Annotated in this window: 143 protein-coding genes, 1 tRNA gene, 10 pseudogenes and 2 CRISPR repeat arrays; of the genes and pseudogenes, 71 read left to right on the forward strand and 83 right to left on the reverse strand. The window is 67.4% G+C overall.

What is annotated here, in order from left to right:
• Positions 1 to 395 precede the first annotated feature (395 nt).
• Positions 396 to 707 carry a DUF7178 family protein gene (locus ACZ5K7_RS35165; RefSeq protein ID WP_468920011.1) on the reverse strand — a complete coding sequence of 104 codons (312 nt, stop codon included), beginning with the start codon at positions 705 to 707 and terminating at the stop codon, positions 396 to 398.
• Positions 682 to 1,533 (reverse strand): hypothetical protein, encoded by an 852-nt coding sequence (locus ACZ5K7_RS35170; RefSeq protein WP_468920013.1) that lies wholly within the window; start codon positions 1,531 to 1,533, stop codon positions 682 to 684. The genes ACZ5K7_RS35165 and ACZ5K7_RS35170 overlap by 26 nt, the downstream gene beginning before the upstream one ends.
• A gap of 570 nt (positions 1,534 to 2,103) precedes the next feature.
• On the opposite strand from ACZ5K7_RS35170, the gene ACZ5K7_RS35175 reads away from it, so the two are divergent.
• From ACZ5K7_RS35175 to ACZ5K7_RS35190, 4 genes and pseudogenes are all read left to right on the forward strand, one after another.
• On the forward strand, positions 2,104 to 2,577 hold the full coding sequence (locus ACZ5K7_RS35175; RefSeq protein WP_468920016.1) for an ATP-binding protein: 474 nt from the start codon (positions 2,104 to 2,106) through the stop codon (positions 2,575 to 2,577).
• Between the two features lie 394 nt (positions 2,578 to 2,971).
• Positions 2,972 to 3,259, forward strand: a complete 288-nt coding sequence (locus tag ACZ5K7_RS35180) for a hypothetical protein (protein WP_468920019.1) — start codon at positions 2,972 to 2,974, stop codon at positions 3,257 to 3,259.
• Positions 3,260 to 3,414: 155 nt separating this feature from the next.
• Positions 3,415 to 3,867 (forward strand): annotated as a pseudogene (locus tag ACZ5K7_RS35185) (DEAD/DEAH box helicase family protein); the annotation flags it as partial.
• 127 nt (positions 3,868 to 3,994) lie between these two features.
• Entirely contained in the window at positions 3,995 to 5,863 is a 1,869-nt protein-coding gene (locus ACZ5K7_RS35190; protein WP_468920022.1) for a Helicase associated domain protein, read from the forward strand.
• Positions 5,864 to 6,202: 339 nt separating this feature from the next.
• Positions 6,203 to 6,963: a CRISPR direct-repeat array (repeat unit 29 nt; unit sequence CGGGACACCTCCGCGGGCGCGGAGCGGAC).
• A 215-nt stretch (positions 6,964 to 7,178) separates the two neighbouring features.
• Here the strand turns inward: ACZ5K7_RS35190 and cas6e are convergent.
• From cas6e to ACZ5K7_RS35230, 8 genes are all read right to left on the reverse strand, one after another.
• Complete coding sequence (cas6e, locus tag ACZ5K7_RS35195; protein WP_468920025.1) at positions 7,179 to 7,877, reverse strand: type I-E CRISPR-associated protein Cas6/Cse3/CasE; 699 nt, start codon at positions 7,875 to 7,877, stop codon at positions 7,179 to 7,181.
• Between the two features lie 102 nt (positions 7,878 to 7,979).
• Complete coding sequence (gene cas5e, locus ACZ5K7_RS35200) at positions 7,980 to 8,714, reverse strand: type I-E CRISPR-associated protein Cas5/CasD (RefSeq protein ID WP_468920028.1); 735 nt, start codon at positions 8,712 to 8,714, stop codon at positions 7,980 to 7,982.
• 5 nt (positions 8,715 to 8,719) lie between these two features.
• Positions 8,720 to 9,883, reverse strand: coding sequence for a type I-E CRISPR-associated protein Cas7/Cse4/CasC (gene cas7e / locus ACZ5K7_RS35205; protein WP_468920030.1), 1,164 nt, complete (start codon positions 9,881 to 9,883; stop codon positions 8,720 to 8,722).
• Between the two features lie 14 nt (positions 9,884 to 9,897).
• A complete protein-coding gene (casB, locus tag ACZ5K7_RS35210) occupies positions 9,898 to 10,530 on the reverse strand; it encodes a type I-E CRISPR-associated protein Cse2/CasB (RefSeq protein WP_468920033.1) in 633 nt (210 codons plus the stop codon).
• Positions 10,527 to 12,188, reverse strand: a complete 1,662-nt coding sequence (gene casA / locus ACZ5K7_RS35215; RefSeq protein ID WP_468920036.1) for a type I-E CRISPR-associated protein Cse1/CasA — start codon at positions 12,186 to 12,188, stop codon at positions 10,527 to 10,529. Before casA ends, casB begins: the two co-directional genes overlap by 4 nt.
• A gap of 503 nt (positions 12,189 to 12,691) precedes the next feature.
• Complete coding sequence (gene cas3 / locus ACZ5K7_RS35220) at positions 12,692 to 15,118, reverse strand: CRISPR-associated helicase Cas3' (RefSeq protein ID WP_468920038.1); 2,427 nt, start codon at positions 15,116 to 15,118, stop codon at positions 12,692 to 12,694.
• 4,372 nt (positions 15,119 to 19,490) lie between these two features.
• A complete protein-coding gene (locus ACZ5K7_RS35225; protein ID WP_468920041.1) occupies positions 19,491 to 21,356 on the reverse strand; it encodes an ATP-dependent helicase in 1,866 nt (621 codons plus the stop codon).
• Entirely contained in the window at positions 21,343 to 23,334 is a 1,992-nt protein-coding gene (locus ACZ5K7_RS35230; RefSeq protein ID WP_468920043.1) for an ATP-dependent nuclease, read from the reverse strand. The genes ACZ5K7_RS35225 and ACZ5K7_RS35230 overlap by 14 nt, the downstream gene beginning before the upstream one ends.
• Positions 23,335 to 23,525: 191 nt before the next feature.
• On the opposite strand from ACZ5K7_RS35230, the gene ACZ5K7_RS35235 reads away from it, so the two are divergent.
• A complete protein-coding gene (locus ACZ5K7_RS35235) occupies positions 23,526 to 23,789 on the forward strand; it encodes a hypothetical protein (RefSeq protein ID WP_199839040.1) in 264 nt (87 codons plus the stop codon).
• Positions 23,786 to 24,151, forward strand: a complete 366-nt coding sequence (locus ACZ5K7_RS35240; protein WP_468920045.1) for a hypothetical protein — start codon at positions 23,786 to 23,788, stop codon at positions 24,149 to 24,151. Before ACZ5K7_RS35235 ends, ACZ5K7_RS35240 begins: the two co-directional genes overlap by 4 nt.
• 327 nt (positions 24,152 to 24,478) lie before the next feature.
• Here ACZ5K7_RS35240 and ACZ5K7_RS35245 read toward each other — a convergent pair whose 3' ends face one another.
• Positions 24,479 to 25,489: a CRISPR-associated endonuclease Cas3'' gene (locus tag ACZ5K7_RS35245; RefSeq protein WP_468920048.1), complete on the reverse strand. Its 1,011-nt coding sequence runs from the start codon at positions 25,487 to 25,489 to the stop codon at positions 24,479 to 24,481.
• A gap of 213 nt (positions 25,490 to 25,702) precedes the next feature.
• Positions 25,703 to 26,341: direct repeats of the CRISPR family, unit length 29 nt; unit sequence GTCGGCTCCGCGCGAGCGGAGGTGTCCCG.
• A gap of 501 nt (positions 26,342 to 26,842) precedes the next feature.
• On the opposite strand from ACZ5K7_RS35245, the gene ACZ5K7_RS35250 reads away from it, so the two are divergent.
• The 3 genes from ACZ5K7_RS35250 (at position 26,843) to ACZ5K7_RS35260 (ending at position 29,237) form a co-directional block, all read left to right on the forward strand.
• Positions 26,843 to 27,193, forward strand: a complete 351-nt coding sequence (locus tag ACZ5K7_RS35250) for a hypothetical protein (RefSeq protein WP_468920050.1) — start codon at positions 26,843 to 26,845, stop codon at positions 27,191 to 27,193.
• A gap of 7 nt (positions 27,194 to 27,200) precedes the next feature.
• Complete coding sequence (locus tag ACZ5K7_RS35255) at positions 27,201 to 27,860, forward strand: nucleotidyl transferase AbiEii/AbiGii toxin family protein (protein ID WP_468920052.1); 660 nt, start codon at positions 27,201 to 27,203, stop codon at positions 27,858 to 27,860.
• Positions 27,861 to 28,073: 213 nt separating this feature from the next.
• Positions 28,074 to 29,237 (forward strand): hypothetical protein, encoded by a 1,164-nt coding sequence (locus ACZ5K7_RS35260; protein WP_468920054.1) that lies wholly within the window; start codon positions 28,074 to 28,076, stop codon positions 29,235 to 29,237.
• A 66-nt stretch (positions 29,238 to 29,303) separates the two neighbouring features.
• On the opposite strand, the gene ACZ5K7_RS35265 is transcribed toward ACZ5K7_RS35260, so the two are convergent.
• Positions 29,304 to 30,326 carry an IS110 family RNA-guided transposase gene (locus ACZ5K7_RS35265; protein WP_468920056.1) on the reverse strand — a complete coding sequence of 341 codons (1,023 nt, stop codon included), beginning with the start codon at positions 30,324 to 30,326 and terminating at the stop codon, positions 29,304 to 29,306.
• Positions 30,327 to 30,851: 525 nt separating this feature from the next.
• Here ACZ5K7_RS35265 and ACZ5K7_RS35270 point away from each other — a divergent pair.
• On the forward strand, positions 30,852 to 32,054 hold the full coding sequence (locus ACZ5K7_RS35270; protein WP_468920058.1) for an IS110 family RNA-guided transposase: 1,203 nt from the start codon (positions 30,852 to 30,854) through the stop codon (positions 32,052 to 32,054).
• A gap of 110 nt (positions 32,055 to 32,164) precedes the next feature.
• Here the strand turns inward: ACZ5K7_RS35270 and ACZ5K7_RS35275 are convergent, their stop codons facing one another.
• Positions 32,165 to 33,157 (reverse strand): aldo/keto reductase, encoded by a 993-nt coding sequence (locus ACZ5K7_RS35275; protein WP_468920061.1) that lies wholly within the window; start codon positions 33,155 to 33,157, stop codon positions 32,165 to 32,167.
• 124 nt (positions 33,158 to 33,281) lie between these two features.
• Between ACZ5K7_RS35275 and ACZ5K7_RS35280 the strand changes: the two genes are divergently transcribed.
• Both ACZ5K7_RS35280 and ACZ5K7_RS35285 read left to right on the forward strand, forming a co-directional pair.
• Complete coding sequence (locus ACZ5K7_RS35280) at positions 33,282 to 33,911, forward strand: TetR/AcrR family transcriptional regulator (protein WP_468920063.1); 630 nt, start codon at positions 33,282 to 33,284, stop codon at positions 33,909 to 33,911.
• Between the two features lie 396 nt (positions 33,912 to 34,307).
• A pseudogene (locus ACZ5K7_RS35285) lies at positions 34,308 to 34,762 on the forward strand (alpha/beta hydrolase); the annotation flags it as partial.
• Positions 34,763 to 34,898: 136 nt separating this feature from the next.
• Here ACZ5K7_RS35285 and ACZ5K7_RS35290 read toward each other — a convergent pair.
• Positions 34,899 to 35,945 carry a ParB/RepB/Spo0J family partition protein gene (locus tag ACZ5K7_RS35290; protein WP_468920065.1) on the reverse strand — a complete coding sequence of 349 codons (1,047 nt, stop codon included), beginning with the start codon at positions 35,943 to 35,945 and terminating at the stop codon, positions 34,899 to 34,901.
• Entirely contained in the window at positions 35,942 to 37,225 is a 1,284-nt protein-coding gene (locus tag ACZ5K7_RS35295) for a ParA family protein (protein WP_468920068.1), read from the reverse strand. Before ACZ5K7_RS35295 ends, ACZ5K7_RS35290 begins: the two co-directional genes overlap by 4 nt.
• A gap of 641 nt (positions 37,226 to 37,866) precedes the next feature.
• Between ACZ5K7_RS35295 and ACZ5K7_RS35300 the strand changes: the two genes are divergently transcribed.
• On the forward strand, positions 37,867 to 38,253 hold the full coding sequence (locus tag ACZ5K7_RS35300) for a hypothetical protein (RefSeq protein ID WP_468920071.1): 387 nt from the start codon (positions 37,867 to 37,869) through the stop codon (positions 38,251 to 38,253).
• A gap of 240 nt (positions 38,254 to 38,493) precedes the next feature.
• On the opposite strand, the gene ACZ5K7_RS35305 is transcribed toward ACZ5K7_RS35300, so the two are convergent.
• Positions 38,494 to 38,844 carry a hypothetical protein gene (locus ACZ5K7_RS35305; protein ID WP_468920073.1) on the reverse strand — a complete coding sequence of 117 codons (351 nt, stop codon included), beginning with the start codon at positions 38,842 to 38,844 and terminating at the stop codon, positions 38,494 to 38,496.
• A 145-nt stretch (positions 38,845 to 38,989) separates the two neighbouring features.
• Between ACZ5K7_RS35305 and ACZ5K7_RS35310 the strand changes: the two genes are divergently transcribed.
• Positions 38,990 to 39,274, forward strand: coding sequence for a hypothetical protein (locus ACZ5K7_RS35310; RefSeq protein ID WP_468920076.1), 285 nt, complete (start codon positions 38,990 to 38,992; stop codon positions 39,272 to 39,274).
• 791 nt (positions 39,275 to 40,065) lie between these two features.
• Here ACZ5K7_RS35310 and ACZ5K7_RS35315 read toward each other — a convergent pair.
• Entirely contained in the window at positions 40,066 to 40,749 is a 684-nt protein-coding gene (locus ACZ5K7_RS35315; RefSeq protein ID WP_468920079.1) for a recombinase family protein, read from the reverse strand.
• 1,114 nt (positions 40,750 to 41,863) lie between these two features.
• Between ACZ5K7_RS35315 and ACZ5K7_RS35320 the strand changes: the two genes are divergently transcribed.
• Positions 41,864 to 41,998, forward strand: a complete 135-nt coding sequence (locus tag ACZ5K7_RS35320) for a hypothetical protein (RefSeq protein ID WP_468920366.1) — start codon at positions 41,864 to 41,866, stop codon at positions 41,996 to 41,998.
• A 68-nt stretch (positions 41,999 to 42,066) separates the two neighbouring features.
• Positions 42,067 to 42,651 (forward strand): hypothetical protein, encoded by a 585-nt coding sequence (locus tag ACZ5K7_RS35325; RefSeq protein ID WP_468920081.1) that lies wholly within the window; start codon positions 42,067 to 42,069, stop codon positions 42,649 to 42,651.
• A 100-nt stretch (positions 42,652 to 42,751) separates the two neighbouring features.
• Here ACZ5K7_RS35325 and ACZ5K7_RS35330 read toward each other — a convergent pair whose 3' ends face one another.
• The 3 genes and pseudogenes from ACZ5K7_RS35330 to ACZ5K7_RS35340 form a co-directional block, all read right to left on the reverse strand.
• Complete coding sequence (locus tag ACZ5K7_RS35330) at positions 42,752 to 43,060, reverse strand: hypothetical protein (RefSeq protein ID WP_468920083.1); 309 nt, start codon at positions 43,058 to 43,060, stop codon at positions 42,752 to 42,754.
• Positions 43,048 to 43,233: pseudogene (locus ACZ5K7_RS35335) on the reverse strand (IS3 family transposase); the annotation flags it as partial. The pseudogene ACZ5K7_RS35335 and the gene ACZ5K7_RS35330, both read right to left, overlap by 13 nt.
• A gap of 52 nt (positions 43,234 to 43,285) precedes the next feature.
• Positions 43,286 to 43,549, reverse strand: a pseudogene (locus tag ACZ5K7_RS35340) (transposase); the annotation flags it as partial.
• Between the two features lie 299 nt (positions 43,550 to 43,848).
• Between ACZ5K7_RS35340 and ACZ5K7_RS35345 the strand changes: the two are divergent.
• A tRNA-Leu gene (locus tag ACZ5K7_RS35345) sits at positions 43,849 to 43,935 on the forward strand.
• Between the two features lie 445 nt (positions 43,936 to 44,380).
• On the opposite strand, the gene ACZ5K7_RS35350 is transcribed toward ACZ5K7_RS35345, so the two are convergent.
• Positions 44,381 to 45,505, reverse strand: a complete 1,125-nt coding sequence (locus ACZ5K7_RS35350) for an endonuclease domain-containing protein (RefSeq protein ID WP_468920086.1) — start codon at positions 45,503 to 45,505, stop codon at positions 44,381 to 44,383.
• 54 nt (positions 45,506 to 45,559) lie between these two features.
• Here ACZ5K7_RS35350 and ACZ5K7_RS35355 point away from each other — a divergent pair, with 54 nt between their 5' ends.
• Positions 45,560 to 46,090, forward strand: a complete 531-nt coding sequence (locus ACZ5K7_RS35355; RefSeq protein ID WP_468920089.1) for a hypothetical protein — start codon at positions 45,560 to 45,562, stop codon at positions 46,088 to 46,090.
• A gap of 44 nt (positions 46,091 to 46,134) precedes the next feature.
• On the opposite strand, the gene ACZ5K7_RS35360 is transcribed toward ACZ5K7_RS35355, so the two are convergent.
• The 5 genes from ACZ5K7_RS35360 to ACZ5K7_RS35380 form a co-directional block, all read right to left on the reverse strand.
• Positions 46,135 to 46,434, reverse strand: a complete 300-nt coding sequence (locus tag ACZ5K7_RS35360; RefSeq protein ID WP_468920092.1) for a hypothetical protein — start codon at positions 46,432 to 46,434, stop codon at positions 46,135 to 46,137.
• Positions 46,434 to 46,670 carry a hypothetical protein gene (locus ACZ5K7_RS35365; RefSeq protein WP_468920094.1) on the reverse strand — a complete coding sequence of 79 codons (237 nt, stop codon included), beginning with the start codon at positions 46,668 to 46,670 and terminating at the stop codon, positions 46,434 to 46,436. Before ACZ5K7_RS35365 ends, ACZ5K7_RS35360 begins: the two co-directional genes overlap by 1 nt.
• A 901-nt stretch (positions 46,671 to 47,571) precedes the next feature.
• Complete coding sequence (locus tag ACZ5K7_RS35370; RefSeq protein ID WP_468920096.1) at positions 47,572 to 48,147, reverse strand: transcriptional regulator; 576 nt, start codon at positions 48,145 to 48,147, stop codon at positions 47,572 to 47,574.
• Position 48,148: 1 nt separating this feature from the next.
• Positions 48,149 to 49,735 (reverse strand): helix-turn-helix domain-containing protein, encoded by a 1,587-nt coding sequence (locus ACZ5K7_RS35375; protein ID WP_468920099.1) that lies wholly within the window; start codon positions 49,733 to 49,735, stop codon positions 48,149 to 48,151.
• Positions 49,735 to 50,028: an XRE family transcriptional regulator gene (locus ACZ5K7_RS35380; RefSeq protein WP_468920101.1), complete on the reverse strand. Its 294-nt coding sequence runs from the start codon at positions 50,026 to 50,028 to the stop codon at positions 49,735 to 49,737. Before ACZ5K7_RS35380 ends, ACZ5K7_RS35375 begins: the two co-directional genes overlap by 1 nt.
• Positions 50,029 to 50,500: 472 nt before the next feature.
• On the opposite strand from ACZ5K7_RS35380, the gene ACZ5K7_RS35385 reads away from it, so the two are divergent.
• From ACZ5K7_RS35385 to ACZ5K7_RS35395, 3 genes are all read left to right on the forward strand, one after another.
• Positions 50,501 to 52,993 (forward strand): helicase associated domain-containing protein, encoded by a 2,493-nt coding sequence (locus ACZ5K7_RS35385; protein ID WP_468920103.1) that lies wholly within the window; start codon positions 50,501 to 50,503, stop codon positions 52,991 to 52,993.
• A 243-nt stretch (positions 52,994 to 53,236) separates the two neighbouring features.
• Positions 53,237 to 53,482: a hypothetical protein gene (locus ACZ5K7_RS35390; protein ID WP_468920105.1), complete on the forward strand. Its 246-nt coding sequence runs from the start codon at positions 53,237 to 53,239 to the stop codon at positions 53,480 to 53,482.
• Positions 53,483 to 53,518: 36 nt separating this feature from the next.
• A complete protein-coding gene (locus ACZ5K7_RS35395; protein WP_468920107.1) occupies positions 53,519 to 53,947 on the forward strand; it encodes a DUF6233 domain-containing protein in 429 nt (142 codons plus the stop codon).
• A 46-nt stretch (positions 53,948 to 53,993) separates the two neighbouring features.
• Here ACZ5K7_RS35395 and ACZ5K7_RS35400 read toward each other — a convergent pair whose 3' ends face one another.
• Both ACZ5K7_RS35400 and ACZ5K7_RS35405 read right to left on the reverse strand, forming a co-directional pair.
• Positions 53,994 to 54,272, reverse strand: coding sequence for a hypothetical protein (locus ACZ5K7_RS35400; RefSeq protein ID WP_468920109.1), 279 nt, complete (start codon positions 54,270 to 54,272; stop codon positions 53,994 to 53,996).
• Entirely contained in the window at positions 54,254 to 54,604 is a 351-nt protein-coding gene (locus ACZ5K7_RS35405; protein ID WP_468920111.1) for a hypothetical protein, read from the reverse strand. The genes ACZ5K7_RS35400 and ACZ5K7_RS35405 overlap by 19 nt, the downstream gene beginning before the upstream one ends.
• A gap of 390 nt (positions 54,605 to 54,994) precedes the next feature.
• Between ACZ5K7_RS35405 and ACZ5K7_RS35410 the strand changes: the two genes are divergently transcribed.
• Positions 54,995 to 55,849, forward strand: a complete 855-nt coding sequence (locus ACZ5K7_RS35410; protein ID WP_468920114.1) for an SMI1/KNR4 family protein — start codon at positions 54,995 to 54,997, stop codon at positions 55,847 to 55,849.
• A 526-nt stretch (positions 55,850 to 56,375) separates the two neighbouring features.
• Here ACZ5K7_RS35410 and ACZ5K7_RS35415 read toward each other — a convergent pair.
• Positions 56,376 to 56,897 carry a hypothetical protein gene (locus ACZ5K7_RS35415; protein ID WP_468920117.1) on the reverse strand — a complete coding sequence of 174 codons (522 nt, stop codon included), beginning with the start codon at positions 56,895 to 56,897 and terminating at the stop codon, positions 56,376 to 56,378.
• Between the two features lie 90 nt (positions 56,898 to 56,987).
• Positions 56,988 to 57,731, reverse strand: coding sequence for a Crp/Fnr family transcriptional regulator (locus ACZ5K7_RS35420; RefSeq protein WP_468920338.1), 744 nt, complete (start codon positions 57,729 to 57,731; stop codon positions 56,988 to 56,990).
• Positions 57,732 to 59,425: 1,694 nt separating this feature from the next.
• Here ACZ5K7_RS35420 and ACZ5K7_RS35425 point away from each other — a divergent pair.
• On the forward strand, positions 59,426 to 61,258 hold the full coding sequence (locus ACZ5K7_RS35425; protein WP_468920119.1) for a tetratricopeptide repeat protein: 1,833 nt from the start codon (positions 59,426 to 59,428) through the stop codon (positions 61,256 to 61,258).
• Positions 61,259 to 61,455: 197 nt separating this feature from the next.
• Complete coding sequence (locus tag ACZ5K7_RS35430; RefSeq protein ID WP_468920122.1) at positions 61,456 to 62,154, forward strand: HNH endonuclease family protein; 699 nt, start codon at positions 61,456 to 61,458, stop codon at positions 62,152 to 62,154.
• A 136-nt stretch (positions 62,155 to 62,290) separates the two neighbouring features.
• Here ACZ5K7_RS35430 and ACZ5K7_RS35435 read toward each other — a convergent pair whose 3' ends face one another.
• From ACZ5K7_RS35435 to ACZ5K7_RS35455, 5 genes are all read right to left on the reverse strand, one after another.
• A complete protein-coding gene (locus ACZ5K7_RS35435; RefSeq protein ID WP_468920125.1) occupies positions 62,291 to 62,818 on the reverse strand; it encodes a hypothetical protein in 528 nt (175 codons plus the stop codon).
• A 366-nt stretch (positions 62,819 to 63,184) separates the two neighbouring features.
• Entirely contained in the window at positions 63,185 to 63,700 is a 516-nt protein-coding gene (locus ACZ5K7_RS35440; protein WP_468920127.1) for a hypothetical protein, read from the reverse strand.
• A gap of 683 nt (positions 63,701 to 64,383) precedes the next feature.
• The gene (locus ACZ5K7_RS35445) at positions 64,384 to 64,923 is read right to left on the reverse strand and encodes a hypothetical protein (RefSeq protein ID WP_468920130.1); all 540 of its coding nucleotides are present in this window, start codon (positions 64,921 to 64,923) and stop codon (positions 64,384 to 64,386) included.
• 262 nt (positions 64,924 to 65,185) lie between these two features.
• Entirely contained in the window at positions 65,186 to 66,130 is a 945-nt protein-coding gene (locus ACZ5K7_RS35450) for a hypothetical protein (RefSeq protein ID WP_468920132.1), read from the reverse strand.
• Between the two features lie 940 nt (positions 66,131 to 67,070).
• Complete coding sequence (locus tag ACZ5K7_RS35455; protein WP_468920134.1) at positions 67,071 to 68,177, reverse strand: glycosyltransferase family 4 protein; 1,107 nt, start codon at positions 68,175 to 68,177, stop codon at positions 67,071 to 67,073.
• Between the two features lie 1,021 nt (positions 68,178 to 69,198).
• On the opposite strand from ACZ5K7_RS35455, the gene ACZ5K7_RS35460 reads away from it, so the two are divergent.
• Together ACZ5K7_RS35460 and ACZ5K7_RS35465 are read left to right on the forward strand one after the other, a co-directional pair.
• Positions 69,199 to 70,058, forward strand: a protein-coding gene (locus ACZ5K7_RS35460; protein ID WP_468920341.1) for an IS5 family transposase whose coding sequence is annotated in 2 segments (ribosomal slippage) — positions 69,199 to 69,565 and positions 69,565 to 70,058 — 861 coding nt in all. Because the reading frame shifts where the segments join, the coding sequence is not laid out codon by codon here.
• A gap of 144 nt (positions 70,059 to 70,202) precedes the next feature.
• Positions 70,203 to 70,879, forward strand: a pseudogene (locus ACZ5K7_RS35465) (HNH endonuclease family protein).
• Positions 70,880 to 71,056: 177 nt separating this feature from the next.
• Here ACZ5K7_RS35465 and ACZ5K7_RS35470 read toward each other — a convergent pair.
• The 3 genes from ACZ5K7_RS35470 to ACZ5K7_RS35480 form a co-directional block, all read right to left on the reverse strand.
• Positions 71,057 to 71,638, reverse strand: coding sequence for a lamin tail domain-containing protein (locus tag ACZ5K7_RS35470; protein ID WP_468920137.1), 582 nt, complete (start codon positions 71,636 to 71,638; stop codon positions 71,057 to 71,059).
• A gap of 942 nt (positions 71,639 to 72,580) precedes the next feature.
• On the reverse strand, positions 72,581 to 74,218 hold the full coding sequence (locus ACZ5K7_RS35475; protein ID WP_468920140.1) for an SsgA family sporulation/cell division regulator: 1,638 nt from the start codon (positions 74,216 to 74,218) through the stop codon (positions 72,581 to 72,583).
• A complete protein-coding gene (locus tag ACZ5K7_RS35480) occupies positions 74,215 to 75,009 on the reverse strand; it encodes a hypothetical protein (RefSeq protein ID WP_468920143.1) in 795 nt (264 codons plus the stop codon). The genes ACZ5K7_RS35475 and ACZ5K7_RS35480 overlap by 4 nt, the downstream gene beginning before the upstream one ends.
• 266 nt (positions 75,010 to 75,275) lie before the next feature.
• On the opposite strand from ACZ5K7_RS35480, the gene ACZ5K7_RS35485 reads away from it, so the two are divergent.
• The 4 genes from ACZ5K7_RS35485 (at position 75,276) to ACZ5K7_RS35500 (ending at position 79,147) form a co-directional block, all read left to right on the forward strand.
• Positions 75,276 to 75,479, forward strand: a complete 204-nt coding sequence (locus ACZ5K7_RS35485) for a hypothetical protein (RefSeq protein WP_468920146.1) — start codon at positions 75,276 to 75,278, stop codon at positions 75,477 to 75,479.
• Between the two features lie 299 nt (positions 75,480 to 75,778).
• Positions 75,779 to 77,749 carry a GNAT family N-acetyltransferase gene (locus tag ACZ5K7_RS35490; RefSeq protein ID WP_468920148.1) on the forward strand — a complete coding sequence of 657 codons (1,971 nt, stop codon included), beginning with the start codon at positions 75,779 to 75,781 and terminating at the stop codon, positions 77,747 to 77,749.
• Positions 77,746 to 78,330: an ASCH domain-containing protein gene (locus tag ACZ5K7_RS35495; RefSeq protein WP_468920150.1), complete on the forward strand. Its 585-nt coding sequence runs from the start codon at positions 77,746 to 77,748 to the stop codon at positions 78,328 to 78,330. The genes ACZ5K7_RS35490 and ACZ5K7_RS35495 overlap by 4 nt, the downstream gene beginning before the upstream one ends.
• A 646-nt stretch (positions 78,331 to 78,976) precedes the next feature.
• Entirely contained in the window at positions 78,977 to 79,147 is a 171-nt protein-coding gene (locus ACZ5K7_RS35500; RefSeq protein ID WP_468920152.1) for a hypothetical protein, read from the forward strand.
• Between the two features lie 156 nt (positions 79,148 to 79,303).
• Here ACZ5K7_RS35500 and ACZ5K7_RS35505 read toward each other — a convergent pair whose 3' ends face one another.
• From ACZ5K7_RS35505 to ACZ5K7_RS35515, 3 genes are all read right to left on the reverse strand, one after another.
• Complete coding sequence (locus ACZ5K7_RS35505) at positions 79,304 to 79,900, reverse strand: hypothetical protein (protein WP_468920155.1); 597 nt, start codon at positions 79,898 to 79,900, stop codon at positions 79,304 to 79,306.
• A 772-nt stretch (positions 79,901 to 80,672) separates the two neighbouring features.
• On the reverse strand, positions 80,673 to 83,393 hold the full coding sequence (locus tag ACZ5K7_RS35510) for a tetratricopeptide repeat protein (RefSeq protein WP_468920157.1): 2,721 nt from the start codon (positions 83,391 to 83,393) through the stop codon (positions 80,673 to 80,675).
• A 264-nt stretch (positions 83,394 to 83,657) separates the two neighbouring features.
• Complete coding sequence (locus tag ACZ5K7_RS35515) at positions 83,658 to 84,113, reverse strand: hypothetical protein (RefSeq protein ID WP_468920159.1); 456 nt, start codon at positions 84,111 to 84,113, stop codon at positions 83,658 to 83,660.
• A 263-nt stretch (positions 84,114 to 84,376) separates the two neighbouring features.
• On the opposite strand from ACZ5K7_RS35515, the gene ACZ5K7_RS35520 reads away from it, so the two are divergent.
• A complete protein-coding gene (locus tag ACZ5K7_RS35520) occupies positions 84,377 to 86,056 on the forward strand; it encodes an ISAzo13 family transposase (protein WP_468920161.1) in 1,680 nt (559 codons plus the stop codon).
• On the opposite strand, the gene ACZ5K7_RS35525 is transcribed toward ACZ5K7_RS35520, so the two are convergent.
• Positions 86,053 to 86,580, reverse strand: coding sequence for an AAA family ATPase (locus ACZ5K7_RS35525; RefSeq protein ID WP_468920343.1), 528 nt, complete (start codon positions 86,578 to 86,580; stop codon positions 86,053 to 86,055). The two genes, ACZ5K7_RS35520 and ACZ5K7_RS35525, sit on opposite strands and share 4 nt — an antisense overlap.
• A gap of 105 nt (positions 86,581 to 86,685) precedes the next feature.
• The gene (locus ACZ5K7_RS35530; protein ID WP_468920163.1) at positions 86,686 to 87,021 is read right to left on the reverse strand and encodes a hypothetical protein; all 336 of its coding nucleotides are present in this window, start codon (positions 87,019 to 87,021) and stop codon (positions 86,686 to 86,688) included.
• A gap of 295 nt (positions 87,022 to 87,316) precedes the next feature.
• On the opposite strand from ACZ5K7_RS35530, the gene ACZ5K7_RS35535 reads away from it, so the two are divergent.
• On the forward strand, positions 87,317 to 88,081 hold the full coding sequence (locus ACZ5K7_RS35535; RefSeq protein WP_468920166.1) for a transposase family protein: 765 nt from the start codon (positions 87,317 to 87,319) through the stop codon (positions 88,079 to 88,081).
• 383 nt (positions 88,082 to 88,464) lie between these two features.
• Here the strand turns inward: ACZ5K7_RS35535 and ACZ5K7_RS35540 are convergent.
• Positions 88,465 to 88,732, reverse strand: a pseudogene (locus ACZ5K7_RS35540) (IS110 family transposase); the annotation flags it as partial.
• A 7-nt stretch (positions 88,733 to 88,739) separates the two neighbouring features.
• Positions 88,740 to 89,290 (reverse strand): annotated as a pseudogene (locus ACZ5K7_RS35545) (SDR family NAD(P)-dependent oxidoreductase); the annotation flags it as partial.
• A 155-nt stretch (positions 89,291 to 89,445) separates the two neighbouring features.
• On the opposite strand from ACZ5K7_RS35545, the gene ACZ5K7_RS35550 reads away from it, so the two are divergent.
• Positions 89,446 to 90,372: a LysR family transcriptional regulator gene (locus ACZ5K7_RS35550; protein ID WP_468920169.1), complete on the forward strand. Its 927-nt coding sequence runs from the start codon at positions 89,446 to 89,448 to the stop codon at positions 90,370 to 90,372.
• A 168-nt stretch (positions 90,373 to 90,540) separates the two neighbouring features.
• Here ACZ5K7_RS35550 and ACZ5K7_RS35555 read toward each other — a convergent pair.
• Both ACZ5K7_RS35555 and ACZ5K7_RS35560 read right to left on the reverse strand, forming a co-directional pair.
• Positions 90,541 to 90,762: pseudogene (locus ACZ5K7_RS35555) on the reverse strand (helix-turn-helix domain-containing protein); the annotation flags it as partial.
• A 198-nt stretch (positions 90,763 to 90,960) separates the two neighbouring features.
• The gene (locus ACZ5K7_RS35560; protein ID WP_468920172.1) at positions 90,961 to 91,938 is read right to left on the reverse strand and encodes a recombinase family protein; all 978 of its coding nucleotides are present in this window, start codon (positions 91,936 to 91,938) and stop codon (positions 90,961 to 90,963) included.
• 252 nt (positions 91,939 to 92,190) lie between these two features.
• Between ACZ5K7_RS35560 and ACZ5K7_RS35565 the strand changes: the two genes are divergently transcribed.
• Both ACZ5K7_RS35565 and ACZ5K7_RS35570 read left to right on the forward strand, forming a co-directional pair.
• Positions 92,191 to 93,801, forward strand: a complete 1,611-nt coding sequence (locus tag ACZ5K7_RS35565) for an MFS transporter (RefSeq protein ID WP_468920346.1) — start codon at positions 92,191 to 92,193, stop codon at positions 93,799 to 93,801.
• 129 nt (positions 93,802 to 93,930) lie between these two features.
• Positions 93,931 to 94,482: a MarR family winged helix-turn-helix transcriptional regulator gene (locus tag ACZ5K7_RS35570; RefSeq protein WP_468920174.1), complete on the forward strand. Its 552-nt coding sequence runs from the start codon at positions 93,931 to 93,933 to the stop codon at positions 94,480 to 94,482.
• A 97-nt stretch (positions 94,483 to 94,579) separates the two neighbouring features.
• Here the strand turns inward: ACZ5K7_RS35570 and ACZ5K7_RS35575 are convergent, their stop codons facing one another.
• The 3 genes from ACZ5K7_RS35575 to ACZ5K7_RS35585 form a co-directional block, all read right to left on the reverse strand.
• Positions 94,580 to 95,344, reverse strand: a complete 765-nt coding sequence (locus ACZ5K7_RS35575) for an ATP/GTP-binding protein (RefSeq protein WP_468920176.1) — start codon at positions 95,342 to 95,344, stop codon at positions 94,580 to 94,582.
• 31 nt (positions 95,345 to 95,375) lie between these two features.
• On the reverse strand, positions 95,376 to 96,386 hold the full coding sequence (locus ACZ5K7_RS35580) for an AvrD family protein (RefSeq protein WP_468920179.1): 1,011 nt from the start codon (positions 96,384 to 96,386) through the stop codon (positions 95,376 to 95,378).
• Positions 96,387 to 97,698: 1,312 nt separating this feature from the next.
• Positions 97,699 to 97,917: a hypothetical protein gene (locus ACZ5K7_RS35585; protein WP_468920182.1), complete on the reverse strand. Its 219-nt coding sequence runs from the start codon at positions 97,915 to 97,917 to the stop codon at positions 97,699 to 97,701.
• Positions 97,918 to 99,379: 1,462 nt separating this feature from the next.
• Between ACZ5K7_RS35585 and ACZ5K7_RS35590 the strand changes: the two genes are divergently transcribed.
• Positions 99,380 to 102,163 carry a helix-turn-helix transcriptional regulator gene (locus ACZ5K7_RS35590; protein ID WP_468920185.1) on the forward strand — a complete coding sequence of 928 codons (2,784 nt, stop codon included), beginning with the start codon at positions 99,380 to 99,382 and terminating at the stop codon, positions 102,161 to 102,163.
• A 97-nt stretch (positions 102,164 to 102,260) separates the two neighbouring features.
• Here ACZ5K7_RS35590 and ACZ5K7_RS35595 read toward each other — a convergent pair whose 3' ends face one another.
• The 6 genes from ACZ5K7_RS35595 to ACZ5K7_RS35620 all read right to left on the reverse strand — a co-directional run bounded on the left by ACZ5K7_RS35595 (position 102,261) and on the right by ACZ5K7_RS35620 (position 107,496).
• Positions 102,261 to 102,383, reverse strand: coding sequence for a hypothetical protein (locus tag ACZ5K7_RS35595; protein ID WP_468920187.1), 123 nt, complete (start codon positions 102,381 to 102,383; stop codon positions 102,261 to 102,263).
• 192 nt (positions 102,384 to 102,575) lie between these two features.
• Positions 102,576 to 103,301 carry a transposase gene (locus ACZ5K7_RS35600; protein ID WP_468920190.1) on the reverse strand — a complete coding sequence of 242 codons (726 nt, stop codon included), beginning with the start codon at positions 103,299 to 103,301 and terminating at the stop codon, positions 102,576 to 102,578.
• A gap of 284 nt (positions 103,302 to 103,585) precedes the next feature.
• A complete protein-coding gene (locus ACZ5K7_RS35605; protein WP_468920193.1) occupies positions 103,586 to 104,605 on the reverse strand; it encodes an ATP-grasp domain-containing protein in 1,020 nt (339 codons plus the stop codon).
• A gap of 74 nt (positions 104,606 to 104,679) precedes the next feature.
• The gene (locus ACZ5K7_RS35610) at positions 104,680 to 104,898 is read right to left on the reverse strand and encodes a ubiquitin-like protein Pup (protein WP_468920195.1); all 219 of its coding nucleotides are present in this window, start codon (positions 104,896 to 104,898) and stop codon (positions 104,680 to 104,682) included.
• A 743-nt stretch (positions 104,899 to 105,641) separates the two neighbouring features.
• A complete protein-coding gene (locus ACZ5K7_RS35615; RefSeq protein WP_468920198.1) occupies positions 105,642 to 106,613 on the reverse strand; it encodes a thaumatin family protein in 972 nt (323 codons plus the stop codon).
• 259 nt (positions 106,614 to 106,872) lie between these two features.
• Complete coding sequence (locus ACZ5K7_RS35620) at positions 106,873 to 107,496, reverse strand: thaumatin family protein (RefSeq protein ID WP_468920349.1); 624 nt, start codon at positions 107,494 to 107,496, stop codon at positions 106,873 to 106,875.
• Here ACZ5K7_RS35620 and ACZ5K7_RS35625 point away from each other — a divergent pair.
• The gene (locus ACZ5K7_RS35625) at positions 107,486 to 107,968 is read left to right on the forward strand and encodes a hypothetical protein (RefSeq protein WP_468920369.1); all 483 of its coding nucleotides are present in this window, start codon (positions 107,486 to 107,488) and stop codon (positions 107,966 to 107,968) included. The genes ACZ5K7_RS35620 and ACZ5K7_RS35625 overlap by 11 nt on opposite strands.
• 359 nt (positions 107,969 to 108,327) lie before the next feature.
• Here the strand turns inward: ACZ5K7_RS35625 and ACZ5K7_RS35630 are convergent.
• Positions 108,328 to 109,803, reverse strand: a pseudogene (locus tag ACZ5K7_RS35630) (helix-turn-helix transcriptional regulator).
• Positions 109,803 to 110,111: a helix-turn-helix domain-containing protein gene (locus ACZ5K7_RS35635; RefSeq protein WP_468920201.1), complete on the reverse strand. Its 309-nt coding sequence runs from the start codon at positions 110,109 to 110,111 to the stop codon at positions 109,803 to 109,805. Before ACZ5K7_RS35635 ends, ACZ5K7_RS35630 begins: the two are co-directional and overlap by 1 nt.
• A gap of 295 nt (positions 110,112 to 110,406) precedes the next feature.
• Between ACZ5K7_RS35635 and ACZ5K7_RS35640 the strand changes: the two genes are divergently transcribed.
• Positions 110,407 to 110,622, forward strand: coding sequence for a hypothetical protein (locus ACZ5K7_RS35640; RefSeq protein WP_468920351.1), 216 nt, complete (start codon positions 110,407 to 110,409; stop codon positions 110,620 to 110,622).
• A 286-nt stretch (positions 110,623 to 110,908) separates the two neighbouring features.
• The gene (locus ACZ5K7_RS35645; RefSeq protein ID WP_468920203.1) at positions 110,909 to 111,799 is read left to right on the forward strand and encodes a Bax inhibitor-1/YccA family membrane protein; all 891 of its coding nucleotides are present in this window, start codon (positions 110,909 to 110,911) and stop codon (positions 111,797 to 111,799) included.
• A gap of 148 nt (positions 111,800 to 111,947) precedes the next feature.
• On the opposite strand, the gene ACZ5K7_RS35650 is transcribed toward ACZ5K7_RS35645, so the two are convergent.
• Both ACZ5K7_RS35650 and ACZ5K7_RS35655 read right to left on the reverse strand, forming a co-directional pair.
• Complete coding sequence (locus ACZ5K7_RS35650) at positions 111,948 to 112,697, reverse strand: MBL fold metallo-hydrolase (protein ID WP_468920205.1); 750 nt, start codon at positions 112,695 to 112,697, stop codon at positions 111,948 to 111,950.
• Positions 112,698 to 113,520: 823 nt separating this feature from the next.
• A complete protein-coding gene (locus tag ACZ5K7_RS35655; protein WP_468920208.1) occupies positions 113,521 to 114,456 on the reverse strand; it encodes a LysR family transcriptional regulator in 936 nt (311 codons plus the stop codon).
• 165 nt (positions 114,457 to 114,621) lie between these two features.
• On the opposite strand from ACZ5K7_RS35655, the gene ACZ5K7_RS35660 reads away from it, so the two are divergent.
• The 5 genes from ACZ5K7_RS35660 (at position 114,622) to ACZ5K7_RS35680 (ending at position 118,874) form a co-directional block, all read left to right on the forward strand.
• Positions 114,622 to 115,371 (forward strand): amino acid ABC transporter ATP-binding protein, encoded by a 750-nt coding sequence (locus ACZ5K7_RS35660; RefSeq protein WP_468920210.1) that lies wholly within the window; start codon positions 114,622 to 114,624, stop codon positions 115,369 to 115,371.
• 163 nt (positions 115,372 to 115,534) lie between these two features.
• Entirely contained in the window at positions 115,535 to 116,443 is a 909-nt protein-coding gene (locus ACZ5K7_RS35665) for a glutamate ABC transporter substrate-binding protein (RefSeq protein WP_468920212.1), read from the forward strand.
• 3 nt (positions 116,444 to 116,446) lie between these two features.
• Complete coding sequence (locus ACZ5K7_RS35670) at positions 116,447 to 117,094, forward strand: amino acid ABC transporter permease (protein ID WP_468920215.1); 648 nt, start codon at positions 116,447 to 116,449, stop codon at positions 117,092 to 117,094.
• A complete protein-coding gene (locus ACZ5K7_RS35675) occupies positions 117,091 to 118,071 on the forward strand; it encodes an amino acid ABC transporter permease (RefSeq protein ID WP_468920218.1) in 981 nt (326 codons plus the stop codon). The genes ACZ5K7_RS35670 and ACZ5K7_RS35675 overlap by 4 nt, the downstream gene beginning before the upstream one ends.
• A 62-nt stretch (positions 118,072 to 118,133) precedes the next feature.
• Complete coding sequence (locus ACZ5K7_RS35680) at positions 118,134 to 118,874, forward strand: class II glutamine amidotransferase (protein WP_468920220.1); 741 nt, start codon at positions 118,134 to 118,136, stop codon at positions 118,872 to 118,874.
• Here the strand turns inward: ACZ5K7_RS35680 and ACZ5K7_RS35685 are convergent.
• Positions 118,855 to 119,352: a MarR family winged helix-turn-helix transcriptional regulator gene (locus tag ACZ5K7_RS35685; RefSeq protein ID WP_468920223.1), complete on the reverse strand. Its 498-nt coding sequence runs from the start codon at positions 119,350 to 119,352 to the stop codon at positions 118,855 to 118,857. The two genes, ACZ5K7_RS35680 and ACZ5K7_RS35685, sit on opposite strands and share 20 nt — an antisense overlap.
• A gap of 280 nt (positions 119,353 to 119,632) precedes the next feature.
• A complete protein-coding gene (locus ACZ5K7_RS35690) occupies positions 119,633 to 120,391 on the reverse strand; it encodes an enoyl-CoA hydratase/isomerase family protein (protein WP_468920224.1) in 759 nt (252 codons plus the stop codon).
• 343 nt (positions 120,392 to 120,734) lie between these two features.
• Between ACZ5K7_RS35690 and ACZ5K7_RS35695 the strand changes: the two genes are divergently transcribed.
• The 5 genes from ACZ5K7_RS35695 to ACZ5K7_RS35715 all read left to right on the forward strand — a co-directional run bounded on the left by ACZ5K7_RS35695 (position 120,735) and on the right by ACZ5K7_RS35715 (position 127,633).
• Positions 120,735 to 122,222: a long-chain-fatty-acid--CoA ligase gene (locus tag ACZ5K7_RS35695; RefSeq protein WP_468920227.1), complete on the forward strand. Its 1,488-nt coding sequence runs from the start codon at positions 120,735 to 120,737 to the stop codon at positions 122,220 to 122,222.
• 20 nt (positions 122,223 to 122,242) lie between these two features.
• Complete coding sequence (locus ACZ5K7_RS35700) at positions 122,243 to 123,160, forward strand: phytoene/squalene synthase family protein (protein ID WP_468920353.1); 918 nt, start codon at positions 122,243 to 122,245, stop codon at positions 123,158 to 123,160.
• Between the two features lie 1,015 nt (positions 123,161 to 124,175).
• Positions 124,176 to 124,496 carry a hypothetical protein gene (locus tag ACZ5K7_RS35705; protein WP_468920230.1) on the forward strand — a complete coding sequence of 107 codons (321 nt, stop codon included), beginning with the start codon at positions 124,176 to 124,178 and terminating at the stop codon, positions 124,494 to 124,496.
• Positions 124,493 to 126,580, forward strand: a complete 2,088-nt coding sequence (locus ACZ5K7_RS35710; RefSeq protein ID WP_468920232.1) for a hypothetical protein — start codon at positions 124,493 to 124,495, stop codon at positions 126,578 to 126,580. Before ACZ5K7_RS35705 ends, ACZ5K7_RS35710 begins: the two co-directional genes overlap by 4 nt.
• 72 nt (positions 126,581 to 126,652) lie before the next feature.
• Positions 126,653 to 127,633 (forward strand): GlxA family transcriptional regulator, encoded by a 981-nt coding sequence (locus tag ACZ5K7_RS35715; RefSeq protein WP_468920234.1) that lies wholly within the window; start codon positions 126,653 to 126,655, stop codon positions 127,631 to 127,633.
• A 30-nt stretch (positions 127,634 to 127,663) separates the two neighbouring features.
• Here the strand turns inward: ACZ5K7_RS35715 and ACZ5K7_RS35720 are convergent, their stop codons facing one another.
• Positions 127,664 to 129,079 (reverse strand): FAD-dependent monooxygenase family protein, encoded by a 1,416-nt coding sequence (locus tag ACZ5K7_RS35720; protein ID WP_468920237.1) that lies wholly within the window; start codon positions 129,077 to 129,079, stop codon positions 127,664 to 127,666.
• 173 nt (positions 129,080 to 129,252) lie between these two features.
• Positions 129,253 to 129,972 carry a hypothetical protein gene (locus ACZ5K7_RS35725; RefSeq protein ID WP_468920239.1) on the reverse strand — a complete coding sequence of 240 codons (720 nt, stop codon included), beginning with the start codon at positions 129,970 to 129,972 and terminating at the stop codon, positions 129,253 to 129,255.
• A 225-nt stretch (positions 129,973 to 130,197) separates the two neighbouring features.
• On the opposite strand from ACZ5K7_RS35725, the gene ACZ5K7_RS35730 reads away from it, so the two are divergent.
• Positions 130,198 to 131,709, forward strand: a complete 1,512-nt coding sequence (locus ACZ5K7_RS35730; RefSeq protein ID WP_468920242.1) for an FAD-dependent monooxygenase — start codon at positions 130,198 to 130,200, stop codon at positions 131,707 to 131,709.
• Positions 131,710 to 131,752: 43 nt separating this feature from the next.
• Here the strand turns inward: ACZ5K7_RS35730 and lpdA are convergent, their stop codons facing one another.
• The 4 genes from lpdA to ACZ5K7_RS35750 form a co-directional block, all read right to left on the reverse strand.
• Positions 131,753 to 133,153, reverse strand: coding sequence for a dihydrolipoyl dehydrogenase (gene lpdA, locus ACZ5K7_RS35735; RefSeq protein WP_468920245.1), 1,401 nt, complete (start codon positions 133,151 to 133,153; stop codon positions 131,753 to 131,755).
• A gap of 182 nt (positions 133,154 to 133,335) precedes the next feature.
• Positions 133,336 to 134,202 carry an alpha/beta fold hydrolase gene (locus tag ACZ5K7_RS35740; protein ID WP_468920248.1) on the reverse strand — a complete coding sequence of 289 codons (867 nt, stop codon included), beginning with the start codon at positions 134,200 to 134,202 and terminating at the stop codon, positions 133,336 to 133,338.
• A gap of 149 nt (positions 134,203 to 134,351) precedes the next feature.
• Positions 134,352 to 135,179 carry an enoyl-CoA hydratase/isomerase family protein gene (locus ACZ5K7_RS35745; RefSeq protein WP_468920250.1) on the reverse strand — a complete coding sequence of 276 codons (828 nt, stop codon included), beginning with the start codon at positions 135,177 to 135,179 and terminating at the stop codon, positions 134,352 to 134,354.
• A gap of 213 nt (positions 135,180 to 135,392) precedes the next feature.
• Entirely contained in the window at positions 135,393 to 135,995 is a 603-nt protein-coding gene (locus tag ACZ5K7_RS35750; RefSeq protein WP_468920252.1) for an HdeD family acid-resistance protein, read from the reverse strand.
• 277 nt (positions 135,996 to 136,272) lie between these two features.
• Here ACZ5K7_RS35750 and ACZ5K7_RS35755 point away from each other — a divergent pair, with 277 nt between their 5' ends.
• From ACZ5K7_RS35755 to fabG, 3 genes are all read left to right on the forward strand, one after another.
• Entirely contained in the window at positions 136,273 to 137,619 is a 1,347-nt protein-coding gene (locus tag ACZ5K7_RS35755; RefSeq protein WP_468920255.1) for an FAD-binding oxidoreductase, read from the forward strand.
• Between the two features lie 566 nt (positions 137,620 to 138,185).
• Positions 138,186 to 138,662: a GNAT family N-acetyltransferase gene (locus tag ACZ5K7_RS35760; RefSeq protein ID WP_468920355.1), complete on the forward strand. Its 477-nt coding sequence runs from the start codon at positions 138,186 to 138,188 to the stop codon at positions 138,660 to 138,662.
• A 65-nt stretch (positions 138,663 to 138,727) separates the two neighbouring features.
• Positions 138,728 to 139,447, forward strand: coding sequence for a 3-oxoacyl-ACP reductase FabG (gene fabG / locus ACZ5K7_RS35765; RefSeq protein ID WP_468920258.1), 720 nt, complete (start codon positions 138,728 to 138,730; stop codon positions 139,445 to 139,447).
• 111 nt (positions 139,448 to 139,558) lie between these two features.
• Here the strand turns inward: fabG and ACZ5K7_RS35770 are convergent, their stop codons facing one another.
• Both ACZ5K7_RS35770 and ACZ5K7_RS35775 read right to left on the reverse strand, forming a co-directional pair.
• A complete protein-coding gene (locus tag ACZ5K7_RS35770; protein ID WP_468920261.1) occupies positions 139,559 to 140,647 on the reverse strand; it encodes an alpha/beta hydrolase in 1,089 nt (362 codons plus the stop codon).
• A 215-nt stretch (positions 140,648 to 140,862) separates the two neighbouring features.
• Positions 140,863 to 141,663 carry an SDR family oxidoreductase gene (locus tag ACZ5K7_RS35775; protein WP_468920358.1) on the reverse strand — a complete coding sequence of 267 codons (801 nt, stop codon included), beginning with the start codon at positions 141,661 to 141,663 and terminating at the stop codon, positions 140,863 to 140,865.
• A gap of 565 nt (positions 141,664 to 142,228) precedes the next feature.
• Here ACZ5K7_RS35775 and ACZ5K7_RS35780 point away from each other — a divergent pair.
• Positions 142,229 to 143,686 carry an ABC transporter substrate-binding protein gene (locus tag ACZ5K7_RS35780; protein ID WP_468920264.1) on the forward strand — a complete coding sequence of 486 codons (1,458 nt, stop codon included), beginning with the start codon at positions 142,229 to 142,231 and terminating at the stop codon, positions 143,684 to 143,686.
• 18 nt (positions 143,687 to 143,704) lie between these two features.
• Here ACZ5K7_RS35780 and ACZ5K7_RS35785 read toward each other — a convergent pair whose 3' ends face one another.
• The gene (locus ACZ5K7_RS35785; RefSeq protein ID WP_468920267.1) at positions 143,705 to 144,286 is read right to left on the reverse strand and encodes a TetR/AcrR family transcriptional regulator; all 582 of its coding nucleotides are present in this window, start codon (positions 144,284 to 144,286) and stop codon (positions 143,705 to 143,707) included.
• Between the two features lie 83 nt (positions 144,287 to 144,369).
• On the reverse strand, positions 144,370 to 145,026 hold the full coding sequence (locus tag ACZ5K7_RS35790; RefSeq protein ID WP_468920270.1) for a TetR/AcrR family transcriptional regulator: 657 nt from the start codon (positions 145,024 to 145,026) through the stop codon (positions 144,370 to 144,372).
• 113 nt (positions 145,027 to 145,139) lie between these two features.
• Here ACZ5K7_RS35790 and ACZ5K7_RS35795 point away from each other — a divergent pair, with 113 nt between their 5' ends.
• Positions 145,140 to 145,664, forward strand: coding sequence for a YceI family protein (locus tag ACZ5K7_RS35795; RefSeq protein ID WP_468920273.1), 525 nt, complete (start codon positions 145,140 to 145,142; stop codon positions 145,662 to 145,664).
• Here the strand turns inward: ACZ5K7_RS35795 and ACZ5K7_RS35800 are convergent.
• Positions 145,546 to 146,043 (reverse strand): MoaF-related domain-containing protein, encoded by a 498-nt coding sequence (locus tag ACZ5K7_RS35800; protein ID WP_468920276.1) that lies wholly within the window; start codon positions 146,041 to 146,043, stop codon positions 145,546 to 145,548. The two genes, ACZ5K7_RS35795 and ACZ5K7_RS35800, sit on opposite strands and share 119 nt — an antisense overlap.
• Before the next feature lie 263 nt (positions 146,044 to 146,306).
• Between ACZ5K7_RS35800 and ACZ5K7_RS35805 the strand changes: the two genes are divergently transcribed.
• Positions 146,307 to 147,284 carry a ricin-type beta-trefoil lectin domain protein gene (locus ACZ5K7_RS35805; RefSeq protein WP_468920279.1) on the forward strand — a complete coding sequence of 326 codons (978 nt, stop codon included), beginning with the start codon at positions 146,307 to 146,309 and terminating at the stop codon, positions 147,282 to 147,284.
• 83 nt (positions 147,285 to 147,367) lie between these two features.
• Positions 147,368 to 147,514 (forward strand): hypothetical protein, encoded by a 147-nt coding sequence (locus ACZ5K7_RS35810; protein WP_468920282.1) that lies wholly within the window; start codon positions 147,368 to 147,370, stop codon positions 147,512 to 147,514.
• Positions 147,515 to 147,951: 437 nt separating this feature from the next.
• On the opposite strand, the gene ACZ5K7_RS35815 is transcribed toward ACZ5K7_RS35810, so the two are convergent.
• Both ACZ5K7_RS35815 and ACZ5K7_RS35820 read right to left on the reverse strand, forming a co-directional pair.
• Complete coding sequence (locus tag ACZ5K7_RS35815; RefSeq protein WP_468920285.1) at positions 147,952 to 148,722, reverse strand: SDR family NAD(P)-dependent oxidoreductase; 771 nt, start codon at positions 148,720 to 148,722, stop codon at positions 147,952 to 147,954.
• 193 nt (positions 148,723 to 148,915) lie between these two features.
• On the reverse strand, positions 148,916 to 150,169 hold the full coding sequence (locus ACZ5K7_RS35820) for a cytochrome P450 family protein (protein WP_468920288.1): 1,254 nt from the start codon (positions 150,167 to 150,169) through the stop codon (positions 148,916 to 148,918).
• A gap of 989 nt (positions 150,170 to 151,158) precedes the next feature.
• On the opposite strand from ACZ5K7_RS35820, the gene ACZ5K7_RS35825 reads away from it, so the two are divergent.
• A complete protein-coding gene (locus tag ACZ5K7_RS35825) occupies positions 151,159 to 154,059 on the forward strand; it encodes an AfsR/SARP family transcriptional regulator (protein ID WP_468920290.1) in 2,901 nt (966 codons plus the stop codon).
• Between the two features lie 17 nt (positions 154,060 to 154,076).
• Here the strand turns inward: ACZ5K7_RS35825 and ACZ5K7_RS35830 are convergent, their stop codons facing one another.
• Positions 154,077 to 154,658 (reverse strand): hypothetical protein, encoded by a 582-nt coding sequence (locus ACZ5K7_RS35830; RefSeq protein WP_468920293.1) that lies wholly within the window; start codon positions 154,656 to 154,658, stop codon positions 154,077 to 154,079.
• Complete coding sequence (locus ACZ5K7_RS35835) at positions 154,655 to 155,248, reverse strand: RNA polymerase sigma factor (protein WP_468920295.1); 594 nt, start codon at positions 155,246 to 155,248, stop codon at positions 154,655 to 154,657. Before ACZ5K7_RS35835 ends, ACZ5K7_RS35830 begins: the two co-directional genes overlap by 4 nt.
• Before the next feature lie 230 nt (positions 155,249 to 155,478).
• Between ACZ5K7_RS35835 and ACZ5K7_RS35840 the strand changes: the two genes are divergently transcribed.
• From ACZ5K7_RS35840 to ACZ5K7_RS35880, 9 genes and pseudogenes are all read left to right on the forward strand, one after another.
• A complete protein-coding gene (locus tag ACZ5K7_RS35840; protein ID WP_468920298.1) occupies positions 155,479 to 155,760 on the forward strand; it encodes a Smr/MutS family protein in 282 nt (93 codons plus the stop codon).
• A 192-nt stretch (positions 155,761 to 155,952) separates the two neighbouring features.
• Positions 155,953 to 156,213, forward strand: coding sequence for a WhiB family transcriptional regulator (locus ACZ5K7_RS35845; RefSeq protein ID WP_468920360.1), 261 nt, complete (start codon positions 155,953 to 155,955; stop codon positions 156,211 to 156,213).
• Between the two features lie 152 nt (positions 156,214 to 156,365).
• Positions 156,366 to 157,400 carry a helix-turn-helix domain-containing protein gene (locus tag ACZ5K7_RS35850; RefSeq protein WP_468920300.1) on the forward strand — a complete coding sequence of 345 codons (1,035 nt, stop codon included), beginning with the start codon at positions 156,366 to 156,368 and terminating at the stop codon, positions 157,398 to 157,400.
• A 401-nt stretch (positions 157,401 to 157,801) separates the two neighbouring features.
• A complete protein-coding gene (locus ACZ5K7_RS35855; RefSeq protein ID WP_468920303.1) occupies positions 157,802 to 158,638 on the forward strand; it encodes an alpha/beta fold hydrolase in 837 nt (278 codons plus the stop codon).
• Positions 158,639 to 158,860: 222 nt separating this feature from the next.
• Positions 158,861 to 159,331, forward strand: a complete 471-nt coding sequence (locus tag ACZ5K7_RS35860) for an SsgA family sporulation/cell division regulator (RefSeq protein ID WP_468920305.1) — start codon at positions 158,861 to 158,863, stop codon at positions 159,329 to 159,331.
• Positions 159,332 to 160,056: 725 nt separating this feature from the next.
• On the forward strand, positions 160,057 to 161,292 hold the full coding sequence (locus tag ACZ5K7_RS35865) for a LuxR C-terminal-related transcriptional regulator (RefSeq protein ID WP_468920307.1): 1,236 nt from the start codon (positions 160,057 to 160,059) through the stop codon (positions 161,290 to 161,292).
• Positions 161,289 to 162,020, forward strand: a complete 732-nt coding sequence (locus ACZ5K7_RS35870) for a helix-turn-helix transcriptional regulator (RefSeq protein ID WP_468920310.1) — start codon at positions 161,289 to 161,291, stop codon at positions 162,018 to 162,020. The genes ACZ5K7_RS35865 and ACZ5K7_RS35870 overlap by 4 nt, the downstream gene beginning before the upstream one ends.
• Positions 162,021 to 162,411: 391 nt before the next feature.
• A pseudogene (locus ACZ5K7_RS35875) lies at positions 162,412 to 163,068 on the forward strand (RNA-guided endonuclease InsQ/TnpB family protein); the annotation flags it as partial.
• Positions 163,069 to 163,485: 417 nt separating this feature from the next.
• The gene (locus ACZ5K7_RS35880; protein ID WP_468920312.1) at positions 163,486 to 164,295 is read left to right on the forward strand and encodes an alpha/beta fold hydrolase; all 810 of its coding nucleotides are present in this window, start codon (positions 163,486 to 163,488) and stop codon (positions 164,293 to 164,295) included.
• Positions 164,296 to 164,326: 31 nt separating this feature from the next.
• Here the strand turns inward: ACZ5K7_RS35880 and ACZ5K7_RS35885 are convergent, their stop codons facing one another.
• Positions 164,327 to 164,812, reverse strand: a complete 486-nt coding sequence (locus ACZ5K7_RS35885) for a VOC family protein (protein ID WP_468920315.1) — start codon at positions 164,810 to 164,812, stop codon at positions 164,327 to 164,329.
• Positions 164,813 to 165,032: 220 nt separating this feature from the next.
• On the opposite strand from ACZ5K7_RS35885, the gene ACZ5K7_RS35890 reads away from it, so the two are divergent.
• The 4 genes from ACZ5K7_RS35890 (at position 165,033) to ACZ5K7_RS35905 (ending at position 170,226) form a co-directional block, all read left to right on the forward strand.
• Positions 165,033 to 166,715, forward strand: coding sequence for an FAD-dependent oxidoreductase (locus tag ACZ5K7_RS35890; protein WP_468920318.1), 1,683 nt, complete (start codon positions 165,033 to 165,035; stop codon positions 166,713 to 166,715).
• Positions 166,716 to 167,195: 480 nt separating this feature from the next.
• The gene (locus ACZ5K7_RS35895) at positions 167,196 to 167,960 is read left to right on the forward strand and encodes an MBL fold metallo-hydrolase (protein ID WP_468920363.1); all 765 of its coding nucleotides are present in this window, start codon (positions 167,196 to 167,198) and stop codon (positions 167,958 to 167,960) included.
• A 264-nt stretch (positions 167,961 to 168,224) separates the two neighbouring features.
• Entirely contained in the window at positions 168,225 to 169,244 is a 1,020-nt protein-coding gene (locus ACZ5K7_RS35900) for a zinc-binding dehydrogenase (protein ID WP_468920319.1), read from the forward strand.
• 145 nt (positions 169,245 to 169,389) lie between these two features.
• Positions 169,390 to 170,226, forward strand: coding sequence for an alpha/beta fold hydrolase (locus ACZ5K7_RS35905; protein ID WP_468920322.1), 837 nt, complete (start codon positions 169,390 to 169,392; stop codon positions 170,224 to 170,226).
• Positions 170,227 to 170,356: 130 nt separating this feature from the next.
• Here ACZ5K7_RS35905 and ACZ5K7_RS35910 read toward each other — a convergent pair whose 3' ends face one another.
• From ACZ5K7_RS35910 to ACZ5K7_RS35930, 5 genes are all read right to left on the reverse strand, one after another.
• Positions 170,357 to 170,893 (reverse strand): sigma-70 family RNA polymerase sigma factor, encoded by a 537-nt coding sequence (locus tag ACZ5K7_RS35910; RefSeq protein WP_468920325.1) that lies wholly within the window; start codon positions 170,891 to 170,893, stop codon positions 170,357 to 170,359.
• A gap of 246 nt (positions 170,894 to 171,139) precedes the next feature.
• The gene (locus tag ACZ5K7_RS35915) at positions 171,140 to 171,979 is read right to left on the reverse strand and encodes a GNAT family N-acetyltransferase (RefSeq protein ID WP_468920328.1); all 840 of its coding nucleotides are present in this window, start codon (positions 171,977 to 171,979) and stop codon (positions 171,140 to 171,142) included.
• Positions 171,976 to 172,815, reverse strand: a complete 840-nt coding sequence (locus tag ACZ5K7_RS35920) for an alpha/beta fold hydrolase (protein ID WP_468920331.1) — start codon at positions 172,813 to 172,815, stop codon at positions 171,976 to 171,978. Before ACZ5K7_RS35920 ends, ACZ5K7_RS35915 begins: the two co-directional genes overlap by 4 nt.
• Before the next feature lie 153 nt (positions 172,816 to 172,968).
• Positions 172,969 to 173,916, reverse strand: coding sequence for an RNA polymerase sigma factor (locus ACZ5K7_RS35925; RefSeq protein WP_468920333.1), 948 nt, complete (start codon positions 173,914 to 173,916; stop codon positions 172,969 to 172,971).
• A gap of 471 nt (positions 173,917 to 174,387) precedes the next feature.
• The coding region (locus ACZ5K7_RS35930) for a glucose-6-phosphate dehydrogenase assembly protein OpcA (protein WP_468920335.1) at positions 174,388 to 174,835 on the reverse strand (448 nt) is incomplete at its 5' end.

Here is a 174,835-nt window from a genome sequence, read left to right on the forward strand (position 1 = left end):
GCGCGCGGTCTGCTCCGCAGACACGACGCGGCGTCGCTACGCGACGCTTCCCGGCGCTGCGCGCCGGAAGGCCTCCGGGCTCCGCCCGGAGGGGCCAGGCACTCCGTGCCCGGCCTGCCGGACCAACGCTCCGCGCTGGCCCGGGACCTGACTGCTCCGCAGTCAGGTAAAAGCGGCAGCAGCAAGGGAGGTGATGGGGGGTGCCGCGAACTGGTCGGCACCCGACCGAGGGTGACGCTCTGTCACCGCACCGCCCGTGCGTCAAAATTGGCGACCGGATAGATTATGGGCTGACATCCCACCACCGCCTCACCCTAGAACCCTTAGCCGAGAATGCGTCAATTCTGGAGCCCGGATGGATTCTGGGGTCACGGTCGGGGCCCCCTTCCGGCTAGTCAATTCCGCTCGATGTGCACGACCCAGGTGACGGCCTGCACCTTGCTGGGAATCTCTCCGTTTTCCTGTGCGGCGGCCCGGTAGCAGTCGGCCAGGAGGTTGTACCGCCTGAGTGCGCCGAGCCCTCGGGCGCGCTGCCCGTAGACCTTACGTACTGCGATATCGTGTGCGTGGGCTGAATGGCACACATGGCTCTCTGTCCTCACCAGGTTGAGGCAGTGGATTCGATGCTGCGGAATCTCTCGGAACAGCCGGGAAAGGAACCCCGCCCGAAGGTCTGCGGACTCAGGTAATACCGTCGGTGCACTCACCGGGGTCCATGTGGCTCGTCTTCAGCCGACCCTCGTAGATGCCTTGGGAATAGCCACCGGGTAGGTTCGTTACCCCGTCTTGGGTAAGGGTTTCTCCGCGCGTCCAGGTCAGACCGTCACGGTCCCAGAACACAGTCGCCAAGCCCCATAAACTGTCATAGGCCAAACGTCCGTAACCATGGCTTTTGTACCAACTCATGTCGTCTATGACATATCGCTGTTCTTTAGCTGGTTCACCTTCTACCGACGCCCAGAGTGATCGCGACGTGAGCGTAAGCTGTGAGCACGGCGGCATCGTGTTTGCAGCTATGTCGAATGCGACACGTATACTCTTTTTCCCGACACTGCCCTGCACGAAGAAGCGGATTTCAGTCTCACTGATGGCGTCGCGTGACCTATTTTGAACAGTGATTACCAGATCATCACGGGCATTGTTTTCCACCCATAACGAGACGAGTCGTGCCTGGGATCTCACCTCCCGCTCTGCGGTCTCCTTGGACTGCTTGAGCTGATCTCGCGCGACCTCGGCACTGAAATATGTGGCGATGCCCGTGAACATCAGGGTGCCGATGGCCGTGATTGCACCACCTACTGTGCCGACCTGAGCCCACGGAATACGGCGCCACCAACTTCGGCGCGGCGTCGTTGTATCCGGCTCGGGATCAGGTTGCGGCTCAGGCTCGGGTTGTGGTTCTGGCTCGGGCTGAGAATCAGGCGCGGGTTGCGACTCAGGAATGTTCTGTCTGACTCGGCCCCGCACTCGGGTGGGAACTGTGCGCTGACGAGCAAGCCGTAACCGAACACGCTGCTGTGGATCGTTGGTCACTCGCCCCCCTCATCTCATCAGGCACCTAGAGGCTCGCACAGCCTACGAAGTCGCGGAACCCTGATATGTAGAGCGTTTTGCCAAGAGGGCAGCTACAGACAGATGCTGACCGAGGGACGGCATTGCGGGCTCCTCCGTCGGCTAGACCGCGGAGCCCTGGGGTGCGGCGGCCGGTGACGCACCCCGCCCCGCCCACCCCGGCCCAGAAAGGTCTTGTGCTGCGCCCTGCGCGCGTGGGTCCTTGCTGCTCCCCCAGGGCTGCGCTGCGCCTAGCGGGCCGCCCGGAGGGCGTTGAGGCGGTCAGAGGGCGTGGCCTCGGTTCGGCGGTGGCTGCTCCTGTGCAGTGCGCCTTGCCCGAGGTGCTCCGACACTCGGCCCGGAAGTCGGTGGGGTTGGGGTGTCCCTTGCGGGATTTTCGGTGGCCGGCGCCCTTGCCACCCGCGCTCGCGCGGATTGGGCGCCGGCCTCTTTCGTGTCAGGGCGCTGTCTGCTGTCCGCCTGCATCCAGCAGCGCCGTCGGGGTATACGCATCCGGCTGGGGCTGTGCTTGAGGGAGGCTGGACGGGCCGGATGGACTACAAGGCGGGGGACGACGGGCGGAATGCGCTGGTAGGCGAGTTCATTTCGGTTTCCGAGGCGTTCGAGGGCAGTGCGGACATCGCTGCCGCCCGCGCCCTCGCCCGGTCCTTCCTGACCAACGTGCAGGCTATTCACGGGCTTCCGGTGTCCGGCCGCGCCATGGGCATGGTGCAGCTGGTGGTGAGCGAACTGGTGACCAACGCCCGCAAGTACGCCCCCGGCCCCTGTCTGCTGACCTTGGACGTCAGGAACGGCGCCGTCGAGGTGAGCGTCTGGGACAGCAGCACCGCCATGCCCGCCGTCCTGGCACCCGACCCCGCCCGAATCGGTCAGCACGGACTGGAGATCGTGATGGCCGTGTCCCAGAGTTTCCAGATCCACCGCGAGCCAGTGGGAAAGCGGATCACCGCGTCCCTCCAACTGGCCGACGATCCGGGCGGAGACCCGGCCGGCCGCCAGCCCTGAGCGCGGCCCGTCATCCAGCACGCGGGCAGCCGCCAACCCTCCCGTGGGGAGGCCGGGAGGGGCGGCGGGCCCCGCCATCGCAGGAGCGGGACAGCAGGGCCCATCAGGGGCCCTCACCTGGGGGATTGGATCGCGCCCGCCCGCACACCATGCACCACAAACCGGCCACACGGATAGATCCAGGCCGAAAGTGTTCGATCTCCCTGGGCGCGGCGCCTAAAGCCCTGCTGTTGTTCGGGGGGAGTTGCTGTACGGACTGGGCGCCGGCCTCTTGCGTGCACGGGAGTGGAGCAGCGGTGGGAAGTCGAGCTGCTTCCTCGAAAGTGCCACCATAACGACTCGCTGTGAGTCATTATGGGAGTGCCCGTTCCGACTCCCTGAAAGGCCCGTACTGATGACCACAGACCCTCCGCCCTCCCCCGCGTCCCCGCCAGAGGAGTTGTGGACTGTCTCGGTGGTGGCCGCCTACCTGGGGTTCACGGGGGATTCTGCGACCGGTTCGGCCCGTAAGCAGCTGTCGCGGTGGGGCATCGCCGCTCACAGCCGTGAGCCCGGCCGGAGCGGCCAGTCGTTGTACCTCGCGGCGCAGGTCCGCGCGGCCCACGAGGCGCGCCCCGGGCGCGGCCGCCACGGGGCCACCAGGACCGAGGGCGGGCGCTTCACGGCATCCACGGACACCTAGAACCCCACCGGACACCCTGCTGAACATGGCAGGGCGGCCGTCCACTGCCAGGCGCACGGCCGCCCACCCACCCAGTCACCAGAGCAACCGAGACCAGGAGGACCCCCATCGTGACCGTCACGCTCCGCCCACATCAAGTCGAAGCCGTCGACACCGTGCTGCGCCATCTCTCCGAGCAGCCCGGCCGGGGCATCCCGCCCGAGGGGCTGCGCACGCAGGTCATCGCCGCGACCGGGTCCGGGAAGACGCTGATCGGCGTGGCGGCGGCCGACCGTCTGTCCGCGCGCCGGGTGCTGGTCCTCGTCCCGACCCTGGACCTGCTGTTGCAGATGGCCGCAGCGTGGCGCGCGGGCGGCCGTCACGGCGCAATGATCGGCGTCTGCTCCCTGCGGGGCGCGGACAGCCAGGGGCTCCCGTGCACGACCGACCCCGACGAACTGATCGCCTGGACCGCCGGCCCCGAGACGGTGACGGTGTTCGCGACCTACGCGTCGGTCGGCATGGGCACGCTCCAGCGCGCGCACGCCGCGGGGCTCAGGGTGTGGGACCTGATGGTGGTGGATGAGGCGCACCGGGTCAGTGGGGACGGGCTCAAGCCCTGGGCGGCCGTGCACGACCAGACCCAGGTCCCGGCCGTGCGGCGGCTGTACATGACCGCGACGGCTCGGATCTGGGAGGCCGACGGGGACGGGGACCGCCCGCGGCTGGTGGCGTCCATGGACGAGGACTCAGCCGGTGTTCGGGCCGGTCGCCTACAAGCTGAAGCTGTCCGAGGCGATCCGGATGGGGCTGGTGGCGCCCTATCAGGTGCTGTGCCTGGACATCCGCGACCCCGAGCTGTACGCCGCGATGACGACCGAGGCGACCGGCTCCGGCGCAGTGCGCGGGGCCCGTCTGGCGGCAGTGCAGACCGGACTCATGCGCGCGGCCGCCGAGGAGCGGTTTCGGCGGGTGTTGTCCTTCCACAGCCGGGTCGGCGAGGCGGAGGCCATGGCGGCCGCCGTGCCCGCGACGGCGGCCCGCCTCGCCGAGGACGACCCCGACACCTTCCCGCCGGCCGAGCAGGTGTGGGCGCAGTGGCTGTACGGCGAGCACCCTCCCGCTCACCGCCGCCAGGTCCTGGACGAGTTCGCCTCGGACTTCCTCGCCGAGCTGGACGGCCAAGGGCGGGACGTGCGCGCGGAACTGCGGGTGCTCTCCTCGGTTCGGGTGCTGGGGGAAGGCGTCGACACCGCCGAATGCGACGCAGTGCTCTTCGCGGACGCCCGCGGCAGCATGGTGGACATCGTGCAGATGGTCGGGCGTGCCCTGCGCACCCGGCCCGGGGCCGGGAAGCTGGCCACGCTCATCGTGCCGGTGTTCCTCTGCGAGGACGAAGACGCGAACGAACTGCTCACCTCCGACGCTTACGGCACCCTCGCCAAGATCCTCGGAGCACTCAGGGCCCACGACACGGACACGATCGAAGCCCTTGCCGACCCCCGCGTCCGCAACGCCCTCCCGCAGCCGGACACGGACGTCGGCCACGACCAGGAGCAGGGCGACGACAGCCAGGACCAGGACGTCGTCCAGGTCGGCGCGGCGGCGGCCGGGGTGCTCAGGTTCAGCGAGGAACGCGACCCCGCCGCCCTCACCCAGTTCGTCCGGCTGCGGGTCATCGACCCCGAAGCCGCGTACTGGCGGCGCGGCATCGAGGCCGCCACGAGGTGGCTGCGCGAGACCGGCAACAGCGAGCTGCGCGTGCCGTACACGTACGTCACGCCGGAGGACTGGGGCGCGGTCGGCTCGCATCCGCTGGGGGTGTGGATCGCGGATCAGCGCCGGTACTACGCGGCCGGAACCCTGGAAGCGGCGCGCGTCGAGCAGCTGGAGGCGCTGGGGATGGTGTGGTCGGTGCAGGCGTCCGCGTGGGAGGCCGGCCTCGCCGTCGCCCGCGCCTACGCCGAAGCGCACGGGCACCTGCTCCCGCCGACGGGGGCGGTGTGGGGTGGGGACAACTTTCCCATCGGGACCTGGACGAAGAACGCCCGTGCAGCGACCCGCAGGACGGCTGAGAACGCCGAACGGCGGGCCGCCGGGGAAACGGGCGTCCCGTACGCCGGGGAGCTGTCAGAGAGCCGTATGGAGGCTCTGTCCGAGATCGACCCCGGGTGGTGCCCGGCTTGGGAGATCGGATGGCAGCGGGCCTACAGGCTCACGCTCGCCCATCGGAAGGCGGGCGGCGCTCTCCCGGCCGGGCCGGGGGAACTGATCGTGCAGGGCGAGGACCTGGGCATGTGGGTCACCGGGCAGCGGGCCGGGTGGGAGCGGCTGATGCCCGCGCAGCAGTGGCTCCTGGAATCGGTCGGGATCGAGCCCCCGGCCGAGGGGGAGCCCGTGGCGGGTGCGTCCCGGCCGCATGACGCACGGTGGATCGCGAACCTTGCGGAGGCGCGCCAGTTCCACGAACGCGAAGGGCATCTGTCTGTGCCCCGCAAGGCGGTAGAGGTCGTGGATGGCGTTGAGCACAAACTTGGTGCCTGGCTCGACAACGTCCGTAGGAGGGCCGCCAAGCTGAGTCCGCAGCGCCGCGCCGACCTCGACGCCCTCGGCATGCGCTGGTAGCCGGTACCGGCCGGACATGACGGTGGCCCGCCCCGGAAGAGATCCAGGACGGGCCATCGACGTGCGTGTGGTCGTGAAGGGCGGTCGCCTACGCGGCGAAAGGCTCCAATGAGGCATCGCCGAACGATCGTCCTCATGGGCAATAGGTGAGGCCCGGGGACACTGTCCCCTCCACAACCACGCTCTCTGCAACACGGCGGGACGGCTAGGCATTCCCTCAGGCACGCGAGCACGAAGCAGACCCCACCACGTTCGGCGCCACGACCCGCCGCGTTCAGCGGAACACCGCCGCAAACGCGGAACGGACGGAAACGGTCACCGCAGCACCACCACCCGTCCCGGGACACCTCCGCGGGCGCGGAGCGGACGGCCCGTTGGGGTCGGCGGTGAGCGCGTCGATCGGGACACCTCCGCGGGCACGGAGCGGACAGCTCGTTGGGGACCTCGGCGTAGGCCGTGAGCGGGACACCTCCGCGGGCGCGGAGCGGACGCGCACCAGGCGACGCCGTCCCAGCCGTATTCCGGGACACCTCCGCGGGCGCGGAGCGGACTCCGCTCACCTCCTGCATTCCTTTCACGCGTCGGGACACCTCCGCGGCCACGGAGCGGACCAGGACAGTGACACCGCCCTCGCCGTGGCCTCCGGGACACCTCCGCGGGCGTGGAGCGGACGCGGGAGGCCAGCAGGGCGGCGGCCTCCCGTACGGGACACCTCCGCGGGCGCGGAGCGGACCTGTCCGGTGCCGAGGCGGGTGTTAGGAGTGTCCGGGACACCTCCGCGGGCGCGGAGCGGACGGCCGGGATGCGGCTCGGGCGGCGGTACGGGGCGGGACACCTCCGCGGGCGCGGAGCGGACCGGGCCTTCCACAGGCGCACCGTCACCACCGCCGGGACACCTCCGCGGGCGCGGAGCGGACGACACGGTCTGGCATGCGGCCATCGGGCCCGACGGGACGCCTCCGCGAGCGCGGAGCGGACATGGTGCCCGACCTGATGATCGAGTGGCAAAACGGGACACCTCCGCGAGCGCGGAGCGGACCCAAGCCAGACGAGCATGCCCGCCGAGGTCGCCGGGACACCTCCGCGAGCGCGGAGCGGACCGCACGCCCTGCGGGTGCATGTGGTTGACCTCCGCAAGCGCGGAGCGGACGTCCAGTTCGGGCCAGGCCTTGACGCGTAGTGCGGGACACCACCGCGAGCGCGGAGAGGACGCAGTGACGGCGAGGGTCGCGTTGTCGAGGAGCGAGAACGGAGATCGGCGCGCACGGGGCACTTGCGCGGAGGGACGACCCGTTGAGGGCGGACGACGACATGCTCATCGGGATGTCTCTGCGGGCTCGGAATCCGGTGCGGGGGCGATGCTGAGCAGGCCGCAACCGTATGCCTTGCCGCGGCCGATGCCGTGGTGGATCGCTGCCTTGAGCAGGTCGGGGTTACTGACGGTGGCGGTGCCGTCGAAGCGCACGCGGTGATGGCGGATGGTGTTGCCGCGCTTGGCGGAGGTGTCGGGGCGAGTGCTGGGGCGGTCGCGAACGGCGTCGAGGGACTGGGAGGCGAGGGTGAGGGGTTTCAGGCCGGCAGCGTGGGCCTGCCGGTGCCACCATTCGTCGGCGGCTTCGCCGCGCAGTGGGACGACGGCGGGGAGGTTGTAGAGGGCACGGGTGGTGGCGCCGGGTTTGCGCACAGGTGAGGCCGTGCACCGGAAACGGACGGTACGGCCGGGCTTGAGAGCGGTGAGGAGGTCGTCGAGAGGGCGGGTGGTGAGGGTGCCGTAGCCGTCAGGTAGGCCGGTGGGGTCGGGGGGCTGGTTGGACTGCAGGAGGAGGTGGCTGCCGGAGTGGGTGTCCTCGATGCGGAAGAGGACGCCGAAGCGGGTTCTTGCCTGGTCGGGGATGTCGTCGGGGAAGAGAGACATGACGCGGCGGTGCAGGGAGGTGCCGTGGGTGCCGCTCAATTCCTGTTGGGCCAGGCGCGAGATGGGGCCCGGGGTGAGCCGGGTGAGCCACAGGGTCATCGGATGCTCCCTTCCGCGGCGGGGCGGGCTTCGGGTGGGAAGGTGGGCGTGGTGTAAGCGGCGAGAAGCCGTAGGCAGGCGGGCCGGCCAGCGCGGAGGCGCTCAGGCGGCGTCATTGCTGACCATTGCGGGCGTGAGGGGGATGTGGCCGGTGTGTACGGCTCGGGATGCGAAGGCGCGTTGCTGGCGGTGGAAGGAAAGTGGTTGGTCGTGACGTAGTTCGACGTCGAGGATCCAGGGTTCGGCGTCGACGACGGTGCGCAGCCACGTCTGGGCGGGTTCGTCGGGGGCGGGGCGGTGACGGGCGCGGATGTGGGGTTGGTTTTCCAGCCAGGGGTGGAGGGTCAGTGCCTCATCGAGCGGTCGCTGGGTGATGGCACGGCGCTCGCCTGGCAGTCCGTGGCTCGCGAGGGGCCGGGCGGGGACGAAGGCTTTGCGTCCGAAGTAGAGCGGCCAGCGCGGACGGTCGAGGGCATCGTGGAGGCGGTCTAGGAGTGGTGCGTCGTCTGATTCGAGGGCGACGAGGAAGAGGGCGTCGGCCAGGTAGAACCGTTTGGTGACGGCGGTGCGGTGGTTCTTGCCATCGGTGTTGGGCACGTTCTGGACGGTGTGGAAGTCGCTTTCGACGACGCCCTCCCGGTCGACGCGCACGCCCATGCGCAGGCTGGCCAGGTGTTGGATGTCCTCATCGGCTTCCCTTGGAATGCCGAGGGCGGCTGCGAGCAAGCCGACGACGCCGGATTTGGTGGGTTCGGTGGTGGTGTCGCGGCTGTTGAACTGGGATCGGGTGCCCCAGGACTGCATGGGGGCGTCGAAGCACATCAGCAGGGTGGGCACGGCGGTCAGCTCTTGGTCGCGGTCAGCAGGCCGGAGGTGAAGGCGTCGAGGGTGGGGGCCTTCATCTCGTCGGGCACACCGGTGAGGGCGGGGCCGATGGTGGCGATGCTGGTGTGGCGCAGTTGGGTGTCGCCGTAGAAGCCGCGCAGCTGCTGGAAGTGGTCGATGAGGCGCTGGCTGGATGCGGCCATGAGGTCGGGGACGTCGGTGACAGGGCTGAGGAAGGCGTTGGCCAGGTTCCAGGCGCCGGTTTCGCGCACGACGCCGAGGAGTGCTTGGGGCATGGTGCGAGCGGCCATGGAGTTCTGTTTGCCTCCGGGCACGGCGTGGATGAAGGAGTACAGCCAGGCACGGGCTGCGCGGGCGGCGAGGTCCGGGTCGGCGGGCAGGTTTTTGGCGAGCTGGTCCAGGTCGAGGTTGGCGTAGCGGTAGAAGCAGGCGGTGTTGAAGTCGATGGTGCCGATCATGTCTGCGGCGGGTTCGGCGTCGGGCCTGAGGTCGTCGAGGGCGGTGTAGTAGTCGAATTCGTTGACGACGGCGTGGGTGGACAGGGCGTGGGCGACCTGTGAGGCGGCGTTGACGTTGAAGTCGGTGTTGTCGGCGATCATGCGTCCGAACAGGGCGATGTCCGCGGCCCGGGTGCCGTCCAGGATGCGCTCGGCCTGTTCCTGGGCCTGCTTGGTGGGTTTGGCCGCAGCCGTCTTCGAGGTCTTCTTCTGCGGCGTTTTCTCGGTCTTCTCCCTGCGCTGTTTTGCCTCGGCCACGGTCTTGGCGAGGGTGTCCCACCGTTCGTCGCAGTAGTCGGCGAGGTGTTCCTGGGCGGGCCGGCCGACGTAGAGGAGGTACTTGGTCAGGCCGGTCGCGGCGTGTGGGGCGAATCCGATTTCCTCGAGGCCGGCTTGGCAGACGCCCAGGGCTTCGTCCTTGTTCCGGCCGCGGTCGGCGAGGATGCCGGCTGCGGCGTCGCGGAGGCGTTTGGTGCGCACTCCGAGCTCGGAGGTGTCCAGGCCGTGCTGGGCGAGGAGTTGGCGTGCGGCGCGTTTGAGGGACTGGCTGGAGATGCGGGCGCGGGTGTGGCCGCCGAAGCGGGCGGTTTTGGGCTGGCCGAGGTCGTCCCGGTTGAGGTTGCTGACGGGGAAGGACTGCAGGAGGTGGAGCTCGATGAGCATGGCGGGTCTCCGGTTCAGGCGGTGGTGTCGGCAGGGGCCGGGGCGGGCTCGGCCGTGCCGGCGGGGGTGGGGCGGCTGGCCCGGTGGTAATCGCGGGCCCAGGTCAGGCGGATCCGCTGGCGGCGTTCTGCGGTGCGCCCGTAGGGGTCGTTGGCCAGGAGATCGACGAGTTCGTTGAGAAGGCGGTAGTAATCGACCGGGATATCGGCGGTCGCCAGCAGCTGTACGCACTGGCGCAGGTAGTGGGGTAGGGCTGCGGTTTCGACGGAGACCAGCTGGGTGAAGCGGCGTTGTACGGAGTCGCCGCGCTCCTGGGCGAGTTGGCCCATGGCGGTGCCGATGGAGGGTCTGCTGCGCTCGCCGTGATGCGGCTGGGGGTGCAGGGCGAACAGGCCCGCGAGCAGCAGCCAGATGTGTTGTTCCGCCTCGGGCGGGTCGAAGTCGAAGACGATGGTGTAGGCGTCGGCTTCCTGGCGGGAGCCGGAGAAGCAACGCCGCAGGCGTGCCATGGTGCGGCGGGCCTCGCTGGCCGCGTGCCGGTTGTCGGAGGACATCGACCGGTGTAGGCCGTAGAGGTGGGTGACGAATTCGCCGCGGCGCTGCTGGATGCTGTCCGGTTGGCTGGGTGCGGTGCGGGGGGTGGTCATGCGTCCTCCGGGGGTGGCGCGCTGTAGCGGGCGAGGCCGCCGCGGAAGATGCGCTGCAGCTTGTGGCGGGCGAGTTGGAAGTCGTCGAAGTGGGCGCTCGCAGTCAGCAGCGAGCGATCGCGGCGTGGGGCCCCTTGCAGCCACTGCCAGGCGGTTTTGTCGGCGAGTTCGCAGACCGCGTGGCCCCAGCGTTCGGCGGGTTCGGTCTCGCCTGTGCCGTCCAGGAGGGCCTGGCCCAGTTCCCGCAGGAAGGCGGCGAACGGTGGTGCCAGCTGCGGCCAGTAGAGGATCTCCAGCTCGCTGGACTTCTTCTCCTGGTCCTTGTTGAGCTGGCGGTGGAAGTCAGCCGCGTACTGGCGTTCCATGAGCTTCAGCTGTTCGCCGAGGTCGTTGGCCAGGGACACCGCGTAGCCCACGATGCGGCCGATGCGGGCGCTGTCGGCCCGCATGAGTGCCACCGGTGCGGGAACGGCTTCCTCGTACCAGGCGTAGGTGTCTCCGCCCTGGTCACCGAGCTGCTGTCCGAAGATCCGCAGCGTGTAGACGGTGTCCTCGGGGATGTGGCCGTCCTCGACGAGTTCGGCGATGTGGTCCAGTGCGGCCGGCCGCCGCCGCTCTGGTTCCTGGGCAGGCAGCGGCCCCTTGGCATAGCGGGCTGCGCGCCAGGTGTTCCACCAGCGTTTGTCGGACGCCAGCAGCAGTTCCTGGCTGTGGCGCCACACGCCGCGCAGTTCCTCCAGGGTGACTGCCCTCAGATCGCCCTGCTTGCCGCCTTTCAGCCACGGCCGCCGGTAGGCCGCCATGGCCTCCCACTCGACGAGGTCACCCTCCAGCCGCGTCCCCGGAGTGAGCACGACACCGTTGACCTCGGTGGTGCCGGAGGAGGTCGTGGTGGACAGCAGGATGCGCCGAGACGGCCAGGTGAGCAGATCCGTCCAGCCCAGCGGGGTACGCGCATCCGGCTCGGGGTCGGGGGGCTGCTCGGCTTCCCACACCGGCCGGTCCCGCCCGGTGGTGCGGGCGGGCAGTTCGTCGTCCGGCTGGTAGCGCTGCATGTTCAGCAGCAGGGTCTCGTGCAGAGTGGCGCCCTCGACCAGCACACAGCCGAAGCGATTGCCCAGACCGCCCTCTGCGGTGCGCTCTTTGCGGTAGGGCTGCTTCGTTCCCGAAGTGTCGTAGGCCTGCACGGTCACCAGCCAGCGGGCCGCCTGCGCCGGCGGCAGGACCGGACACTGGTCAGCAGTGGTGTGATCGAACAGAGTCCGGTTGCTGCCCGTGGCCCAGCCGGCCACGAGTTTCGCCGTGCTGCCCGGGGTGTTGTCCAGAGCCGCGCACTGGAAGAACGGCATGTCCGGATCGAACAGATCGAAGCGGGCGTGCCACTTCTCCTGATAGCCGGCCAGTTCGGCCGCGGGCAGTCCGCCATCGGTCTGGGCCTGCCACAGCTGTGCCCAGCGGGCGGCGTCCAGCGGCTGGTACACCCGGTGCGCGAGAGCCAGCAGCAGGCGGTGCAGTGCCGCGGTCATGGTCGGTGAAGATCCCGCAAGACGCCGGTAGGAAGCTGCCTCACGCAGCGCCTGGGCCAGGCTGATCTCTTGCCGGGCGCCGTCCATGCGCACCGCCGGCAGCCATGGCTCGGTCAGCAGATTGAAGCCCACAGCGTGTCGTTCCTCCCCCAACAGTCGTGCAGGGGGCGAGTCTTGCAAACGCCACTGACAATCGCGGCGGGTTCACCCGGAATGGATCACTCGCCCCGCGATGTCGGCTGAATTCATACTCAGCTCGAGGCCGGTGCGGTATGGGCGGGAGCGGTACCGCGCTGCGTGGCCTCGTCCTTCACCGATGGCACGGCAGCGTCCCAGCCATCACCTGCCGGGAGACAACGGCCGCAGCGGCATCCCGCGCAGCACTTCCACCGCCAGGTCGGGGGGCCTCGTCCGCGGTGCCGAGCGGCGAGGAGCCCGGCAGGCATGCAGCGTCTCGCCGCTGGTCATCGGCTCGTGATGCAGTCCTTGAGGGAGGGGTGCGTCCGGCGAACGGAATGGCCGGCGAGGCGCTGAGGTCGGGGTCAGGTTCGGTGGCCCATCGAACCGGGAGATCCCGTGGGGGCGGGCTCGCGTCCTCACCGGCGGCCGCGCTCTCCTCACCATCGGGTGTCAGGTCACTGCCAGTCGCCGTCGCGCCGGTAACTGTCCTGCCGGGTCCGGTTCGCCCTGGTCGCCCGCGCGGTCAGTTCCCACAGCTGGACATCGTCCCGGGGCTGCGGCAGCCGCACACCCTCGGCCTTCTCCTCCCGGCCGGCGATGCTGCGCTGCAGCTGGGCTGCCGCCCGCTCCCACTGCCGCTCCCAGCCCCGCGGGCAGACGACCGCCTCCTGCGGGCCGTAGACCAAGTCCACCAGGTGCTGCACCTCCTCGGGACAGCGCACCTGCGTACGTCCACGCAGCACCGCCCAGGTCCGCAGCAGCACCGCCTCCGCATGAACGTTCGTCGTGTAGCGGGGGAAGGTGACCTTCTGTGCCTCCTCCTCGACTCCGGTCAGAGCCAGCAACAGGCCGGGTCTGTCGCCGTCGCGCTGGTGGCGCTGGATACGGCCCATCCGCTGGATCAGGCTGTCGATGGGCGCAAGGGAGCTGATCATCACGTCGAAGTCCACGTCCAGGCCCTCCTCCAGCAGCTTCGTGCCCACCACGATCGCCCGCTGCGGCCGGACCTGTTCCCGGTCGGGGTGCGGGGGGCCGAACCGCGCCAGGATCTCGGCCTCCACGCTGGCCCGCTGCGCCTCCTCCAGCTGCCCGTGCAGCAAGAACACCTCGGGCCGTTCCGCCTGCGGCAGCGCCTGAACGAGCTGGAGGATCTGCTCATACGCCTCCTCGGCGTGCCGGACCAGGTTCTGCACCACGGCCACGCAGCGCCCCTCACCGGCCTGCCGCAGCGCCCACCGGGCCCGCTCCGCAAAAGCGACCCGCGACAGCTCCACCACCCGGCCGCTGTTCAGCTCCGAGGCAGGCACGTCCACCACCTGCACGGCATCACAGCTCTCATCCGCCCACACCACCCGCGGATATCCTCCCGACGCCGCGGCGACCGCCTGCGTGCCGGGCCTGCGTCCCTGCGCGCCGGCCCGCCAGCTCTCCACCAGCGCATGCTGACGCCCGGACGGCAACGTCGCCGAGAGCACCACGACCGGTACCCGCATGCGGCCGAGCCACCACAGCAGCCGGTCCATCAGCGTCGACATGTGGACGTCATATCCGTGCACCTCGTCGAACACGACGACCTTGCCCGACAGGCCCGTCAGACGGACGAAGACATGACTGGAGCGCAGCGCCGCCATCAGCGCCTGATCGACCGTCCCCACACCCACCGGTGCCAGCAGACCGCGTTTGTGGGCGAACCACTGCGCGGCCTGTCCGTCCCCGTCGCCCTCACCGTCCACATCGACACCCACCGGCCGCAGTGCAGCGGCCGGATCCACCGCCGCGGCACGGCCGTTGAGGTATTCGCCGGCCGCGGAGTGCAGCAGCCGCACCGGCACGTCCGCCTCCTCCAGCAGCTCCTCCACGGTCTCGAAGGCCTGATTGCTCGTCACACGCGATGGCATCGCCGCATAGAAGCCCTGCAGACCCAGCCGGCGCACCATCTCCGCCACCGCCTGCAAGGCGGCCTTCGTCTTGCCCTCCCCCGTCGGGGCCGCCACCACCACGATCCCCGGCCCCCGCATCCCGGCCACCGCCGCCTCGACCGCCATCTGCACCGGACGCGGCTGTGCCTCGTCCGGGAAGAGAGCCGCGAACCCAGTCTTGCGTGGCGGCTGCCACGGCCGCCACGCCAGCTTCTCGATCTTGCGCGCCTCGTCCACGCGCGCCTGCGCGAGGTAGGCGGCCAGGTCGACATCCAGGCCCGCATACGACGTCTCCGGGCGTGCAGAGGCGATCCAGTCACTCACCGAGGCCAACCCGGCCAGCGCCACCACCGCCTCCGGACTCAGCCGCACCTCCTGCCACGGCAGCTCGTCTGGCTGCGGCAGGCCCCACAAGGAGACAACCCGCTCCACCAGCTCGTCGCACGCAGCCGCCCACCGCGGCCCCCCGTTGTCCCCCACCGCCTCCCGCGCCTGCTGCACCGCCGCAGCCGACGGAACCACCCCGTGATGACCGCCCAACCCCCACGCGACCGACCGCGCGGTGGCCGGCACCGCACCCCACGACCGCAACAACCGCGCCAGATGAACCGCCGTCAGCAGACCGTGATGACAGTCCGTACGCGCCTCAATGTCCCGCCACTGGGCCAACCGCCCAACGTCAGCCCCCGCCACCGGCCCCAGGGCCGGCACCGCCACGTCCTGCCGCAACCCCTGGAACGCCGGCGACAGCTTCCCCAGATCATGCAGACCACACAGCACCGACACCCAACCCGCCGCATCCCCCAGCGGACCGAAACCCGCCTCCAGCTCCGCACGACAGTGCGGCCCCACCAAAACCCCCACCAGCCCCTCAGCCACCACCGCCGTATCCAGCACATGACAGATCAAAGGGTGCGGAACAACGCCACGCCCCAACTTCCCCCACGCCCCACGAACATCCACCCCAACCCCCTACCCCACGAACCACCCCGGTCACAAAACTTCAAGATCGCACAACCGCGCCGAGCCACACCGCCGGACACCAGTAGCCTGACGACCACCAGCGAGCCCCGCACCGCACGCACCTTGACAACAAAAATCCCAAACCCCCACCCGATGGGGGAAGTTCGGACAGACAACCCGGTCACCACACCCGGTAGGCCACCTTCCCAGCACGCGAAGACGGCCCGCAGCCGTCGACATCAGCCCGGTCGACGGCCATACCGACTCCGTCACGGAAGGTCTCCCATGGAATTTGCGCTGCTGGGTCGTCGACCCCGCGTCGACTCCGCGCGAGCGGAGGTGCCCCATGATCGGCCTGCGGCGAGTCGATGCACATCTGGCCGACTCCGCGCGAGCGGAGGTGTCCCGGACAACGCGGGTACCGGGGCGCAGAACCTGGCGTCGGCTCCGCGCGAGCGGAGGTGTTCCGGACCAGTTCGACAACCAGAAGGAACTTGGAGAGCCAGCTCCGCACGATCGGAGGCGGTCAGGCTCCAGGCGAGCGGAGGTCTCCCTCCCGGCACCGTCGGGTACGCGATCTTCGAGCTGTCGGCTCCCGCGCGAGCGGAGGTGCCCCAATGACGTCGGCCGACCTGTTCGTGGTGGGCTCGTCGGCTCCTCGCGAGCGGGGGTGTCCCGCACTCGTCGAGCGCCTCGGTGACCTGCGTGGCGTCGGTTCCGCGCAAGCGGAGGTGTACCGAACTACGAAGGGCAGCTCAACATCTTCCTCGAGTCGGCTCCGCGCGAGCGGAGGTATCCCCGCGCAGCCCGCGAGCGTGGAAATGCTCGCGTGGTCGGCTCCGCTCGGAAGTATCCCAGCGGTGCGGCGGGGTCTCGGCTCCCGCCGGCTCCGCATGAGCGGAGTGGCGGCCGTGTAAGGCGCGTTCACCGAGCGACTCCGCGCGAGCGGAGGTGTACCGCCGGTGCCGCTTGTCTGGTCGTCGCCGAAGCTGTCAGCTCCGCGCGAGCGGAGGTGCCCCGTTCGTGGTGCTGCCGAACACAACGTTCATGACGTCGGCTCCGCGCGAGCGGAGGTGTCCCGCCGCCGACGGCGCCGCCGCGTCCCCAAAAGGGGTGTGCTCCCCACGAGCGGAGGTGTCCCGGATCTGTGGCCGCGCAACCCGGCGGATCCCAGGTCGGCTCCGCACGAGCGGAGGTGTCCCGGAGCTCCAGGCCGCCGAGATCTCCCTGAAGAAGTCGGCTCCGCGCGAGCGGAGGTGTCCCGGACGCCTGGTGGATCGCCCTGTGCATCACTGCGTCGACTCCGCGCGTGCGGAGGCGTCCCGCACTGGGCCGACTTACAGAATGGCAAGATCATGTCGGCTCCGCGCGAGCGGAGGTGACCCGTTGTCGTTGCAACGTGAGCTGATCGTCGTGCTGTCGGCTCCGCGCGAGCGGAGGTGTCCCGAGGGCGAGCACGCCGCTTACACCCCTGGTGGAGTCGGCTCCACGCGAGCGGAGGTGTCCCGACGACCTGCTGCCCTTGAGCAGACGTCCGCAGGTCGGCTCCACGCGAGCGGAGGTGTCCCGTACACAGCGCTGCTGATCGCGCTGTACCTGGGGTCGGCTCCGCGCGAGCGGAGGCGTCCCGTGGGCCTGCTTCGAGTACGGCGAGATCGTGACGTCGGCTCCGCGCGAGCGGAGATGTCGCGCCCCGGGATCGGCGGATACCCGGGGGCTTCGGTCGGCTCCGCGCGAGCGAAGGTGTCCCGCGGGCGGCGGTGCCGACGAGGTAGGGCAGGTGGTCGGCTCCGCACGAGCGGAGTGGTCCCGGCGGCCATCACCTCCGAGCCGTCGATCAGAACGTCGGCTCCGCGCGAGCGGAGGTGTCCCGTCCGGCACGGTGGGGCGCACGGAGAACGTCGGGTCGGCTCCGCGCGAGCGGAGGATTCCCGTCGCAGGCCGCGCGCGAGTACTTCCGCGCGTGGTCGGCTCCGCGCGAGCGGGGGTGTCCCGCACGACGGGTGGGAGCCGGAGCAGCTGCTCGTGTCGGCTCCGCGCGAGCGGCGGTGACCCGGCGTTCATCTTGGTCACCGCCCCCGCCTCCTTGTCTGCTCCGCGGGAGCGGAGGTGACCCGGAGACCACGCAGGGCACGTGGGTGACGCCCTCGTCGGCTCCGCGCGAGCGGAGGTATCCCGTAGTCGGAGGGCAGGACCCACAGCCCCTTGCCGTCGGCTCCGCGCGAGCGGAGGTGTCCCGATCGACTTCCCCTCGATCTCGGCGCGGATGTAGTCGGCTCCGCGCGAGCGGAGGTGTCCCGTCCGGGTCGGACAGCGGATGGCATGAGGGAGGGTCGACTCCGCGGGAGTGGAGGTGTCCCCACCTCGATGTCGTGCGAGGCGGTGTTGTTGAGGTCGGCTCCGCGCGAGCGGAGGTGTCCCGTCGCCGCAGTTGGCGGTGTTGTCGACGTTCAGGTCGGCTCCGCGCGAGCGGAGGTATCCCGATGGCGCATCAGGCAACGCCGTCCCAGCCGTAGCGGGCTCCGCTCGAGCGGAGGTGTCCCGAACTCTTCGCCGTCCTCGTACTGCGGCTCTATGTCGGCTCCGCTCGAGCGGAGGTGTCCCGGGCGAGTACAGCGACCTGATCCGCGAACTCGGGTCGGCTCCGCGCGAGCGGAGGTGTACCGCCGTGGCAGTAGTCCTCCACGAAGACGCCGTTGCCGGCTCCGCGCGAGCGGAGGTGTCCCGGAGGAGAGCGGCGCGTTCGTCGTCTCCACCGAGTCGACTCCCGGTGAACAGAGGTGCCCCGGTGCTGGCGTTCTGTGCGGACCCGGGATCGAGGTCAGCTCCGCGTGAACGGAGGTGGCCCGGCGTCGCCCTCGACTTCAGCGTCGGGAGTCCCGTCGGCTCCGCGCGAGCGGAGGCGTCCCGGTGAACGGTCTTATCGCCCGGCTGTGGATCGAGTCGGCTCCGCGCGAGCGGAGGTGCCCCGGTCTTCAACGTCATGCGGCGTTCGGACCAAATGTCGGCTCCGCGCGAGCGGAGGAGTCCCATCCCCCAGCAGTCGGTGCATGCGGCCAGGGATGTCGGCTCCGCGCGAGCGGAGGTGTCCCGATTCCCTGCCCGGATCCGGTAGAGGTCCGCTGGTCGGCTCCGCGCGAGCGGAGGCGTCCCGGCCGGCGTGGACGAGTGTCTGGCCGACGAGGAGTCGGCTCCGTGCGAGCGGAGGTAATCCCGACCTCGGCGGTTGCCCCGGTGCCGATCTGGATGCCGGCTCCGCGCGAGCGGAGGTGTACCGAACGCCTACCAGGCGTCCATCACGCAGGACCAGTCGGCTCCGCGCGAGCGGAGGTGCCCCGCAGCTGCTGTACGTGCAGGGCCTGGCCGAGCAGTCGGCTCCGCGCGAGCGGAGGTGTCCCACCGGTGTTGCCGCGGCACCACACACCGTGTGAGTCGGCTCCGCGCGAGCGGAGGTGGCCCGTCGTCGAGCCAGTGGAGAACGAACACGCCATCGTCGGCTCCGCGCAAGCAGAGGCGCCCCGTTCTCCATCCAGATGCGGCGAGCGATGACGAAGTCGGCTCCGCACGAGCGGAGGTGGCCCGATGTCGCCCTGGGGGAGGACTTCGCAGACCAGGTCGGCTCCGCGCGAGCGGAGGTGTGCCAGTGCACCAGGAAGCGGCGCTGGCTCCGGTGGTCGACTCCGCGCCAGCGGAGGTGTCCTGTTGCAGACGTTCAGCGGGATCGTGACGCCGCCGTCGGCTCCGCGCCAGCGGAGGTGCCCCGGAAGACCGGCTCACCCTCGCGCAGGCGTGGGGGTCGGCTCCGCGCGAGCGGAGGTGTCCCGGCCGTCGCTGACCTCCCGGCCCGGACGGTGGTGTCGGCTCCGCGCGAGCGGAGGTGTCCCGAACGGCGGGGCGTGGCGGAAAGCATCGTGGGCGTCGGCTCCGCGCGAGCGGAAGTGTCCCGTTCAGGTTGCCGCTGCCGAAGGTGGTCGTGCTGTCGGCTCCGCGCGAGCGGAGGTATCCCGTACTGGTCGACCATGTACAACGCCGAGGACCAGCCGGCTCCGCGCGAGCGGAGGTGTCCCGTCGGTCGGCGCCCTGGTGAGGTAACTGAACTCGTCGGCTCCGCGAGCGGAGGTGTCCCGTCGTCGAGCCAGTGGAGGACGAACACGCCGTCGTCGGCTCCGCGGAAGCGGAGATGCCCCAGACAAGATCCACAAAATGTTGCGGCCCGGGTAGCACGGCGTGAGCGGGGGCGGCCCCCGGTCGCAGCGCACGGGGGGGCGCCCAGGTGGACTGCCCGTCAAGGTACTGCGCCGCCCAGTCTCTATCGCATATATCGCGGAATCGGGTCGCGTGGCGGGACGCAGCGCGGTTCGCGCAGACGTGGTCAGGTTTCCTTGGGGAAGAGCCGCTGCACCATCTCGATCACGAAGGCTGAAGGCCCCAAGGACATCCAGTATCCGTTCCTGGTCTCGTACCCGGGGCCGACAATCATGGTCACGGTCGACTCTGCACGGGTGAGGGCGACGTAGAAGGTGCGCCTCTGCTCCGCGAGCTCCGCCTCCGTGGGTTTCCGCCACTGCTTCCCGCTTGGGACATCACGCGGAATGAGGCCCTGGAGGAGGCCCGGCAGGATCACGGTGTCGAACTCTCGGCCCTTGGCTGCGTGGTAGGTGGCGAGCAGTACCTTGCCGATGACTTCCTCGCCGCGCGCGAGGTCCTGCAGCAGAAGGGCCTTGGACCTGCACAGGCCGGCCAGGCCATCGAGGCAGCTCGTGTTGTCCTGGTCGGGGTGTGCTGCGGCTATCTCGTCGAGAGCCAAGCCGGCGCGCAGCTGCTCCAGCCAGGCGAGGGCAGGTGCTTCGGCTGGGTAGAGCTCCTCGGGGTCGAGGCACAGCTGCAGAGCCCTGGGCACGAAGAGCCGCGAGGGGGACGGGGCGAGCTGGGCCTCGGTACGCAGCGTGGTGAAGGCGCGGGCCAGGGAGGCAAGTGACGGCGCCTGCGTACGGCGCAGCATGTCGGCGCGATCGGTGCCGGATGCGGTGTGGATCTGGTAGTTAGTGACGGCGCGGCTGGCGCACCGCTGGACGAAGCGGGAAAGGCTGCCTGCGGGGAGCTTGTCGTCACCTTCGTGCCGGAAGTCCTGCTTGCGTCGGGTGAGCTCGCTGCGGACGTCGTCGAGCAGGCGACCGCGAGCGGGGTAGAGGATGGCGATCCGCTCGGGGCTGATGCCTTTGTTCTGCGCCTGCTCGACCAGGTCGCAGGTCACTCGGGCATGGTCCGCGAGCCCTCCCTCGACCTGTTCGAGGTTGACGTCGCCTGGGGGTGCGCCTTCGCGGGCTAGGCGGCCTCGGGAGAGTCCGAGGGCGGCTTCGGCGGCGGTGATGATGTCCTGGCCGCTGCGGTAGTTGACCTCGAGTTCGAGATCGAGGAAGTCTGCTCGGCCTGCCAGCTCGGTCAGGTACTTGGCGTCGGCTCCGGTGAAGCCGTAGACGGACTGGTCGGTGTCCCCGACGGCGAAGACGGTGATGCCAGCCAGGTCGCGCAGGGCGAGGACGAGTTCGTGCAGGACTCCGCCGAGGTCCTGGTACTCGTCGACGACGAGGTGGGGGAAGCGGGAGCGCAGGAGGTCGCGGACATGTGCGTGCTCCCTAACGATGTGCACGGCCCGGGAGACCATGGCCTCGAAGTCGATCTCGCTTCGGAGGATGAGCTGTTCCTCGTAGAGGCGTGCCGCCTGGACTTCCCGCGGGTCGAAGCTGTCCAGGTTCTCATTGCAGGCCAGGGCCCGGCGGATCCGGGTGCTCTGGGGCATGCGGTGCTGGGCGAGAACCTCGGCGATGCCGACTTGGTCGAAGCAGCGTTGCAGGAGCGCTTCGGTGGCCGTCTTGTTGAGGACCTGACCTGCTTGGGGTGCTGGCTGCCCGGTCAGGTGCGCGAAGGCGCGGAGGATCTCGTTCAGGCAGAAGGCGTGCACGGTGGAGCAGGTGATCCGCCCTTCGGCGCGCACGCCGCTGCGGAGGACGCGGCGGCGGATCTCCTCGGCCGCCGCGTTGGTGTAGGTGATGCAGGCCACGCCGCGGAAGGCCGAGATCTGTGTTTGGAGCACGTAGGCAATCCGGGCGACGAGGGTGCGTGTCTTCCCGCTTCCCGGTCCGGCCCGCAGTACGACGTTGCCGTCGTGGAGAACGGCGGCCCGCTGCCTGGGGTGCAGACTGTCGAGCTCCGCTAGCAGGGCGTCACTGACCTGCATCGCTGCCCTGCCCGTTGGCCTGTGGCGCCGTGTGGCCGGTGAGCAGTGAGATTCCACGGGCCGCGCGGCTGATGCGCTCCATGGCCAGGAAGAGGTAGGAAGCCGTGCCCAGGCGGCGTAGGGCGTGCTCGTCCAGGGGGACAAGGTCATCCGTGATGTTGGCTTCGGACCGGATCCGGGCATCCAGGTCGACCTGGGCGATGTGCGCAGCGAGGCGTTGTGCGAAGCGGCCCTTGCCGAGGTCGCCGATGCGCTTGAGCATCTTCTTCCGCAGCTCGGGGTCGACCGTCGTGTTCAGCTCGTTGGCGACCCCGCGGCTCACGTCGTCGATCGCGGTGGCGTTGCCGTTCAGCTCCTTGAAGGCCTGGATGATCTCCTCGCCGAACATGGAGCACAGGTCGGTCTCCAGGGTCTGGGCGCCGACGTAGACGCCGTGGTCCTGGAGTTCTGAGGCGAGGGGACCGCGGGTCGTTTGGTAGCCGCCCGCGCCGGTTTCCGGCAGGCGGGCAATCTGGTCCCGGAGCGCCTTGCCGCGGGCTTCCTCGGGGTGGAGGTTCGCCCCCCGCTTGAGGCCGGCTTCCCGTCGGCCGCGCTTGTCGCGGGCGGCGTCTCCGTCGGTGATGACCACGTGAGGGGTGTCGAGGCCCTTCGGACCGAGGAGCGCCCGGTAGGGCTTGAAGTCGGTGCCGTGGACGCTGGCCACCACGGTTCCGTAGGCGTCGAGGTCGAACCCAGCGGCTTCGGCCAAGGCGGGGAGGATGTACAGCTCGGCCAGTCCTTCGACCAGCACGACGGCGGAGGCGAAGAGGACCTCGGCGCGGCTGACGTCGAGGTAGCGCTCCAGGTCCGCGGCCTGCTCGCTACTGACGGGGAGGGCGGACGTCGTGGCACCGGTAGTGCCGTTCTCCGTTGCACGCAGCACGATGAAGGAGCGAACCGGGGCAACGGCGGCGATGTGCGGACTGTGGGTGGTGAGGACGAGCGACGGTCCGCTGCGCAGCAGGTACCCGAAGAGGTGCCGCTGGAGGGTGACGTGGAGGTGGGCTTCGGGCTCCTCTACGGCGACGAGGGTGGCGATGAATTCCTCGTCGTCTCGCTGCTGGCTGAGGGCTTCGAGCAGCAGGCCGAGGTAGATAACGTTGGCGCTGCCCAGGCTGGTGTCGGAGATGCTCCTGCGGCGTGCCGTGTCGAAGAACAGCCGTACAGCGCGAATCAGTTCGTCCGGCTTGGAGGAGGCGAACCCCAGGGTGGGCTGGACCGCCAGGCGCGGCCCGAACATCGCTGTCAGCCGGTCCGTCAGGTGCCCCTCCAGCTTGGCGACGTTGTCGTCCTTGGTGAGCTGGTCAACTGCCGTGGCCATTGCCGAGGCGGTGGCTTCCAGGTTCACCGGGTCAAGGGGGAGCCGTTCGAGGAGATCCCTCATCGGGCTGCGCCGCCAGTTGTGCAGGTCCGCCTCGGCGTCTCGCAGGGCCGGCAGGACACGCAAGGCAACTTCGCGGCGGATGGCGCGCACGTCGTTGGTCTCGCGGTCGCCAGCGAAGACGATGACGTCGTAGTCCTTCGCGGTCAGCGGCCGGCCAGTCGGCTGCACACGGGAGCCATCGGCCGTGGCCACCTCCGTCCGCGGGGCGAAGCGGTAGGTCAGCCGGGCTACGTAGGGATCGAAGTCCACCGCGGCGCTGGACAGAATGCTCTTGGCGTCGGCGTCGTCGTCGAAGCCGCGTAGCTCGACCACGATGGTCACCTCGGCTCCGCCAGCCAGGCCTGTGGGGTGTCCTTCCCAGATGTCTTCCTCGCGCAGCATGCGCCGTGCGTCGGAGATGGATGGGTCGAGGACCAGGCGGATCGCTTCCAGCAGGTTCGACTTGCCGACGCCGTTCTCGCCGACGATCACGGCGTGGGCGGGGAAGTCGTCGATGACGAGGTGCCGGAAGTTTCGGAAGTTGCGTATCTCGATCCGCGAAATGTGCAGGCCCATTCGTCCCCTTGGCGATCTGGTGCGATGTGGTGATTCATCATTCCAGGACCACCCATGCCGGTGAGCGGTTTTCCTAGCGTCCGGTGGCCTACCAGGCCGCCTGATAGACGATCTTCGCTCGCGGGTGGCAGTGGGAACCTGTGGAGCCGAGTGCTAGTCGGCGGTATCAGCGGCTAGCTATGGTGGTGGGTATGGCAAAGCAGACGAATATCCGACTGGACGACGCCGTCAAGGCGGCAGCCGAGGACCGGGCCAAGCGCCGCGGTCTGACGCTGCAGGGGTACGTGGCTGACTTGATCGAGGCCGATGTGAATCAGGCACGTGCCGCCTTCATGGCTGGCGCCGCGACGTTCCTGGCCCAGTACGCGGACGCGTTCGAGGCGGAGGTCGGTGAAGACCGGTACCCCGGACTTCCCGAAGGGCTGGCCGAGCGCGCGCCGAGGGACGCCGCGTGAATCTGCGCATCGATCTCGCCTGGATCTTGGCAGTGGCGCAGCAGATCCCGGGGGATCCCCAGGTCGTCGACTACGGCGTGCCGGTAGCAGCCGAAGCACGTCATCGGGCGGAGGTCCTGGACCACGAGGTCTATCCCGAGCCCCATCACAAGGCCGCGGCCTTGCTGTGTGAACTGGCGAGGAACCCCAGCCTTGAGGTGCGCAACCTCTTGTTCGCAGCCACGGTGGCGGCGGCCTACCTGTCCGCATGCGGCCTCCCGGTGAGCCCTGGGCTGGACACCGTGATTCCCTTGGCCCGCGCCGCCCGGGACGGGCTCCCGGTACGTGAGGTCGCCGCTCAGATCAAGACCTGGACGAGCTGATCGGGCATGGCCGTGGGCAACGTCGCCCGGCCATCAATACGCCTCTGGTCATGGACCGGAGTTCCCGCGGTCGACGCATCGCGCAAGATCGGTCACGCGCCAGGGGGCGCCTGGTCGGTCTATGGTCTGCCGACGAAGTTCGTGACCAGCGCGCGGATCCGGGAGCGGAGCTCGGACCACTCCTCGGTAGATCGGTGCTCCACCTCCATCTGTTCAAGCACCCTTTCGAAGGACAGCAAGGCCACACGGCCGCGGTCCGGGCCTCATGCAAAGGGAGCTGCCTGACATCCGCGCCCTCGGCGCGGCGGTGCAGCGCGATGATCCGGGTCAGCACGTTGAGGTCGCCCAGGATTCGGACGAGCTCTTGATCCGCCCACCTGCGTCCCCCGTCGGCGCCGTCACCACCACCAGCCCCGGCTCCTCCCCGGCCGCCGCCCCGGGCAGAACCTCCGCCACATCGCGCTGCAGCGCGTTAGGCGGAAACGGGAACAGGTCACCGAAAGCCGGCTTGGCCTCCTGCGGGAACCCGGCCCGGCCGAGCCGGGCCGCCCGCACCACGCCCGGCGCCGCCGCCACCGCCCGCCTGTAATGCCCGTCCAACTCCCTGGGGCGTCCCGCCCAGTCCCGGCCCGGCAACAAACGCCTGATCCAGCCGATATCGCTGGCCAGCCAGTCCGCCAGCACCACCAGCCCGTACAGCCGGACCGCCGTCACCGCCGACAACTCCCCCGACGGCACCGCCATACCCCCCACCACCCGGCGCAGCTCCAGCAGATGCTGACGCCGCTGCTCCTGCCAGCTCCCCTCCCCCAGCCCCGCCTGATACCGCGAGGCCGCGGCCGCCTGCCGCAACGGCACCACCCCTGCGAAACACCCGTGGTGACCGCCCAGCCACTGCGCCACCTGATGCGCAAGACTCCCCGCCGGCGACCGGCCCACCCGATAGCCGATCTCCCCCAGCAGCGACACCAGCGACCAGTGCGTCCCCTGCTCGTGCCGGAACCCCCGCAACCCCTCCGCACCCACAGCCGCCACATACGACCCGTCCTCAGCGACCGCCCCGAACGCCGCGGGCACCTGCGCCTGGAACACCGGCGTGATCTTCCCCAGATCATGCAGCCCAGCCCAGAACGACAGCACCGGCCGGGCATCCCCCACGCTCAGACCCAGCTCGGCTGCTATCCGCCCACGCGCCACGTCATCCAGCAGGACATCCCACAACGCCCCGAACACAGCCGCCGTATCCAGCAGATGACAGACCAGCGGATACGGGTACGGCAACCCGTGCTCCTTACCCCACAACCGCACATCGACCAGCGGAGCATCCTCGTCGTCCATGACACGCTCTTCTAACACCACCCACTGACAACACCCCCCGACCAGCACTTCTCCAAGTCACAGCACGGCAAGCAGAGTTACCCTCAAGGCCGACCACAACGCCGAACCGGAATCCCGGCTCCATGACCCCCACACCCCGCCCAACAACCAGACCCCACCGCACCGCAAAATAAAGAAATGACCAAGCCGCTCTACCGCTGCAGGTCGCGAAGTGTCGGCTCCGCGCGAGCGGAGGTGTCCCGGCGTTGCAGCGATTGGCCAGCCTCCGCATCCAGTCGGCTCCGCGCGAGCGGAGGTGTCCCGCCATCTCCCGCAGCAACGCCGCCGACCGGTTCGTCGGCTCCGCGCGAGCGGAGGTGTCCCGTCTCGGAACCGCACGGCAGCCTCAACTGAGTCGTCGGCTCCGCGCGAGCGGAGGTGTCCCGGTCTTCAACGTCATGCGGCGTTCGGACCAGATGTCGGCTCCGCGCGAGCGGAGGTGTCCCGAAGCCGGAGACCGCGCTCCAGGCATTGTCCTCGTCGGCTCCGCGCAAGCGGAGGTGTCCCGGTGCAGCTCGAAGAGCAGCAGATCACCGGCGGGTCGGCTCCGCGCGAGCGGAGGTGTCCCGCACCTGTTGCAGGCGTGGGGGTGGGGGCAGTCGTCGGCTCCGCGCAAGCGGAGGTGTCCCGGTCTGCCGCGCACTGGATCTGCCGGAGGACGAGTCGGCTCCGCGCGATCGGAGGTGCTCCGGCGGGACGCGTCGGTACTCCTCCCCGTCATGCGTCGGCTCCGCACGAGCGGAGGTGACCCGTTGGGGGGCTTCGTGACGGAGTGAATGGCGGCGTCGACTCCGCGCGAGCGGAGGTGTCCTATGACGGTTGACGTCAGCCGACTCCGCCCGAGCGGAGGTGTACCGCTGCTGAGTTACGCGTCGAAGCGGGACGCCATGTCGGCTGCGCGCCAGCGGAGGTGTCCCGGTGAGCGTGCCCGTCAGCGGCATGCCGTTTGGGTCGGCTCCGCGCGAGCGGAGGTGTCCCGGTCTGGCCGCTGCACAGACGTAGTGGAACAGGGGTCGGGTTCGGCTGCGTCACGACTGCATCATCACACCCTCCACTGACAACCCACGGGACACGGAGAGGCACGCGAGCGTGCACGACGACGTGGCAGGGCACGATCAGGGCGATCAAGGCTCACAGGGCGGCGTCCCGTATCCACTGGTCCTCACCGGCGCATACGCCGCGCAGGCACACCGCCTCGCAAACCGTCCCAGCCAGGACCTCGACATCTGCCGATGTCCCGGGGTCGTTCTTGATCCCGACATCCTTGTTCAGGCCTGCGTGATGGCGCCGTCTTCCATCAGCGATACTGGAAGCATGGATGCGACGACCGCTCCCGTCCGCGCCGAGGTGCTGAGGGACCGCTACCGCAGCCGGCTGCCCAGGAGCCTCGGGGAGCTGGCAGGCCCCGTCGAGGGCACCGTCGACCTGCCGCTCCACATCGTCTGGTCCGGGCGGACGAGCTACAGCCTGGACCGCCCGAAGTCCTGCATGACCCTCTACCGGGCCGTTCTGGCCGAAGGCCTGCGCGAGGACCTGGCAGCCTTCCTTCACCATCGGCTGCTGGCCGAGCAGTGGCCCGTTCTACGTCGCCTGGTCAGCCCCTACATCCGCGAGGCGTGGGAGGATACCTTCCCCGAGCTGCCGCGCACCGGCACGGCGGCATGACGGCCGCGTGAAGCTCCCCCCGCTCCACGAGCGCCTCCTCGCTGACGTCCTCGACCTTGGCTCCCCCTATCCCCTGGTGCTCACCGGCGGATACGCGGTGCAGGCCCACGGCCTGGTCGAGCGCTTCAGCCGCGACCTCGACGTCGCCACCGAAAATCCCGCCCCGATGGAGGAGATCGTCGCCTCACTCACGGCCGGCCTCACCGCGCGCGGCTGGCGGACCACGCATGTCCAGACCGACCCGCTCAGCGGCCGGTTCCTCGTCACCGACCCCGACACGGGCGAAGAATGCGAAGTCGATGTCCTCAAGGAGGCGTTCTGGGCCCCGCCCGCCCAGACCCGCTACGGTCCTGTCCTCTCCCTCGATGATGTGATCGGCACCAAGGTCCGCGCCCTTGCCGACCGCGGCACCGTCCGCGACCTCATTGACGTGCAGGCCGCCTCCCGCCACCGCTCCATCGCCGACCTCGAAGCACTCGGCCGCCGACGTGCCCACGATGAATTCAGCCTCGAAGACCTTCGTGACCGGCTCACCGGCGCGGACTGGTACGAGGACGAGGACTACACCGCCTACGGACTGAACGCCCAGCAGATCGCCGAACTCAAAACGTGGGCACTGGAATGGGCACAGGACCTGGGAACACGGATCCACGACGAAGACGACTGACATCCCCCACGCATGAAAGCAGGCGAGGTCGACACCCGCAGGAAAGACCTGCAGGCGGCACCACCGGGGTGCGCTCCAGACGGACCCACCCCGGTCCCGAAACAATTCCAACCTGAAGTGAAAATTATTACATTAATAGCATTAATGGATGGTGGCTGGGCTTTCAGATAAATCTGCACCCGAGACAGCACTCCTGCCAACAATCGCGACCGGGTGCTGCGGGCCCTGACGAAAGCCGTCCAGGCCGGACTCATCCCAGGTTTCACCGGGACGACCCAGCGCATCGTCAACGTGCTCGCAGGCCGCATGGACTACGACACCGGGCACGCCCGCTACGTCCTGACGGACGTCATGGAACGCACCGGCCTGGGCCGGACCGCGGTCACCAACCACGTACGACTGCTCCGCGCCGGCGGCTGGCTCGCCTGGGCCGAACACGGGTCACGGCGCAACGCGCTGCGATCCCGCAGCCTGCCCGGCTACGCGAAGACCGCGACGGTGTACGCCGCGACGATCCCACCGCACTACGACACCCACGTGGGCAACACGGTGGCCGGCACCGGCTACCGGGCCCGGCTCATCACCGGCCAACGCACCGCACCACCTCGAGGGACCGACACCAAGGCTCCTGTCGACGACCATACGCGGACCCCTTCCCTGTGGTGGGTTGAGAAAGAGGAAAAGGTACAGCTAGTAGGTGGTGAAGAAGGTTCTACCGCGAGCGCGACAGACGAAAGGTCCGTCCGACGGAAGAAACGTCGCCGGCTGACGGTGACCGGCTACAAAATCACCGGCGCCCGCATCGAACGGGCCCGCCAGACCGCGAAATCGGTACGTCCGCTCGTCAACTGGACACAACGCTCCACACTCGACGAACTGTCCTGGGTGCTACTCGACCTCATCGCCCGAGACTGGAACGAACCCCGCATCGTCCGCTGGCTCCACCACCTCGGCCACGAACTCGGCGTACCCCGATGGCGGCCACGCGCCCCCCACCGCGTCATCGCCGCCGCCCTACGCCGCAAGACACAGCAAGACGCACTCACAACCGTCCCCACCGACCTGAAGCACGAGGAACACCTCCCGCAGGTGGGTCCCAACAGAGCCTTCCAGCAGGCCACCGCCGTCCTGCGCAAACCGCTCGGCGGCCACGCACAACCCCCCGGTTCCCTCGACGGTTCCGGTGATGGCGACGAAACCGCCCTCACCGCCTGGGAGTTGGCACACCTGCGCGAAGCAGCAAGAACCGACCCGACGCTCGTCCTCGCATACGCCCACATCCGCGGACCAGCCGCCACTCTCGCAACCTACGGCACCATCGCCCACACAATCCTCACCACCCCAGCCGCATACACCGGCTTCCACAGGACGGTCTGACGCTGACGCCACAAACCCCAGCCGCCCTGTGAGCCAGATGCGATCCCCCGAGGCTGCTATGTCGTGTCAAGCCGCTTGAGCGAGTTCGCCGACGTTGCCGAGTCGGTTCCGGTCGGCGCGCTCAAGGATCTTGAAGATTTGGCGGCAGATGACCCGCTTGAGGCATCGCTGCGCGTCACGGGAGGTCTTCCCCTCGGCGATCTTGCGTGCGACGTACGTCTTCGTAGAGGGATCGAGTCGCATTCGGATCAGGGTGATCGTGTGCATGGCCCGGTTGAGCTGCCGGTCGCCACTGCGGTTGAGGCGGTGTCGATTGGTCAGCCCGGACGAGGCAGGGATTGGCGAGAAACCGGCGAAGGAGGCGAAGGCGGCTTCCGAACGGAATCGTCCCTGGTGAGACCAGCTGACCAGTATCTGGGCGGCGGTGATCGGTCCGATTCCGAGCAAGCCGAGAAGCTCGGGGGCCTGCCGCCGCACCAGGGCGAGGATCTCGTTCTCAAGTTCCTTGGCCTCGGCCTGCAGGGCCTGGATGCGCTGGGCCGTGGACCGCATGGCTCGCACAGTCATCCGGTGCTCGAGGTCCTGGGCCGGGCGGTGTCGGAACTGAGCACAGTAGGCGATCTGGGCGGGGCGCTTGAGCTTCGCGGCCGTGGAAGCGAGGACAGCGCCGTGACGGGTGGCAAGCAGCACCCGCAATGCCTCGCGTTCGCCACGGAGGCGGGGCTGGATCAGATGCTCGGTGGCCAGGGCCTCCTTGGCGGCCCGGATGGCGTCGAGCATGTCGGTCTTACGGCCCCCGCGGTTGGCCGCTCGTTTTGGGCGGCAGACCTCGACGACCTGCTCGCCGGCCTGGTCCAGGAAGACCGCGAGGCCAGCACCGTAGCTGCCGATGCCTTCGAGGGCCCAACAACGGCGGCCGGGAACGTGCTGGCGGGCGAAGTCCAGCAGGCGACGATAGCCGCGGGCGTTGGCCGGGGAATCGGTGCTGGCCAGAACGGCGCCGATGGGGCTCACGGCGGCTGCGGCGAGGGTGTCGCGGTGGGTGTCGACGCCGATGACGCCATCGACTTGTTCTGCAAGCATGGTCATGCGGTTGTTCTCCTCCGGGCGGCCGACCGTAACGGCGTCGGCCTGGGTGGAGTCACCGCGTGGCGGAACTGTGATGAGTCACGCCGGAAGGCGGACAAGCTGCTGATCAAGCCAACGGGTGGGCCGGGCCGACGCCCGTGTCCGGCGGACATCTCGGGGGAACGGCAGTCCCTGACGGGACGCCAGTTATGTTTCGAGTCATGCCGGATCACGAGCGCCGAGCCTGGCAGCAACCCATCCCGGGCCGCAGAAGAACTCTCACAGTTATGTTTTCCGCGGTCCTCCAAGAGGACCGCTGGCCTCCGGGCCCGGCATGACTGTTCCCCCCTGTCGAACGGATGACCTGGGGGGTGGTGTCACCGGGCCCGGGAGGCGTCGTTGGAGACGCTGATGAGAGGTCCGACTACCGCCTGGCCTGGCGCAATGCCCGGCCGCTTGCGGGCGGCAGGTCTGCATAACGTGGATGCGCATATACGACGCCGACGCCCTGGCCAGCACCGCACAAACCCCGTTCGGGAGGATGGGTTGGACGACATCAACGACGTGGGCGTCTTCCTCGGCCTGGACGTCGGCAAGAGCGCCCACCACGGGTACGGGCTCACCCCGGCTGGCAAGAAGGTCTTCGACAAGCAGCTGCCCAACAGCGAGCCGAAGCTGCGGACCGTCCTCGACAAGCTGGCCGCGAAGTTCGGCATTGTGCTGGTGATCGTGGACCAGCCCGCCTCCATCGGAGCACTCCCGCTCACGGTCGCCCGGGACGCGGGCTGCAAGGTCGCCTACCTGCCCGGCTTGTCCATGCGGCGGATCGCCGACCTCTACCCGGGCGAGGCGAAGACCGACGCGAAGGACGCCGCGGTGATCGCGAACGCCGCCCAGACCATGCCGCACACCCTGCGCTCTTTGGAACTGACCGACGAGATCACCGCCGAACTGACCGTGCTGGTCGGCTTCGACCAGGACCTGGCGGCCGAGGCCACCCGCACCTCCAACCGGATACGCGGCCTGCTCACCCAGTTCTACCCCAGCCTGGAACGCGTCCTCGGCCCGCGCCTGGACCACCCCGCGGTGACCTGGCTGCTGGAACGCTACGGATCCCCGGCCGCGCTGCGAAAGGCCGGACGCCGCAGGCTCGTTGAGGTGACCGGGCCCAAGGCTCCGCGCATGGCTGCCCGGCTGATCGACGAGGTCTTCGACGCGCTCGATGAGCAGACCGTCATGGTCCCGGGCACCGGCACCCTCGACATCGTGATCCCGTCCCTGGCCCGTTCGCTCGCAGCCGTCCACGAACAGCGACGAGCTCTGGAAGCGCAGATCGGACAGCTGCTGGAGGCTCACCCTCTTTCCGCGGTCCTGACCTCGATTCCGGGGGTCGCGGTCAGGACCGCCGCCACCTTGCTGGTCACCATCGGCGACGGAACCAGCTTCCCCACCGCCGCTCACCTGGCCTCCTACGCCGGCCTTGCCCCGACGACGAAGTCGTCGGGGACCTCGATCCACGGCGAACACGCGCCCAGAGGCGGCAACCGGCAGCTGAAACGCGCGATGTTCCTGTCCGCGTTCGCCGCCCTGCACGATCCCGCCTCCCGCACCTACTACGACCGATGCCGGGCCCGCGGGAAGACCCACACGCAGGCACTCCTCCGCCTGGCCCGCCAGCGGATTAACGTGCTGTTCGCGATGCTCCGCGACGCCACCTTCTACGAACCCCGAACCCCACGCCTCGCTTGACGAAAGACATAGAGGCACCCCCCCGCCCGGTACCCCCTGCCATCGGCACTGGCCCGCGTGCCGCCTTTGGCCGACGGGCCTGGCGTCCCATGCGCGTGTGCCTGGCGCGGTCAGTCTGTGGTGAAGCTGGACAGCATCGCAGCGGGGTAGCGGCTGCCTGCCGAGCCGCGGGGAAGGATCTCAGTGATGCGGGCCAGATCAGCGGCGGAGAGCTGGACGTCGGTGGCGCCGGCGTTCTCCTCAAGGCGCTTGGTGCTGCGAGTGCCGGGAATGGGCGCGACGTCCTCGCCCTGGGCGAGCAGCCAGGCCAGCGCGAGCTGGGCGGTAGTGATGCCCTTGCTGTCGGCCAGATTCTTGAGCTGATCGATGGCGCGCACGTTGTACGTGTAGTTCTCGCCCTGCCAACGCTCGTCCCAGCTACGCATGTCGTCCGCGGGGTATTCGCTGGCGGGCTTGACCTGGCCGGCCAGGAAGCCGCGGCCGAGCGGGGAGTAGGGCACCAGGCCGATGCCGAGTTCCCGCAGAACGGGAAGGATCTTCTCCTCGACCTCCCGCTCGAAGAGCGAGTACTCGTACTGGAGCACGGAGACCGGGGTGACGGCGTGGGCGCGGCGGATGTACTGGGGGCCGACGTTGCTCAGGCCGAAGTACTTCACCTTGCCTTCGGTGATCAGTTCGCCGACCACGCCGGCGACCTCCTCGACCGGAACGGCGGGGTCGGAGATGTGCTGGTAGAAGAGGTCGATGTGGTCGCTCTGCAGGTAGCGCAGGCTGTTCTCGGCGACCTTGCGGATGTTCTCGGGGCGGCTGTTGAAGCCGGGGCTGAGCGCCGGGGCGGTCATGTCGAAGCCGAACTTGGTGGCGAGGACCACCTCGTCGCGGAAGTCCTTGACCGCCTTGCCCAGGAGGATCTCGTTGCTGCCGGTACCGGCGCCGTACAGCTCGGCGGTGTCGAAGAAGTCGATCCCGAGTTCGTGGGCGCGGCGGATGGTCGCGATGCCCTCGTCGTCGTTTGAGGCGCCGTAGGCCATGGACATGCCCATGGTCCCCAGGCCGAGCGCCGAGACGCGCAGACCCTGAGAGCCCAGATTGCGGTGCTGCATGAGTTCACTCCCTCAGTGTTTCGCCGGCTTCACCCGTAGAGGCCAAACCGAACTGTTCCGTTTGACCCTACGCGCCGACCGCCCGGATGCCAAACCAAACGGTTCGGTGCTCTATCCTGGGGCTATGTCCCAGTCCCGCGACTCCGGCCAGACCGCAGCGCCCGCAGGAGCCGCTGGCGGCGGCGACACCACGCGCGAGCGCATCCTTGCCGCTGCCATGGAGGAGTTCGCTCGCCACGGCATTGCCGGCGCGCGCGTGGACCGCATCGCCAAGCTCGCCAAGACCAGCAAAGAACGCGTCTATGCCTACTTCCGCAGCAAAGATGCGCTCTATGCCGCTGTCGCTGCACGAGAGTACGTCGTCATCGCCGAGGCCACCCAGATGGACCCGTACGACCTGCCTGGCTACGCGGGCCGCCTGTTCGACTACTTCGTCGCCCGTCCAGACCACCACCGCCTGATCACCTGGGGCCGCCTCGAACTGCCGGGCACCACAGCCGTTGCCGACGATCCCGACCAGGCAGTGATCGCCCGCAAAATCGACCAGCTCCGCCAGGTGCAGCAGGCTGGACAGCTCGACCCCGCCTGGGACCCGGCCGACGTCCTCGCCCTGGTCAACCAGATCGCCATGACCTGGGCGTCACAACCCGAACTCAGCGAGGCCGCCGCCGCACACGCCGTGGACCCCACCACCGCCGCCCGCCGCGCCGCGGTGGTGACCGCTGTCGAACGGCTTTTCCCTCGAGCACGCTGAGGTCCCCCGGACCGGCGGCAGCCCTGCTCGAACATTTCCCAAACGGCGCCGGCCCTTGCCGCTCACCAATGGGCCATCCTGCTGACGAATCAGTGCTCCTGGGCCAGGGAACAGACGCCGGGTGGGCAGGCACGGGCGCCTGCTTGCGGCAACTTCACTTGGCCGCACTCGGGTATTGAAGCTGGCCCCACCGTGTGGCCGTGAGGGGGCGTATGTGGGTCACCACCTGGCGAAACACCGAGGTCACTGGTCCTGGCCGACCGGTCGCCCAAGCCGAGCACGGCGGGCTCCCCGCCGAATGGCGGACAAGTCCCGCGCCCGGCGGCATGCCGGAACCCGGCAGACGCGCGGACCATCGTCGTACGACCGCCGCACACAGCATGAGGAGCACAAGCAATGACGCTTACGCCGCCCCCGTTCGACCCGGAGCTCGCGGCCGCCCTGGAAATGATCAAGGACCCGCTGCCCCTCAAGCTGACCATGGACGAGATCGAGGCCCTGCGCAACGGGCCCGGCATCGCGATGTTGCCACCATGGACCTGACCCTGGACGGCGCCTTCGAGGTCGAGGACCGGGTCGTGGCCGGCCCCGAGAACGCGCCCGACATCTCGCTGCTGATCTGTCGGCCGGCCGCTCCGGCGACGGACCGTCCACTGCCCGTGATCTACCACATCCACGGCGGCGGCATGGTGGCCGGCAACAACCGCGCCGGCGTGAACGACGCACTGCGGTGGGCGAAGGAGCCGGGCGCGGTCGTGGTGTCCGTGGAATACCGGCTGGCGCCGGAGCACCCGCACCCTGCGCCAATCGACGACGTGTACGCCGGGCTGCGGTGGACCGCCGAGCATGCCGAGGGCCTGCCAACCGTTGTCCCGCCCAAATGATCTTAGGAGACGGCTACCGAGGGCAGCGGCAGGCCATCTCGCCTTGGTTGGGGTCATGGTCGGGCCGACCATGACCCCAACCAAGGGGGTATCGGTTCGCGCGTCAGGCGGTGGTCTGCCGGTTGTGGTGCTTGATGAGCGCGTCCAGCATCGTGTTGAACTCGTCGGGCGGCATCTTGTGGATGAGGAAGTGCGCCGCCTGCAAGCCGTCGTTGTAGGGGAACTTCTTCGGTTGCTGTCCCGGGGACTGGTCGTCCCTGGCTGCGTCGTCGGCGCGCGGTTCGGGGAGCGTGGTGGTCCGGTCCGGCTGTGGCCGGCCGTCCTGTGCGGGCAACATCGTGCCGGGATTATCACGGCGTGATACTTGCGCCGCCTCCGTGCTGTCATCGGCTGATGGGTCAGCCGCTTTCGGAGGTTCCGGTGTCTCGCGGATGGGCGTGCGACGGTCGGCGGCGGCGCGCTCGTCTGCCTTCTTCTTTTGTTCTTCGGGGGACAGCTTGCCCAGGTTGCGTACGTGCTCCACCGTCCGCTCGCCAGTGACTAGGTCCTTCTGGAGCTCTGGTGACAGCTTCAGCAAGGACAGCTTGCTGGAGATGGTGTTCTGGGGGATGCCGAGTCGCCGGGCAGCTTTGGTCTGGGTCCCGTAGTAGGTCACCAGTTGCTGGAGCGCGTGGGCCTCTTCCAGTTCGGTCATGTCGTCGCGGTGGTAGTTCGCGATGAACGCGGCCTCGAGGAGGGACTCGTCGGTGCTGACGCGGGCGTTGTCGACGCGGACGGGGATGGTGGCCAGGCCTACGCGGCGTGCGGCTTCGAGGCGCCGGTGACCGTCGACTACGACGTAGTGCGCGCCTTCGTCCAGGTCGTCGGTGCGGTCGGGCCGGTCGCGGAGGTAGGCGTCGGTCGTCGCGATGACGATGGGCAGGATGACGCCGACTTCACGCACGGACGCCACGGTGTCGTCCAGGTTGCGCAGGTGGTTGCGCGGGTTGTCGGGGTTGTCGCTGATCTGCGTGACCGGCAGATCGGTGACTGCTGTCGCCATGGTGGCGCCGTCCCCGATGGCGTGGCCGATGACACCCCGCCGTGAGCTGCGGGCGCCAGCAGCCGCGCCGAATGCGGTTCCGCTGCCGAGTTGGTCTGCTTTGCTCACAGGGTTGCCTCCATTGCGATCATCCGCATGGTGTTGGCCTGCTTCGAGTGCGGCGCGTACGAGAGGAGCGGTTGTTTGACGCGGACCGCTTCGCGCTGTTCCTTCAGGTCGTCCAGGACGGCCAGGACGCGCTGGTCTTCCAGGCTGGCCCACTGGTCCAGGGACGAGGTGGCGACGAAGCCGCGTCGTGCGTCGTACTGGTTGACCACCAAGCCGAGGTAGTCGATGTCCAGGCCGAGGTCCTTGCGCAGGTCCTCGATCTGGTCGACGAGCATGCGGTAGGCGGTCGCTGAGCTGTCTTCGGCCTGAACGGGAATCAGGACGCCGGAACGAGCCGGCCGTTCGTTGCGGCGCCGGCGCGCGTAGTACAGGGCTGCGTCCATGGCCAGACCGAGGCTGGGAGGGCAGTCGATGATGATGACGTCGTAGTCGTCCTCGATCGGCCGTAGTGCCCGCTCCAGGGCTACTTCCTTCTGGAAGCCGCGGGACTGGGCAGCGGTGAGTGCAAGCCGGGAGTCGAGTACGAACCCGTCGAACGCGCCGGGCAGTACGTCTAGGCGGCGCCCGAATCGGGGGTCGTCCACGGTGACGATCAGATCGCGCAGGTCGCCCTCTGCCTCACCGATCATGTGGGAGACGAGGCTTTCCCGGCCGGGTTCGATCTGCGGGATCCCGAGCTGGTCGGACAGGTGGCTCTGGGGGTCGTAGTCGACAACCAGGACCCGCCGTCCTCCGATCGTCACCCGGTCGAGCAGGTCGTGGACGTCGGTCTTGGTCTTCCCTATGCGCTTGAGGTCGCCGTAGGCGAGGGAGTCGATGAACCGGGTGAGTGCTTCCCGGCCGACGTCGGGGTCTTCGGCGTAGGCCTCGCCCATCCCGAGGGACACCGTGGTCTTGCCGACGCCGCCCTTCTGGTTGGCGTTTATGATCCGCACCGGGTCGGCCGTCTGCGCAGCGTTTTCCGGGGAGGGGTGTTCGTCCAGCCAGAGCCGGATGCTCTGGGCGAGGCCCTGCGTGTAGGAGACCGAGCGGTCGTTGCAGGTGCTCCTGAAGTCGTCGTACAAGCCGGGCGGGAGCCACGGGGAGAACGACTTCGCGCCCGACGTGTCGATCTCGGGCGAGGGGCGGGTGCTGGTCCGCCAGGCGGTGATGCCGGCTTCGACGGCATCTTGGATGTCCAGGCCGAGTTCGGCACATCGGATCTTCAGTTCGCGTTGGAGCGCCGGGGGGAGCTTGGACGTCACCTTTTCCCGGTCTCCCTCAGGGTATGGAGAGGCCACGACGTCACCTTACTGACCTCTGCTGCTTCTGAGGCACCCGGTTAACGCGGTCTGATGGGGTTTCACCCTCTCAGTGGGGTAGCGATTATCACGCCGTGATAGTTGGGGCTGGCTTCGACCGGGGCGGCTGGAGTATCACGGCGTGATAATCCAGCCGAAGGCGAAGCAGCCCTGTGAAGCCCCCCGGGCTGGAGGTTCTGCTGGCGTCTGCTCAGCGCCGGGGGTCCGCGTGCTGTGCAACATCCCGTGAGTTCTTCTGGGTGCTGCCGAGTCCCCAACCCTGTGGCCAGGAGGACTTCCTCTCTCTGATGCCGCTCAGCGGCCTGACGTGATTTCAGCATTTCCGAGTCCTCCCACTTGTCGGACCGGTCCACAGGCAGGGCCAACGTGAGGGGAGCGGACCGGTGATAGGCGGTTGTCACACTTCGCACCAGAGCCGAACGCCCGCCGGTCGCATGTCCCCGTACCGGCCAGCGAGAGGTACCAGTGGCGGCCTCCTGTGCCAGCCAGTCAGGTTGCTGCCACGAGGGCCGACTCGGCCTACAAGGGGCGGGTTGCGTGGCGCGGAGCGGGAACCGCCTACCTCTCCACTTCGTCACTGAATGCAAGTTCCTGGTTGCGTAAGGCGAGGTTGGTGGGGAATGGATCCGGTATCGGTGGGCCTGCTGGTAGCGCTGGCCGGCGGGGCCGGCGGGAAGTTCGGCGAGCAGGCGTGGGCGGGACTGAGCGCACTGGTGCGCCTTGCCTCAGCTCCGGACGATCAGAATCGGGCGCAGGCGCTGAGCACCGCCCTGGCGGTGCGGGCCGCGGTGGATGAGGACTTCCGTACCCATCTCACGGCCTGGCACGAGCAGGCCAAATTGGTACGCACCGGCGACGGGTCAGTGACGAACACCGTCAGCGGCGGTACCCAGAACGGACCGGTCATCCAGGGCCGGGACTTCTCCAACCTGAACTTCACCACCCCGCCCCCACCTGCGTCCTCCTCCGGTGCTCCCGGTAACAGCGGACCCGACTCGACGCGGTGACCGGCGTGACAGATGCTCCCAAAGGCGGCGCGACCAGCAACACGATAACTGGCGGGTACTTTTTCCACGCGGTCATCCAGGGCCGGGACATCACCGTGCAGTTGCCGCCGACCATCACCCCAGCGCTGTCCGGGCTGCCCGCCCCGGCGTCCGACGATGCCGCCGGCGGCCCAACTCGCCATGAACCCCAGACGGTGCGCCAGGGCGTTCTGTGGAATCAGCTTTGTCAAGCAGCGGTCATCATCCGGGGGCCGTCATCGTCTGCTGCATCGCCGCTGCTCGGACAGCGGCTTCTTCAATCTGGCGTCGGCCAGTCTGGCCTCGGCTCCAGATGAATGTGCGCCAATGACGCGGTGTCTCGCTGCTCCAGTTCCGGAACTCCTCGACCGCGACACTGTCAGACAGCCGCCACCGGATGGTGGGGCCTGAGGCTTCGGGGACGTCGGTGAGGCCGTCGAGCAGCTCGGCGAGTGCGAAGCTGTCCACCTCGGGTGTGATGCGGTCCCAGGTCGAGAGCGTGTCGGTGAGGGCATGGGATTCGATGAGTGCCGGTGAGGGACGGGGCGATTTCGAGGAACGTGCCGCCTCCATCGTCCACTCCGACTCGTCCGTCCGTGTGCACCAGGTAGCGCACTGGAGAGGAGACACGTTCTCCGAACCAATCGAAGTACCAGCCGTGGGTAGAGCCGGTCGCCATACGCTGGCCCAGGTCGTAGTGCCACTCGCGGAGCGTGTCGTGGCGTTCGCCCTGGATGGTGTAGCTGCTTCGCACCTGGTAGCGGAGTCCGCCGTATCTCTGCTCGAATCCTTCCCGGCGGATGACGAGCATCATGGGTGTGGGGATCAACTGGCCAACGCAGTCCCGGATCCGCAGGAACTCTGTGGAGAGTCGGGGTTCCTGCTGATGATCGCGCCAACCGGTTCGTTCGAGCAGACTTTGGGCACGAGTGGAAAGACCGGCGGGGTCATCCAGGATGTGCATCCTGCACTTCTTTTTCCATGCCAGGGTGTGGATTCGTAGGCTCTCACGGTACCGGGTCGAGTCGCTTCGATCCCCAGAGGCCTGCACGGTCATGGATTCAGCACGGGTCTCCCGGACCGCACTCTCGCGGTTGGGTCGTCACGTTGACGATCGGCAGGAGGGTGGCGCTTCACTCTCCACTGCCTGGAACGACACCGCGAAGAGCAGAACACCGCGTCCGGCCGGGCACCCCGCCTCAACGGGTCACCACACCCCTCACGGAACCTCTCCCCGGCCCGCCCGGAGCCTTCCGCCATCACTCCACGGTAGGCCGCCTCAACGTGATCAAACCGCGCTTAGAAACAACTACTCAGGCATCACAGTTATGCCGATACCTGCTACGACGAACGGCCCCTCCGGAGAGGGGCCGTTGCTGCGAGATTTCGGATCAGACCGTTGTTTGGTCGTCCTGCGGCGGCTCCGGCTCGCGCCATGCTGCGCGAGCGCCGTCCAGGGCGCGTCGGCTACGGGTCAGGGTTCTACGTACAGGCCTGCCGAGAGTCGAAAGCGTCGCAAGAGCGACGGCAGCGCCCAAGGAGCCGAGGAATTCCGGAACAGCAGAGTGAAGCAGCTCGGACACAGTCATAGCAGCACGCGCCAGTGGAGGCCGCACGCGTACTTGCTCCCTCGTGAACTCAACTTGACTCTGGTCGGGTGGCACCTGCATGTCTCGGCCTCTAAGACCCCCGTCACACCAAGGCAACTGCTACAGCTGCCAAGGCGGCCCACGGTGCCAAGATTCATTGTGCGGCATGAGCTCGTCGACCGTGTTCGTTTCACCGAATTACGCATCAATCGCGCGGCGCGGGAAGAGCCTTGCCAGTGGCGCTCGGCACCAGGGAGGCCCGGCCGGCCGCCAGCTCCGGTACGTACTTGTAAATCGTGGTGCGGGAGACGCCCAGCAGCTCGGCGATCGAGGCGATGGTGTTCTCCGGGTCGGTGAGCAGACCGCGGGCGTGACGGATCTGTTCCTCCGTCATGGCGGGCGGTCGGCGGATCCGTTCACCGCGGGCCCGTGCGGCCGCCAGGCCCTCGTGGGTGCCCTGCACGATCAGTTCGCGGATGAACTCCGCGAGCGCGGCGAACACGTGGAAGACCAGGCGGCCGCCGGGCATGGTGGTGTCGAGGGATTCGTGCAGGGACTGGAAGCCGATCCCGCGCTTGCGCAGTCCGGCGACGATGGCGATCAGGTCCTGGACCGAGCGGCCGAGCCGATCGAGGCTCGGTACCACGAGGGTGTCACCGGGGCGGAGGTAGTCGAGGCACTTCCATAGCTCCTCGCGCTCCGCATTCTTCCCCGACTTCTTGTCGGCGAAGATGCGGCTGCAGCCGGCCACTTCCAGGGCGGCGATCTGGCGGTCGAGCAGCTGCCCCTTCGTGGAGACGCGTCCGTAGCCGACCCGGGCACCGGAGGCAGTCGCGGGGAAGGCTTCCAGAGGGCTCTCAGTGTCCGCCCACGCGGCTGTCGTCGTCATGTGAGGCACCGTACGGAAAAGGGTCGTACAGCGTTTCTGGACGCCTATCGTTGTTGAACACCCTTGTTGAACATGGGAAGTCGCTTCTCGCCCGGTGTGTCGACGACGAGGTCCCTGTGTCCACCAACCGATCAGTTCCTGAACAGGAGGTCTCGACATCGGCGCGCCGGGCAGGTGATGTATCTGCATGGCGGCAGCCGTTCGTGCTGAAGATGGTAATGCTCTTGGTGTGACAACACCGGATGCCCCCGAATCCCCCACCCCTCAACGCCACTGGGCACAGCTATCCCGATGGGTAACTGGCCACATCAGGAAGCTGCTGGGAATCGTCATTGTGGCGATCGTTGGGGTGATAGCTCAGCAAGTTGCTGTGTCGTGTTCCGCCGCCAAGCCTCAACGGCCAACGCAAGTTCATTACATTCGCCTTTTCGATGAGGAGGGAGGAATGGTTCCTCCCTTCACAGTGACTGAAAGCATTAGTGGGGCCACATGTGCTGCAGACTCCCAGGGAAGCGGCGATCCCACCTCCTGGCGCTGCGGTACCCCAGATAACTACATTCGAGATCCCTGCTGGTCCACGCCATGGAGTGCATCAGGTGACCGAGATATGGCATGTATTGATTCACCTTGGGACCACACGGTACTCCTCTTGTTGTCACCCAAAGTAGACGTAACATCAGATTGGTCCACTGCGCCTTACCGGAGAAAGACCCCGTGGGCTCTGCAGCTGCGAGACCCCGTTAGGCGCCGATCGCTTCACTGTGTGTGGGTGCAGGGGAGCGCAGTTCAAGAGATCTACGGTATGCGCATAAACTACTACTGCTGGCCCGTGGGGCATGAGTGGCAGACTTCGCACCTGGTTGCCAACGCATGGGGTGAACTTGATGTGTCGCATTCCCTTAACAGGGTGGCCTTCACCGAAGTCGGAAGTAGTGAAGTCCGCCAAGCGGATGTCACAGACACGTGGCCCTGAGAGAAGCAGCCGAAGAAACGCCTGCAGCCGTTAGCCTGAGAATTACCCTCAAACTCTTTCATAGAGCTTCTTCGATCTAGCCACCGATCAGGTGACGGTCTACGAAGCGCAACGAGCGAGGCCCCCGAGCTGTTGATCGAGATGTCTGACGTCTCAACCACGCTACTCGGGGGCCTCGTTGGTCAGCTGTCCTGCCGCACCCGTCTGAAAGGCGACGGCGTCCACCACACCATGCTCGGCATCGCCCGCCTGCACAACCTCACCCTCGTCGGATGACGGAGAAACCAGCAGGCCAGCCAGCATCCCGTGGATCATTTACTGGACCGTCTTTAGCATCGCTTGTCATGGCTACAGTGATCGTGACCGTTGGGCTGGCGTTCATCGGCTACCTGGCGACCTACCTGAACGGGCTGCGTCTGGCGCAGAGACAGGCCCGCCTCACGCGCGTCAACCAGCAACTGAGTGACTTCTACGGGCCGCTGTTCGCCCTGATGGAAGCCAATAGCCGCACCTATGACACCTGGTCAGTGAAGTACGCCCGCCCCGACGGTCGCGACCCCTTTCGCCACGACACTCCTCCCACCGAGCAGGAACTTGCGGAGTGGCGTACCTGGGCCACAACCGTCTTCATCCCCAACATCCAGGCCATGCGAGACGTCGTGGTCACCAAAGCCGACCTCCTCATCGAGGAGGAGATGCCTCAGGCCCTCCTACAGCTTTGCGGCCACGTCTCGGGGTACGAGATCACTGCTGCGCGCTGGGCCCGAGGCAACTATGAAGAGCACTTGTCGGTCATATCCTTCCCGGGCCGGGCGCTCAGAGAGTACATCCGCGACAGGTTCACACAGCTCAAGAGGGAGCAGGCCCGATTGCTCGGACACAGCCGACCTGCCAGCGGGAGCCGATGGACGAGCCTCATCGGTCGATGAGGTGAAGCCCGCCAGCACAGTCAGCACATTGCGGGACAGCCTTTACGAGCTCGTGCACGGTAGGCAGTGAGACGTCGAAATCTTCAGTGGGGCTCGGGGTTCACATCTGCCGTGCGGATTTGAGGTCCGTGATCTGTTGGTGGGACAGCAGGCCGGCGATGGCTTGAACGGTGTCGCTCATGTGCTCGCGATAGGTGCACGACGGTCGGTCAGGAAGATGGCTACGGACAGGTCGGCGATGGTGGCGGCGGTCTTGTCGGGCGAGGGGCAGAGTCAGGGAGTAGTAGAAGAACTCGCCGGTGGGGGCGGTGTGGTCGCCGTTGTAGGCGACGTGGTGGCCGGAGTTGTACTCAGGGCGATGACGGGCTTCCAGTTCACGGGGGGCAGTGAGGTCTTTCAGCGTGGCCACCGATCGAGTGACAGGATGACCTGCCCCACGGTTTGGGTTCCAGCTGCGGTCGCTAACTGGCGGCGATGGTGTCTTGGCTCGGAGAGTAGTTTGTACTCGATCGGGGTGCGGTAGCCCAGTGCTGAGTGACGCCGCTGTCGGTTGTGGAAGACCTCGATGTACTCGAAGATCGCGTTAGGACAAGCCGGCCCCCAAAGGCTCTACCGGTGATCGACCGTCTCGTCGCTCGCCGAGGAACTTGACGGCCTTACGGACGATCTCGAGCTCGGTTCCCAGCTCGCGGATCCGTCGACGCGCTGCACACAGCTCTGCGGACTCCTCCAAGACCGTGCCAGGGCGCCGTCCGTTGTCGATGTCGTCCTGGCGCAACCACTTCGACAACGTGACCAGATGGATGCCGAGGTCAACGGCGGTCTACTTCTGTTCTCTTCCTGCCCGCACCAACGCGACGGCGCGGGCGCGGAACTCAGCGGGGCAGGCGCGGGGCATGTCCGGCAGCCTTTCGTGAAGGCCGTCAGTTAGCCAGCAGAACCGGAACCTGAGAAGTGGGGCAGGTCAAGAAGTCACCCGATCGTGCAGCAGACCCCGTTTTTTGAAACCTTTCATATCTAGGCACAAAATGTTCGATCATGTCGCAGATCATCGCGTGCTGACACGCCAGGTCTCGCCAGGAGGTAAGGTGATGATCGCTTCAGGCACGGTAGGACGCGTGCTGCTCAGGGCAGGGCCCGTTCGCCTGTCCCGGCCGCCAGGTCGCTGTTCTCTTGGGGGCCAGGGGTGAAGCACCAGGGAGTGTGGCGGAATGGGCAGACGCGCCGGATTCAAGTCCCGGTGTCCTTGCGGGCGTGAGGGTTCGACTCCCTCCACTCCTACCACCACGCGCTTCCGTTGATCAGGCCGCGCGGCTTGATCACCGCAGGCGCTGCGAACGACCACGCGGTGCCTGGGCCTGGGCCGGAATTACCGCCAGGATGTTCCGCACGGTCACCGCGTCCATGCTGGCGCGCTGCGCGATGCGCGGGACTGTCTCTCCGGCCTGCCGGGCAGCAGTATTCGCTGCAGCCAGATTCCGGCGAGCCATACGCAGAGTCTCCTCTGCCGCGGTCACGGCCGACACGGCATCCTCCAGGCTCGTATGGTCCGACGAAAGCTTGCGGGCAGAGGATGGCGTCATGAAGCCATGATGGCGCAGCGGCCAGGGCCTCTTCCCGGATACGCGGGGTCTAGACAGCGATGTTCTGGGTCGGCTGGCTTGGCGCGGGTCTACGAGCGAGATCGGTGAGGGTGGGTTGCTGTCTAGTTTGTCGCCTCCGTGCCTGTTCAGAACAGTTCCAGGTCCTTGCCGGTGGTGTCTGCGATGACTGGACGGGAGTGGGCGGGGAGGTCGTCCAGGCGGTCAGGGCCGGCTGCGGCGGCCAGGGCCGGGGCTGTCTCGGCCAGCCAGGCACGGAACCGTTCGGTGGCTTCGCGGTAGGGGACTTGGGCCAGGACACGGTGCTCGCCGGAGGGGCAGCAGTCGACCGTAACGGTGAGCAGACAGGACCGGGGCGCGTTCTGGCTGCCTGTCCAGGACACGCGCAGAACACCGCAGGGCTTGCGTCCGCGGGAGGCGCGGTGGGTCGGTCGCAGCGATTGGCAGGCTATGTATGCGGTCCATGCGGCAAGGTGCGGCAAGGGCAGGGTGGCGCGTGCGCGGCAGCCAGGGCAGCGGTGCCAGTGGCGGAGCCAGTCGTCGATGTAGGTGTGGAAAAGGCGGGTGTAGCGGTCTGCCACGCGGATGTCGTTGCTGTAGAGGTGGTCGGGGCGTTCCTGTGTGTTGCAGGACTGGCAGACGGGTGCGCGGACATAGCCGTGTTCATGGCAGTGATCGAGCACGGTGGCGGGCGCGGTACGGCAGACGGCGCACGCCCACCCGGCAACCTTGCGGGAGGTACCGGGCTTCCTGCTGAGCACCGAATACAGCTGGCCTTCCAGCTCCTTCGTGTACGGGCGCAGAGAAGCGGTGTGGGCTTCCGGGCTCGTCGTCTGCTGAGCGCCAGCGGGACGGGGTTGCCGGGGATCGGAGGGTGGCCTGATAGCGGCTGCGGTTGCCTGGCGGATCCTCGCTGCTTGGACCCAGCGTGTTTCGGCGTGCTCAGCCGCGTCCAGCAGCCTGACCACAGCACGCGGCAGCCACCACGTGCGCCGTGTCCCGTCGCGAGTCTGCTCTATGAGCATCTGCCGCCAGTCGATCCCCGCCAGAGGAAACGGCCGGCCGACTTCACGCCGTGCTGCCTGCCCTCGGCTGGCCAGCCTCTGTACTTCTTCCGAGATGCGCTGACGCCAACGCAGCGGCGTCTCCTCCTCGTTGCATTCCTGCCTCGGTGTCCAGCGAAATGGACCGATGCGGACCAGATCCTGCTGGTCCATCGCAATCGCGTTCAGATCGGCGGCCGCCTGGCGCACCTCAACCTCCGGAGCACCCCACAGACCGCTACTCGTCCTCACGGTCGACACCGCATGGCTGCCGAGCAGGATGTAGCCCGCCCGGGCACGGGCAGGAGAGCAGGTAAATGCTCCAGAGGCCGTCGGCACAGCACTGCCCGCCGTCAAATCAACCCACAGAGCATCCGCAGCCCCCAGAGTGACCAGGCCGTCCAAGCGACCGGACATAACACGCTCCGACATACCGACAGGCTAAAGGCCTGCAACGCAACACCGCGCCCCAAGCCTGTCGGCCGGCCGGACCGCTGCCCGCAACTGCCGACGCTGGAGCAACTTGGCGGAGGCGACTTCGCTATCTGGGACGGAAATGTCCCTGGTCAGCAACTTGCCAGCATCTACGCCGCTCGTCACCGGCGCGCAAGGAAACGGGGCACCGAGACACTCGCCCTCTCAGCCACCGTCGACATCCTCACCCAGCACGGCACCGCGCCGCTGCAAATCGGTTGCATCTTCACGCCGGACAGAACATGGGCCTTCATGCTTTTCCTCGCCGAGGATGCCAGCGTCATCTTGGCCTGCACGGGAGTCCGCAAAACCGACCGATGACAGTCATCCCTCTCAACCCGCACCCGCTACATGCCTAACGTCCCTTACGCTGCCAGATCAAGCTGGCCTGCGGAGGACGCGCCGCGACCCGAGATAACCACGGTGCGTAGGGCGGTGACGAAGTACAGGATCCGGACGGCTTCAACGTCGTCGGTGTACTGACGCAGCTGGGGGCCGGTGGTGCCGCCGGGGATCGGTGCGCCAATGTCCGGGTCGACGAAGATGACGACCAGGGCGCGGTCCAGGGCGTGGATGTTCGCTTCGCTGGTGATGTTCTCCAGCTGTTTGGCGGCGGAGTCGGAGAAGGCGATCCGGGCGCGGCGGGGCCCGTGTCCTTGGGTCATCAGGCGACGGCCGGCCGCTGGGCTGCGAGCCGGGCGAGGTGCGCCTCACGCAGTTCCTCCCAGGGTGTGCAGTCCTCTACCGGGGGCAGGCCGTTGGTGGCGATGTCCTGCAGAACAGCGGCGAACTGGTCGGCCCGCTCGCGGGTCCGGGCCGCATAGGCGCGGACGGCGTCGGCGGCCGCGGGCTCCAGCTGCTGCCGGACGGCTCCGTCGGCAGGGGCCGGCTGGTCGTTCATCAGAGCCTCCAGACGCGGGATGGGGCGTGTGTCTTCACGGTATCGCCGAGTGGACCGCTCGGGGACCGGCTCGGTGCAGGCTGCGGTCCTGTAACCAGAGGGCCCTGCGCGGCGCGTGACGGGGCCGGGTGTTCCGGCCTCCCCCGACCAAGCCGTCAGCTTCTCGCTTCCCGCTCCGGGAGAACGGTTCAGGTTGTTACTCCCGTGTTCTTCTTGCCGTTGCACAGGCCAGGAGGTGCCCCCGACGGATCTTTGTGCAGGGGCAGGCGGTGTCGCTTATCGGGCATTGCCCCGTCAATATCGCAGGTCAGATCCCTAGTAGGGCCGCAGTATCCGCATGCTGCCACTGGTTTGTAGAGGCGCACCATATGCTTAGCCTCGTTCTTCCGCAGTGTCCGCCTCGCGCTTCCTCGGTTGGTGGTTTCACCGGTCGTTGAGGGGGCCCGGCGAGCCCGCTGGGCTTACCAACTCGGGCACTTTGGAGGTCCGATGGGTGGTCTGACGCCACCAGAAGATGGTGACGACCAGGATGACGATGAGAGGCGCCGGGAACGGCGACGACTCGTGCAACTCCTGATCGATTGGTCACCGGTTCTGGCGACCGTCACCAGCCTCGCACTAAAGCAACTCTCCTGACGGAGGGGTACGTGGGATGCGGCCGTACCGGTGTCCGGACAGCAGTGAGTCCGGCCGGATAGCAGACGGCCGGACTCACGGCTACAGCGCGGATGGAGGGCCCCTGACCTGGGTTGCAGCCCGGGGAGGGGGCTCTTCGTCGGTAGACTTTATGTGACACCCGCAGGCCGATCGTACCCGTTGTATCTACACCCCTGGCGGAGACGGCGGTATCTACATAGCTATCCGGTGATGTGGATACGCGGGCGGCCCGCTCACCTCGTGCTCAGGCGGCGAATCCGATGTTGGTGACGTATTCGTACTGGCCCCACTGGGAGCCGAGGTCGACCACCGCGTCGTCTACCCAGGCGTTGTCCAGCGCGTCGTCATCGTCGGCGGCCCATGCGGCGACGATCCGGTCCCACCGCCGTACGTTCAGCGTGCGGTACTGAACCGCCCGCTGCTGGGGCCGGGACACCTGCGATTGGTTGAGCGGGTGGAACTCCACGCGGGTGCCGCGGCCGTCGCGGTTGAGGCGGGCGAGCAGGTAGCGGGCGATGTTCGCCCGCCGCACCGCGCGATAGGCCTGCTCGATCGCGGCCAGGTTCGCGCGGGAGGGCTGGCGGGTGCCGGCGAGCCAGGCCCGGATGGTGCGGGGCGTGGCGGTCAGGCCGGCTTCGCGTGCGGCGGTGCGGGCGTGGTCGGTGCGGGTGAGGTAGTGCAGGCGGGCGAGCAGGCCGCGCCGGGCGGTGATCGGGGTGGCGACGTATCCGGCGAGCGCGTCCAGCTGCCGCGCGACGGCCTCATGGCCCTTGATGCCGCGGGCGCCGAACTTGCCGAAGTCGAGGTTGCGCTCGGGCATGTCAGGCCTCTTCCGGGGTCGTGGGGTCGGCGCTGCCGACGGTGTAGACGTCCTTGACCTTCACCTCGGTCACGCCGCGCCCTTCGGGGAAGATAGCGCGCCAGTCACCGGCCACGTGCAGCTCGTCGGTGCCCATCGCCCGCACCACCATCAGTCCCTCGTCGTAGGCGCGGTGGGCCTTCCACCACAGGTTCGCGAACGCCTGGGAGCGGATCAGGTGCATCCAGTCGGTCCGGTAGAGCTCCCGGTTGTAGTTCGACTCCCCCATGGTGGAGACGAACTTCGAGTACATCGCCTTGATGTACTCCAGCGTCACCTCGTCGCCTTCGGCGATCGCCCGGTCCCGGGCGTCCTTGAGCGTGATCCGGAACTTCTCCAGCAGGCCCTCCGTGCCCCCGGACGTCCAGGACTCGTGGATCACGGGTGGGTCGCACAGTCCGTACTTCGGGCCGGAGATCCGCAGCAGCAGGCGCAGGGTCGGCTCGGTCACCCACAGCGGGCCCGGCTCGTCACGCTCGCCGATCGGGTTCGGCAGGTAGGCGTCGTGGTCCCAGTTGGGCGGGGTGATCAGGTGGATGCCGGCGCGGCGCCGGTCGTGCTGGCCGCCCTCGGAGTGCTCCAGCTGTCCGAGCGGCAGATGCGTCTTCAGCGCCGACAGGTACGCTCCGTTGACGTCCAGCGCGGTCACCTCGTGGGCGCCGGCCGGGAGTTCGGGCCGGGTCCACTTCGGGCGGGCCTCCCACACCTGGTCCGCGCCCCGCGCGGTCTGCTTGCGCAGCACATCGGGCAGCCACGGGTGCGCGACCACGTCGTAGCGACCACCCTTGCGGGACTGGTCGAGCAGCGCCATCGCGTCCGGGATCGCCCGCTTCACCAGGACCTCGGTCGCGGCCATGACGTCCCCGCCGTGCTCCGCGAGCGCGGCCGCGACCGCCGAGGAGATCCGCCCGGCGAGCGGGTCCGGGGCGTCGGCGGCCTGTACCCGGCGGCCGGCTGCCACGACCTTCACCCCGCGCGAGGCCGGCCGCGCCCCGTCGGCGCGGCCGCTACCATGCACGCTCGCGGCCGGAACCGCCGCCGCGGGTGCGGGTGCCGGCTGCGGGGCCGGGGGCGTGGTGGCGCATTCGGCGGGGTCCAGGTGCTGGGGGAATCCGGCGACTTGGTGGCGGGCCGGCTGCCCGCACAGCACACACGGCCGGGGCGCGGCCAGGCTCTCGCCGTCGTCGGCCTCCCCTCCCGGGGACCTGCGGTGCGCCGGGCCGTCGTGTGCGGTGACCGGGGCGGTTTCGGCGCGGGCGCCGACGGCAGTGTCCTCGGCTGCCGCACCGTCGGCGTCGGCGTCCAGCGAGGCGAGCTTCGCCTCAGCACCCTTGAGGAAGTAGGCGTACTGGTCGCGGAGGTCACCGCCGGGGTCACGGCCGCTCTCCCAGCCGCCGACCGTGGAGGGGCTCACGCCCAGGGCGCGGGCCACCTGCGTACGGGAGAGGTGCAGCGCCTCGCGCAGGGCCCGGCGTTGCGGGGCCGGTGGCAGCCCGGCCTCTTTGCGGACCGTGGCCAGCAGAGCGTCCACCGCGTCGAACTGCGCCATCACGTCCGCTCCAGCCCGTTCACATCCCGCCGCAGCCGCACCAAGCGGCGCTCCTCGGGCAGCTTCTCGCATGCCCGGCTCGGGCCCGCCAGCAGGTCCAGTACATCGATGCCGTAGTGCACGGCCAGCGCCTCGCAGTCCTGAAGGCTCCATGCGGCCGCGCCGGACTGACGGCGGCTCACCTGCCCCTGCGTGACCCCGAGCACCCCGGCCAGCGTCGCCTGCGACTCACCCGTGGCATGCAGCAGCACCGCCACCGTGGCACGCAGTTGTTCCGCCAGAGACATCCCCATACCCCACACCCTACCCCGGAAATGGAATCTTCGCATAAATAATGCGCATTTCCCATATAGGTGGTGCGGGACGCCCACCGCACGCCCAACTGCACTGGCCGTGAGATGCGCAGGCACACCTGCTCAGTACCGGACCGCGTCCCGGGCAACGCCTTCAGCCCCTGCCGCCGCCCGGCGGCGTTCCCCCGGGGGCTCTCCCGAGGCCCCCGCTTCCAACTGACAGCCCCCGGCTCACTACTCTCGGATCCTTCTCCTCGAAGTCGTCCTGGATCCTGTCGAGCAGCTCCTCGCCGGAATACGGGTCGGGCATGCCGGTGTCCGAGAGGGCGGCAAGGATCTCTGCAGCCGTCGGGCAGGTCCCGGGAAATGACACGGACTACGGTGCCTTCGGGCACGGCCGTCCACTGCCAGGCACACGGCCGCCCGCACCGCCCAGTCACCAGAGCAGTCGAGACCAGGAAGGACCGCCATCGTGACCGTCACGCTTCGTCCGCATCAAGTCGAGGCAGTCGACGCGGTACTACGGCACCTCTCCGAACAGCCCGGCCAGGGCATCCCGCCCGAGGGCCTGCGCACTCAGGTCATCGCCGCGACCGGATCCGGGAAGACTCTGATCGGGGTGGCGGCTGCGGACCGGCTTTCCGCGCGCCGGGTCCTGGTCCTAGTGCCCACGCTGGACCTGCTGTTGCAGATGGCCGCCGCGTGGCGGGCGGGCGGCCGTCGCGGCGCGATGACCGGCGTGTGCTCCCTGCGGGGTGCGGACAGTCAGGGTGTGCCGTGCACGACGGACCCGGACGAACTGATCGCCTGGACCGCCGGCCCCGAGACCGTCACGGTGTTCGCGACCTACGCCTCGGTGGGTATGGGGACGCTTCAGCGGGCGCATGCTGCAGGTTTGCCTGTTTGGGACTTGATGGTCGTGGACGAAGCCCACCGGGTGAGTGGGGATGGTCTGAAGCCGTGGGCGGCCGTGCACGACCAGGCCCAAGTCCCGGCCGTGCGACGCCTGTACATGACCGCCACGGCGCGCGTGTGGGAGGCGGAAGGGGACCGGCCGCGGCTGGTGGCGTCCATGGATGAGGACTCGCCTCTGTTCGGGCCGGTCGCCTACAAGCTGAAGCTGTCCGAGGCGATCCGCATGGGCCTGGTGGCGCCGTATCAGGTGCTGTGCCTGGACATCCGCGATCCCGACCTGTACTCCGCGCTCACCACCGAGGCGACCGGCTCCGACGCCGTACGCGGGGCCCGGCTCGCGGCGGTGCAGACGGGGCTGATGCGCGCGGCCGTTGAGGAGCGGTTCCGGCGCGTGCTGTCCTTCCACAGCAGGGTCGGGGAGGCCGAAGCCATGGCGGCGGCCGTGCCAGTAACGGCGGGCCGGCTCGCCGAGGACGACCCCGAGACGTTCCCGCCCGCCGAGCAGGTGTGGGCGCAGTGGCTGTATGGCGAGCACGCCCCCGCTCACCGCAGGAGCGTGCTGGACGAATTCGCCTCCAACTACCTGGCACGGCCTGGCCTGGACGGCACGGACGTGCGCGCCGAGCTGCGGGTGCTGTCGTCGGTGCGGGTGCTGGGTGAGGGCGTCGACACCGCTGAATGCGACGCGGTGCTGTTCGCCGATGCCCGCGGTTCGATGGTGGACATCGTGCAGATGGTCGGGCGCGCGCTGCGGATGCGGCCCGGGGTCGGGAAGCTGGCCACGCTGATCGTGCCGGTCTTCCTCGGTGAGGACGAGGACGCCAACGAACTGCTCACCTCCGACGCCTACGGCACCCTCGCGAAGATCCTCGGAGCCCTGCAGGCGCACGACACGGACACGATTGAGGCGCTCGCGGACCCACGCGTGCGTAACGCCCGTCCGGCACCGGACGCGGACGACGACCGCGACCAGGACGACCGCGAGGGCGACGAGGAAGACGACCAGGAGGACGTCGTCCGCGTCGGTGAGACGGCGGCCGGGGTCCTCAGGTTCAGCGAAGAACGCGACCCCGCCGCCCTCGCGCAGTTCGTCAGGTTGCGGGTCATCGACCCCGAGGCGGCGTACTGGCGGCGCGGCATCGAGGTGGCCACACGGTGGCTGCGCGAGACCGGCAGCACCGAACTGCGGGTCCCCTACACGTTCGTGTCGCCCAAGGACTGGGGCGCGGCCGGCAGGCATCCGCTCGGGGTGTGGGTGGCAGATCAGCGGAGGTACTACGCGGCCGGAACCCTGGAAGCCTCGCGGGTGGAGCAGCTGGAGGCGCTCGGGATGGTGTGGTCGGTGCAGGCGTCCGCATGGGAGGCCGGCCTCGCCGTCGCCCGCGCCTACACCGACGCACACTCCCACCTGCTCCCGCCCACCGGGGCCGTCTGGGACGACTTCCCCATCGGGACCTTCATGAAAAACGCCCGCGCAGCAGCCCGGAAGGCGGCTGAGAACGCCGAACGGCGCACAGCCGGGGAAACGGGCATCCCGTATGCCGGAGAGCTGCCAGAGGCCCGTATGGAGGCTCTGGCCGACCTCGACCCAGGGTGGTGCCCGGCATGGGAGATCTCGTGGCAGCGGGCATATCGGCTCACGCTCGCGCACGTGAAAGCGGGCGGCTCCGTCCCGGCCGGCCCCGGTGAACTCATCGTTCAGGGCGAGGACCTGGGCGTGTGGGCCGCCGGACAGCGGACCGGGTGGAAGCGGCTGATGCCCGCACAGCAGTGGCTCCTGGAAACGGTCGGCATCGAGCCCCCGGCAGAGGGCGAGCCGGCGCAGGGTGCGCCCCGGTCACAGGATGCCCGGTGGGCCGCCAACCTCACCGCCGCCCGCCAGTTCCACGCGCGGGAGGGGCACCTGACCGTGCCCCGCAAGGCCGTGGAGACCGTGGACGGCATCGAACACAAGCTGGGGGCGTTCCTGGACAACACCCGCCGCCGGGCCGCCAAACTCAGCCCGCAGCGCCGTGCCGAACTCGATCAGCTGGGGATGCGCTGGTCCTAGAACAGCCGCATGAGGATGGCCCGCCACGACGGGGGATGTAAGACGGGCCATCCCTGATTCGACATGATCCCCCAAAAGCGAGCCGGGCTTCAGGCATATTGGAATTCTTGACGCAAAGGCCACCTGACAGGCGGCTTTACGCCGGTCTGCGCGGGGCGCGCCCTGCATGTCGCGCGCCGGGCGCCTGCGCTGTCCGTCCCGTGCGTTGCCGTAGCACGTTGGCGGGAGTGTCGTTGTCCTGGCGTGAGTGCGGAGAGGCATGACCGGGACGATGTGGCGTTCGCCCACCCGACCGGTGCCTACTGGTCGGCCGATGCCGGCGGGGACTGTCCCGAGTGCCGCGAGCTGTTCGGCGGGGCAGAGGTTGGGCGGCAGGGGTTGGCTGGTGAGGGGGCTGATCTCGGTGACCGGATGAGCTGGCTGCGTGTGGTCATGCTGCTGGTCGCGGTACTCACGGTGACGGCCGCGGTAGTGGGAGTGCTGGCCTGACCCGGTCGGACCACACGTGAGTCTAGAATCGAACACATGAACGAGTTGCCGCCGGATCCCCCGCGCCTGCGCGCGATCCTGGCGCACCTCGACAAGCAGCTCGCCGACACCGACACCGTCGCCACCTACCTGCGTCTCCAGCGCGGTGCCGTCCTCGCCGCGATCTCCCGCGCCGAGCGCACGGCAATCCCGCGCCCCGCAATCACACCATCCAGGCGGCAACACCCCGGCCCCGGCGGCCGTCGCGAGCCTGCCAGCCGCCTGCCGACCCGCTACATCATCGAACGGCCCGAGAACGCCAGGCAGGCCGCGCCCATCCACACCAGCAACTGCACCAAAGGCTTCACGAGCAGCAAGCCCATCGATGCCGGCCTCGCCCGCCAGGCGCTCGTCAACGACCCACGCGGCTTCACCGCATGCGGCACCTGCCGGCCGGACACCGAGCTGGGCATCGACGTCACCTGACCAGCCAGGACGCAGGCATCACTCCCCCGCCCACCCGCTCCGGTCTTCACGCGCCGGGCAGGTCGCGCAGCAGCTGGCGGACCGCGCGGCGGATCACCAGGCGGCGGGCGAGGCGGGGCGCGGTGTAGGCGGTGACCACCAGGCCCGCGGTGGCGGTAAACGTGGCGAGCGGGCCGATCCAGCAGGAGACGAGTAAGGAAGTACCGGTCAGGAACAGGGCGGCGAGGGTGAGCGCGAGGGCCTGGTCGTCGTCGCGGTGCATGAACTTCCCCTGGAGATATGGGTCGCGGTGGGGCCGGGTGAGGGTCAGGTGCGCTGGAGGCATCCGGCCGGCACCTGCCCTCCGGGCACGATCCGCCACAGAGTCTCGCCGCCGCACTCCCGGTACTCCGAAGCATCCCGGCCGACCCCGACCACGCACGACGTCACCCGCTCCCCCTTGCGCAGGTAGCGCACGATCGACGAACGCGTCGTCGCGACCGGCGGTTCATTCCACGCGGGCTTGCGTACCGCGACTTTCTGCACGGCCCGCCACGCCGACGTGCACAGCATGGCCGTGGGCGAGGCGGCGGGAGCCGGCGGGACAGCGGACAGGGCAGTCGCGAGGACGGCGGCGACCGCGGCCGTCGTGGTAAGCAGACGACGGATCGAGTGCATGCACGGTCAACCCCCGCCCGGGGCCGGACAGTCACGGCTCCCCACTCAAGATCACCCGCCGCGGGAGCGCCGGGCAGCTTGTCAGCCCGGACCGGCGCTCGCGGCCCCGCCGTCGCGCGCAACGCAGACGCCCTGCCCGGCAGACGCTCGCCTGCCGCCCGACTCCCATCACCCCTTCCACCAGAGTTCGGGGCGGGAAGGAGTCGCAGAGGGGATGTCAGCACCCCGACCACGCCCGAACAGGCCCCTGAGCTGCGCAGCGCGAAACGGCTCCCGTGAAGTCGCGCAACATCCAGTGCAACCACTGCTGCAACCCTGTGGCGCAACGTCAGCTGCAACCCCTGGCGCGACGTCTGCGCCGTGTCAGTGCTGCGGTCTAGGGTCGCGGTAATGACTGACGGAGATCTTGCAGCGTTCAATGTGGCGTGGGACCGCTTCGCTTCCTGGCTGTCCGTGCAATGTCCCGTTGACCACGCGGCCCGAAGATCGCCTGCCTCGACCGAAGACGTCACGGCGCTCGAAACGCAACTCGGGTTCCCTCTCCATCCCCAGCTGAGGACACTTCTGGAGCGGCACAACGGCGTCATGAAGCATCCGGAGCCAGACAATTACCACGCCGGGGCCTTCCTTCCGCTCGGACACCGGCTCATCGGAACAGACCTCATAGCCCAGCGGTACAAGTCGATGAAGGACGGACTGACGGAGATCATCTCCGCGGGGCGGCCGGAGGAAGATCTCTGTGGCCATGCCCACCAGTGGGTTGAGTTCGCGCGCCCCAATGACGGCGGCATGACCTTCATCGACCATCGCCCCGGCCCCACCTACGGGCACGTCTTCGAGATGGGCATCGGGTCGGGGGACATCGAAGGCACCAAGTGGGCCTCCAGCCTGGCCGAGCTGTTCGACCAGCTGGCCACGAGCCTGGAGACCGGCGAGTCTTTCCAGAACTACTGGCCAACGTCCTGCGAGCTTCCCTCAGGGCATCACTGCCTCACCTGGGACATCAGCAGCCGGACGAAGAACGACGGCATGCAGAACTGGCCGCCGCCGCGCCATCCCGACCTGCCCGTCCGTCTCTCGGCCGTGTCTCATGGACAAGGCCCCAAGCTGGGCCGACTCATTGGCGAGTTGGCTCCTCTGACGTACCCGGAGGCTCCATTGGAAAACGGCGCTCCGATCGCGCCGTTGCCTACGAGCGGCGTCAACGTGAAGGGCGACGCGGGGTGCGAGGACACCACGCGGTGAGCGGTTTCAACACCGCCAACTCTGGAGGCATTGCCGAGAAGGCGGCGCTGCCAAAGATGCTTACCGTGTCGGCAATGGGACCGAGCCGTACCGGGGCCGACGATCCGGCCGGTCGGCCGCGTTCCCGAACCTGTGGGCGAGACAGTCACACCCACGAGTGGACGAACTGGACTCGGCAACCGCGACCACGCGACACTTCGACAACAGGGCCTCTTGCTTCTCGCTGGACTCGACATCCGCGAGCTACCAAGAGGCCCTTCTTCCATGCCTGCACACAGAACAACTCACCCGAATCGGCCCCTGTTCGAACCCTGCCGATCACACGGCCGGATAAAGAAGCCAATAAAACGGCCTGGGCGGCTGCGTTGGCGGCGTCGGGGAAAGAGAATGTCTCGCGGTGGCAAGCAGGCAGTCGAAAACCGGATCCGGTCCAGCGGATGCTGGCCCTGGCAACGGATCCGGTGCCGTTGAGGAGATGGTCTGGGACGGGTCGAGATGTACGGCCCGCGGTGGCCTTCTGTGGTGATCAGCCGCGGCGCAGCAGGGTGATCTTCTGCCGGGCGCTGGAGATGGACTGGGCCAGTTCGGCGCGGGCGGCTTCCTGCTTCATGGCCTGGACGAGCTGGGCCTGGTGGTCCTGGGAGGACACCTTGAGGGCGGGGGTTAGGGCGGGCAGGGCGGTGTTCAGGTAGTCGTCGACGCGGTCGACGACCTTGGCCAGCTCGGTACGAATGGCCTCGATGTGGTCGGCGACTCCTCGGATCATGTCACCGGTCTGGGAGATGTCCTCCATGTCCTCGGCGCGGCTGGGCTTCTTCGCCCTGCGGCACTGCGCCTTGTAGAGGTCGGCGAGCCACTGGTCGGGCTCGTCGTAGGCGGTGTTCTCGGTGTCGGTGTTGCGGATCTGCTTCATCCAGGCGAAGACCTCCCGATGGTGCAGGAGGGTGTAGAGGGCGAGCGCTCCCATGAGGAAGGAGAAGGCGATACTCGCCGCGAGGGTGCCGCCGCTGGTGCCGAGCGCCAGCGTGGTGGCATTCATCGTCGTCATGTTGGTCCGTTCACGGGCGCGCCGCTCCCAGGAGGGGTGCGCGGCGCGGCAAAGGAGGATGGTGGGTCCGGAGGAGCGTCGGGGGTGGTGTCAGGCCCCGACGTAGAGGCGCAGGCTGTCGACGTCACGGACGACGAACTGCCGGTAGCGGGCCTCGATGACGCCGTGGTGGCGCAGCGTGCGCAGGGCGTTCTCCGTGGTGGAGACGGCGAGCTGGAGGGCTGCGGCGATGTCTTTCTGGCCCGGGCCGGTGATGACGGTGTGGCGGGAGGTCCTGGGGTCGGGGACGCCGGCGGTGTCGGCGAGGTGTGCCAGGAGTCTGCTGACCCGTTCCAGGGGCGGGCGGATGGCCATCCCGTAGACGACTTCGTCGGTGCGGTTGCGGTCTTCGAGGCTGTGCAGCAGAGCGAGGCGTGCGTCGTACAGGCGGCGCTCGATGAGGGCGCTGAAGTACCGGGCGGCGCAGGGGATGACGACGGTGTTGGTGAGGCAGCGGGTTTCGGCGCAGGAGGCGGACTCGATGAGCGCGGCCTCGCCGACCAGTTGGCCGGCGCCGCGGAACCGGGTGATGGCGGGGATGCCGGCGCCGGTGCCCAGGGGGTAGCGGTCCTGGCGTACGACGCCTTCCAGGACGATGTAGACGTACGGCTTGTTCGGCCCCATGGGCAGCAGTTCGTCGCGGGCGAAGGTGCGGCTGCGCAGGCCGGCCTGGAGCAGCTGGTGCCAGGTCTCCGCGGAGCGCAGGTGCAGGTGGTGCAGGAAGCTTCCCTCAGGCTTGCCTTCATGGGCGTGCAGGAGGTCGGTGGGCCGGGAGGTGTCCAGGGCGGGAGGCATGGTCACGCTCCCGTCCTGGCCGCGATGGTGGGACGCGTTCCGGCGTCCGCGTGCCCGGGGGCGCGGTGGTGACGCGACGTCATGGGCGGCACGACGTGGTGTCCCGGAGGGGACGGGGGTACGGCGCCGCAGGAGTTGGCGGTGGCCATGGTGTTCTTCCCTATTCGGTTTGATCGTTTGGGGACCCCGCTGTGCAGCGGGGTCCCCGGTGGTGGGTCCTTCGCCTCTCCGGGAGGTGGTGCGTGCCCGGTGGTGTGGTCCGGGCGAGGGTGGAGTGACGTGAGACGGGATAACGCTACCCCTCGCCGCGAGCCGAGAGCTAGTCGCGTTTCCGGAAGGACGGCGAGGGCGATTGCCACGGCAACAATCCCCTACCCGTGGGGGATTGTTACGGCCCACCCCGAGGTGGGCCGCATAAACCTTTTCTCTCGATTTTCACGAATGCCCGTCATTCGCATACAGATATTCATGCGACGGCATGGAAAAAACCCCGGGCGACCAGCCAGCGGCCCGCATGTAAACGCGCAGCAAAAACGGGAGGCCCCGGGGCACCACCCCCAGGACCTCCCGGAAAGGGTCCGGACCCACCAGGATCAGACCGGTGTCCAGTAAACACCACCGGCCGCGCTAAGGTCACTCCCGATCGGCCGCCAGATGGTCTCTACCGCCGTAACTAGCAGTGGAAACACCCCAGCTGCGGGGTTTTGACATGCCCAGCACACGCCTCAGGACTTGCCAAGGCGGCACTCCGCGACCCCGCAGAGATCGTCCCTTTTGTGCATCCTGGCGCGGGACGCCCCCGCGCCCCGGGAGCCCTGAGAGTGCGATCAAATGATTATCGCCGTTCAGGAGTCAACAAACCCGACCAGTGGACGCGCACCCCGGCGCCCTGCCGGTCGGCCGCAAGTGCGACCGTCGCACGGGCGCTCCATCTCGCCGTAATCGGCTTCTCGCATTCCGAGGGTTAACATCGAACCGGAATGCAACCCGCATAGATAATTCTGGCGCCTCCACTCACCGCGGGATATCAGACATCAATCGGCGGAAGCGAGCGGCCAGATTTCCGAATGTCGACTGATCCATAATGCCGTCTTCTGCCATCCTCACCGGCACACCCACCGCTCCCTGCCGGCACCTCCGAAGCCGTCGCTCACCTTTTGGCCCGTCAGATTTGTTACAGGGCCGACAGGTTGACGTCCGAAGCTGCACGGAGACGACACGTCATGTACGGAAGATGGCCATGCGGACACGCGGCGTAACATCCGTCACACTGCGAGCCGCTGACGCCTCCGGGCGTGCGCCTATGGGCTCACCGAACGCCCCGTGCCTCTTCTGGCGCACTGACCCGGCAACACGCTCCGGAGCACGCCACACGACTGGCTGGGCATAGCTCCACTAGGGCAGACGAGCGGGGGATAGCGATGACACGGCAGCCGGACGAGAGAGCCTCCCATGAGAGCCCCCCTGAGAGTGATGTCGTCGACTTCCGCCACGGTACGTTCCACGGCCCCGTCACGGGGAAGATCCAAAACGACCACTATGCGGCTCCACGGTCTCCGGCTTCGTGGCCACATCAGGTCGGAACCATCCCCCCGCAGGCGACGTGCTTCCGGGACCGAGCCGAGATATCCCGCCTGAGCAGGGCACTCGCCGTCGGGGGAACCACGGTCGTCACGCAGGTCGCACCAGCGGCAGTGGTGGTCGGGCTGGGCGGTGTCGGCAAGACCCAGCTCGCCGCCCACTACGCTCGCGCCTGCTGGCAGAACGGCGACCTGGATGTCCTGGTGTGGATCACAGCTACCAGCCGCAGCGCGGTCACCAGCGGCTACGCGCAGGCCGCAGCCGAGCTCCTCGGCAGCACTGCGCCTCAGGACCCCCGCCAGGCTGCCGCCGCGTTCCTGGCGTGGCTGCAGCCCAAAACAGGTCAGGAGGCGGGCCGGTGGCTGGTTGTCCTGGACGACGTCACCGACCCGGGGGATCTGAACGGCCTGTGGCCGCCGGACAGCCCGGAGGGCCGGACCCTGGTCACGACCCGCCGCCAGGACGCTGCCCTGACCATCGGCCGCCCCGTCATCGACGTCGGCGTCTTCACCCCCGACGAAGCCCACGCCTACCTCATCGCAGCTCTCGCCCCACGGGCCGAACCTCACGAACACCTCGTCCACCTTGCCGACGACCTCGGGCACCTCCCCCTGGCCCTGTCCCAAGCCGCGGCGTACCTCACCGACACCGAACTCACAGCCGCCGAATACCGGCAGCTGCTCGCGGACCGCACCGTCCGCCTCCGCGATGCCGCGCCGGACAGCCTCCCCGACAGCCAGGTCCACACCGTGGCCGCGGCCTGGTCCCTCTCCATCGAGCACGCCGACCTCCTACGTCCGGCCGGTCTCTCCCGCCCCGTGCTGATACTTGCCTCCCTTCTGGACGCCAACGGCATTCCCGAAGCCGTGCTCACCAGCTCACCCTCCCGGGCCTACCTCGCCCGCCATCACACATTCCGTGCCGCTGCGGATCCTCCGGCCGAAGACCAGGAGCCAGTGCCGACGCGAGATGTTCTGCAGGCACTTACCGCTCTGCGCCGGGTCAGCCTCATCCAGCACACCCCCGCCACTCCTGAAACCGCGGTCCGTGTCCATCAGCTCACCCAGCGCGCGGTCCGTGACACCCTCACGTCCGACCAGCTCGGCCGCGCCGCCCGTGCTGCGGCAGACGCCCTTCTGGACGCGTGGCCCGAGGTCGCGAAAGACACCGCCCTCACCCAGGTGCTCCGGGGCAACACCATGGCGCTCAACGCCTGCGCCGAAGAAACCCTGCACCAGCCGAAAACGCACACGATCCTGTTCCGAGCCGGTCGCAGCCTGGGCGAGGCGGGCCACTTCACGGAAGCGTGCGCGTACTTCCGCGATCTCATCAAGGTCCTCACCTCCCGCCGCGGGCCCGACCACCCCCGCACCGTCTACGCTCGGTACAGACTCGCCCACTGGCAGGGAGAAGCCGGAGACATCGCAGGGGCCACCAGCCTTCTGGCCGACGTACTTGCCGACCGGGTACGGCTCCTGGGAGCTGACCACCCAGACACCTTCGCCAGCCGCCACGACCTCGCCCGATTGCGAGGAACGGCGGGAGACGCGGCCGGGGCCGCCGCCGCCTTCGCTGAACTGCTACCAGACGTGGAACGGGTGCTGGGCCCCGACCACCCTGGCGCCTTCACAACCCGGCTCAATCTCGCCTGGTGGCAGGGCACGGCCGAGAACGGAATCCCATCCGAGACCACGGCCGGTCTAGTGGCCGACCTCGCGCAAGTGCTTGGGGCCGACCACCCCCAAGCACTCAGTGCCCGCCTTGACCTCGCCCACTCGCAAGGAAAGGCCGGCGACGCCGCAGGGGCCGCAAGCGCCCTCACCACCCTCCTGCACGACCTCACCCGCGTACTCGGCCCCGACCACCCCAAAACACTCAAAGCACGGACCGAACTCGCCCGCTGGCAAGGCGAAACCGGCAGCGGCAACGCTCAGACGAGAACGTAATTCCTGGTCACGCAGCCTGCAACGCGGACCGCGCGCCAGTCTGTCGCCTGGGGACTGTCTGACGAGCGCGATCGCCCTTCGCTGGTGTGACTAGTTCGCCGGTCGGGTGAACCCTCCCCCAACCGGCCGTCAGGGGCCCGACGGGGCCGCTACGAAGATCACAGACCTATTCGTGATCTTCGGAACGGAGACAGTTCGTGCGCCATGCCCGCACCCGACGCGCCCTGATCGCCGCGCTGTTCGCGCCGATCGCCCTTCTCACCCCCGCCGCCCACGCCGCCGCGGCACCCGCGCACCAGCCTGCGCACCGAGCACCGGGCGAGACCATCACCCTCCCGGTCCGCGACGCACTGGCCGCACTGCCCGTCGCGGACGAGAGCCGTACCGGCTACACCCGGGACAAGTTCAAACACTGGACAGACGCGGACAAGGACGGCTGCAACACCCGCGCCGAGGTCCTCCTCGAGGAAGCCGTCACCGCTCCCGAGGTCGGTCCGAAGTGTGCGCTGAGCGGGGGGAGTTGGTACAGCCCTTACGACGACCGCTACCTCGACAGCGCCAGCAAACTGGACGTCGACCACCTGGTCCCGCTCGCCGAGGCCTGGGACTCCGGCGCCTCCGCCTGGACCGCCAAGGAACGCGAAGCCTACGCCAACGACCTGGACGACTCCCGCGCGCTGATCGCCGTCTCCGCGGCCTCAAACCGGTCGAAAGCCGACAAGGACCCCACCGACTGGCTGCCCCCGTCCGACGGTTACCGGTGCACGTACGTCACCGACTGGGTCGCCGACAAAACGCGCTACCAGCTGAGCATCGACCCCGCCGAGCAGACCACGCTCGCCGAACGCCTCGCCGCCTGCCCCGACCAGCCCATCACCGTCACCCTCGCCCACTGAACACGAGTCCGGGCCCGCTGCTACGGGGGAAAGCGGCGGGCCCGGACTTCTGCCACGCTCCCACACCAGCGCCGCCGGTGCACGGCCTTCGCGTCCTGCGGTCCGGCCCGCCGCGGGCGGGCCACTGGCCGCCCGGTCAGCTGAGGCCGAGGCGGCCAAGCGCGGTCGTCCAGTCGGTGACGATCGCCTGCTGCGCCGCGACGAGGGTGACCTTGCCGGAGCAGACCGCGGTGTGCAGCTTCGTCTCCACCGGGTCCTTCAGGTTGTTCACCCCGGATCCCTTCTTGTGGCCCGGGTCGGTCGGCTCCACCCACAGATTGCGGTAGTCGTTGGGGTCGCCGCCGAGCTGAAGGCTGATCAAGTGGTCGTACTCGGCATCCCGCATGCTCCCCGTGAACCTGTACGAGGCCGCGTTCAGCTTCTTCTCCTTGCCCGTCACGTAGGTGGACGGGCGCACCCCGGAGGTGTAGCCGACCTTGCGGCAGATCGTCGACGCCAGGTTCGCCTGGGTGACGGCCGGACCCCCCCGGGTGCACGCCGGGTCCTCCAGAGGTTCGCCCCTCTCGTACCGGTAGCGGCACGATCCCGCTGCCGGCTGCTGCTGGACCACGTACTTCTTCTGCGGGCCGGCCCCCACCGCGATCGCCCGGCCGCCGGCCGACACCGATCGCTCCGCCGGACCGGTATGCCGCAAGCCGGGCCCAGGGTCACCGGCCACCGGCACCGCCGGGTGGGTCAGCGGCGGATGGTGCCGCCGTTGCGGTGGCCACCGCGATGCTGACCCAAGGAGACCCCCCACGACGGCCCCGGCCTCGGCCTGCCCGTCGTCCGCCACCTCGTTGACGCCTCCGGCGGCACCATCACCCTCGACCCAGCCCCCGGCACCGGCCTGGACGTCGCCGTGCGGCTCGGAACACCTCGATCAGCGCCGGTGCCGGCGAGAGCGCGTTGACCGGCCCGGACGTGAACTCGACGCTTGGCGCCGGGACATCCAGTACGTTCGGCCTGAATGTCCCGGTGGTTGGCAGAGTCAGCCGATGCCGGTGACCTGCAGGGCCGTGGTCCAGTTGGTCTTGATGGCGCTGCGGGCAGCGGACAGGGTGATGGTGCCGGCGCAGACGGCGTTCTTCAGCTTCGTCTCCACTCCGTCCTTGGTGGTGGCGGTCTTCGTGCCGGAATACGGCTCGGGCCACAGGTTGCCGGTGCTGCGGGGCGAGCCGCCGAGTTCGAGGGGGACGAGGTGGTCCTCCTCGTAGTCGGCCATGTTGGTGTCGGAGTAGCCGTAGTCGATGATGCCCTGGGCCTTGAGGGGGTTGGTGTAGGACGTCGGGGGGCGGACGGTGGCGGTCCAGCCGGACACGCATATCGTGCTGTGAATGTTCGACTGCGTGACATCCGAGTTGTAGGCGCCCGGCGTACACGAGGAATCGGGCAGCGGCAGGTAGGCGTGGGAACAGGTCGACGCCTGGGCAGTGCCGGCCGAAGCGGCGATCATGCCCGCGGCCGCCAGGGCCAGAGCACAGGTAGTAGCGGTAAAGCGACGCATAGGGGGATCTCCCGCGGGATCGGCCCGGACAGTGGGGTACCGGGCGGCTGACGGCATGACACCACCGCTCAGGTCTATGCGAGTAGAGCTGCGGGATGAACAAGAGGCGACCTGCGCAATCCTTACCTCACCCTGACCAAGCCTTTCCCAAGCTCCCTGTTTCGCCGCAGACTCGGGCCGCTTCCCGCCCGGATCAAGACCCGCGCCCAGTACGAGCGCGTACAGCAACGCCGGCAACCCACCGGCCAGAGGAGCCCCGTCAGGGCTGGCTACGGCGGCTTCTTCCGGCTCCGCTGAGGCGCTTCTATCGGACTCCGGATGGTGAAGCCAGGTTGCGGCGACCTGAATCGGCCCCACCAGTGGCCGGCGTCGAGAACCGAGCAGGGCGATTCCAGGCCGCGTTAGGGAGCGCCGATCTTCACAGATCGGGGCCACTTCGGGACGCCTCCCTGGTCCCAAATGACGTCGCCGTAGCCACCGGCCACCCGCCCCGCACGTGTGACTGAGCATCCCAGTTGGCCACTCGTGTTCAGTGGCCTGCTTCGGAACCCGTTTCCGCAGGTCGGGGCGCCGCATGAATCGAAGGGCAAGGAAACGCCGTTCGGCCCGGCGTCGCAATGGCGCCGGGCCGAACGGTGAAGGCGTCCGGAACCGACCCTTCCGCGGTGCGTGAGTCCGTCGGCTTACAGGCCGCCGGTCTTGACCGGGAACTTCTGGATCGTCGCGACGACGATGTCGGGCTTGTCCGGGTCGACGAAGTCGACCGGCTTCTCCAGCTGGAACAGGTCGCCTCGCGGGGGGTACTGGGTCAGCTGGCCGAGGACCGTGAACCGGTTCTTCGCGTGCAGGACCAGCGGCTCACTGCCCGGCTGGTCGATGGTCATGGTGCAGGGGCTCAGGACCAGGGAGCACTCGAACTTCGGCGGGAACTGCTGCGTGATCTTCAGCCGGCTGGCCGGATCGACGTCGACGTCACTCTGTTCGAGGGTGATGGTGCCGCCCTCCGCTCCCCCGCCGTCCAGTGCGGCGAGTTCGGCGGTCATCTTGAAGCCGATCAGTCGCATCCGGGCGCTGTTGTTCGGGTCGTTCGGGTTGACGTCGAAGCGGTGTTTCCAGCCGCCGCGGAAGTCGACGGAGACTTGCTTGTTCCGGATCTGCAGGGGGGTGTTGATGGAAAGCGAGCTGCACGGGATCTCGGCACCGACCGGGGGAAGCAGGGGCATGCGGCAGTCCTTCGGGTAGCGGGGCGGGACAGGACGGGGGGACCCGTCACCCTCACCCTTGGGCCGGGCACGCCCCCACGCGAGCGACGTCGTCCATGCAGACCGCAGATTCACCCCACCGCGGCACCCCACCCCACAAGCACCGGCCGGGAGCGAACCTCTGCTGATGGACATGGCACATCTGCATGGACGGCGCGGAACACAGACTCGGGGCGTTCAGTCCGGCTTCGCGCAGGAAGGCCGGTCTACCCGCCGTGTTCCTTCAGATGACGTCGATGGCAGTGGACGGCGAGATGCGCTCACCGACGGTGAACTGCACGCTGGTGGGGCCCTGGGGGGTGTCGTCGGAGGCGCTGACGCAGACCCACATGACCGATCGTGATCCGGCGTCGGGGATGGCCAGGTCGACGTCCAAGAAGGTCAGTGTCTGGCCGTCGTCGGAGATGCTTCCCACGTACACGGTGATGTTTCCGTCGCTGCCCCAGACGGTCAGCTGGTGATCGGGGCTGTCCTGCGTACCGAACCGCATGTCGGCGTCGGCCGGAAGAGCTGCGGTGACCGTTTGCAGCGCGAGGGACTGCGATCCGCTGTTCTCCAGCTCCACACCCGGGTATACGGGTGCTCCTCCCCTCTCTGCGGTTACCGGGGCGCCGCCCGGCGAAACGGAGAAGTCCGGTGTGTCGACGATCGTCGTGGAGGGGGAGGTCTTTCCTCCGACGGTGAAGGTCAGGCTGGTGGACCCAAGCGCGGCCTCGTGGCCGGCGCTGACGGCGACCCACATCACCGTGGTCCCGGGCAGCTCCAGGTCGACGTCCGTAAAGACGAGTGAGGTTCCGTCCTCGGACAGGGTTCCCGTGTACTGGGTTGTTTCCTGGATGGCGTTCTGGACGGTCAGCTGGTAGTCGGCGAGTGTCTGCGTGCCGAAGAGCAGACCGCGGCCGACGGGCAGGGCGACCGTCACCGACACCGGGTCGAACGCCAGGCCGGCTTCGACATGTACTCCCGGGTACCCGGGAGCTCCACCCTGGACCAGCTCCACGTCAGGCGGGCCGCCGGGCGTCACCGTGAACTCCGACCACTGCAGCACGACCTGGCCGCGGTTGCCTGCGTCGCCGACGGGAGACTGGTACAGGGGATCGTTCTTGCCGCCCGCCTGGGTGCCGTTGCCCGCCAGGGTGCGTCCGCCGGTGACTCCAAGACCGTTCACAAAGCTGCTGCCGCCGGCCCCGCCACTGCATGCGCTGCTGCCGGCGATAGCGAAGCCGCCACCGCCGCCGGCGTAGCCGGCGCCCCCACCCGTATTGGCGCCCGCTCCTGCACCCCCGCCTCCGCCCATACCCGGGATCGGCACCTGGCCTCCAGGAACCCCGCCCCAGGAGGCGGTGGTGTCGCCGCCGTTCTGGCCGGTGTTGCCGCCACGCCCCCCACGGAAAATCGACTGTGGAGTGGTCCCGCCGGCGCCGCCGGTGGAACCCGAGGCTCCACGCGCCGGCGTCACTGTCCACCCGCTGCTCGTGTGGGTTTGTGCGTCAAAACCGCTGGCGCCGCCGCCCGCACCGCCACGCGCAGCGGCGTAAACACCAGTACCACCCGCTCCGCCTCCTCCGGCGATCAGAAGCGATCGCCCCAGCCGCTGGCTGAACAGGCCGCTCATACCGCCCCCACCGTGCGTGCCTCCTCCCAGGTCGACGACGACCCGCAGTGTCTCCCCGGGCACGACGGCGATGTTCCCGGTGGCGAAAGCGCCCCCGCCTCCACTGCTGGGTCCATATCCCCCGCCACCCCAGCAGCGGGCGTTGATCGTGGTGACGCCCGGGGGGACGGTGAAGTTCGCGACGCTGCCGGAATAGCCGAAGCGCCGGCTGTGGGTGTAGGGGGCGATGGGCGCGCTCGGGGCCGCTGCAATGGCCGCGCGAGGCTCGATTGAGATGGCGGATTCGAGGGGCGAGACAGTGGCTTCCTGGGTCATGATGTGCGGTCCTTTCGCTGAGACCGAGCGGATTCCAGTGGGTTCGCATTGCAGGCAGGCGGTCGCGTGAGGGGAAGGCCCGGCGTGTGTCGGGCGTTCTTCCGCGGCTGCCCTCCGTGCGGTTCGATGTCGTTGCCGGGGGCTGTGAAGTCGTGATCTGGCTCAGTCCGCGGCGCGGTCAGGGGCACGCGCGTTGTTCGTCCCCCGGGTCGGCGACGCCGTTTCCGGGGCTGTGGCTCATCTCGCCGGCATCGACGAGGGTGCCGATGGCGCGCCTGCGCAAGGAGTTGCGCCGGCTCCGCTCCCCCAGGGATTCGATGGCGTCGCACCAGATGTCGAGATCGGGAGCCGCACTGAGTTCGATGGAGCGAGCCTTGGCCCGGCGGGAGGCCCGCTCCCAGTTGCCGGGGTCCTGCAGGGAGGCCAGGGCGTGGATCCAGGCGTTGAGGTCGTCGCGGTAGGCGAAGATGCCGGCTTCGCCCAGGGACTCCACGAGCCCGGGGGTGGGATGGGCGATGACCGGGATGCCCGAGGCGAACGCCTCCACCGCGACCCGTCCCCAGGACTCGTACAGGCTCGGCATGAGCATCACCCGGGCCCGGCTGTAGACGTGTTCGCGCATCTGCTGTCCGGGTACCGAGTCGAGGACTTCGCAGTTGGGCAGCCGTGGCGGCGGCATGATCTGCTGCCCGTAGGCGCCACGGACACCGAGGAAATTCCATTCCGGGGTCCAGGCGGCGATCTGCCAGAACAGCTCTCCGCCCTTGTCGGAGTTGAGATTGACGAGCGTCGCGCAGCCGCCGGGCACCGTGCGGTACTCCTCCGCGAGCACCGGCGGGCGGACCACGATGCTGTTCCTGGGCAGGAACTCCCGCGGGTAACGGGCGTAGAAGATCTCACCGTCCCGCCGGATCCACTCGCTGTTGTAGACCACGAGATCGGCGCCCGCCGCGTTGTGGAAACTCACCGCGAAGTTGTCGTGACAGATCACCGCCAGCGGGATCCGCCGGTCTCTCGCGAGCCCCGCCACCACAGGCACATTCTCGAAATGGGACAACAGAACGTCCGCCCCCTGGGCATGGGCGGCGAAATCCAGGCCCTCCTGGAAGGGGACGACCTGCACCCCGTCGATCTCGTAGCTCTTGTCGATCCTTCCGGGGTGCGACAGCCACACCTCCACCTGGTGACCACGCTCGGCCAGCGGACGCAGCATCGAGTGCAGCATCCACTCAGAGCCGGCGTTGTGGTCCGGCGGATACCCGTACACCCGGGCCACGATCGACATACACCGCCCCGCAGGTGCCGCGGCCAGCCGATACGGGCGGGATACCACTGTCTCCACCGGTAAGAACCCCCTCTGAACAGATCAAAACGACGACGTCGGCGAATCAGACGGAGCCGGGCCCACCTGCGCTGCAACGACCGCCCCGGACACCCCCACCATCACGTCCGGCGGGAACGCCAACACCCGGGCCAACTACCCTGTGCACTCAACCGTATTCGTAGAGTGTCAGCCGTGGGCGGGCGTGCGGAAGCAGTCAACGACACAGCCCCACACGCCACTTGACCGCGCGAGCGCCCCCCACACGCCTCGCACCGGGACCGCAACGAGCGCCACCCCCGCACCTACCTGTTCGGTACCGCCCAAGGGCACGGCGCCGCTATCGAAGATTCGGGTGGCCGCCCTTCGATGGTGTGACTAGGGTCCGTCTTCAAACAGATCTCCCAGAGCCAGACGGTTTCAGCCGTTCGAGAGCCTCTTGCCGAGCGGGCGTAGGCCGGACTTGCGCCCGCTGCAGGGTGATCGTGCGCGAGGCGACGTATTGCCAGCGATCATTTTGCGGCTCACCCTATTAGGAACGGCGGTGGCTGTCCGCGCTAGCCGCCTATCCCAAAGTTGGATATATGTATCAGATCGAAGTAACGGAGCATGGCGAGACGTACCGCCCCCGCAGTCTGCGTGGCTACACACACACCGAGCAGGCCGAAGAGGCGAGAAGGAGCTTCCTGCTCGACTCTCCATGGGCTTCCGCCGAAGTCATAGAGCAAGATTCGTGAGGCTGCTATCCGGCCGGTAGTGGGCTGTCGCTGCATGGACGTCTGTCACGCTTTCGCGCTGCCCTCGAGCAGTTCCTGCATCAGCTGGGTACAGGCAGCGTGGGTATACGCACCCGCGAAGTGGCCATCACGCGTGCAGCTGCTCGGCGAGGGGTTTGTGGCCAGTCATCGGCAGTGACCCACTGGTGCGAGCAGGGCGCTGAAGTTTCACCTTCGAAGATCACCGGTTAGTGGATCATGGTGGGGTGATACGTCGCCATGAACTCACCGATCATGAGTGGGAGTTACTCGCTCCGCTGATACCGCGAGCCGCGACGGGACGGCCGCGGGTGTCGGACCGGAAGGTCATCAACGGGATAATCTACAAGATACGGACCGGGATCGCCTGGCGTGACCTGCCCGAACCATACGGGCCGTGGAAGACTGTTCATACGCGCTTTCGCCGCTACGCCCTGGACGGCGTGCTCACCCGAGCTCTCGAGCAGATTCAGGCCGAGGCGGATGCGGTAGGTGACATCAACTGGCTCGTGCAGATCGACTCGACCATCGTCCGCGCCCACCAGCACGCCGCCGCGACAGGGCGAAAAGGGGGCAGCACCGACCGGGCGAACCGGACGATCACGCCCTCGGCCGATCCCGCGGAGGACTGACCACCAAAGTTCACCTCGCCTGTGACGGCAAGGGCCGCCCGCTCGCGATCCTGCTGACCCCGGGGCAACGCCACGACAGCATCTGCGCACGCCCCCTCCTGGAACGCATCCGAGTCCCACGCACAGGACCAGGACGACCACGTTGCCGGCCCGACCAGGTCATCGCAGACAAGGCCTACAGCTCCCGCGGCTTCCGCGCCTACCTGCGTAAACGCGGCATCGCACACACCATCCCAGAGAAGACCGACCAGCAACGACACCGCCGCAACCGAGGCCGCAGCGGCGGCAGACCACCAGGATTCGACCGAGAGGCCTACCGCCGACGCAACGTCATCGAACGCTGCTTCAACCGCCTCAAGGGCTTCCGCGGCATCGCCACCAGATACGAAAAGACCGCGACCTCCTACGAAGCGGCGGTCACACTCGCGTCGTTCCTGCTCTGGGCGAGATCTGTTTGAAGACGGACCCTAGTTCGCCGGCCGGGTGAATCCGCCATTGATCACCCCGTACAGCGCCGCTCCGGCGACTACGAAGATCACAACCCTGTGCGTGACCTCCGAAACGGAGACCCGGCTGTGCGCCTTGCCCGTACCCGCCGCACCCTGATCGCCGCGCTGTTCGCGCCCCTCGCCCTGCTCACCCCCACCACCGCCCACGCCACCACCGCGGCCGCCGGGCACCTGCCCGTACGCCACGCGCCGGGTGAGACGATCACCCTGCTGGTCCGTGACGCGCTGGCCGCACTGCCCGTCGCGGACGAAAGCCGCGCCGGCTACTCCCGGGACAAGTTCCGCCACTGGACCGACGCGGACAAGAACGGCTGCAACACCCGCGCCGAGGTCCTCCTCGAGGAAGCCGTCACCGCCCCCGAGATCGGCGCGAAATGCGCGCTGACCGGCGGCAACTGGTACAGCCCGTACGACGACCGCTACCTCGACAGCGCCAGCAAGCTGGACGTGGACCATCTGGTCCCGTTGGCTGAGGCCTGGGACTCCGGCGCCTCCGCCTGGACGGCGAAGGAACGCGAGGCCTAGGCCAACGACCTCGACGACTCCCGCGCGCTGATCGCCGTCTCGGCGGCCTCCAACCGTTCGAAGGCCGACAAGGACCCCACCGACTGGCTGCCCCCTCCCCCGGCTACGGGTGCACCTACATCACCGACTGGGTCGCCGACAAAACCCGCTACCAGCTGAGCATCGACCCCGCCGAGCAGAACGCGCTCACCGAACAGCTGGCCGCCTGCCCCGACCAGCCCATCACCGTCACCCTCGGCCACTAGGAGGGCATGCGTCAGGCCCGTCACCATGGCGGAAAGCAGGTGACGGGCCAGAAGGAGAAGGCGGTACGCGACGGCAGCCGGCGCTGCGCCCGGGACATAGGCGCAGCGCCAGGGAGAGAAGAGAGGGAGTGCCGGGGCCGGGCCCGGGGGCAACGGCCCTGGGCATCAACGGGCAGGTCAGCGGTGGCCGGCACCGCGGTGGTCACGGTTGTCCCCGCGGTGGTCGCGGTCGTCGCGACGGTGGTGGCCCCAGGAGACCTCGTCGACGAAGCGGCCGTGGTCGTTGCGCAGGGTCGCGGTGTCGGAGTCGTTGTTCCACACGTAGTTGCGGCGGTCCTGGTAGACATCGGCGAAGCGGTCGCGGCCCTCCCCGGTGTGGACCCGGACCGTGGACCTGCCGTCCAGGCGGAAGCGGTCGAAGGTGTAGGTGTGACCCGCCTCGTCGGACAGCGTCCAGCCGTCCAGGTTCACTGCCCTGCCGGAGGTGTTCGTGACGTCCACCCATTCCTTGTTGAGCGACCAGTTGGAGCGGTCGTCACGCCCCGGGGAGTCGTACTGCACGTCGCTGATCACGACCGCCCGGTCGTGCGGGCGGGCGGCGGGCTGGCCGGCGGCCGCGGCGGGCAGCGCGAGCGCACCCACAGCGGCGGCGGCCACGGCGACGGTGGCGGTGGCGGTGGCGGTCAGACGACGGGCGGAAACTGATACGGACACGAGGTCCCCCTTCTCGGGGCCGGACACCACCGGCACCTGCAGCATGAAAGCCGCAGGCCAGCCGGGGTGCGTTGTGCGGGTCGGCGGCCAGGTCGGCCGCACACCCACACCTTGCCCACGATGCGGCGACGATGTGTCGGACACGCGAAGGCCGTAACGGATTCTGCATATTTCCATGACTCTCGCCTGTAACATCCATGTATGCGGCGAATGCGCAAACTTGACGGAACGTCACCCAGAAATCCCGGTGCAGCAGCGGTATCGCCGGGACGGACCGCTGCCTCAACTCCTCCTCCAGGGCAAGACCGTCACCCGAAAGTGCGTAACAGCCGCTGACCTCATGCCCTCTCCAGGCAGCGCGCCGGCACCTGCCCTCCGGGGACAATCCGCCACAGGCTCCCGCCGCCGCACTCGCGGTACTGCGACCACCCGCCCCTGCCCATCACGACCACACACGACGGCACCCGCTCGCCCCGGCGCAGGTACCGCACAATCGGCGAACGCGTCGTCGCGACCGGGCCCTCGTTCCACGCCGGCTTGCGCGCGGGAACGCGCTGTACGGCCTTCCAGGTCGAGGTGCACGGCGCGGCTGCGGCCGCCGTGGTTCGCGGAGCAGCCGAAAGGGCAGTCGCAAGGACGGCGACGACGGCGGCCGCCGTGGTGAGCAGACGTCGGGGCAGGTGCATAGGCCATCAATTCCTGCCCCGGGCAGACCGGTCACGGCCGCCCGTCGTAGATCACCCGCAGGAGCCAGCCGGGCAGCTTGTCTGCCCGGCACCGCGCGCGGCACCTGCCGTCGCGCGCAACGGGGACACCTGCGCGGCCGCCCCTCGCCCGCCGCCCGAAGCCTGTTCCACCCACCCACAACAGCCGTGCCTGACGGCCCAGATCGCTGGGTCCTGGTCCTGGCAGCAGAAGGTGACCGTAGGACCGGGACGTTGGCGGCGGCTGGGAAACCCGGTACGGCTGGGTGTTGGAATCCCGTGGCTATTCGCGAGTACCTGGACGGGTCAGTTCTCCTATGGCAGCTTCCAGCGTGTCCAGTGCCGGCTTCAGGTGGTCGTGTTCGGTGCCGAAGTCGATGAGTTTGCCTGACGCTTCGATGAACATGCGCACGTCTTGGTGTTTGGTGGACAGCACCGCAGTTCCTTCCGGTGAGGCCAGCCGGATGAACAAGCGCTCTCGCTGAGACGGTGACGCCTCGTCAGGCCAGATGGTCACATCGCCAATACCGGTTGTTTCAACCAACCCTACTTTGAGGAGATCGCGAGCGAAGATCCATACCGTTTCGTCGGCGGCTCCTACTTTGAAGCGCGCTTCAACTGCGTAGGGGTCGGAGGCCCGGTAGGTGAGTCGAGTTCGCAGGATCTGCGTAAATGACTCGCGCTTTTCATCGTGGATGCACATGGGAATGTCAACATGCTGAGCGCGGACGCCATCTACGGTTGTCGCCCACAGCCGGACCTCGTCGGCCGTCCGTTGCCATCGCGTCAACGATGGCAACGGCGTACTGCTTCTCTCATGCCCGCGGCCCATTGATTTGGGCAGCATCAACCCACTGCTGGCCCTGAGATAGCCCGAGGCGGCGAACCGCGCGACGCGAAGCCTGGCCAGCATGGATGCAGGCGCGAGCAGCGACTCTTCCCTGGAGTCGTCAGCCAGTGCTGTTGCCGGTTCCAGCGTCGGCCGGATGAACTGTTCGAGATCGTGCACGCGCCGCTCATATCGCATGCCCGCATTGCAGACCGACGCTTGAAGTCTGCATTGCTGCTGTAGCTCGACATGGAATGACGGCAGCTCCTTTTTACAGCCGATCAGGTCGGCAAAGCCTTGAATAATCCCACCAAAGACAAAGCGGAAAGTGATTACCCGTTGGGAAAAGTTCGGTACGCGCACACTTTTGAATGTCGATGGCGCAGCGCATGTTCCCGGGTCGAGGCGTACTCTGCCCAGCACAGAGAGGTTTCCGCCTTCACTGGCCAATAGCCAGTCAATTGGCCCATGGTTGATCAGCGGCGGGTACAGGATTACTGATGTCGTCGACCGCGCGCATGCACTCGCTCCGCGGCGTTCCATGCGCGCTGTAAAGCCGTGCGTGCGGCGTTCGCCTGACAGCATCACCCACAAATTTCGCGGGGATTCGACGTGCCAGAGCAGCGATCCGGGCTGGAGGCGGCTGCGGTGCGGGCTGCGGTCGACAATCCGCCAGCGGTGCCAGGCGAGAGCATAAAGGAGGCCAAACGAACGGCTCTTCCCGCTTCCCAACGGGAGCACAACACCGGTTTGCAGGAGTGTTCGATCGCGGGTGCGGTCTCGTCCCGGGGAAAGCTGGGGGGCTTCCTCGTCCACAGTCGGTTTCCGCTCGCTGTTACTGGGGGGCAAAACCGCCAGGTCCGCAGGATCGGGCTGCTGCGGTTTCGGCGTGTTCTCCTCGCGGGCGGTGACGTTGCGTGCAGTGTGCTGTCGCCGGACGGCTTGGGTCATGCGGCGCCTGGCCGTAGCAGGAACGGTGCTTGTCTCTGCCATGACGTGGGGGGCGCCCAGGCTGGAGGCGTCGAGCAGGGCGTCGAAGTCGTCGTCCATCGCAACAACGTGTTCCATGGGTTCGTCCTTCCGGACGGTCATCGTGCTCCCCCTTCCCCGAGGTCGGGCTTCTCGGCGAGGTCGGTGAGGATGCGGGCGCGGAGCCGGCCGATGCGGCCCTCCAGTGCCTTCTCCGTCAGCCCGACCTCCACGGCCGCCTGCTGCTGGGTGTAACCCAGAGCGCGCAGGGCGAGGCCTTTGCGGACCTTGGTGTCGGTGATGTGCGGGAGGATGCGCTTGATCTCGTCGTGGGTGGCGGCGGCGTAGAAGGGGTCCGTTGCGCGCTGGTCGGGGATGTCCCGCTCGCCGGGTCCCGGGTCGGGGTCGGCAGCGGGGAGGCTCAGCTCAGCCTGCCCTAACTGCAGGCTGCGGAACCAGCGGATATAGACGGGGCGGAACGAGCGGATGGATGCGCCGACGAAGTAGGTGGTGAGGCTGGCGCCGCTGTTCGGGTTCCACTTGCCGCGGACGAGGCCGTGCTCAACGAAGAGGTCGAGGCCGGCGATGACGGTGTCGGTGGCGACCTCGGCTCGTGCGTCGGCGTCCCAGTCCGGGGTGGTCATGTGGACGGGCACAGGGCGGCCGGCACGCCGGGCGTGCGTGAAGATCTCGCCCGTGCCGGTCCACTTGGTGATGGTGCGCCAGCCGTAGTCCATGAGCCGGGTGGTGGTCTTCTCGTAGCGCGGGCCCTCGAAGTTGTCGCCGCGCAGGATGTCGACGATGCGGGCGTCGGCGGCGTGGCGGGTCCGGTCCGGTGCGTACCCGGTGAGGGTGTGCTCCAGGTTCAGCAGGCCTTCGGTACTGAGCTCCTCCAGCTCTTGGTCCTCCTGCAAGAGGCCTTGAGGGGCTCCCCCGTGGCACATCTCTCCCGGCACACTCGCTCCCTTGCGCTCTGCCGCCCCCGTGGGCCCCGTTTTCCAGCCTGTCGCGGATGTCATAGGCGTCGGCCGCGTCCTTCCCCTCGCGAAACCCACGACTAATTTCTGTGACCCACGTCACGTTGTGTGGAGCAAGGGGAAAAGCGCGGTCCGGAGCTAGAGCATTCACGACCGGACAACACCCGGCCCCCGAATCCCCGTTAGAACGAATGGAGTTCACCGTGACCCACAACACTCAGCAGTCCGGCGGGCAGCAGCCGCTGCTCGGCCTCCGCAGCGCCATCGTATTGATCTTCGGCGTGCTGACCGGCATCGGCGCCGGCCTGTTGACCTATCTCGCACAGCGTTCGGTTCCCGCCGCCCTGCTCGCCGCAGGCGCCGGATTCGGGGCAGGCGTCCTGTTCTTCCACACCATCATCAGCTGACCCGAGCAGTACCCCGGGGGGGGGTTGGGGGGGGGGGGGGGGGGGGGGGGGGGGGCCGCCACCCCCCCCCCCCCCCCCCCCCCCCCCCACCCCCCCCCGCTACCTGCCCACGTGTGTGACGTGCGGGGGATACCGAGCCGGTTCGGCTGACAACGATGACCAAGGCAGACACACTCTGTGCCTAACAGATCATCAGAATCGGGCCGGGGGGTGCCGTAATGGACATCAAGGCAGTGGGGGCAGCCGACCAGGATCTGCTGACGGCCGTCATCGGCCTGGGCGACCGCAACCGCAAGACGTTGGGGTTCCTGCCGCACGCGGTGTTCCGGCAGGCCGCCGCGACCGGCACCCTGCTGGCCGCCGTGGAAGGCCCGCAGTTGGCCGGCTATGCCCTGTACGGCCTGCCCGGCGACCGGGTACGCCTGACACATTTGTGCGTCGACGACCGCTACCGCGGCCAGGGGGTGAACGACCGGCTCGTCGATGCCATCTCCGCGCGGCATGCCGACCGGCTCGGCATCATGCTCAAGTGCCGCAATAACTACGGCCTGGAAAAGATGTGGACCCGGCTGGGCTTCCAGATGCGCACGGAGGTCGCAGGCCGCTCGGATGCACGTGAACCGCTCGTGGTGTGGTGGCGTAGCCATGGCCATCCCGACCTGTTCACCGATGTGGAGTCGCCGGCGCTGGTGACTGCGGCGATGGACTGCAACATCTTTGCCGACCTGCACAGTCTGCTGCCGCGCAACGGTGCTCAGGAGACGAAGGCGTTGGCCGCCAACTGGCTGGTGGACCTGGTGGAACTGGTCGTTCTGCCGCAACTGGTCACTGAGATCCACAACGGCCGTCATGCCGGCGAGCGCAGGGCCCAGATCCATGCGCTGATGCACTACACGCAGCCCGAACTCGAACACACCGACCGGGAACGGGTGCGCAGGGAGCTGGTCCAGGCAGCCTGGGAGGATCTGGGTATCGGGCTTCCCCGCACTCCCAATGACGATGCGGACCTCGCTTACGTCATCCAGGCCCACGCCGCGGGCGTGCAGCTGCTGGTGACCCGCGACGAGGGTCTCATCGCCCTCAGCCCCGTGGCGGAGAAGGTGTGCGGCGTGCGAATCCTGGGACCGACCGACCTCGTGCTGGCCGTCGATGAACTGACCCGCGCGCAGGCTTACCAGCCCGGGAGTCTCCTCGGCACCGCCCTGACCACGACGGCTGTCGCCGCCGGCCAGGAGCAGCAGCACCTGGTCTTTCTCAACAAGCCCGGAGCAGAGAAGCAGAAGGCTTTCAAGAAGCGGCTGCGGGACTTCGCCGCCAGGCCCGACCAGTGGGTCCGCCAGCAGATCACCGATGAGGACGGCCGTCTGCTGGCCACCTTCTGCCACCAGATCCGCGACGGTGAACTGCAGGTTGCGCTGCTGCGCGTGCTCGAGCAGCATCCTCTCGGCGCCACCCTCGCCCGTCAGCTGCTGTTCCTGCTGCGCCAGCAATGCCGCAGCGAGGGCATCGAGGTTCTCAGGTTGAGCGACCCCTGCCCGCAGCGCGTTGTCCTTGAGGCCGCCAAGGAGGACGCCTTCCGTCCGACCGACGACGGACTCGTCGCACTCGTCCTGGACCGGCTCACCGACGCCCCAACCCTCGATGCCCACGTGAGCGCACTCACCGAGCGGCTCGGCCTGACGCTGCCCCCGCTCACCACGCAGCTGTCGGCGACCGCGGCGTCCGCCGTCGAGCACGCCTGGTGGCCGGTGAAGATCACTGACGCCGACCTTCCGGTCTTCCTCGTGCCCGTCCGCCCGAGATGGGCCTACGAGCTGTTCGGCTACCCCGAGGGACTCCTCTCGCGTGACGACAGCCTCGGTCTCAGCCGTGAGCACGTCTACTACCGTTCCCCGCGCCCTCGGGGGGAGACCGCCCCGGCACGCATCCTCTGGTACGCCAGCAGTGACGAGACCCTGAGTGTGTCCGCCGTCTTCGCCTGCTCACGGCTGGAGCAGTGTGTGACCGATGACGGCGAGCGCCTCTACCGTCAGTTCAGGCACCTCGGCGTCTACCGCCGCAAGGACGTTCTGGAAACCTCTGCCAAGTACGAGGGACGGGCCATGGCCCTGCGTTTCTCCGACACCGCGCTGTTCCCATCTACGGTTTCCCACCGGCGACTTGTCGAGCTCGGTGCTCGGTACGGGCAGACGGTCAACGTACAGTCGGTCTTCAAGATCTCCCCCGACCTGTTCCGCGCCCTGTACGAGGAAGGCCACCGACCGCGGTGAACACGCCCGAACGAGCCCTGCTTCTCTCGCTCCATCCGCGGTTCGCCACAGCCATCCTCACCGGCGACAAGACCGTCGAACTCCGACGCCAGCGCGTCGCCGTCCTGCCCGGCACACCAGTGGTCATCTACGCCACTTCCCCCGTCATGGCGCTGACGGGAACAGCCCGGCTGACCGGCGTGGACACCGCCGCTCCCGGGCAGATCTGGCGCCGCCACCGCACCGCCTGCGGCATCAGAAAGAGCGAGTACACCGCCTACATGGACGGCGCGGCGCACGCCTCCGCCCTCCTGCTGGATTCCCCCCGCCTTCTGTCCAGCCCGGTGCCCCTCGACCACCTCCGCGCCACCAGCACCTTCCACCCGCCGCAGAGCTACCGCTACCTCACCCCCGAGGCCCTGCGACAGCTGGTAGCCGGACACGAAGCCGCCGACGAACTCCTCGACCAGATCCCCATCCCACCGGCACCCGCTCTCACCCCTCCCGGCACTCCCCCACCACCTGTGCCCGTGTCCCCACCCGCACAAAGACCCGGTCCCCTGCGCTCGGCAGCCCTGGCACCCGGCACGCCCGTGGGATAACCACGCGCCACCATGCGCCACCACGCGCCCACACCACCACATCCGGCTCAGCCCCCTACGAGTGCGAGGTCCATGGCCAACGTTGCCGAAGCAGCCCGCCACGGCGGCCCCGGACACCCCGGGGTCTTTCGGTTCGCGCCCGTGACGGGTGAAACGACCGCATCGCTGATCCGGCGCACCGCTCACTGCTACGGGATGGAAGCGCAAGCACTGAGCTCGTACTGGCAGTGGCGCAACCACCCGCCACGGCACCCGGGGCCGGGCGAGCGGAATGCGGAGGTGCTGCTGAACGCGGCCGGCCGGCAGGTGCTGGCGCGGCTGTGCGGGGTGGAGGAGAGGGTTCTGGCGCGGGCGCTGCCGTCCTTTGGGCTGCGGGACGGCAAGCTGCCGGAGGGGCCTCCGAAGGCGGCATGGCGGACGGCCGGTGGTGTGGCGGGTCCGGCCTCGTTCGGCTGCCGCCTGTGTACGGCCCGGCGCACAGGGGCGGCAGCACCTGCGCCTGGCGGACGGTGTCGCCGCCTAGAACAGCCTGCAGTCCCTCATCATGGTCGGTTCCGCCTACACGACCACGATCGCGGCCCTGGACACCGGGAACTAGCTGACCTGACAGAGCATCACCCTGACCGGAATCAGCTTCGCCATCACGGTGGCCGCGATGTTCACCGGCTACTACAAGTTCCGCGAGTTCGGCGAGGACCGAGAAGCCGAGGCGCTGAAGCTGTTCACCCAGCGCGTCGTAGATCATCGCAACGAACAGCGCCGCCGCCAGCAACAGCTGGACCAGCCCGCCCCCTCCAGCCAGCCGCCGGCGACCTGACGGCCAAGCGTCCGCCGGCGTCAGTGGCCGCTGGCATCGAGGTGCCGGGACGGCTGACGCACCCGGCGCTCTGCACTACACACTCGCGCGTGCGCAGTGCCTGGCCCCGCCGCACCGTCATGCCCAGCTTCACGGGCCGGCTCCACCGGCCCTTGTTCAGCGCCCCTGTCCCTGGCCGCGGCGCTGGGTGGGACGGGGCGTGCGGCGCGGAGGGCGGGACTGCCGGGCCGGGCCCTCGGCCGGCTGAGTCGTGGGTGAGGAGAATCCGCCGGGGATGCCCGGTCGTGCGGGCATCGGCACCTGGGCCGCCGGCCCCTGCCCGTCCCGGCGCCGGCTCACGCCGGAAGGCTGGGCGGCGCGGGCCAGGATGCGGGCGTTCGGGATCAGTGGAGCGCACGCCTGACAGACTTCTTGGAGTGTCCAGACGCGGCCGACGAGGGGATCGTGCTGCAGGACCAGCGCCACACCGCCCGCGCAGTGAGCGGGCGTGTCCGGGTGGGCGGCGCACTGCGTGGAGCCGCAGTGACACCAGGCGTTGGCGTGGGCGGTGGCCACCCGGGCATGGGCGGCAGCGTGCTGGGCGGCGAACGCCCTTAGCCCGGCGAGGTCTTTGGAACGGGGCGGCATCCGGCAGGCCGCGGTACTGCAGCTGACGGTGGCGGTCCGGTCGGCATGCCCGGTCAGACGGACCGTCCAGACCCGGCCGGGGACACGCTCGGTGGAAGGCTCGCTGGCAGCAGTTGTCACGGGCATCCGTTCCTCAGGGAGTCGATAGCAGCAGTCCACTATGAGCTACCCGTCGCCGGTGTGGCGCCACCTCTGCATTGAGCTTGGGGTCACGTTCAGCGTCGTGGACTGCCGGGCACAGTTGCAGAAGCTGCGGACGGTCTCGGGATCGTGGACACGTCTGTGGCCCCAGCCGTTGGGGCTGGGGCCACAGTATGTGCTCGTGGTCGTGAAGGGGTGGTCGCCTACGCGGCGAAAGGCTCCATGAGGCTTCAGCCGAACGATCATCCTCATGGGCAATAGGTGAGGCCCGGGGACACTGTCCCCTTCACAACCACGCTGTCTGTAACGCGGGCGGGTGGCTGGGCATTCCCATCCACGCGGCCGGGTGGTGGGGCCTGAGGTCAAAGGGCGGGCCGCACCCAGCACCACCCTTACCGACAGCCCGTTCCAGACCCTTCCTGGGTACCGGCCCCCACCCCTGCACACTCCACCACCACGCCCCGGGAACCCAGCACTTTTCACACATGCGGTAGAGCTGAAGAGCGGGATAATCGCGGCCTCCAACCGCTCCAAGGCCGACAAGGACCTCACCGAATCACCGAGCAGCTCGCCGCCTGCCCCGACCAGCCCATCACCGTCGCCCTCGCCCTCGCCCTCGCCCACTAACCTCCAACAACACAGCGAGGCCCCTGGAATCCGCCTGGACCACTGATCAGCCTTCGTGGCTGATCCTCTCGCAGGGCTTGCGTAGCTCGCGGTACAGCGTGGAGCGGTTGCCGCCGAGCTCGGCGGCAACTTACTCGGGCATCGCACCGCCCGTGATCCGCTGGTCGACGCCGGCTCCGCCGTCGTCGTATTCAGCGATGGCGGAGGCCAGTTTCTCGCGGACTCTCCTTGTCAGCGGATGTTCACGGACCAGAACCCGCAAGCAGTCGGTGAGGGTCCGCTCCAGCAGCGGAATGGCCCTGCCCGGATCCCCCGCCGCCAGGTAGGCGGCTGCGATGTTGTTGCGGGTGGTCAGGGTGTCGGGGTGGTCGTCGTCCAGCGCCCGAAGCTGGTCGGTGAGGTTCTGCTCCAGCAGCGGGATGGCTCGGCCCGGATCCCCCGTCGACAGGTAGGCCACAGCGAGGTTGTTGCGGGAGGTCAGGGTCTCGGGGTGGTCTTCGCCCAGCACCCGCATCATGCCGGTGAGGGTCTGCTCCAGCAGCGGAATGGCCCGGCCCAGATCCTCCGCCGACACGTAGGCGTGGGCGAGTTTGTTGCGGGTGGTCAGGGTGTCCGGGTGGTCTTCGCCCAGCACCCGAAGCCGGTCGGTAAGGATCTGCTCCAGCAGCGGAATGGCCCGGCCCAGATCCCCCGCCGACACGTAGGCGTGGGCGAGTTTGTTGCGGGTGGTCAGGGTGTCCGGGTGGTCTTCGCCCAGCACCCGAAGCCGATCGGTAAGGATCTGCTCCAGCAGCGGAATGGCCCGGCCCAGATCCCCCGCCAACCGGTAGGCGCCCGCGAGGTTTCCACGGACTCTCCCTGTCAGCGGATGGTCGGGGACCAGAACCCGCAAGCAGTCGGTGAGGGTCTGCTCCAGCAGCGGAATGGCCCGGCCCAGATCCCCCGCCGACAGGCAGGCGTCCGCGATATAGGCGCTCGCGAGGTTGTTGCGGGAGGTCAGGGTGTCCGGGTGGTCTTCGCCCAGCACCCGCATCATGCCGGCGAGGGTCTGCTGGAACAGCGGGATGGCCCGACCCACGTCCCCCGCCGCCAGGTAGGCCTCCGCGAGGTTGCTGCGGGTGGTCAGGGTCCCGGGGTGGTCGTCGCCCAGCACCCGACGCCGGTCGGTGAGGGTCTGCTCCAGCAGCGGAATGGCCCGGCCCAGATCCCCCGCCGACAGGTAGGCGCCCGCGAGGTTGCTGCGGGAGGCCAGGGTCTCGGGATGGTCTTCCCCCAGCACCCGACGCCGGTCGGTGAGGGTCTGCTCCAGCAGCGGAATGGCCCGGCCCAGATCCCCCGCCGACAGGTAGGCGCTCGCGAGGTTGTTGCGGGAGGTCAGGGTGTCCGGGTGGTCTTCGCCCAGCACCCGCATCATGCCGGCGAGGGTCTGCTGGAACAGCGGGATGGCCCGACCCACGTCCCCCGCCGCCAGGTAGGCGCCCGCGAGGTTGCTGCGGGTGGTCAGGGTCCCGGGGTGGTCGTCGCCCAGCACCCGACGCCGGTCGGTGAGGGTCTGCTCCAGCAGCGGAATGGCCCGGCCCAGATCCCCCGCCGACAGGTAGATGCACGCGAGGTTGCTGCGGGAGGCCAGGGTCTCGGGATGGTCTTCCCCCAGCACCCGTTCCAAGATGGTGAGGGCGCGCTGGAAGTGGCTGGTAGCGCGGGTGAACTGGCCCTGGCCGTGGAGGAAGTGCCCGGTGCGGCTGACGAGGCTCGCGGTGGCGTCGAAGTCGGTTTCGGCGGGTGCGTCGTCGGCCAGGGCTTCAATGTGAGGGAGCAGGGCACGCCAGGCGGGCCATGTTTTAGGGGTGTCCCAGGTAGCGGGCAGGGTGGCGTGCAGTTGGGTGGTGGCGAGGGTGCGGGCCTTGTTGACGAAATGGGGGGTGCGGTGGGGGTCATTGGGGTCGGGGGTGCGGGCGACGGCCTGGACGAGCCGGTGGACGGCCAAGGTGCCGGTGGTGGAGTCGGGTGTGACCATGCTGTGGGCCGTCAGGAGGCTGAGCGCGGCGTGCAGTGCGGGCGGGTTGGCCAGGCCGTCCAGGACACTGGTGGGGATCTGGTCGGGTGCGTACCAAGCCAGGAGGCGCAGGAGGTCCGCGGCCAGGGGCTCCCGGTCACTGATCTGGTCTAGGGTGATACGCCAGATCCGGGCGATGGTGCGCTCGGGCGGGGTGATGCCGATGGCACCTTGGCGATACACCACCGCCGGATGCTGCTGGAGCATTCTCAGATAGGCGCGTGGCGTGGTGAGCGGGCTCTGGGCCAGGTAGGCGGCCACCTGTTCGACGGCCAGGGGCAGGTGGCCGAGTTCGGCACACAGTTCGGCGGCACCGTTCAGTTCGCGGGTGCCTGCTGCGGTGGCGATGCGGGTGAGCAAGTTCAGGGCTTCGGTCTCGTCCAGGACGTCCAGGCGTACCACGGTGGGGATCGTGTGCCAGGGAGTGGCAAGGCGGCTGGTGATGAGGAAGCGTCCCCCCGTGCTGGCGCGGGCCAGGAGCGGGGCGATGTCGGCGGGGTCGTTAACGTTGTCCAAGATGAGCAGCCAGCCGCTGTGAGTGGCCAGCCACTGCAGAGCCCACTCCGCCAGCGCCTCGTTCGGCAAGACGTGGGACAGGGCTGGCTGCAGGGCCCGGGCCAGGTCGGCTAGTCCCTCCTGCACGCCGACGGGGCTGTCGGCAGTGATCCACCGGATCGGGGCGTGGCCATGCGGACGCGTGGCGGCCCAGTGCGCGGCCAGAGTGCTCTTGCCAATCCCGCCCAGCCCATGGATGGCCTGCACCACCCGCACCGCCCGGACCGGCGAGGGCCACATCCAGCCGCTCCAGCTCGCGGACGCGGCCGACGAACAGCCCCGGACGCACCGCGAGGGTGTCCAGCCCAGCCGGGGCCGCGACCTCTGCGGCCGGCCGGAGCGCCTCCGGCGGCAGGGAGACTGCCCGGGCATGGTCCCCGGTCAGCACGGGCGCGTAATTGCTCTCCCCGATCGCGACGGCCCGCTCGGCACTCGCCTCCGCCCTCGAGCCGTGCCCGGTGACTTGCGGCTGTGGTTGCGCCCCGCGTCGCCGCAAAAGCCACTTCACGGGCGCGCGCTGCCGGGCTGGTCGCCGGTGGAGATCGGCCCAGAGTTGTTCCCGCCGATGGCGATCGAACGCTCCCCCGACGCGGACACCGTTCCCGGCGCCGATGGGGCTGCAGGCTGCGTGGGAGTAGGCCCCCCGACCACTGGCTGAGCGGGCACCGGAGCGTCGCCGGTGGAGAGGGGGCCGGAGTTGCTTCCCCCGATGGCGACTGCGCGGTCTGCCGTGGCCTGCGCCGACGGGCCGGACAGCGTCTGCCCCTGGGTGGCGAAGCCGTGGCCCCACAGGACCGTCAGTGAGGCCATGGCCGCGCCCAGCGCGACGGCCAGAGACCAGCGGATCGCGGGGTCCTTCAGCAGTGATGGCAGCACCACCGCCCCGCACAGCCATGCCGGCACAACGAAAGCCGCCGCCGTCGCCAGCCCCGCCACTGCCCACTTGAGGTTCTGTCCCATACCGTCCCTACCGTGCTAACCATCCGTGTCCACCACCACAATCGCAGCAACATCCCGGTCTTGACCGGCCTTTGTACACCAGAGCCCGATAAGGCCGAGCCCCAGGCGCTAGGACCGCTCGCTGCGGCAAGCCCGCAGCGGCTGGTACCCCGGCGTTCAGTGATGTCTCCGCCGATACAAGTGGCCTGAAAGCAGCCAAAGACTGCTAAGGACCTGCCGGAAATTAACGTGTTGCTTCGCGTGGTTCCGATCGTTGATCTGGCATGGGTGTGTCTGGTGTAGTTCGTGATCAACTGGCCGTGAAGTTCGAGGTGTTGTTTCCGCATCTGGACGAGCGGCAGCGGCGGCTGTTGATGGGGGCCGAGGCCCGGATCGTGGGGCGCGGAGGTGTTCGGGCGGTTGCGCGGGCGGCCGGGGTGAGCGAGGCGACGGTCCGTAAAGGGGTGGGCGAGCTGGAAGCCGGCGAGGACCCTTTGAGCCGGGTGCGCAGGTCTGGCGGTGGCCGGAAGAAGGCCGTGGATCTTGACCCTGGGCTGCGGCCTGCGCTGCTGGCACTGGTGGAACCCGATGAGCGGGGTGATCCGATGTCGCCGTTGCGGTGGACGGTGAAGTCGACCAGGAGCCTGGCGGCGGAGCTCACCCGGCAAGGACACAGAGTCGGTGCCGACACCGTCGGTGTTCTGCTGCGCGAGGAGGGCTTCAGCCTGCAGGCAGGCGCCAAGACCCTCGAGGGCAAGCAACACCCGGACCGCGACGCCCAGTTCTGCTACATCAACGAGCAGGCCAAAGAACACCTGGCCGACGGCCAGCCGGTGATCAGTGTGGACTCGAAGAAGAAAGAACTGATCGGCGACTACAAGAACGCAGGCCATCAGTGGCGGCCGCCCGGTGAGCCAGTACTGGTCAAGACGCACGATTTCCTGGACCGGCAAGGACCGGGGAAGGCGATCCCCTACGGAATCTACGACGTCGCAGCGAATACCGGCTGGGTGAGCGTCGGCACTGATCACGACACCGCAGCGTTCGCGGTCGCCTCCATCCGCCGATGGTGGCGGGCCCGGGGCCGGCATGACTACCCCGCTGCCGAACGCCTGCTGATCACCGCGGACGCAGGCGGCTCCAACGGCTACCGCACCCGCGCCTGGACAACCGGACTCGCCGCCCTGGCCGCCCAGACCGGCCTCGAGATCACCGTCTGCCACATGCCACCGGGCACCTCGAAGTGGAACAAGATCGAGCACCGGCTGTTTTCCCACATCTCCATGAACTGGCGGGGCCGTCCGCTGACCAGCCACGATGTAATCATTGCCAGCATTGCAGCGACCACCACCCGCACCGGGCTGACCGTCCACGCCGAACTCGACCCCAGCACCTACGACACCGGCATCAAGGTCACTGACAGCGACATCGACGCTCTGCCAATACACCGGCACCGCTTCCACGGCGACTGGAACTACACCCTGCGACCTCGGCCCGACATCACTGCGGCCCAAGCCCCACGGCCGGCCAGCAATTCGTCCCCACAGCCCTGCACCGGGAATCTGCGCAGTCCAGAACTCACTGGCATGCCCGAACCTGCACTGGATGAACTCATCGGCCAACTGTCGCATTCACTGGAGGAGTTACCTGAGCGGGCCCGGTTCCAACAGCGAGGAGGTCAACGAGTCCGTGCTCGTGGGGCAGGCGGCCAAGACAAGCTGACCACCTCCGACAGAGTGCTGGCCACCGTGCTCTACCTACGCAAAATCGGCACCCGAGACCTTCTGGCTCAACTCTTCGGAGTCAACGGCAGCACCCTCACCAGAGCCATCCACCAAGTCCAGCCCCTCCTGGCCGAACACGGCCGCACCGTCCCACCCTCAACAGCCAGGTTCCGCACACCTGCCGACATCAGAGCGTTCCTCGCCAACAGCATCCCCGCAAAGACCAAACCAGCACGTTAATTTCCGTCAGGTCCTAACGACTCGGTCCGCGATTGAGGCCAGGACATGTCGGCGTGCCGGGTCGGCTGGTAGTTGATCAGCAGGCGGTCTGCCGGGCGAGCACCAGTTCGATACTGGGTTTGCGGCGGGTCGTCCGACCCGCCAACTACACCGGACGCTGCGGCCGCGCATCGGTGTCCGGCCGGGCGAACTGCGCGGTATAGCGGGCACGGTGCCCGTCCGGCAGGCCCGTCTCCTCCGCCTCGGAGACCAGGGTATGCAGGTGCGAGCCGGCCTCTGCGGGCTCCAGCCCCGTAGACAGCGGTCAGTTCGGCCACGCCTTCAGCCCAGGGATGGACGTCGTCGGCTGCCCACCAGGGGTTGCGCCGCCCGTCCAGCAGGTCGGTCAGCAGTCGCAGGGCATCGATGAAGTTCGACTTCCCCGCATTGTTCTCACCCACCACTACGTTCACACCGCGCCGCAACGGAACATTCATGTCGAGCAGCGACTTGAAACCCTTGGCTCTGACCCGCCCAGATACAATGAGCCTTTTCCAACCTCACGTTGAGGGTGCGTGATGGAGAAGACTGCAGTGCTTCCTCGCATATGGTTGCCCGACTGCGTCGTGACGTCGGCGTGGTACCGGAGATCAGCTGCGGTCTTCGGCGCTGTTGTCGGTGATCGCTCGGAACAGCTCGCGAGCCCGCTCGCAGAACTGCTCGACCTCCGTGATGTCCGGCTCGTCACCGTCCGCCAGCATCCGAGCCTGGAGCTGCTCGGAGCGCAGCCCGCCGTAGCGGGCCCGCACCTCAGCGGTCACCGGCTGGACCGCGATGTGCAGGTGCTTGCGCGCGTCGCGGCCGTGCGACCACATGCAGACGTAGGTCTGCTCGGGCTGGCACAACGTCTCCACGACACGAGCGGTATCGCGCAGCAAGGGGCCGAGTTCCGCCGCTGCTGTGTCGTCGAGCTCAGCGATGGCCACGACGTGCTCCCGCGGACCGACGATCAAGGTGCCGAGATTCATCGGACCGACGACGTGGTTCACCACCCAAGCAGCGGTCTCGTGCAGGACGCCCCCGGGCAACTCCCGGCGCCCGGTCAGAAGGTCACACCCAAGACACCCCGTCACATCCACGCGCACCAGCCTATACAGAGTCCGTAGCGATGATGTCGACGGCCAACTTGGTTGATGAATAAGCCGGTTGGCCTGCGCACGCGATGAAGCTCCTGGTAGACGGGTTCACGACCAAGATCGCCCGTGCCGCCAGGAGCTTCATGTGCTTGTCTACCCGTCTGCCCTCGACCTGTCCACCCGGCACCTGCGGTTCCTGACCGACCGGTTGGCCACGCATCGGGCGGCGTGCGGGACTCGGTGGCGCCGGCTGTCCGCCGGCCGCCAGGCGCTGCTGGTGCTGGCGCACCTGCGCCTGGGGCACACCTACGCGCAGCTCGCGGCCAGGTTCGAGGTGGGCGTGAGCACGGTGTACCGGTACATCACGGAAGCCGTCGGTCTGCTCGCGGTGCAGGCGCCCAACCTCGCCACGGCGGTGACGGCCGCCTCGGCAAAGGCGTTCGTGATCCTGGACGGGACGCTGCTGCCGATCGACCGGATCGCCGCCGACCGGCCCTTCTACTCCGGCAAACACAAGAAGCACGGCATGAACGTGCAGGTCATCGCCGATCCACACGGGAAGCTGCTGTGGGCCTCACCCGCCCTGCCCGGCGCCGTGCACAACATCAAGGCCGCCCGAACCCACGGCATCATCGACGCCCTCACCGAGGGGGGCCTGGCCTGCTGGGCGGACAAGGGCTACCAGGGCGCGGGCGGCACCGTGCGGGTGCCCTTCCGCGGCCGGTGGGACCGGCTCTCGGCAGGTCAACGCGCGGTCAACACCGCGCACGCCCGCATCCGGGCCCTCGGCGAGCAGGCCATGGCGACCTTGAAGACCTGGCGCCTGCTGCGGAAACTCCGCTGCAGCACCACCCGAATCACCAGCCACGTCCAAGCCATCCTCACCCTCCACCTGACCTGCTCAAACTGAGGTTGGCAAAGGCTCAATATGCCCCTTATCTCCCCATGAGAGGGAGCGTACCTGGTACCCCACCAGGCCGGGGCGGCATCGGACTCCCCGCCGCACCCGCGGGCGCCCGGACCTCACTCACCGGCGCCCAAGTCGATGTTGAACGGATAGCGTCAGACCGTCGCACGAGTCAGGAACGCCATCCAGCCTGCGACCGCCGCGGCATGCCCTCGCCACCAGGAACCTGATCGGACCCCCCTCACCCCGGGCTGCACCTCGTGCAGGTGGTGGCTGCCCGCCTTGGCTTAAACGTGGCCCAGTTCCCTTGCCACGCCGGAACGCGGCTAAGCGGATGCCGGTTAGGCGCGAGGCAGCGGCTCGACAAGCAGTGCGTCCATGGGCTTGCTGCGATGGGGGCGCAACACTTTCCGGCCGGAGAGGTAGTGCACCGGTTGGTCGTGGTTGGGGAGGATCGTGATGGCCAGGGCGGCACCGCCGTCGGCCAGGTCAATGCCCCCAGGTCACCGTCTCGCCCAGGATGAGGACGTCGGCGAGGAGCTCGAGCAGTTCCGGTTCGTCGTTGGCGACGCGTCGCGACAGCAGCCGCCGGCGGCTCTCGTCGATTGCGACGCAATGATGGTGGGTCTTTCCAGCGTCGATGCTGGCCCAGATCGCGGCCGTCGATCGGACCGGGGCTGACCACGTTGACGCGGATCTGGCGGGGAAGCAGCTCCCGGGCCAGGCTGCGGGTCATGGAACGCACGGCCGCCTTGCCGGCCGCGTACGCGCTGAGCATCGGAAGTCCCAGCACGTTCGCCACGGACGTGCTGAAGACTACGCCGCCGCCCTCCGCCAGCAGCGGGGCGAGCTTCTGCACCGTGAAGTAGGGGCCCTTGGCGTTGATGGCAAGCAACTGGTCGAAGAGCTTTTCGCTGGTCGCCTCGAACGGCGCGGAGCCGTTGACGCCTGCGTTGGCGAACAGGGCGTCGACCGTGCCGAACTCGGTCTTCACCGGTCGGCCAGCGCTTCGATGCCGGGCAGCGGACCTGCGTCGCTGCGAACCGCGATCACGCTCTCACGGAGCTGGCCGCGCGCGGCGTCCAGGGCAGCCTGGTCGCGTCCGGTGATCAGCGCACGTACTCCTTCGTCCACGAGCAGATGCGCGGTGGCCAGGCCGAAACCGCTGCTGCCACCGGTGATCACTACGTTCTTGCCCTCGTACTTGCCCATGTCGGACACACTCCATCTGCGGAAACGGTTGGGGGTGTCATCCGAGCGGTCGAACCGTCCGGACGACGTCGAGTCAACAGCCGTCTGGAGCGTGCGTCCAAGACTCGTTCTGCCACCCCGCCATGCAGGAACTGCATGACGGGTAAGCTGCTGCCATGCACGACGAAGCCCCGCCCTCACCGACACCCCGTACAGCCTCTGATCTTGATCTGAGGCTGGTGCGGCACTTCACGGTCGTCGCCGAGCATCTGAACTTCACCCGTGCCGCCGCGGAGTTGCACGTCGCGCAGCCCTCCTTGAGCCGCCAGATCCAGCAGCTGGAGGACGCCCTCGGCGTGCGCCTGCTGGAACGCACCACTCAAGGAAGCCACCTCACCGCGGCCGGTGCGGCCTTTCTCCCGCAGGCCCAGACGCTCCTGCACACGGCACGGCAGGCGGCGCTCACCGCGCAGGCCGCCGCACCGCCGCGCACGATCACCATCGGATACGTCGACGACCTGGTCATCACCCCCGCAGTGCGGGACCTGCGCCACCGTCACCCCGACGCCCACGTCCGCACCCGCCACCTGGACTGGGACGAAGTCCGCGCCCTGCCCGAGGGCAGGGTCGACGCGCTCGTCGTGCGCACGCCGCTCCCGATCCCGGACGACGGCCTGGACGTCACCGCCCTCTACGACGAACCCCGGGCGCTCCTCGTGTCCGCGTCCCACTGCCTCGCCGGCAAGGAGTCGGTGACCTTGGCCGACTTCACCGACGAACCGCTCGTGGCCTGTGCCGGTATGGCCGCACGGTGGACGGGTCTCTGGCGGCTCGATCCCCGACCGGACGGCAGCCCGGCACCGCTCGGCCCCCTGCTCGTCGACACCTTCGAGGACAAACTCGAAGTCGTCGCCGACGGCCGGGCCATCGCCCTGGTCCCGGCCGACGACCCGCGCCGCACACTCCGCGACGACCTCGTCACCGTCCCCGTCGACGGAATCGAACCCTGCCAGGTGGTGGTCGCCACCCGCTCCGCAGACCCCAACCCGCTCGTCGCCCGCTTCCGCGAATCCGCCAAGAACCTCCTCGTCCGCGAGGCCTGAGCCGCCCGGTCCGTAACCACAAGGCACGGCTCTGTGGCGTCCGACAACGACGGGGCGGCGGACGTACTGCTATCAGGCATCTCACCCAGCCAGCCACGGGCGGAGCCAACCGGCCAAGAGGGCGCGTTGAACCGCTCCGGGTGTATGGGAGATGGACGGTCCCGGCCCTCAGCCCTTGCCGGAGTGCGCCGTAGGGAAGGCGCCCGCTGCTCTGAGGGTTGCGGAGAAGCCGCCGGCCAGTTCGGTGAGCCGGGCGGTCGCGGGCGGGCCGAGGTGGTCGTACGGAGCGGCATCAAGTCGGTCGGTGAGCACCTCGGCCTCGCCGCGCAGGGTCGGGCCCGCCTGCGTGAGATTCCCTGCCTCGTCCAGCAAACCGCGCTCGCGCAGCCGCTCCCGGTCGGCGTCCTACCGCCGCGCGGATCGCCCGCGGGTCCGCATGAACAGTGCCGATGTCGGTGCCGTGCCACAGGCGTTGTGCAGGACCCGCGCCTCGATGCCGGACAGGCGGGCGATCGCCAGGGCGCCAGGGTAACCGTCACGGCCCTGTTCTCGTGTAGCTACGGCCAGGTGGCGTGTAGCTCTGAGTAACTACACGTTGCTGCGGTCGCACTGCTGAAGGGCGGCGAAGTCAGCGTGGGCCGCCTCGACGGCCTCGGGATACGCCTCGCGCTTGGCGTGCTCGGCCAGGGCCCGGTAGACGCTCGCCACGGAGGGGTGCTGTCCCTTGCGCTTGCCCGTGGGGATGATCAGATCGGGCTGGATCTGCTCGACGGACTCGCCAAGGGCCCTGCGGCGGAGGACGGTGTGCAGCATGTCGTCGGTGATGACCGGGGGCCGGCCGCCGTACTTGCCCTTGCGGGCTGCGGTGTCGAGCCTTTCGAGCGTCGACTCCCGAATGTTCTCCCGCTCGGTCTCCGCCATCGCCGCGAAGAACGCGAACAGCAGTTTGCCTGGGCCGCTGGGGTCGTACAACCCCGGCAGCGGCCCGGCGAGCATCTCCAGGACCAGGCCGTGCGCGGTCAGATGGTCCGCGAGAGCGGTCAGCTCTGCTGCGTCTCGCCCCAGCCTCTTCATCTCGTACACCGTGAAGATCACACGGCAGTGCGGGGCGTGAGCCTTGATCTCCCGCGCGGTCTTGAGCGCCTCCTCGAACTGCGGGCGTACGCGGATACGGGTGCTGATCTTCTCGCTGAAGATTTTGTCCCGCGGGATGCCGTGCTGGGTGAGCGCGTCGAGCTGTGAGTCGAGTTCCTGGCTGCGGTGCGAGCATCTCGCGTACCCGATGCGGATGTCCGCGCCCGGCACGTCCGGGTCGATGGGAGCCGGCGGCGGGGTGCCGGGCCGCCACGGCTGTCCGGGGGTGCGGTCGGCGGGGGTGGGCACCCGTAGGAGTTTGGCGAGCCGGGGCACCTTGGTGAAGCGGCCAGTGTGGTAGGCGGAGGCGACCGCACCGGAGCGCGAGCGGCATGGCGAGCCCGGCTGTGCGCCGCACTTCGGGCAGGGTCGGCGTTCGACATCGTCCGCGTCCGACAGGCCGGATGCGGAGAAGTCGTGAGGGTCCGTCATGACCCTGGATTTTCGCACAATGCAAGTCTCAGAAGAGGGTCCGTCCTGCTTTTGAGTGAGAACGGGTTTTGAGAACTGATCCGCGATCACCAAAGGCCCCGGCGCCTTGTTCTTGATCTTGCTCGGGCAAAGGGTCGTTTATGAGACATCTCCGCAGACATGACAGATCGTCAAGACGCGTGTCGACCGCTAGGGTACGAGACCGATGGTATCTACGACGATCTACAACACCGATGATTGGAGCAGCACTTGATGCGGGAGGATCTGCCCACGCGTCCCGAGACGCGTAGCCCGGAGGAGACACGGCCGGGTGATGCATTGCCACCCGAGGGTTCCCCGGCCGGCCAGGATCTGTCGGCCCGGCCTGGTCGCGGCTGGACACTGGCGTGTGTCTCCATTGCGACATTCATGCTCATGCTTGACCTCACGGTCGTCAATGTTGCTCTACCTGACGTACGGGCGTCGTTCCACTCGTCCTTCCCTGCTCTTCAGTGGGTTCTCGACGCCTACGCCCTGGGGCTGGCGGTGTTTTTGCTGACGGCGGGATCATTGGCGGATAAAATGGGCCGCAAACGTGTTTTCGTCATAGGCTTCGTGATTTTCATCGTCGCTTCGTTGGCCTGTGGGATCGCTCCCAACGTGGGCATATTGTCGGCCGCGCGCGGTGTCCAGGGAGTCGGGGGCGCGGTGCTCTTCGCTGTTGGACCGGCACTGATCGGGCAGGAGTATCACGGCAAAGACCGTGGCAAGGCGTTCGGGGTTTTCGGTGGAGTGGTTGGCCTCGCAATAGCCTTCGGCCCTCTGGTGGGTGGTGCGCTCACCGCTCTGGACTGGCGGTACATCTTCCTGATCAATGTGCCCGTCGGCATTCTCGCCCTGACTGTCACCCAGTTGCGGATGCGTGAGTCACGTGAGGCCAGTCCCCGGCCGGTCGACTGGGGAGGGGTCGCTACGTTCTGTGCGGCACTGGGGTTGCTGGTCCTGGGATTCTTGCGGGGGGAGGACGAAGGCTGGGGAAGTGGGCCCATCGTGGGTATGTTTGCCGGGGCGGTCGTACTTCTCGTTGTTTTCTTCGTGATCGAGCGTCGGCTCGGCGATGGGGCGATGCTGGACATGCCTCTGTTTCGCAATGTGACGTTCGACGCCCTCTCTGCCGCCACCGTTCTATGCGCGGCAGCTACCATGTCTGCGATTTTCCTGGAGATTTCCTATGTGCAGAACGTCCTGGGGTTCTCGCCATGGGGGGCGGGCGTTCGTTTCCTGCCGCTGACGCTGACCCTTTTTGTGGCGGCAGCCATAGCTGGCGGTTTGACAGCTAAGGTGCCACCGCGTGTCCTGGTGGGGGGTTCGCTGCTTTCCATCGCTGTCGGGCTCTGGCTGGTTACCCTGGTGGGCCCGAACGATCGATGGACGGCGCTCCTTCCGAGCATGATCGTCACCGGACTGGGAATGGGGCTGTTCAATCCGCCTCGCGCTTCTCTTTCCATCGCCGTCGTCGAACCCTCCAAAGCGGGAATGGCCTCCGGTATAGGTGAGACGTTCCAGCAGGTGGGCACCGCAGTGGGCATCGCGGCGCTTGGAGCATTCTTTCAGGCCCGTGTCAGTCATCTTTTCGATGTTTCGGCCGCCGGCCGTGCTCTGGGCGGCCACGCCGGCGACGCTGTCGCCGCCGGCGGCGGTGCCCACCTCGCCTCGCAGACACAGGGGCGGGAGACGGCGGCTCACGTGGCTCTCGCGGCCCGTACCGCCTTCGCACACGGCTTGAGCGACGTAATGATGGTGTGTTCCGCAGTCGCGCTCGTGGGCGCGCTCGTGGCCTTCGGTTTCATCCGCCGACGGGATCTGCACGAGAGCGCGCTCTGAGACCGCTCGTGGAGTGACTTCGCTCCATGCAACTCCTGCAACACGCGGCTGCGGGGGAACGGGGACGCCCGTTCCCCCGCAGCCGCGCAGCCGAAGCGAAGTCTTGTCTTCGGCTGACATGCTTGCTGAATGCGTAAGAATCGCACGCAATCGCCGTCAGATGATTTCCGCACAGCACTTCAAGGAATGATTATGGATAATCCACTGGATCCAGCCGACCGCACGCCCGAAGAATTCGAATTCCCGCTTGCGCAGAGCACAGGCTATCTACTGCAGAAAGCCGGAGGGCTACTCATTCAAGATGCCGAAAAGGCCCTGAAATCCAATGGACTGCGTTTGCGATATTACTACATCCTGGCCGTACTGGGCAGCAATGAAAAACTATCGCAGCAGGATTTGGCAAAACTGCTCAACCTGGACCCCACAACCGTGGTGGCCGTGATAGACGAAATGGAGCAGAACGCCCATGTGGAGCGGCGGCGCAACCCACATGACCGGCGCCGGTACATCCTTCATCTGTCGGAGAGTGGACGTGAAGTGCTGGAGACGGCATCGCGTGCTGTGGACGAAGTGGAGCGGCGCTTTCTCTCCGGGCTTCCGGCCGAGGATCGCGTCCGGCTGAACGCGATCCTCGGCCGAGCGCTAGCCGACCGGTGGCCCCGGGTCATCGCTTGTGACTGAGCGTCGCACACCCAGCCCTCGTCACACATGCGGCAACCGGGATGGACTGCTGCCGTGTCTCACACGGAGCTGAGTGCCACTGGACTCGCCCGGTTAGTTAGTACCTGAGGGCGTACTTTATTCGCCGAGTGAGAGAATTGGACCGTTTAGCTGAGTGGGCGCGTGCGTCCGCTTCAAGGAGCTCGGTGGCCTTCCTCACTCTTTCCTGCGCTATCTCGGCGGCCTCAGCCACCGGCATCACGAGCGGGAGGTCAAAGATCTGCACGATCTTCTCAATGCGCTCGGCAACGCTTCCGCCGATAACGTGATACGGGATGTCGAGTTCGTCGAGGGTCTCGATCAGCAGTGTGTCCGAGAGATGGCGAAACGACTCCGAAACGGGCCGATGACCGTCGGATCGAAGTGGAAACTCCACGGGCAAGTGTATATACGCGTCATACGTCTTTTTAGCTCTTGCCTTGACGACGATTCCATACGCATTCATGTACTGCTTGTAGAAACTCCGGTAGGGGAGCCCTACCGCCTTTTTCACGGTCCTCAGCGCCACTCCAGCACCGGGATTGATCCCGGCTTGCATTCGGCCGACGCCATAGATCCACTCATGGATTACTGACCCGTCCGATACGAATGATCCCTGCTGGAGCGCCTCGTGGTGAATCCGTTCTTCGAGTCGGCGCAGTCCCAGAGCGATGAGCTCACTCGCTGAAAGTTCTTCGAGCTGTTTTCCCGGAGCGATACCCTGAATGAGCTCTCGGGCCGTCAGGGCGTGAGTGCGGGGTATGCCGGTGGCGACGGACAGGGCTTCCGTGGTCGTGGACTTACCCGTTGAATAGGTCCCGGATACTGCGAGCCTGATGGTCACTTCATTTTCCTGTCTGTGGAGGGTGTCTGGGTCAGCTGACTACGTTGGCGGTTCCCGCTGCTGCAGGCAGGGCATGAGCCAGTGAGAACGAGCCTTCGACACCCAGCAGGCGGGCGTCCAGGTCCGCCATGCGCCACTTGGCGCCACGCATTTCCCGAAGCCGGGAGGACGCTGTCGACAGAGCGCAGATGAACGGGTTATGGATCGGTTGGTACGGCGTCTTCTGCTCTGCCGAAAATCGACGCATCCACAGGGTGGAGGTGTCTTCGCGTGAGACACCGTCCACCTCGTAGAGGAGGGCCTGCGCCACTTGAGCCGCTATAACAATGCTGTCCACGATCGACAGCGTCGGCAGGTACTGGGACCCAAGCCCGCATACGATGTCTCCAGGCATGGCGGGGAAGACAGTTGCGAGCCCCTGTGCCCTACCGTTCTCCGGGGAGAGGCGCACACGCTCAATCACGCGGATCGCAGATTTGTGCCCCTCTCCGTAGTACGGGTTCCATAAAGTACCCAAGATTTCGGCCGCGGACTCGAATGCTGCGGGCTGCTCCAGCAGACTCCCGGATTCGTGCTCAACCTGCATCCGGACCTTTATCGACCCCACGCGGCAGTCGAATGATGTCACCTCGTCACCCAGCGAATTCCTCTGCTCTGCGCTCCCGACCACCCGGCCGCTGACCGGGATCGCGGAAAGGTCCAGAGTCGGTTCACTGGCCGCCCGGGCCTCGACGGAGCGGATCCACGCCCGCGAGCGCTGATCGGCATTCAGGCCGTACACGCGGCTCAGGTAGCACTCGGCCAACTGCGCGGCGAGAACTACCGCGTCGATGCTGCTCAGATGCGGACGCAGTTCACCGGTGGAGCGCTTGGTCGACCAGTCCTTCGGATACGAAATGTCTCCCGTGGCCTGTACCGATCCGTCCGCCCCGAAAGTGATGGCGCACAGCTTTTGTTCGACTTTGGTCAGTCCCTCGCCGAAGTACCGCTGGGAGGTGGGGCCGAGAATGTCCTCTATGCTCCGATAGCTAATATCGGACATATGGGTTAACTTTGTCACTTACTCATCCGATCGCCGTGGGCCACATACATAACCGTTAGGTATTTGACCATCGGCACGGCGTGGAGCGCGCAAGATTCGTGCTTACTCGCATGACGTGACACTCGTCACTTCGCTGAGCGCAGACGGTACGAACCGGATGCTCCGGGCTATACCGACGCCGCCGGAGCCACGGACCCGTTCGGCCAACTGGTTGGAGCTGGCACCTGGTCGCCTTCTGCTCGCGCGCAGGGCGGCACCGAGGATCTCGCGGGCGTCGTCAACCTGGTCCAGCACGGCGAGCAGGGCCTCGGCGCGTCTCGACGGTGTGGCGCCACGCACAGAAGGCCTCTCAGGGCCCGCACGCGCCCCCCACGCGCGCAACGAACGCGAAGGTCACGCCCAACAATGATCGCGGGCCGGCGACCTGACGACGTCCCGCCCGAGATCACGGCCACCATCGACCGGCACGCACGTCCTACCGTCGTCGTGGACTCCTTCTTCCGCCGTCTGTTCACCGAGAGCAAGCAGACGCCGTTCCCGGCCGCGGAGATCGAGCAGCCTTTGGGCGCTGGCGCCGCAACCCCGAGTTGATCCACGCCCTCGCCTCGGCTATCCGGCATCGGCTGCCACGGCCGATGCCTACCGACGCGCCTCTCGGCGCACTTTCCCGGGCTCTACGACCATTCGGCAGTAGCTTGTCACCTTGTAGCTGAGGCCTCGCTCTGCGGGCTGCGTGGGCCAGGCACTGTCACCGCAGCCGAGAGCTCCAGGTCCAGGCGGCTGTTCATGTCCGGTCAGACAACGAGCGATCACAGATACGGACACGAGGGCCCCCTTCTCGGGGCCGAACACTCGCGCACCCACACCCTGGCCGCCCACAAACACGACCAGCGTGAAACACGAATCATGTGACGAATCACGGATATTTCAGTTACTCTCACCTGAAAGACACATGTATGCGATGAGCATTACGAATTGATGGCCTGTCGGTCATCGATTCCGTATGGGCGGCAGACGCGTCGATCCACGCCGCCAGGCTGCGCCGGCGGCGGCCGACGGACCGGTCCACGAAAGTACGTAACAGACCCCGTAATCCGAACGGATGAAGCAACAGTGGACAGGTCCGCCAACGGGGCCATAACCCCCACACGGCCCCCGCGTCAGCTCTTCACGCTCCAGGCAGACCACGCAGCGGCTGGCGAACCGCGCGGCAGATCCCCCGGCGGAGGGCAAGGCCAGGTACGGCATAAGCGGTGACGACCAGCACGGCTATCACGGCGAACGTGGCACGCGGGCCTTGCGCTGTGTACGGCTACGCGCTGCGGCGGGGTTTGCGGGTGGTGGCCTTCTTGGCCGTCGCCGTCTTGGAGGCCGTCTTCTTCGTCGCCGCGGTCTTCTTCGGGGTCGTCTTCTTCGCCGGGGTCTTCGCGGTCTGCTTTTTCGCGGGCATCTCGTGGACCTGCTCCTCGGTGCCGGTGTCCTCGCCGCGGGAGGTCTTCGCCTTGTCCACGGACTCCTGCAGGGCCGCCATCAGATCGATTACCTTGCCCGCCGGCTTCTCCGGCTCCGGCGCCTCTGGCAACTCGCGGTCCTCCCGTCTTCGCGTCGATCACCTTCTTCAGCGCCTCGGTGTAGTGGTCGACGAAGTCGGGGCCCTCCAGGCGGCCGGTACTCATCCGCTCGATCAGCGTCACGGCCTCGTCGACCTCCGCGTCCGACACGTCCACCGCCGGCGGTTTCACCCCGGCCGAGTCCCGGACCTTGTCGGGACACCGCATCACGTGCAGCACCTCAGTAATCAGCCCACGCCCCCAGCAACCACCCGTCCCACAAGTGCCCTGCAGCCGAAGCACAGTCCTTCATATGCCGCCACAGCGGCAGCATCCCCATGCAGATCATGCTTCGCCCATACACACATCGCCGGCGCCACAAGTACGCCCCAACAGACCCGAACTCCCCACTCCCCCAGTGCTCATGCAACAGACATACAGGCAAGCAACCACCACACACGGCCATTCCCTCGAATCAAGCCACTAACTGATCCGAAGTCATGGCATAGCGTCCGCAGGAAGACCTGAACGAAGTATCGTGATCAGATTTGACACCGAGAACCCACCGGAAACCACCATCACTTACGCACTCACGAGACCAACATGGCGCAAATGCCGTAGTCTTCCAAAATCGCCGCATCACTGCATGCCCCGCGATGAACTCGCAGATCAGCGTCTCTGCTCCCCGCAACCGCGGGGTTGTTCCCACGACACGAGCGGTCAGCCCAGTGGCGAGAACCTGCTCCCCGCACCCGCGGGGTTGTTCCCACCAGGGCGAGCAAGTCGCCGACTGCTCCCCGCACCCGCGGGGTTGTTCCCGACCCCGATTCGACCGACCTCGACACCACCCTCTGCTCCCCGCACCCGCGGGGTTGTCCCCAGCGAGCCCAGCTCGGCATACAGGCTGCTCGCCGCACCCGCGAGCCTGTTCCCTGCGGCCGGGCAGCCTGCCGTTGTATGCGGACCTGCTCCCTGCACCTGCGGGGCCGTTCCCTGCGGCCAGGTCGAGTTACGCGTCTCCCACGACCTGTGCACTGGGATGCTCGACGCCCTCACCTGCGGCCATCCTCGCCCACGGTACCCACGCCCCGCCCGCGCCGTGCCCTGCGCGACCTCACCTCTCTGCATCAAGAGAGCGCCAAGCGGCACAACGAACTCGCGGTCTCGAACTCGACCAAGCTGACACGTCCGCCGCGTTCTCGTTCCGTCGTTGCGCTTGATCGTCAGCAGTCGAGGACTGCGCAACGTCGGGCGGCTTTGGCGCCTTCAGCTTCACACCTGCCCCGGAGCTCCTGCGGCGCCCGCCGGCCCATTCCGATGGAGCGTGCCTCGCCGGTTGGATCAACCGGATATGCCGCTGTGGCTGGAAAGCGTGTACGGTGAGAAGAAAGTGTAAGGGGTAGGCATTTGCTACGCAGCAGGTGCTACGGCGCATAGGGATGGGTGGGTACCGGGTGTGGGGCAGGTGCTGCGTGTCCGAATATTCCGAAAAGTAGGTATACGCTCTTGATCGGGAGGGAATCAGAGCTCGAACAACTGACCGCCCTTATGGATTCGGCACGGCAGGGACACGGATCTTCGGCACTCGTGTCCGGCGAAGCGGGGATCGGTAAGAGCAGGCTCGTGTCGGCAGTCGTCGAGACCGCAGCCTCGTCAGGCTTCGAGATACTGTCCTGTCATGGCATCCGCGGCGCGGGCGCGGCCGGTTTCGAGGGGCTGCATGAACTGTTGCTACCTCTGCTCAATCGGATCGGCTCACTACCGCCGCGCCAGCGCATGGCCCTCGACGTGGCGTTCGGGGCGGAGGGAGAACCGGCCGACCGATTCATCACTGGGCTCGCCACCTTCGGACTGCTCGAGGAAGCTGCAACGCGGGGTCCCATCCTGTTGCTGATCGAGGACCTTCACTGGCTGGACCGGTCAACAGCCGACATCATCACATTTCTCGCGGCACGCATGAGCGTCATGCCTACGCTGCTCCTGGCCACCAGCCGAGCTGATCGCATGTACCCCGACCGTAGCCTGCACTTCAAGCATCACGTGCGTCTGGCACCGCTCAGCGAGGAGGACGCGCTGAACCTGGTCGCCACGCTCGCGCCCGCACTGACAATGCCGCAACGGCGCCGCCTGGTCGTACGCGCACTGGGCAACCCGCTTGCTTTGACCGAATGGTCGACCGACCCGTCGTTGGCCGAACGACAAGTTTCCGGCGAGCGCGGCCGTGTCCCGGTGAGCAAACGGCTGGAGGACTCCTTCCTGGCAGAGGTCGCCCAGTTGCCCCAGGCGACGCAGCGTGCCCTCCTCGTCGCCGCCGCAGGAGAGGACTCGAGCAGCTATGAAGTACTCGCAGCTGCCCGCAATATTGGCCTAGACCAGAGCGACTTCGTGCCAGCCACGAACTTCGGACTGATCACTCTCGCGGACGGCACATTCACGTTCCGCCACCCGTTGGTGGGTTCGGCGGTGTACGACAACGCGGACTTCGAGACGCGGTCGCACGTACACACCGAACTGGCGGCGGTCATCGTCGATACCGCACGTGCTGTCCAGCACCGCGCTGCAGCAGTCGCCGGGTGGAACGAGGATGTCGCCGCCGAACTCGAAGAACTTGCCGTATCGACTGGCCGACGGGGCGCACGGACCGAAGCGGCCGCCGTCTGGCGACGCGCAGCCGAGCTGACCCCGGTCGCAACGGAGCGGGCGCGACGCATGGTGATGGCAGCTGAAACCGCGCGGCAAGCGGGCGAGACAGCCGACGCCGTCGCCCTGCTCTCCGAGGCGAAGCCGATCGTTGCCGACGAAGCGTCGATAGTTCAGTTCGCTCGCACCGAATGGATGCTCGCCAGTACCAGCACAACGCTTCCGGATAGAAGCGGTGACGAACTCATCGCGCTGTCGCGGACACTCAGCAATCCAGATGACCGAGTTGAGGTCCTCACCTGGGCGGCGGTGCGCTGCTACACCCGCCAGAACTTCTCTGCTGAGACCACGGCAGCCTTGGCCGACGAGATCCGGCGACCCGACATCGCCGTCACCGATCGACAGCGGCTGCTTCAGTCCATCGGCCTGGCCCTCATAGGCTCGGCGGATCGGCTCACGTCGGTCGAGGAGGCGTTGTCGATCTTCCAGCGGCAGGTACGCGAGACGGACGCGACACTGCTGAACTGCCTCGCGTTCGCCTTCGAAGACGCCCATGACCTCGCCAGCGCCGAACGCATTTGGAGCGCCGAGGTCGAAATGTTCCACCGGTTGGCGCGGACGAGCGACGAGACGGTAGCCATCGCCGGGCGTGGCACGGTACGAATGAATGCCAACGCGATCGCTGCTGGCCTCGCCGACTGCGAGCATGCCCTGCGCCTCAGCTACGATCTCGGACTATCGGTGGTCGGGTCCATCGCCGCGGCGGAAATCGCACGCGCACGTGCATGGCGCGGCGAACACGATTTGGCGACCACTGCCCTGGACACCTGTGCCGAGCTGTCCGGACCGACGCCGTTTGCCAGGGTGGCGGCCATCGCGTCCTGGGCGTCCGCCCAGATGGCGGCCAACGAAAGCCGCCCCGACGAGGCTGTCGCCCACTTGCTGAAGAGTGTCGAGCATCCGCCCATCGGCATCTGGGCGGGCGGTGACCTTGCCGACGTAGCCGTGCGAGCCGGTCGGCCGGAGGTGGTGGAGGGCTGGCTGGGCATGGCGACGAGCGCCCTCGCGTCCAGCGGCTCCGACCATCTCGCGATGCTCGTCGAACGGTCGCGGGCGCTGTTGGCGCAAGGCAGCGACACACGCGTCCACTTCGAACAGGCAATACAACACGGTGCAGAAACCACCGCGTTCCTCGACCTGGCCAAAACTCGATTGTTCTTCGGCGAGTGGCTGCGCCGGGAACGCCACATCGTGGAAGCGCGCGGCCATCTCTCCGCGGCACTGCATGTCTTCGAGTCACACCACACGGCACCGCTAGCGCAACGCGCGGCACGAGAGCTGGGCGCTGCCGGCAGTACGGTACAGCCGACTCAGCCGCGCCAGACCTTCGACGCCGGTGCCGTGCTGACCGCGCAGGAACTGCACGTTGCCCGGCTGGCAGCCCAGGGATATACGAACAAGCAGATCGCCGACCAGCTCTACCTCTCTCACCGCACCGTCGGATGGCACCTGTACCACCTTTACGCCAAGTTGCAGATCAACCGGCGATCGCAGCTCATGGCCGCCCTCGCCTCCGCGCTTGACTGACGCGAGACACGACTCGCAGCCACCGAAGGCTCTGGCCGCCGCTTCTGCCAGCGGCCCGGGCTCTGAGGCGGGGCAGCAGTTGGGGGGTGCCGGACTGCTAGTGAATCCACTCCACCGCCCCGCCCTTGGCGGTGATCCTGGCGCGCTTGTCCTGCGGGTACAGGTCTTCCACGTTCAGGCACAGCACCTCGTCGGCCCGCGCCGCTGACTCGTAGAGCATCTTCCAGCACGTCTTCTCTCACAGGGAGACGTCCAGGCGCCACAGCGCGGCGATCTGGTTCTCGGCGAGAGCCTTGGTACGGTCACAGACGGTGCCGGCCGCCGCTCGTTGCCAGTCGTAGGATCGCGATCGATCTAGCGATCTCGTGCATGGTTGGCGTGGCACGTCGAAGGCGGCGGATCCGTCCCGGATTCATACCCGAAAGCCGCTGGGCCGGGTGGCGGTCTGCTGGTGTGAGAGGAGTCCGGCGACGGCTTGGATGATGTCGCTCATGTGGTCGCGGCGGCCGTGGTGGCGGGCCAGAGCCCGCCAGTTTTTCAGGTGGACGATGCCGTGCTCGACGTGGGTGCGCCGTGAGGAGTGCGCTTTGCGCTGCTGCTCGTGCCGTTCCTCGTACCAGGCGGGAGCGTTCTTCTTGAACTTGCGGTGAGGCAGTGACACTACCCGTCCGCCAATCTGGGCGTCCATGCCCTGGTAGCCGGCGTCCGCGAGAATCTCCAGGAACGGACCGTCGGCCAGGAGTTTGACCAGGCCGAGCTGCCGGGCCCGGGTGATGTCGGCGCAGCTGCCCGGCCGGACCGGGCTGCAGTACAACAGCCGCCCTTCGGCGTCCGTGAGCACTATGGACTTCACGGCGTTCTGCTTGGTCTTGCCGGAGACGAACTTGTCCCCGTCCTTGCGGCCTGCGGCCGGGCGTCGCACCCGGATCTCCGTGCCGTCGATGATCCCGGTCCGGCCGTCAACGCCCAAGAACTCGATAACTTCGACGAGGGTGCGCAGCCGGACATCCGGCGCGACGGTGCAGCCCCGCTGCGCGAGCAGGGGACGCACTTCGCCGATGGCACGGGTGACGGTGGAGGGGTCCACGCCGAACCAGCAGGCCAGCACGTCATGAGTGGTGCCATGGCGCAGACTCACCAGGGTCGCCAGCAGCCGGTCGACGAAGACGAACCTGTGTTTCGCCCCGGCTCCTACAACCCATCGTTCGCGGCCGAGCCGTCAAACGTGCCTGGTGCTGTTCGTGCCACAACGGCCCCACCTCAGCGACGAGTTCGGCGATCACTTCCGGCGACAGTCCAGTGACCCGACACTCCGCCACGATCAACTCGCGTGCCCCAGCCCCCATCATGCCCCGTTCAACGAGCTACCTGGGCGCCGAGCCACGGCCAACCGTGCACGAGGTCGTTAGGGCGGGGCCTCAACTACCCACGCCCCCGCCAGGGTTCGTCAGCCGTTCGCTTACACACAGGGGACAGCTTCGTGCGGAGATAAGAGGAGTACGCCCGGGTCTTCTCCTCGGCGAAGGCCCCGCTCCCGATGGCCGGACTGGAGCTGACTTCCAGCACATACCACTGACGAGTCTGACGGTCCTGCACCACGTTGACGCCTGCGATCTCGCAGCCCATGAGCTCAGCTGCCCGAACGGCCATCCCCAGTACCTCTCGATCGAAGGTCTCTGCCTCGAACAACGTGGCGTGTCCGCCCTGCTCGGTGTTGGTGAGATGGGAGCCGTCGGTGTTGCAGCGGTGCATGACGACCGGCACGTCCCGGCCGAACACCAAAATCCGAAACGTCCCATTGTTAGGGATGAACTGTTGGGCGAGAAAAGCTGCTTTAGCGTGCGCGGGGTCCTCGACGTACCGCAGGAATTCGATCTCGGTCTTAACCAAGAAGTTAAGCCGCCCGCCCCGGGCGTTCATCGCCTTCAGTATGAACGGCAGGCCAAGCCGGTCGGCAAGGTCCGCGAAGGAGCCGTTCAGCAGCGGCCTTGACAGATAGAATGTCGCGGGCACCGGCAGCTCATCCTGCGCAAGGACTATCAACTGATAGAGCTTGGTTGGTGCGCTGATCGCGGCCGCGTTGAGCGGCGGCCGCCGCCGGTGCTCCAAGTATGCGGAGACGGAACTCAGCAGCGTGGCCGTCGGGCGCGGGTAGGAGGCGATCTGAATCAGCCCGAAATCCGCCAGGTCCCGGCCGCCGGTCGTCTCGTACACGCGGGTTCTGCCAGTCTCTACCGAGAACGCGATGTCCTCGATCCTGCAGAAAAAGGTCTTGAACTCGTCTCCGAGATCCAGACCGGCGCCCACGGCGTAATCTGGCTGGAATACCTCACCATTGACGATCAGCAAATCCCCGCCCGGCTCGGCATACCCGCTCGCTGCGACGTCCCCGCGCAGCGAGCGATGCAACCGGCCAATGACTCGGCGGGCGATCCCAGCCAATAACGAATATTCCGGCTTGGGTGACAGCCCCCGTGACGCAACTCCGTCCCTGCAGGCTTCCGGGACGGGCACTCCTACTGGCCGCCCTTCTGCACGTAACCCCTGACGAAATTCTGAGCGTCGGCCTCCTCATGAAGGCCGTCTCCCTTAAGAAGGTCGTCGATTTCGTTGAGCAGTTCATCGGCGTCCGATGACACCTTTGAATCGCTCACCGCGGGCTGATCCCCAGCCTCGGCTGACACATCCTCGTCGCGAGAGTCCTCATGACGGCGGTTCTCTTCCCTACGCTGCACGGCTCAGCCCCCTCCCCACTCACGGAGTGAAACCCGACTCGATGCGGCACCCCGTCGCAGTTGAAAACGGTCGCATGCATGACATCATCCGAGATCAGCAATCGCGTTCCCTCAGCTTCTTCTGATGCCCTAACGGACGCCAACCCTGCCCGGATGGCCACTGGCTCACCACCCTTGCCTAGGCTTGGCGTTTATGCAGGTGTCCTGCTTGTGATGGCTGCTGCGATGCTCGGTTTGGCTTGTTTCCCGACGGCGTGTTCGCGTGCACGCTGCTTGTTCTTCATGCCGATTGGTCGGCCGGGGCCTGCGGTGGTGGGTTTCGGTGCGCTGGCCGGCTGAGGGGTTTTCCCGTGGATAGGGCGAAATGCGACCGGGATCGCCTGCTCCGCGGGACGCCGGACCCGGCTGCTGGACTGGGCCCGTGCGGTGGACGGCCTGCTGCTGGAGGACGAGCCTCGACCGATTCCCCATACCTCACGACCGGCGGAACCGGTCCGCTAGTCACGCCCGACCGACACACCTCAACAAGATCGTGTTACGAGCTCCAAGAAGGCCGGCGAGGCGTCTACTGCAATGGCACTCCTGGGGAGCGACTTCGGCGGAGGCCCCTAGATTAATCAAACCACGCACCCGACAACATCCCGGTTCAACGCGCGAGTCCGGCCATGACTACGGGAACGCCCTGTACCACCATCCCCCTTCCTACGGTGCCGATATGTGTACGTTGCTTGAGGAATCCAGCCCTATGTGCCGTTTGTCGTGCCGAAGGTCACCCGGTAGTAGCAGGCGCCCTTGCAGGGCATGGTCGCCGCGTCGTCGAAGGCGTACGAGTAGGCGTACGGCGCGGCCCGTTTGAAGACCTGGGTGTAGTCGACGGGCCATTTGGCGGGAACGCAGTTGTCGCGGCCCGCCCAGGCGCCGCGGCAGCAGTACGTGTCGCCGCCGAACGCCGCGCACGGCGGTTTGCAGCCGATCTCCTGGCCGCCGGAGAGGGCCTGCATCGCCTTGGGGCAGTCGATCTCCGTGGTGCAGGTGCCGTGGTAGCAGCCCGTGGAGCTGACCGGGTCGGTGGTCGTGGTGTGGGAGATATTGATGTACATGGGCAGGTTGGCGCCGTCGACCATGCTGACGTCGTAGAAGTCCATGCCCGCGTACGCGTCGAAGGTGAACTCGCCCAGGGTGGTGGGCGGGTTGGGGCCGGTGCAGACGCTGGTGCAGTCGCCGGAGGCGCAGGGGCCCGCGGCGGTGCCGGTGCATCCGGTACGGCCCCAGATGCGGCCGCCCCAGTTGTTGGCCACGGTCAGCGAGAGGCTCTGGCCGGGGGCGAGCCGGCGGCCCGCCGGGTAGACGGCGGTGTTGGTGACAACCGCCCAGACCGGCTGCGCGGTCCGGTTGACGACCGTGATCAGACGCCGGCCGGCGGGTGCCGCGGCTGGCTGCTGCTGACTGCCGCCCGATCCTGCGGCCGTCTTCGCGGTGGGCTTCGCGGACGCGGCGGGCTTCTTGGACGCCGATGCATTCGGGGAGGGCGATGGCTTGGCGCTGTGGCTTGGCGAGGGTGACGTGGAGGGGGAGTCGCTCTGCGCGGCGGGCGGCTGAAGCGCGGCGGTGGCCTGACGGTCCGTGTCTGTAGTGCGTACGGTGCCACTTCCGGACGGCGACCAGGTGCCGTATGCGATCAGCACGGCGACGGCTGCCGTAAGGACGGCCGTCACCGCGTACCACCGGCGGCGAGATGCTCTCGCGCCGCGTCGTCTGCGTCCTCTTGCCATTGCGGTACCTCTTCCTCGTACTGTTCGCGGGCTTGCGCTTCATGGGCGGCTTTGTCGTCGGCGGCACGACCACCTACGTGCCACTTCTCCCGTCGACTTCCGTGTCGCCTCGCGTGAAATTCGTGGTCGCCGTTCCAGTAGGCGTGCTCGTTGTCCTGCCCTGGACCCGTGGAGCCGCCCTGACCGGCTCCTCGGAAGTGGGCTACGGGCTCACGCCCCAGGTGATGCGGTAGCCGCACTCTCCGGAGCAGGTGAGCACGCTGGTCGCGTCGTCGTTCACGTAGGAGTAGGCGAAGGGCTCGGCCTTCTTGAACACGGCCGCCGAGTCGACCGGCCAGGACGAGGGGACGCACCGGGGGCGTGCCGCGTAGGCGCCCGTACAGCAGGTCTGATCGGTGTCGAAGACCAGGCAGGCGCTCAGGCACGCTACGACATGGCCGTCGCGGACGCGCTGCAACTTGGCGGGGCAGGTGGCGTTGGCGTCCCGGGTGCAGCCCGCGGCGGAGCACCCCTGTGCGTCGATCTTGTCCTTCGACGTGCCGCCGTAACTGTTGATCCACATCGGCAGGTTGTTGCCCTCGACCAGGCTGACGTCGTAGAAGTCCATGCCGTTCCAGGCGTTCAGGTTGAACTCGGCGAGCGTGGAGGGGAATTCGCCCCATGTGGAGCCGCACTGGAAACGGCCGCAGTCACCGGTCAGGCAGTGGCCGACGCCAGCGGCGTCGAAGGAGCAGCCGGTACGGGCCCAGACCCGGACGTCCCAGTGGTCGGGGACGGTAAAGCTCACACTAGCCCCGGGCCGCAACACCCAGCCCGTGGCCTCCACGGGATGGTTGGGGTCGGCGGCGATGGCCGGCCAGATGGTCTGGGAGAGGCGGTTGACCAAGGTGACGGTCCGCTTGCCGGGGGTGGCAGCGGTGGGCTTGGTGTCGTCGTGGGCAGTGGATGTCTTCCGGGGGCGGGGAGTGGCCGAGTGCGGGGTTGACTTCTTCGGCGACGGTGTCGACGAGGGAGTGGTGCGGGGTGTGGTGGTGACAGTCGAGGTGAGGTGTGTGGGCGACGGAGAGGATGTGGCGGCTGATCGCTCCGCCACCGTGGGAGCGGGTGAGTCGGTACGGGACAGCAGCAATGCTGCAACCACGGCAAGACAGGCGATGAGCACGGTGGTGGTGGCCAGGCCCACGGATCTCGCGCGTCGGCGTCGTCTACGGCGGCTGGTCAACCGGCTTTCTGGCATGGTGGAACGCTCCTGTCTGCTTCTGCGACGACCGCTTCTGCAGGGGAGACCGGAGTGGTAGGTGCTGGATAACAGAAATGAGGCGGCCGGAAGGGAAGGCCGTGGGCGAGGTGCGCTACGTCCGGTCGTGGCCACATGTGTGGGCCTCGCCGAGCAGGGACCTGGGACACACTTATGTGGGCGTTCGTACAGGACGTTCGCCTAAGCGCCGATACTTGCCAAGGTCCTCCACGAGACTTCAGCTGAACGATCGCCCTCGTGGAGGGTAGGCGGCGAGGCCGGGGCGTACCGCGGGTGTTGGGAAACATCCCCGGGCGCGGGGAGCAGTCAGACTGCCTGAGCTGTGCTTCTGCTTTGGCAGCAAAAGGTATCGTAAACCGCTTACGGATACCGATCCTCTCCGTGAGTAAGTGGGGAGTGTCAGACCTCTTCCGGTCTCGTGGGGTCAGTGCTGCCGACGGTATAGACGTCCTTGATCTTCACCTCGGTCACGCCCCGGCCTTCGGGGAAGACACCCGCCACTCGCCAATGACGTGGAGTTCGTCCGTGCCCATGGCGCGGACGACCGTGAGGCCTTCGTCGTGGGCGCGGTGAGCCTTCCACCAAGGGTTGGCGAAGGCCTGGGAGCGGATCAGGTGCATCCAGTCGGTGCGGTAGAGATCCCGGTTGTAGTTCGACTCACCCATGGTGGAGACGAACTTGGAGTACATGGCTTTGACGTACTCCAGCGTCACCTCGTCGTCGTCGGTGATCGCCTGGTCCCGCGCGTCTTTGAGTGTGATGCGGAACTTCTCCAGCAGGCCCTCCGTGGCTCCGGAGGTCCAGGATTCGTGGATCCCTGAGGGAGCACACAGCCCGTACTTTGGGCCCGAGATCCGCTGCAACAGGCGCAGGTTCGACTCGGTGACCCACAGTGGGCCCGGTTCGTCACGCTGACCGATGGGGTTGGGCAGCACCGCGTCGTGCTCCCAGACACTTGGGGTGATCAAGTGGACACCGGCGCGGCGTCTGTCGTGCTGTTCGCCACTGGAGTGTTCCAGCTGCCCGAGCGGCAGATGGGTCTTCAGTGCGCTCAGGTACGCTCCGTTGACGTCCAGCGCAGTGACCTCGTGCTCTCCGGCGGGGAGCTCGGGCCGGGTCCACTTCGGACGGGCCTCCCAGATCTGGTCGGCGCCCCGCACTGTCTGCTTGCGCAACACGTCAGGCAGCCAGGGATGCGCGACCACATCGTAGCGACCGCCCTTGCGGCTGTGGTCCAGCAGCACCATCGCAGCCGGGATCGCCCGCTTCACCAGCGCTTTGGTTGCCGCCTCCACGTCACCGCAGTGTTCCGTGAGTGCGGCGGCAACCGCCGAGCCGATCAGGTCCGGCGTGTCCGCCGGCTTCAGACGGCGGCCGACGGGTACGACTCGGAATCCGTCCCCTTGCCCTCTCTCCGCGGAAGGTTCTGGAGGACGGGTTTCCGGGTGTGCCAGCAACCCCTCGGGCGCCTCAGGTTCGCTGCGCCGTCCGCATTCGGGGGCGTCCAGATGCTGGGGAATCCCTCGACCTGTCGAAGGGCGGGTTCCCCGCACAGTACACACGGTTCGGGTCTGGCGAGCAGGTCGACGTCCTCGTCCGCGGGAGTGCCGTCGGGGGGCTCCGCAGCTTTCTGGGCGGCCAGTTTCGACTGGGCCCCCTCAGGAAGTATGCGTACTTCGCCCTCGTCTCCCCGCTCGGGTCCCGTCCTGCCTCCCAGCCCCCGACAGTGGAGGGGCTGACACCCAGGGCTTTGGCGAGCTGGGTCCGCGAGAGGTGCAGTTCCTCGCGAAGGACACGCCGTGCTTCGGTGGGCGGCAGCGGCGCCTCCTCCTTAACCCCGGCGAGCAGGGCGTCGATGGCGTCGAAGTCCGTCATCACATACCTTCCTCGGCGGCAGCCTGAGGTTGGGTGGCGAGCTGGTGGCCGGACGAGCGGCCATATCTGGTGGGCAATGCCTCGGTGGCCTGAGTGGGGCCTGCCAGGAGGTCGAGGACGTCGATGCTGTAGTGGGCGGCGACCGCCTCGCAATCGGCCAGGGTCCACGTCGCGGTGCCTCGCTGACGACGGCTCACCTGAGCCTGGCTGACTCCCAGAGCGACTCCCAGAGTTGCCTGGGATTCGCCGGTCGCGTACAGGAGCGCGGCCACCGCGGACCGAACTCGCCCCTCCAGACTCATACTCATGATGCCCGGGTTATCGCTCAAAGCTCATTTTTCGTTCGGATCTCGCATTTCTACTGAACCTTGACGCAACTGTCCGTCCCCTTTAAGTTATTTTTTCCGGATACGGCGGAGCCTCCTGCAGCCTAGAGAGGGGAGCGACGGATGAGCAATATCCCGGGCACCGTGCCCGCGGTCGCCCACCGCAAGAGTCTGGTGTATGATCCGCGAGGCCTGGTGGACGTCACCTTGCTGGTACGGCGGCGAGCCGGGTCCCCGGGATCTGCTGGTACAGGTCGAGGCCGTCGCGGTGAACCCGATGGACTGCCAGGTGCGCCGGGGCGGAGATCCGGGCGGTCGGCCGAAGGTTCTGGGCTGGGACGCCGCTGGCACGGCGGTGGTCACCGGTGACCGGGTCAAAGTCCTTCAGGGCAGGTGCCGAGGTCTTCTGCGCTGGCGCTCTCGACGTCCCCGGATGCAATGCCCGCTTCTACACAGTGGATGCCGACATCGTCGGCCACATGCCGGCATCTGACTTCTTTCACGGAAGCGGCCGTCCGGCCGTTGGCCTCGCTGACGGCGTGGGAAGGCACGCCGAACATCTCGGCCTGTACAGGGCTGCCGATTAGCCGGGCGCTCTGTTGGTGACCGCGGCCTCGGGCGGCATGGGCACCACACCTTGGGCACAGACCGGAAGCTCGCGGGGCTTGCACCGTCAAGTGACTGATGCACGCGGTTTGTCCGGCAGGCACTCTGAGACGGACCGGCGCCTCGTCGAGGGTCGGAGGGCGGTACGTCCCACGCGGAGAAGGGGAGCTGGCGTGAAATCGGTCGAGTGGAGATCGTTGAGAAGCAGCAATCCGATACTTTCCCAGCCACAGTTCAGGCGGCCGGCTGGGCAGAAGACGGCGGTCCGGGATCCACGGGCGGGGATCGCCGTCGCGTCGAACCGGTCCGGGGCGGGGCAGGATGTCGAACCGGAGTACGCGGACGACAGTGTTCCGCTTCCACTGGTCGTCGGTGACCTGATGACGATGGATGATGTCCTGTCCCGGATGGCAGCCGCGCTGGCATTGACGGCGTTGGCGGCGGTGACGGCGTGGCTGTCGTTGGCGCGTGCGCCCTTCGGTACGGCCGTGTCCTACGGCATAGCCGCCGGGACCGGGCTACTCGCGGCGGCGCTGGTGGTGGTCCAGCGCCGAGGGGGGCGGAAGTCCGTTTTCCTCACCCTGGCGTTCTCGGCATTCCAGGGTGTGTTCCTCGCCGTTCTCTCGTCCACGGTGTCCGGCCATCTGTCAGCGGGTGTCCTCGTTCAGACAGTCCTCGGGACAATGACCACCGCAGCCGGAGTTCTGCTGGCCTACAAACTGCACTGGATGCGGGTGCACCGGCGGATTCTGGGGTTCGTCGGCTCTGCGCTGCTCGGAGTGGCCTTCCTCGCTCTGACGGACTGGCTCCTGTTCTCTGCGCTGGGTGCGGACGCCCTGGGGCTGCGCACCATCGGCCTCGGAGTAGTCATGGGCGTAGTCGGCGCGGTCCTCGGGGCGTACTCGCTGTCGCTGCACTTGCGTCAGGTGGAGGACGCCATCAGATTCGGGCGGCCGGGGCATCAGTCCTGGTCAGCGGCGTTCGGGCTGGCTCTGACCTTGACATGGCTGTATGTGGAGACCGTTCGGTCGTCGGCACTGCTCGTCGGCAGGGCCCGGCCCTGACCGGGCCGGCGGCGGGTGGAGAGGCGTGTGGTCCGCGCCGCAGTCAGACGATCGACCGATGGACCGGTCAGGCCTTGGACCGCATAGGCCGGACGCCCTGGTCGGGGCGTCCGGCCAGTAGGTGAGCGAGGGAGAGTGGCCGCAGGGTCTATTCGGCCCAGCGTCCGACGGCCGTCAGCCACGCGGCGGTCAGGTTCAGCCACTCGGGGAACCGCTCGTCCATCCCGTTGAAGTATTCCGCCCGACTGGTGGCACTGGCGAAGAGTTCCGCAGCAGCCTGCAGATAGTTGCGGGTGTCGTCGATGGCGGATGCGGGGTCGTCACGATCGGGATGCTTGTGACCTGCCACGACCGTGACGGGATTGACCGCGGCTACGGCTTCGACGGCGCTGAGCCACTCGTCGACACCATGAGCGCCGGCCTCGGCGAGATACTGGTGCACGTGGTTATAGATGACATCACCGCTGACCACTAGGTCCAGTGACGGCACGTGCAGGAAAGTGGTGTGCTCGGTGTCGGTGTGGCCGGCGGCATGCGGGATGAGGGCGTGCCCGTCGACCTGGAGGCCGCCCTCGGGGACTGCCTCGGCAATGACAGGGGTTTCGCCGATGAGACCCGGGAATGCCGATTGCCAGAACGGGTTCGGCTTCCCGCTGGGAGTGGTTCGCTCCATTTCCGCGATCGTCTCGGCCGTTGCCCAGACCTTGAGGTCCGGGAACTGCGCCTGGACGGGAGCGGTTGCATACCAGTGGTCGCCGTGCGCGTGAGTGACATAGATACCGGTGATGGTGCGATTGAAGTCGGCAGCCCACTTCGCCACGGCGACACCATGTTCCGTGGTCAGCCCCGGGTCGACCAGGATGGCTTCGCGGGGACCATAGATGAGCGTCGTGGTCATCGGAGACCAGAGCGACGGGTTGCCGTCTGGTCGAGGCGGCAGAGCAGTGGGCGCCAGCGGCTGCATCGGACTGACATGTACGGCGTGAGCCAGGGGTGGCATTGTTGGTTCCTCTCACCTGAGCAATAGGGTTCGGCCGTGTATGGCCGTACGGGCGGACGTACGCGAGAGGTCTGCTGCCGGCTGGTCAGGTCGGCGTGTGTCGCGATGGCAACGAAGAAGGGGCCATCGCACACCAGTTCCCGCACGTCGGCACGTCGTAGGGGGCTCATCCTGCCGCCGTCGCGGGCAGAACCTCCTAAGTGCCGATAGGGGCGGGTCTTTGGGGCATTCCTTTTGCCTCAACATGCGAGAGTGGAGAGCTGACAGGACGTAACGAGGATTCGGGAACCTGTCCATACTGGTGGACGGGTTCCGTGGTCGATTGCGGATTCCGGTGGCGCACTTGGCTGCTGTTGGTACTGTCTTTCCCGTCTGGCCCGCCGCTTCCCCGCCGGAGCGACGGGCCAGGTGTGCGCCAGGGACGGCCGTCGCGAGAGGCGCTTCGAGCGGCGCCGCTGTTCCCCAGACCTCAGTGATCATGGGCCGGCCCAGTACACCGCCGGGTGTCGGCCGTCACGAGATGCTGCAAGGACCGGGCTCTGGGTGTGCCGACGCGAGCCGTCGAGCAGGGGTCTTCGGCGACGGCAACGCCATCGATACATACGGTCTTTCACGGCGGTCGGCTCAGGGGGACCCGGTCGTCCGCTCGCCGCTCTTCCCTGTCGGGGATGGCCTCACGCATGCTAGGTGGGGGATGGCCGCCGCCCTCTGCTCCCCGTTGTCATGGGGATGGTCCTCTCTTTGGGAGAACGCCCGGCTCACGACTGGTCCGGGCGGCGATCGCGCGTATTTCCGTGAGCACTGTGGCGACGGCCGGAACCGTGGCCATCTCGGGCCACAGGAGTGCGTAGGTGCGTCGGAGCGGCCAGTTGCGAAGCGGGCGGTGTATCAGGTCGGGGGCCATCTGAGCGCGCAGAGCCATCTCCCCCATCAGGCTGATACCAAGGCCGGCGGAGACCAGTGCCTGGACAGCGATCACATCGTCGACGGTTGCGACGATGCTCGGCTGGAAGCCAAGGCTGGTGCAAGCTGCCATGAACCGGTCCCGATGGCTTTCCATCACCCAGTTCACGTCGACGAGTTCCGCGAGGTCGATGGTTTCTCTTGTGGCCAAGGGATGGTCGTCGCGCATGACGACACACCGGCGGTCCGTCATCAGTTCCAGGCGCAGCATGGTGCTCTCGCCCTCCGGGAGATCCTCGTTCTCCCAGTTGCACAGCAGGCCTAGATCGGCCTCGCCGGCTTTGAGGATGCGGCGGGCCTCGACAGGTTCCGCTTGCATGACGGTGATACGGACATCGGGATGAGCCTCGCGCAGTGCGATCACCAAATGGGGCACCAGAGTCGCGCAGCTGCTCTGGAAGGCGACGAGGCGCACCAGTCCGCCGCCCCGCGCGACCACCGCCGCCACGTCGTGATCGGCGGCGCGCAGGACGGAGAGGACGGTGTCCGCGTGTCCCACGAGAGTACGGCCGGCTTCGGTCAGCCGCAGCCCGCGCCCGGTACGGACCACCAGCGGCGTTCCTACGGCCTGTTGCAGCCGGCGCATCTGATAGCTCACAGCCGGCTGTGTGTAGCCGAGCGACGCTGCCGCCGCGGTGTACGAGCCGGTCCGGGCCACCTCGGCGAGGACCTGCAACTGATGCACATCCAGCATCGGGAGAGCATAAGGGAATTTGATGGGCCGGAGAAAAAATCCTCGTTGGACACGTGTGTACGCCGGTGTGTCCAATAGCGGACACCGCAAATCCGCTCGATGTGATCGACCAGGAGCAACGTGTCCGGTTCCGCTGACTCAGGTATGGCGCTTGCCCCCCACCGCATGGGCGACGAATCCCAGCCGCTCCTGAGGATGCGGGGGGTGAACAAGCACTACGGCAGCACGCAGGTTCTGCACGATGTCGATCTGGACGTCCGCACCAGTGAGGTGGTTGTGGTCATCGGCCCCTCGGGCTCGGGCAAGTCCACGCTGTGCCGGTGTGTCAACCGCCTGGAGACCGTCACCAGCGGCGGCATCAGCATCGGCGGTGTGCCGCTGCCCTCGGAGGGCCGGGAGCTGTCCCGGTTGCGTGCCGAGACCGGCATGGTGTTCCAGTCTTTCAATCTCTTCCCTCACCTGACCGCCCTGCAGAACGTCATGCTCGCTCCGGTCAAGGTCCGCGGGTTGCCGAAGTCCCATGCCCGGGAGCGGGCGCACGAACTGCTCGCCCAGGTGGGACTCGCGGACAAAGCAGACGCCCGGCCCATGGAGCTCTCCGGTGGGCAGCAGCAGCGAGTCGCCATCGCACGGGCTCTGGCCATGGACCCGAAACTGCTGCTGTGCGATGAACCGACCTCCGCGCTGGACCCGGAGATGATCGGTGAGGTGCTCGCCGTGCTCAGCGAGCTGGCCGCGGGGGGCATGACGATGCTCATGGTCACGCATGAGATGGGTTTCGCCCGGCAGGCGGCCGACCGCGTGGTTTTCATGGACGGCGGACAGATCGTGGAAGTGGCGCCGCCTGCCGAGTTGTTCGGATCGCCCCGCCATGAGCGGACTGCGCAGTTCCTGTCGAAGGTCCTGCGTCACTGAAGGCGGGCGGCGGACCGTACCCGGGAACCCGCCACGCCCGCATCACGTGTGCCGGACAGCGCCGTGCGGCACGTGCACCTGCCTGTTCCCGTCCCCGTTTCCACCGGAGGAAAGCCCGATGATTGTCCCATACCTCGCTTCCCGTGCCGTCCGCAGAGGGGGCGTGGCCTCTGCCGTCGCTCTCACGTCCATTCTCGTCGCCGGCTGCTCGTCCGGCTCCGCTTCGTCGGTCGCGAAGGTGCCCGGCACCCAGGCGAAGAGCACGACCGGTTCGGTCGTCGACCAGCTGATCGGTGCCGAGAAGCCGGCGGATGCCTCGCTGATGCCGAGCGGGTCAACGGCGGCGGCCATCAAGGCCCGCGGCACGCTGAACGTCGGCGGCACCCAGACCGCCAGCCTGTTCTCCCTGCTGGATCCCACCACGGGCAAGGTGGAGGGCTTCGACGCAGCGCTGTCCGAACTGCTGGCCAAGTACATCATCGGCAAACCGAGCACCAAGTTGACGAACGTCACCAGCGCCACCCGGGAAGCGCTCCTGAAGAATCACTCCGTGGACGCGGTGTTCGCCACCTACACCATCACCCCGGATCGGGAAAAGGTCGTCAATTTCGCGGGTCCTTACTACATGGACGGCCTCGCGCTCCAGGTGAAGAAGGACAACGACTCGATCCACACCATCAAGGACCTGGCCGGCAAGACCGTCGTCACCGAGTCGGGTTCCACAGCCGCGGTCACCGTCAAGAAGGAAGCCCCTTCCGCCAAGATCCAGCTCTTCGACACCAACACCGAGTGCCTTCAGGCTCTGCGCCAGGGACGCGCAGACGCCTATGTCCTCGACCAGGGCATCCTGGCGGGCAACGCCAGCACGAACCCGGAGGTGAAGGTCCTTTCCGGCACCTTCAGCCAGGAGCCATACGGTATCGGCCTGCCACTGGACAAGCCGGACTTCAAGAACTTCGTCAACGACTGGCTGAAGAAGATCGAGGCTAACGGCACCTGGTCGAAGGTGTGGCAGGCCACCGTCGGAAGCGAGGTACCCGGCGGTGCGCCGACCCCGCCGCAGATCGGCTGACCCGTGCACGTAGTCGCCTCCCATGTCAATGTCTTCGCTGAGGGCTTGCTGGTCACCCTGGAGATCAGCGCGTGCACCTTCGCGCTCGCCGGTCTGCTCGGGCTCCTCCTCGCGCTGTGCCGTGTCAGCCCGGTCCGGCCGCTGCGCGTAGCCGGCCGGCTGTACGTCTCCTGCGTACGGGGCGTGCCGCTGCTCGTCCTGTTGACCCTCTTCGTCTTCGGGCTTCCGGACATCGGCCTGGTCTACTCGCTGTTCTGGACCGTGGTGACGGCCATGAGTCTGTACTGGGCGGCCTTTCTGTGCGAGACGGTCCGGTCCGGTGTACGCGCCGTTCCGAAAGGCCAGATCGAAGCCGCACGGGCCCTGGGCTTCGGCCTGGGCCAGATCCTGCGGCTGATCGTGCTGCCCCAGGCTCTCCGTTCCATGGTCCAGCCGCTCGCCTCACTCCTGATCGCCATTCTGCTCAACTCGTCGCTGGCTGCGGCCGTGGGTGTCACCCAGGAACTCTCCGGGCAGACCCAGCTCCTGGATCAGCAGTACGCGCAGCCTCTGGTCACCTTCGGCGCGGCGGCGCTGTGCTATGTGCTGTGCACGCTGGGCATAGGCGGCCTGGCCGCGCTCGTGGAACGCAAGCTGGCGGTGGCGCGGTGAAGCCGACCGAGCAGCTCGCTCCGGCCCACGGCAGGGAGCCCGACAGTACGGTGCCTCAAGACACCGGTGTTCTGGCCTTCGCGTCATTCCGCAGCAGCACGTCGGTGGCGCGCCGGCCAGGCGGAACGAGGCGCGTGCTCGCCGCACTGTGGCAGCGGCTGGACGACGATGACGCCTCGCTGTTCGACGAGCCGGGCCCCCGCGGGCGTCGCCGTATCGCCTTCGGCACTGTCGTGTCACTGATGCTGATCGTTCTGCTCGTCACGGTGGCCGTTCATCAGTTCGCCTCTCACGGGCAGTTGGATGCGGACAAGTGGCGGCTCTTCGCGCAGGGTCCGGTGCTCGAGTACTTGCTCACCGGGCTGTGGGCAACTGTGCGGGTCACCCTGGTGAGCGGCGCCATCGCCCTGCCTGTCGGAGCCCTGCTCGCTCTCGTGCGGGTGACTGACGCCCGGCTGCCGCGAGGCACCGCGACCGTGCTCGTGGAGGTTCTGCGTGCCGTCCCGCTCCTGTTGTTGGTGTACGCCTGCCTGCTGGGGCTGCCCGCCGCTGGAGTGAACCTGTCCTTGTTCTGGATGCTGGTGTGGCCCATCGTCGTGACCAATGCGGCGGTGTTCGCGGAAATCTTCCGGTCCGGCATCCAGGCGGTGCCTCGTGGACAGACCGAGGCCGGATACGCGCTGGGTCTCGGGCACCGCCGCACGATGGGACTGGTCGTGCTACCGCAGGCGATCCGGCAGACCGCCCCCGCGCTGGTCGGCCAGCTCGTCCGCCTGCTGAAGGACAGCACCCTTGGCTATGTCGTGAGCTACCCGGAGCTGTTGCAGTCGGGCAAGGTCCTGGGCGAGTTCAATCACACCGTCGTCCAGAGCTTTCTCGTCGTCGCCTTGGTCTTCGTCGTTGTGAATACCGCCCTCGCCTTCTGCGCGAGCCGGTTGGAGCACCACCTCACCGGCGCGGCCAAGAGCCGCCCGTAGTCCTCCGGCCGGGTTCTTCGGCCTCCCTCTCTCACGGAAGCGAGTACGACGTGTGCCGGCTTATGGGTGTCGTGTCCAGGACGGTTCGACCGATCGACGAGCTGCTGATCGATGATCTGGTGCCCTTCCTGGCACAGGCCGACGAACACAAGGACGGGTGGGGGGTGGGCGCCCGGCGGCCCGAGGGGACCGTTGACATCGTCAAGGCAGCGGGCCGCGGCGACGTAAGCGAGCCGCTGAAGTCGCAGCTGCGCGTGACCCGGACCGACGCCGCTCTGCTCCATCTGCGCATGGCCAGCCCGGGCTTCCCCGTCACCCAGGCCAACACCCATCCCTTCGGGGACGACACCACGGCCCTCGCCCACAACGGCGACTTCACACCGTCCACGGTGCTGGACGACCTCATCGGGCCGGAGGTGCTTGCGCAGGCCGAGGGCGACACCGACAGCGAGCGCTTTCACCTCGCGGTACGCCGTCGGCTCCAGAACGGTCTGGATCCCGTGAAGGCCTTGCAGCAGACGGCCGACGACATCCGTAGCCGATCCGAGCGCTATGTCAGCCTGAACTGCCTGCTGCTGACGCGGGAAGGTCTCTACGCCTACGCCGAGCACGATCCGCGCTCCGAGGTCATCGCACGCCGGGGACCGGACTACTTCGGGCTGCGCTATCGGTGTGACTCCGACAAGGTCGTCGTGGCCTCCACCGGCTGGCTCCAGCCCGCGCCACCGTGGCGTGCGGTTCCGGAACGCGGTGTGCTGGAACTGCGATCCGGCAGCTTGGAGGTCAGCGTCCACGAGGCCTGAGCCGCGCGGGCCCGGATGAGGCGCCCCGCAAATGGTCGATGACCGGCTTGAGTGCCTTCTCCAGGTCGGTCACGGATTCCGGCGACAGCAGATCGGTGAAGTGGCTGCGTACAGCGGCCGCATAGTAGGGGGACGCTGTGCTCAGTTTCTCCAATCCTTGCTCGGTGAGCACAGCGTACAGAACCCGACGGTCGGTCTCGCAATGTCGGCGAAACACGAGAGCGGATTTTTCCATTTGAGTGATCCGCTGTGAAATCCTGCTCTTGGATTGCCCCGTGGCCGCAGCGAGATCGCCCATCCGCATGCGGAAACCGCCAGCGCCGTGCAGCCGCGCAAGAATCTCATAGTCGTGCACCGTAAGCCCGAACCGATAAAGATCTCCATCGATCCTTTTCGTCAGAAGCCGGTTCACATCCAACTGAGTACGCCACACGCCCTGTTCGGCTTCGCTCAGCCAGCGTGCACACTTTTCGTCCACTGTATTCACAATCACCTAAGATGTAGAGCCAAGCATGATTCCTTTCAAATACACACCACGACAGCGGGCCGCTCATCTCATGAAGTGGGCAGAAGAATGGAATAGGTTCGAAAGGGGAAGGAGTATGTGGTCCTACTCTTTGAGCCTCGGCGGTTCCCATGCCCTGATGAACGGCTGGGCGAAGAATGAGAACACTTTGAAGCTTCTCACCCCGGAACAAAAGAAGCTGCTGGACACAGCACGTGTACGTTCGGCGAACGCATCACGCGCAAATTCCGCCTCACGACGCAGCGGAACCGGTCGAAGCTCCGTCTCCCGCTGCGAGGTGTGCCGTGAGGCCGGAGAACAGGCGCCGTTCCGTGGTCAGGGCCTCCTGGAAGAGAAGCTTCGAACTGGTGACGATCGACTCCTTTGCCGCGTACAGCGCGGGCCCGGAGTTCTTGGCGATCTCCGCAACCCAGTTCACGGCTTTACCCAGGAAGTCGTCTGACGGAAGAACGGCGTTGATCCATCCCATGCGCAGCGCTTCCTCGGCGGTGAACGCCCTGCCCGTGAGGATCACTTCGGCGGCCTTGCCCGGTCCGACGAGCCGCGGCAGGCGAACACTTCCACCCCCGCCGGGGATGATGCCGCCCGTGATCTCAGGCTGCTGGAAGAGCGCCTTCGGGGAAGCCACCCGTAGGGTGCACGCCAACGCAAGCTCGTTTCCTCCACCGGATGCGAGCCCGTCGACGGCGGCAATCGTCGGCTGCGGAACTTCTTCGAGCAGACGCAGCGCACGCGACCACGATCCGAGCTCTGCCTTGTCGGCCTTGCCGGCACCGGCCCGAGCCAGGTCGGAAAGCTCCGCGTGATTTATGAACTTGTCGTCGAGCCCACTCGCCAGCAGTACCGCCTTGATCTCCTCAGATTGCTGAGAAATATCCTCCAGCAGGTCGCCGAGCCGGATCACGGAACTGAAGTCGATGAAGTTCTCCGGTGCCCGGCTGAAGGTCAGCACGGCCACAGCACCGGAGCGCTCAACGGTCCACGCGGTCATTTTCTGCTCCCTATCACTCGGGCGCGCGCAATGCGTGCCGCCCGCTACATGTTTCCGGTGTTTCTCCTGGGGCGCATCAGTCATTTGACCAGCCACATCCGCGCACGGGGCGCCGGGCCGGTACGAGGACGCTGGTCCCGGCACTCAACGGGGCCACCCGCAACGGCTGTTGCGGGCCGCACGTCAGGCGTGCAGGTTCAGCCAAACGTATCTGACTGCGATCCAACCCGAGGCGGCAACCTGTTATGTTGCTCGCCGAACACGTGTGATGGTCGTGCGGCGTCGCAGACGGCCGCCAGCGTCACGCACCGCGCCGTTGCGGGGCTGTCGAGCAGGAGGAACCTTGCCGAACATCGCCGAAAATCTGTCGAATGCGGCACTAAACCACCCTGACCGGCCCGCGCTCCGGTTCGGTGACACCGTGGTGAGCTACACGGAGCTGGAGACCACCGCCTCCCGTATCTCCGGGATGTTGCGCGCCGAAGGTCTGCGCGACGGCGATCGCGTGGCGGTGATGCTGCCGAACGTCCCGGCCTTCGTGGCGCTCTACTACGGAGTGCTGCGCGCGGGCGGAGTCGTGGTCCCGATGAATCCGCTGCTCAAGCGGCAGGAGATCGAGCACTGTCTGGCCGACTCGGGAGCGCAGCGCCTGTTCGTGTTCGAGCAGGCGCTCTCGGAGGCGACAGCCGCCGCGGCCACGACCGGGACTCTTGTCCGCGCTGTCGGCGCGGGTGGTCCGCTCGTGGACGAGACCACGCCGATCACGCCCCTCATCTCCCGGTCTGACAACGATGTCGCAGCGATCCTCTACACATCCGGCACCACGGGCAGGCCCAAGGGCGCCACACTCACTCACGGCAACCTGGGACAGAACGCCGAGGTACTGGCGGACCGAGTCGTCCATGTCCGTCCTGAGGACGTCATGATGGCCTGCCTGCCGCTCTTTCACGCGTTCGGGCAGACCGGCAGCATGAACTCCGCGATTCGCCGGGGCGCCTGTCTGGTGCTGGTGCCCCGCTTCGATCCGGCACAGGTACTGGCCATGTTCAGCGACCTGGGTGTGACCATCTTCGTGGCCGTACCCACGATGTACAGCGCCCTGCTGCAGCAGCCGCGGCTCACTGCGGGGCCCGAGGCGCCGGCTCTCAGGGTGTGCGTGTCCGGTGGTTCCCCGCTGCCGACGGAGGTTTTGCACGCCTTCGAGAAGCGCTTCGGCTGTGCGGTGGCCGAGGGGTACGGCCTGTCCGAGACCTCGCCGGTGGTGACGTTCAATCATCTCGACAGGCCTCGTAAGGCCGGCTCGATCGGCACTCCGCTGGAGGGAGTCGAGGTGCGCCTGGTGGACGAGGGTGGCCGGGACGTGGCGGCTGGTGAGATCGGTGAGATCGCCGTGCGCGGCCCCAGCGTCATGTCCGGCTACTGGAACCAGCCGGATGCCACGGCCGAGGCGATTCCGGACGGCTGGTTTCGTACGGGAGACCTGGCCCGCCAGGACGACGAGGGCTACTTCTTCATCGTCGACCGCAAGAAGGACCTGATCATCCGGGGAGGCTACAACGTCTACCCCCGTGAGGTCGAGGAAGTGCTCTACCAGCATCCGGACGTCGTGGAGGCGTCGGTCATCGGTGTTCCGCACGAAACCTACGGCGAAGAGGTCGCCGCGGCCGTGGTGGTGGCTCCGGGTGCCGATGTCACGCCGGAGGCTCTGCGGTCCTTCGTCAAGGAGCACGTCGCCCCCTACAAGTACCCGCGCATCGTCCGAATTCTGCCCTCTCTGCCCAAAGGATCCACCGGGAAGATCCTGAAGCGGGAGATCCGGCTTTCTCAGTGACCCTGCCACGAGTGGAAGAGATGACAAGCGTGACCGATCTCGGAAATGTCTCACCCGAACGGGAATTTGATGTACGGGCCGCGTACCGCCACTGCGAGGAAGTGACGCGCAACGAGGCCAAGAACTTCAGCTATGGGGTCCGGCTCCTCCCCGGTCCCAAGCGCCGGGCCATGTCTGCCATCTACGCGATGGCACGCCGAGTGGACGACATCGGCGACGGAAACCTGGGGACCGAGAAGAAGAAGGAGCTGCTCGGTCGCGTCAGCGCGATGGTGGACGACATCATCGCCGGTCGTGTGGACGGTCCGGATGCGGCTGACCCGGTGCGCGTAGCACTCGCCGACGCCGCTCAGCGTTTTCCGATTCCGCTCACGGCCTTTCATGAACTCATCGCCGGCGTCATGATGGACATCGAGCAGACGGATTACAAGGACTTCGACGATCTACTGGTCTACTGCCGTTGTGTGGCCGGGTCCATCGGGCGGCTGTCTCTGGGTGTCTTCGGCTGCTCGGACACCGGGCTAGGAGAGCAGTACGCCGACACGCTCGGGTTGGCTCTCCAGGTCACAAACATACTGCGCGATATTCGCGAAGACGCCGAAATGGGCAGGCGCTACCTACCTGCCGAAGACATCGAACGCTTCGGATGCGGAGATGCGGAATTCGCCGCCGGAGACATACCCGTAGGCTCGGATTTCGATGGTCTGGTCCTCCACGAGGCGCACCGGGCCCGTCGGCTCTTCCAGGACGGCTTTCGCCTGCTACCTATGCTCGACCGTCGCAGCAGGGCGTGTGTGGGGGCCATGGCGGGTATTTACCGTAGTCTGCTCGGCGCGATAGAGACCAACCCCAGGGCGGTCATGAGCGGCCGGGTCTCACTGACCTCACGGCAGAAGACGAAGATCGCACTCGCCGGCCTGCTGGGCCGGATTCGCTGAGTATCAGCCGCCTGAGCCGAGCGCGCGAGGGTGTTCTCCCCCTCGCGTCGGTGCCCGCGGAGGGGTCGGTTGGTACTCGGTTCGGTCGAACCTTCGTTTCATGACAGTAGACACGTATCTTCTTGGCCCGCGCTCTCTGTGTTAGCCTGCGCCTGCGGATACCGGCAACGTGCCCCACAGCGTGCCAGCATGCCTGACCCGCCCCTTCCACCTCACGAGACCAGATAGCCCGGCCGTGACGGCGGTTTCACACCTACTTCCGGCACAGGTGAGCGGGGAACCATGCCTGTTTGCATACCAGGACGGTGGAGTTCTGCAGATGAATGGCCGTCAAGTGCCCCAGCACGAAGCCCGTTTGACCGGCGACGTCGATGGAACGAATGTGCCGGTACGGTCCGGCTCCGCTACCGGTGAGCCCGCACTATGGGCGGATGATCTCCCGTGGCTGGAGGAACCGGCGGACCACCACATCCGGGAGCCGAACGACACAGCCGTCCTCGGCCGAGACGAAGCCGGGCAGTTGTCCCAGGCCGCCCATTCGACAAACGCATCGCCACGGCCGGACACCGAGGGCCCTGAAGGACTTGACGCCTCCGGGCCCGCGTCGGGCGACGTGACGGCCGACGCTGGCCCGCCGCGGCGGCGACGGGGCAGACGGGTGATCGTACCGGTCGCCGCCGTGTGCGTCGGGCTGGTGGCAGTGTCGGCGGCCACGATCGCCCGACACCACAGCGGCTCAGGTTCCGACACCACTCCGGATGTGGAGGTCACCGTGACCGCCACGATGGACGGGACACCTGCACAGGCCGGCTCCCATCCCCGGGCAAGGCATTCTCCCAGTACCCCGCGCACCGCCAACACGGCGACGGCCACTGCCTCCGGGCAACCGTCCCCGACATCGTCGCCGTCGCCCGGACAGCCGTCGGATAATCCTCACAGCGCACCTTCGGCACCCCATGGATCGTCGGGGGCGGGGGCTCCGTCGACACCGGCTACTGCCACGCAGAAGCCCTATGTGGTTCAGGCCACCGCCGTGCTCAACCCCGGGCAGTCTCTGAGCTGGGGCAAGGGCACACTCGCGATGACATCGGGCGGAAACCTCGTCGTCACCGACGAAAGAGGTGTGACCCGATGGACCACGCAGACGTCCGGGTCGGATTTCCAGACGGTCTTCCAGGACGACGGCTGTCTGGCGATGTACGACTCTCAGGGCAACGTCAAGTGGTCCTCGTACACCAACGGCAACCCTGGCGCGGTACTCGTCCTGACAGCTGACGGCAACGTGGAGATCCGGCTGTCGGGACGCACGCTGTGGCAGACAGGCACCGGACATTGAGCAAGCGCTCGGGCGCCAGGGCCACGCGCGAGCACAGCACCGCGGACGAGCCGGCCCCTCGCATGATCTGCCGATCGGCGGGCGCAGCTTGGCTCATCCATCCTCTCGGCGCGCTGGACCAGCGTTCCCGGCGCTTCGCCGCGCAGTTGGCGCGGGACTCGGACTCCACTCTGGTCGTCGTCGACGTCCCGGACGGGGCAGATGAGCACATCATGGAGGCGGTGGCCCAGGCGCTGCCCCAGGGCGATTCCGAACTGCGGCTCGTCTTCGGGCGCACACCGCCGGGAGGCGCCGCCACTGCAGGGCGATGGCTGGCCGGGCGACTGCACAGGTATGTCGTGACCGCGGTCGGACGTCCGTGGCCGACCACCGAGGGTGCCCTGTTCATCAGCTGCGACCGCGGCCCGGGATGGATCCGGTACGGCCCGGACGGCGGCGAGTCATGGCAGGGGCGCCGGTTTCCGCTGCCCGGGTGGGAGGCAGACCTCCCCGGCGAGCCGTTTCCGCTGACCCCCCAGTTCACCGTGGAGCCGATCGCCGCCGGACTGTGGGTGCGCCCCGCGGAGGAGACGACGGCTATGCAGCGGCATCGCGTCCTGCTGACTCGCAGGATGCGTGCCAGGACCGATTCGGTCACCGTCGTGGTCGGTGCCCCCGGTGGCGCGCCGGTGCCGTTCGACGCTCTGACGCGCCTGTGGAAAACGCTGCCCGAACATATCGCGCTGGCGGCGAGGTTGGTCTGCTTCGGCGCGGTCGAGGTGCCGCAGCGAAGCCCCCTCGCACAGGTTCTCGCCGAGGCCGTGGGCGCCCCCGTGCGTTGGTACACCGGTCTTCCGGTCACGGGGGGTGCGGACAGCCCGGCACCCGACCCCCACTCCGTACGCGCTGTGCATCCCGACGGATCGCTCGGGCGACGTCTCATGACGCAGGAAATCGTCCAGCTGCCGCCGCAGCGGAGCGGGAATCCATGCACTCCTCTGGTGACCGAGCACGCCTGGCCGGTCCGCCAACTGCCTATGGTCAGCCCCGGCATCTACTGGTACGGGCCCGACACCATCGTGGAAGTGACGTCATGCGGTCTGTGGATACGCGGCGCGAACGAGCCGGCTCACGCAGACGCCGTTCGCTCGGCAGCCTCCGATCCGCATCACGAGATGGTGATGTACGAGGATCGTGGTGCCGGTGAGGAGCCGGATCTTTACCAGCTCGCCGCGCGAATCGCCCAGGAGGCCGCCGATGGTGCGGGAGCGCATGTCGAGGTGGTGCCCGGGCACGTGCTCGCCGCGGAGCCACGCGGCCTGACCGGCCCAGGGGGCGTGACTGCCGCCGCGCCCTCCGCCCAGGCTTCCCAGGAGGAAGCGGGCGACGACGAATCCGCCGTCGGCTGGCTGCGCACGGCTTATGGCCAGCGCTACGACGACTCCTCCGCCCGAGTCGGTGAACTACTGCGCGGGCAGCCTGCCCTGCTGCGCGGCGGATCGACAGCCGACGCCCAACACGAACTGACGGCACTGCGCCTGTACCTGCTCACGGAAGGTTTCACACGCGACACGGGGACGGCCGTCGGCCACTCAGCTCATGAGGCCGGCTTCCAGCTCCTCGTCGACGGCTGGCGCAGACTGCCACGCTTCCGTGGACCCGTCCTCTCGTACGCCTCTCTCGGCGCCGACGACGTGTCCTGGTACGCCGGTCAGCCGACCGTCATCGAGGAGGACTGGTGCGCTGCCGCCTTCTCATGGGCTTCGGGTACGCAGGGCAACACGGACGTGGTCACCCTGTCCGTGCGGGGGCGCCGGACAGCGGTGCTAGAGGCCGGTGACCCTGACTGGGTCCTCTTCGCGCCCGGCACCTGGTTCTCGGTCCTGCGAGTCGAGAGAGGGCCGCGCAATCGGGTGTTCCTGCGCGAGCTGGCACCCGGTGCGGAGACGGACCCGGCGGCCGACCGGGAGGCAATGCGGAAACTGCGGCGGTCGCTGAGCGACTGGCAGCGTGACCAATGGACAGGGGTTCTTCGGTTGGGCGGACCGAGTCCCCTGTTGCGCGCCCCGGGACTGCGTTCCCGCCCCGGGAACGGCCCGGAGTGATTGTCCTCTCCTTCGCGGCTACGCACGATCTTGCCGACCGGCGTAAAAGATGGTGTCCGATAGAATCGGGCCATGAGTAGTCCGCGCCGTCACCGAGTCGCCGTTCTCGCGCTGGATGGGGTCTATCCGTTCGAGCTGGGGATACCGGCCCGGATCCTGGGTGCCGCCGAGGGCTGCTATGCCGTCGACATCTGTTCGGTGGACGGCCGGCCGGTAGAGACCAACGCGGGTTTCTCCCTCACCCCACGGTATGGGCCAGAGCTGCTCGAATCGGCCGACACGGTGATCGTCACACCGATCGATCCGACCCGACTGACCCGGGAACTCCCGGACGAGGTCCTCACCGCGCTCCGCAGGGCTGGTTCAGGCACCCGGCTCGCCTCGATCTGCACCGGCGGTTTCATCCTGGCCGCGGCCGGTCTGCTCGATGGTCGGGTCGCCACCACGCACTGGGAATGCGCTCCGCTGTTCCGTCGCTGGTATCCCCACATCCAGCTCGACGAGGGAGTCCTCTTCGTCGGTGACGGGGCTGTGATCACCTCGGCGGGTGCGGCCTCCGGGGTCGACCTGTGCCTGCATCTGATTCGCACCGATCACGGGGCGAGCCTGGCCAACGAAGCGGCTCGGCGGTGCGTGGTACCGCCGTTCCGCGAGGGTGGGCAGGCCCAGTACATCCGGCGTCCGGTCCCCGACGACCGCAGCGCGTCCACCTCACGGACGCGCCAATGGGCACTGCAGCGGCTGGAGGAACCACTGACTCTCCCACAGTTGGCCCAGCACGCGCACATGAGTCTGCGTACCTTCACTCGGCGCTTTCGCGACGAGACAGGGCAGACACCGCGGCAGTGGCTCATCAAGCAGCGTCTGGACAGCGCCAGGCAACTGCTGGAATCCAGCGACATGACCGTCGACCAGATCGCCTCGGAGGTCGGCTTCGCCACCGCCACATCGCTGCGTCAGCACATGAACGCCGAACTGGGTGTGTCACCGTTGGCCTACCGCCGCACGTTCCGGGCCGCGGATCCGGGTGCCGCGACGGCGGTTATCGGTTGAGGGCTCTGCGGCCTTCGCTCGGGTCGCCGATCATGTCGTGAGCGCGTCGTACTCACGGGAGAGTTCCTCCTGCGTCACGCCGTTCAAGCGTGCCGCCTTTCGCACCAAACCGGGTTCCAGCAGCGTCGCAGGGTGGGCGATCATGAAACCGACCGCCCGCATGGCTGTGGCCACCTCGATGTCGGACATCGCCGCGGTCATGACCTGCCGCATGGCCCAGGCGACACGGCGCTCCCCCAGGTTGCCCGGCTGCCCGACGCCGGCCAGACGCGCGACGTCCGCGGCTGTCGAGGTCTGCCAGGCCGCGGCCACAACGACCTGCTGCACGTCGTAGAAATGCCTGGCCGGCAGTCCGGGGTCTGGGTCGCAGCGGAGGTACTCCGACAGGCATGAGGCGTGGAGCAGCGCGGAGGTCATGCCCTGGCCGTAGACCGGGTTGAATGACGCCACCGCGTCCCCGACGACCACCAGACGAGCGGGTATCCGGTCGAGGGTCTCGAAGTGGCGCCATCGGCTGTCGGGGTGCCGGAAGGTCGTCACGCCGCTGATCGGTTTTCCCGCCGCGGCTTTCTGGTACAGAGGCTGAAGGTCGCAACATCGGGCCCGAAAGTCGTCGACGTCCATGTCTCGCGTGCTGTCGTCGTATGAGGCGAGCATGATGGACCATTGCTGGTCCTCGACCGCGTTGACAGCCGCACCCGCGAGTTCCTTGGCGGCCGAACGAGGAGTGTAACGAGATATACCGCTCAAAGGCCCCGCCCAGTCGCGCGGGCGTTCGAAATATGCGGTCGCGTAACGGATTCCGACTTGGAGGCGTTGCAGTTCCGGTCGCGGCCACCCCTCCGCCGCCAGCCAGTCCGGTGTGCGGCTACCCCTTCCTGTGGCGTCCACGACCAAGTCGGTGGGCTGGACAGTCTCGCTTCCGGCGATATCACACCGAACACCGACAACGGAGTTGCGGTCACAGGCCAGACCTACCGCGCGGCCGGTGACCATGTGGACGTTGGGGAGGGCGAGCGTGCGTTCACGCACCAAGTTCTCGAGGAAAGGACGGCTGCTCAACAGCAGTTCGATGTTGGCGGTCCTGATCTGGGCGATGTCGTCGAGGTACGACACCGTGTCGTCCGGTCCGGCCAGGACTGCGCCCCGCTCACCGGCCTCTTTCAGGATGCCGGGGTACCAGCGCTCCAGTTGCCTGCTGCCACCCGGCATCAGCGTATGGACCTGGGATCCCTGCGGCACGCCGGACCGCGGCCGGGCGCTGGGGCGGACGCTCGCTTCATCGGGGTCGATCACCACAACGCGTTCACAGTGATCGGACAGAACCCGGGCAGCGGCCAGCCCGGCGATACCCGCGCCCAGAACATGAGCCGTTCCGAACAGCACCGAGGTCTTCGCGTGCAACTGTGAGGTGCCAAGACGCTGGAACACTGCGATCGGTGACACAGACACACGCTTCTCCACGCAGACTCGAGGGTGCTGACCAACCGCCTTAAAATGTATCTCCCTACACGCGGGCACGTATCACTGGGGGTATGCCGCTTCGGGCATACCCCCTCGTGATTCTGGGCGCTGAAGACATCAGGCTCGTCATGCGGTGCCCGCCCCAGCGCGGGTTCTCACTCGAAGCGGTAGTCGGAAAGGTCGACGGAGACGATCAGCGGCTCCGGAGCGGGTGTGTTGTCGGGCTGGCGGGGGTAGATGCGCAGCTTCGACGGCAGCGTGATCCCCTCGACTTCCACGGGATCGATGAGGTACCGAGCCGCCGGATTGCTTCCCTGGATGTCCACTTCGTAGTCGTGACGGACGAGAAGTCCGTCCGCGTTGAAGTAGTACGTCTGGACCCTGCTGTGGGTGGCGATGCTGTCGGGGAACACGGCCCTCAGACGCCGCCACTCCTCACCCCGCTCCTGCCACGGCTCGATCTCCTCGACTGTCACGCCGGGCCGCTTGAGAATGAACGGCGACGTGAGATAGGTCCACATCGTGTATCCGCTGAAGTAAGCGACCTGGGTGTCGCTCCAGGGCGTCTCCATCTCGTACCCCTCGAACGACTTGCGGGGCTGGTCCAGTTCCTCGACCACCTCTCCCTGTGGAGTCTCGATCGTCACCCTGTCAGGGGTGAAGGAGGAGCGATTCTGGGTCGGCGCGAACGGCCAGTGCGAGACCCACTCGCGTTTGAGGTCGACACGTACGTTGCAGTCCTCCAGGACGGTCGGCTTGCCCTTGAGGCCCCACAGGACCCCGCCCTGGTGGAGCTTGGCGGTCAGAAACGAGAAGCGGTCGAACCGCTCCAGTCCTCCGTGTGCTTCGATCGCGGTACCGAGTAGGTCACTCATTGCTTTGCTCCCGTGTTCTCTTGCGGCTTCACGTGCGGCCGCCGCAGGTGTTCCTCATGTCCCGCGGCCCCGTCATGCCAGTCTGTGGCCGCCGTCCGACATCAGTATCAGCCATTTGACTTACCGGGACTTTTTGGACAGTGCGGGGTTCGGTTCTAACCTTCTTAGTGACCGCATGGTCATTAGAGGCTCTGCGGTGGTCCCGTCTCCCGGAATCGAGGCAGCGTGTCCGAGACCAGAGCAACGTACAGCCGGCAATCGGCCTACCAGGTAGTCATCGCCGGCGGCGGTCCCGTCGGCCTGTGGGTCGCTCACGAACTGGCCCTCATGGGGGTGCGCCCCCTGGTCCTGGAGAAGGACATCCAGCGCAGCCCCCATTCAAAGGCCCTGGGGGTGCATCCCCGTACGGTGGAAGTCCTGGCCATGCGAGGCCGCCACGACGACATCCTGGCAGCGGGCCGCCCCATACCGAACTGGCACTTCGGCATGCTGGACACCCGCCTGGACTTCCGGCAGCTGCCCACGCCGTTCCCCTTCATGCTCGCCTACCCGCAGTCGGCGACGGAGGAACTGCTTGAACGGTACGCCGTAGAGCTGGGTACCGAGATCCGGCGCGGCCATGAACTGGCCTCTCTCAGCCAGGACGACCAGGGCGTGACGCTGCAGGTGCGTGGGCCTGAGGGCCTGTACGAGGTGACGGCCGATTATGTGGTGGGCACCGACGGCACCCGCAGCACCGTTCGCGAGCAGGCCGGCATCGGCTTCCCGGGCGCCGAGACATCGGCCTACGGATATCTAGGTGAAGTGATACTCGACAGCCCGCCGGAAACTCCCGGATTCGCCGCCCTGAACGAGGCTGGCCGGCTTCTGGTGGTGCCACTCCCCCACGGCAGGTATCGCGTCACCGGCTACGACCCGCTGAACCAGCATCGCGGCCCCCTGACCTTGGACGAGCTGCGGAACGCCGCACAGCGCATCGCCGGCACCGACTTCGGCATGCGTGATCCCTCCTGGCTCACCCGGTTCGGGAACGCGACCCGGCTGGCCGTGTCCTACCGCTCGGGCCGGGTACTGCTGGCTGGTGACGCCGCGCACAGCCACTTCCCCGCCGGCGGTGTCGGTCTCAACGTTGGTCTGCAGGACGCCATGAACCTCGGCTGGAAGCTGGCGGCGGTCGTACAGGGCCGGGCGAAGCCCGATTTCCTCGACACCTATCACTCCGAGCGGCATCCGGTCGGAGAGGAGCTCGCGGAACACACGCTGGCGCAGAGCGCCCTGATCACAGGCCTCACTCCGGACGTCAGCGCCTTGCGTTCGCTGCTCAGCGATGCCATAGGTCACGCATCCGGATTCTCCAGAATGCTGGCCGGCAAGCTCTCGGGCATCGACACCGCCTACCCGCCCACGGCACCAAACGCCCATCCCCTCACCGGGGCAAGGGCGCACGACCCCGACGGCCGGGAAGTCTTCCCGCATGTGCGTGACGGGCGCGCGGTACTGCTCGTCATGAACGGTGTCCGACCTGCCGAAAAGGTGACCGCTCGGGCGGCTGAGGCCGGTGTCGCGGTCCGCTCCAGTCAGCTCACGACCACCGGGGACCACGCCTGGTCCGGAGTCACCGCGGCCCTGGTACGGCCGGACGGACATGTCTGGTGGGCGACCGAACTGCCCGCCAGCACGGATGACTTCATGACTGACACGGTCAAGGCGCTTGAGGCTCTACCCGCGCGGTTCTGACTTCGCGCGGAATGTTCCCTCGTCCGGGTCGCGGTCTGGCCGGTCACATGTTGATCATGTGACCGGCCAGACCGTGCACAGCCTCCTTGACCGACTCGCTCAGCGTGGGGTGGGCATGCACATTGCGCGCGACCTCATGAACGGTCAGATCCCACTGCTGCGCCAGTGTCAGCTCCGGCAGCAACTCGGTCACATCCGCGCCTATGAGGTGCGCTCCCAGCAACTCGCCGTACTTCCCATCACTGATGATCTTCACGAAGCCAACGGGATCACCGAGACCCTGGGCTTTGCCGTTGGCGGTGAAAGGGAACTTGGCCACCCTGACGTCGTAACCACGTTCCCGCGCCTGCTTCTCCGTCCAGCCGAAGCTGGCGATCTGCGGCTGGCAGAAGGTGGCCCTGGGCATCATCGTGTAGTCGAGTTCCATGGTCTCCGCGCCCGCGATGGTCTCGGCCGCGACGACTCCCATCGATTCGGCCGCGTGTGCCAGCATAAGTTTGGCGGTGACATCGCCGATCGCGAATATGTGCGGCACACTGGTGCGCAGTCGCCCGTCGACGTCGATGGCGCCACGCTCAGTGAGGCGTACACCGGTGTTCTCCAGGCCGTAGCCCGTCACATTGGGCTGGAAGCCAAGGGCTTGCAGCACCTTGTCCGCCTCCAGAACCTGACTCTGACCGTTGCGCGAAACGGTCACCCGGACCTTGCCGCCCTCTTCGGACATGCTCTCGACCCGGGTGGAGGTCAGAACCTCGATACCGAGTCTGCGGTAGCGCCGCGCCAGTTCGGCCGAGACCTCCTCGTCCTCGAGGGGGGCCAGCCGGTCCGCGAACTCCACCATCGTGACGCGCACCCCGTAGTTGTGCAGCACATAGGCGAACTCGACACCGATGGCACCTGCACCGGCGATGACGATGCTCTCCGGCAGCTCTTCTGCCAGGATCTGATCCTCGAACGTGACCACACGCTCGCTCAGCCGGGTACCGGGCAGAAGCTTGGCGCCGGCTCCGGTGGCGATGATGCAATGGTCGAAGGTGACCGTCTCCGTGGCGTCGTCGGCAAGTGTCACCCGCAGCGTGCGATCGTCGGTGAAGTGACCGCGCCCTTCCAGCTGTGCGATCTTGTTCTTCCTCATCAGGAAGTTGACGCCCTTCGCGCGCCCGTCCGCCACGCGTCGGCTGCGCCGGAACGCCTCGCCGTAGTTGAAACGCACCTGGCCGTCCACCTCGATCCCGAAGGTCTTGGCCTCCTGGGTGAAGATGTGGGCCAATTCAGCATTGCGCAGCAGCGCCTTGGCGGGGATGCAGCCGATGTTGAGGCAGACGCCGCCCCAGAAGCGCTCCTCGACGACCGCCGTTCGCAGGCCCAGCTGCGCCGATCGGACAGCGGCCGTGTATCCGCCCGGGCCCGCTCCCAGGACGACAACGTCGTAGTGTGCGCCCATTATCAGTTTTCCCTCCGGTGGTAAATGACCGCCCGATCCATGTTGCACGCGGGGGCGGTGTGTGCCGACTGCCGTCGCCGAGTGCACGACAGTCCGGTGGCCGAGCAGCCGGACGCCGGGCCCTTCCCCGTTCGGGGCAGGGCCCGGCCATGGCCCAATCGCGCCATGCGGTGGCCGCCTCGTCAGCTGCCGAGGAAGGCGTTCACCTCGGCGGCGAACTCGGCGGGGTACTGGAACAGGAAGCCGTGGCCAGCGTCCGGGTAGATGCTGAGCTTCGCGTTGGGCAGGTGCTCGGCCAGCAGGTAGGTGTTCTGGGTGGGGACCATTTCGTCGTTGTCGCCGTTGGCCACCAGGACAGGCTGCCGGATGGATTCCAGACGCTGCAGACGGGAGTCGTCGCGGACACCCCAGGCGGAGATCGCGGTGAGCTGCGCGTCGCGGACGGCCAGGGTCGACGGTTCGTCCCGCTCGGCGGTACGCAGCGCGAGACGCTTAAGGAACTCAACGCCCTTGGCCTGACTGGAGTCGCTCTTCTCGAAGAAGAGGGTCAGCAGGTTCTGAGCGGAGGGAGCATCGTCGAAAGCAGCGTCACGAATGGCGCCGGCCGTGTACAGGTGAATGTCGCGGCCGCCCCTCGGCCCGGTGCCGGCCAGGACGAGCCGGCGGATCTGCCACGGGCGGAAGAGCGCTATCTCCTGGGCAATGAAGCCGCCGAGAGAGAAACCGAGCAGGTCGTAGCGCTTTAGCTCAATGGCGTCAAGGAAGGCGATGGCGTTGTAGGCCATCTCCTCGACGGTGTTCGGGGTGGTGCCCGTGGAGCCGCCGACGCCGGCGAGGTCCACCAAGATGACCTCTCGTTCCGCGGCGATCGTGTCGACGAACTCGGGGTCCCAGTTGTCGAGCGTGGCGCGGAAGTGCACGAGGCACACCAGCGGCAGGTCACTCTGGCTGGGGGTGCCGAACCGGCGATAACGGTAGGTGACATCGTCCGCGGCCGTCACCTGAAGATTGGGCGTGCTGATCTGACTCTGCTGGGTCTCGGCGGTCACGAGGCCGGCCTCTCTGTGCGGGGTGCTGGAAGGTGTGGAAGGGGCCCGCGCTCTGTCCGGTCGCGGCTTTGGAACAAAGCCGGTCGTGGCAGGCGCGGGTGATCGACCGGCTTTTTGTGGCCTCGCGGCGCACAAGGTCCTGCTGTGGCTCAGTCGCGCGGACCGAGCCGTTCACCCATGTTCAGTTCCAGGTTGTAGACGACCTCCGGGTCGGCCTTCGCCGAGAGCTGCAGGCGCTCCTGGACGAAGTCCCTGGCGAGCAGCCCGGCGAAGCGCTCGTGCGTGGAAGCAAGCGCGGCCTCGCTGGGAGGCGACACTTCCTCGTTGAGGATCTCCTTCACCGCGCGCAGCGCCGCGGCGTCGAAGTGGGCGAGCCGGCGGGCGAAGCGGTCGACGACAGCGTCGAGTTCGGCATCGGGCACCGCTCGGTTGATCCAGCCGTACCGTTCGGCGGTGTCCGCGTCATAGTCGTCACCCGAGGCGATGACCTCCAGCGCACGGGACCGCCCGGTGAGCCGCCAAAGGCGCTGCAGACCACCGCAGCCGGGAATGATGCCGGTACCGATCTCCAGCTGTGCGAAGACGGCCTTCTCACGGCTCGCGAACCGTACGTCGAGAGCCAGCAGCAGCTCATTGCCGATGCCGCGGGCGCGGCCCCGCACGGAGGCCACCGTGATGAAGGGGGCGTTGCCGAGTCGGCCAACGATGTCGAACCAGGTAGGCATTCCTTCACCGAATTCGGCGGCCCTGCCCAGGTTGAGGTGGGCGATGAAGAAGTCCGGCAGGGCGCTGTCGAAGACAACGACTTTGACGTCGGGATCGGCTTCGAGTCGGTCGACGATCTCCGCGAGGGCCGCTTCCGTCTCGGGCTCGTAGAGGTTGAGAGGAGGATTGTCGAACGTCACCCGCCAGTAGCCAGGGCTCACCTGTTCGAGCTTCACGGGAGCGTGTGCACTCTTCGCTGGATTGTCGGACATAAAAGATCTCATTTCGTAGTTTTCTATGCCAATTTGGGTATCAGGTGACCCAGCGCGGGCTGCCGCCGGATCACACCGGCAGCGGCAAAGCCCCATACCTGCCACCCTCTGCCGGGAAGCCCGAGACAGCCAAGGCGTGACTGGTCATTAAGCGATGGAATCGGGCCAATGGCAGCAGCTTCACTCACACGTTTTTTCGCTCACCCAGCGGAATCAGGCGACCGTCCCCTGGGCGGTGCCGTGTCGACGCACCTGAATGCCGTGCACGATTTCGGTGACCCCGATGACAAACAGCCAGATCCCCGCGACGATTGTCAGGGCGGCGATGGACGAGAACGGCCACACGACAACCGTGAGCCCAGCCAGGATGGTGAGGACGCCCACGAAGGCGCTCCAGCCGCTGGTGGGACGAGGGGGCCCCGAGATCGCCGCCGTGGTCAGTGAGATTCCGCTCAGCAGCCAGCCGAAGCCGATCCAGACCGCGAGCAGCAGAACCGACTGGGCCACGCTGTGGAAACACATGAGTCCGAGCAGAACACTCAGCGCGCCGCTGAGCACCAGCAGAGCCCGAAACCCGGCCGTCAGGTGCGGCCCGAACGCGCCGACCAGCTGTGTCACGCCGTAGACGAGCAGATAGATTCCGAACAGCAGACCCACCACGGTCAGGGTGACGCCGGGCCAGACGAGGGCGATCACCCCCAGTACGGCGGCGGCAACGCCGCCAGCGATCATCACGCGCCAGGCCGCGTCTCCCAGCAGCTCCACGAACTTCGATTCATTCAGGCGACCATCTGGCGCCTCGTTGGCGACGGGCATGATGTCCGCAGCTCCTTTCCGATGGGGGGTAGTGCCCAGCATTAGGGCTGGAAGGCTGAGCCCCATCGGTCATCTGACTTACGGACCCGGGCGATGGCGCGGCTCAGTCGCCGGCGACAACCGGGTGTTCTCACACGCCCTTTGTTAGGCTCGTCGAACACGCGGCGGCCACACGTGGCACACGGACAAGTCCGGTCAAGCGGTGGTCTTCGGGAGGCAGTTCCGCGGGACGGACCATGCCGACCCGCCCTCTCCCCTCCTGTCGAAGGCGTTGCTGATGTCGTTTCCTCTCGGTACCACACCAGGTTTCCCACGCACACTGCCCGAGCGTCTCGCCGCCATCGCAGTACGGCCCGGCGAGGCCGGCTATGAATCCGTTCGGCACACCTACACCCGGCCGGGTTCTCCGTCCGCCGTCCTGAGGGTGGGCGACGAGCACGACATCATGGCGGCACTGGACTACGCCCGGCATGAAGATCTGCCACTCACCGTACGCAGCGGCGGCCATGGCATCAGCGGGCGTTCTACGAACGACGGAGGGCTGGTCGTCGATCTGTCCCGGCTCGCCTCGGTGACGGTGCTCGACGCCGGCTCGCGGCGGGTGCGTGTCGAAGCGGGGGCGCGCTGGGGGGATGTCGCCGCTGCCCTGGCGCCGTACAGGCTGGCCGTGTCCTCGGGGGACACGGGCGATGTCGGTGTCGGAGGGCTGGCCACCGCCGGCGGGATCGGGCTCATGGCCAGGCGGCACGGGCTGACCATCGACCACGTACGCGCGGCGGAACTGGTTCTGGCGGACGGCACTACCGTACGGACCGACGCCGGACACGACCCGGACCTGTTCTGGGCTGTCCGCGGCGCAGGCGCCAACTTCGGTATCGTGACGGCCTTCGAGTTCCAGGTGGACGCCGTCGACGCTGTCGGCGTCGACATCACCATGTACGACGCGGCCGACACGGTCGCTTTCCTCACCCGCTGGGGTGCGGCGGTAGAGGATTCCCCCCGCGAAGTCACCAGCTTCCTCACTCTGGTCAGGGGCCCCGGCGGGCGTCCTGTCGCTCAGGCGATGACGGTGTACGAGGGTGCCGACGCGGACACCGCACGCGACGTCCTTCGTCCGCTGCGCCTTGCCGGGCCGGTGCTGCGCAGCAACCTCTCCGTCATGCCGTATCACCAGCTGCTGCCCGCCAGTCACCAGCCGCATGCCGCCCAGCAACAGCTGTCCGTGTCACGGTCGGGTCTACTGCACCACCTGGACAAAGCCACCGCTGAGGGCATCACCACGGTGGCGGCGGGCACCGGCATCGTGCAACTGCGCTCCGTCGGCGGCGCGGTGAACGATACTCCGGCCTCTGCCACGGCCTATGCGCACCGGACCCAGAACTTCTCCCTGATGGCGGCGACGGTGCCCGCGCTGGAAGACGAACTGGACCGGCGCTGGGAGACCCTCGCCCCGCACATCGACGGCCTCTATCTCAGCTTCGACACCCGCACAGGCATGGCGCCGTTGCGGGAGGCCTTCCCCGGCCCGGTTCTGGACAGGCTGATCGGGCTCAAGGCTCACTACGATCCCGGACACCTCTTCGACAACAACTTCGCCCTTCCGTCGGTTCCGGTGGCCCACTGACCATGGTTCGTGGGTACTCACCCTGGCTGGTGCGAGGAATCCTTTCGCCGCGGGGCGCAGGTGGGCAGATGACCGGGCCATTCCGTGAGCACGTCACATGCTTTCGTGGTCGCAGAGCGCGGGCACTCCGGGCACCCGGCCTGCGTCTGTGCCGGATCACGGGTTCGTCCATGGCTCCGACAGCTCCGTGCAAGGCATTCCTGTGTATGTAGCTGTAGGCTCGTCTCATACCTTGTGTGTGCCGAGTGTGCCCGCTTCTCATCCCCGACGGTGGGGCGTCCAGGCGATCGATTAATTCCACACTCACGTGCCGCACATGAGCCTGACATCGATGTCTCACCCCGGTCGGGCTGGGCAAATTCGTCACGGTCCGCAACGGAGCAGCCTGCGCGCTCGTCTCACGGAGCCGCGCCCCATGACAGGACCTCACAGTGACCCCTGATGGTTCATCAAAAGCCAGCAGCTCTGGTACACCGGCCCTCGCAGTCCATCCGATCCGAATCCGGTCGGGCCGGGCGACCGTGACCCGGCAGGCGGTCGGATCGGACCTCGCGACCGTGAACGCCATGCACGCCCGTTGCTCCCCTCAGACGATCTTCAGCCGGTACCAGACGGTCCGATCCGCGCTGACCGAACGCGAGTGGGCACACTTCACCCGTCCCGGACACAGCATCGCCTGGGTGACCACCCCGGTGGACGAACCCGATGAAATCGTTGCCGTGACCCATCTGCTGCGCAGTGGGTCCGGTGGTCATGGGGAACTGGCGCTGCTGGTGGCTGATGCCTGGCAGGACGACGGCCTGGGCACCGCCCTCGCGCACTGGGCGCTCGCACATGCGGATACGCTGTGTATACATACGGTCGAGGTGGTGACTTCGCCCGACAACCATCGTATGACCGCGATCTGCCGCGGCATGGGTGCGCGCACCATGCACGCTGCCCGCTCTGGCTCTCCCGACGCCCTGGTCCATTTCGCGTTGCCCGTGGCCGGGTCGCTTCCCACACCAGACGCCACATCTGCGTGCGTGTGCGTCCCGACCTGACGGAATCCGACAGCCGCGCCGAGACGGTGCGGCAAGTCCCGTCCCATCGAATGAAAGACCACAGCATGTCTCGTTCAGTCCTGATCACCGGCGGTAACCGCGGCATCGGCCGCGCGGTCGCCGAGAAGTTCGTCGCCGAGGGACACAAGGTCGCCGTCACCTTCCGGACCGGCGAGCCACCGGCCGACCTGGTGGACCTCGGCGTACTCGCCGTACGGTGCGACATCACCGACGCGGAGCAGATCGAGCAGGCGTACAAGGAGATCGAGGCTGCTCACGGCTCTGTGGAAGTGCTGGTCGCCAACGCGGGCATCACCAGGGACCAGTTGCTCATCCGGATGACGGAGGAGGATTTCACCAGTGTTCTCGACACCAACCTCGTCGGGACGTTCCGGGTCGTCAAGCGTGCCAACCGCGGGATGCTCCGCGCCCGGTGGGGCCGTGTCGTGCTGATCTCGTCCGCTGCCGGTCTGGCCGGGCAGGCCGGCCAGGCCAACTATGCCGCTTCGAAGGCTGCCCTGGTGGGCTTCGCCCGCTCCCTGGCTCGTGAACTGGGCCCACGCAACATCACCTGTAACGTGGTCGCCCCCGGCCTGACCGAGACGGCGATGAGCGCGGACCTCACCAAGGAGCAGCGGGCAGCAGTGGTCGACCACATTCCGCTGGGCAGGACGGGCCAGCCGGAGGAAATCGCCGCCGCTGTCGCGTTCGTCGCGTCCGAAGCCGCCGCGTACATCACCGGAGCGGTCATTCCCGTCGACGGCGGAGTAGGTATGGGGCACTGACCGGGAAGGGAGAAGCCGCGCCCGCTCGCGGCGGGCCTGTATCTCGGCCCCGCCGCGAAAGGGCGCCCCCACACGTCGTGTCGTCACGTGTGGGAGCGCCCGCTCGGGAATTCAGGAGCCGCTGCGAAGTGCGGTCCGCAGGAAGCCATTCGCCTGACCGACCGCCGCCTTGGCCGCGTTCGTCTGGCTCAGGGCGTTGAGCATGACGAAATCGTGGAAGACGCCCGCGTAGCGCACCGTGGTGACATCGTTGCCCGCCGCACGAAGCTTGGCCGCGTATGCCTCGCCCTCATCACGCAGGACGTCGGCCTCGTCAGTGACGAGAAGCGCCTTCGGCAGGCCCTTGAGCTGATTGAGATTGGCGCGCAACGGCGAAGCCAGGATCTCCTTGCGGTCCTTCTTGTTCGGCGCGTAGGCGTCCCAGAACCACTGCATGGCCTTCTTGGTCAGCCAGGGGCCGTCGGCGAACTCTCCGTAGGAGGCCGTGTCGAAGTTGGCGTCGGTGACCGGGTAGAAGAGCACCTGGCCGCGCAGGTTCGGCCCACGGCGTTCCTTGGCCATCAACGTGACAGCGGCAGTCATGTTGCCGCCCACGCTGTCGCCGGCGACGGCTATGTTCGAGCCGTCCAGGCCGACTTCCCCTCCGTGCTGGGAAACCCACTCGGTGGCCGCGTACGCCTGCTCAATGGCAATGGGGTAGCGGGCCTCGGGCGAGGGCGTGTAGTCGACGAAGACCACCGCGGCGTGCGCTCCATTGGCGATCTGCCGCACCAGGCGGTCGTGAGTCTTCTCGTCACCGAGCACCCAGCCGCCTCCGTGGAAGTACATGACGACGGGCAGCTTGCCGCGCGCTCCCTTGGGCCGGACAATCCGCACGGTCACCTTGCCGGTGGGGCCGACGGGCAGGGTCCGGTGGCTCACGTCGGCCGGAAGAACGTCGACCGGGCCCGACTGGGCATCGTCGAGCGTCTTGCGGGCGGCAGCGTAGGAAAGGGTGTAGATCGGCGGGCCCTGAGCCGCAGAATCGGCGAACACCTGAGCGTCCTTCTCCAGTACCACCCCCGAACCGGCATTCTGGCCTACTGCCGGCTGCGTACCGGGACTTGCCGCGGCGGTGACGGCAACGGTGGCCACCGTGACGAGTGAGATGGCGGTGGTGAGCGCGATCTGACGGTTGACGCGAACGCGTGTGAAGCGCATCTGTCTCCTTGTGATGGGTGCCGAAATACCGCCCGGCCATGCGCGGACGAGGCGCGTCCCACAGGACGGACGGGATACCCGCTCTTAGTACGGGGAATCGCGGAAAAAGCATCCGTCAGTTGGAGAATCCGGGCTTCGGTCAAACGACTGCCGTCTGATGCCAGCCCCAACCGGTTCATGAGTGATCTCGCTACGAACCGCCGGTGTGGGGGAATTCATTGCCAGCACTGGCGCCGCATCCAGGACCACACCGTCTGATTGAACGTTCCGGCTCTCCTTCCGAGGTCATATACGCCGCCTTCACCGCCCATCAGATACTGCACGGGGGAACCGACATCGCTTCCTACGCCGGCGATGAGACGAGCGGCGTGCCATCCGATCTCCTCAGCGCCGATGGGATGCGTCCGGCCCGCATCGGTTACCGGTGCCGAACCAGGACGGAACGCGTCGAGGACGAGTTCATAAACCCGCGGCCCGGTGGGACGCAGTTCGGTCATCAAGGACCGCACCATCTCCGTCTTGGCCGCGTTCACCGCTCCCGTCAACCCCGGAAGGAGAGTTGCGGCGTCTGTGCGGTTCAGATAGACGAGCGCGCCTTGGCTGGACAGCAGCGAAGAAAGGGTGAGCAGCGCGTGGAAGTGGCTGCCCAGATCCGATCCGACGGCGTCCTTCCAGTCCGCGTCGGACGCGCCGAGAAGGGAAGACCGGGCACGGTCCTGATCCGGGAGGCCTCCGAGGAGAACGCCGTCGAGGGGGTCGTACCGCGCCAGTTGTTCGCGTACGGCCGCCCGATCGGCGCTGCCGACAGCGACCATCTCGGTGACCGGGATGCCCGCACCTGACTCTTCGCATCGCCCGGCGAGTCGGGACATCCGTTCGGCGTCGCATCCGGTGATCACCACTGTGGCTCCCGCCCGGAGCAGTGCCCGCGTCATTTCCTCGCCCATGCCCTCCGTGGCATCCGCCACCAAGGTGGTCCGGCCGGATAGCAACTGGCGCTCATGCGGGTGGCTCATGTGCAGCACGTCTTCCGTAGCGACTGATCAGGTCTTCTCATCGTCACGGAGCACCACGGCGCCTCCTCCGTCGGCTCACATGTCGCCGTCCAGGCCGGACGGCGGAAGCGTGTGTGACACCCGGGGCAGAGCCCGCGGACATCACGCACACTGGCCGGGCAGCCGCACGTATCGCGGACGCCGAAGATGTTCCAGCCACGTATCCTATGCGCATCGACGTGCACTGAAGCTGACACGTGTGATATCTGAAGGCTGGCCGGTGTCGATCTGGGTGCATCGGGCCCAGATCACATGTCACGGCAGTGTTCGAGATGCCGCACACTTCTTCGCCGCGCGACACCCCCGCCGCGCGGTCATTTCTCCGGCCCAGCGAACCGCCCGGAACCGATCGCCGCAGTTGCACGGGGCGGGCCGCATCTCAACCGAGGAAGAGGACACTTCAGTGAAGTCACGCTCCAGGCGACCGCTACCACACGTTCTTGCAGGCCTCGTCCTCCTCCTGGCCACCGGTTGCTCCGGTGGTCTCGGGGCGTGGACAGGCGGGGCTTCCACGGTCGTCGTCGGAATGTCCGACGACGTCCTGGCCACCGACCCGGCCTCCGGGTACGACCCGGGCTCGTGGCTGCTGTTCAACAATGTGTTCCAGTCGCTGCTGAGCTTTCCCAACGGCGGTACGCAACCGGAGCCAGAAGCGGCGAAGGAATGTTCCTTCACCGACCAGCACACCCGTATCTACCGCTGCCGGCTCAGAGACGGCCTGAAATTCAGCAATGGCGATCCGCTCACCTCCAAGGACGTCAAGTTTACCTTCGACCGCATTCTGCGGATCAACGATCCGGCAGGGCCAGCCGTTCTGTTCCAGGGACTGACCCGGGTGGAAACCCCTGACGACAAGACAGTCGTGTTCCGGCTCGCCGCCCCCGACGCCACCTTCCCGAGCAAGATCGCTTCGGGTGCGGGTTCGATCGTGGACAGCAGCGACTACGATCCAGGCAAGCTTCGCGGCGACCACCTTGCGATCGGCTCCGGCCCCTACAAACTGACCTCGTTCAATAAGGACGAGGCCGTGTTCTCGGTCAACGACCAGTACTCGGGTACCGCCCGGACGAAGAATGGCGGCGTGACCCTGAAGTTCTTCCACAGTGACCGGGCGGCTCTGAAGCGGGCTTTGGAAGACGGCTCCGTCGACATCGCCTATCGCGGCCTGAGCGCGAGTGACGTGGCCAGTCTCGACGCTCAGGGGACACGCAAAGACCTCGACGTCATCGAGGGCACTGGCGCGGAAGTCCAGGAACTCGTCTTCAATATGAAGGACCCGATGGCGGGCAAGCTCGGGGTGCGCAGGGCCATCGCCTACCTGATCGATCGGCACACTCTGATCAAAGAGGTCTACCAGGACACCGCGATTCCCCTCTACTCGATCATCCCCGCGGGCATCGTCGGTCACAACACTGCCTTCTTCGACCGCTACGGTGGCAGCCCCTCCACATCCAAGGCCGCCGCGGCGCTGCAGGCGGACGGGATCACCAGCAAGGTCAAGCTGACCTTGTGGTCGACGCCGTCCCGCTTCGGTCCGGCCACCGACCAGGAGCTGCTCGCGATCGCATCTCAGCTCAATGCCAGCGGACTGTTCGACGCGAGTATGAAGTCGGTGCCGTTCGACAGATACGAGAAGGGCATCGCCGCCGGCCGGTACGGCGTCTATGTCAAGGGCTGGGTACCGGACTACCCCGATCCCGACAACTTCACGGCACCTTTCTTCGGCAAGGGCAATGTGCTGGACAACCGGTACGACAATGCCATGATCACTAGCGAGATCATCCCGGAAACGGCGGCGGAGGACGACCGGGTCGCTACCAGCCAGCAGTTCGACGAGCTGCAGAACATCGTCGCGGAGCAGGTGCCCTTGCTGCCACTGTGGCAGGGCAAGCAGTATGCGGTCGTGCGGAGTGATCTGCACGGCTACGAGTACTGCCTCGACCCTTCGACGGTGTTCCGTTTCTGGGAACTCAGCAAGAGCTGACGGCAGACCTGCCGGATGTCAGTGGAGCAGGGTTTCGAGGGAGGCGGTGAGGTCCTCGGTCAGCTGCTCCACACTCATCTCAGCCAGAGCTCCGGCCCTCACGACGTACCGGCTGAACGTGACGCCGACGAGCAGGGCGGCGACGAACGGCAGCCTGTGCCGCAGGTTGTAGGCGTCCAGAAGACCCCGGTAGACCTCGTCCGTGCGTTCCTGCATCGCCACGTAGAGAGCTGCCGCGCTTCCCTCGTCGTCGGCGGCGCTGCGCAGCAGTGCTACGAAGGTGTCGGTGCCGGTGGGCCCCTCCATCCGGCGTATGTATCCGCGGGCGATGCGCACGGCAAGGGGCTCCTGGGAGTCACCGGCCAGCATGTCGACGTCCCGGGTTCCCGGGACAGCGGCCAGGAACAGGCTCTCCTTGCTGCCGAAATGCCGTAGTACCAAGCCGTGGGTGACGCCGGCCCGCCGAGCGATGTCCCGCAAAGTGGCACGGTGGTAGCCGCGTTCGGCGAAGGCGCGTGAGGCGGCGTCCAGGATGGCCTGCCGGTGCAGTTCCGGATTGCGGACCCGGGGCGGCGAGGGCGAGGGTGTGTCGGCGGCCATGGCGCGAGCCTACCGCTGTCCCACTCGGCCGGATCCCCGATCAACCGGCAGCTGGCCGGGCGGATCCGGCCGGCCCATCGGCTTCAGGGCGCCCGGACACCGCCGCCGTCGGTGACGATGGCGCGCATCACCTGGTCGAAGTGGTCGCGGACGTGCTCGACCAGGTCGAACGAGGGCTCCGTCAGCCACTGGATCTTCAGCCCGTCCGCCACCGCGATCAGAACTCGGCCCAGAGCTTCTGGATCAACATCGACCCTGACCAGTCCGGCCTCGACGGAGGCGCGCACCGCGTGGGCGTTGTTCGTCCGCATCAGGGCCGTGCGCCGCCGGAAGTACGCGTGCGCTGGATGGCCGGGATCGGTGGCTTCAGTGGCGGTGGTCACGAAGAGTCGGGTGAGGCCGGGGCATGCCACCTCCTCGTTCAGCACGTCCAGCATGTGGTCGAGCAGGCGCCGAAGACCGGATTCTGGAGGTTCGAAGCGAGCGGCCCATGACCGGTCCTGGAACTCGAGGACTGACAGCAGAAGTACGTCCTTGTTCTTGAAGTGGTGCAACAGTCCGGTCTGTGACACGCCAGCCGCCGCGGCCACCTGCGCCAGTGACGTCCGGTGAAAGCCTCGCTCTGCGAAGAGCCGGGCCGCCGCGTCCACCACGGCCGCGCGGCGCCCGTCCGCGGCGGCGTAACTGCCGGAGGCCCGCCGTCGGCGCCGGGGGGCGTTCGGTGTCTGCGCTTCGGTCACTTTCGCACTCTACGCCTGTGCTCGGAACGGTCACGGAACGTGAGGAATAAAAACAGAATACAGTTCGCTTTTTACTGGTGCGTCACCACCGAACCGACTCCGAGGAGCACTTGATGGACACCACAGTTCAGCCCGGCACATGGTCCGTGGACACGGTCCGCAGTTCCGCTGTCTTCTCCGTACGCAACCTGCTCTTCAAAACCGTCCGCGGTCAGTTCCCGATCGTCTCCGCATCTGTCTCCGTGGCCTCCGACGGGATCCCTGTCTCCCTGTCGGCGACACTGGACGCGTCGGGCTTCTCCACCGACCACCCCAAGCGGGACGCCCACGTGCGCGGCAAGGACTTCCTGCATGCCGAGGCACACCCCGAACTCACCTTCCACTCCACCGCCATCCGGCCTCAGGAGCCAGGAACATGGCTGGTCACCGGCGAACTGACCTTGCGTGATGTCACCAGCCAGGTCCGTCTGACCGCACGGGTGCACCGGGCCGACGACAACGTCGCCAGCGTCACCGCCGTCACCCGACTGGACCGGCGGGCGGCCGGAGTCGGGTACGGCCCGTCGCTGCTGGTCGGCCGGAAGGTGGACGTGGAACTGCGCCTTGAGCTGATTCGCTCCCCGAACCAGGCGGGCTGAGCCCGGCCGTTTCACCCGGCCGGTCACTCCTGGCGTGCCCGGCAGAGACGCCCGGTGCGCTGTGCTCCAGTTCCGTCAGCGTTCCGAGGGCGGTGAGCGGTGTGCCGTCGGACAGCACCATCCGGGAGTGCACCCGACCGCGCCCGAAATCCTCCAGCTGAAGCGCAGCGGCACCGTGACCGCTCCGCCAGGCGGTCAGGTAGACGTCCGAGCACATGCGGGCGACCGTAGTGGTCGCGGTCCAGATCTGTCCGTCGGGAAGCATGTCGGCGCCGTCGACGACGACGAGCGTCCTCGTCCGCTCGGTGACGCACCACATCTGGAATGTGAGCACACCCAGATCCACGAAGTAGCTGCGGCCGTTCAGCCGGTGTGTCATGCCACGCCCCTTCTGCAACGCTCACGTTGGCATCACAGACACTGCGGCACCTGCGGCACAGCTGCATCCGTCATCCGACCGAGGTTCTACTCACCCTCACACGTATGAGTAGTTGCATTTGTCACCGTGGAGTGTTCGCATGTTTCCCTAGGGGGGATATGATCCGCCGCGTTGGTATCTCGCTCACGGTTCCGCTGCGTATCTTGAGACACCCGTCTTGAGACTTCCGGAGTGTGCCGGTGAGGCAAGGCGCATCGAGCCGGGTGGAGGACACCATGGATTACTGCGGCAGCTGCCGTCGGCAATTGAACGGGGCTGTCAACTGTCCCGGGTGCGGCACTGTCTACCGTCCCCAGGTGCCGGCACAACGGTCGGGAACGGCCGAAGACCTCGCAGACGACAGCACACCGGTCGAGTACCTGGTGGAACTCTTCCGGCAGCCCAGTGCTCCCGGTGACGAGGCCCGTCTCCTGCGGCCGCGCGGGGTGCCGTCGCGTGCCACACGCCGCACGGGCGTGCTGGTGGCAGTGGTCTGCGCTGTGATTCTCGGCGTTACGGGCGGCGTCTTGCTCCTGACCGACGCGCTAGCGGGGCAGCAGGACACCCCGATCGTGGACATCACCGACCCGCGGCCCTCGGAAGGAACGCAGTCCGTGCCTCAGCCGACCGGGCGGACGGGTCCTACGGGGAGCAGTTCGCCCGGCCATAACACTCTGCGCCCGGAGGCGACCGGAAATTCCACGGTCGTCCTGGTGCCGGGCAGCAGCGGAGCTCCCGCCACCGGCGCGGCCGTCGCCGTGCCGGATGGGGTGGAGTCCGGGAGCGTCTCGCCGACACCGCGGCAGACCGACACCGCCGATGCTGATCCCGGTTTCAAGGCGGCGGTCGTCGGCCAGGACGGCGCTTGCCTGACCGTAGGCCAGAACACGGCGTACGGCGGGACCGCGCTGCAGCTGACCACTTGCAGCGGCGGCCCGGGACAGCAATGGCAGATGCAGTCCGACGGCACGCTGCGCAGCGACGCCGCGGGCCAGTGCCTGGATGTGGAGGATGCGCAGACTGCGGCCGGTTCGGCCGTCCAGCTCTTCGCGTGCAACGCCACCCCGGCGCAGATATGGGTGCACGATGCCACGGGCGAGTTGGTGAACCCCCAATCCGGTCGGTGCCTCGACGCCAAGGGCCTAAAGATCCAGGACTGTGACGGTCGGAGCAGCCAGTTGTGGCGGACACCCACGGACTGAACCGTCCGACCTGTTTCGATCGGCCTTCACACGCGGGACATCACCTGGTCAATGACTCGCATGCCAGCTGCCCCACTGACGAGGTGTCACCCCTGACCGCCGCTGAACGGGACGCGCTGACCGAGCTTCTGCCCAACGGCCACAGCCTGCCGGAGGCGGCCGAACAGTTGGGGATCGCGCTCCGCATGGTGCTTGCCGCCCAGGACGACATCAGGCCGCCATCGCGATAGTGGGACGCGACCTCGAGGCACCAGAGGAGGTAGGTAGGCAGCATGGTCCGGACCCATACCTCCGGCTGGCGGCTCTAGGCATCAGCACCGCACACGCCGAACTGATCGTACGGGAGGGTCAGGCCGACAACTGGCGATCCCGGGAACCGCTCTTCGGCCCGGCCGCCGTCGACCTCGCCGCGAGCTACCCTGTGGCCCGCCGGTCGCAGATCACCGTGACCGCCGTGAAGCACTTCCTTTAATGTCTGCGGGCCGGGGTCACCGTGCGAAGCGGCACGTCCCGCAGGGGGCACCGCTCACGCCATATGCCAGCGCTGCCACCGTGCTCCGAGCTTCGCCACCGCCATGGGGACACGGCTCGGGCGACGACTGGCCCGTCGCACCGCGTGGGAACGATGCCGGCCCCGCCCCCGCCGGGTCTTGATCACTCAGAGCGCTCATCGCGGCGGCGTCGTCCCGATACCCCGCGCGCGCGTGATCAGATACTGCAGCGGTGCCTCGGCGTAGGGACTCTCGGCCGCGATCAGAAGGCCCGCATGCGCACCAAGATCCTCGGCGCTGAACCACTCGGGACTGTCCGCGCCCATGGCCGCTCGTGGCCGGGTGCGGATCGGGCCGATGACGAGTTCGTAAATCCTCGGGCCCGCTCCGTCCAACTCGGCGGCCAGGGAACGCACCAGAGACTTCTTCGCCGCGTTGGTGGCACCGACGAGGGCGGCGAACGGATAGGGGATCTCAGCGCTGAAGCCGCTGAGGTGCACCAGCGCCCCATCTTTTCGAATCAATGGCGTCAGGGATCGCAAGGCGTGAAAATGGCTCGTCAGGTTGGCCGCGATCATGTGCTGCCACTCCTCCGACGTCGTGTCGAGGATGCCCGTGCGATCGGGACTGCCCCAGTCGCCGATCGTGATGACGATTCCGTCGAACTCCCCATAGGCAGAAAGCCGGTCCCGTACGGCACGGCTGTCCGCGTCCCCGACGTCCACCGCGTGGGTGCGGAGGGTGCCGGGACCCGTTCCGTCGACGTATGCGGCAAGACGAGCCAGTCGCCCCTCGTCGCGCCCTGTCGCCACCACTGTCGCGCCCTGACCGAGCAGTGCGCGGGTGACGCCCTCGCCGATTCCACCCGTCGCACCGGCCACCAATACGGTGCTCCCGGAGAGTACGGGTGAGTCGGAGTGCACCATGTCAACCACATCCTCGTCCACGGGCGTATATGAGGCTTTCGTGTGGCCCTGCACATCGGTGGGCCACACGTACCTGCCACCCTGATAACCAAACAGCTATGACGGAATCGTTGCCCGGATCAAGACGCGATGGTTCACGATTTGGAAGAAGTGGGGACAAGAAGGCAGATTTTCAGGGCGGATGGGCAGTCCCACTGTCCGTGGTCCAGGGGTCTCATGCGCTGGGGACGGTAGCGGCAGCGGGCGTTGCCGTCCCCAGCAGGCCGGTCGTACGGACCGGGAGCGCGATCAGCCCGCGGGATCGCATCGACGGTCGCCGACGCAGGTTCTGCGGCGGTACGGCGAGTGCGAGGCGGGGGAACCGGTCGAACAGCGCGGTGAGCGCGATACCGGTCTCCATACGGGCCAGTGGGGCACCAAGGCAGTAGTGGATGCCATGGCCCAACGCCATATGCCCGGCGGCGTCGCGAGCGATGTCGAGCCGGTCGGGGTCGGTGAAGCGTCGCGGGTCACGGTGTGCCGAGGCGAGCGACAGCAGGACCGTCGCGCCGGCCGGCACCATGACTCCGCCGATGACGACGTCCTCGGTGGGGAAGCGGCGGATGGCCAGGGGGACGGGGCCGTCGTACCGTGCCAGTTCCTCTACGGCCTGGTGAACCAGCCCCGGGTCGGCGCGCAGCGCGGCCAGCTGGCGTGGATGGGCGAGTAGGGCCGCGACCGCGTTTCCGATCAGGTGCACCGTGTTCTCGTAGCCGGCGACGAGTATGAGGAAGGCCAGCGAGATCAGCTCGTCCTCGCTGAGCCGGTCCTCGCGGTCACGGACGCCGATCAGGGCCGACAGAAGGTCGTCCGCCGGATGCGTACGCTTGTCGGCGATCAGGCCGGTGAAGAACGCAAGTAGATGGCCGACGGCTTCCCTAGCCCGTTCGGGCCGGGCCGGGTCGGGTGCCATCAGGGCGTCCGACCACGACCGGAAGTCGGACCGGTGGGCGTCAGGCACACCGAGGAGGTCGCAGATGACGATGATCGGCAGGGGAGCCGCGTAGGCGGGGATCAGGTCCACCTGGTCGCGCCCCTGCAGGGCGTCGAGCAGACGGCCCGCGACTCGTGTGATCGGTGTGCGCAGCTCTTCGATGTGCCGGGGTGTGAATGCCTGAGTGACCATTCTTCGGATACGGGTGTGGTCCGGGGGGTCCATGTTGAGGAGAGTGGCATCCAGTGCGGGCGGCAGGGCCATACCCCGGTAGCCGCCGGGCGCCGCATGTCGTTTGTCTAGGAGTAGCCGAGGATCGGCGAGGGCCTGGCGCACATCGTCGTAACGGGTGACCAGCCAGGCGGGGAGACCGTCAGTGCCTGTGATCCGATGCACCGGGCCTTCCTCGCGGAGCCGGCCGTAGACGGTGTAGGGGTCTCGAAACAGCTCCGATGAGTCAACGATCGTAGACGTGAGGGGAGTTGCCTTACTCATCGCAACAGCTAACCAGATGGTGTGACACCCCGACGACACCCCTTCTGGTCCGATCGGGGGCGGCCGAAACACGGCCGCCCCCGACACTCGCTGTCCGCCGTATCGGCTGGACGTCCTGGACAGCGGCTTGCGCCCCGCGGGACGCCGGAGGCGAAACAGCCGTACGACTGCTTCGCCGTGCACGGGCTCCCACAAGCCAGTGCATGCGCAGTCCTACCAGGCGCCGCGGCGGGCAGCCGAGAGCGGTTCGACCACCTCGCCTAATCGAGCAGTCTTCTCGCCTCAAAGCGCAGTTCGCACCCCGGAGCGCATGCCGCAGAGAGCCGCCTCGAAGGGCGTGCGCATGCCCTTCCGGGCGACGGGCCGCCACGGTCGGGCAGCGCCGAAGTGCCCGATCATGGCCCAGCATTGCGCCTAGCAGCGCCTTTTCGATGGGAAAAGAGACCATAGATCCGTTTGACAGATTGAAAATGACCGACCATATTGAACAGGGAAGCACGAACCAGTGAGCGGCTCAACGAGGGACTATGGGGCAATGGGCGCCGTCGCACGGCGACCAAGGTCCCGTGGAGCAGATCCGGCCATCGGGAGATCCCACAGGCGACCGGACCTGACTCACCCCCCGCGGCCGGCGCAGACCGGGTCCACCCGGCCCCCGCTGCGCCGCTGTGGTGCGGGACGGTGACCCCGGCACCCATGCGACAGAGGGTCTTCCCCGCAACGAAGCGGCGAGGACCATGCCCAGGTCCGTCCCCGATGACCTGGCCGGCCTGTCCGCCCTGCCGGGATGCCCGGCACCACTCGACACGGACGCCGGGCGGCAAGGGAGGCGGCCCCGCGAGGTGGACCGCGAAAGCGCCCTGAGACGGGGCCCGCCCGAACGGTCGTACACAAGCAGTGGCTGAGCTCAACGCGACCGGCCGACGCCGTCGTTCAGGAGCTGGGAGATACGGCGAGCCAGTGGCGTCGGTGTCGAGGGGAGATTCGTCATGGAAGAGTTGTCGCGTCGGCAGAACGGTTCCGCGGTCCACTTCTCCGTTCTGGGCCCAGTGCGCGCCTGGCGGGGCGAAGAAGAACTGCTGGTCGGGCCGAAGCAGCAACGGCTGATCCTGGCGGTTCTCCTGGCACGGGCGGGACGGCCCGTCTCGATGCACGAGTTCATCGAGCTGCTGTGGGACGGAGATCCGCCCTCCAGTGCCACCAATGCCGTGCACCGCTATGTGGGTGCGCTGCGCCGGCTGCTCGAGCCGAACTTGCCCGCGCGTTCGCCGGGACGATGGCTGGCGCGGCAGGCCGCGGGATATCTGCTGCGCGTGGACGCCGACTGCCTGGATCTGCTGAGTTTCCGGGCACTGGTGGAACGGGCACGGCAGGAACAGGCAGCCGGCGATCCGGTGGCCGCGGTCGGTCTGTTCACGACGGCCCTCGGCCTGTGGCAAGGCCGTTGCGCGGCGGATCTGGAACCGGCGGGTTCCGCTCATCCCGCGTTCGTCATGCTGGAGCACGAATACGTGTCCGTGGTGTGCGAGGCCGCGGAGACCGCGATGCGCTGCGGCCGTTCCGGGACGATGCTTCTGCCCCTGCGGCAGGCGGTCGAGCGCAACCCCATGGACGAGGCACTGTTGTCCCACCTGCTGCTGGTGCTCGCCTCGGACGGCAAGCAGGCTGAGGCGCTGGCGCTGTACGAGGAGATCCGGCTGCGGCTGGTGGAGGAGCTGGGAGTCGACCCCGGCGCGGAACTGCACGACGCCTACGAGCGCATCCTGCATCAACGTTTCGCCACCGGCACGCAGTCCGACCAAAAGGAAGGCGCCGCCGTCTACGGTCCGCCGGTGGTGACCGCTTCCCCCGTCACGGCCGTGGCCAAGGACCCGATGACGGCACCACCGGCTCAGCTCCCTCCGGATCTGCCAGGTTTTACCGGCCGCGAGGATGCGTTGAACCAGGCTTCGGCCCTGGCCGAGCGGCGTAGCGGGGCACTGCGCGTCCTGGCTGTCGACGGCATTCCCGGCATCGGCAAGACCGCGCTGGCGGTGCACTTCGCCCATCGCATGGCCCCAGAGTTCCCCGACGGCCAGCTGTATGTGGATCTGCGCGGTTTCACGCCGGACGGCAATCCCGTGGATCCGTCCGACGTGTTGCAGGGTTTCCTGGACGCGCTGGGAGTCGCCCCGCAGCGCGTCCCCGCCGCTCTCGACATGCGCGCGGCCCTGTACCGCAGCACTCTCACCGGCCGGCGGGTCCTCGTGGTTCTGGACAACGCCAGCGACCTCTCTCAGATCAAGCCCTTGCTGCCGGGCACGGGCGAGTGCATGGTCGTCGTCACCAGTCGTAGCCGTTTGACCACATTGGCCGCGGCGCACGGCGCGCATCTCCTCACTCTGGACGTGCCCTCGGCCTCCGAGGCAACCCGCTCCTTCGTGGAGCGCGTCCGTGCGAGCCGCCCCCACGTGCGAGACCACGAGGTCAAGCGGCTGGTGGAACAGTGCGGGCGGCTCCCATTGGCCGTGGCCATCGTCGCCGCCAAAGCGGCCGCCTGCCCTGAGCGCTCCCTTGAGCAGATCACTGCGGAACTGAGCGACCGCAGCGGGAGCCTGGACGGTTTCAGCGATGACAACCTCGACAACGACATCAGGGGTGTCTTCTCCTGGTCGTACCGCACCCTCGGCCCGCAGGCTGCACGGATGTTCCCTCTGATCGCCCTGCACCCTGGCCCGGATTTCACCGCATCCGCCCTGGCCAGCATGGCCGGCCTCACCCCGCACCAGGCCGCCCTGGCCGTCGGGGAGCTCGTCCGGGCCCGGCTGCTGACGGTTCACGGCCAACGCCGCTACCGGGCCCACGATCTGATCCTTGCCTACGCCGCCGAACTGGCCGACAACGGTGTGGTGGACCGTTCCGCCGTCTGGTCCCGCACCTACGACCACTACCGCCAGACCATTCACGAAGCGAACACGCTGCTGCGTCCGGGACCCCAGCCGTTCGCTCCGCCGGCGCCGCTGCCCTCCGTCACTCCCGAACCGCTGCCGGACATCGCTTCCGCCATGCACTGGTTCGCCCAGGAACGAGCCGTCCTGCGCTCGCTCGTGGAGGCCGCAGCAACCGCCGGCGACAGCCGTGCCGCCTGGGAACTCGCCGACGCCTTGCAGATGTGCCAGCAACGCGAAGGGTGGTGGCACGACTGGGCGGCCACCATGACGGCGGCTCTCCAGGCCGCCGTTGCGGCCGACGACAGGGAAGGCATGGCGCGCACCCATCACGGTCTGGCCGGCGCGCTGCACTATCTCGGCGATCTCTCCGGCGCTCTGCGTCATCTGGAGGAAGCACGCACCCATTTCGAGCAGTTGAACCTCACGGCGGATCTGGCCCATGTGCTGAAGAACACCGGTCTTGTCTGTCATACGAAGGGCGAGTACGAGAGCGCCGTACAGCATCAGGACCGCGCCCTGCGCCTGCTGAGCTCCGGTGAGAATTCCCGCATCAAGGTCACGGCCTTCGCCGAGGCCGCCAAGACACGGCTCAAGATGGGCGACATCGACAAGGCGATACAGCTGAGTCGCGCCGGTGCCGCGGGCTTCCGCGAAATGGGAGACCTCAACGGGGAAGCGCTGACGCTGTCGGTGATGGGGCACGCCCACCGCATCCAAGGTGACTACGACGAGTCGCTGGCGTTCTTCGAGCGGAGCATCGAACTGCTGCGTCTGGTCGGCGGCCGCGCCACCCTGGCTGAGGAATTGATCGCACTCGGGGATGTGCGGCTGGAAGCCCGCGACATCCCCGGCGCACGACATGCCTGGACCGACGCGCTCCACCATGTGAGGGATCCGGACCTTTCCCTGGCCGTCCAGGCCAGGGAGCGTCTGGACAAGCTGGACGCATCCAGGGTGTAGAGCCTGCGAGGAACGTGTCACCGGACGGGTGGGAACGCCGTCCGGAAGAGGCGGCGCATCTGGGGTTCCGCCAGGACCGCGTCGCCGCAGGGGTCGAGAGTCCGGCCCTCGGCGGCGACCAGGTAGTGGTCGCCCTCGTGGAAGGAAGCGGAGAGTTCGGTCCCCTGGGCGCTCCTGATGCGTACGGTGGCGGACTCCTCGCCGTGGTACCAGTGGGTGACCTGCAAGGTGACCGTGGAGTCGGCCACCGTGGTCGCTGTGCCCTCGAAGGCGGTGGTGGCCTGGCGCAGACCGGACACCGTGGGCGCCGGGCACCGCCCGACGGCGGAGGTTCCGGACAGGCTCAGAACCGGCTGGGCCACGGCGGCGGTGTGGTGAGGCGCGGTGTGATTCCAGAGCAGGCCCCCGCTCACGGCGAGGACGGCGACGGCGGCCCCCGCAAGAAGCAGCGTCCCTCGTCGTCGCGAAGGGGCGGGCTCGGCGGTCGGCATTGTGTCCTGACGCATGACGGTCTCCATGAGGTGAGGGGTGGTTGTGGGTTCGCAGACCAGGGCCGGGTCGGCGGCCTTGAGCCTGGCGAGCAATTGCCGGTCGTTCATCGGCCGCTCCTGCCTCGTTGCGGGTGCGCTCTCGGTGCGGCGCCGGTGTCGTGTCCCGGTTCCAGTCGTGCGGCCAGCTTTCGCTTGGCACGATGCAGTCGGATGCTCACCGCGTTGGGAGTGGTGCCGGTGGCCGCGGCTATGCCGCTCGGCGTCAGGCCCTCCCAGGCCCACAGCCGCACCGCCTCGCGGTCGGCGGCGCTCAGCGCACCGAGGGCGGCGTGCAGATCGGCGTGCCGGTCGTCGTGAGGCGTCCAGACCGGTGTGTGGGGTGACGTCACCCGCAGGCGTTCCAGGAGCCGGAATCGACGCCCTTCGGCCCGCTGTGCGTTGGCCAGACACCTGTGAGCGACGCCGTAGCACCAGGGCAACACCTCGTCGGGGTCGACCGGATGCCCGGAGCGCAGACCGGGGATGTCGTCCAGCCGGCGCCACAGCACCAGCAGTGTCTCCGCAAGCACGTCGTCGACGCCGTCCGGACCGGCCCGCCGGAACAGGTAGCGATGCAGCGGCTCCGTGACCACATGTGCCAGGGACTCGAAACGGTGCTCGCGGCACCGGGCCGGTCTGCGCTCCTCGATGGATTCCACACCCTTGTCTGTCCGGCACCCGATCCCCTCTTTCACGTCGGCGGAAGATGTCCTGGTGGCCCGAGTCCCGCCATCGGCTGTAGCGTCATCCCCGCTGGCTCCCCCGTCCTCGGTAGTACGTGCTGTCATGTGCGCGGCCGGGTAGGGTGCGGGGGCGCCGGACGGCACCAAGACTCTCACCAAGGGCGCGCCGGACCGGCGGAGCTCTCACTCAGCGAAGGCGAAAATCCTTGATCAGCCTTGACCTGCACCCTCTTTTCCGCAACGACAGAGACATCGAACTCGCGCTGCGTCAGTTCATCTTCAAGGCGCGTCACTCCGGGGAACCTACGGCCGAGATCATCCCGGGCAAGGGCACCGGGCAGCTGCGGCAACGTGTGATGGCCTTCCTCGGCCAGAAGCACATCAAGCGCCTTTATGAACGAGCCGAAGTCGTCGAGGCCAACACTGGCCGGATTCTGGTCCACTTCGCGGTGGACGGACAGCAGGGAGAGCAAAGAACTCTGCGGTAGTGAGCAACCGTGTGGCCCGTGGGGTCCCTAGGGTTGGGGAAGGTTTCGGGCGTACCCGCCGGAAACCTTCCCTCTTCTCATTCGCTGCCAGGCGCGAACGGCACGTTCGTCCGCCAGAGGCACGCTGACCACCAGGGAGGGCCGATGGTCCGGCACACGCGGACACCTATATCCGCGCTATGGGAATGGCAAATGCAGGCCGCCTGTCGCGGCATGGACAGCGACATCTTCTATGCGACGTACAGTCTTCGAGGCACACCGCGGCGTGAACACGAGGAACAGGCCAAGAATGTGTGCGAGGGTTGCCCGGTCCGGGAAATGTGTGCGGACTTCGCACTCGCCACGAACGAACCCTACGGGGTGTGGGGCGGTCTAACCGAAGCGGATCGCGCGGACTCACTGGGCATAGCACGCCACCAGTTGGGGAGCAGGCTGAAACAGCCGGAGACGTAATGCACAAGGCTTGTCCGCGGTGGGCAGTCATCCGACCCTAGAAGATACCTCCCTGTTTGAAGCAGCCTTTCCTCGTACTCGCCGTGGGCGGGTGGGCAACGACGTCGGTTCAAGCCGTCGTTGCGCCGGCACGAGAGGAAGGAGCCGGGCCGATGCCGGTGCGGGACTCGTTGGAGCGCAGAACCTGTCAGGTCTGGGGACATACAGCGGGAGTTCGTACGATCACGGATGCGGCGGCAGCCGACGCTCTGGGGAGCGGGGAGGCACGGGAGACGTTCCTGGAGCTGGCCCGCCGCAGTTCGCCGGGCGTCGAGGTGGCGCACCATCACCGAGGGCTGAGCGCCGGCATCGAGATCCGCGGATTCGGCGATGTGGGCAGCGCGACGGTGTACGGGCCGGGCACGACGTTCTCGCGTTCGCTGCGCCGCGCCCGCGCAACGCGCGAGGCCGCCGTGGTAGTGAGCCTCCAGGAGCGCGGCACCACCCGACTGGAACTCCCCCACCGGGACGTACGGTTGCGCCCCGGGGAGCTCGTCCTCCACTGCACGTCCGACCCCGGTGTACGGACTCATAGTGACGGAGGCCTGGTGCGCTATGTGTACATTCCCTTGCATCAACTGGGTCTGACACCGACCGTGGTGCGGCCAGCACTCGGCGCCGTGCTCACCTCGGAGCAGGGGGTGCCGGGCCTGGTCGCCGGCTTCTTCACGCGGTTGCTGCGCTCGCGTGATCTGACGCCCGGCTTCGTGGCGGACTCGCTGGCGGCCCCGGGAATCGAACTCGTGCGCTCCTTGATCATGGCGAGTGCTCATGAGACGGACGGTGGTGCCTCAAAGGATGCCCTGCTGGTGGCCCAAATCCTTGACTTCGTCCGCGCCCATCTCGCCGACGCCGATCTGACGGCGGATCGCATCGCACGCGAACACCACGTCTCCGTCCGGCAGATGTACGTCGTGCTGTCCCGTTCGGGAGTGGCGCTGGGCAGATGGATCCGGGTTCAGCGGCTGGAGAGATGCAGACAGGAGCTATCGCGCCCGGACGCGTACGACGTCCCCATCGCGAGTGTCGCGCAGCGCTGGGGCTTCGTGAACGCCGCCCATTTCAGCCGTACCTTCAAGGTCCGGTACGGCGTCAGTCCCCGCCAGTGGCGCGCTGCCGGACATCCACAGCCGCCGAGCCGGCAGTAGCCAAGCGCGTGTGGTCGCCGGGCCGGGGACAGGGATCACCGGCGCGTGTCATCGGTCATCTGACTACGGACCGCGCCGGACATGCCTGGCGGCCGGACCATTTGTCGGCGGATCGTGTCGTCGTTCTGCGTCATCCAGGGCTTCATAAAACGCTATAAGGCACGTCAAATGCCGCGATGCTCGTCCGTTGTGTGCGTCAGCCGATGTGAAGAAGCGCCGTAAGTCGTTAGACAGATTCGCGGGCGTGACCGCCGGGTGATGCTAGGTCCGTCGCCCGGCAGCGCGGACCGGGTGGCCCCGCCGCCGACACGGCACGGTGACCCCGTACCCGGCGTCAAGAGTGGCATCCACAGTTCAACAGGCGTCTCCGCGTCGTCGTCTAAGGTCCGAAAGGGAAAGCCATGCCGTTCATCACTGTTGGTCAGGAGAACTCGACCGACATCAACCTGTACTACGAGGACCACGGTGCCGGGCAGGCGGTCGTCCTGATCCACGGCTACCCCCTCGATGGGCACTCGTGGGAGAAGCAGACGGCGGCGCTGCTGGATGCCGGCTACCGGGTCATCGCCTATGACCGCCGGGGCTTCGGCCAGTCCAGTCAGCCCACCATCGGCTACGACTACGACACCTTCGCCGCCGACCTGAACACCGTCCTGGAGACGCTCGACCTGCACGACACGGTCCTCGTCGGCTTCTCCATGGGTACCGGCGAAGCCGCCCGCTACATCGCCAACTACGGCTCCGCACGGGTCGCGAAGGCCGCCTTCCTGGCCTCTCTGGAGCCCTACCTCCTGAAGACAGACGAGAACCCGACGGGCGCCGGGGGTCCTGACTTCTTCCAGGGCATCTCCGAGACGGCCAAGAACGACCGATACGCCTACTACACGTCGTTCTACAATGACTTCTACAACCTCGCCGACAACCTCGGCACGCGCATCAGCGAGGAGGCTGTGCGCAACAGCTGGAACGTCGCCACGAGCGGCGGCGCCTACGCGGCCTCGGCGGCTCCCCTCACCTGGCCGACCGACTTCCGCGCCGACATTCCGAAGATCGACGTCCCGACTCTGATCGTGCACGGAACCGCGGACAACATCCTGCCGATCGACTCCACCGGCCGTCCCTTCCACAAGGCTCTCCCGACCGCCGACTATGTCGAGATCGAGGGTGCCCCGCACGGTCTGCTGTGGACCCACGCCGATGAGGTCAACAACGCGCTGCTCGCTTTCCTGGGCAAGTAGCCCGCGGGGGGAAAAAAACAGACCGCTGAGCGCGCCAAACCAGCCGCCGCGGGCAGACGCCGGGGCCGTCGTCCCTCCGGGCGACGGCCCCGGCGTCTGCCCGCACAAGATCGACTCCTCGGCCTCGTAGGTTCCTCACCAGCGCCAGTCGTTCTGTCGATTCCTTTCCCACCCGGTCACGACACGATGAGGCACCGCCCAGACACCGAGGAGATCGACCGCATGGCTCAGCACGGACCCGCGCACGACCGCGACGACAGGGAGACGGTGCCTTTTCAGCCCGTTCTCCTGATACCGGTCCGCAGGTTGTTCGATCCGACACAGGTCAGATGGCAGCAATTCCGGCTGCGCTACAGCGTGGATGATCCCTTCGCGGTCGGTTTCGAACTCGGCCAGGTCACCGCTCCAGCGGCACTGACCGGGGTAGTTTCCCGTGATCTGCTCCGATCCGGCATTTCGCGACCTTCGGGCATGGGATCGTGCAGGGTCTGGCCGTCCCACCGGGAAACCTCCTCGCGCCGCAAGCTTTACCTGTGCGTCGAAACATCCAACGGGCGGGTCACTGTCGAGGGGGATCATCTGACGATCAGGCAGTGGCTCGACGCCACGTATCGTCTTGTGCCCCAGGGCAGCGAGCGCGAACTGGTGGACTGGGACTCCTTGGCCCAAGCCCTCCTGCGGCGCGGCAACTGACGGGCACCGGGAGACCCGCGCCAGCACTCACGCATACCTGTTTCTCTCCAACCACGTCGAATTACCTATGTCGGGTATCTGTCTGCCGTCTAACTTGGTGGAGCCTCGTCGCCCCAGACCGACAACGTGGCCGGTCCCCTGTCGGCAGTGCGATTCGTGAGATCCCGCCGGACGGAACGTCTGTAGGCCGAACTGGAGATGCGACATGAAGCCGTATTCGCTCACTCACCTCTCGTCCGGCATCAACTGCACGCTCGCGGCCCGCCACTCGGGTTTCTAGTGCCCAGACGCGGAATCGGTGGACCGAGACCATGCCGAAAGCTTATGTACCCCCGAGAGCGCCACGGTCGGAAGCGGAGGTTACCTTCGGGACAGTTCCGGGAGGCGTTGAAAACCCCACTCTTTCGGGCAGTTCAGACGGCAGGTACTGGTCTGTCCTCACAGTCGCCCTCCGGCCCGCTGTGGTGGGACAGGGAGAATCTGGAGTGGGCAACACCTCGCTCCTGCTGGTTGCCGCGGACCGGGCGGCCGACCCTAACTGGCATGTACGGTGCCTGTCAGGCGGAGGCGGTGGTCCCATCGACCTCCTCTCCACGCTCCGCTGGGCACTGTCCGTAGAAGCCGTCGGCGGCGGACTCTCCGCATATACGGCATTGCGGCAGACCGGGGCGTCTGGAGCGCGCCGGCGTCCCGTTCAACTGACCGTAGAGGAAGGTCACCGATACGTGGCAGCCGCGTTGATGGCCCTGCGGCGCGGACGGGCCGGCGCCCTCGATCTCATTCGGGCGTGCGCCGGATTCGGCACGGTCTTCGTAGCCGAAACGGACCAGGCGGCCTTGGTTTCGGCCCTCGGACACTGCCAGGCCCAGAATCCCGACGACGGTGACTTGGCCGCCTTTCAGCTGGCCTCGCTCACCGCACTGACTCATCGTCCCGGTGCCGCGTGCGGGCCGCCGCACCGGCCAAACACCCAGGACTCGCCCGAACCTGCGCTGCGCACCACCGTGCTTGCCCATCTGGATCCGACAGGAAGGGTCGAGGACCACAAGGCCGGACTGTCAGGCTTCATCTCCTCGACGGCTTCGGACGGCAGCCGCCCCGGCTCGCGCCGACCAACCAGGTCGGCGGACGCTGCGTGGCGAGAGGACGACTCCGCCCTCGACGAATACCACCGGGTCGCCGGGGGGCACTGGTCGGAGGCACTCACGGCGGAGCGTCAGTGGCTGGAGCGGGAGGGACTGACCCGGTTCGCCCCGAGTCTCATTGCTCGGCTGCTCATGATGTGCGCCTGCCAGTGGAGGAACGGTCAGGCAGCCGAACATCTGCGACAGGTCCGCCGAGAGGCGGGCCGCCTTGGATCGGCCCACAACGCTCAATGGGTTTTTCGCGCCACGTTCTTGCTCGCAATGGCGAAACACACTGCGCTGGGCGGCGCCAGCGTGCCACCGCTACCGCCCGGCCCCGTCCATGACGCCGTGGCGGGATACGCCTACGTGGACCGCACAGAGGGGCCGTTCCACTCGGCTGTGCAGGCAGCCTCGGTCTTCTATCAGCCGTTCGCACGCGGCAGATTCGCGCTGAATCACGGGTTGCGGCCGAAGCGGCAATGGAAAACTGCGCTGGTGCGTGCTCACAGGACAGCGTACGAGATGTTCACACGTCTGGAGGCCGTACCCTGGCAGGAGACCGTCCGTGCCGAACTACACACGGTAGGTGTGAGTGTCCCCGGGACGAGCATGGTCTTGCAGGTGAACGCCGGGGGGCGCCCCACCTCGACCGCCCAGGAGCACCGAATCGTCCAGCCGGCCACCGAAAGCCCGTCCGAACAGGAGATCACGGAAAGGCTGTTCTTCTCACCACGGACGGTTGCTTCTCATCTGTACAAGGTGTTTCCGCGGCTGGGCGCCAGGTCACGGCGGGAACTCAACCGCGCACTGCAGAAACTAGGTGATCACACATGACAGGACATGCGGCCACGGCATCGACACACAAGCGGCAGAGCCCGGCCGGCCTGTTGCGTCTCACCTCAGTACCTGCCGCTGACTCGTCTTGGGAGACGGAGGACCCGGACACGGTATCGGTCAGACTCACTCTGACGGCGAGCGACATCCTCACTCAGGAAGGTGCGGACGCCTACCTGCGCACGGCGTCGGGGGTGCAAGTGGTGCCCTGGGGTGAATGGCAGAACGCGGATATCGCGCTGGTCCTGGCGCATGCAATGACTCCGGCAACGCTCGGGCGCGTCCAAGAGGTCACCGAAACCCAGGAGGGGCAGCACCTGCCCGTCCTTCTCGTGGTGGACTCCATCAGCGAACGGCATCTGCTGCACGCGGTGAACCATGGGGTGGTAGGCGTGCTGTTGCGGAACGAGGTCGCCTACGCGGATATCGTCGAGGCGAGTCGACGAGCCCTGCACGGTGAGTCCCCCCTGCCCCCGACCTTGGTACGGGCTCTGGTCGAGCGCCTGCGCTCCTTGCCGGCACACCAGGTTCGCTCGTCTGACCTATCAACACGTGAGGTCGAGGTCCTGCGCCTGCTAGCGGATGGGCTGAGCACTGCGGAAGTGGCGGGGCGGCTCAACTACTCGGAGCGCACTATAAAGAACGTGCTGCATGAGGTCGTCACACGGCTGCGCCTGCGCAACCGGACCCAGGCAGTGGCATACGCCATCCGGAACGGGGCAATGTAAGCGGCGCCTGCACGGGATGCCCGGGCCGTGCTCATCAACCGCGGCCGCCCGTAGTGTGTCCCAAAGATGCCGCTGAGCGCGCCGGTGAGCAGTGTTCGTGCACAGATGTCGATTCCTTGTGCTCGCGGATCGAGAACGACATTCGAACTCTCGCTCGTGCTTGGGAAGACCCAAATCCTGCTCCCCGCACGGCGCGACACATAGTGGATGGTCGTGATCAACAGTCGGCTCCAAAAGCTACGCGTCGCAAGAGGGCTGAGCCCGTACGTGCGCTTGCGTCGGCGATGGGCGTACCGTCCACGTTTCTCGGCCAGATCGCGCGTGGTGTGACCGAGCCCAGTCTCACCATGCTGCGCAGACCCGCCGATGGATCTCCCTGGTCGATATGTTCGGGGACCTGTCCCTGCCGAAGATCGGCGACGTGCGGGTCAAGTGGTCCCGTAACCTCCCCTTCGTGCCGTCCACAGTGACCGTGATCAAAGACGCCGCCGGAAGGTACTTCGCGTCCTTCGTTGTGGAGAGCGACCCCGAGACGCTGCCCGACGTGGCATCCGCCATCGGCATCGACCTGGGCCTCGGACACTTCGCGGTCCTTTCCGACAACACGAAGATCGACGCCCCGCGCTTCCTGCGCCGGGTGAGGACCTGGCGGTGAAGGGGCTCGCCCGTACGCACCGTACGCGCTTGGCCAAGTCCGGCCACGACGCGGGATGGTCCGCGTTCGTGACGATGCTGGAGTACAAGGCCGCGAAATTTCGACCGCAGCTTCCTCCGCGTCGGACGGTTCGAGCCGACCTCTCAGGTCTGCCCCGTGTGCGGCGTCAAGGACGGTCCAAAGCCCCTGCACATCCGCGTGCGGGAATGCGGGGCTTGCGGGGCCGTCCTTGATCGGGACATCAACGCGGCGGTCAACGTCGCCAAGGCCGCCGGACTGGCGGTGTCAGCCTGTGGAGCGCAGGTAAGACCGGTATTCGCACCGGCCCAGCGCGGTGAAGCAGGAACCCACCGAGACGGTCAGCCGACCGTGGTAGGACTCCCCGGGCTTTAGCCCGGGGAGCGGAAGTCAAGTCAAAAAGGGTGACGAGCCCTCCGAGGTCATCATTGCTGCCTGACTGCCCCTGGTATGACGGCTCACGCGTATGCAGGCCCCCCGCATAGGCAACGACACTGCCCCCAGGGTCGGACGCCTGCCCGCCGACGGCAGTCTGCCGTCGCGGCGCAGAGCGCATCAGGCCTCGCCGCGGTATCGGCGGCACTCTCACGTTCCACGGAGGCGGCGCATACGCACACCTGACCGTCCGTGAGGCGGAGGAGGCCCGTCTCGCGGGCGGCGGCAGGCTAACGAACGAGCGGATCGGTCGTCGGCTGAGGGTCACTCAACATGCGGTTGCAAGCCAGCCCGCCACTCATCCGGCGCTGCTAGCCACTCGGATCTACAATACGTATCGTGTCCCAGATTTCACATATGCCTCTCGTCCGCGAGGACTTGCACACATCGCGAGGTGTGTTTGCCGCCCTCATCTCCGAACCTCCGACCGCCGCGCGGGACACCGTTCTCCTGCTGCCCGGCTACACCAAGGACAAGGAGGACTTCACGGCATTGCTTCCCCTCCTGTCCGCCGTCGGTCACCGAGCCGTCGCGGTAGATCTGCGAGGCCAGAACGAGACTCTCGGCGGCCATGATGGGTCGGCCTACAGGCGGGAGCAACTGAGCGCCGACGTCGCGGTTTTGGCTGGCGCCCTCGATGCTCCCGTACATCTGGTCGGTCATTCCATGGGCGGCCAGCTCGCCCGGGGCGCGGTCCTGAGCGCCCCCGAGACATTCATGTCGCTGACACTGCTCTCCGCGGGGCCCGCCCAGGTGGGCGAAGCTCGCAGGGCGCAGGTGGAGTTGCTCATGGGAGCACTCTCCACCATGACGCTGGAGGAAGTGTGGCACGCCATGGAGAAACTGCGCCCGAACCGGGCCGTGTCCCCCGACGCCGAGGCGCGCCGGGTCCGGTGGCTGCGCACCAACCGCACGCATCTGCTGGCCGCCGGACGCAATCTGTTGGACGAGCCCGACCGGACTGCTGATCTGGCCCGGCTCGGAAGCGTCCCGGTGCACGTTCTAAACGGCGACAATGACGACACCTGGGCACCGGATCTGCTGGCGGACATGGCCCGGCGGTTGAAGGCCAGGCACACCGTGTTCGCGGAGACCGGGCATTCACCCCACGTGCAGCGCCCCCAGGAGACCGTGAGGGCGATGTCCGGATTCTGGGATTCCCTGTAGGGAGGCGTGCGCTCTGTCACGCCGCTCGCTCTCATCCGGTCGCCACGTCCACGTCCGGCGTGGCGTCCGGACGCAGCCAAGGGGATGTGAAATCCACTTGGGAGGGCCCGAGGCCGTGCTGCTCGTCGGTGTAGAACCGCAGCCGGGTGCCGTCTGGATCGGGCACCACGAGGAGGTAACCCACCATCCCGACGAGGGCTGGCGAGTGGACAACCCCGAGGCCGTCGAGATGCTGGATCCACCGGTCCAGCTCCACGCGGTCTGCGACGGCGAACGTCAGAGGATCGAAGCCGGTCAGCCGCCGTGCGGTCCTCGGGTCCAGACGCAGTTCAACGTGAGTGTCTACGCCCGGAACCTCAAGGATCACGGCGAAGAGCTGCCCGTTGTGTGTGCGGTGGTCGAACTGCTCGAGACGGCGTGCTCCCAGGACTTCGCTGTACCAGGTAATGCTTCGTTCCAGATCGGAAACGGGAAGCTTGATGTGGTGCAGGTTTCGCACCACGGGGCGATCGGTCATGCGACACACGCGTCCTTCAGCATATGAACCATAGAGGGGGCAGTTCCCCTGATACGCGGACAATGTACAGGGGTAGCTGTGCATCAGCGTCTGCGGCAGGGAGAGTAGAAGTTTCCCTTTTGTGCAGTAAAGCTGTCCTCATGTGCAGGGGTTACACGTGAATGCCTCGGGATGCAGGTCATCCGTGGCTGCGCGCGCGGCACGATGGCATGCTTCGAACATGGCAACATCTTTCCCCGAGATCGGCGACGGTCTCGATGAACTCCTCCCTGTCGCCGCGGTCCGGCTGGACGACGGACAGCTCTCTCGGGCCGCCGATTACGCCAGCCGGGAGAAGGTGCAGGCTGGCGACGTGCTCTTCGAGGCGGGAGACGAATCCGGTGACCTCTTCCTGTGCGGAACCGCGACGCTGGAGGCGCTGAATCCGTCGCCAGAAGACGGCGGTGAGCAAGTCTTCATGACGTACGGCCCCGGACAGTTCGCGGGCGAGCTGAATCTGCTCACCGGGCAGCGACGCGGAGTGACCGTGCGCGTCTCGGCGAGCGGCACCATCCTGCGGGTGAGCCCGGATGCGTTCCGCCGGCTCATGGCTCAGGAGACTGAACTCTCAGATGTTTTCCTGCGCGCCTTCCTCGCGCGGCGAAGGCTCCTGCGGTATGCAACCGAGCAGAGTCTGCGCATCGTAGGGGACGCCGGCTCGGCCGCGGGCATGGCGATGCGCACCTTCTTGGAACGGCAGGGTGTCCCGCACCGGTGGATCGAAAGCGATTCCCCCCAGGGCGAGGCTGCCGTCGATGCGGCCGGCCTCACCGGACAAGACTTGCCGGTCGCGCTGACGCCGCATGAGACGACCCCACGTGTGACTCCCGGCATCATCAGCCAGCAGCTCAACCTGGCCTACCGGCGCACCGGACGCGGCTCGGCGGACCTCACAGTCGTGGGCGCCGGTCCGGCTGGCTTGGCCGCCGCGGTCTACGGTGCCTCAGAGGGCCTGGAGACGGTTCTCCTGGACGGTGTCGCCGTTGGCGGCCAGGCCGCAACAAGCGCTCGTATCGAGAACTACCTCGGCTTCCCATTCGGTCTCAGCGGCGGGGACCTGGCTGCCAGGGCCGCAGTGCAGGCTCTGAAGTTCGGTACGCATATCGCCAGTCCGTGCGCCGTCCGGACGCTGAGCACGGAGAACGGCGGTCACATAGTGACCCTGGCGGACGGCACCCGCATCGAGACGCGGGCGGTGATCGTCGCCACGGGCGCAGAGTACCGGGCGTTGCCCCTGGAGGGCTGGGCGGAACTGACGGGGTGCGGTATCTACTACGCCGCCACCGATCTGGAGGTGCAAGCGGTCGCCGGCCGGCCTGTCGTGGTGGTGGGCGGGGCCAACTCCGCGGGACAGGCCGCACTGCACCTGGCCAATCACGCGGCCGGCGTGACGCTCGTGGTACGTGGTTCTGACCTGGGAGCGCGTATGTCGGCCTACTTGGTGGAGCGTATCGTGAACGATCCTCGGATTACTGTGCTCACCGGCACCGAGGTGACGGCTCTGCACGGCGATCCTCATCTGGAAGGTGTGACACTCACCACACGCGACGCGGGGACGACTACCGGTCACATGGCGTGCGCGGGACTGTTCTGCTTCATCGGGGCCAAGCCAGCAACGTCGTGGCTGAGCGATGTGGTGCTCGACGCCAACGGATTCGTCCCGACCGACCGGCAGTTGTTCGGGGCCGACCTCGGGCCGCTTTGGAAGGAACTGGGACGCGACCCGTTGCCGTACGAGACCAGCGTGCCGGGTGTGTTCGCGGCTGGCGACGTGCGTCTTGATTCGATGAAGCGGGTCGCCGCCGCCGTCGGAGACGGTGCCAGCGCGGTACGCTCCGTGCACCAGTACCTCGCAACCCTGTGAACGGGGGGGCGACCGTTGCTCAGGTAACGGGAGGCGCCGTCCGGAGAGCCGAGTTGTAGAGCCGTCGTAGATACTTCGCGGCGGCACACAGGGTTCCCTGGGAGGTGCACTGGTGGCAGAGCTCAAGATGGGATTCGTAGTTCTCTTGGGCCTTCCGGACATCGTTGTGCGAAGTCTGCATGGGCGGTCCCCCTGAAAAGTGTGGTGCCACGGGTATGGCACGCCGAATCTGGGGGTGTCATGGCTGGTCGCCGCTGACACCGCGAGAACTGTGATCTTGTTACTCAGAGTACGGCAAGTATCGACGGCCACCCACCATACGTGTGTGGTGTCCGGCGTCTCGAAGGACGCTCCAGGCAGCAGTTCCTGACAGATACACTTTGACAGTACGAGACACGTATGCGTATCGCCGAGCTCGGCCGACCGCAGACGATCACGACCATTCCTGACATGCTCGCGCTGCGAAGAGTAGGACGACACATGACGAAGCAACTGCGCGATGAGGACATCACGCATGTCGGCGACGACGTGTATCTCGTGTCGGGAAGCAACACCAACTGGGTGATCATCAAGGACGGCGACAACGCCACGCTGGTGGACACCGGATACCCGAATGATCACGACCTCGTGCTGGGCTCACTGGCCGCGGTGGGGCTGAGGCCCGAGTCCGTGCGCGCGGTCCTGGTGACGCATGCGCACAACGACCACATCGGCGCCGCGGAACGCCTGCGGGCGACCCACGGCACACCGATTCTGATGCATGAGAAGGAAGTGCCGCACGCCCGTCGCGACTTCCTGCACCAGGTCTCGGTGGGGCAGGTACTGCTCCAGGCGTGGCGTCCGGGGGTACTGCCGTGGGCCATTCACGCGATCAAGGCGGGCGGCACCACTGAGGTGCCTGTGATCCAGCCCTCGCCGTTCCCCACGCCTGGCCCACTGGACCTGCCCGGCGCGCCGGAGCCGGTGCACACGCCGGGGCACACGGAGGGACACTGCGCCTACGTGCTGGCCGGCAGCGGAATTCTAATCAGCGGTGACGCCCTGGTGACCGCTCACCCCACATCCCGGATCGCAGGCCCGCAACTGCTGCCTGCCATGTTCCACACCGATCTTTCCATAACCGAGCGGTCCCTGGACGTATTGGAGGGAATCGACGCCGGGACTGTCCTGCCCGGCCACGGCCCCGTCTACGCGGGCAGCGTCAAGGAAGCGGTGACATTGGCCCGGGGCCACGTCGTGCGGTGATACCGGTCGCGCACGCTTCCGAGGGCGGTCAAGACCGTAGACACAAAGATTCCACAACTCCGCGTCATGCTGGAAGGGCATGGCGCGTGAGACGGACATCGCCTCGTGCCCGCAGCTGACAGGGCAGCGCCTGCAGACCGCCGCGCGGGGCGCGTAGTCCGCCGCGCGTCCGGCACCCGCCCGGCGCCGCGCACCACCCTTTGCGCCTCTTGGTCCGAGGCCGGGGCGCGGCGCCGGAATTGCCTTCCATCCACGGAGTTGCACATGGCCACTTACCAAGTTGTCGAGGTCGCGCCTGACGGCGGTCTCCGCCTTTCCGAGCGTGAGCTGGTTCCGCCCGGTCCTGGCCAGGTGCGCATACGAGTGGAGGCCTGCGGCATCTGCCACAGCGACTCGATCGCCGTGCACCCGCATGCCTCCGAGGACGTGTGTCGGGTTCCCGGTCACGAGGCGGTGGGCCGTATCGATGCTCTCGGTGAGGGCGTATCGACATGGCACGTAGGTGACCGGGTCGGGGTCGGTTTCCTCGGCGGGCACTGCGGAGTCTGCGACGCTTGCCGTCTGGGCGACTTCGTGGGCTGCACCGATCAGCCGTATACGGGTGGTCACGTCGACGGCGGCTACGGCGAGTACATGTACGCCCGGCAGACAGGCTTGGTGGCGATCCCGGAGGATGTGAGCGCCGTGCGCGTGGCACCGCTGCTGTGCGCGGGGTTCACGGTGTACAACGCCCTGACGCAGGCCGTGCGGCAGCCCGGTGGTCTGGTGCCCGGCAATCTGGTCGCTGTGCAGGGCATCGGTGGTCTCGGGCATCTGGCCGTTCAGTACGCGCGGGCTCTGGGTATGCGGGTGGCCGCGGTGGCGCGCGGAACCGACAAGGAGGAACTGGCCCGGAAGCTGGGCGCGCACGAGTACGTGGACAGCAAGGGCTCGGATGCCGCAGCGGAGCTGACCAAGTTGGGAGGCGCGCAGATGATTCTGGCCACCGCTGCCGGGGGCGATGTGAGTTCGCTCCTCGGCGGTCTGAGCCGTGGTGGCCGGCTCGTCGTAGTGGGTGTGTCTCCCGAGCCGGTTCAGGTTCTGCCGCGGCAGCTGATCTTCGGCGCGGTGCAGGTGTCCGGCTCTCTGACCGGCACTCCCGCGGAGAACGAGGAGAACCTCGCCTTCGCCGGTGCTCAGGACGTCGCTCCGATGGTGGAGCAGGCATCACTGGTGGACGCGCAGGCGGCCTACGACCGTATGAAGAGCGGCAAGGCCCGGTTCCGCATGGTCCTCAGCGTCTGACGGCGCATTATCGGTGGTCTTCGCGCTGCCTGCGGGGCGAAGACCACCGGCCGCATACAAGCGGCCCGCCCAAGGCGCTCCTTGGGCGCACCACCCAATCGGTTCCCGGCGCCGGGAGCCGCCTCTTGCTGACAGGAGCCATTCCATGTCCACCTATGTGGCCGATTCGGCCGAGACTCACTATGTCGATGGACCGGACGGAGAACGTTTCGCCTACCGTCGTTTCGGTCGTGCCGGTGAGCGGCCGCTGGTGATGCACATGCGTCTGCGCGGCACCATCGACCATTGGGACCCTGCCTTCCTGGACCTGCTGGCCGCCGAGCGCGAGATCATCATCTTCGACAATCGTGGTGTCAACCTTTCCACGGGCAATCCGCCGACCACTATGGAAGACATGGTTGAGGGGTCACTCACCTTCATCCGTGCACTGGGGCTGACGGACATCGACGTGCTGGGCTGGTCCATGGGCGGCATTGTCGCCCAGGGCGTCGCGCTGGCGGCTCCGGACATCGTCCGTCATCTGGTAGTGGCCGGCAGCTCGGCGGGCGGGGTGCCCGACCTGCCCACTCCCCCGGTGCGCACGCAGCAGACCATCGGCAAGCCGGTCAACGTGGATGAGGACTTCCTGTACCTGTTTTTCCCGGAGACGGAGGGCGCCGTCGCCGCCGGACGCGCTTCGCTCAAGCGCCTGGAGACTCGTCTGGACGAGTCCCAGGCCGTGGTGGGCCCCGAGGCGGTTCGCGGCCAGCTGGGGGCCATTAGCTCCTTCAAGGGCTTCTGGAACCGTCAGGAGGAGCTCAAGCTTCCGGTCCTGGTCGCCAACGGCGCCCACGACGTGATGATCCACGCCTATGCCACTTACGCGATGTCGCAGAAACTGCCCAACGCCAAAGCGGTCCTGTACAGCGACGCGGGGCACGGCTTCTTGTTCCAGCACCCCGAGGATTTCGCTCACGAGGTGAACAGGTTCCTGTCCGCCTGAGCAATGTCGTGCCGTGTGGGGGATACGTAGTCGACCTCCCCCGCACGGCATATTCATGCCCGGAGGGGTGCGGTGACGCCCTCGCCTCACCGTCTCCGCCGGGCGCCCTCGGCCATCTCCGCTGTCGAGGCTAGTCGTCGCCCGGGAGTACTTCAGCGGTTTTGCGCAAGGCGTGCAGCGCGTAGTGCTGACGGGATTTGACCGTTCCGGCCGGTATGCCGAGCCGTGCCGCGGTTTCCGCGACGGAGAAGCCGTACATACAGGTATGGACAAGTACTTCACGGTGCTCGACGCTCAAGTCCCGCAGCAGGGTTCTGGCGTGGATGCCGGCCAGTACATCGTCGCCGTGATCCGGCTGCGCGACGTCACACCATTCGTCGGTGACCGTTTCACGACGGGCTGCCGCGCTCCGGGTGCGGTCCAGGGCTAGGTGGCACGTCACCTTGAAGAGCCATCGGCGCACCGAGCCGTGTCCGGTACGCAGCCTGTCGATGTGCCGCCAGGCTCGGACCAGAGCCTCCTGCGCGATGTCCTCGGCCAGATGGGGATCGGCCAGCAGCTTCTCGGCGTAGGCGACCAGGGCCGGGTAGTGCAGGATCACCAAGGCCTGCGCGTAGGTGTGTTGTGGTGATATGCCCGGGCTCACCGGATGCGCGGTTGACGTCATGTTCGGGGTTTCTGCTTTCGACAGCGGCCGACCGTCGCCGCTGATGGGTTCAGAGGCAGAGCGCGCCCTCTCCGGCCCGGGAACGGGGCGTGACCCGGGCCGGAGACCGCTCTTGGGGCGTGGCGTACCCAAAGAACCGGAGGCGTCGCAGGCGCCTGGCCGGTGCCATCACATCAGGCTGTCTCGGTACTCGTCCAAGACCATTTCGGCATCGCCCGATGCGCGGTGGGCATCACTCGTGGAAACTCACTCGGACCACACCCAGGTGACTCGCTCATACATCCGTTCGAAGCCGAGGCGCAGCATGTTGTGCAGGGAGGTGTTGTGGTCGCCGGGGGCTTCCGCACCCGTTTCGGCGACGAGCCAACGGCAACCGGCGGCTCGGGCCGCCTGGGCCCGCGCGATGAGGAGTGCCGTCTGGGCGCCGCGGCCACGCCCTTCGGGAAGGGTGGCTCCGCCGAACATATCCGCGCATTCACCGTTGAGGTAGACACTGCCGACCGCGATGATCCGCTCACCTTCCCAGACGGCGTACTGCCGCCAGCTCGGCTTGCCGACGCAGGAGGCCGCCATCTCGATCATGCCGGGCGGGGTGGTGAGGCCGAAGGTGGTCATCATGACCGCCGCCCACTCGTGCGCCTGATGGGGCTCGACGGCTCCGACCCGCAGGGCGGGATCGAGCGCCGCTGCTCCGTCGGGCGCGGACAGCGGGGCCGCCACTTCGCACCCCAGCTTGACGAGACGGTTGCCCTCGGCGAGGCCGATTTTCGCGGCGGTCGCGGACCAGTCCCGCGGCAGCAGCTCCGGACCGATCATGATCGAGCCTCTTGGTACGCCCTGCGCACGGTAGAAGTCACACACCTTCGCCAGAGCATCCGCCGTAGGCGGCCCGTCGGCGCCGAAGCCGCCGGCGCGGTTGAAGAACCGACTTGGGTCCTCCCGGATCGCCAGCGCGAGAACCGAGCCGGCTCGCGAAGAGCTCACACCGAGTGCTTCTCGCACGGACGGTGGCGCCCCGGTCGCGAAGTCCGTGTAGGCCTCGATCTCGGTTTGTTCTGCGAACTGGAGGGGGACAGTGGTCGTCACGCCTGATTCTCCTTCTTCTGGTCGTCGACGAAGCCCGCGATGGCTGCGGTGAACTTATCTGCTTCCTCTACATGGCCGAAGTGCCCGCTGTCAGACAGCTCGTACAGCAGCGCGTGCGGCAGGCCCTCGGCTATCTCGTACGCGAATCGCGGCGGGCAGATGAAGTCATGGGTGCCGACGATCACCAGCGTCGGAACCTCGATCGCTCCGAGTTTTCCCCGTACGTCCCAGCGGACCGGGAGCCGGTTCGCGTCATGAGTGACTCGGAGGGTGAATTCCCCCACCTCTCGCAGGGTCTTTTCGTAATCGGCGAAATAGGCCGGCAGGAGGGCGTTCAGGTAGTCCTGGTGCGACTCGTCGTCAGTGATGTCCAGTGTCCGCGCCACGACGACGGCGTGCCACAACCGGCCTGCCGCTGCCGCCTTTGGCCGATGGGGCCAACGCCGCACGAAGGCGGACATGTTCTCGGTCGCGGACTCCGTCAGTTCCTGCCCGGACACCGGGGCGGTGTCGTAGAGGATGAGTCCGTCGAGACGATCAGAGTAGTCGATCGCGAACTGCTGGGCCACGAAGCCTCCGTGTGAATGGCCCAGGAAGAACGCGGTCGGCGCCCCGATGTCGTCCAGCACAGCCTTGGCGTATCGCGCGTAGCGGGACATGGAGTAGTCGCCGTCCGGCAGCAGACCGCTGGCGCCTGAGCCGACGGGTTCCATGTAGACCAGAGTCAGCTGTTCTTCCAGTCCCGGCATGCGCAGATACTCCGGGTGCACACCGGGTCCTCCCGAATGCACGAGGCACAGCGGGCCCTGACCGGCGAGCCGGTACAACTGCCGCACTCCGTCCACGACAATGGCCCGCGTCCGGCCGTCCGCAACTCCTGTCACCGCTGGGTGCGCAAATGCACCATGGGGTTCGTTCATCTTTTCAAGACGCGGTGAGAACCTCAGCAGTTCGATCCGCCGCTGGGTTTTCTCGCCAGGAGGACTGATTCAGCGGGAGCGTGGGTGGTACAGACGCACTCTTCCCACCTGGCCGCCCTCCAGGAAATGGACCCACACGAGATTGGGCGGGCAGTGGAAAGGGTCTTCCGGCGGATTGATGAGTTCGGCCTCCCAGACGACCAACTCACGGCTGGCTGTCACATTCCGCAACTCGTGGCGGACTCCCTCCGACACATCGCGATCGAATGCGCTACCGAGGTAGTCCATGCCAGTCCGCTTTCCCGTCGGCCAGGTCACCTGTGCGTCGGGGGACCACCAGTCCGGCAGTGCCGAACCGAGCCTTCCGCGGTGCGCAGACATCATGATGTCCTGCGCCAGATCGCGGTGCAGAACAGTCAGCGCGGTCGCATCGTCGTGTGCCGCGTCGTACGAACGCGACAGTGCCTCCGACAGCTTCGCGCGCGCCTGGCTGAGCCTGCTGCGGACGGTTCCGACCGGTGTGCCACACAGGGCCGCGATATCGTCGTAGGAGGTCACATCGGTGAAGTAGCGCAGCAACGTCACCAGGCGCAAGGGCGGAGTCAGAGCTTCTACGGCGGTCCATACCCAGTTCCGTAGAGCGAGCCCGTCGATCACCTCCGCGGGATCGGGCAGTGAGCCATGACGGTGCATCGGAACGGCCTGGGACGGGTCGGCCAGGGGGATCGCGGAGATCTTCCGCAGCTGGGAGTGACAGACATTGCGTACCACCATGCGCAGCCAGGAACCGGCCGCGTCCGGGTCCCGAATGTCGCCAATACGACGCAGCGCCTTGAGGACGGCTTCCTGTACAGCGTCCTCAGCTTCCGGGTCGCTTCCCAGGAGGGTCAGCGCGACCGCGTACATGCTCGCTCTGTGCCTGGCGAGTACAAGGCCGAGGGCACCGGCATCGCCCGCTTGGGCGGCACGCACCAGTTCCGAGTCCGACGGCGCCCGTTTTATCATAAAATCGGACATGCGGTAACAGTACCAAGGGGGTACAGCAAGACTGCGTGCTCCTCTTCGGGTGTCATACCCCCCGGCGCCGACAGGGCGCCGCTGTAATTCCGGCCCGATCTCCCAATCAGGTTGCACCGCAGGGATGGAAAGTGTGCCCTTTCGGGCTGTGCGGCAGACCGTGTGCTCCAGGCGGGAAGGTCAGCCTGCTTGATGGCATGAGCCGGAGGTGCAGGCGACGTCCGCTGGACGACGCGGCAGGCATCACCTGCGGATGGAGTGGTGAAGCAACTGGCGTGCCGGCTGCCAGACTGCCGCCCTCCGCCGAGAGGGTGGGAGGAAACCGGGGGCTTCAGTCGCTGGGGCGGCACCTCGTAAAACCGCACGTCAAAGAGGTGCCGCTATCGAATCAGCGACTGAAGCGACCCAACTTTCCAATAACCATCACAGTTCACAGTCCTCAGGGAAGCTACCCGGCGGGGCGGCGCCCGGTCAGACAATGCCCCCGTGCAGAGTGCCCAGACTGCGCAGAACGAAGGCGTACATCTCATCGGCATCGAGGTGCCGCAACTCCTCGGCGAGCAGCTCCGACATGGGACGCGTCTTCAGCGCGACAGTGCGCGGCAGCTGGCCGGGCAGAGTCAGCGTTGCCATGGGGCCCTGTGGCCTCTCGACGATGATGTCACCGTTCTTGGTGCCCAGGTGGACAGCAGTGATCGCGGGACCAGGGCTCGGACGTCGACCGACCGACACTCCGAACCTCACACTCAGCCAGGCGGCCAAGAGTTCGGCCCCCGCGTTGTCCTCCTCCGCTACTACGGTTGCTTCGGTAACCGTGGTAGCGGCCTGGTCCAGGGCCGCCGCCAGCATCGAGCGCCAGGGCGTGATCCGGGTCCAGGACAGGTCCGTGTCGCCGGGGGTGTAGGCGTCCGCGCGAGCG

The sequence above is a fragment of the Streptomyces sp. NPDC031497 genome (assembly GCF_055580905.1).

Excerpts from the sequence above, each read along its gene's own strand:
- ACZ5K7_RS35860 (WP_468920305.1), top strand. The coding sequence starts at position 158,861 with ATGGCTCAGCACGGACCCGCGCACGACCGCGACGACAGGGAGACGGTG.
- ACZ5K7_RS35640 (WP_468920351.1), top strand. The coding sequence starts at position 110,407 with ATGGACTGCCAGGTGCGCCGGGGCGGAGATCCGGGCGGTCGGCCGAAG.
- ACZ5K7_RS35885 (WP_468920315.1), bottom strand. The coding sequence starts at position 164,812 with ATGACCGATCGCCCCGTGGTGCGAAACCTGCACCACATCAAGCTTCCC.
- ACZ5K7_RS35900 (WP_468920319.1), top strand. The coding sequence starts at position 168,225 with ATGGCCACTTACCAAGTTGTCGAGGTCGCGCCTGACGGCGGTCTCCGC.
- ACZ5K7_RS35380 (WP_468920101.1), bottom strand. The coding sequence starts at position 50,028 with ATGGGGATGTCTCTGGCGGAACAACTGCGTGCCACGGTGGCGGTGCTG.
- ACZ5K7_RS35745 (WP_468920250.1), bottom strand. The coding sequence starts at position 135,179 with ATGTCCGACAATCCAGCGAAGAGTGCACACGCTCCCGTGAAGCTCGAA.
- ACZ5K7_RS35470 (WP_468920137.1), bottom strand. The coding sequence starts at position 71,638 with ATGCTGCAGGTGCCGGTGGTGTCCGGCCCCGAGAAGGGGGACCTCGTG.
- ACZ5K7_RS35800 (WP_468920276.1), bottom strand. The coding sequence starts at position 146,043 with ATGACACACCGGCTGAACGGCCGCAGCTACTTCGTGGATCTGGGTGTG.
- ACZ5K7_RS35265 (WP_468920056.1), bottom strand. The coding sequence starts at position 30,326 with ATGACCATGCTTGCAGAACAAGTCGATGGCGTCATCGGCGTCGACACC.
- cas7e (WP_468920030.1), bottom strand. The coding sequence starts at position 9,883 with ATGCTCATCGAGCTCCACCTCCTGCAGTCCTTCCCCGTCAGCAACCTC.
- ACZ5K7_RS35275 (WP_468920061.1), bottom strand. The coding sequence starts at position 33,157 with ATGCAGCACCGCAATCTGGGCTCTCAGGGTCTGCGCGTCTCGGCGCTC.
- ACZ5K7_RS35510 (WP_468920157.1), bottom strand. The coding sequence starts at position 83,393 with ATGTGGCCCTCGCCGGTCCGGGCGGTGCGGGTGGTGCAGGCCATCCAT.
- ACZ5K7_RS35700 (WP_468920353.1), top strand. The coding sequence starts at position 122,243 with ATGACAAGCGTGACCGATCTCGGAAATGTCTCACCCGAACGGGAATTT.
- ACZ5K7_RS35320 (WP_468920366.1), top strand. The coding sequence starts at position 41,864 with ATGTCTGACGTCTCAACCACGCTACTCGGGGGCCTCGTTGGTCAGCTG.
- ACZ5K7_RS35780 (WP_468920264.1), top strand. The coding sequence starts at position 142,229 with ATGTCCGACGACGTCCTGGCCACCGACCCGGCCTCCGGGTACGACCCG.
- ACZ5K7_RS35690 (WP_468920224.1), bottom strand. The coding sequence starts at position 120,391 with ATGACCGCGTGGACCGTTGAGCGCTCCGGTGCTGTGGCCGTGCTGACC.
- ACZ5K7_RS35415 (WP_468920117.1), bottom strand. The coding sequence starts at position 56,897 with ATGACGACGATGAATGCCACCACGCTGGCGCTCGGCACCAGCGGCGGC.
- ACZ5K7_RS35715 (WP_468920234.1), top strand. The coding sequence starts at position 126,653 with ATGAGTAGTCCGCGCCGTCACCGAGTCGCCGTTCTCGCGCTGGATGGG.
- ACZ5K7_RS35280 (WP_468920063.1), top strand. The coding sequence starts at position 33,282 with ATGTCCCAGTCCCGCGACTCCGGCCAGACCGCAGCGCCCGCAGGAGCC.
- ACZ5K7_RS35370 (WP_468920096.1), bottom strand. The coding sequence starts at position 48,147 with ATGCCCGAGCGCAACCTCGACTTCGGCAAGTTCGGCGCCCGCGGCATC.
- ACZ5K7_RS35455 (WP_468920134.1), bottom strand. The coding sequence starts at position 68,177 with ATGTCGATCGTGGCCCGGGTGTACGGGTATCCGCCGGACCACAACGCC.
- ACZ5K7_RS35570 (WP_468920174.1), top strand. The coding sequence starts at position 93,931 with ATGCGTAAGAATCGCACGCAATCGCCGTCAGATGATTTCCGCACAGCA.
- ACZ5K7_RS35250 (WP_468920050.1), top strand. The coding sequence starts at position 26,843 with ATGGATGCGACGACCGCTCCCGTCCGCGCCGAGGTGCTGAGGGACCGC.
- casB (WP_468920033.1), bottom strand. The coding sequence starts at position 10,530 with ATGACCACCCCCCGCACCGCACCCAGCCAACCGGACAGCATCCAGCAG.
- ACZ5K7_RS35445 (WP_468920130.1), bottom strand. The coding sequence starts at position 64,923 with ATGCCCCTGCTTCCCCCGGTCGGTGCCGAGATCCCGTGCAGCTCGCTT.
- ACZ5K7_RS35855 (WP_468920303.1), top strand. The coding sequence starts at position 157,802 with ATGCCGTTCATCACTGTTGGTCAGGAGAACTCGACCGACATCAACCTG.
- ACZ5K7_RS35245 (WP_468920048.1), bottom strand. The coding sequence starts at position 25,489 with ATGGACGACGAGGATGCTCCGCTGGTCGATGTGCGGTTGTGGGGTAAG.
- ACZ5K7_RS35890 (WP_468920318.1), top strand. The coding sequence starts at position 165,033 with ATGGCAACATCTTTCCCCGAGATCGGCGACGGTCTCGATGAACTCCTC.
- ACZ5K7_RS35845 (WP_468920360.1), top strand. The coding sequence starts at position 155,953 with ATGCAGGCCGCCTGTCGCGGCATGGACAGCGACATCTTCTATGCGACG.
- ACZ5K7_RS35520 (WP_468920161.1), top strand. The coding sequence starts at position 84,377 with ATGGGTGTGTCTGGTGTAGTTCGTGATCAACTGGCCGTGAAGTTCGAG.
- ACZ5K7_RS35905 (WP_468920322.1), top strand. The coding sequence starts at position 169,390 with ATGTCCACCTATGTGGCCGATTCGGCCGAGACTCACTATGTCGATGGA.
- ACZ5K7_RS35895 (WP_468920363.1), top strand. The coding sequence starts at position 167,196 with ATGACGAAGCAACTGCGCGATGAGGACATCACGCATGTCGGCGACGAC.
- ACZ5K7_RS35595 (WP_468920187.1), bottom strand. The coding sequence starts at position 102,383 with ATGCTCTACGAGTCAGCGGCGCGGGCCGACGAGGTGCTGTGCCTGAAC.
- ACZ5K7_RS35635 (WP_468920201.1), bottom strand. The coding sequence starts at position 110,111 with ATGAGTATGAGTCTGGAGGGGCGAGTTCGGTCCGCGGTGGCCGCGCTC.
- ACZ5K7_RS35180 (WP_468920019.1), top strand. The coding sequence starts at position 2,972 with ATGACCACAGACCCTCCGCCCTCCCCCGCGTCCCCGCCAGAGGAGTTG.
- ACZ5K7_RS35515 (WP_468920159.1), bottom strand. The coding sequence starts at position 84,113 with ATGGGACAGAACCTCAAGTGGGCAGTGGCGGGGCTGGCGACGGCGGCG.
- ACZ5K7_RS35585 (WP_468920182.1), bottom strand. The coding sequence starts at position 97,917 with ATGGCGGCCCTGCAGGAGTCCGTGGACAAGGCGAAGACCTCCCGCGGC.
- ACZ5K7_RS35680 (WP_468920220.1), top strand. The coding sequence starts at position 118,134 with ATGGGTGTCGTGTCCAGGACGGTTCGACCGATCGACGAGCTGCTGATC.
- ACZ5K7_RS35650 (WP_468920205.1), bottom strand. The coding sequence starts at position 112,697 with ATGACCACGACGCTCATCTATGGTCCCCGCGAAGCCATCCTGGTCGAC.
- ACZ5K7_RS35925 (WP_468920333.1), bottom strand. The coding sequence starts at position 173,916 with ATGTCCGATTTTATGATAAAACGGGCGCCGTCGGACTCGGAACTGGTG.
- ACZ5K7_RS35660 (WP_468920210.1), top strand. The coding sequence starts at position 114,622 with ATGGGCGACGAATCCCAGCCGCTCCTGAGGATGCGGGGGGTGAACAAG.
- lpdA (WP_468920245.1), bottom strand. The coding sequence starts at position 133,153 with ATGGGCGCACACTACGACGTTGTCGTCCTGGGAGCGGGCCCGGGCGGA.
- ACZ5K7_RS35565 (WP_468920346.1), top strand. The coding sequence starts at position 92,191 with ATGCGGGAGGATCTGCCCACGCGTCCCGAGACGCGTAGCCCGGAGGAG.
- ACZ5K7_RS35830 (WP_468920293.1), bottom strand. The coding sequence starts at position 154,658 with ATGAACGACCGGCAATTGCTCGCCAGGCTCAAGGCCGCCGACCCGGCC.
- ACZ5K7_RS35360 (WP_468920092.1), bottom strand. The coding sequence starts at position 46,434 with ATGACCCAAGGACACGGGCCCCGCCGCGCCCGGATCGCCTTCTCCGAC.
- ACZ5K7_RS35225 (WP_468920041.1), bottom strand. The coding sequence starts at position 21,356 with ATGCAGGTCAGTGACGCCCTGCTAGCGGAGCTCGACAGTCTGCACCCC.
- ACZ5K7_RS35775 (WP_468920358.1), bottom strand. The coding sequence starts at position 141,663 with ATGAGCCACCCGCATGAGCGCCAGTTGCTATCCGGCCGGACCACCTTG.
- ACZ5K7_RS35395 (WP_468920107.1), top strand. The coding sequence starts at position 53,519 with ATGAACGAGTTGCCGCCGGATCCCCCGCGCCTGCGCGCGATCCTGGCG.
- ACZ5K7_RS35325 (WP_468920081.1), top strand. The coding sequence starts at position 42,067 with ATGGCTACAGTGATCGTGACCGTTGGGCTGGCGTTCATCGGCTACCTG.
- ACZ5K7_RS35795 (WP_468920273.1), top strand. The coding sequence starts at position 145,140 with ATGGACACCACAGTTCAGCCCGGCACATGGTCCGTGGACACGGTCCGC.
- ACZ5K7_RS35375 (WP_468920099.1), bottom strand. The coding sequence starts at position 49,735 with ATGGCGCAGTTCGACGCGGTGGACGCTCTGCTGGCCACGGTCCGCAAA.
- ACZ5K7_RS35550 (WP_468920169.1), top strand. The coding sequence starts at position 89,446 with ATGCACGACGAAGCCCCGCCCTCACCGACACCCCGTACAGCCTCTGAT.
- ACZ5K7_RS35505 (WP_468920155.1), bottom strand. The coding sequence starts at position 79,900 with ATGCCCGTGACAACTGCTGCCAGCGAGCCTTCCACCGAGCGTGTCCCC.
- ACZ5K7_RS35315 (WP_468920079.1), bottom strand. The coding sequence starts at position 40,749 with ATGACGACGACAGCCGCGTGGGCGGACACTGAGAGCCCTCTGGAAGCC.
- ACZ5K7_RS35410 (WP_468920114.1), top strand. The coding sequence starts at position 54,995 with ATGACTGACGGAGATCTTGCAGCGTTCAATGTGGCGTGGGACCGCTTC.
- ACZ5K7_RS35755 (WP_468920255.1), top strand. The coding sequence starts at position 136,273 with ATGTCGTTTCCTCTCGGTACCACACCAGGTTTCCCACGCACACTGCCC.
- ACZ5K7_RS35405 (WP_468920111.1), bottom strand. The coding sequence starts at position 54,604 with ATGCACTCGATCCGTCGTCTGCTTACCACGACGGCCGCGGTCGCCGCC.
- ACZ5K7_RS35655 (WP_468920208.1), bottom strand. The coding sequence starts at position 114,456 with ATGCTGGATGTGCATCAGTTGCAGGTCCTCGCCGAGGTGGCCCGGACC.
- ACZ5K7_RS35230 (WP_468920043.1), bottom strand. The coding sequence starts at position 23,334 with ATGGGCCTGCACATTTCGCGGATCGAGATACGCAACTTCCGAAACTTC.
- ACZ5K7_RS35725 (WP_468920239.1), bottom strand. The coding sequence starts at position 129,972 with ATGAGTGACCTACTCGGTACCGCGATCGAAGCACACGGAGGACTGGAG.
- ACZ5K7_RS35235 (WP_199839040.1), top strand. The coding sequence starts at position 23,526 with ATGGCAAAGCAGACGAATATCCGACTGGACGACGCCGTCAAGGCGGCA.
- ACZ5K7_RS35910 (WP_468920325.1), bottom strand. The coding sequence starts at position 170,893 with ATGACGTCAACCGCGCATCCGGTGAGCCCGGGCATATCACCACAACAC.
- ACZ5K7_RS35420 (WP_468920338.1), bottom strand. The coding sequence starts at position 57,731 with ATGCCTCCCGCCCTGGACACCTCCCGGCCCACCGACCTCCTGCACGCC.
- ACZ5K7_RS35365 (WP_468920094.1), bottom strand. The coding sequence starts at position 46,670 with ATGAACGACCAGCCGGCCCCTGCCGACGGAGCCGTCCGGCAGCAGCTG.
- ACZ5K7_RS35820 (WP_468920288.1), bottom strand. The coding sequence starts at position 150,169 with ATGAGTAAGGCAACTCCCCTCACGTCTACGATCGTTGACTCATCGGAG.
- ACZ5K7_RS35440 (WP_468920127.1), bottom strand. The coding sequence starts at position 63,700 with ATGCGTCGCTTTACCGCTACTACCTGTGCTCTGGCCCTGGCGGCCGCG.
- ACZ5K7_RS35750 (WP_468920252.1), bottom strand. The coding sequence starts at position 135,995 with ATGCCCGTCGCCAACGAGGCGCCAGATGGTCGCCTGAATGAATCGAAG.
- ACZ5K7_RS35850 (WP_468920300.1), top strand. The coding sequence starts at position 156,366 with ATGCCGGTGCGGGACTCGTTGGAGCGCAGAACCTGTCAGGTCTGGGGA.
- ACZ5K7_RS35400 (WP_468920109.1), bottom strand. The coding sequence starts at position 54,272 with ATGCCTCCAGCGCACCTGACCCTCACCCGGCCCCACCGCGACCCATAT.
- ACZ5K7_RS35785 (WP_468920267.1), bottom strand. The coding sequence starts at position 144,286 with ATGGCCGCCGACACACCCTCGCCCTCGCCGCCCCGGGTCCGCAATCCG.
- ACZ5K7_RS35355 (WP_468920089.1), top strand. The coding sequence starts at position 45,560 with ATGGCTGCCGAGCAGGATGTAGCCCGCCCGGGCACGGGCAGGAGAGCA.
- ACZ5K7_RS35175 (WP_468920016.1), top strand. The coding sequence starts at position 2,104 with ATGGACTACAAGGCGGGGGACGACGGGCGGAATGCGCTGGTAGGCGAG.
- ACZ5K7_RS35580 (WP_468920179.1), bottom strand. The coding sequence starts at position 96,386 with ATGTCCGATATTAGCTATCGGAGCATAGAGGACATTCTCGGCCCCACC.
- ACZ5K7_RS35825 (WP_468920290.1), top strand. The coding sequence starts at position 151,159 with ATGGAAGAGTTGTCGCGTCGGCAGAACGGTTCCGCGGTCCACTTCTCC.
- ACZ5K7_RS35880 (WP_468920312.1), top strand. The coding sequence starts at position 163,486 with ATGCCTCTCGTCCGCGAGGACTTGCACACATCGCGAGGTGTGTTTGCC.
- ACZ5K7_RS35300 (WP_468920071.1), top strand. The coding sequence starts at position 37,867 with ATGGATCCGGTATCGGTGGGCCTGCTGGTAGCGCTGGCCGGCGGGGCC.
- ACZ5K7_RS35870 (WP_468920310.1), top strand. The coding sequence starts at position 161,289 with ATGACAGGACATGCGGCCACGGCATCGACACACAAGCGGCAGAGCCCG.
- cas6e (WP_468920025.1), bottom strand. The coding sequence starts at position 7,877 with ATGACCCTGTGGCTCACCCGGCTCACCCCGGGCCCCATCTCGCGCCTG.
- ACZ5K7_RS35770 (WP_468920261.1), bottom strand. The coding sequence starts at position 140,647 with ATGCGCTTCACACGCGTTCGCGTCAACCGTCAGATCGCGCTCACCACC.
- ACZ5K7_RS35560 (WP_468920172.1), bottom strand. The coding sequence starts at position 91,938 with ATGACGGACCCTCACGACTTCTCCGCATCCGGCCTGTCGGACGCGGAC.
- ACZ5K7_RS35760 (WP_468920355.1), top strand. The coding sequence starts at position 138,186 with ATGCACGCCCGTTGCTCCCCTCAGACGATCTTCAGCCGGTACCAGACG.
- ACZ5K7_RS35475 (WP_468920140.1), bottom strand. The coding sequence starts at position 74,218 with ATGACCGTCCGGAAGGACGAACCCATGGAACACGTTGTTGCGATGGAC.
- fabG (WP_468920258.1), top strand. The coding sequence starts at position 138,728 with ATGTCTCGTTCAGTCCTGATCACCGGCGGTAACCGCGGCATCGGCCGC.
- ACZ5K7_RS35305 (WP_468920073.1), bottom strand. The coding sequence starts at position 38,844 with ATGGAGGCGGCACGTTCCTCGAAATCGCCCCGTCCCTCACCGGCACTC.